General features: G+C 61.1%; 204 protein-coding genes, 1 tRNA gene and 2 pseudogenes (2 of these 207 running past the window's edge). 85 read left to right on the forward strand and 122 right to left on the reverse strand.

Annotated elements, in window-relative coordinates:
• Nucleotides 1–214, reverse strand: partial view of a carbohydrate ABC transporter permease gene (locus tag JQ553_RS08205; RefSeq protein WP_212499382.1) — the 5' end (the start) only. It extends 710 nt beyond the left edge of the window; the window shows 214 of its 924 coding nt (coding positions 1–214); the start codon lies at nt 212–214; its stop codon lies beyond the left edge, outside the window.
• Between the two features lie 75 nt (nt 215–289).
• Complete coding sequence (locus tag JQ553_RS08210; protein WP_212499383.1) at nt 290–1,540, reverse strand: extracellular solute-binding protein; 1,251 nt, start codon at nt 1,538–1,540, stop codon at nt 290–292.
• A 256-nt stretch (nt 1,541–1,796) separates the two neighbouring features.
• On the opposite strand from JQ553_RS08210, the gene JQ553_RS08215 reads away from it, so the two are divergent.
• Together JQ553_RS08215 and JQ553_RS08220 are read left to right on the forward strand one after the other, a co-directional pair.
• On the forward strand, nt 1,797–2,795 hold the full coding sequence (locus JQ553_RS08215; RefSeq protein WP_212499384.1) for a LacI family DNA-binding transcriptional regulator: 999 nt from the start codon (nt 1,797–1,799) through the stop codon (nt 2,793–2,795).
• 12 nt (nt 2,796–2,807) lie between these two features.
• A complete protein-coding gene (locus JQ553_RS08220; RefSeq protein WP_212499385.1) occupies nt 2,808–3,905 on the forward strand; it encodes an ABC transporter ATP-binding protein in 1,098 nt (365 codons plus the stop codon).
• A gap of 48 nt (nt 3,906–3,953) precedes the next feature.
• Here the strand turns inward: JQ553_RS08220 and JQ553_RS08225 are convergent, their stop codons facing one another.
• Together JQ553_RS08225 and JQ553_RS08230 are read right to left on the reverse strand one after the other, a co-directional pair.
• Complete coding sequence (locus JQ553_RS08225) at nt 3,954–4,697, reverse strand: FkbM family methyltransferase (RefSeq protein ID WP_212499386.1); 744 nt, start codon at nt 4,695–4,697, stop codon at nt 3,954–3,956.
• 246 nt (nt 4,698–4,943) lie between these two features.
• On the reverse strand, nt 4,944–5,339 hold the full coding sequence (locus JQ553_RS08230) for a PRC-barrel domain-containing protein (protein ID WP_212499387.1): 396 nt from the start codon (nt 5,337–5,339) through the stop codon (nt 4,944–4,946).
• 854 nt (nt 5,340–6,193) lie between these two features.
• On the opposite strand from JQ553_RS08230, the gene JQ553_RS08235 reads away from it, so the two are divergent.
• The 8 genes from JQ553_RS08235 (at nt 6,194) to JQ553_RS08270 (ending at nt 14,760) form a co-directional block, all read left to right on the forward strand.
• Nucleotides 6,194–7,393: an MHYT domain-containing protein gene (locus JQ553_RS08235; protein ID WP_212499388.1), complete on the forward strand. Its 1,200-nt coding sequence runs from the start codon at nt 6,194–6,196 to the stop codon at nt 7,391–7,393.
• Nucleotides 7,394–7,562: 169 nt separating this feature from the next.
• A complete protein-coding gene (locus JQ553_RS08240; protein ID WP_212499389.1) occupies nt 7,563–8,426 on the forward strand; it encodes a xanthine dehydrogenase family protein subunit M in 864 nt (287 codons plus the stop codon).
• 12 nt (nt 8,427–8,438) lie between these two features.
• On the forward strand, nt 8,439–8,939 hold the full coding sequence (locus tag JQ553_RS08245) for a (2Fe-2S)-binding protein (RefSeq protein ID WP_212499390.1): 501 nt from the start codon (nt 8,439–8,441) through the stop codon (nt 8,937–8,939).
• Entirely contained in the window at nt 8,936–11,356 is a 2,421-nt protein-coding gene (locus JQ553_RS08250) for an aerobic carbon-monoxide dehydrogenase large subunit (RefSeq protein WP_212499391.1), read from the forward strand. The genes JQ553_RS08245 and JQ553_RS08250 overlap by 4 nt, the downstream gene beginning before the upstream one ends.
• Before the next feature lie 2 nt (nt 11,357–11,358).
• A complete protein-coding gene (locus tag JQ553_RS08255; protein WP_212499392.1) occupies nt 11,359–12,225 on the forward strand; it encodes a MoxR family ATPase in 867 nt (288 codons plus the stop codon).
• Entirely contained in the window at nt 12,222–13,430 is a 1,209-nt protein-coding gene (locus tag JQ553_RS08260; protein WP_212499393.1) for a VWA domain-containing protein, read from the forward strand. The genes JQ553_RS08255 and JQ553_RS08260 overlap by 4 nt, the downstream gene beginning before the upstream one ends.
• A gap of 10 nt (nt 13,431–13,440) precedes the next feature.
• Nucleotides 13,441–14,280: an XdhC family protein gene (locus tag JQ553_RS08265; RefSeq protein WP_212499394.1), complete on the forward strand. Its 840-nt coding sequence runs from the start codon at nt 13,441–13,443 to the stop codon at nt 14,278–14,280.
• A 9-nt stretch (nt 14,281–14,289) separates the two neighbouring features.
• Entirely contained in the window at nt 14,290–14,760 is a 471-nt protein-coding gene (locus JQ553_RS08270; RefSeq protein WP_212499395.1) for a carbon monoxide dehydrogenase subunit G, read from the forward strand.
• A gap of 225 nt (nt 14,761–14,985) precedes the next feature.
• Here the strand turns inward: JQ553_RS08270 and JQ553_RS08275 are convergent, their stop codons facing one another.
• The 4 genes from JQ553_RS08275 to JQ553_RS08290 all read right to left on the reverse strand — a co-directional run bounded on the left by JQ553_RS08275 (nt 14,986) and on the right by JQ553_RS08290 (nt 18,680).
• Nucleotides 14,986–15,897 (reverse strand): ketopantoate reductase family protein, encoded by a 912-nt coding sequence (locus JQ553_RS08275; RefSeq protein WP_212499396.1) that lies wholly within the window; start codon nt 15,895–15,897, stop codon nt 14,986–14,988.
• 187 nt (nt 15,898–16,084) lie between these two features.
• Entirely contained in the window at nt 16,085–17,080 is a 996-nt protein-coding gene (locus tag JQ553_RS08280; protein ID WP_212499397.1) for an ABC transporter substrate-binding protein, read from the reverse strand.
• Nucleotides 17,081–17,103: 23 nt separating this feature from the next.
• Nucleotides 17,104–17,913: an ABC transporter ATP-binding protein gene (locus JQ553_RS08285; protein ID WP_212499398.1), complete on the reverse strand. Its 810-nt coding sequence runs from the start codon at nt 17,911–17,913 to the stop codon at nt 17,104–17,106.
• A complete protein-coding gene (locus tag JQ553_RS08290; protein WP_212499399.1) occupies nt 17,910–18,680 on the reverse strand; it encodes an ABC transporter permease in 771 nt (256 codons plus the stop codon). The genes JQ553_RS08285 and JQ553_RS08290 overlap by 4 nt, the downstream gene beginning before the upstream one ends.
• A gap of 106 nt (nt 18,681–18,786) precedes the next feature.
• Between JQ553_RS08290 and JQ553_RS08295 the strand changes: the two genes are divergently transcribed.
• From JQ553_RS08295 to JQ553_RS08305, 3 genes are read left to right on the forward strand one after another with little or no spacing between them, the layout of a single operon-like run.
• On the forward strand, nt 18,787–19,914 hold the full coding sequence (locus JQ553_RS08295; RefSeq protein WP_212499400.1) for a mandelate racemase/muconate lactonizing enzyme family protein: 1,128 nt from the start codon (nt 18,787–18,789) through the stop codon (nt 19,912–19,914).
• Between the two features lie 2 nt (nt 19,915–19,916).
• Nucleotides 19,917–21,512: a GMC family oxidoreductase gene (locus JQ553_RS08300; protein WP_212499401.1), complete on the forward strand. Its 1,596-nt coding sequence runs from the start codon at nt 19,917–19,919 to the stop codon at nt 21,510–21,512.
• Between the two features lie 26 nt (nt 21,513–21,538).
• Entirely contained in the window at nt 21,539–22,261 is a 723-nt protein-coding gene (locus JQ553_RS08305) for a GntR family transcriptional regulator (protein ID WP_212499402.1), read from the forward strand.
• Between the two features lie 2 nt (nt 22,262–22,263).
• Here JQ553_RS08305 and JQ553_RS08310 read toward each other — a convergent pair whose 3' ends face one another.
• From JQ553_RS08310 to JQ553_RS08340, 7 genes are all read right to left on the reverse strand, one after another.
• A complete protein-coding gene (locus JQ553_RS08310; protein WP_312015100.1) occupies nt 22,264–23,937 on the reverse strand; it encodes a chloride channel protein in 1,674 nt (557 codons plus the stop codon).
• A gap of 371 nt (nt 23,938–24,308) precedes the next feature.
• On the reverse strand, nt 24,309–25,952 hold the full coding sequence (locus JQ553_RS08315; protein ID WP_212499404.1) for an arylsulfatase: 1,644 nt from the start codon (nt 25,950–25,952) through the stop codon (nt 24,309–24,311).
• A 30-nt stretch (nt 25,953–25,982) separates the two neighbouring features.
• Complete coding sequence (locus tag JQ553_RS08320; protein ID WP_212499405.1) at nt 25,983–26,738, reverse strand: GntR family transcriptional regulator; 756 nt, start codon at nt 26,736–26,738, stop codon at nt 25,983–25,985.
• Between the two features lie 32 nt (nt 26,739–26,770).
• The gene (locus JQ553_RS08325) at nt 26,771–27,823 is read right to left on the reverse strand and encodes an ABC transporter ATP-binding protein (protein WP_212499406.1); all 1,053 of its coding nucleotides are present in this window, start codon (nt 27,821–27,823) and stop codon (nt 26,771–26,773) included.
• The gene (locus tag JQ553_RS08330) at nt 27,820–28,659 is read right to left on the reverse strand and encodes a carbohydrate ABC transporter permease (RefSeq protein ID WP_212499407.1); all 840 of its coding nucleotides are present in this window, start codon (nt 28,657–28,659) and stop codon (nt 27,820–27,822) included. Before JQ553_RS08330 ends, JQ553_RS08325 begins: the two co-directional genes overlap by 4 nt.
• Nucleotides 28,656–29,591, reverse strand: a complete 936-nt coding sequence (locus JQ553_RS08335; protein ID WP_212499408.1) for a carbohydrate ABC transporter permease — start codon at nt 29,589–29,591, stop codon at nt 28,656–28,658. Before JQ553_RS08335 ends, JQ553_RS08330 begins: the two co-directional genes overlap by 4 nt.
• A 4-nt stretch (nt 29,592–29,595) precedes the next feature.
• Nucleotides 29,596–30,990, reverse strand: coding sequence for a sugar ABC transporter substrate-binding protein (locus tag JQ553_RS08340; RefSeq protein WP_212499700.1), 1,395 nt, complete (start codon nt 30,988–30,990; stop codon nt 29,596–29,598).
• A 269-nt stretch (nt 30,991–31,259) separates the two neighbouring features.
• Between JQ553_RS08340 and JQ553_RS08345 the strand changes: the two genes are divergently transcribed.
• From JQ553_RS08345 to JQ553_RS08375, 7 genes are all read left to right on the forward strand, one after another.
• Nucleotides 31,260–32,282, forward strand: a complete 1,023-nt coding sequence (locus tag JQ553_RS08345; RefSeq protein WP_212499409.1) for a L,D-transpeptidase family protein — start codon at nt 31,260–31,262, stop codon at nt 32,280–32,282.
• Between the two features lie 450 nt (nt 32,283–32,732).
• Entirely contained in the window at nt 32,733–34,016 is a 1,284-nt protein-coding gene (gene ccrA / locus JQ553_RS08350) for a crotonyl-CoA carboxylase/reductase (protein ID WP_212499410.1), read from the forward strand.
• A 231-nt stretch (nt 34,017–34,247) separates the two neighbouring features.
• Nucleotides 34,248–34,553 (forward strand): acyl carrier protein, encoded by a 306-nt coding sequence (locus JQ553_RS08355; protein ID WP_212499411.1) that lies wholly within the window; start codon nt 34,248–34,250, stop codon nt 34,551–34,553.
• Nucleotides 34,554–34,596: 43 nt separating this feature from the next.
• Nucleotides 34,597–38,454 carry a type I polyketide synthase gene (locus JQ553_RS08360; protein ID WP_212499412.1) on the forward strand — a complete coding sequence of 1,286 codons (3,858 nt, stop codon included), beginning with the start codon at nt 34,597–34,599 and terminating at the stop codon, nt 38,452–38,454.
• 98 nt (nt 38,455–38,552) lie between these two features.
• Entirely contained in the window at nt 38,553–39,014 is a 462-nt protein-coding gene (locus tag JQ553_RS08365) for a MaoC family dehydratase (protein ID WP_212499413.1), read from the forward strand.
• Between the two features lie 33 nt (nt 39,015–39,047).
• The gene (locus JQ553_RS08370) at nt 39,048–40,343 is read left to right on the forward strand and encodes an acyl-CoA dehydrogenase family protein (RefSeq protein ID WP_212499414.1); all 1,296 of its coding nucleotides are present in this window, start codon (nt 39,048–39,050) and stop codon (nt 40,341–40,343) included.
• An 8-nt stretch (nt 40,344–40,351) separates the two neighbouring features.
• The gene (locus JQ553_RS08375; protein WP_212499701.1) at nt 40,352–41,323 is read left to right on the forward strand and encodes a beta-ketoacyl-ACP synthase III; all 972 of its coding nucleotides are present in this window, start codon (nt 40,352–40,354) and stop codon (nt 41,321–41,323) included.
• Nucleotides 41,324–41,336: 13 nt separating this feature from the next.
• Here the strand turns inward: JQ553_RS08375 and JQ553_RS08380 are convergent, their stop codons facing one another.
• Nucleotides 41,337–41,720 (reverse strand): SHOCT domain-containing protein, encoded by a 384-nt coding sequence (locus JQ553_RS08380; RefSeq protein ID WP_212499415.1) that lies wholly within the window; start codon nt 41,718–41,720, stop codon nt 41,337–41,339.
• Nucleotides 41,721–42,158: 438 nt separating this feature from the next.
• Here JQ553_RS08380 and JQ553_RS08385 point away from each other — a divergent pair, with 438 nt between their 5' ends.
• Entirely contained in the window at nt 42,159–44,855 is a 2,697-nt protein-coding gene (locus JQ553_RS08385; protein WP_409363047.1) for an HAD-IC family P-type ATPase, read from the forward strand.
• An 8-nt stretch (nt 44,856–44,863) separates the two neighbouring features.
• On the opposite strand, the gene JQ553_RS08390 is transcribed toward JQ553_RS08385, so the two are convergent.
• Complete coding sequence (locus JQ553_RS08390; RefSeq protein ID WP_212499417.1) at nt 44,864–45,769, reverse strand: polyphosphate kinase 2 family protein; 906 nt, start codon at nt 45,767–45,769, stop codon at nt 44,864–44,866.
• Between the two features lie 787 nt (nt 45,770–46,556).
• Between JQ553_RS08390 and JQ553_RS08395 the strand changes: the two genes are divergently transcribed.
• The 3 genes from JQ553_RS08395 to JQ553_RS08405 are packed head-to-tail and all read left to right on the forward strand — an operon-like array spanning nt 46,557 to nt 51,156.
• Entirely contained in the window at nt 46,557–47,576 is a 1,020-nt protein-coding gene (locus JQ553_RS08395) for a TRAP transporter substrate-binding protein (RefSeq protein ID WP_212499418.1), read from the forward strand.
• 21 nt (nt 47,577–47,597) lie between these two features.
• On the forward strand, nt 47,598–49,484 hold the full coding sequence (locus tag JQ553_RS08400) for a TRAP transporter large permease subunit (RefSeq protein WP_212499419.1): 1,887 nt from the start codon (nt 47,598–47,600) through the stop codon (nt 49,482–49,484).
• A 22-nt stretch (nt 49,485–49,506) separates the two neighbouring features.
• Nucleotides 49,507–51,156 carry an acyl-CoA synthetase gene (locus JQ553_RS08405; protein ID WP_212499420.1) on the forward strand — a complete coding sequence of 550 codons (1,650 nt, stop codon included), beginning with the start codon at nt 49,507–49,509 and terminating at the stop codon, nt 51,154–51,156.
• Between the two features lie 15 nt (nt 51,157–51,171).
• Here the strand turns inward: JQ553_RS08405 and JQ553_RS08410 are convergent, their stop codons facing one another.
• Genes JQ553_RS08410 through metG form a run of 3 tightly spaced genes read right to left on the reverse strand, consistent with a single transcriptional unit; the run spans nt 51,172 to nt 54,355 of the window.
• Nucleotides 51,172–51,966 carry an MBL fold metallo-hydrolase gene (locus tag JQ553_RS08410; protein ID WP_212499421.1) on the reverse strand — a complete coding sequence of 265 codons (795 nt, stop codon included), beginning with the start codon at nt 51,964–51,966 and terminating at the stop codon, nt 51,172–51,174.
• Nucleotides 51,963–52,754, reverse strand: a complete 792-nt coding sequence (locus tag JQ553_RS08415) for a TatD family hydrolase (RefSeq protein WP_212499702.1) — start codon at nt 52,752–52,754, stop codon at nt 51,963–51,965. Before JQ553_RS08415 ends, JQ553_RS08410 begins: the two co-directional genes overlap by 4 nt.
• Nucleotides 52,755–52,768: 14 nt before the next feature.
• Nucleotides 52,769–54,355, reverse strand: a complete 1,587-nt coding sequence (gene metG, locus JQ553_RS08420; protein ID WP_312015101.1) for a methionine--tRNA ligase — start codon at nt 54,353–54,355, stop codon at nt 52,769–52,771.
• A 10-nt stretch (nt 54,356–54,365) separates the two neighbouring features.
• Here metG and JQ553_RS35060 point away from each other — a divergent pair, with 10 nt between their 5' ends.
• Nucleotides 54,366–54,824, forward strand: a complete 459-nt coding sequence (locus JQ553_RS35060) for a hypothetical protein (protein ID WP_312015102.1) — start codon at nt 54,366–54,368, stop codon at nt 54,822–54,824.
• Here the strand turns inward: JQ553_RS35060 and JQ553_RS08425 are convergent.
• From JQ553_RS08425 to JQ553_RS08435, 3 genes are read right to left on the reverse strand one after another with little or no spacing between them, the layout of a single operon-like run.
• The gene (locus JQ553_RS08425; protein WP_212499423.1) at nt 54,758–55,798 is read right to left on the reverse strand and encodes a DNA polymerase III subunit delta'; all 1,041 of its coding nucleotides are present in this window, start codon (nt 55,796–55,798) and stop codon (nt 54,758–54,760) included. The genes JQ553_RS35060 and JQ553_RS08425 overlap by 67 nt on opposite strands.
• Nucleotides 55,795–56,481: a dTMP kinase gene (gene tmk / locus JQ553_RS08430; RefSeq protein ID WP_212499424.1), complete on the reverse strand. Its 687-nt coding sequence runs from the start codon at nt 56,479–56,481 to the stop codon at nt 55,795–55,797. The genes JQ553_RS08425 and tmk overlap by 4 nt, the downstream gene beginning before the upstream one ends.
• Before the next feature lies 1 nt (nt 56,482).
• Nucleotides 56,483–57,742, reverse strand: coding sequence for a D-alanyl-D-alanine carboxypeptidase family protein (locus JQ553_RS08435; RefSeq protein ID WP_212499425.1), 1,260 nt, complete (start codon nt 57,740–57,742; stop codon nt 56,483–56,485).
• A 158-nt stretch (nt 57,743–57,900) separates the two neighbouring features.
• Between JQ553_RS08435 and JQ553_RS08440 the strand changes: the two genes are divergently transcribed.
• Nucleotides 57,901–58,836, forward strand: a complete 936-nt coding sequence (locus JQ553_RS08440; RefSeq protein WP_212499426.1) for an alpha/beta fold hydrolase — start codon at nt 57,901–57,903, stop codon at nt 58,834–58,836.
• 18 nt (nt 58,837–58,854) lie between these two features.
• Here the strand turns inward: JQ553_RS08440 and JQ553_RS08445 are convergent, their stop codons facing one another.
• Entirely contained in the window at nt 58,855–59,778 is a 924-nt protein-coding gene (locus tag JQ553_RS08445) for a septal ring lytic transglycosylase RlpA family protein (protein WP_212499427.1), read from the reverse strand.
• A 2,433-nt stretch (nt 59,779–62,211) separates the two neighbouring features.
• Nucleotides 62,212–62,748, reverse strand: coding sequence for a hypothetical protein (locus JQ553_RS08450; RefSeq protein ID WP_212499428.1), 537 nt, complete (start codon nt 62,746–62,748; stop codon nt 62,212–62,214).
• 710 nt (nt 62,749–63,458) lie between these two features.
• Between JQ553_RS08450 and JQ553_RS08455 the strand changes: the two genes are divergently transcribed.
• From JQ553_RS08455 to JQ553_RS08470, 4 genes are all read left to right on the forward strand, one after another.
• Nucleotides 63,459–63,893: a hypothetical protein gene (locus JQ553_RS08455; protein WP_212499429.1), complete on the forward strand. Its 435-nt coding sequence runs from the start codon at nt 63,459–63,461 to the stop codon at nt 63,891–63,893.
• An 82-nt stretch (nt 63,894–63,975) separates the two neighbouring features.
• Nucleotides 63,976–64,719 carry a HipA family kinase gene (locus tag JQ553_RS08460; RefSeq protein ID WP_212499430.1) on the forward strand — a complete coding sequence of 248 codons (744 nt, stop codon included), beginning with the start codon at nt 63,976–63,978 and terminating at the stop codon, nt 64,717–64,719.
• On the forward strand, nt 64,703–65,512 hold the full coding sequence (locus tag JQ553_RS08465) for a DUF3037 domain-containing protein (RefSeq protein WP_212499431.1): 810 nt from the start codon (nt 64,703–64,705) through the stop codon (nt 65,510–65,512). Before JQ553_RS08460 ends, JQ553_RS08465 begins: the two co-directional genes overlap by 17 nt.
• Before the next feature lie 494 nt (nt 65,513–66,006).
• Nucleotides 66,007–66,270 carry a hypothetical protein gene (locus JQ553_RS08470; RefSeq protein WP_212499432.1) on the forward strand — a complete coding sequence of 88 codons (264 nt, stop codon included), beginning with the start codon at nt 66,007–66,009 and terminating at the stop codon, nt 66,268–66,270.
• 109 nt (nt 66,271–66,379) lie between these two features.
• Here the strand turns inward: JQ553_RS08470 and JQ553_RS08475 are convergent, their stop codons facing one another.
• Complete coding sequence (locus tag JQ553_RS08475) at nt 66,380–66,961, reverse strand: hypothetical protein (RefSeq protein ID WP_212499433.1); 582 nt, start codon at nt 66,959–66,961, stop codon at nt 66,380–66,382.
• 550 nt (nt 66,962–67,511) lie between these two features.
• On the opposite strand from JQ553_RS08475, the gene JQ553_RS08480 reads away from it, so the two are divergent.
• Nucleotides 67,512–67,766: a hypothetical protein gene (locus JQ553_RS08480; protein ID WP_249144035.1), complete on the forward strand. Its 255-nt coding sequence runs from the start codon at nt 67,512–67,514 to the stop codon at nt 67,764–67,766.
• Between the two features lie 25 nt (nt 67,767–67,791).
• On the opposite strand, the gene JQ553_RS35220 is transcribed toward JQ553_RS08480, so the two are convergent.
• From JQ553_RS35220 to JQ553_RS08495, 4 genes are all read right to left on the reverse strand, one after another.
• Nucleotides 67,792–67,884 carry a DUF6894 family protein gene (locus JQ553_RS35220; protein ID WP_409363039.1) on the reverse strand — a complete coding sequence of 31 codons (93 nt, stop codon included), beginning with the start codon at nt 67,882–67,884 and terminating at the stop codon, nt 67,792–67,794.
• A gap of 173 nt (nt 67,885–68,057) precedes the next feature.
• Entirely contained in the window at nt 68,058–68,204 is a 147-nt protein-coding gene (locus JQ553_RS08485; RefSeq protein WP_212499434.1) for a hypothetical protein, read from the reverse strand.
• 488 nt (nt 68,205–68,692) lie between these two features.
• Nucleotides 68,693–68,836: a hypothetical protein gene (locus JQ553_RS08490; protein ID WP_212499435.1), complete on the reverse strand. Its 144-nt coding sequence runs from the start codon at nt 68,834–68,836 to the stop codon at nt 68,693–68,695.
• A gap of 533 nt (nt 68,837–69,369) precedes the next feature.
• Nucleotides 69,370–69,786, reverse strand: a complete 417-nt coding sequence (locus tag JQ553_RS08495) for a nuclear transport factor 2 family protein (RefSeq protein ID WP_212499436.1) — start codon at nt 69,784–69,786, stop codon at nt 69,370–69,372.
• 459 nt (nt 69,787–70,245) lie between these two features.
• Here JQ553_RS08495 and JQ553_RS08500 point away from each other — a divergent pair, with 459 nt between their 5' ends.
• Complete coding sequence (locus tag JQ553_RS08500) at nt 70,246–71,814, forward strand: recombinase family protein (protein ID WP_212499437.1); 1,569 nt, start codon at nt 70,246–70,248, stop codon at nt 71,812–71,814.
• A 537-nt stretch (nt 71,815–72,351) separates the two neighbouring features.
• Nucleotides 72,352–73,350 (forward strand): ABC transporter substrate-binding protein, encoded by a 999-nt coding sequence (locus JQ553_RS08505; protein ID WP_212499438.1) that lies wholly within the window; start codon nt 72,352–72,354, stop codon nt 73,348–73,350.
• 215 nt (nt 73,351–73,565) lie between these two features.
• Here JQ553_RS08505 and JQ553_RS08510 read toward each other — a convergent pair whose 3' ends face one another.
• On the reverse strand, nt 73,566–74,396 hold the full coding sequence (locus JQ553_RS08510) for a class I SAM-dependent methyltransferase (protein WP_212499439.1): 831 nt from the start codon (nt 74,394–74,396) through the stop codon (nt 73,566–73,568).
• A 644-nt stretch (nt 74,397–75,040) separates the two neighbouring features.
• Entirely contained in the window at nt 75,041–75,310 is a 270-nt protein-coding gene (locus tag JQ553_RS08520; RefSeq protein ID WP_212499440.1) for a hypothetical protein, read from the reverse strand.
• 614 nt (nt 75,311–75,924) lie between these two features.
• On the opposite strand from JQ553_RS08520, the gene JQ553_RS08525 reads away from it, so the two are divergent.
• Nucleotides 75,925–76,764 carry a glycosyltransferase family 32 protein gene (locus tag JQ553_RS08525; RefSeq protein WP_212499441.1) on the forward strand — a complete coding sequence of 280 codons (840 nt, stop codon included), beginning with the start codon at nt 75,925–75,927 and terminating at the stop codon, nt 76,762–76,764.
• Between the two features lie 180 nt (nt 76,765–76,944).
• On the opposite strand, the gene JQ553_RS08530 is transcribed toward JQ553_RS08525, so the two are convergent.
• The 3 genes from JQ553_RS08530 to JQ553_RS08540 all read right to left on the reverse strand — a co-directional run bounded on the left by JQ553_RS08530 (nt 76,945) and on the right by JQ553_RS08540 (nt 79,595).
• Nucleotides 76,945–77,130, reverse strand: coding sequence for a hypothetical protein (locus tag JQ553_RS08530; RefSeq protein ID WP_212499442.1), 186 nt, complete (start codon nt 77,128–77,130; stop codon nt 76,945–76,947).
• A 498-nt stretch (nt 77,131–77,628) separates the two neighbouring features.
• Nucleotides 77,629–78,216 carry a recombinase family protein gene (locus JQ553_RS08535; RefSeq protein WP_212499443.1) on the reverse strand — a complete coding sequence of 196 codons (588 nt, stop codon included), beginning with the start codon at nt 78,214–78,216 and terminating at the stop codon, nt 77,629–77,631.
• A gap of 1,145 nt (nt 78,217–79,361) precedes the next feature.
• Nucleotides 79,362–79,595: a hypothetical protein gene (locus tag JQ553_RS08540; RefSeq protein ID WP_212499444.1), complete on the reverse strand. Its 234-nt coding sequence runs from the start codon at nt 79,593–79,595 to the stop codon at nt 79,362–79,364.
• On the opposite strand from JQ553_RS08540, the gene JQ553_RS08545 reads away from it, so the two are divergent.
• Nucleotides 79,594–79,743 carry a hypothetical protein gene (locus tag JQ553_RS08545; protein ID WP_212499445.1) on the forward strand — a complete coding sequence of 50 codons (150 nt, stop codon included), beginning with the start codon at nt 79,594–79,596 and terminating at the stop codon, nt 79,741–79,743. The two genes, JQ553_RS08540 and JQ553_RS08545, sit on opposite strands and share 2 nt — an antisense overlap.
• Before the next feature lie 158 nt (nt 79,744–79,901).
• On the opposite strand, the gene JQ553_RS08550 is transcribed toward JQ553_RS08545, so the two are convergent.
• Both JQ553_RS08550 and JQ553_RS08555 read right to left on the reverse strand, forming a co-directional pair.
• Complete coding sequence (locus JQ553_RS08550) at nt 79,902–80,273, reverse strand: hypothetical protein (RefSeq protein ID WP_212499446.1); 372 nt, start codon at nt 80,271–80,273, stop codon at nt 79,902–79,904.
• Between the two features lie 299 nt (nt 80,274–80,572).
• Nucleotides 80,573–81,715, reverse strand: a complete 1,143-nt coding sequence (locus JQ553_RS08555) for an O-antigen ligase (protein WP_212499447.1) — start codon at nt 81,713–81,715, stop codon at nt 80,573–80,575.
• A gap of 1,496 nt (nt 81,716–83,211) precedes the next feature.
• Between JQ553_RS08555 and JQ553_RS08560 the strand changes: the two genes are divergently transcribed.
• Complete coding sequence (locus JQ553_RS08560) at nt 83,212–84,339, forward strand: glycosyltransferase family 4 protein (protein ID WP_212499448.1); 1,128 nt, start codon at nt 83,212–83,214, stop codon at nt 84,337–84,339.
• 315 nt (nt 84,340–84,654) lie between these two features.
• Here JQ553_RS08560 and JQ553_RS08565 read toward each other — a convergent pair whose 3' ends face one another.
• From JQ553_RS08565 to JQ553_RS08590, 6 genes are all read right to left on the reverse strand, one after another.
• Entirely contained in the window at nt 84,655–86,319 is a 1,665-nt protein-coding gene (locus JQ553_RS08565; RefSeq protein ID WP_212499449.1) for a glycosyltransferase, read from the reverse strand.
• Nucleotides 86,316–88,601 carry a glycosyltransferase gene (locus JQ553_RS08570; RefSeq protein ID WP_212499450.1) on the reverse strand — a complete coding sequence of 762 codons (2,286 nt, stop codon included), beginning with the start codon at nt 88,599–88,601 and terminating at the stop codon, nt 86,316–86,318. The genes JQ553_RS08565 and JQ553_RS08570 overlap by 4 nt, the downstream gene beginning before the upstream one ends.
• Nucleotides 88,598–89,353, reverse strand: a complete 756-nt coding sequence (locus tag JQ553_RS08575) for an ABC transporter ATP-binding protein (protein ID WP_212499705.1) — start codon at nt 89,351–89,353, stop codon at nt 88,598–88,600. Before JQ553_RS08575 ends, JQ553_RS08570 begins: the two co-directional genes overlap by 4 nt.
• A complete protein-coding gene (locus tag JQ553_RS08580) occupies nt 89,350–90,132 on the reverse strand; it encodes an ABC transporter permease (RefSeq protein ID WP_212499706.1) in 783 nt (260 codons plus the stop codon). The genes JQ553_RS08575 and JQ553_RS08580 overlap by 4 nt, the downstream gene beginning before the upstream one ends.
• A 383-nt stretch (nt 90,133–90,515) precedes the next feature.
• Nucleotides 90,516–91,619 carry a GDP-mannose 4,6-dehydratase gene (gene gmd, locus JQ553_RS08585; protein ID WP_212499451.1) on the reverse strand — a complete coding sequence of 368 codons (1,104 nt, stop codon included), beginning with the start codon at nt 91,617–91,619 and terminating at the stop codon, nt 90,516–90,518.
• Between the two features lie 127 nt (nt 91,620–91,746).
• Nucleotides 91,747–92,637, reverse strand: a complete 891-nt coding sequence (locus tag JQ553_RS08590) for a helix-turn-helix domain-containing protein (RefSeq protein WP_212499452.1) — start codon at nt 92,635–92,637, stop codon at nt 91,747–91,749.
• 560 nt (nt 92,638–93,197) lie between these two features.
• Between JQ553_RS08590 and JQ553_RS08595 the strand changes: the two genes are divergently transcribed.
• The 3 genes from JQ553_RS08595 to JQ553_RS08605 are packed head-to-tail and all read left to right on the forward strand — an operon-like array spanning nt 93,198 to nt 96,451.
• Nucleotides 93,198–94,334 carry a DegT/DnrJ/EryC1/StrS aminotransferase family protein gene (locus JQ553_RS08595; protein WP_212499453.1) on the forward strand — a complete coding sequence of 379 codons (1,137 nt, stop codon included), beginning with the start codon at nt 93,198–93,200 and terminating at the stop codon, nt 94,332–94,334.
• Between the two features lie 7 nt (nt 94,335–94,341).
• Complete coding sequence (locus JQ553_RS08600) at nt 94,342–95,001, forward strand: NeuD/PglB/VioB family sugar acetyltransferase (protein WP_212499454.1); 660 nt, start codon at nt 94,342–94,344, stop codon at nt 94,999–95,001.
• On the forward strand, nt 94,988–96,451 hold the full coding sequence (locus JQ553_RS08605) for a hypothetical protein (protein WP_212499455.1): 1,464 nt from the start codon (nt 94,988–94,990) through the stop codon (nt 96,449–96,451). The genes JQ553_RS08600 and JQ553_RS08605 overlap by 14 nt, the downstream gene beginning before the upstream one ends.
• 530 nt (nt 96,452–96,981) lie before the next feature.
• Here the strand turns inward: JQ553_RS08605 and JQ553_RS08610 are convergent.
• Nucleotides 96,982–97,158 carry a helix-turn-helix domain-containing protein gene (locus tag JQ553_RS08610; protein ID WP_212499456.1) on the reverse strand — a complete coding sequence of 59 codons (177 nt, stop codon included), beginning with the start codon at nt 97,156–97,158 and terminating at the stop codon, nt 96,982–96,984.
• 123 nt (nt 97,159–97,281) lie between these two features.
• On the opposite strand from JQ553_RS08610, the gene JQ553_RS08615 reads away from it, so the two are divergent.
• Together JQ553_RS08615 and JQ553_RS08620 are read left to right on the forward strand one after the other, a co-directional pair.
• Nucleotides 97,282–97,809 (forward strand): hypothetical protein, encoded by a 528-nt coding sequence (locus JQ553_RS08615; protein ID WP_212499457.1) that lies wholly within the window; start codon nt 97,282–97,284, stop codon nt 97,807–97,809.
• Nucleotides 97,810–98,412: 603 nt separating this feature from the next.
• A complete protein-coding gene (locus JQ553_RS08620) occupies nt 98,413–99,123 on the forward strand; it encodes a hypothetical protein (protein ID WP_212499458.1) in 711 nt (236 codons plus the stop codon).
• Nucleotides 99,124–99,352: 229 nt separating this feature from the next.
• Here JQ553_RS08620 and JQ553_RS08625 read toward each other — a convergent pair whose 3' ends face one another.
• The 5 genes from JQ553_RS08625 to JQ553_RS08645 form a co-directional block, all read right to left on the reverse strand.
• A complete protein-coding gene (locus JQ553_RS08625; protein ID WP_212499459.1) occupies nt 99,353–99,742 on the reverse strand; it encodes a hypothetical protein in 390 nt (129 codons plus the stop codon).
• A gap of 336 nt (nt 99,743–100,078) precedes the next feature.
• Nucleotides 100,079–100,345: a hypothetical protein gene (locus JQ553_RS08630; protein WP_212499460.1), complete on the reverse strand. Its 267-nt coding sequence runs from the start codon at nt 100,343–100,345 to the stop codon at nt 100,079–100,081.
• A complete protein-coding gene (locus tag JQ553_RS08635) occupies nt 100,342–100,722 on the reverse strand; it encodes an HGGxSTG domain-containing protein (protein WP_212499461.1) in 381 nt (126 codons plus the stop codon). Before JQ553_RS08635 ends, JQ553_RS08630 begins: the two co-directional genes overlap by 4 nt.
• Before the next feature lie 91 nt (nt 100,723–100,813).
• Nucleotides 100,814–101,851 (reverse strand): hypothetical protein, encoded by a 1,038-nt coding sequence (locus JQ553_RS08640; protein ID WP_212499462.1) that lies wholly within the window; start codon nt 101,849–101,851, stop codon nt 100,814–100,816.
• A 140-nt stretch (nt 101,852–101,991) separates the two neighbouring features.
• Entirely contained in the window at nt 101,992–102,207 is a 216-nt protein-coding gene (locus JQ553_RS08645; protein WP_212499463.1) for a DNA-binding protein, read from the reverse strand.
• 95 nt (nt 102,208–102,302) lie between these two features.
• Between JQ553_RS08645 and JQ553_RS08650 the strand changes: the two genes are divergently transcribed.
• The 3 genes from JQ553_RS08650 to JQ553_RS08660 all read left to right on the forward strand — a co-directional run bounded on the left by JQ553_RS08650 (nt 102,303) and on the right by JQ553_RS08660 (nt 104,386).
• The gene (locus JQ553_RS08650; RefSeq protein WP_212499464.1) at nt 102,303–103,031 is read left to right on the forward strand and encodes a hypothetical protein; all 729 of its coding nucleotides are present in this window, start codon (nt 102,303–102,305) and stop codon (nt 103,029–103,031) included.
• A 2-nt stretch (nt 103,032–103,033) separates the two neighbouring features.
• On the forward strand, nt 103,034–104,227 hold the full coding sequence (locus JQ553_RS08655; protein WP_212499465.1) for a site-specific integrase: 1,194 nt from the start codon (nt 103,034–103,036) through the stop codon (nt 104,225–104,227).
• 69 nt (nt 104,228–104,296) lie between these two features.
• Nucleotides 104,297–104,386 (forward strand) — tRNA-Ser (locus JQ553_RS08660).
• Nucleotides 104,387–104,623: 237 nt separating this feature from the next.
• On the opposite strand, the gene JQ553_RS08665 is transcribed toward JQ553_RS08660, so the two are convergent.
• The 11 genes from JQ553_RS08665 to JQ553_RS08715 form a co-directional block, all read right to left on the reverse strand.
• The gene (locus tag JQ553_RS08665) at nt 104,624–105,145 is read right to left on the reverse strand and encodes a GNAT family N-acetyltransferase (protein ID WP_212499466.1); all 522 of its coding nucleotides are present in this window, start codon (nt 105,143–105,145) and stop codon (nt 104,624–104,626) included.
• A 171-nt stretch (nt 105,146–105,316) separates the two neighbouring features.
• Nucleotides 105,317–106,945, reverse strand: a complete 1,629-nt coding sequence (locus tag JQ553_RS08670; RefSeq protein WP_212499467.1) for a molecular chaperone GroEL — start codon at nt 106,943–106,945, stop codon at nt 105,317–105,319.
• Nucleotides 106,946–107,002: 57 nt separating this feature from the next.
• Nucleotides 107,003–107,722, reverse strand: coding sequence for a metal-sulfur cluster assembly factor (locus tag JQ553_RS08675; protein ID WP_212499468.1), 720 nt, complete (start codon nt 107,720–107,722; stop codon nt 107,003–107,005).
• Nucleotides 107,723–107,729: 7 nt separating this feature from the next.
• Complete coding sequence (locus tag JQ553_RS08680) at nt 107,730–108,773, reverse strand: amidohydrolase family protein (protein WP_212499469.1); 1,044 nt, start codon at nt 108,771–108,773, stop codon at nt 107,730–107,732.
• An 81-nt stretch (nt 108,774–108,854) separates the two neighbouring features.
• Complete coding sequence (locus JQ553_RS08685; RefSeq protein ID WP_212499470.1) at nt 108,855–109,220, reverse strand: MmoB/DmpM family protein; 366 nt, start codon at nt 109,218–109,220, stop codon at nt 108,855–108,857.
• 41 nt (nt 109,221–109,261) lie between these two features.
• On the reverse strand, nt 109,262–110,329 hold the full coding sequence (locus JQ553_RS08690; protein ID WP_312015103.1) for an aromatic/alkene monooxygenase hydroxylase subunit beta: 1,068 nt from the start codon (nt 110,327–110,329) through the stop codon (nt 109,262–109,264).
• Nucleotides 110,330–110,390: 61 nt separating this feature from the next.
• The gene (locus JQ553_RS08695; RefSeq protein ID WP_212499472.1) at nt 110,391–111,431 is read right to left on the reverse strand and encodes an FAD-binding oxidoreductase; all 1,041 of its coding nucleotides are present in this window, start codon (nt 111,429–111,431) and stop codon (nt 110,391–110,393) included.
• 121 nt (nt 111,432–111,552) lie between these two features.
• Nucleotides 111,553–113,226, reverse strand: coding sequence for an aromatic/alkene/methane monooxygenase hydroxylase/oxygenase subunit alpha (locus JQ553_RS08700; RefSeq protein ID WP_212499473.1), 1,674 nt, complete (start codon nt 113,224–113,226; stop codon nt 111,553–111,555).
• 177 nt (nt 113,227–113,403) lie between these two features.
• Complete coding sequence (locus JQ553_RS08705; protein WP_212499737.1) at nt 113,404–113,601, reverse strand: hypothetical protein; 198 nt, start codon at nt 113,599–113,601, stop codon at nt 113,404–113,406.
• Nucleotides 113,588–113,845, reverse strand: a complete 258-nt coding sequence (locus JQ553_RS08710; RefSeq protein ID WP_212499474.1) for a hypothetical protein — start codon at nt 113,843–113,845, stop codon at nt 113,588–113,590. The genes JQ553_RS08705 and JQ553_RS08710 overlap by 14 nt, the downstream gene beginning before the upstream one ends.
• Nucleotides 113,846–113,946: 101 nt before the next feature.
• Nucleotides 113,947–114,990: an NAD(P)-dependent alcohol dehydrogenase gene (locus tag JQ553_RS08715; protein WP_212499475.1), complete on the reverse strand. Its 1,044-nt coding sequence runs from the start codon at nt 114,988–114,990 to the stop codon at nt 113,947–113,949.
• Between the two features lie 383 nt (nt 114,991–115,373).
• On the opposite strand from JQ553_RS08715, the gene JQ553_RS08720 reads away from it, so the two are divergent.
• Both JQ553_RS08720 and JQ553_RS08725 read left to right on the forward strand, forming a co-directional pair.
• Nucleotides 115,374–117,224, forward strand: coding sequence for a sigma-54-dependent Fis family transcriptional regulator (locus tag JQ553_RS08720; protein ID WP_312015104.1), 1,851 nt, complete (start codon nt 115,374–115,376; stop codon nt 117,222–117,224).
• Nucleotides 117,199–117,627: an SseB family protein gene (locus JQ553_RS08725; protein ID WP_212499477.1), complete on the forward strand. Its 429-nt coding sequence runs from the start codon at nt 117,199–117,201 to the stop codon at nt 117,625–117,627. The genes JQ553_RS08720 and JQ553_RS08725 overlap by 26 nt, the downstream gene beginning before the upstream one ends.
• 469 nt (nt 117,628–118,096) lie before the next feature.
• Here JQ553_RS08725 and JQ553_RS08730 read toward each other — a convergent pair whose 3' ends face one another.
• The 11 genes from JQ553_RS08730 to JQ553_RS08780 all read right to left on the reverse strand — a co-directional run bounded on the left by JQ553_RS08730 (nt 118,097) and on the right by JQ553_RS08780 (nt 129,554).
• On the reverse strand, nt 118,097–119,209 hold the full coding sequence (locus JQ553_RS08730; RefSeq protein ID WP_212499478.1) for a peptidoglycan-binding protein: 1,113 nt from the start codon (nt 119,207–119,209) through the stop codon (nt 118,097–118,099).
• A gap of 463 nt (nt 119,210–119,672) precedes the next feature.
• Nucleotides 119,673–121,076 (reverse strand): amidase, encoded by a 1,404-nt coding sequence (locus JQ553_RS08735; RefSeq protein WP_212499479.1) that lies wholly within the window; start codon nt 121,074–121,076, stop codon nt 119,673–119,675.
• Between the two features lie 29 nt (nt 121,077–121,105).
• Nucleotides 121,106–121,867 carry an SDR family NAD(P)-dependent oxidoreductase gene (locus JQ553_RS08740; protein ID WP_212499480.1) on the reverse strand — a complete coding sequence of 254 codons (762 nt, stop codon included), beginning with the start codon at nt 121,865–121,867 and terminating at the stop codon, nt 121,106–121,108.
• Between the two features lie 77 nt (nt 121,868–121,944).
• A complete protein-coding gene (locus JQ553_RS08745) occupies nt 121,945–122,655 on the reverse strand; it encodes an ABC transporter ATP-binding protein (protein ID WP_212499481.1) in 711 nt (236 codons plus the stop codon).
• Entirely contained in the window at nt 122,645–123,364 is a 720-nt protein-coding gene (locus tag JQ553_RS08750) for an ABC transporter ATP-binding protein (RefSeq protein ID WP_212499482.1), read from the reverse strand. The genes JQ553_RS08745 and JQ553_RS08750 overlap by 11 nt, the downstream gene beginning before the upstream one ends.
• Nucleotides 123,365–123,366: 2 nt before the next feature.
• Nucleotides 123,367–124,440: a branched-chain amino acid ABC transporter permease gene (locus tag JQ553_RS08755; protein WP_212499483.1), complete on the reverse strand. Its 1,074-nt coding sequence runs from the start codon at nt 124,438–124,440 to the stop codon at nt 123,367–123,369.
• A gap of 12 nt (nt 124,441–124,452) precedes the next feature.
• Complete coding sequence (locus JQ553_RS08760; protein ID WP_212499484.1) at nt 124,453–125,319, reverse strand: ABC transporter permease subunit; 867 nt, start codon at nt 125,317–125,319, stop codon at nt 124,453–124,455.
• A gap of 113 nt (nt 125,320–125,432) precedes the next feature.
• Complete coding sequence (locus tag JQ553_RS08765; RefSeq protein WP_409363040.1) at nt 125,433–126,674, reverse strand: urea ABC transporter substrate-binding protein; 1,242 nt, start codon at nt 126,672–126,674, stop codon at nt 125,433–125,435.
• 32 nt (nt 126,675–126,706) lie between these two features.
• On the reverse strand, nt 126,707–127,705 hold the full coding sequence (locus JQ553_RS08770) for an acetamidase/formamidase family protein (protein ID WP_212499485.1): 999 nt from the start codon (nt 127,703–127,705) through the stop codon (nt 126,707–126,709).
• Between the two features lie 17 nt (nt 127,706–127,722).
• The gene (locus JQ553_RS08775; protein WP_212499486.1) at nt 127,723–129,123 is read right to left on the reverse strand and encodes an amidase; all 1,401 of its coding nucleotides are present in this window, start codon (nt 129,121–129,123) and stop codon (nt 127,723–127,725) included.
• A 197-nt stretch (nt 129,124–129,320) separates the two neighbouring features.
• Nucleotides 129,321–129,554, reverse strand: a complete 234-nt coding sequence (locus JQ553_RS08780; protein WP_212499487.1) for a hypothetical protein — start codon at nt 129,552–129,554, stop codon at nt 129,321–129,323.
• Between JQ553_RS08780 and JQ553_RS08785 the strand changes: the two genes are divergently transcribed.
• Together JQ553_RS08785 and JQ553_RS08790 are read left to right on the forward strand one after the other, a co-directional pair.
• A complete protein-coding gene (locus JQ553_RS08785; RefSeq protein WP_212499488.1) occupies nt 129,538–130,701 on the forward strand; it encodes a transporter substrate-binding domain-containing protein in 1,164 nt (387 codons plus the stop codon). The genes JQ553_RS08780 and JQ553_RS08785 overlap by 17 nt on opposite strands.
• A complete protein-coding gene (locus JQ553_RS08790; protein WP_212499489.1) occupies nt 130,698–131,285 on the forward strand; it encodes an ANTAR domain-containing response regulator in 588 nt (195 codons plus the stop codon). Before JQ553_RS08785 ends, JQ553_RS08790 begins: the two co-directional genes overlap by 4 nt.
• 748 nt (nt 131,286–132,033) lie before the next feature.
• Here JQ553_RS08790 and JQ553_RS35065 read toward each other — a convergent pair.
• The 3 genes from JQ553_RS35065 to JQ553_RS08805 form a co-directional block, all read right to left on the reverse strand.
• Entirely contained in the window at nt 132,034–132,573 is a 540-nt protein-coding gene (locus tag JQ553_RS35065; protein ID WP_312015105.1) for a DUF3892 domain-containing protein, read from the reverse strand.
• Between the two features lie 1,498 nt (nt 132,574–134,071).
• A complete protein-coding gene (locus JQ553_RS08800) occupies nt 134,072–134,935 on the reverse strand; it encodes an alpha/beta fold hydrolase (RefSeq protein WP_212499490.1) in 864 nt (287 codons plus the stop codon).
• Between the two features lie 9 nt (nt 134,936–134,944).
• Nucleotides 134,945–137,452, reverse strand: a complete 2,508-nt coding sequence (locus JQ553_RS08805) for an alpha/beta hydrolase (protein ID WP_212499491.1) — start codon at nt 137,450–137,452, stop codon at nt 134,945–134,947.
• 128 nt (nt 137,453–137,580) lie between these two features.
• On the opposite strand from JQ553_RS08805, the gene JQ553_RS08810 reads away from it, so the two are divergent.
• The 5 genes from JQ553_RS08810 (at nt 137,581) to JQ553_RS08830 (ending at nt 140,977) form a co-directional block, all read left to right on the forward strand.
• A complete protein-coding gene (locus tag JQ553_RS08810; RefSeq protein WP_212499492.1) occupies nt 137,581–138,507 on the forward strand; it encodes an alpha/beta fold hydrolase in 927 nt (308 codons plus the stop codon).
• On the forward strand, nt 138,504–139,103 hold the full coding sequence (locus tag JQ553_RS08815) for a hypothetical protein (protein WP_212499493.1): 600 nt from the start codon (nt 138,504–138,506) through the stop codon (nt 139,101–139,103). Before JQ553_RS08810 ends, JQ553_RS08815 begins: the two co-directional genes overlap by 4 nt.
• 100 nt (nt 139,104–139,203) lie before the next feature.
• Nucleotides 139,204–139,851 (forward strand): CoA transferase subunit A, encoded by a 648-nt coding sequence (locus tag JQ553_RS08820; RefSeq protein WP_212499709.1) that lies wholly within the window; start codon nt 139,204–139,206, stop codon nt 139,849–139,851.
• A gap of 4 nt (nt 139,852–139,855) precedes the next feature.
• A complete protein-coding gene (locus JQ553_RS08825; RefSeq protein ID WP_212499494.1) occupies nt 139,856–140,506 on the forward strand; it encodes a 3-oxoacid CoA-transferase subunit B in 651 nt (216 codons plus the stop codon).
• 12 nt (nt 140,507–140,518) lie between these two features.
• Nucleotides 140,519–140,977 (forward strand): MaoC family dehydratase, encoded by a 459-nt coding sequence (locus tag JQ553_RS08830; RefSeq protein ID WP_212499495.1) that lies wholly within the window; start codon nt 140,519–140,521, stop codon nt 140,975–140,977.
• Between the two features lie 49 nt (nt 140,978–141,026).
• Here JQ553_RS08830 and JQ553_RS08835 read toward each other — a convergent pair whose 3' ends face one another.
• The 5 genes from JQ553_RS08835 to JQ553_RS08855 are packed head-to-tail and all read right to left on the reverse strand — an operon-like array spanning nt 141,027 to nt 146,563.
• A complete protein-coding gene (locus JQ553_RS08835) occupies nt 141,027–141,296 on the reverse strand; it encodes a DUF3551 domain-containing protein (protein ID WP_212499496.1) in 270 nt (89 codons plus the stop codon).
• A 56-nt stretch (nt 141,297–141,352) separates the two neighbouring features.
• Nucleotides 141,353–142,141, reverse strand: a complete 789-nt coding sequence (gene fabI / locus JQ553_RS08840) for an enoyl-ACP reductase FabI (protein ID WP_212499497.1) — start codon at nt 142,139–142,141, stop codon at nt 141,353–141,355.
• Complete coding sequence (locus JQ553_RS08845) at nt 142,138–143,352, reverse strand: acetate/propionate family kinase (protein ID WP_212499498.1); 1,215 nt, start codon at nt 143,350–143,352, stop codon at nt 142,138–142,140. The genes fabI and JQ553_RS08845 overlap by 4 nt, the downstream gene beginning before the upstream one ends.
• Nucleotides 143,353–143,357: 5 nt before the next feature.
• Nucleotides 143,358–144,302: a phosphate acetyltransferase gene (locus JQ553_RS08850; RefSeq protein ID WP_249144038.1), complete on the reverse strand. Its 945-nt coding sequence runs from the start codon at nt 144,300–144,302 to the stop codon at nt 143,358–143,360.
• A gap of 29 nt (nt 144,303–144,331) precedes the next feature.
• The gene (locus tag JQ553_RS08855) at nt 144,332–146,563 is read right to left on the reverse strand and encodes a DUF3141 domain-containing protein (protein WP_409363041.1); all 2,232 of its coding nucleotides are present in this window, start codon (nt 146,561–146,563) and stop codon (nt 144,332–144,334) included.
• Between the two features lie 128 nt (nt 146,564–146,691).
• Between JQ553_RS08855 and JQ553_RS08860 the strand changes: the two genes are divergently transcribed.
• Nucleotides 146,692–147,213, forward strand: a complete 522-nt coding sequence (locus JQ553_RS08860) for a GNAT family N-acetyltransferase (RefSeq protein ID WP_212499500.1) — start codon at nt 146,692–146,694, stop codon at nt 147,211–147,213.
• Nucleotides 147,214–147,253: 40 nt separating this feature from the next.
• Here JQ553_RS08860 and JQ553_RS08865 read toward each other — a convergent pair whose 3' ends face one another.
• From JQ553_RS08865 to JQ553_RS08895, 7 genes are all read right to left on the reverse strand, one after another.
• A complete protein-coding gene (locus JQ553_RS08865) occupies nt 147,254–147,688 on the reverse strand; it encodes a hypothetical protein (protein ID WP_212499501.1) in 435 nt (144 codons plus the stop codon).
• A 19-nt stretch (nt 147,689–147,707) separates the two neighbouring features.
• The gene (locus JQ553_RS08870) at nt 147,708–148,628 is read right to left on the reverse strand and encodes a DUF2950 domain-containing protein (protein WP_212499711.1); all 921 of its coding nucleotides are present in this window, start codon (nt 148,626–148,628) and stop codon (nt 147,708–147,710) included.
• Nucleotides 148,629–148,639: 11 nt separating this feature from the next.
• Nucleotides 148,640–150,325: a DUF3300 domain-containing protein gene (locus JQ553_RS08875; RefSeq protein WP_212499712.1), complete on the reverse strand. Its 1,686-nt coding sequence runs from the start codon at nt 150,323–150,325 to the stop codon at nt 148,640–148,642.
• A gap of 85 nt (nt 150,326–150,410) precedes the next feature.
• Nucleotides 150,411–151,736, reverse strand: a complete 1,326-nt coding sequence (locus JQ553_RS08880) for a TAXI family TRAP transporter solute-binding subunit (RefSeq protein WP_212499502.1) — start codon at nt 151,734–151,736, stop codon at nt 150,411–150,413.
• A gap of 87 nt (nt 151,737–151,823) precedes the next feature.
• Complete coding sequence (locus tag JQ553_RS08885; protein WP_249144039.1) at nt 151,824–152,237, reverse strand: hypothetical protein; 414 nt, start codon at nt 152,235–152,237, stop codon at nt 151,824–151,826.
• 30 nt (nt 152,238–152,267) lie between these two features.
• On the reverse strand, nt 152,268–153,500 hold the full coding sequence (locus tag JQ553_RS08890; protein WP_212499503.1) for an HlyD family secretion protein: 1,233 nt from the start codon (nt 153,498–153,500) through the stop codon (nt 152,268–152,270).
• Nucleotides 153,493–153,936 carry a hypothetical protein gene (locus JQ553_RS08895; RefSeq protein ID WP_212499504.1) on the reverse strand — a complete coding sequence of 148 codons (444 nt, stop codon included), beginning with the start codon at nt 153,934–153,936 and terminating at the stop codon, nt 153,493–153,495. The genes JQ553_RS08890 and JQ553_RS08895 overlap by 8 nt, the downstream gene beginning before the upstream one ends.
• 157 nt (nt 153,937–154,093) lie before the next feature.
• Between JQ553_RS08895 and JQ553_RS08900 the strand changes: the two genes are divergently transcribed.
• Together JQ553_RS08900 and ppk2 are read left to right on the forward strand one after the other, a co-directional pair.
• The gene (locus JQ553_RS08900) at nt 154,094–154,549 is read left to right on the forward strand and encodes a hypothetical protein (RefSeq protein ID WP_212499505.1); all 456 of its coding nucleotides are present in this window, start codon (nt 154,094–154,096) and stop codon (nt 154,547–154,549) included.
• A gap of 23 nt (nt 154,550–154,572) precedes the next feature.
• Nucleotides 154,573–155,373, forward strand: a pseudogene (gene ppk2, locus JQ553_RS08905) (polyphosphate kinase 2).
• 46 nt (nt 155,374–155,419) lie between these two features.
• Here the strand turns inward: ppk2 and JQ553_RS08910 are convergent.
• The 5 genes from JQ553_RS08910 to JQ553_RS08930 all read right to left on the reverse strand — a co-directional run bounded on the left by JQ553_RS08910 (nt 155,420) and on the right by JQ553_RS08930 (nt 162,925).
• Nucleotides 155,420–155,851, reverse strand: a complete 432-nt coding sequence (locus JQ553_RS08910) for a hypothetical protein (protein ID WP_212499506.1) — start codon at nt 155,849–155,851, stop codon at nt 155,420–155,422.
• A 36-nt stretch (nt 155,852–155,887) separates the two neighbouring features.
• Nucleotides 155,888–157,588: an aspartate:alanine exchanger family transporter gene (locus JQ553_RS08915; protein WP_212499507.1), complete on the reverse strand. Its 1,701-nt coding sequence runs from the start codon at nt 157,586–157,588 to the stop codon at nt 155,888–155,890.
• An 18-nt stretch (nt 157,589–157,606) separates the two neighbouring features.
• Entirely contained in the window at nt 157,607–160,351 is a 2,745-nt protein-coding gene (locus JQ553_RS08920) for a decarboxylase (RefSeq protein WP_212499508.1), read from the reverse strand.
• Between the two features lie 186 nt (nt 160,352–160,537).
• A complete protein-coding gene (locus JQ553_RS08925; RefSeq protein ID WP_212499509.1) occupies nt 160,538–162,235 on the reverse strand; it encodes a SulP family inorganic anion transporter in 1,698 nt (565 codons plus the stop codon).
• A gap of 63 nt (nt 162,236–162,298) precedes the next feature.
• On the reverse strand, nt 162,299–162,925 hold the full coding sequence (locus JQ553_RS08930) for a YoaK family protein (protein ID WP_212499714.1): 627 nt from the start codon (nt 162,923–162,925) through the stop codon (nt 162,299–162,301).
• A 184-nt stretch (nt 162,926–163,109) separates the two neighbouring features.
• Between JQ553_RS08930 and JQ553_RS08935 the strand changes: the two genes are divergently transcribed.
• The gene (locus JQ553_RS08935; protein WP_212499510.1) at nt 163,110–164,000 is read left to right on the forward strand and encodes a S9 family peptidase; all 891 of its coding nucleotides are present in this window, start codon (nt 163,110–163,112) and stop codon (nt 163,998–164,000) included.
• Nucleotides 164,001–164,028: 28 nt separating this feature from the next.
• On the forward strand, nt 164,029–164,652 hold the full coding sequence (locus JQ553_RS08940; RefSeq protein WP_212499511.1) for an invasion associated locus B family protein: 624 nt from the start codon (nt 164,029–164,031) through the stop codon (nt 164,650–164,652).
• Nucleotides 164,653–164,667: 15 nt separating this feature from the next.
• Here the strand turns inward: JQ553_RS08940 and JQ553_RS08945 are convergent, their stop codons facing one another.
• The 3 genes from JQ553_RS08945 to JQ553_RS08955 form a co-directional block, all read right to left on the reverse strand.
• Complete coding sequence (locus JQ553_RS08945; RefSeq protein WP_212499512.1) at nt 164,668–165,042, reverse strand: response regulator transcription factor; 375 nt, start codon at nt 165,040–165,042, stop codon at nt 164,668–164,670.
• A gap of 185 nt (nt 165,043–165,227) precedes the next feature.
• A complete protein-coding gene (locus tag JQ553_RS08950; protein WP_212499513.1) occupies nt 165,228–165,860 on the reverse strand; it encodes a response regulator transcription factor in 633 nt (210 codons plus the stop codon).
• A gap of 112 nt (nt 165,861–165,972) precedes the next feature.
• Complete coding sequence (locus JQ553_RS08955; protein ID WP_249144041.1) at nt 165,973–167,736, reverse strand: ABC transporter substrate binding protein; 1,764 nt, start codon at nt 167,734–167,736, stop codon at nt 165,973–165,975.
• 291 nt (nt 167,737–168,027) lie between these two features.
• Here JQ553_RS08955 and JQ553_RS08960 point away from each other — a divergent pair, with 291 nt between their 5' ends.
• A complete protein-coding gene (locus JQ553_RS08960; protein WP_212499515.1) occupies nt 168,028–168,696 on the forward strand; it encodes a helix-turn-helix domain-containing protein in 669 nt (222 codons plus the stop codon).
• Nucleotides 168,697–168,710: 14 nt separating this feature from the next.
• On the opposite strand, the gene JQ553_RS08965 is transcribed toward JQ553_RS08960, so the two are convergent.
• From JQ553_RS08965 to JQ553_RS34350, 3 genes are all read right to left on the reverse strand, one after another.
• Nucleotides 168,711–169,148 (reverse strand): potassium channel family protein, encoded by a 438-nt coding sequence (locus tag JQ553_RS08965; RefSeq protein ID WP_212499516.1) that lies wholly within the window; start codon nt 169,146–169,148, stop codon nt 168,711–168,713.
• Nucleotides 169,149–169,151: 3 nt separating this feature from the next.
• On the reverse strand, nt 169,152–170,228 hold the full coding sequence (locus tag JQ553_RS08970) for an AI-2E family transporter (RefSeq protein WP_212499517.1): 1,077 nt from the start codon (nt 170,226–170,228) through the stop codon (nt 169,152–169,154).
• 145 nt (nt 170,229–170,373) lie between these two features.
• On the reverse strand, nt 170,374–170,622 hold the full coding sequence (locus JQ553_RS34350; RefSeq protein WP_249144123.1) for a hypothetical protein: 249 nt from the start codon (nt 170,620–170,622) through the stop codon (nt 170,374–170,376).
• A 1,254-nt stretch (nt 170,623–171,876) separates the two neighbouring features.
• On the opposite strand from JQ553_RS34350, the gene JQ553_RS08975 reads away from it, so the two are divergent.
• Nucleotides 171,877–172,134, forward strand: coding sequence for a hypothetical protein (locus JQ553_RS08975; protein ID WP_212499518.1), 258 nt, complete (start codon nt 171,877–171,879; stop codon nt 172,132–172,134).
• Here the strand turns inward: JQ553_RS08975 and pdxA are convergent.
• The 5 genes from pdxA to JQ553_RS09000 form a co-directional block, all read right to left on the reverse strand.
• Nucleotides 172,131–173,156 carry a 4-hydroxythreonine-4-phosphate dehydrogenase PdxA gene (pdxA, locus tag JQ553_RS08980; RefSeq protein ID WP_249144043.1) on the reverse strand — a complete coding sequence of 342 codons (1,026 nt, stop codon included), beginning with the start codon at nt 173,154–173,156 and terminating at the stop codon, nt 172,131–172,133. The genes JQ553_RS08975 and pdxA overlap by 4 nt on opposite strands.
• A 3-nt stretch (nt 173,157–173,159) precedes the next feature.
• Nucleotides 173,160–174,251 carry a four-carbon acid sugar kinase family protein gene (locus tag JQ553_RS08985; protein ID WP_249144045.1) on the reverse strand — a complete coding sequence of 364 codons (1,092 nt, stop codon included), beginning with the start codon at nt 174,249–174,251 and terminating at the stop codon, nt 173,160–173,162.
• Nucleotides 174,248–175,531, reverse strand: coding sequence for a PQQ-dependent sugar dehydrogenase (locus tag JQ553_RS08990; RefSeq protein ID WP_409363048.1), 1,284 nt, complete (start codon nt 175,529–175,531; stop codon nt 174,248–174,250). Before JQ553_RS08990 ends, JQ553_RS08985 begins: the two co-directional genes overlap by 4 nt.
• Before the next feature lie 307 nt (nt 175,532–175,838).
• Nucleotides 175,839–177,332: a sensor histidine kinase gene (locus tag JQ553_RS08995; protein ID WP_212499520.1), complete on the reverse strand. Its 1,494-nt coding sequence runs from the start codon at nt 177,330–177,332 to the stop codon at nt 175,839–175,841.
• Nucleotides 177,333–177,347: 15 nt separating this feature from the next.
• Nucleotides 177,348–183,638: a HAMP domain-containing protein gene (locus JQ553_RS09000; RefSeq protein WP_409363042.1), complete on the reverse strand. Its 6,291-nt coding sequence runs from the start codon at nt 183,636–183,638 to the stop codon at nt 177,348–177,350.
• A gap of 367 nt (nt 183,639–184,005) precedes the next feature.
• Between JQ553_RS09000 and JQ553_RS35070 the strand changes: the two are divergent.
• Nucleotides 184,006–184,254, forward strand: a pseudogene (locus JQ553_RS35070) (PAS domain S-box protein); the annotation flags it as partial.
• A gap of 39 nt (nt 184,255–184,293) precedes the next feature.
• Complete coding sequence (locus JQ553_RS09005; RefSeq protein ID WP_312015114.1) at nt 184,294–185,799, forward strand: ATP-binding protein; 1,506 nt, start codon at nt 184,294–184,296, stop codon at nt 185,797–185,799.
• An 18-nt stretch (nt 185,800–185,817) separates the two neighbouring features.
• Here JQ553_RS09005 and JQ553_RS09010 read toward each other — a convergent pair whose 3' ends face one another.
• Both JQ553_RS09010 and JQ553_RS09015 read right to left on the reverse strand, forming a co-directional pair.
• On the reverse strand, nt 185,818–186,036 hold the full coding sequence (locus JQ553_RS09010) for a hypothetical protein (protein ID WP_212499522.1): 219 nt from the start codon (nt 186,034–186,036) through the stop codon (nt 185,818–185,820).
• A 137-nt stretch (nt 186,037–186,173) separates the two neighbouring features.
• Nucleotides 186,174–186,425 carry a hypothetical protein gene (locus tag JQ553_RS09015; RefSeq protein WP_212499523.1) on the reverse strand — a complete coding sequence of 84 codons (252 nt, stop codon included), beginning with the start codon at nt 186,423–186,425 and terminating at the stop codon, nt 186,174–186,176.
• Nucleotides 186,426–186,540: 115 nt separating this feature from the next.
• On the opposite strand from JQ553_RS09015, the gene JQ553_RS09020 reads away from it, so the two are divergent.
• Nucleotides 186,541–186,741, forward strand: a complete 201-nt coding sequence (locus JQ553_RS09020; RefSeq protein ID WP_249144047.1) for a DUF3072 domain-containing protein — start codon at nt 186,541–186,543, stop codon at nt 186,739–186,741.
• Between the two features lie 631 nt (nt 186,742–187,372).
• Here JQ553_RS09020 and JQ553_RS09025 read toward each other — a convergent pair.
• Nucleotides 187,373–187,630 (reverse strand): hypothetical protein, encoded by a 258-nt coding sequence (locus tag JQ553_RS09025; protein WP_212499524.1) that lies wholly within the window; start codon nt 187,628–187,630, stop codon nt 187,373–187,375.
• 118 nt (nt 187,631–187,748) lie between these two features.
• Here JQ553_RS09025 and JQ553_RS09030 point away from each other — a divergent pair, with 118 nt between their 5' ends.
• On the forward strand, nt 187,749–189,812 hold the full coding sequence (locus JQ553_RS09030) for an ATP-dependent helicase (RefSeq protein WP_212499525.1): 2,064 nt from the start codon (nt 187,749–187,751) through the stop codon (nt 189,810–189,812).
• A gap of 211 nt (nt 189,813–190,023) precedes the next feature.
• On the opposite strand, the gene JQ553_RS09035 is transcribed toward JQ553_RS09030, so the two are convergent.
• Nucleotides 190,024–190,383 (reverse strand): PilZ domain-containing protein, encoded by a 360-nt coding sequence (locus tag JQ553_RS09035; protein WP_312015106.1) that lies wholly within the window; start codon nt 190,381–190,383, stop codon nt 190,024–190,026.
• 152 nt (nt 190,384–190,535) lie between these two features.
• Here JQ553_RS09035 and JQ553_RS09040 point away from each other — a divergent pair, with 152 nt between their 5' ends.
• Together JQ553_RS09040 and JQ553_RS09045 are read left to right on the forward strand one after the other, a co-directional pair.
• The gene (locus tag JQ553_RS09040; RefSeq protein ID WP_212499526.1) at nt 190,536–191,951 is read left to right on the forward strand and encodes an MFS transporter; all 1,416 of its coding nucleotides are present in this window, start codon (nt 190,536–190,538) and stop codon (nt 191,949–191,951) included.
• A 198-nt stretch (nt 191,952–192,149) separates the two neighbouring features.
• Nucleotides 192,150–192,551, forward strand: coding sequence for a VOC family protein (locus tag JQ553_RS09045; protein ID WP_212499527.1), 402 nt, complete (start codon nt 192,150–192,152; stop codon nt 192,549–192,551).
• Between the two features lie 98 nt (nt 192,552–192,649).
• Here JQ553_RS09045 and JQ553_RS09050 read toward each other — a convergent pair whose 3' ends face one another.
• Entirely contained in the window at nt 192,650–193,408 is a 759-nt protein-coding gene (locus JQ553_RS09050; protein ID WP_212499720.1) for a Spy/CpxP family protein refolding chaperone, read from the reverse strand.
• Nucleotides 193,409–193,883: 475 nt separating this feature from the next.
• Here JQ553_RS09050 and JQ553_RS09055 point away from each other — a divergent pair, with 475 nt between their 5' ends.
• The 7 genes from JQ553_RS09055 (at nt 193,884) to JQ553_RS09085 (ending at nt 201,337) form a co-directional block, all read left to right on the forward strand.
• The gene (locus tag JQ553_RS09055) at nt 193,884–195,224 is read left to right on the forward strand and encodes an ABC transporter substrate-binding protein (RefSeq protein ID WP_212499528.1); all 1,341 of its coding nucleotides are present in this window, start codon (nt 193,884–193,886) and stop codon (nt 195,222–195,224) included.
• Nucleotides 195,225–195,348: 124 nt separating this feature from the next.
• Nucleotides 195,349–196,287 (forward strand): carbohydrate ABC transporter permease, encoded by a 939-nt coding sequence (locus JQ553_RS09060; protein WP_212499529.1) that lies wholly within the window; start codon nt 195,349–195,351, stop codon nt 196,285–196,287.
• A complete protein-coding gene (locus JQ553_RS09065; protein ID WP_212499530.1) occupies nt 196,287–197,198 on the forward strand; it encodes a carbohydrate ABC transporter permease in 912 nt (303 codons plus the stop codon). Before JQ553_RS09060 ends, JQ553_RS09065 begins: the two co-directional genes overlap by 1 nt.
• 4 nt (nt 197,199–197,202) lie before the next feature.
• Nucleotides 197,203–198,303 (forward strand): ABC transporter ATP-binding protein, encoded by a 1,101-nt coding sequence (locus tag JQ553_RS09070; protein WP_212499531.1) that lies wholly within the window; start codon nt 197,203–197,205, stop codon nt 198,301–198,303.
• 28 nt (nt 198,304–198,331) lie between these two features.
• Nucleotides 198,332–199,321, forward strand: coding sequence for a hydroxyacid dehydrogenase (locus JQ553_RS09075; RefSeq protein WP_212499532.1), 990 nt, complete (start codon nt 198,332–198,334; stop codon nt 199,319–199,321).
• A gap of 69 nt (nt 199,322–199,390) precedes the next feature.
• Nucleotides 199,391–200,815, forward strand: coding sequence for an amidase (locus JQ553_RS09080; RefSeq protein ID WP_212499533.1), 1,425 nt, complete (start codon nt 199,391–199,393; stop codon nt 200,813–200,815).
• Nucleotides 200,816–200,887: 72 nt separating this feature from the next.
• The gene (locus JQ553_RS09085; protein WP_212499534.1) at nt 200,888–201,337 is read left to right on the forward strand and encodes a hypothetical protein; all 450 of its coding nucleotides are present in this window, start codon (nt 200,888–200,890) and stop codon (nt 201,335–201,337) included.
• 16 nt (nt 201,338–201,353) lie between these two features.
• On the opposite strand, the gene JQ553_RS09090 is transcribed toward JQ553_RS09085, so the two are convergent.
• Nucleotides 201,354–201,878: a DUF1993 family protein gene (locus JQ553_RS09090; protein ID WP_212499535.1), complete on the reverse strand. Its 525-nt coding sequence runs from the start codon at nt 201,876–201,878 to the stop codon at nt 201,354–201,356.
• 85 nt (nt 201,879–201,963) lie between these two features.
• Here JQ553_RS09090 and JQ553_RS09095 point away from each other — a divergent pair, with 85 nt between their 5' ends.
• Both JQ553_RS09095 and JQ553_RS09100 read left to right on the forward strand, forming a co-directional pair.
• Entirely contained in the window at nt 201,964–202,740 is a 777-nt protein-coding gene (locus JQ553_RS09095) for a transporter substrate-binding domain-containing protein (protein ID WP_212499536.1), read from the forward strand.
• Nucleotides 202,741–202,930: 190 nt separating this feature from the next.
• Complete coding sequence (locus tag JQ553_RS09100) at nt 202,931–203,734, forward strand: DUF2147 domain-containing protein (protein WP_212499537.1); 804 nt, start codon at nt 202,931–202,933, stop codon at nt 203,732–203,734.
• Between the two features lie 84 nt (nt 203,735–203,818).
• On the opposite strand, the gene JQ553_RS09105 is transcribed toward JQ553_RS09100, so the two are convergent.
• On the reverse strand, nt 203,819–204,223 hold the full coding sequence (locus tag JQ553_RS09105; RefSeq protein WP_212499538.1) for a cupin domain-containing protein: 405 nt from the start codon (nt 204,221–204,223) through the stop codon (nt 203,819–203,821).
• A 23-nt stretch (nt 204,224–204,246) separates the two neighbouring features.
• Nucleotides 204,247–204,945, reverse strand: a complete 699-nt coding sequence (locus JQ553_RS09110; RefSeq protein ID WP_212499539.1) for a ribonuclease activity regulator RraA — start codon at nt 204,943–204,945, stop codon at nt 204,247–204,249.
• A gap of 219 nt (nt 204,946–205,164) precedes the next feature.
• Between JQ553_RS09110 and pxpB the strand changes: the two genes are divergently transcribed.
• Genes pxpB through JQ553_RS09125 form a run of 3 tightly spaced genes read left to right on the forward strand, consistent with a single transcriptional unit; the run spans nt 205,165 to nt 207,740 of the window.
• Complete coding sequence (pxpB, locus tag JQ553_RS09115; RefSeq protein WP_212499540.1) at nt 205,165–205,896, forward strand: 5-oxoprolinase subunit PxpB; 732 nt, start codon at nt 205,165–205,167, stop codon at nt 205,894–205,896.
• Nucleotides 205,893–206,936 (forward strand): biotin-dependent carboxyltransferase family protein, encoded by a 1,044-nt coding sequence (locus JQ553_RS09120; RefSeq protein WP_212499541.1) that lies wholly within the window; start codon nt 205,893–205,895, stop codon nt 206,934–206,936. Before pxpB ends, JQ553_RS09120 begins: the two co-directional genes overlap by 4 nt.
• Nucleotides 206,937–206,966: 30 nt before the next feature.
• Complete coding sequence (locus JQ553_RS09125) at nt 206,967–207,740, forward strand: LamB/YcsF family protein (RefSeq protein ID WP_212499542.1); 774 nt, start codon at nt 206,967–206,969, stop codon at nt 207,738–207,740.
• A gap of 70 nt (nt 207,741–207,810) precedes the next feature.
• Here JQ553_RS09125 and JQ553_RS09130 read toward each other — a convergent pair whose 3' ends face one another.
• The 6 genes from JQ553_RS09130 to JQ553_RS09155 form a co-directional block, all read right to left on the reverse strand.
• Nucleotides 207,811–207,963: a hypothetical protein gene (locus JQ553_RS09130; protein WP_212499543.1), complete on the reverse strand. Its 153-nt coding sequence runs from the start codon at nt 207,961–207,963 to the stop codon at nt 207,811–207,813.
• 233 nt (nt 207,964–208,196) lie between these two features.
• Complete coding sequence (locus JQ553_RS09135; RefSeq protein WP_249144051.1) at nt 208,197–208,970, reverse strand: hypothetical protein; 774 nt, start codon at nt 208,968–208,970, stop codon at nt 208,197–208,199.
• 163 nt (nt 208,971–209,133) lie between these two features.
• On the reverse strand, nt 209,134–210,726 hold the full coding sequence (locus JQ553_RS09140) for a sulfite reductase subunit alpha (RefSeq protein WP_212499544.1): 1,593 nt from the start codon (nt 210,724–210,726) through the stop codon (nt 209,134–209,136).
• The gene (locus JQ553_RS09145) at nt 210,723–212,507 is read right to left on the reverse strand and encodes a NirA family protein (RefSeq protein ID WP_212499545.1); all 1,785 of its coding nucleotides are present in this window, start codon (nt 212,505–212,507) and stop codon (nt 210,723–210,725) included. The genes JQ553_RS09140 and JQ553_RS09145 overlap by 4 nt, the downstream gene beginning before the upstream one ends.
• A gap of 344 nt (nt 212,508–212,851) precedes the next feature.
• Nucleotides 212,852–214,009: a CmpA/NrtA family ABC transporter substrate-binding protein gene (locus JQ553_RS09150; protein ID WP_212499546.1), complete on the reverse strand. Its 1,158-nt coding sequence runs from the start codon at nt 214,007–214,009 to the stop codon at nt 212,852–212,854.
• Nucleotides 214,006–214,596 (reverse strand): ANTAR domain-containing response regulator, encoded by a 591-nt coding sequence (locus tag JQ553_RS09155; protein WP_212499547.1) that lies wholly within the window; start codon nt 214,594–214,596, stop codon nt 214,006–214,008. The genes JQ553_RS09150 and JQ553_RS09155 overlap by 4 nt, the downstream gene beginning before the upstream one ends.
• Nucleotides 214,597–214,803: 207 nt before the next feature.
• Between JQ553_RS09155 and rimO the strand changes: the two genes are divergently transcribed.
• Entirely contained in the window at nt 214,804–216,129 is a 1,326-nt protein-coding gene (rimO, locus tag JQ553_RS09160; protein WP_212499548.1) for a 30S ribosomal protein S12 methylthiotransferase RimO, read from the forward strand.
• Nucleotides 216,130–216,367: 238 nt separating this feature from the next.
• Nucleotides 216,368–217,564, forward strand: a complete 1,197-nt coding sequence (locus JQ553_RS09165) for an acetylornithine transaminase (protein WP_212499549.1) — start codon at nt 216,368–216,370, stop codon at nt 217,562–217,564.
• A 138-nt stretch (nt 217,565–217,702) separates the two neighbouring features.
• Here JQ553_RS09165 and JQ553_RS09170 read toward each other — a convergent pair whose 3' ends face one another.
• The 3 genes from JQ553_RS09170 to pcsA all read right to left on the reverse strand — a co-directional run bounded on the left by JQ553_RS09170 (nt 217,703) and on the right by pcsA (nt 220,254).
• Complete coding sequence (locus JQ553_RS09170) at nt 217,703–218,677, reverse strand: quinone oxidoreductase (RefSeq protein ID WP_212499550.1); 975 nt, start codon at nt 218,675–218,677, stop codon at nt 217,703–217,705.
• A gap of 84 nt (nt 218,678–218,761) precedes the next feature.
• The gene (locus JQ553_RS09175) at nt 218,762–219,490 is read right to left on the reverse strand and encodes a TerC family protein (RefSeq protein ID WP_212499551.1); all 729 of its coding nucleotides are present in this window, start codon (nt 219,488–219,490) and stop codon (nt 218,762–218,764) included.
• Nucleotides 219,487–220,254, reverse strand: a complete 768-nt coding sequence (gene pcsA / locus JQ553_RS09180; RefSeq protein WP_409363043.1) for a phosphatidylcholine synthase — start codon at nt 220,252–220,254, stop codon at nt 219,487–219,489. Before pcsA ends, JQ553_RS09175 begins: the two co-directional genes overlap by 4 nt.
• Before the next feature lie 94 nt (nt 220,255–220,348).
• On the opposite strand from pcsA, the gene JQ553_RS09185 reads away from it, so the two are divergent.
• Nucleotides 220,349–221,533, forward strand: a complete 1,185-nt coding sequence (locus JQ553_RS09185) for a UbiH/UbiF family hydroxylase (RefSeq protein WP_212499552.1) — start codon at nt 220,349–220,351, stop codon at nt 221,531–221,533.
• Between the two features lie 35 nt (nt 221,534–221,568).
• Here the strand turns inward: JQ553_RS09185 and JQ553_RS09190 are convergent, their stop codons facing one another.
• On the reverse strand, nt 221,569–222,522 hold the full coding sequence (locus tag JQ553_RS09190) for an AEC family transporter (RefSeq protein ID WP_212499553.1): 954 nt from the start codon (nt 222,520–222,522) through the stop codon (nt 221,569–221,571).
• Nucleotides 222,523–222,642: 120 nt separating this feature from the next.
• Between JQ553_RS09190 and hspQ the strand changes: the two genes are divergently transcribed.
• A complete protein-coding gene (gene hspQ, locus JQ553_RS09195; RefSeq protein WP_212499554.1) occupies nt 222,643–222,975 on the forward strand; it encodes a heat shock protein HspQ in 333 nt (110 codons plus the stop codon).
• A 73-nt stretch (nt 222,976–223,048) separates the two neighbouring features.
• Here hspQ and JQ553_RS09200 read toward each other — a convergent pair whose 3' ends face one another.
• The gene (locus tag JQ553_RS09200; protein WP_212499555.1) at nt 223,049–223,873 is read right to left on the reverse strand and encodes an invasion associated locus B family protein; all 825 of its coding nucleotides are present in this window, start codon (nt 223,871–223,873) and stop codon (nt 223,049–223,051) included.
• Between the two features lie 370 nt (nt 223,874–224,243).
• On the opposite strand from JQ553_RS09200, the gene JQ553_RS09205 reads away from it, so the two are divergent.
• From JQ553_RS09205 to JQ553_RS09215, 3 genes are all read left to right on the forward strand, one after another.
• A complete protein-coding gene (locus JQ553_RS09205) occupies nt 224,244–225,977 on the forward strand; it encodes an extracellular solute-binding protein (protein ID WP_249144125.1) in 1,734 nt (577 codons plus the stop codon).
• A gap of 33 nt (nt 225,978–226,010) precedes the next feature.
• Nucleotides 226,011–227,513 carry a class I adenylate-forming enzyme family protein gene (locus JQ553_RS09210; protein ID WP_212499557.1) on the forward strand — a complete coding sequence of 501 codons (1,503 nt, stop codon included), beginning with the start codon at nt 226,011–226,013 and terminating at the stop codon, nt 227,511–227,513.
• Nucleotides 227,514–227,602: 89 nt separating this feature from the next.
• Complete coding sequence (locus tag JQ553_RS09215) at nt 227,603–228,829, forward strand: GGDEF domain-containing protein (RefSeq protein ID WP_212499558.1); 1,227 nt, start codon at nt 227,603–227,605, stop codon at nt 228,827–228,829.
• A gap of 192 nt (nt 228,830–229,021) precedes the next feature.
• Here the strand turns inward: JQ553_RS09215 and mfd are convergent, their stop codons facing one another.
• Nucleotides 229,022–229,590: the end of a transcription-repair coupling factor gene (gene mfd, locus JQ553_RS09220; RefSeq protein WP_212499559.1), read on the reverse strand. Its footprint extends 2,950 nt past the window's final position; the window shows 569 of its 3,519 coding nt (coding positions 2,951–3,519); the start codon falls outside the window, past its right edge — the gene reads right to left on this strand; the stop codon is at nt 229,022–229,024.

The raw sequence follows: 229,590 nt of genomic DNA on the forward strand, positions 1-229,590 counted from the left end.
CCTGGAACATCTCCCGGTAGTTGTCGAAGCCGATGAAGACAGCGGGCTTCAGTGGCGACCAGGCCTCGAAGGAGAGCAGCACGTTCCAGGCGAGCGGCAGTATGCGATAGAGCAGGAAAATCACGAGAGACGGCGCAAGGAAGCTCCAGATCAGCACGGCCTTGCGCGTCGATCGGCGCTCGGTGAAGCGTGACCGCGCGACTGAGCTGTCCATTGCCGTCACCGACATCGGCTTTCCCTGGTGCACCACGACGCCGCGCCGCGCGGCATCGTGGCGATTGTCTTGATCTTACGACCTGCGCAGAACGCGGGTGACGGCGCGTTCGGCGTCCGCGAGCGCCGTCTTGGCTTCCTTGCGGCCGAGAACGGCGTTCTGGAATTCCGGCCAGAAGGCTTCCTTGATCTGCGCATCGTTTGCAAGCGGCCAGTTACCGGTCATTTTATCGGTATGCTCGAGCTGCGTCTGCAGAACAGCATAAGCGAGCGGATCGTCGGACTTCACCGATTCCAGCCCGGCCTTGTCTGCCTCGGTGTTCGCCGTTAGCACGCGGCGGATCTGGGCAAGCCGGGTGGCCAATTTCACGCTGGTCATGTGCTTAACAAGCGCGAAAGCCAGTTCGGGGTTCTTCGAGCTCTTCGAGATACCAAAGCCATGGTTTGTCGGCGTCGACCAGTCGCCGGGTGCTTGGGTCGCGCCGAGCGTATCCGGATTGATCCAGCGTCCCTGACCCTTGACGAAGAAGTAGGAAGCTGAATGCGCCTGCAGCATGCCGACCGTGCCGGATGCGAACGCGCCGTTGGGCTCGACCCAGCGGCCCGTCCATGCGATCTTGTTGATCGCGCCCGCGGCTGTCGACTTGGCGAGCCGATCGAGCAGTGCGGCGGCAGCCGGAGTGTTGAAGGCAGGCTTCTTGTTGTCGGGCGTCAAGAGCTCGATCCCGTTCATCTTCATGAGCGGCCAATAAAGCCAATCAAAATTCAGCGTCAGGAAGCCGGTCTTCTCTCCGTTGCTCATCGTCTGCGAGAAGGAGAGCAGTTCGTCGAATGTCCTGGGTGGTGCAGCGAGTCCGGCCTCCTTGAACATCGTCTTGTTATAGTAGAGCAGGGTCTTCGCGACGTAGAACGGGACCAGATAGTTCTTCTTCTCGTAGACGAAGGAGGACATGTAGTCCGGGTTGAACAGTTTCACGAATGCGGGATCGTTCTGGAAGTAGGGTGTCAAGTCGAGCAGTGCGCCGTTTGCCGCCCACTCCACCCACAGCGCACCCTGAATGTCGATCACGTCGGGCGCGGTGCCCGCGACCAATTGGGTCTGATAGAAGGCCGGGAGATCCGGCCCCTTCTTGTCGAGCCATTCGATCTCGACGCCGGGATTGGCCTTCTTGAACTCCTCAAACTCCTCTTTGAAGAGGGCTTCCTGGTCTGCGATGTTCCAGGTCAGGATGCTGAGCTTCTTATTCGACTGTGCCCGCAGGTAAGCGGGCATTGCCAGTGTCCCGGCCACGGTCAAGCCCGTTTTGAGAACGGTCCTGCGATCCATCAAGTCCTCCCTGATCCTTTGGCGGGGGCGATCTTGGTGCCGTCCCTTCCGTCGGCGCCTGGGCGCCCTTGGGCGCGAATGTTAGCGCTTGCAGACAGGTGGTCAAGGGGAGACCCGTTGCATTGAAATTACCTGAATTCTGTCTGCACCTTTCGGTTGACAGGTGTGTGAAAGCGCTTTCATTCTGGTGCGGTTTGGTGCTGCTGCTGCATGGACGATGGCGGAAACACAATCTTCGAAGCGAGACCGTGCCCCCGTGCCTCGCTCGCGCATGGCGGATGTCGCGCGTCTGGCCGGTGTATCCACGGCGACCGTGTCCCGCGCGCTTCGTCAGCCCGAGATCGTCTCTCCGGAGATGCGCAGCCGTATCGATGAGGCCATCGAACGGCTGTCCTACCGGCGCAATCTCGTAGCGGGCGCACTTGCCAGCGCGAGCAGCATGACGGTTGGCGTGATCATCCCGTCGATCATCAATTCTTTCTTCGCTGCGACCATCGAAGCGCTCGAGGAGGGAATGGCGGGAAGCGGATATCAATTGATGCTCGGCAATACCGGCTACTCGCCCGAGGTTGAGCGGCAGCTCGTGTCTTCATTCCTGGCGTGGTCTCCCGCGGCGATGGTGCTGACCGGGCGTCGTCATGAAAGCGAGACCGTGCGCGCGCTGCTGATGAGCCGCATCCCGGTGCTCGAGATGTGGGAGCTGTCTGATCATCCCGTCGACATGATCGTCGGCTTCTCGCATCGTTCGGTCGGCCAGATTGTCTTGCGCCATTTTGCCGAGCGGAACGCGTGCAGGCTGGGCTTCATCGGCGCCTATATGGACAAGGACTACCGCACTGCCGATCGGCATGCCGGGTTCGTCGAGACAGCCGTGCAGGCGGGTTACGCGGCACCGGTCGAAATCCGGTTGCCGGAGCGAGCCAGCGCGATGGGCGGAGCACATGGCCTGAGGGAGCTGATGGCACGCGATCCCAAGGTCGATGCCGTGTTTTGCAGCAACGATATGATTGCGCTGGGAGCGCTGTTCGAGGCGAGGCGGCTTGGGCTGAATGTTCCTTCGCAGTTGAAGATCTGCGGCTTCGGCGATCTCGAGTTCGCGGCGGCCTGCGAACCACCGCTCTCGACTGTACGACCGCCCGGCCGCCAGATCGGCTTCCAGATTGCGAAGCTGCTGCGGGCTCGGCTGGAAGGCTCTATTGACGCCGGCGGCTGCTTCGACCTGGGTGTCGAGCTGGTGCCGCGCGCGAGCACCTGAGACGGGGTGGTGATGGCAACCGTGGAATTCCGCAACCTGGTCAAGCGCTATGGGACGATTGAAATCGTGCACGGGATCGATCTTGCGATTGCTGACGGCGAGTTCATCGTATTGGTCGGGCCGTCCGGCTGCGGCAAATCGACCACGCTACGCATGCTCGCCGGCCTGGAGGACATTTCTGCTGGCGAGATCCTGATCGGCGCGCGCAATGTCAACGAAGTCGCACCGCGTGACCGTGACATCGCGATGGTGTTCCAGGACTACGCGCTCTACCCACATCTGTCGGTCTACGACAACATGGCGTTCTCCTTGCTCTATCGGAAAATTCCGCGCAAGCAGATCGATGCGCGCGTGCGCGAGGCCGCCGAGATCCTCGGTCTCACGCCCTATCTCAGCCGCCGCCCCAGGCAGTTGTCCGGCGGCCAGCGTCAGCGGGTCGCCATGGGAAGGGCGATCGTCCGCAAGCCGCAGGTGTTCTTGTTCGACGAGCCGCTGTCGAACCTCGACGCAAAGCTGCGCGGCAGCATGCGGGTCGAGATGAAGAAGCTGCATCAGCGGCTTGGCGTGACAACGGTCTTCGTCACGCACGATCAGATCGAGGCCATGACTCTTGCCGACCGCGTCGTCGTGATGAACGGGGGGCATATCGAGCAGATCGGCTCGCCTGATGAGGTATATCATGCGCCGGCAACCCTGTTCGTCGCTGGTTTCATTGGCGCTCCCACGATGAACTTTCTGCCTGCGCGTCTCGTCGGCTCCGACACGCTGCAATTGGATGGGGGGGAGACGGTCCGGCGTCGAGGAGCGGGCGGCGCCGGCAACAACGTCGTGTTCGGGATCAGACCGGAGGACGTTGACATTGCCTCGGGCGCGCTTTCGGCGGGCTGGGTTGACCTGCCGGCGACCGTTGAAGTCGTCGAGCCGCTCGGGTCGGATACCCTCGTGTTCACCAATGTGTTCGGCACCTCAATGACGGCTCGGCTGCGGCCCGATCATCGACCAGCCCCGGGCTCGCAAGTCAGGTTGAGAGTGAATGCGGACCGCGCGCACATCTTCGACGCCACGACCGGCAAGACCATCCTGAACGCGGTCACGTCCTTCAACAACTGACTCTTCGACCGAGTGATTGCATATCACGCGGTATGAATATCGCTGCTCTCAACTGGAAAACGTTCTGGCCAGGTGATCCGGAACTATCGTTCCGATCGCTTCCTGCGGAAAGAACAGGAAATCGCGGTGCTCGCCGAGGCCGAACTTTGGGTGGGAGATGTCCTTCACATCGGCATACGCTGCGTATCGATTGCTCAGGTACATGAGGCCGCTATACCCCAGACTTTCAAAGAATCGAAACAGTGCCGTGGCTTCCACTGCCGTGCTTTCGAATTGCACCACGGGGCGGAAGGTTTCAATGGTCCGCCGGGCCCCCTCGAAGACACTCAGTTCATGCCCCTCGACATCGCATTTGATGAAGCTGGGACTACCCTTCTCGATGTCATCAAGCGGAGCGGCTTCCACCTGTATGCTCTCCGCACCTTCGCGCCACCTTTCGGTCTGGAGCGAGGCGCTCCCGTCGCCCACCCGCTCGCGGGCCAGGCAGACTGGACCCGACCTATTCGAAAGCGCCAGGTTAACGATAGACACGTTGGCGCAGCCGATGTGTCGCTTGCGCTCCTCGATGTAGGCCACCATTTCCGGCTGCGGTTCAAAGGCGAGCACTCTTCCATTTGGTCCTACGGCACGCGATAGCCAGAAGCAGTAGATGCCCTTGTTTGCCCCGATATCGATTGCGGTAGCACCGGCCAAGTTCAAGCTCATCAACGTCTTGAGCTGAAGTCTCTCGGTGTGAAGGCGATATCGAGCGCATCGAACCAAAAAGTGCGCCGTCTCGTAATAGCTGTTCATCGTCGTCAGCTTCCGAGGTGCAATTTCTCCAATCACAAATACCACCTTAACCTGCCGTGAATCTTCCAATGGTGTCAATTCCGGAGGCAACGAAATGGAAGGCGAGGAAGACGACGCGAGGCGAAGGCACATCCAGGCCGGCGTCGCGCAATTTCGCCGAGGGCCCGGAAAGTCGCAACCCGAAAGCGGCAGATGCAGTCGCGCCGTAGCTTCGGCGCGACTGCATGATGTTCTGGCTTACATTGGCTATTTCTTCTCCGGCACCCAGGTCGTACTTGCCCGATCGTACTTAAACCCTGGGGCTGTCTTCAGATCGTCCTTTGTCTCGTCCAGCGTCAACCACCATTTGTCGTTCTTCTTCGTGGTTTTGACAGCAGCGAATGGCACGATCACGTCCTTCTCGCCCACGCCAAGAAACCCGCCTACGCCGATAACCAGTCCCGTGACCTTTCCCGATTTGTCGACGAGCACATCGTCAACGTCGCCGATCTTGCTCTCCTTGGGATCATACACGGACTGCTTGTAATAGTTTGTCAGAGTCCAGCTTTCGGTGGGCGCCGCTTTGAGAACAGTCGTCGCAGCATGAGCACTCAGAACTGTAACCAGGGCCACCAGACATCCAGCGGCCAATTGCTTCTTCATTTCTCAACTCCTCAGCCAAGGTTTGTCTCGGCTAAACGGAGAAGAGTTGTCAAAGTTCCGAAGAATGATCGCACGGTCTGACATACGCGAGTAATTTCGCGGGCAGTGGTTGGGCTGCGTATGCGGCGAACCGACTGTCGTGATAGGAACGCTTCCGCCTCCTATCCATTGATCCCGAATGGCCGAACGACTCAAACTGTACATGGCATTCGCAGTCGATACATCGGGCGTCGCGCGCGCCACCTACGAGTTGAACTGTCTTACCGATGAGGAGGCGAAGCAGCGAGCTGAAGTGTACCTCGAGGTCCACGAGGTCATCGAACTCTGGACTGACCATAAGAGGATCGTTCGACTAAGCCGACGATAGAAAATCGAGTTTCCAGCCTCGGAGCGAAACCTCGTGGACTTGGAAGCCGTTGGATCTGTGGCGCGCCACTCTCTTGAGAGGGCACACACGAGTCCGTATTGGGGCAACGTCGCTAAGCCGCGGCGAATTGCGGCCGAGGATACCAGGACCGCGCGTTCTGCGGGAGGCATTGTGAAAAGCGACCTTAGATGGGCGATCGTCTGGGTCGTCGCTCTTGCGTTGATGCTTTGGCTGCTTTGGAGTCATCCGGAAGCCCTGGATCAGGCCCGATCGCCGCACGACTTCGGCTTTGCGGGACAACTAGCCCGAGGCGGCCCGGCCTGACTCTCGCGAATGCCTGGCAACGTTACCGCCGCATAACCTTGCCCTTGCTGTGTCCTGCATTGTGATGGTCGTCAACGTGCGGCCGATTGTCATTTATTTGACAGGCCGTATAAGCTGGCGGCGGGAGGAGGCCGTCCGTGGAGACAGACCGGCCGACAAGATCATGTTCGAAAGACACGATCCCTATCTCGTCGCGCTTTCTGTGGCGATCGCGATTCTGGGTGGCTATACCGGCTTTGCGCTTGCCGCCCGTATCCGCAACACACCGGGTGTCAGCAACCGCTTGCTGCTTGCGGGAGCGGCGGCGTTTCTAGCGGTCGGCATCTGGACCATGCATTTCGTTGGCATGCTGGCAGCGCCGCTGCCGTCGGGCACCGTCTATCTCGTCCTGCCCACCATCATTTCGTTTCTGATCTGCGCACTGGTGGTCGGCATCTCGCTCTTTTTCGTGAGCGTTGGCGAGCCTTCGCTGAAGCGTGTGGCTTCATCGGCGGTACTGCTGGGAGCCGGCATCGCCAGCATGCATTATGTCGGGATTCACGGACTTGCCGGACCGTTTACCATCGAGCATGACGGCTTGATGGTGCTGCTCTCGGTTCTGGTGGCGATTGTCACCGCCTATGGCGGCTTGCGCGCTTTCCTGGCGCAGCAGGAAGGTTTCCGCCTGATCGTGAGCGCGATCGCGTTTGGCATCGCGGTGTCCGGGATGCACTACACCGCGATGCTCGGTATGCACCTGGAGCCGCTGACCTCTGGTCGTCATCATCATCTCAACGGTAGCCTTGCCGCGTCGCAGCAAATTCTATCGATCGTCGTGGCGGTGCTCTGCTTCGTTATCGCAGCCGGCTTTCTGCTTTCGCTAGTTCCGGATTCGCGGCGACAGGTGCAGGCTCCTCCGGCAGCTCATCCGGTCGCGCCGCCCCTGGTGCTGGCCGCAGCCGGATCGACCACGGCTATAGCGGCACGGGCGACGTCAGCGCCCCTCGGCGGTCTCGGTCAGCCCCCCCGGGCACCGGCGCCACGGTTGCCGGTGGAAGCAGCCGATGGGACGCACTTCATAGATGCCGCTAACGTGCGAAGCGTGCGCGCAGATGCACACTATACGCGGGTCCACGACGGCACCCGAGAACGGATGTGTCCGTGGTCGATCTCGGAGGCCGAGGCGCAACTCGATCCCTCGCTGTTCCTTCGGGTGCACCGCAGCCACATCGTCGCGATTTCCCACGTCGCCTTCGTGCGCAGGGAAGGTGATGGGGCGGTCATCGAGCTCGACGGCCCGTCGCCGCACCGCGTGCCGGTGAGCCGGGCCAAGATCGCCGAGGTCAAAGCGCGTCTGGGGCTGGCCACGCGTCGCCATGCTTGAGTCTCTCTCGCGAAATAGGTCGTGCGTCCTGACGTAATTCGTGCGGTCCAGACCCCATTTCGTGCGAAAGTCAGGTATTTGTGCCCGAATTATTGCGCCTTGCCGCGCCGAGAGGGAGGTTCCTAACAACGTCCGCGCCGTCGGCGTACGGGACGATTGGGAGGAGATGATGATCCCCGGCTCATTCAGCTATCACCGGCCGGCAAGCGTTGCCGATGCCGTCAAACTACTGTCCGACCTCGGCGAGGACGCGCGGCCATTGGCCGGTGGACACAGCCTGGTGCCGATGATGAAACTCCGGTTGGCGAGCCCCGCCCATCTGATCGACCTGCACGGCATCGCCGGGCTCAAGGGCATACGCCGCGACGGCAACAATCTCCTCATCGGCGCGATGACCACCCAGCATGACCTGCTCGAGTCTCAAGAGGTCGCCGGGTCTGTTCCGATTCTGTGCGAGGCAGCGCTGCTGATCGCCGATCCGCAGGTGCGCTACCGCGGCACGATCGGCGGTAATGTCGCCAATGGTGATCCCGGGAACGACATGCCGGCGCTGATGATGACGCTGGGCGCGACCTATCGCCTCGAAGGGCCTCAGGGCGCACGCGAGGTTGCGGCCGCCGATTTCTACCAGGGCGCCTATTTCACCATACTCGAGCCCGGCGAGATCCTCACCTCCGTCTCGGTCCCGGTACCGGCGGCCGGCCACGGTTACGCGTACGAAAAGCTGAAGCGCAAGGTCGGCGACTATGCGACGGCTGCGGCGGCGGTCGTGCTCACCATGGCGGGAGGCAAGGTCGCGACGTGCACGATTGGGCTCACCAACGTTCACGAAACGCCGCTGCTTGCCGTCGATGCCGCGAAAGCGGTGATCGGCACGAGCCTTGACGCCGCCGCCCTGAAGAAGGCCGCTAGCGCGGCTGAAGCCATCATGTCGCCGGCAGCCGATGCTCGCGGGCCGGTCGAATACCGCAAACATGTCGGCGGCATCATGGTGACGCGCGCGCTGCAGCGCGCGGCCACCAAGGCGACGTGAAGGAAGGGACCGATGGCGAAAACACATCTGACCATGAAGGTGAACGGCGCCGAGGTTGAAGGCCTTGTCGAACCGCGCACGCTGCTGGTGCATTTCATCCGCGAGAATTTGCAGATGACCGGCACTCATATCGGCTGCGAGACCACCCATTGTGGTGCCTGCACCGTCGATATCGACGGCATGTCGGTGAAGTCGTGTACGATGTTCGCGGTCCAGGCCCAGGGAAGCGACATCACTACCATCGAAGGCATGGCAAATGCCGACGGCACGCTGTCGGCATTGCAGGAGGGTTTCCGCATGATGCACGGCCTGCAATGCGGCTTCTGCACCCCCGGCATGATCATGCGCGCCCATCGGCTCCTGAAGGAAAACCCCTCACCGAGCGAGCAGGAGATCCGGATGGGCATCTCCGGCAATATCTGCCGGTGCACCGGATACCAGAACATCGTCAAAGCAATCCAGTACGCCGCCGCCAAAATAAACGGCGTGGAATTCCGGGAGGCCGCAGAATGAACGACATGACTCCCACGCGGGAACAACGCACGGCTGCACTCGAAGGCATGGGCTGCAAGCGCAAGCGCGTCGAAGACGTCCGTTTCACACAGGGCAAGGGCAACTACGTCGACGACGTGAAGCTGCCGGGAATGCTGCATGGCGATTTCGTCCGCTCGCCGCATCCGCATGCCCGCGTCAAGTCGATCAATTCCGAGGAGGCGCTGAAGGTCCCCGGCGTACTCGCGGTGATCACGGCCGAGACCTTGAAAACCGTCAACCTCGCCTGGATGCCGACGCTCGCCGGTGACGTGCAGATGGTGCTCGCCGACGGCAAGGTGCTGTTTCAGAACCAGGAAGTTGCGTTCGTCGTTGCGACTGACCGCTATGCGGCCGACGACGGGGTCAACAAGGTGGTCGTCGAATACGAGCCGCTACCGCCGCTGGTCGATCCCTTCAAGTCCATGGACCCGGATGCGCCGGTTCTGCGCGAGGATTTGGCCGGCAAGACCACCGGCGCGCATGGGCCACGCAAGCATCACAATCATATCTTCGAGTGGAAAGTAGGCGACAAGGAACTGACCGACGCCGCGTTCAGCAAAGCGGAGGTCGCAATCAAGGAGATGATCTCCTATCATCGCACTCATCCGTCGCCACTGGAAACGTGCCAATGCGTCTGCTCCTTCGACAAGGTCAAGGGTGAGCTGACGATCTGGGGCACGTTCCAGGCCCCACATGTAATCCGCACCGTGGTGTCGCTGATTGCGAAGCTGCCCGAGCAGAAAATCCATGTGATCGCGCCGGACATCGGCGGTGGCTTCGGCAACAAGGTCGGCGCCTATCCCGGCTACATCTGTGCTGCTGTGGCCTCCATCGTCACCGGCAAGCCGGTGAAATGGGTCGAGGACCGCATCGAGAACCTGACCGCCACCTCGTTTGCGCGCGACTATCATATGACGACCGAAATCGCCGCGACCAGGGACGGCAAAGTCACGGGTCTGCGCGTCCACGTGCTCGCCGACCACGGCGCGTTCGATGCCTGCGCGGACCCTTCGAAATGGCCTGCCGGCTTCTTCAACATTGTCACCGGCTCCTACGACTTCCCGACCGCGCATCTCGCAGTCGACGGCGTCTATACGAACAAGGCGCCCGGCGGCGTCGCCTACCGTTGCTCGTTCCGCGTCACGGAGGCCGCCTACTGCATCGAGCGCGCCATGGATATTATGGCGCAGAAGCTCAACATGGATCCAGCCGAGTTGCGGCTGAAGAACTTCATCAAGCCGGAGCAGTTTCCATATCATTCGGCGCTAGGGTGGGAGTACGACTCCGGCGACTACCATACCGCGATGCGCAAGATGATGGAGACGACCGGCTACGCCGCGCTCCGCAAGGAGCAGGCGGAGAAGCGGGAAGCCTTCAGGCGCGGCGAGACCCGTGAAATCATGGGGCTCGGCGTCTCGTTTTTTACCGAGATCGTTGGCGCCGGTCCGTCGAAGAATTGCGACATTCTCGGCATCGCCATGTTCGACTCCTGCGAAATCCGCATGCACCCGACGGGAGCAGGTATCGCGCGAATGGGAACGAAGAGCCAGGGCCAGGGTCACGAAACAACCTGGGCCCAGATCATTGCAACCGAGATCGGCATTCCGGCCGACAACATCCAGGTCGAGGAGGGCAACACCGACACCGCGCCCTACGGACTGGGCACGTACGGCTCGCGCTCCACGCCCGTTGCGGGCGCCGCGATCGCGATGGCCGCGCGCAAGATCAAGGCAAAGGCCCAGATGATCGCGGCCTACAAGCTCGAGGTCCATGAGGACGATCTTGAATGGGATATCGATGGCTTCCGCGTGAAGGGCCTGCCGGAGAGGACCATGTCGATGAAGGATATCTGCTGGGCGGCGTACAATTCGGTTCCGCCAGGCATGGAGCCGGGACTGGAGGCAGTGAGCTATTACGATCCGCCCAACATGACCTATCCGTTCGGCGCCTATCTCTGCGTGATGGACATCGACGTAGATACAGGTGTCTACAAGGTCCGGCGCTTCTATGCCCTGGATGACTGCGGCACCCGCATCAATCCGATGATCATCGAGGGTCAGGTGCATGGCGGCCTGACGGAAGCATTCGCGATCGCGATGGGCCAGGAGATCCGCTACGACGACGATGGCAACGTCGTCACCGGCTCATTCATGGACTTCTTCATGCCAACCGCGGTCGAGACACCGCATTGGGAGACCGACTTCACCGTCACCCCGTCGCCGCATCATCCAATCGGCGCCAAGGGCGTGGGCGAAAGCCCGAATGTCGGCGGTGTGCCAGCGTTCTCCAATGCCGTCAACGACGCGTTCTCGTTCCTGGGGGCAACGCACATCCAGATGCCGCATGACTACTGGCGCAACTGGAAGGCGGCCAAGGACCTTGGAGCGGTTGCATAACCATGAAAGGCCGCGAGGAGATCGCGCAAGCTCTTGCCGCCTCCGGCTATATCGCGGATGCCGACCTGGCGACGGCGATCTCGCTGATGCAACTGTTGCGTCGTCCGCTGCTCCTCGAAGGAGAGGCGGGCGTCGGCAAGACGGAGGTGGCGAAGGCGCTCGCGAAGGTGCACGCGACCGAGTTGATCCGCCTGCAATGCTACGAGGGCCTCGACCAGTCCGCCGCCCTGTATGAATGGAATTACCAGCGGCAGTTGCTGGCGATCCAGGCGCATCGCGGCACCGACAGCATCGAGGATCAGCTCTTCTCGGAGAAATATCTGCTGGAGCGTCCCTTGCTCGCGGCAATCCGTCGGCCGCGGGCGCCGGTGCTGCTGATCGACGAGATCGACCGCGCCGACGACGAGTTCGAGGCCTTCCTGCTCGAGCTCTTGTCGGACTTTCAAGTCTCGATCCCCGAGCTAGGCACGATTTCGGCGGTGACGGTCCCGCATGTGGTGCTGACCTCGAACGGAACGCGCGAACTCTCCGATGCGCTGCGCCGCCGCTGCCTCTATCAATATGTCGACTATCCAGATGCCGACCGCGAGGCCCGCATCATCCTGGCGCGGATCGTCGGTGCCGGCCCCTCGTTGTCGGTCCAGATCGCGCGGATGGTGGAAGGAGTCCGCAAGGAGGAGTTACGCAAGGTACCGGGCGTGGCGGAGACGCTGGATTGGGCGGCGGCGCTGGTTGGGCTCGACGTCCGGGATCTCCACAACGTGCCCGAGACCGTGCACGAGACGCTGATCTGTCTGCTCAAGACGCAGGAGGATCGCGCGCGCGTCACGCGCGAGGTGACGTTGCGGCTGCTCGGGAGGGTCGCATGAGCTGCCGCGGCCCCAACCCCGAGTTCGACGACCTCAGCGAGGTTTCCCAACTCGTCTCCTCGAGGCTTGCCGCTTTCCTGCGTACTCTGCGCGATGCGGGTTTCCGCGTAGGGCTCGCGGAGGGGCAGGATGCGGCGACGCTGATGGCGGCCGGCTATGCCGCGCGGCCGAACCTCTTGCGCGCGGCGTTCAGGCATCTGTTCTCTGCGCGCAAATCCGATTGGGACAAGTTCGACGGGCTATTCGATGCATTCTGGCTCGGCAAGCGCGTCCGCTCGCGGTCCCGCACGATCGGCTCGGCCGCGGGCGCCAACAGCCCATCGCTGAAAACCATCCAGGACGCACGGCCGCAGCAGGGGGGCGGCCAATCCGTAACGGATCAGGTTCCCTCGTCTGACGAGGGTCCCGAAAACAGCGCCGGCGAGGGGCGGATGGAAGGCGCCTCGCATGCGGAACATCTCGCCAGTATCGATTTCAGGAAGTTCAGCGACCCCGATCAGCTTGCGCAGGCCCACGATGCGGCGGCGCAGCTTGCTCGAGTGATGCGCACACGGCTGACACGGCGCTATTTGGCCCGCCGGCGCGGTGAGCGGCTCGATCTTCGGCGCACCATTCATCACAACATCAGCCACGGCGGCGTGCCGATCAGCCTGGTGAAAAGGCGGCGCAAGGATAGACCGTTACGGCTGATCGTCCTGCTGGACGCGTCAGGCTCGATGAGCCTCTACACGTCGGTATTCCTGCGTTTCATTCACGGCGTGCTCGATGAATTCCACGAGGCTGAGGCGTTCCTGTTTCATACGCGTCTCGCCTACGTCTCCGACGCGCTGAAGGAAAAGGACGTGAGCCGTGCGCTCGACCGTCTTTCCATCATGGCGCAGGGCGCGGGCGGCGGCACTCGGATCGGCGAGAGTCTGCAAACCTTCAATCGCTGGCACGCCGCGCGCGTGATCCATTCGCGCAGCTGCGTGATGATCGTCTCGGATGGCTATGAGACCGGCGACGCCGTGCTGCTTGGGCGCGAGATGGCAGCGTTGTCGCGGCGTTGCCGGCGCATCGTCTGGCTCAATCCGATGATGGCATGGGCTGGCTACTCTCCGGAGGCCAGGGGCCTTAAGGCCGCGTTGCCGCATGTTGATCTGTACGCGCCCGCCAACACGCTGCAAAGCCTGCGAGCGCTCGAACCTTATCTGGCGAAGCTTTGAGGAGGCGCTGATGACCGCTCGTGTCGAGGTGCTGGATATCATCGCGCAGATGACGGCCTCAGAGCGCGCCTTCGTGCTAGCGACCGTCGTGCGCACGGTGTCAGTGACCGCAGCCAAGGCCGGCGCGAAGGCGATCATCGCGGCCGACGGCTCCATCGTGGCGGGCTGGATCGGCGGTGACTGCGCTCGCGGCGCCGTGCTGAAGGCCGCGCGCGAGGCGCTTGCAGACGGGGTGCCGCGCATGGTGTCGGTGCAACCGGAGAACATGCTTGCCGAGCTCGGCGTCAGGCCCGGCGACAGCCGGGACGGAATTCGCTTTGCCAGCAACATGTGTCCGAGCAAGGGCACCATGGACATCTTCGTCGAGCCGGTGCTGCCGCGTCCCTCGCTGGTCATTTTCGGCGCAAGCCCCGTGGCACTGTCTCTCGCAGCGCAGGCCCGCGTGCTCGGTTATCACGTCACGCTTGCCGCGCCGTCGAGCGACCTGACGGTCGAGCCGGATGCCGACGCCGTCCTCGACGGTTACCAGCTCGGCGAGCTCAACGAGGGGAAGCGCTTCGTCGTCGTCTCGACCCAGGGCAAGGGCGATGAGGCCGCATTACGTGCAGCCATCGCAACGGAGGCGGACTATCACTCTTTCGTCGGTAGCCGCCGCAAGATGGCATCGCTGCGCGCAAAGTTGACCGCGGAAGGTGCCGACGCTGCCGCAATCGATCGCGTAAAGGCGCCAGCCGGGCTCGACCTCGGCGCTATCACGCCGGAGGAGATCGCGATGTCGATTCTCGCCGAGATCACCCGTGAGCGTAGACGCGGCCAACGCGCCGGCAACAATGCTTCCAGCAGGGAGTGAGAATCCGCTATGCAGATGAACGACAGCCAGAGTATTCCCGCCTCTCGTGAGCAGGTCTGGGCGGCACTGAACGACCCGGATGTGTTGATGCAGTGCATTCCCGGCTGTCAGTCGCTCGAAGTGACCGGTCCGAACGAGATGACCGCGACCGTCGTCTTCAGGGTCGGCCCGGTGAAGGCAACGTTTGGCGGCAAAGTGGTGCTGTCAGATCTCGATCCTCCCAACAGCTATCGCATCTCCGGCGAAGGCTCAGGCGGCGTCGCCGGCTTTGCCAAGGGCGGCGCGATGGTGCGGCTAGAACCCCAGGGCGCGGTCGTCACCCTGCTGCACTACGACGTAGACGCGCAGATCGGTGGCAAGCTCGCCCAGCTCGGCGCGCGGCTCATCAACTCGACGGCAAGGAAACTTGCGGGTGAATTCTTCGCGTCATTTGCGGAGATCGTAGGGGGGACATCCTCGGCGGCCAAATCGTCGATCTAAACGTGACCGGCGCCTCACCACGAAGCATCGCGTGCGTTGCCGGCTCGTTGCGATTGGAAAGTGGGCATCAATGCGGCTTCTCAGGTAACTTGCATAACCTGAAAAGATGCGCCGGTAGCCTTCTGGAAACGTTAGGGTTTTGCAGGTTGGCAAGACTTGCGGACTGTGCCATCAAATAAGCACCGCGTGAGCCAGTGAAAACTTCTAGTTCGCCTGCCGGGCCTCCTAGGTTCGCCCTTTGGGCCTCTCACTGTTTCGCTCCGCCAGCTTTACCATGACCTGGAGAGCACGATTGGTGGGGGTCGGAATACCCAGCTCCGCGCCTTTCCGCACGATGTATCCATTGAGAAAGTCGATCTCGCTCGGCTTACCGCGCATGAGATCCTGCGCCGTTGACGATTTCTGGTTCGGCATCGCCGCGGGAATCTTCAGAATCTGTTCAAGCAGATCTTCCCGAAGAGATACACCGCAAGCACGAGCGACCAACATGGCTTCCCGTACCGCGCTGGTTGCCACATCCTTCGTTCCATCGACGGCCAGCATCGGACCGTAGGAGATGCCTGCCACGGCAGACAACGCATTATAGGCGCAGTTCGTAGCCAGCTTGCTCCAAAGGATGCTTTCGATATCGTCAGCGACGGTGGTCGGGATCTCGGCCGAGCACAGGGTTTGCGCCAGGGCTTCGCTTTCGGGAGATGCGCCAATCACGAGGGCTCCGCCCCCATGATGCTTGACGTGGCCCGGGCCGGCCATTTCGCTGCCGACATACACCACGACGGGGACAACCGGGTGGCCAATGACGGCACGAAGGCGCTGCGGATTGTCGACGCCGTTCTGGAGGCTGAGGACGGAAGTCTCGGGACGCAAGCGTCCAGCCAGGGAGCGACCCGCTTCCTCGGTGTCAGCAGACTTCACGCAAAAGAGTACCAGGTCTGCCGGGACAAGGGAGCTTGGATCCGTGACGGCTTTGGCGGGCAAGTATCCCTTGAAAAATTGCGCGTCCAGGACGAGGCCATGCGCGTTGATCGCATCGACGTGCGTTTGTCTCCCGACGAACGTGACGTCATGTCCCGCCTTGGCGAGCAACCCCCCATAATAGCATCCAACGGCTCCTGCACCGATGACAGTGACTTGCATGGACTCTCCAGTACCTTGACCGAGGACGGCTTGAGATACCCAATCCCAGTAATTGGCGCAATTCCTGGACGCGCGACTTCATTCGCGGGCTGGCTTCGCCAGGTTGGATGGACCCGCCGGCGACCGTTGGAGTCTCGTGCCGCTCGGGCCGGATACCTCTCGTGTTCGCCAATGTACCGTTGCCGAGCTAAGCGATGGTCTTCAGATACAGGCTCGGATCGAAATATTTGTTCGCCGGAGTGAAGTCCTTGATGCCCGCATTGGCCATGAAGAAGTCGGTCGATTGCTGCAGCCAGTTCGTCACCGTGCCGTCCGAATAGAAGCGCTTCCATTCGCGCGATGTGAACATCTTCTGCGCCTTGAAGGACTCGTTGATGTCGCTTAGCGGGGTCTGGCTGTAGTGACCCTTCTGCAGTTTCTCCATCGCCTCCAAGCTGTTGGCAACGATGTAGTCGTTGGCGTCGGACCAGCCGCGGATCAGCTTCGCAAGTGTCTCCTTGTTCGGCTCGTAATAGTCATTGGCTGCGGCCCACCCGCCGATGATGGCAGCCTGGGGGTAGTAGGCGGAGGCGTCGGCGAGCTTGACCGCGCCCTGGACCTTGTCACGAACCGTCACATTAAAGGGAACCCATAGCGCGACGGCCGGCACAGCCCCTGAGACGAAGGCGGTTACCGCTGCGGGCATGGTCTGGTTGACGAGCTCGACCTCCTTGGGATCGATCTTGTTGGCGCGAAGCGCCTTGTCCAGGAACACGTGTGCGGTCGTGCCGGTTGCCGTCGCAATGCGCTTACCCTTGAGATCTTCGAACGACTTGATGCCTTGGTCTGGCCGGACCCACAATTGAGCGGTGGCAACTTCGATATCGTTGATCAGGAACACCTTGCCCTGGCCACGAGCCGGGAAGTTGGAGAGCACCGCACCGGTCGCAAGGACGTCCAGGCTGCCGCCGATCAGCGCCTGGAAGATCTCGAGGCCGGTGTTGAATTGACGTAACTCGAGATCGAGACCTTCCTTTTCAAAGCTGCCGCGATCTATTCCGGTCCAGATCTGTCCGTCGACCGCAACGGTGTGCAGGTAGCCGACGCGGACCTTCGTCCTGGCTTGCGCTATCGCGGGCGCAGCTGCCGTAAATGTCCCGAGCGCGAGGCCTGCGGTTGTGGTCAGGAATTGTCGGCGATCCATTACGTTACTCCTCCGCGTTATGTCTATTCCGAGAATGAAACCGGACGCATCTGCGCCTGTTGTGCGCGGTACTCGTCCATCACGAGCTGCCGGATATGGCTGCGTAACTCGTTGAATTCAGGGCGCTCCTGGACGGATTCGTCACGCGGATAGGGGAAGGGGACTTCGATGATCTCCTTGATCCGTGCGGGTCGCGCCGTCACCACCACGATCCGTGACGCAAGGTAGATCGCCTCTTCCACGGAGTGGGTGATCAGCATGACCGTCTTGCCCTCGGTGGCGAGCACCTTGAGCAGCAAGTTCTGCATATTCGAGCGAGTCTGGGCGTCCAGCGCGCCGAACGGCTCGTCCATCAAAAGGAATTGCGGCTTCACGGCGTAGGCGCGTGCGATGGCGAGACGCTGCCGCATGCCACCCGACAGGTGTTTCGGGTACGAATTGGCAAAATCGGCGAGGCCCATCAGCTCCAGATAGTGCTGGCAGATTACGTCACGGTCGGCATCCGGCACGCGATTGGCCTTGAGCTTCAGCCCGAACGCAATGTTCTGCTTCACCGTCAACCAGGGAAATACACCATATTCCTGAAAGATGACACCGCGCTCGGGGCCGGGACCAGTGACCGGCGCACCGTCGAACAGCACCTTGCCGGTGGACGGCAGCTGGAACCCCGCCAGCATACTCATCATCGTGGTCTTGCCGCATCCGGACGGACCGATCACGGCAATGAAGTCTCCGTCGTTGATGTCGTAGGACACGTCCTCGACGACATTGAGCCGGCCCTTTGGCGTCTCGAAGGCAAGCGAGACGCGGTCGAACTGCGCGCGCTTTTTCATGAGACCGCCCGTTCCTGCCAAACCAGCAGGCGAGCACTGATCTTGCGCAGGATGAGGTCCATGATGAGCGCGATGAAGCCAATGCAGATGATGCCGACATAGATCACGTCGAGCAGGAAGTATGTGGACGCGTTCTGGATCATCGCGCCGAGCCCGCGTTGAGCTGCGATCAGCTCCGAGGCGACGAGAGTGGCCCAGGCGACGCCGAGAGCAACCCGCAGCGCGGTCAGGATATGAGGCACCGTCAGCGGAATAATGACTTTGCGGAAGATCTCGAACTCGTTGGCGCCGAGTGTCTTCGCGACACGGATATAGAGCGGTGTGATCTGCGAAACGCCTTCATACATCACGATCACGCCGGAGAAGAAAGCGGCGTAGAACAGGATAACGAGCTTGGCGACTTCGTCGACGCCGAAGTAGACGATGACGAGCGGGATCAACGCGATCGGCGGCAATGCGCGGAAGAAGTTGATCATCGGATCGGCGAAGGTGCGTGCCGGACGATACCAGCCGAGCAGGAAGCCGACCGGAACGGCCACCAGAATGCCAAGGATCACGCCAAGCAGAACACGACGCGAGGACGCGTAGATATCGAGCAACAGGTTTTCGCGGGTCAGGAGTTCGTAGAATTTTGCGGCCACCTGGTGTGGCGCGGGGATCAGTGAGGCCTTGACGAAGCCGGTCCAGCGAACGGCGTACCACAGCAATACGGCGCCGACCCATGGCGTGAGTCCGAGCAGGAATCGTCCCACGACCCGTCCATCCATTCAGTGCGTCCGTCCCTGCATTTCTGGTTGATGCGGCCAAAGTCATATTATAAATAGGATGACCATACAAGAGTGCTTTCGCCGCGGATCGCGCAGGTCTCAGGTCATGTCAATGCAGACTGTTACGGTCAGAAACGTCCAGGCATTTTGCTACCGCTACCCGCTGGCCGCCCCGGTCGTCACGTCGTTCGGCAAGATGCCGAACAGGCCCGCGGTCTTCGTCCGCGTCGAGGATGAAGACGGAAATGTCGGCTGGGGTGAGGCTTGGTGCAATTTTCCCTCGACGGCGGCCGAGCATCGCGCGCGCCTCGTCAACGAGGTTCTGGCGTCGGCAGCTTGCGGCCTGACACTCAATGAGCCTGCGGATCTCTTCGAAGAATTGACGCGCACGACCTCTGTTCTGGCGCTTCAGTCCGGCGAGGTCGGACCATTCGCGCAGTCGATCGCAGGCATCGATCTCGCGATCTGGGATCTCTTCGCGCGGCGCAACAAAATGCCGCTCTGGCAGATGATGGGTGCGGCTCGGAGCACGATCAGGGTTTATGCCAGCGGAATCAATCCGACTGGCTCACGTGAAATGGCGGAGGCCGCACTTGCTGGCGGTCATCGCGGCTTGAAGCTGAAGGTGGGGTTCGCGCCCGAGGCCGATCGGGCCAACCTGTCTGCGTTACGCCAACTCGTTGGCGCCGGAATGCTGGCCGCGGACGCCAATCAGGGATGGTCGATCGAGCAAGCACTCGATATAGCGCCGCGGTTGCGGGAATTCGGACTCACATGGCTTGAGGAGCCGATCCGTGCGGACCGCCCCTGGGAGGAATGGACGACGCTTCACGCCCGGGCCGGCGTGCCGCTTGCGGCGGGAGAGAATATCGCGAGCAGCGCCGGTTTCGCGCAGGCGCTGACCGGCGACGTGCTGTCCGTCGTGCAACCTGACATCGCGAAGTGGGGCGGGCTTTCCGTCTGTACAGGAATCGCGCGCGACATCATCAAGTCCGGAAAGACATTCTGTCCGCATTATCTCGGCGGTGGCATCGGACTTTTGGCGTCGGCGCACCTGCTTGCCGGCGTCGGCGGGGAAGGGCTGCTCGAGGTCGATGCCAACGACAATCCGCTGCGTGATCGCTTCTGCGGTCCCGTTGGTGAGGTCCGCGACGGCATGGTCACCCTCGGCGACGAGCCGGGTCTCGGGATCGAGCCGGACCTGGCCTCCATCGAGCAGTATCGGACTGCCTAGGCATGACCGCGCAAGGTTACGACTACATCATTGTCGGTGCCGGCTCGGCGGGTTGTGTGGTGGCGAACCGGCTGTCGGCCGATCCATCGTGTCGCGTGCTCCTTCTGGAGGCGGGCGGCTCGGATCGGAATTTTTGGCTTAAGCTCCCGGTCGGTTACTACCGGACCATCTACAACGAGCGCTTTTCCCGGTTATTCAAGACCGAGCCGGGTGAAGGGACGGGCGGTCGCCCAATCGTGTGGCCGCGCGGGCGCGTGATTGGCGGCTCGTCCTCGATCAACGGCCTGATCTTCATCCGCGGCCAGCACGAGGATTTTGACGATTGGGAGCAACTCGGCGCGACCGGATGGAGCTACCGCGAGCTGCTGCCGTACTTCCGCCGGTACGAGCGTTATCGCGGCGGCGAGAGCCAATATCATGGCGGCTTCGGCGAGTTCGACGTATCCGATCTGCGCAACGACAATCCGGCGTCAGCAGCCTGGGTGGAGGCCGGCGTCGAATATGGCTTGCCGCGCAACCCTGACTTCAACGGCGAGACGACGTTCGGCGTGGGCAGCTATCAGCTCGGCATTGGTCGGCACTGGCGCAGCAGTTCGGCGACGGCCTTTCTGCGGCCGATCTCGAATCGTGAGAACCTCACGATCGTCACCGAGGCGCAGGTCAGCAAGGTCGTATTCCGCGGTCGCAAGGCGAGCGGGGTCGAGTGGATCAAGGGCAAGCAGGTTTTCTCCGCGGCCGCCGATCGCGAAGTGATCCTGTCAGCCGGAGCGCTGCAGTCGCCACAGCTTCTGCAACTGTCAGGCATCGGTCCGGCGGATCTGCTGCGCCGGCTGAACATCCCTGTCGTGGCCGATCTGGCTGAGGTGGGTGGTAATCTGCAGGACCATTATCAGGCGCGCCTCATCGTCCGCCTGACGGATCCGATCTCGTTGAACGACCAGGTTCGCAATCCGGTTGCGCTCGCCAGAATGGGCCTGCAATGGATATTTGACGGCCGCGGTCCACTCACGGTCGGAGCCGGACAGGTCGGTGGCGCCGCCTGCACCAAATACGCGGTTGCCGGCCGGCCTGACGTGCAATTCAACGTCATGCCGCTCTCGGTCGACAAGCCCGGCGATCCGCTGCATCGCTATTCCGGCTTTACAGCCTCCGCGTGGCAGTGTCACGGCAAGTCGCGGGGACGGTTGGCGATACGCTGCGCCGATCCGTTGGATCAGCCGCGCATCGAGCCCAACTACTTCGCTGAAGGGATCGATCGCAAGACGCTCGTCGCCGGCCTGGAGATCCTTCGTGAGATCTATCGACAGAAAGCCTTCCGTCATTTGTGGGATGTCGAGATGGTGCCTGGCGAAGCCGCCGGCGACGACAAAGGGCTGTGGGAGTTCGCGCGCAACACCGGCGGCACGGTCTTTCATTGTGTCGGTACATGTCGGATGGGCAGTGATGTCCAATCTGTCGTCGATCCGCAATTGCGCGTGAGGGGCACCGAGGGGCTGCGTGTGATCGACGCATCGGTGATGCCGCAAATCACATCTGCCAACACCAACGCGACGAGCCTGATGATCGGTGAACGAGGCGCCGCCCTCGTAATGTCCTGATATCCTGACGACGCCGAGGCCGTGCGATGGATTTGAATTCCGACAGCCACGTTCCGAAATACGCGCAGATTGCCGACATCTTCCGGCAGCGCATCGCGCGCGGAATTTGGGTCAAAGGCCTACGGCTGCCGGCCAATGAGGAATTGGCCGCCGAGTTCGGTGTCTCGCGCGTTACTATTCGACAGGCCGTCGAGCTGCTGTCTCGCGAGGGCGTCATCGAAGCCCAGCAAGGTCGCGGCACGTTCGTGACGGGTACGCTGAAGCAGGATCGCTGGCTGAAAGTCGAGACGACGCTATCGGATCTCGCCGAGGTGTACCGCGATACGTCTCCGGAGATCCTCAATATCTCCGAGAGCCGTACCGACGCGCCGCTGCTGCCCGACGACGGCAAGCCGGCCCCAAGATACGTCTTCATGCGCCGCGTTCATTCGCGCCAGAAGGAACCTTATTGCGTCATCTCGATCTATCTGGACGAAAGGATTTTCCGCCGCTACCCGAAGCGTTTCCGAAATGAAACGGTAATTCCGATCCTCAACGATCTCCGCGATCCGGAAATCGTGCGCGCACGCCAGACCATGACAATCGGAACTGCCGATCTCGAGGTCGCGCGGCTTCTGAAAGTGCCGTTGAATTCGCCGGTCGCTGAGGTCCGTCGCATCTTTACCATCGCGGATGGCACAGTCATCTATCTGGGTGAAGTGACGTACCGTGGCGACTTTGTTCGCATCGACATGGACCTGCGTCCCTGAGATCAGCGGAAAAACAGCTCTTCGTTGCGCCGCTCAAGCTCTTCGCCATAGGTGCGCAGGACGTGTGACTCGCTGACGACGCCGATCGCCGCGCGATGATCGCCGCGATCGACGACGGCGAGCGCATCCGCCTCGCTGCTTTTGAACTTCTTCATGATGTCGCGGATCGACGCATGAGGCAGCAGGAATTCGTCCGTCTGACGTGCCAGCGTCTCCAGCGTCATGTCATCCTTGGCCGCGACGGAGTGGAGATCCGCCGAGGTTACGATCCCCGCATAGAGTCCGGTGGGATCGCGCAGCACGACTTGTCGAACCTGGGCCGGCGAGAAGGTCCTTTGTGCTTCCACGACTGACATGGTGCTCAATGCACTTTCAAATTCCGTTCGCATGAGCGACGTCGCGCTGAGTTGACGGACCCAGCCGACATCCTGCGGGCCGCGGATGACCTCGCCGCGCAGGTGAAAGCGCCAGGTCGCGAAGCTGTAGCCAAACAGTTCGCGCACGATCAGAGCGCATACGGAGGAGGCGACGACTGCGCCGACCGTGACAGAGAAGTCGCCGGTGATCTCAAGTGCGAGACAAACCATGCTGAAGGGGGCGGCGAGGACACCGGTCCCGAACGCCGCGAGAGCGGCAATGGCGGCGGTGCCGGGTTGCAGGGCGATGCCTGCGAGCGGACCGGTCATCACGACGCTGTAGAGCTGACCAACCAAGGCGCCGAGCAGGAGCGATGCGAAGAACAGCCCTCCGCGGAATCCGGACCCGAGGGAGACTGCGGACGCGGCCATCTTGAACAGGATCGTTGTCGTGAGCAGCAGCCAGGTCGGATTGCTCAGGAGAAGAATTTGCATTGCGCCGTGGCCCGCGCCGAGCACAGTGGGTGTGAACAAGGCGAGACCGCCCAGCAACGCGCCGCCAAGAATCGGTCGGAGCGCCCCTCGAAACACCGAGATGCGTTGGAAGCATCGCTCCGAGAAGGCGACGGCCAGCATCATCGCGATACTGGCAAATGCGCACAGGACGCCGATGGCCACGGTTTGCCCGATCATTTCGACGGAAACCGGAGAGGGAAAGCCCGGAACCATCAGGAACGACTGATGGGTCAGATGGCGTGCGACCAGCCAAGCCGTCACCGCGCTGGCGATCACCGGGACGAGGCCGGCGGACGTGTAAGCGCCGAGCACGACTTCAAACGCATAGAATGCGCCGGCCAGGGGCGCGGAAAAAGCGGCGCTGATGGCTCCCGCCGCGCCGCAGGCCACCAGCAGTCGCATGTCGTTGCGCCGGGCTGCCAGCCTCTGGCCGATATGCGAGCCGAACATCGAACAAATCTGCGTATAACCTGCCTCCAGGCCGACCGATCCGCCAAACCCGTTGGAGAGCAAGGTTTGGAGCGAGATCAGGAGGCTGCCCCTAAAGGACAGGCGGCCACCGTAGAGAGCATTGGCTTCGATCGCGTCGGCGAGCTGCTGTCCCTTGACGCGCGTTGCGAAGAACAAGGCGATGCCGGCCAGCACGGCCCCGCCGATGGTTGGAATCAGGAGGGTCCGTTGCCAGGAGATAACGCCGGTGGCGCTGAGATGGGCGTCCAGGGGAATGTCGAACAGCAGGGCGTGCGTGACCTGGCTGAGATAGGAAATCGCGGCAACCAGCAGACCGGACAGCAGCCCGATCACGATTGCGACCGCGACGAGCCCGGTTTCCCGGCTGCGGACGAAATTGCGCAGCGGAGCCGGCAGCAGATGAACCACGGATGCCCTGCCAACATTGACCGGCGACGTGATGGTCATGCTGTGCCTTGGGCAACGTCGAAGCGCACGACGCCATCGGGAAAACGCCGATCATCCGTTCCCATCAGGAAGCCGCCCCCGATCAGCGGACTCCGGCGGCGGAGTACCCGCGCTTCGCTGGGGACGACTTCGCGCGCAGCTGCGTCCGCCGTCGTAGGTATGTCGACGGCGCGGCTCTCGGCGCAGCAACGAGGACGATCATTTATCATTCGGCCTTCCGCGATGGGATGTCTTTCTGTCCAATTCTGGGCGGGTGGTTACTTCTGCTTCTCTTCCTCCCAGAACGCTGTACCACCTTCGGCTCTCATCAGCTCGAGGATCTTTTCACGGGGGATGACGCCGCACCGCCTCGCCCAGGCTTCATATTGTGCGGTCATGTCGCGGACGCGGTCCGGCTGTTGGGCGGCCAGATCGTTCATCTCGGTGCGATCCAACTCCATGTCGTAGAGTTCCCAGGGGCCCGGATACTTTCGCACCAGCTTCCATTTGCCGATGCGAACCGCGGCGTTACCCTCGTGCTCCCAGAACAGGGGCCCGCGCGCTTCGTAGGCAGACGAGAACGACGGCACCAGGCTTTCGCCCTCCAGGGGAAGGATGGTGTTTCCGTTGTATTCCTTCGGGTAGCTCGCACCGGTCACATCGACGATCGTGGCCATGACGTCGGGCAACTGGCTTGGATTGTGCCGTAGCCCTCCCTTTTCCTTGATGCCGCGCGGCCAGTGGACGATGAACGGCGTGGCGATTCCGCCTTCGTGGATCCAGTGTTTGTAGAGGCGGAACGGCGTGTTCGACATGTTCGCCCAGGCGGTGCCGTAACTTTGGTAGGTGTCTTCGCCGCCCGGCATGCGTGTCGGATCGTTGCCGAAATGAACCGGCTTTCCCGCGCGTGTCTTGGCCTTGGCGATCATCAGTTGATCGACCAATTCGTGTGCAGTGACGCCCTCAGGGATATCTTCTGCGCACGCACCATTGTCGGAGAGGAAAATGATCAAGGTATTGTCGAGCTGGTTGGTTTCCTCAAGCGCGGCAATGATCCGGCCGATTCCCTGATCCATCCGGTCGATCTGCGCCGCGTAGACCTCCATGCAGCGCAAGGTCCATTCGCGATGCTGGGCTTCCGTCCACGGCGGCTGGGTCGGATCCCGATCGGTCAGTTTCCAGTTGGGATGGATGATACCGTCCTCGACGAGCCGCTGCAGACGCGTTTCGCGCAGCGCGTCCCAACCGGCATCGAACCTGCCCCTGTATTTCGCGATATCCTCTTCGTGAGCGTGAAGGGGCCAATGCGGCGCGGTGTAGGCGACGTACTGAAAGAAAGGCGCATCCGCATTCTCTTTCGTATGCTGACGAATGTAGGCCACCGCCTGGTCGCTGATCGCGTCCGTATAGAAGAACGAGGGATCCTTCTCGGCTTCGTGCTCGATATTCGCGTTTCCGCGGGTCAAGGTCGTCGGGTGATAGAAGCTTCCAGCGCCGATGATGGTTCCGAAGAAGTGATCGAAGCCGCGCTGCAGAGGCCAGGCGTCGGTTGGCTCGGTTAGATTGCTGGCGATGTGCCACTTGCCGCTGAGATAGGTCTCGTATTTCTTCTGCTTCAGAACCTCGGCAATGGTGACGCAGCTCTTGTTGAGGTTACCGGCATAGCCTTCCGGACCATTGCTGTAGGTCAGGATGCCGATCCCGGTCTGGTGCGGATGCAGACCGGTCAACAGCGATGCGCGCGACGGACTGCAGCGCGCAGTGTTGTAGAATTGCGAGTATCGCAAGCCGTTGGCCGCGAGGCGATCCAGATTGGGTGTCTCGATTTCACCGCCATAGCAGCCAATGTCCGAGAATCCCATGTCGTCGTTGAGAATGAGCAGGATGTTCGGGCTGTCTGGCGATTTGCTGCCATTTGGCATGGTTTTCAGTCCTTCTTGAGCGAAGAGTGGTCAGGAGTGCCGCCGCGTGAGATTGATGCTGAGGCGGAAATATTCGGGCAAATAGATCGCGCGCAGCAGTTCCAGTGCGCGCCCGTCCTTGCCGAGCGTGAGACGTTCGATCGACAGCAGCGCGTTGCCTGATTTGACCCCAAGGAGTTTCGCGCAGTTGGCGTCGGCAAGACAGGCACTGATCGTCTGCTTTGCTTCCTTGATGGGATGGCCGAGTTCTTCCTCGATCACGGCATACATGATGATCGAGATCAGGTCCCGCTTCTCCAGCTCGAGCCCGATATCGGGCGGGTAGAAGGCATGCTCGATCGCAATCGGCGTTTCGTCTGCGAGGCGGACGCGCTTGAGCTGCCAGACGGCGCGCTCCTGCAGCATGTTGCGAACATTCTGGTCGTGCCGATTGGTCATGCCCTGGTCGAGTACTTTGGCTCCGGCCTTGTAGCCAGCGTCGCGAATAGTTTCCGAAAAGCCCATCAGCCGGCCAACCCAGTTCTCCGGCTGGTTTGTGCGCAGGAATGTGCCGCGCCCACGAGAGCGGGCAAACATGCCCTCATCGACCAGCGGAGAAATGGCGTTGCGAATGGTGATACGGCTCACGCCGAAATGGCGGCCAAGTTCGGCTTCGGTCATAAGCCGTCCCGTTTTGTCGATGAGTTCGCCGTCGCGAACCTGCCGGCGAATGGTCTCGCGAATCTGGATGTGCAACGGGACGGCGCCCGCGGCAGCGAGCTGCGGATCACCGGCATCGGCGGACACGTCTGTTGTCTTGCGTGTGCGGGCAGGCATTGTCACAGACGCTTTCGGGTTGTTGGATCGAACAGGTGGATGTCTTGCGGGCGGGCCGCGATCGCGATGGCGTCGCCTTCGCGCGGGACGTTGTCGTGATTGACGCGGGCGCGGATCTGCGTTCCGGAGCAATCGATATCCAGGATGGCGCTATCGCCGAGATCCTCGATCAGGTCGACCTTGCCGTTGATGCCGTCGGCCACTATTCGCAATGCGCTGGGCCGCAATCCGACGATCACGTCGCGCTCGCCCGCGAGCTGCGCGGTTGTCTTCAACCAGCGACCGCCGATCGTGATATCGCCGTTGATGTATCGCGCCGGCAAGAGGTTCATCGGCGGATTCCCGATGAAGCCTGCAATCTCGATCGAATTGGGCTTGGCAAAGACTTCGGCCGGCGTGCCGACCTGCTGGATCTCGCCGGCCATGAAGACCGCCATGCGATCAGCCAGCGTCATTGCCTCTTCCTGATCGTGCGTCACATAGACTGCCGTCACCCCGAGCGAGCGCTGAAGCTTCTTCAGTTCGGCCCGGGTCTCCAGGCGTAGCTTGGCATCGAGATTGGACAGCGGCTCGTCGAGCAGGAAGAGCCGGGCCTTGCGCACAATGGCGCGGGCGAGGGCGCAACGCTGCTGCTGTCCGCCCGAAAGCTGTCCCGGCTTGCGGTCGAGCAGGTGATCGATCTTCACCTTGCGGGCCGCGTCCACCACTGCCGGGCCGATCTTGGCCCTGGGCATATTGGCCATCTCGAGCGGGAAAGCGATGTTGTCGGCCACCGTCATGTGCGGATAGAGCGCATAGCTCTGGAATACCATCGCGATATCGCGATCGCGGGCGTCGACCGACGTGACGTCCTTGCCGTCGATATAGACGTGCCCCGCCGTCGGCGCGTCAAGACCTGCAAGAATCCGTAGCGTGGTGCTTTTGCCCGAACCGGACGGGCCGAGCAGGGCGAAGAATTCGCCAGGCTTGATCTCGAAATTGACACCCTTGAGCGCGGCGAATTCGCCGTGCATTTTGATGATGTCCTCGAAACGCACCTCGCCACGGCCACTCATCGGCGTCCCCCGCCCTTGACGGCACCGACCGTCAGGCCCTTGACGATATGCTTCTGCGCGACGACGCCGAGCGCGACGACAGGGAGCATCGCAAGCACAGACACCGCTGCGAGCTTGGCCCACAATGTCTGCTCGACCGACACGAAGTTGAACATGGCCACCGTCACCGGCCGCACGGTGTTGCCGCTCAGCACGACGGCAAATAGAAATTCGTTCCACGCATTGAGGAATACGAACACGACGGTCACGGCGATGCCGCCGCGAACCTGCGGGATGATGATGCGCCGAAGCGTGCGCAATCGGCTTGCGCCATCGAGATAGGCGGCCTCTTCCATTTCAAACGGGATGTCCTCGAAATAGGAGACCAGAAGCCAGATCGCGAAGGGCAGCGAGAACGACAGATAGATGAGGATGATGCCCTGATACGTGTCGATCCAGCCAATGTTCCGAAGCACCAGGAAGTAGGGGATGATGATGCCGACGGGCGGCAGCATCTGCGTCGCCAGGACATAGAAGCCCGCGAACTTCTTGCCGCGAAACCGCAGGCGCGCCAGCGCGTAAGCTGCTGGTATGGCCATTAGCATGGTGACAATGGTCGTCCCGACCGAGATCACGATGCTGGAGACGAGATTCGGCAGGATCGATCCGGAGCCGAACAGCACGTCGCGATAGGCATCGAGCGTCGGCGAGAAGATCAGCTTCGGTGGATAGGCAAGGACATCCGGATCGGTCTTGAGCGAGTTGAGCACGCTCCAGACGATCGGGAACGCCCACGCCAGCAGGAATACCAGCGAAATCGCAATCAATGCGAACATGCGGACGCGACGCGCGCTCATTTCGCCCTCCGCAGGGCAAACAGAACGCCGGATATGATGACGGTCACGATCAGCAGCGCGACGGCCAGCGCGGACCCGTAGCCGATCGAGAGCTCGGTGAAAGACTTTCTGTAAGCATAGAGATTGAGAATTTCGGTTGCTGTCCCGGGACCGCCCGCAGTCACGGTGAAGATCGCGGCGAAGGCCGTCAACGCCACCATCGTGCGCATGATGATGACCATCACGATGGCCGGACGCAGCAGCGGTAAGGTAATGCGGCGGAAACGTTGCCAGGCAGTCGCGCGATCGAGACGGGCCGCCTCATAGATATCTTCGGGGAGCGCGGCGAGCGAAGCCAGGAGCACCATGAAGGCAAACGGCGTCCACTGCCAGGTATGGATCGCGATGACCGAAACCATCGCCAGAAGGGGATCGCCGAGCCAGTTCTTGCTGCCGATGCCGGCATTGATGGCGAGGAAATCGACGATTCCGAATTCCGGTGCCAGCATGAAGGTCCGCCAGATCATGCCGACGACCGCTGGCGAAAGCACCACGGGCAAGATCGCAATCAAGCGGAACCAGCCTTGGCCACGTTTCATGTCCATCACCAGCAACGCCAGCGCCAGCCCGATGACGACCTGCAGCACGACGGTCGACGCGGTGTAGACCAGGCTGAGCAGCAGTGACGACCAGAACCGCTCGTCGGTCAGCAACGCCTGGTAGTTTTCGAACCCGACAAAGCCGTTCGCGAACGGCATTGCCAGATCCATCCGGAACGCGCTGGTCCACACGAGGAACATCAGCGGGAACGTCGTGGTCGCCAGCAGCGCGAGGAAAGCCGGAGCGAGCAGGGCGGCCGCAAAGCGGCGTTCGCGCTGCGCAAGCACGCGGCTGAAATCGTTCGGAACGATCGCAGCCGCGGCAGCAGCCGCCATGTCCGTCGTCGGCGCCATCGGGTCAGCCGCGCATCATCGGTTCGATGCGGCGCTGGGCGTCGTCGAGCGCCACCTTGATGGTCGCTTGTCCGGACAACGCTGACTGGATGGCGGTGGCCATCGTGTCGCCGATCGCGGGCCATTGTGGAACGCGCGGACGCCAGTCCACGTCAGTGTCGCTCTGCAACGCCTCCATCGTGGCTTCGACGAAATTATCGCCGAACCCGTTCATCAGCTTGACGTATTCGGGGTCGCGCCAGATCGAGCTCCGGTTGACGCCGGATCGTTTCGCGGGGCCGGCAAAGCGATGTGCTGTGCGTGCCTGCGTCTCCGCGCTTGCGGCCCACTGGATGAAGAGCCAGGTGGCCTTTTTCCTCTTCTCTGGGAGTGCCGAGTTGATCGGGAAACCCCAATTCCAGATCGAGGTGACGCGCTTGCCGGAGGGACCCTTGGGCCAGCGTGCATAGGCAACCTTGCCGATGACCTTGGACTTTTCGGGATTGTTGACGACCGATGCGGAGGAGTGGGCATCGATATAGCTGGCGACCGTTCCCTGCGAGAAGGCGTCGGCGATGTCGGGCCAGTTCCAGTTCGCGGCGGCCGTCGGCGCGTATTTGCGCATCAGGTCGATATACCAGGCGAGCGCTGCCTCGGCCTCTGGCCCGTTTACGGTGAGCTTGCCGCCCTTGAGCCACTCGCCGCCGAACTCGCGGAAGATGGACGGATAGATGTACATGTTCTGACCGGCGCCCGCGACGCCTCGAAGAGCTGCGCCCCAAACGCGGTCGTTCGGCGAGTTGAGCGCCGCCGCGTTAGCCATATAGGCCTCGAGCGTGTTGGCAGGCTTCAGGCCTTTCGCGTCGTAGAGGTCCTTGCGATACACCTGAATGGTGACTTCGCCGTCGTAGGGCACGCCATACAGCTTTCCGCCGACGCTGTCGGCGCTCCGCCAGGCGGGAATGATGTCGTCGAAGTTGAACCAGGCCGGATCGGTCAGCTTGGGGTCCTTGAGGTAGGTATCGAGCGGCTCGACCCATTTGTTCGCGGCGTAGAGCGCGTAATACATCGGATCAGCGGCGTGGGTCGCGTAGGTGCCGGTCTTTGACGTGAGATCAATGACGCTTTTTTGCCTGATCTGTGCCGGTGGAATCTTTTCGAAGCGGACGTCGATTCCCGTCAACGTCTTGAACTGCGGCGCAAGCGTGATGAGGTTCTCGAAATAGCTCGCCGGGATCACCGCAACGGTGATGGTCTCTCCCGTGGCTTGCTGCCAGTCGATCTTCGCCGATTTGTACGGAGCAAGGTCTGCTTCCTGCGCTGCGGCTTGCCGCAGCAGCGCCGGACCAAATCCCATCAAAGTCGCGGCCGCCGTACCCGTCTTGAGGAACGTCCGCCTGGTGGGTCTGTGCAATTTCATTTTGTCCTCCCTGACCCGGCTTTGGCCGGTTAAGTTAGGACTTTTGCCCATATGTTATAACATGTCAAACGCGCCTCCCTGGCTGAGCGCCAAAGCGGGGCGCGCGGTAGCGCTCCTGCAAATCTCCAATCGTCCAGGAAAGTAGAAACTTCCGCTAACCAGATGAGTTGGCTTGCGACGATGCGGCGTCTCATCGGAGGTGCAACTTGGCTGCCGCTACAGCCCAGAATTTCAGTGTTCAATCGACAGAAGGGTGAAAGGGATCAGCGATGTCGCTCAAGGAGGCGGGACAGGTCTGGACAGTTCTCGTCATTGCCCTGGTGGCTGGTTCCGCGTTCGGCGCAGAGATTGACGCGGCGGCCATCGAATCCGTGGAGCCGTCGAGGAAGACCTTATCAAACGAGAAGCCGACTCCGGCGGGCGTCCGGCTGCAGGTTCTGTTAGACAGGGCGCATTTCTCGCCGGGCGAGATCGACGGCAAGTTCGGAGAGAATGCGAAGAAGGCGCTGCAGGCCTACTCGGAAGCTCAGCAGTTGCCAAGTTCGGACGCTCTGACAGAGGATGTCTGGAAGGCGCTGCGGGCAGACGACCGGCCCGTGACAACGACCTACACCATCACCGAGCGGGACTTGGCCGGCCCGTTCCTGGCAAAGCTCCCATCGAGAATGGAAGACATGAAGGACATCCCGAAACTCGGATACACCAGCCCGCGCGAAGAATTAGCCGAGAGATTTCACATGAGTGAGCAACTGCTGGCGACCCTCAATCCTGGCCGCCGCATCGACCGTGCCGGCGAGACCATCGTCGTCGTGGATACGGGTGGCGGAGGGACAGTTGCACAGGCCAAGGCGGACAGGATCGAGGTCGATAAGAGCCGGCAGACTGTGAAGTTGTTCGACAAATCGAATTTGCTCATCGGGTTTTATCCCGCCAGCGTCGGGAGCGAGGAGAAGCCGTCGCCATCGGGTACCTTGAAGGTGACGGAAGTCAACCGAAACCCGACGTACCGCTACAATCCTGACTATCACTTCAAGAACGTCCGCTCCCGCAAGCCTTTCACCATCAGGCCAGGCCCCAACAATCCGGTCGGAACGGTTTGGATCAACTTGTCTTCCGAAGGATATGGCATTCACGGGACGCCTTCGCCGGGAAAAGTCTCCAAGGCAGAATCGCACGGCTGCGTACGTCTCACGAACTGGGACGCCGAACGAGTTGCCGGAAGCGTCGCGAAAGGCAATCCGGTTGCCTTCGTGGACCGTAAAGATGCGCCGAGGACTCTGGGGCGGAACTGAGCGCACCGCCGCGAGTCGGCGATGAGGACGTCATCCGAAGGGAATAGCCGGACCAGGTCCGGTGGCTCCTCCACCAAGGTGAACCCTGGGCATGTCACGACTATCACCGCAACGGCCTAGGCTCCCTTAATGTCAGTTGGCAATCCGCGAGGCATTGCGGCGACACGACCGGATATCACACAAATTGCTTGGAAAGTTATTTGAAGATCGCGGCGCGTTGATTTGTGTGTGTGCTCTTTCAAGGAAAGTTGAAGCATCTTACACGCGCACGTCATCCGCAGTGACTATTCGATATGATGTGAACGGTACAGAGTGCAGTCTCTGGTTGAATGATAAGCGAACATCAAAGTCTAGCGTCTGCACCGGGAGAGCTCTGTAGTTGTCCGCGTTTGCTCGATGTCAAATGTGCCGGTTGCAAACAACAGATGTCTTTACAAGCCGCGTGGAAACATGAACGCAAGCGAAGCGATTGAACTCGATATCGATTCTGTCAAACGGCAAGCAGCGCGCACCGCTTTACTAGACATCGGAGAGGATGCTCCACTGGGAGTCCTGCCCAAGAAGATGCACGCATGGACGATCCGGCGCGATCGTCACGGCGATCCCCGATCGGCATTCCAGCTTGAGACCGTTGACGTTCCATCGCTAGGCCCAAACGACGTGCTTGTCCTCGTGATGGCGGCGGGGATTAACTACAACGGGATATGGGCGGCCCTAGGCCATCCAGTATCACCGTTGGATTTCCACGGCGAGCCGTTCCACATCGCCGGCTCCGATGCAGCAGGAATCGTCTGGGCTGTCGGTTCGAACGTTCGATCTTGGCGTCCGGGCGATGAGGTGGTTGCGCATTGTTGTCAGGTCAGTGGGGACGACGAGGAATGCAATGGCGGTGATCCGATGCTGTCGCCGTCACAGCGCATATGGGGATATGAAACCTCGTTCGGCGCCTTCGCCCAATTCACCCGCGTTCAAGCCGCACAGCTTTTGCCTCGCCCCGGTCATCTGACTTGGGAAGCCAGCGCCTGCTATCTGCTGGTGTTGGCCACAGCGTATCGGATGTTGTTCGGCCATGCGCCCCACGTGCTTGGTCCCGGAAAGACAGTTCTGGTCTGGGGCGCCGCAGGCGGGTTGGGATCGATGGCGATGCAGCTTGCCGCCGCCGCAGGTGCCCACCCGATCGCCGTCGTCTCCGACGACGCGAAGGCGAGCTACGTCAGAAAGCTCGGAGCCGTCGAGGTCATCAACCGATCCCAATTCAACTGCTGGGGGCCGCCACCATCCATGGACTCGGCCGACGATTACGCGGCCTATCTCGAGAAGGTCAGGCAATTCGGCCGGGCTGTTCGCAAGGCCGCGGGACGCAGTGGCGAGGTCGACATCGTCTTCGAACATCCCGGCCGCGACACCTTCGCGGTCTCGAGCTTCATCGTCAGGCGTGGCGGCATGGTGGTGTTCTGTGCGGCGACCAGCGGGTTCGAACTGACACTGGACGCTCGCTACGTCTGGATGCGGCAGAAGCGGATTCAGGGCAGCCACTTCGCCAACATGAAGCAAGCCGCAGAGGCCAATCGGCTGGTACTTGAGGGCCGCATCGATCCATGCCTGTCCGAAGTGTTCACGTGGAACGAGTTGCCCGAGGCTCACGCCAAGATGCTGCGTAACCAGCATTTACCGGGAAACATGGCGGTCCTGGTCCACGCAGCGCGCAAAGGAGAGGGGGGCCGTCAGGGATAATCACTCGCAGTCAAGTTTATCTTTCTTCGCAAAGCTTCAATTGGCGGCGGTGACGGGCGGAGGCGAGGTGATCGCCACGATCTCATCGGCGGGGCAATGATACACGCGCGGATCGCCCGCGCACAACCGATCTCGGCAGATCCCATCGCGCAAGGAAATCGCGCGCAAGACGCTCGGCATCGATGCCGGGCGATCCAGTTCGCATGTCTTGTGAAATCAAGGAGACAGACCATGAGCAGTCCCGAAACAGTTCTCGAGCTTATCCGCAAATGGGCGGCGGATCATGAAATCGAAATGCCGTCTGATATCAACCAGACCTTTGACGGTTCCGGTTTCGACTCCATTCACTCGGTCGAGCTGGCCATCTTTCTCGAAGAAAAGTTGGGAATCCCTGTCGATGAGACAGTGATCTGGGAGAAGGCGACTTTTGCAGCGCTCGCGCAACACCTTGCGGATCGTGCCGGCGCTCCAAATCCGAACGACGGCAAAGGACCGGCCGGCAAAGATCAGCTGATCGGCGATGCCGCCGATTGGTGACGTGCTCGAGCACGCGTAACATCTCGGTAGGAAAGTCAATGCAATGAATGGTCGAGCCCAGCAGGAAGGCGTCTGTCCCGTTGATCCGGTTGCCATCATCGGAATGGCGTTTCGACTTCCAGGCGACAACGATGCGTCGTCCACGTTCTGGGAATTCGTCAAGGGCGGGAAGGTGGCAATTCGCGAGACGCCAGCCGACCGCTTCGACATAGACAAGTATTATTCGGTCGATCCCGACCTTGCCGGCACGACCTATTCTCGGCGCGCCGGCTATGTCGACGATCCTTATCTCTTCGATCCAGAATTCTTCCGCATCTCGATGGCAGAGGCGTTGGAGATGGATCCTCAGCAGCGCTGGATGCTGCAGCTGTGTTGGAGCGCGCTGGAGAATGCGGCGATCGTTCCCTCGACGTTGCGCGGCCAGCGCGTCGGTTTGTTCCTCACGGCCGGGGATGTCGATTATGCTCGCCGGACGGTCGGCTCGGGCGATCCGCACCGCATCACCTTCTATGGCAAGTTGGGGGCCAATCGCGCCGTCGGTGTTGGTCGGGTCGCCTACACGCTCGGTCTCCAAGGGCCGGCGATCTATGTGGATTCGGCTTGTTCGGCCTCGCTGGTCGCGGTGCATCTCGCGGCGCAGAGCCTGCGCTGCGGCGATTGCGACCTGGCGATCGCCGGTGGCGTCAATCTCATTCTCGGTCCGGAGGAAACGATAGGGTTCGCCCGCCTCAGGGCGATGTCGACCACCGACAGTTGCCGGACCTTCGACAGTGCCGCCAACGGCTACATCCGTGGCGAAGGCGGCGCGGTTGTCGTTCTCAGGCGGGCGCGTGATGCGGCAGCGAACAACGACCGGGTCGAGGCGCTGCTGGTCGGTTCATCGGTCAACAATGATGGCGCCAGCAACGGCCTGACGGCCCCGAGCGTCGCCGCCCAGGAAGCGGTGATCCGGCAGGCGCTGGCGCATGCCGGCGCCAAGCCGGAGGATGTCGCCTATGTCGAGGCGCACGGCACCGGCACCTCGCTCGGCGACCCCATCGAGCTTACCGCGCTGCGCAACGTTTACGCGACGACAGCAAGGCGCGCGCCGCTGATGCTGGGTGCGTTGAAGGCACAGATCGGTCACCTCGAAGGTGCGGCCGGCATCGCCGGGCTGATCAAGGCGATCCTGGTATTGCGGCATCACCATGCGCCGCGACAGGCTGGCTTCGACACGCCGACGCCGCGGTTTCGCTGGGAAGGATCGCAGATGCGCGTCAGTTCCGGCGAGACGCTGGCGCTCGGCGGACAACTGGTCGGCATCAGTGCCTTCGGGATCAGTGGCACCAACGCTCACGCGCTGCTGGCGCCGCCGCCCGCGAAGCAGGTGACGTTGCAGTCCGATCGGCTGCGGGTGTTGACACTCTCGGCTCGGTCGCCCGCGGCGCTGCGGAATCTCGCCGCCGTCTATCTGAAGGCGCTGGAGCGACCGGAGACTAACCTCAGGGATCTCTGCTACACGGCGAGCGTCCGGCGCGAGCATTGGGGCCATCGCCTTGCGGTTCTGGGCGCAAATCGCGAGCAGATGGCCGAAGCGTTGCGAGAGTTCGGAAAGAGCATCCCGACGGGCCGCTGGCATGCGCGCGGCGCGGCGGCCAAGACCAGGCTCGTCTTCCTTTTTCCCGGACAGGGCGGGTGGCGGCCCGGCGTCGGCGCGCAACTTTATCGCGACAACCCGATGTTCCGTTCAGCCGTCGACGACTGCCTTGCGCACCTTGCGCCCGAAGTGGCGTCGGATGTGAAGCATGCGATGTTAGAGGACGATCCGGCGTATAACCGCCATCACCCCGGACAACTCGCCCATTTCGTGCTGCTGCACTCGGTCGCGCGCACCTGGATGTGGCTGGGGCTCAATCCTGATGCCGTGATCGGTCATTCCCTCGGCGAGCATGCAGCGGCTGTCGTGGCGGGCGTCATGTCGCTCGATGATGGGCTCAAGGCCGTGGAGGCGCGCGGCCGACTGTACGAAGACTTGCGGCCGCAGGGCGCGATGCTTGCGGTGTCTGCCGGCGCCAAATGGGTCGGCGAAAAGCTGGTGCTGGGCAAGGATCTGTTCGTCGCGGCTATCAATGGACCGGAGCAGACGGTCCTTAGTGGCACGCCGGCCGCCGTCGCCGCTGCGGAAGCGCTGCTTGCCGGCCAGGGCCTACGCGTCGCGCGCGTGTTGACCTACGATACGCCGGGCCACTCGCCGTTGCTCGCGCCGATCCTGCCACCCTTCCGCGAGGCGCTGGCGCCGATCAAACTGAACGTACCCGAGATCGAAATGATCTCCACTGTCACGGGGCGCCGGGCCGGAGATGAGATCGCGACCATCGATTACTGGGTGAGTATGGTCGAGCGGCCGGTGCTGTTTCAGGCGGCTTTGGCGACTGTCGCCGGCGATGACGTCAGCTTCCTGGAGGTCGGGCCGGGCGCCGGGCTCGCCAACCTCGCCAAGGCGGCCACCGGTGATTGGACCCGCGCGATCTCTTCCCTCTGCGACGGCCCCGAAGGCGCTGAACATCCCGAGCCGGAAGGCTTTGCATACGCGTGCGCAAGGCTCTATTGCGCCGGCCATGCGCCGAAGTGGGAGCGTCTTTACGGAGCGCCCCCTGTTCCTGTCGAAGCGCCGACCTACGTCTTCGAGACCAAGCACATCGAACTCCCTGCGCTCGAGGAGCAGGTGATGAAAGAGCGCTCCATGCGTGTAGGCGAGCCTGACGTCGAAGCGCACGAGCTTGAAAACTCTAATGGGACGACGATCGATGCCGTGCTGGAGATCGTGGTCGACACGATAACGCCGGTTTCCAGCGTCGCATTGGACAACGATACGGCGCTGATTGCGCTCGGCTTCGATTCGCTTGCCTTGATGGAGCTGCGTGTGTGCCTGCAAAAGCGGTTCGGTCGCGTCTTGCCGGCGGGAATGCTCGCAGCCGGCGCGTCCATCCGCAACATCGCGACGTTTTATGCCGACGATGGTGAGGCGATCGACCGGACCGAGGCCGCGCAGAAGTCTGCGCGTTTGTCTCGGGTGCAAGCACAGCGCTCGGTAGGCCAAACAATGATCCATCACGGTTACAATGATCTGGTGGTGACGCTGCGGGAAGGGCGCGGGTCGGTGATCGCGCTGGTCCATCCCGTCGGCGGTGACGTGCTGTGCTACAGCGAACTGACCGCTGCCTGGCCGGGTGGGGCAAAGATCGTAGGGGTGCGGCATCCGGAAGCGGAGCGAGGAGACACCCGTTACCGGTCGGTACAGGAACTGGCCGAGCTCTATCGTCACGCGCTGATCGAAGCGCTGGGCACTGCGCCCGAGATCGTCGGTGGCTGGTCGTTCGGCGGCGTGGTGGCGCAAGAGATGGCTCGACAAATTGAAGACGAAGGCGACGAACACGCGGGTATTGTCGTCATCGACAGTCCCTTTCCGGGCGGTATCAGCGCCAGCCGCGCGCGAGCGCTCGTCGACAGGCTCGATGAGACCCATGACGATCCGCTCGGTTGGATGCTCGCTCATCCGGATTTCCGGACGATCTTCGACGAGCAGCATGGACTTGATCGTCTGAGGCGCCTTTCGGATATGGAGGCGGCCGACCGGCTGCTGCGGATCCATGCGGCGAACGCAATCGCGTTCGCGCGCCACGTGCCGCGCCCGATCCGCGCGCCGATCCGCTATGCGCTCGCGCTGCGGGCCGGGAACGCCAAAAGCGTCGAGGAGGCGCTCGACCGATTGCACGCCCTCAGCGCCGGTCCCGTCACCGCAGTCGGCTTCGACAGCGATCATTTTTCGATCATGCGGACGCCGGCCGTCCAAGGTGCCGCCGGCTTTCTCGGTACTGCGTCGATGTATCTGGAACGGGCGTTGCCGATGGCGGCCGAATAGCTGGGAGCGCCGACGCGGGTGGGGCGATCGCGCATGCCAAATCTCCAGGAAGCGATCGTCACTCTTCCACTGAAACGTCATGGCGGCGGAGCTTGACGATGAACATTGTGCATGACCTTCGGAGAGCGGCGGAAGGTTACTGCTTTGAGGATCTTGTGGTGGGAATGTCGGCGAGTTTCGCCAAGACGGTGACGGAGGCCGACATCCTGCTGTTCTCCGGTGTGTGCGGCGACACCAACCCGCTCCATCTCAACCAGGTCTATGCCGAGACGACCCGTTTCAAGGGCCGGATTTCGCAAGGGATGCTGAGCGCCGGTTTCATCTCGGCGGTGATCGGCACGCGGCTGCCGGGACCAGGTTCGATCTACGTCTCGCAAAACTTGCAGTTCATCGCGCCTGTTCGTCCTGGAGATACGGTCACGGCGCTGGTCACCGTCGCCGAACTGGTGCCGGAGCGCAACCGCGTGGTGCTGCGGACCCGATGCACCGTCGGCGACCAGATCGTTATCAATGGTGAAGCCGTGGTGCTGGTGCCCTCGAGACATCACCATTCAGTCTAGCGAATATTATTTCGATGCAACGGAGGCCTAGCAATGCTCAGCGTGAATGAAGTCAAGAACCCTTACCTTGGGGTTAGCGGCTTGGACAGTGATCTCTCCGCTGAAGAAAGAGAGTTTCAGGCCAGGGTCAGGCGTTTTGCGCTGGACGTCATGCGTCCCACCTCGGCGCAGTTGGATAAGATGACCGCTCAGGAGCTGATCGATCCAAGCTCCCCTCTGTGGAAATACCTCCAAAGCTTCGAAGAATTGGGCATCGCGCCCTCGGTGCTGATACAGCTTGGGCCGGAACGCCTCAAGCGCATATTGCCGATCGTTTTCGAAGAGCTCGGGTACGGAGACGCGGGCTTGGCGGTTGCCGCGTTCATATCGAAAAGGGCGGAATTCGCAGTAAGAGCAAACGGCGATCCCGAGCTAATCAAAGAGTTTGGCCACCTCCGCGGCTGCTGGATAGCGACATACCCTGATCGCGGCTCGGACGTGATTGACTATTCGGGCTTCGAGTTGGCGGCCGGATCGACGCAATCGGTGGCAACTTTGCAAGCAAAGGTGAGCTCCAGTGAAATCGTTTTGACCGGACGCTCATCCGAATGGATAGCGTGTGCTCCGATTGCGGAATGCGCGCTCATTCACTGTCCTGCTGATTATGGTGACGGTCCGTTGCGGCCAGATGGCGGCGTGTTCGGCGCCGTGCTGGTCGTGCCTCTTGACCTGCCTGGTGTCAGCAGAGGCACCCCCAGTGAAATGATAGGTCAGCGCTGTCTTCCAATAGGCAGCATAAAATTCGATGATGTCCGCTTGCCCACGAAGTACCTTTTGCATGGGAAAGAGGAGTACCACGCCTCGATGTTTGGCGTGCTTACGGCTGCAGTTATGAGCATTGGCGCCATTGCTACGGGCGTCGCGACAGCAGCGTTCGAGCGCGCACTTGAATATTCGCGCGAGCGCCGGCAAGGGGGCGTGCCATTGGTTCGTCATCAACTGGTCAGATGGCGGCTATACGAGATGTGGCGGAAGGTGGAGGTCTCACGTGCGATGCTCCGTCGGGCCGCCGCGTTTAATTTCTCGGCGGAAGGTCCTCATCTCCTCGCCTCGATAACGGCCAAGACGACGGCGATTGAGGCCGCAACGGACGTAGCATTGGAGGCAATTCGGATTTTCGGCGCAAACGGGGTCGGGCGACAATATCCAGTCGAAAAGCTGCTCCGGGACATTCAAGGCTGTACGATTCAAAGCGGCGAGGATCACACACTTGGTCTTCAGGCGGCCAACTGGCTGCTGCGGGGCTACCAGCCATCGGGCCATGGTTCTGGCGATGGAGCCAGAGCTTGAGCACCGCGATGTATCGTGCCCGCGTGGTCGGCTGTGGTGCGGCGCTGCCGGCCCGTCGGGTGACCAACGCGGAACTCGCGGAGACGATCGATACGAGCGAGGAGTGGATCACCCAAAGATCGGGGATCCGGGAGCGGCGTATCGCCGGGGAGGGTGAGAAGACGTCGGATTTGGCGATCGCTGCCGCCCAGGCCGCGTTGTCCCGCGCAGGCATCTCTGGATCGGATCTCGATCTCATTGTGCTCGCAACCACCACGCCCGATCAGACCTTTCCCGCGACCGCCGTGCGGGTGCAGGCTGCACTCGGCATGACGAAGGGAGCGGCCTTCGATGTACAGGCCGTCTGCTCCGGGTTCGTCTATGCTCTCTCCGTCGCAGACAGCATGATCCGGACCGGCCAGATGCAGACGGCGCTGGTGATCGGGGCGGAGACCTTTACGCGCCTTCTCGACTGGACGGATCGGAGCACCTGCGTGCTGTTCGGCGACGGCGCCGGGGCGGTGGTCCTGCAGGCAGTCCAAGTCGAACGTGGTGCCGGTGGACGTGGTATCCTGTCGACCCATCTGCATTCCGATGGCCGCTACCAGGATAAACTCTATACCGATGGCGGCCCGTCATCGACCGGGAGCGTGGGCCAAGTCCGCATGGATGGGCGCGAGGTGTTCAAACACGCCGTTGCCAATCTTGCGGCGGCGGCGGCGGAGGCGCTGGCGGCGAACGGCCTCAGTCCGGCGGAGATCGACTGGGTCGTTCCACACCAGGCAAATAGACGCATCATCGAAGAGGTCGGCCGCCAGCTGGATCTACCGAAAGAAAAGATCGTCCTGACCCTCGACCGCCATGGCAACACCTCGGCCGCTTCGATCCCGCTCGCCTTGGCGGAAGCCGTTAGCGATGGCCGGATCAAGCAGGGCGATCTCGTCCTGCTCGACGCGATGGGAGGGGGATTGACCTGGGGTTCGGCGTTGATCCGCTGGTAGCGCGCTTACCGGTTCACTGCACAAGCCGAGTGCGCAGTCGCGCAAATTCGGCATCGCTAATCGACCCTGCCTGTTTCAGCCGGCCGAGCTTTTCGATTTCATCGGCGACGCTGAAACCAACTACGCTCCTGAGTTCATCGCGCGCCTGGCGAGCTTGTTGCGCGTTACGCTCCGCCATGCCTCTTCCCTGAAAGATCAAGTACGCAAGCACGAAAATGTATGGAAATACGACCCATCCTATAACCCACATTGCCTTGACCCAGCCCGAGATGTCGTGGCGTCGGAATAGATCGGAAGCAACTGTAATAAGCAGCCACAACCATACGATAAAGAAGAATATCGTGAGGACGTCCAGCAGGAAATTTCGATAAGTGAAGCCCTCCTGAAAGAAGAACATTGCGATCCTCCTTACCTGCTATCGAGCGCGAGCGTCCAAACTGGCCTGTTATTGTTCCTTACGCGCGATACGTCCTTTGATTTAGATCAAGGTATGGCGGCTTGCGGTCAAGCCGTTGCTGCGTCTCGCCGGCCCGAGGTCGCCGGCGCGGATCGTGGGGCAATCATGGCTGCGGGCTCCGTTTTCGCGGTTTCAGGCTGGAGACGGGCCGCAAATTCGCTCTCGCGAAAGAACCGAAGCCTGCGATAGCACCAATCGGATAGGGCTTCGATCGGGTCTCGGTTTCTTGATCTAGATCAAAGGCCTTTAAGACACAACGCATGTCATTGAATTTCGAAGGAGATGCCAGATGTCGGCCGGTCGGCATTTCGTAGAGCACAAGCAATGACTGCAGCAGCGAGTGCGAACGCGATCAATGAGATGCGGTCATGGCACGCGATGCCTCGAGATGAGGTCGTAACGCGACTTGCGACCAGTTCTGAAAGAGGCCTTGATCCGGCTGAGGCGACGGTCCGACTTCAAAAATACGGGCCAAACCGTTTGCCGGAGGGCAGGAAACGGGGCCCATTTGCCAGGCTACTCGCGCAGTTTAACAACGTGCTGGTCTATGTTCTGCTCGCCGCAGGATTCACCAAGCTGATGCTGAACCTGTGGGTCGACGCCGCAATCATATTTGGCGTGGTCGTACTCAACGCGCTCCTTGGGTTCATTCAGGAGGGTAGGGCCGAGAAGGCGCTGGATTCCATCCGCAACATGCTGTCCGCCGAGGCTCGGACGGTACGCGGTGGAGAGACACGCATGATTCCCGCAGAGCAGGTCGTTCCGGGAGACGTCGTGCTGCTGGAGTCGGGCGACAAGATTCCTGCGGATCTGCGCCTTTTCGAGACAAAGAACTTGCGGACCGAAGAGGCCGCCCTCACTGGCGAATCGGTACCGGCGGAAAAGCGGGTCGACGCGGTGCCTGCGAACGCGACGGTCGGGGATCGGGAATGCATGGCATTTTCCGGCACCATGGTCGTATCCGGTCGCGCTACCGGATTGGTTGTTGCGACCGGCAATGAGACGGAACTCGGCCGCATCAACCAATTGCTCGCCGACGTCAGCCCGCTCGAGACTCCGCTGCTACGCCAGATCAAGAAATTTGGTTACGCCATCACTGCGGCGATCGGGCTGATCAGCGTCCTGATCTTCGCCTACGGCAAGTGGGTGAGGGGCATGGACTTCGTGGAGCTCTTCCAGGCGGTCGTCGGCATTGCAGTATCGCTCATCCCGGAAGGACTGCCTGCACTTATCACGATCACCCTGGCCATCGGCGTCCAGCGCATGGCCCAGCGCAACGCCATTATCCGGCGGTTGCCCGCAGTCGAGACGCTCGGCTCGGTGTCGCGGATTTGCTCGGATAAGACGGGCACGCTGACGCTCATGGAAATGATGGTGGTGTCGGCCGTCACGGCCGAGGGGGCGTATCAAATTACGGGCAATGGCTATTCTCCCGAGGGGGAAGTCAAAAAAGACGGACAGCCCGCAGGCAAGGACGCAGTACTTGCGCTCATGGGCCGGGTCTCCGTGCTCTGCAACGATGCCGAACTGTTCCAGGAGGAAAGCACCTGGAAGGTGGAGGGCGATCCGACCGAAGGCGCGCTCTATCCGTTCGCTGCCAAGCTCGGCCTGGATCGGCAGACCGAACAAGCTGCATCTCCACGTATCGACGCCATTCCGTTCGAATCCGAGCACAAGTTCATGGCGACGCTCCATCGAACTGTGGGCGGAGAGCAAGTCCTGCTCGTCAAAGGCGCCCCCGAAGTGATCATTGAGCACTGTGATCGCCAGCAGACCAGCGACGGCCAGTCGAGCCCGCTCGACCGCGAGCACTTTCTGAAACAGTCGGACAGGCTCGCGGCCCAAGGCGAACGAGTGCTGGCGCTCGCGTGGCTGCAGGATCCGAATGTAAAGGCTGGCAGCCTCACCGCGGCTGACCTGCCAAGGACCCTCGTCTTGCTCGGCCTAATTGGTCTGCTGGATCCGCCGCGAAAAGAGGCCATCGAAGCCGTGAAGGAGTGCCACGGTGGCGGCATCCGGGTCACCATGATCACGGGCGATCACAAGATCACCGCCGCGGCCATCGCCAAGATGCTCGGGCTTGGCGACGGAAAGACCGCGATCACGGGCGCCGAGATCGAGGACATGGACACCGCGACGTTGCAGGAACGTGTCCGCGGCGTTGACGTCTTCGCGCGCGCAAGCCCCGAACACAAGCTGCGCCTGGTGAAAGCGATCCAGGCCAATGGTCAGATCGTGGCGATGACAGGCGATGGCGTGAACGACGCGCCCTCCCTCAAGAAGGCCGACATCGGGGTTGCGATGGGTATCAAGGGCACCGAGGTGACGAAGGAAGCCGCCGGAATGATCCTGGCCGACGACAATTTCGCCTCGATCTCGGCGGCCGTGAAGGAAGGGCGCACTGTCTACAACAATATCGAGAAGGCCATGCTATTCCTGCTGCCGACCAACGTCGCGCAGGCGCTGGTCATTGCGGTAGCAATCTTTGTCGGGTTCACGATGCCGATCACGGCCCCACAAGTGCTCTGGGTCAACATGGTCACGTCTGTCGCGCTTGGCCTGGTCATTTCCTTCGAGCCGCACGAAATCGATGTGATGCATCGGCCGCCGCGCGTAGTAGACCGCCCGATCGTGACTGGCTTCGGGATTTGGCGGATCATCTTTGTCGGCCTGGCGCTCCTTGCTTACACCCTGCTGGCTTTTTTCTGGATGAAAGCGCACGGCGCGTCGGATGGGCTTGCCCGAACGGTAGCGGTCAATGCCATTACAATCGGCCAAGTCTTCTATTTGCTGAATAGCCGCTACCTGCTCGATTCGTCGCTCTCCCTGAAGGCGCATATGGGCAACGCGTACCTGCCGCTCGGCATCATTGCCGTCGTGATCCTGCAACTATTTTTCACCTATGCACCACCTGTCCAGGCGATGTTTGGCAACGAATCTGTCCCGCTTTGGGTGTGGCCTTGGCTTCTTTCGGGAGGGTTGCTGTTCTTCCTCGTGGTGGAGGCAGAGAAGCTTGTCATTCGCTCATCCGGCTCCTTGCGGAAGGCTGTTGTCGCCGCGGAAGCCGGCGCGTAAGCCTCCAGCTATCGAGCGTCACGCGCAAGCTCCGCACGAGCCGCCGCCAGTTCCTTCTTCTGCTCCGGGGTCACCTCCGGATATGCAAGGTCGAGCTTCTCCACTGCCTCCACGATTGCCGCGGCGACGACAAGCCGGGTGAACCACCTGTTGTCGGCCGGCACCACGTACCACGGCGCTTGCTCCGATGCAGTGGCCGCGATGGCCGCCTCATACGAGCTCATATAGTCGCGCCAGTACTTCCGCTCGTTCACGTCCGATGCAGAGAACTTCCAGTTCTTCTCTGGGTTGTCGAGGCGCTTCATGAAGCGCTTTTTCTGCTCCTCACGCGACACATTCAGGAAGAACTTGAGGATGATGATGCCTTGACGGGTAAGGTAATCCTCGAAGTGCGCGATGTCCGCCAACCGTTCGTCCCAGATCCGCTTGCTCATCAACGATGGCGGCAACCTCTGCCGCTTCAAGATATCTTCGTGAACGCGCACAATGAGGACCTCCTCGTAATAGGAGCGATTGAAGATTCCGATCCGCCCACGCTCCGGCAGACGCGTGACGTAGCGCCACATGAAGTCGTGTGCGAGATCCTCATTTGAGGGCTGTTTGAACGAAAAGACCTGACATCCCTGCGGATTAACTCCCGACATGACGTGTTTAATCGTGCTGTCCTTGCCGGCGGCATCCATGGCCTGGAACACGAGCAGCAGCGACCAACGATCCTGGGCATAAAGAATGTCCTGCTCTTCTGCGAGCCACCGGGTGCCTCGTTGAAGAAGCTCGGCAGCTTCGCCTTTTTCCATGTTCAGACCGCGCGTGTCGCCGGGGTCGAAGTCCCTCAGCAGAAAGCCCTTGCCCTTGGAAATGCGGAACGGGTGGATGTACTTCTGGATCTGGTCGAGAATCTCTTTTCTCGGCATGGAGCGTCCTCCCTTAAGACAGCACAATCTCGCGCTGTCTCTTCAGCGGCCCGATCTCCGACAGCCTTGATGGGCCGCATCTTAATCTATCATGGCGACAGGACTCGGTGCGCCGCGGCTTGATTGCCGCGCAGCTCATTACGACACTGGAGCGCACTTCCTTCCGAAACACGCAGGGCGACCGACTCGGCAGCGCGGGTGAGGGAACTCGCTTGACGCCGCGTTCGAGATGACCGCAGCGGGAAATCGGCCTCGACGTCCCACCGTCGGCTTGATCGGAACGGATCGAGGGGTCGCTGGCTTACCGCAGCGAGACCAACCGCTCAGTGCCAAAAAGAATCCATGTCGAGGAGAAGCGCGGCGAAGCGGAATTGAACTCCGCGAAGACGAGATTCGCATAAGGTATATTATGGAATATAATATCAACAATTGGATCAAACACTTGTCCCGCGTTCCATCAGCTTTTGGGGTCGATCAGAGTCAAACCGTTGCGGGCAGTTGGTGATCGCCGACTTCTACAGTCCTGACCGAGCCGGCCAGCCTCTGCGCCGCTGACTCCGATTAATGAGAATCGACAACATTTGCCGAGAACCCCTTGGAGAAAGCCGGAATTTGGCAATCGGGGTTGTGACCGCGGGCTGCGCCTGTCAGAACGCCTTGGACGCGGAAATGGCTGCCGGGACGGGCAAAGCAGCGCCCTATGCAGAGATCGGTGGTGACCCCGCGGCATCAGGTCCGTATACGAAGGCCTGTCGCAAGAACAACAAATCTCTCGAGGGAGAAACCGATGAGCTTTTCACGACGCACGCTGCTGAAGGCCACCGCTGCTTCCGCCGCTCTCGGCGGGATTGGTGCGCCATTGGTCGCGCGCGCCCAGACCGCCGAGTTCAGCTACAAGTTCGCCAACAATCTGCCGGAGTCGCATCCGTTCGTGGCGCGCGCCCGGGAGATGGCCGCGGCGATCAAGACCGAGACCAACGGCCGGTTTGACCTGCAAGTGTTCCCGAACAGCCAGCTCGGCTCCGATACCGACATGCTGAGCCAGGTGCGCTCCGGCGGCGTCGAGTTTTTCACCCTTTCAGGTTTGATCCTGGCAACGCTGGTTCCGGCGGCCTCGATTAACGGCATCGGCTTCGCGTTCCCTGATTATCCGACGGTCTGGAAGGCCATGGACGGCGAACTCGGCGGCTATGTGCGCGCCGAGATCAACAAGGCCGGTCTCGAGGTCATGGAGAAGATCTGGGACAACGGTTTCCGGCAGACCACGTCGTCGACCAAACCGATTACCGGGCCTGACGATCTCAAGGGGTTCAAGATTCGCGTGCCGGTGTCGCCGCTGTGGACCTCGATGTTCAAGGCTTTCGACGCCGCGCCCGCCTCGATCAACTTCAGCGAGGTCTATTCGGCGCTGCAGACCAAGATCGTTGAGGGTCAGGAAAACCCGCTGGCCCTGATTTCCGCTGCGAAGCTGTATGAGGTCCAGAAATACTGCTCGCTGACCAATCACATGTGGGACGGCTTCTGGTTCCTGATGAACCGCCGCGCCTGGCAGGCGCTGCCGCAAGACATTCGCGCCATCGTCGCCAAGAACGTCAATGCGGCGGCGGTCAAGGAACGCGAGGACACCGAAAAGCTCAACGCATCGGTCAAGCAGGAGCTCGCAAGCAAAGGTCTGGCCTTCAATCAGCCGGATGTTGCGCCGTTCCGCGACAAGCTTCGCGCCGCCGGCTTCTATGCCGAATGGAAGGGCAAATACGGCGAGAAGGCGTGGGAGCTGCTCGAGAAGTCCGTCGGCAAGCTGTCCTAGCCCGTTAGCGGAGCTCTTGCCATGGCTCATGTGGACACGACGTCGGCCGTGGCCGGTGAGGTCGCCTCCCGGTCCCCTCACCGCCGCTCCATTCTTGGTTCCATCGAAGCGGCGCTTGGGGTGTTGGTGGAGATCCCGGCGGCGATCCTGGTGGTGGCCGAGGTCGTGATTCTGTTCGCGGGCGTGGTGGCGCGTTACGCGCTCCACGCGCCGCTGATCTGGTCGGACGAGCTGGCGTCGATCCTGTTCCTGTGGCTCGCGATGCTTGGATCGGCGGTGGCGTTTCGTCGCGGTGAGCATATGCGGATGACCGCGCTGGTCGCGAACGCAGGGCCGGCGCTGCGGGCCTATCTCGACGTCGTCGCGACATGCGCGGCGCTTGCTTTCCTGTTGCTGATCGCGCGGCCGGCATACGAATATGCCTATGAGGAAAGCTTCATCACCACGCCGGCGCTGCAGATCTCCAACACCTGGCGCGCTGCGGCGCTGCCGATCGGCATCTGCCTGATGGCGCTGTTCGCGCTGCTCCGGTTGGCGCGGACCGGCGATGTCAGGACCTTGCTGACCGCCATGATCACGGTAGCATCCGTGATCGGGCTGTTCTGGTTCGCACAGCCCTGGCTGCGGCCGCTCGGCAACCTCAATCTGATCATCTTCTTTGTCGGCGTGGTCGGATTCTGCGTCTTTGCCGGTGTGCCGATCGGCTTTGCCTTCGGCATGGCGATCGTCGGTTATCTCGCGCTGACAACGCGCACGCCGCTGATGGTGCTGGTCGGCCGCATGGACGACGGCATGAGCCATCTGATCCTGCTCTCGGTGCCGCTATTCGTCTTCCTCGGCCTCCTGATCGAGATGACAGGTATGGCACGCGCGATGGTCGCGTTCCTCGCAAGCCTGCTCGGGCATGTCAGGGGTGGGCTGCATTATGTGCTGGTGGGTGCCATGTATCTCGTCTCGGGAATCTCCGGATCGAAGGCTGCCGACATGGCGGCTGTCGCGCCGGTGCTGTTCCCCGAGATGAAGCAGCGTGGCGCCCGGTCTGGCGACCTCGTCGCCCTGCTCGCGGCGACCGGAGCGCAGACCGAAACCATCCCGCCGAGCCTGGTGCTGATCACCATCGGATCAGTGACGGGCGTCTCGATCTCGGCGTTGTTCACCGGAGGGCTGCTGCCGGGTGTCGTGCTCGCGATCACGCTGTCGGCGCTGGTGTGGTGGCGCTATCGCGGCGAGGATCTCAGTCACGTCCAGCGCGCCAAGGCGGGCGAAATCGGGCGGGCATTCGTATTCGCCCTGCCGGCATTGGCCCTGCCCTTCGTGATCCGCTATGCCGTTGTCGAAGGCATCGCTACCGCGACCGAGGTCTCGACCATCGGCATCGTTTACGCGCTGGTGATCGGCTTGCTGATCTACCGTCAATTCGACTGGCGGCGGCTGCTGCCGATGTTGATCGATACGGCATGCCTGTCGGGCGCAATTCTCCTGATCATCGGGACCGCGACCGGCATGGCCTGGGGCCTGACCCAGTCCGGCTTCTCGCGCGCCCTGGCAGCGTCGATGACAGGCCTGCCCGGCGGTTCGGCGACCTTCATCGCCGTCTCGATCCTGGCCTTCGTGATCCTCGGCAGCGTACTCGAGGGAATCCCGGCGATCGTGTTGTTCGGACCGCTTTTGTTTCCGATCGCAAGGGCGGTGGGCGTGCACGAGGTCCATTACGCCATGATCATCATTCTGGCGATGGGCATAGGATTGTTCGCGCCGCCCTTCGGAGTCGGCTATTATGCCGCCTGCGCCATCGGGCGTGTCGATCCGGCCGAGGGCATCCGGCCGATCTGGGGCTACCTGTTGGCGCTGCTGATCGGCCTGATCATCGTCGCGATTTTTCCGTGGATTTCGATCGGGTTCCTATAAATTATTTCGATAGGATGGAGCCATGAGTGCAGCTCAAAATCAGTACTCAATCGGATTGGACAAGACTCCGGCCAACTACGTGCCGCTCACACCGCTGAGCTTCCTCGCGCGGTCGGCTGCGGTCTATCCCGATCACGTCAGCACGGTCTATGAGGGCAAGAGCTTCACCTGGAAGCAGACCTATGAGCGCTGCAAGCGCTTCGCCTCGTATCTCGCCGGCCGCAGCATCGGCCTCGGCGACACTGTGGCTGCGATGCTGCCCAATATCCCGGCGATGAACGAATTGCATTTCGCAGTGCCGATGGCGGGCGCGGTGCTCAACGCCCTCAACATCCGCCTCGATGCGCCGTCGATCGCATTCCAACTCGATCATGGCGGGGCGAAGGTGATCCTGGTCGATCCCGAATTTTCCGCCGTGATCGCGGAAGCGCTCACGCTGATGAAGGGGCCGAAACCGTTCGTCATTGACGTCAACGACACGGCATTCGCCGGAGGCAAGCCAATCGGCGATGTCGAATACGAGACGGCGGTCGCGCAAGGCGATCCCAGTTTCGTCGAACGGCTGCCGGCCGATGAATGGGACGCGATCGCGCTAAGCTACACGTCAGGCACAACGGGCAATCCCAAGGGAGTGGTAACACATCACCGCGGCGCATATCTCAACGCCGTCAGCAACATCCTCGCCGGCAATCTCGGCCAGCATCCGGTGTACCTCTGGACGCTGCCGATGTTCCATTGCAACGGCTGGTGCTTCCCGTGGACTGTCGCGGCGACCGCGGGCGTCAATGTCTGCCTGCGCAAGGTCGATCCGGCAAAGATCTTCGAACTGATCGCGAACCGTGGCGTCACCCATATGTGCGGCGCTCCGATCGTCTACAATACGCTGATCAATGCGCCGAACGCCCCGAAGGGCGGCAAGGCAAAATCCGTGGTCGGACTGATTGCGGGGGCGGCGCCGCCGGTTGCCGTGCTCGAAGGCGCCGAGAGCATCGGAATCAAGCTGACCCATGTCTACGGCCTTACCGAGGTCTACGGCCCCGCCGCCGTCTGCGCGGAGCAGCCGGGCTGGGATGAACTGTCGGCAGATCAGCGCGCGCAAATGAAGCGCAGACAAGGTGTGCCCTATCCGTTGCAGGAAGCGGTCACCGTGCTCGATCCGGAAACGATGCGCGAGGTACCGCGCGATGGCCAGACAATCGGCGAGGTGATGTTCCGCGGCAATATCGTGATGAAGGGTTACCTGAAGAACGCGAAGGCGACGCAGGAAGCCTTTGCCGGGGGCTGGTTTCACACCGGCGACCTCGGCGTCCTCGACGAGCATGGCTACGTCATCATCAAGGACCGTTCCAAGGACATTATCATCTCCGGCGGCGAGAACATCTCCTCAGTCGAGGTCGAAGACATCCTGTACAAGCACCCCGCCGTGCTGTTCGCGGCCGTCGTCGCCAAGCCGGATCCGAAATGGGGCGAGGTGCCCTGCGCCTTTCTCGAGTTGAAGGACGGAGCGACGGCGACTGAAGCCGAGATCATCGCCTATTGCCGCGAGCATATGTCGGGCTTCAAGACGCCCAAATCGGTGGTGTTCGGCGCAATCCCAAAGACATCGACCGGCAAGATCCAGAAATTCCTGCTGCGCAACCAGGTCGAGTCGGCAAAGGCGATCTCTGCGTAGCCTGGAGCAGCACCGCTATAGGTCCAGCCGCAGGCCGTCATAGGCTGGCACGACGTTGGCGGGCAGCGATTGCCGGAGCACCTCGTAGTCGAGGTCGGCATGCATGTTGGTGATGACGGCGCGCTTCGGCTTGAAGCGGTCGATCCAGGTCAGCGCATCGCTCACGCTGAAATGACTCGGATGGCCCGCATAGCGCAAGCCGTCGACGATCCAGAGATCGAGGTCTTGCAACGCCGGCCAACTTTCCGCGGGAATATCGTGCAGGTCGGGCGTGTAGGCGGCGGCGCCGATCCGAAAGCCGAGCGCGGGAATTTTGCCGTGATGAACCAGGAAGGCAGTCAGTTTCAGCGGGCCGCCCTTCCCTTCGGTGGTGTGAGTCTCGCCCGCCTCGATGGAATGCCGCGTCAGGATCGGCGGGTAATCACTGCCCTCAGGCGAGATGAAGCAATAAGAGAACCGCGCCATGATGTCCTTGGCGGTCGACTGGTTGAAATAGACCGGAATGCGCCGCCGCTGGTGCAGCACGACCGAGCGCAGGTCGTCGATCCCGTGGGTCTGGTCGGCGTGCTCATGCGTCAGGAATGCCGCGTCGATATGGTCGACCTCGGCATCGATCAATTGCTCGCGCAGGTCCGGCGAAGTATCGATCAAGACCCGCGTGGTGCCATGCGTCCCCTTGCGTTCGACCAGCAGCGAGCAGCGGCGACGACGGTTCTTGGGATTGGTGGGATCGCACGCACCCCAGCCGAGCGCCGGGCGCGGTACTCCGGCCGAAGAGCCGCAACCGAGGATCATCAACGTCACGGTCATGCGGCCTCATTCGGCGCCGGCACCTTGGAGAACAGGCGAAAGAAATTGTCCGTGGTCTGCCGCGACATCTCCTCCAGCGTGACACCGCGCGCATCCGCCAGCACCTTGGCGACCTCGACCACATAGGATGGCTCATTGCGCTTGCCGCGGAATTTTCCCGGCGCGAGATACGGCGCATCGGTCTCGACCATGATGCGGTCGGCCGGCAATTCCGCTGCGAGCGCGCGCAGCGCGTCCGATTTCTTGAAGGTCAAGATGCCGGTGAACGAAATCGAGAGTCCGAGTGCAATCGCCTTCAACGCAAGTTCACGCCCGCCTGTGTAGCAATGCAGCACCGCCTTGAACGGCCCCTTCGCCACCTCATCTTCGAGGATGCGGCCACAATCCTCGTCGGCTTCGCGGGTGTGGATCACGAGCGGCAGGCCGGTGGCGCGGGCGGCGGCGATGTGGGTGCGGAAGCCGCGCTCCTGCGCTTCGCGCGAACCGTGCTCGTAGAAATAGTCGAGCCCGGCCTCCCCAAGTGCCACGACCTTCGGGTGCCTGGCAAGTTCGATCAACTCGGTTGCGGGAATGCCGTCTTCCTCGTCGGCCTGGTGCGGATGCGTGCCGACGGAGCAGTAGACATTCGGAAAGCGTTCGGCGATCGAGAGCAGCGCGGCGAGCCGTTTCACGCGCGTCGAGATCGTGACGATGCGACCGACGCCGGCCGCCGCGGCGCGGTCGATGATCCCGTCGAGATCGTCGGCAAAGTCGGGAAAATCCAGATGGCAGTGACTGTCGACCAGCATGACTCGCGAACCGCTCACTCGACCTTCGGTTCCACATAGCGCGGAAATACGCCGATGGGCGCCGGCAGAACCGTGCCCGGCTTGATCCGCTCGCCAAGCGCAGCAAAGCTGCGCGCATCCTCGGGAATGCCGAGGCTGTCGAGCATTTTCGCGCAGGACGCCGGCATTACCGCCTGTGCCATGACGGCGATCTGGCGCACCACTTCGGCCGTGACATAGAGCACCGTCTTCTGGCGCGCGGGGTCGGTCTTCGCCAATGCCCATGGCGCCTCCCCCGCAAAGTAGCGGTTGGCTTCGGCGACCACGGCCCAGACCGTGTTGAGCCACTGATGGATCTGCTGCGTCGCCATTGCGCTCCGTGATGTCTCCAGCATGGCGTCGGCCTGGGCCAGGATCGCCCTGTCGTTGTCGGACAACTCGCCGGGCTCCGGCAGAAAGCCGCCAAGCTGCTTTGCGATCATCGACAGCGAGCGTTGGGCCAGATTGCCAAAATCATTGGCGAGATCAGCATTGATGCGCGCGACGATGGCCTCGTGGTTATAGTTTCCATCCTGCCCGAACGGCACTTCTCGTAGAAAGAAATAACGCACCTGGTCGACGCCATATTGCTCGGCGAGATTGAAGGGGTCGACGACATTGCCGACCGACTTCGACATCTTCTCGCCCCTGCTAAATAGGAAGCCATGCGCGTAGACGCGTTTCTGTACCGGAATTCCCGCCGACATCAGGAATGCCGGCCAGTACACCGCGTGGAAGCGGATGATGTCCTTGCCGATGATATGCACATCCGCGGGCCAGTAGCGCCAATTCGAATCATTTTCGTCGGGGTAGCCAACGCCGGTGATGTAATTGGTCAGCGCATCGACCCAGACATACATCACATGTGCCGGGTCGTTGGGGACCTTAACGCCCCAATCAAAGGTGGTACGCGAGATCGAAAGATCCTTGAGCCCGCCCTTCACGAAGCTCATCACTTCATTGCGCCGCGAATCCGGGCCAATGAAGTCAGGCTGGCTCTCGTAGAGATGCAGGAGCTTGTCCTGGTAAGATGAGAGCTTGAAGAAGTAGCTCTTCTCCTCGACCCACTCGACTGGCGTACCCTGCGGTCCGCGCCGGACGTTGTCCTCGCCGACCGTGGTCTCGTCCTCGGCGTAATAGGCCTCGTCGCGCACCGAGTACCAACCGGCATAGGTGTCGATGTAGATGTCGCCGTTCTCCTGCATGCGATTCCAGATCGCCTGCACGGAGCGGTGATGCGCCGGCTCCGAGGTGCGAATGAAGCGGTCGAACGAGACGTTGAGCCGCTGGTCCATTTCCTTGAAGCGCGCGGCGTTGCGGGTTGCGAGATCGGCCGGTGTCAATCCCTCGCTCTGCGCGGTTTGAATCATCTTCTGACCGTGCTCGTCGGTGCCGGTGAGGAAGAACACATCCTTGCCGTCGAGTCGCTGGAAGCGTGCCAGTGCGTCGGTTGCAATCGCCTCGTAGGCGTGGCCGATATGCGGCTGGCCGTTTGGATAGGCGATCGCCGTCGTGATATAGTACAGGTTGCCACGATCCGCTGCCGATGCAGAGATGGGCCGAGGCGCGGAGCCGGCGGCCACAACAACGGGTTTGGATTGGTTCGGTGCGGGGGTCGTCCTCGATGGTCTTTTGGTCGCTTTCGGTGTGGCCGGCTTCGCAGGTGGCGATGCCACGGCCGCGACGGCCTTTCTGGTCGACGTTTTGGCCGACTTATTCGGCGTCGTCCTGACCGCTTTCCTCGAGGTCTTCCGGGCAGCCGACTTCTTCGCGGATTTCTTAACCGTCTTCCTTGCCTTCGTGACGGCGCGCTTGCCCTTCTTGGCCACGCGCTTCGTCCCGGGCGCTTTCTTCGTCGCGCGCGCCGGCGAGCCCTTCTTCGTCTTCTTGGACTTCTTCTTCGACGATTTCTTCCTAGCGGTCGCCACCACGGATTCCTTTGCAAACCAAATCGGGATTGTCGGGATAGTTGTCAGACGAAGCGTCTATCGGGTCGCTTCAGCAAGCAGCGAAAACACCGAGAAAACCAGCGGTTTGCGCTCCAGATTGTAGGCCTCAGTATCGCGCGCGGCGCGCATGATCTTTTCCCATACCTCCGCGAGCCGTGCAAGACGCGGCAGATTGGTGTTGGCGTCGCCCGCACGAAGCCTCTCACTCATCCAGCGATCGATGCTGTCGATGAAGGCGGCGAGTGCGACGCGGTCGCTGGTGCCGAGCGCATCGCCGAGCGCGTGCAGTTCGCGCGGATCAACCCGCGGCAGCGTCGCGAGCAGCGCGGCCGTACGCTGCTGCAGCTTGAGTGCATCGCCACCGAGCAGCGACAGCGCCCTTCCCACACTTCCCTCGGAGGCCGCGGCGGCTTCGATCAACGCGGGTTCGTCAGATGCAATGTCAGCCGCGGCCGCAGCGGCACGGATGACATCGCCCTCGTCGAGCGGGCGCAACAACAGTTTGCGGCAGCGGGAGAGGATCGTCGGCAGCACCCGCGAAGGCGCGTGGCTGACCAGGAGAAACAGGGATTGCTGTGGCGGCTCCTCCAAGATCTTGAGCAGCGCATTCGCGGCATTCGGATTAAGCTCGTCGACGGTGTCGACGATGCAGACCCGCCAGCCATCGACCGCGGCGGTCGAGCCGAAGAACGAAATCGTCTCCCGCGTTTCGTCGACGGTGATTACCGTCCGCAGCACGCCGCGATCGTTGAGGCCGCGCTCCAGCACCAATAGCCCGCCATGCGCGCCGGCCGTGATCTGCCGCGCCACGGGGTCAGCCGGATCGATCCGCAGCGTCGGCGCCTGCTGCACCTCGGAGGCCATCGAGTTGCGAAACGCAAGCACGAACCGCGCCATACGATAGGCCAGCGTCGCCTTGCCGATACCCTGCGCTCCGCCAATCAGCCAGGCATGAGGAATCCGCCCGCTGCGATAGCCGCCGAGCAAGGCCATCTCCGCTTCGCGATGCCCGAACAGGTCGGGCGTCTCACGCGGATGCCGGATTGCGATCTCCTGCTCGGTCTTGCGTGCGCTCATGCCGAACTGGCCGTCTTTGCTGCGGTGACCAGATGCTCGCGCAACGCAGCCCACACCTTGGACGACACCGTCTCGGGATCGGCAGTGGCGTCGATCAGCACGCAGCGCTGCGGATCGTCCTTCGCGATGCGCTTGTAGGCCTCACGCAGATCCTGGTGGAATTTGATGTCCTCCGCCTCGAAGCGATCGGCCGCGCCGCTGCCGCGCCGTACGGCGGCACGCTGCAGGCCGATTTCCACGGGCACATCGAGAATGATGGTCAGATCCGGCTTGAGATCGCCGATCGTGACCCGCTGCATCGCATTGACGAGTTCGGGCAGTACCTGGCCGAGCTGGCCCTGATAGGCGCGCGTGGAATCGAAGAAGCGGTCGCAGAGCACCCAGGTTCCCTGGTTGAGCGCGGGCAGGATGACGGTTCGGACATGATCGTCTCGCGCGGCGGCAAATAGCAGCGTCTCGGCCTCCGGCCCAAGCAGCTTACCCATCCCCGACAGCACCAGATGGCGGATGACCTCGGCGCCCGGTGAGCCGCCGGGCTCGCGGGTCACGATGGTGCGCAGCTTTGCTGCATCAAGCCGTTCGGCGAGTTTGCGAATCTGGGTGGATTTCCCGGAGCCCTCGCCACCCTCAAAGGTAATAAAGCGACCGCGCAAGTTCGGCCGTCTGACTGTTGCTTCAGCCATGTCAGAGCTTCTCGACCCCGGCGCGGAACATGCCGATGACGAGCTCCTGGGCACCGTCGAGCGCGCGACGGATCGTTGATCCGGTACCAATCGCCTCCGCCGCAAACAACGGCGTCTCCATGGCGACATTGCCGCCGCGCCAAACCCTGACGATGCCAACCCTCTGGCCGGCTGCGATCGGCGCGCGCACCGGACCGTTATAGATAATGCGGGCGATCAGCTTGTCGTTGCCGTTCTTCGAAACCATTACCTTGATCGGATCAGGGCTCACAAGTTTCACTGAACTGCTATCGCCGCCAAATACCTTGGCGTAGCCAACCGGCTGATCGGCCGCGATCAACGTCCGCGTTTCGAAGCTGCGGAACCCCCATTCCAGCATCTTCTTGGCCTCAGTGGCGCGATCCTCGGAATCTTCAAGACCATTGACCACGACGATGAGCCTTGTGTCGTTCTGGACAGCCGAGCCGACCATCCCGTAGCCGCCTTCCTTGGTGTAGCCCGTCTTCAGCCCATCGGCGCCGGTCAGCGCGTTAAGCAGGGGATTGCGGTTCTGCTGGCGAATTTTGTTCCAGGTGAACTCCTTCTCGCCGAACAGTTTGTACATGTCGGGATAAGTCCGAATGATGTGGCGCGCGAGCTTCGCAAGTTCCCGTACCGTCATCTTGTTTCCGGGATCAGGTAACCCATTGGAATTGGCGAAGGTCGATTTCGTGAGCCCCAGTTCCCGGGCGCGTTTGGTCATGAACTCCGTGGCAAAGGTATATTCGTTGCCGGCGATGCCTTCGGCGAGCGCAATGCAGGCGTCGTTGCCGCTCTGAATGATCGCGCCGTGGAGGAGGTCGTCGACCGAGACCTTGCTGTGGAGCGCAGCGAACATGGTCGATCCGCCGGCGGGCGCCCCACCTCGCCGCCAGGCGTTTTCGCTGATCCGGTACTCGTCGGTCAGCTTGATGTCGCCCTTCTTGACGGCGTTGAACACTACCTCGGTCGTCATCAACTTCATCATGCTGGAGGGAGCGCGGAGCTCGTCGGCATTCTTTTCGAACAGGACACTGCCGCTCGATGCTTCGATGAGGATCGCTGTCGGAGCGTCGCCATCGAACCCTCCCTCCTCCTTCTTGCCGCCCTGGATGCTGTTGTTGGCGGCGTAGACGAACCCGCCGTAGCCGATGCCAAGCGCGACGATGGCTGCCACCAGCCCACGCCAGCAACGTCCGGCACGGGCGGCGAACGTGTGGAGAATTGCGGTCTCGACTGCCATCGGCGATGTCCTGAAAGGTTGCGTTCTAACAGTTGGAAGTATCGCAAACAACTGAGGTTTTTGCGCCTGTGCACGGCAGGTTGGATTGCCGCTCGCCGCAAATGACCATATCCTCGGAACCGAACACCGACACCGCAGCCGAACAGGGCGGAAACGCGATGCCATCCTCACGCACCATCTCCGCCAACGGGATCGATCTGTTTGTGCGCGAAGCTGGCCAGGGCCCTCTGGTCCTGCTCTGCCATGGCTGGCCGGAACTGTCCTACTCCTGGCGACATCAGATCGCCGCGCTGGCCTCGGGCGGCTTCCACGTTGTCGCGCCCGACATGCGCGGCTTCGGCCGGACCAGCGCGCCGGAGGAGATCGGCGCCTATACGATCTTCGACACGGTCGGCGATATGGTCGCCCTCGTCGCCGCTCTCGGCGAAAGACAGGCCGCCATCGTCGGCCATGACTGGGGCGCCCCGGTCGCCTGGCACGCCGCGATGTTCCGGCCAGATATCTTTACAAAGGTGGCCGGTCTTAGCGTCCCGCCTCCGCTTCGCGGCCGCGGAAGGCCATTAGAGACCCTCCGCGAAAGCGGCGTCACCAACTTCTATTGGCAGTACTTCCAGCAGCCCGGCGTCGCCGAAGCCGAGTTCGAGCGCGACATCGCCCATACGCTGCGGCTTCTGCTTGGGCGCGGTATCTCCGACCCCACCTCAATGTACGTCGATGAAGCCGTGGGCTTTCTCGGCAACCTGCCGAGCGGAAGGCCACTGCTGGCCTGGCTCACCGAGGCTGATATCGCCGAATTTGCCGAGGGCTACCGGCGTTCCGGATTTCGCGGTGGACTGAATTGGTATCGCAACCTCGACCGCAACTGGGAACTGACCGCGCCGTGGCACGGCGCGCAGATCCATCAGCCGTCCCTCTTCATCGCGGGGTCGGGGGATGCGGTCATCACCGGCCTGATCGGCGCCAAGCGGGTTGCGGACATGGAGCGGGTACTGCCCAACCTGACGCAGAAACGGATCATCGAGGGAGCCGGTCACTGGATCCAGCAGGAGCGGCCAGACGAGGTCAACGCGGCGCTGATCGCCTTTCTCAAATAGTCGCGCGAAGCCTTTGATTCAGTAGAGGCCGCGCCCGCTCAGGACTTCCGCGGGGCCACGCGCGTCGATTGGCATGTAGGCCGATGCTGGGCTCGCCGCGTAGCGATCGTCGTTCTCGTAGGACACCGCGCGCAAATTCTCACGGACCCGCCCACGCGATCGGCTTGAGGCGGACATTTCCGAGGTGGCATTGATCGAGGCGTAGTCGGCCGAGGTATTGCCAAGGCTATAGGGACGTCCCTCCGGCACCGGAACATCCCCCCGGATGCGGCCAGATCCCTGCGAGCTGGGAACGAATGGGCGGGCCGAGGCGACCCTGACCGCAGAGGGCGACGGCGCCGGCGTGCCGTTGCGCAGCGTAGCCAGCAACTGGCGGTCGTCGGAACCTTCCAGCGGCGCCCGGCCAACATATTCGACGCGGACGCGGGCGACGCCGTTACCTTTGAATTCAAGGAGTTCGGCGGCTCTGTTGGAGACATCTATGAGGCGATTGCCGTGATACGGCCCGCGATCATTAACGCGGACGATAAGCGATCTACCGTTGCTGAGATTGGTGATCCGCGCATAGCTCGGCATCGGAAGGGTTGGATGGGCGGCCGTCAAAGAGCCCATGTCGAACACCTCGCCATTGGCGGTCAGGCGACCGTGGAAATCATCGCCGTACCACGACGCCAAGCCCTCGGCGCGATAATTGACGTCCTCCTCCGGCACATACATCCGCCCGGCAACGACGTAGGGCTTGCCGACGCGATAGGTCCCGCCGCCCTTCGGTACGGGATCGCCGAACGCCACGACGCGCGGGCTGGACGACACGCCGTATCTGGGATCGACGTTGCTTCCGAATTTGCCCGACGAGGCACAGTTGGCGAGGATGAGACACGTTGCCACTGCTGCGGCGCCCCGCGCCGCCCGGATGATCGAATCAGGCCGTCTCGTCCCCATCGCCCCAAACTACCATTCTGCGGGACGTACGCCCATTGCAGGCATCGACATCCCTTCTGTCGCGAAGCGGCCCACCTCCGCATCGAAGCGTAAAGATATCGCAACCGGAACACGGCGGAAATGCGGAGAGCCGCGCCATGGTGAATCAATGATGTCCCGCTTTCAGACAAACTGTTGCAGCAAATCATCACTCGGGTGGGATGTTCGATCCCGACAATTGAATCTTTTTGACTGTGCAAGGCTGCAATCGTTTCCTCTCGCACGCGGGGCGCAAAGGAAGTCTGCGATGATTGAGATGGTTTCGACGGTCATGGGCCTGGTAAGTGCGGCAATCTTCTTGGCCCATGCTTTGGAGGGCTATCGCTACCGGGCCTGATGCCCGCCAAAGGCGGAAAGATGCGTCACCTCTTTCCAGAAGAGCTGTTCGGAAAGCTTTAATCAATTCGGATCAGAATCTGATAGGCAGGTGCACCATGCGCAGTCACGATTTAGTCTCCGACGGATTCCTGACGCTGACCGCAGCAAGCCTGGTGCTGCTGTGCTCGAGCTTGCTTGCCGTCGCCTTTGGCTAAACTTTCGCGCTGAGCGCGAACGTCTGGGCGCGGTGGGACCACTCACCTGCCCCCTGCACGGTCCGACTGCCTTGCTGTTCGGCAGGTGTCTTGACACCGGGACGGTAGTCTAAGGCACCGGTTTTTGAAAAATAGGCATTGTGGTGCTTTTGCCGCGACTCAACCGAGTCTGTGAGAGGTCATCCGGTCGTGGTATCTCGGAGGGGGCCTTCGCGTATCGCCGCCGTATTTGATAACCTCGGCGCCGGAGCCCTCTACGACCGCGAGCATCCTGCGGTCATAGCTCTGATCTTCCGCTCCGATCGAAGCCTACAGAAAGACCGCCTTCGGTGCGTTCCGCTTTTCAACGGCCGCCGCTGGACTGCTGCCTCATGTCCGCGCCCGGGACAAGCGTCTGCGGAGGTTGACGCCGTGCTGCGCGCCGCCATAAACAAGCGCACCGACCACGTTGGGGAGCAACGCGGTAGCATCGTGCTGGACTGTTCCCTCTGCCGCGAGGAAACGCTAAACAGCTAGGCTTGGAAGGGTGGCCGAGTGGTTTAAGGCACCGGTCTTGAAATTCTACGCGGGGCCTCCTCTTCTGACCCAACTCGTCACGGATCAACTTGATTCATCTCCAGTTTTCCAGTGCCTCAGCGTTCCCTGTTCGTTTCAATACCTATGCGTACCTAGCCGTTCAGTAGCAATCCGAGTAGCAAGAACTACGCATCGCTCAGCGGGTGGCTACGGGCCAGGAAAGCTATTCCGCTGGCCTGGAAACTCTCCCGGCTGCATAAAAACCGCCGCATGAATCGGCGGGCTGTTCCCGGCCCGGCGAAACCATTTTCTTAAGCCCGTGAAGCCGGCCCGAAACAAACCCGGCCTAGCCTACCCTTCACGATTCAAAAGGAGCGACGGCTATGGTGGGCTCGGTTTGGACCCGTAAAGCACGCATGCTCGTGATAGCAAATTTGTTGGCCGGCGCCGCTGTTCTGTTAGCGATGGCTGCTCCCCATCGCGTCTCAAGTGTTGCGCTCGGTAGTGAGTGGCAATGTAGCAAGGCCGCGTTTGTTTTAACGACGTGCCGTCAGGTCCTCTAACGGGTGACACGGAAAACTACGCTTCAGTAGCGGACGGCGAAAACCCGCCGGCGTGAACCGGCGGGCCAAGCGCTTCCGACCCTCTAGGCGGCCGACGCGGGTCTGAACTGTTCGCGCAATACGTCGCCTAGATCGCCGCCAACGAATTCAAATAGAACCTCACCGGCCTTTCGGATCTCCCATCCCGCCTCGTCATCGGCAGCCAGGCATTCGTGCGGCGCTACACAGCTCAAGAGAACTGTCACCTAACGGTTTTGCAGTTCTCTATGGGCCATATCTCCCAGTCCCACCGCGTCCAGCTAAGTGCCGGAAAAAACGTACAAACCGGCGATGAACATGCCGCGTCGTCGCCTCTTGTCCCGCGCAGTTCCGAGCAGTTGGGTAGCAAAAGCGGTAGCAGAGAAAGCCCGCCAGCATTGCTGCTTGGTCCGCTTGCGTTTCAGTACTGCAATCCCCGGCGGCTTGCTGACGCCAACCCCGCCGGCGCTTCTACCGCACAATCCGATCAAGGCGGCAGCCCGTTATACAACCAAATATCTGATCCTTCATTTGGGTGCCTACCCGGCAACCCCTAATGCAAGCGCGCACATCGTCGCCCCATACACGGCCCTTGGTTTGAGAATTCGAGATACACCGATTGTTGCACGCCTTGTCGTTATTGGGGCATTTGGTCAAACACGCTGCAAGGCCAAGTCGCTCGCCTTCTGAAAATGTCGCTTCTTGGGCGGTTGCGAGCGTCGTCGTTGTCGCCGCAATATAAAGAGCGAGCGTGAATGCGCTCTTTAGGATTTTTGTAGTTGGCATTGTTTCCTGCCTTTGTTTGAGACCTCGGAAAACAGCGTTCGCCGGACGCACCACCAAGGCGCAAGGCGGCCAAGAAATATCGGATCGTGAAGTGGCCCGCCGGCGTGAACCGGCGGGCCGATCTTCGAGTGGTTTGAACCATCCCCTGGCGGCGGATTGTCCGGGCTGTAGCCCAGACGCTCCAACACCAGGAAGGAACGTGTGAGAGCAATATCGCAGGCCTCAGCCAGCGCCATGAGGTGGTCTTTGGTGAGGGTTAACCCCTCCAGGATTTGAGGCGCTGCGCCCTGCGCCGCAAGTTTTCCGAACCTCTCTTGGAGCCCATCGCTGTCTTCACGCAGCATCATAGTCACAGCGCGGACAGTCGGTAGATGCGCCAGGGCCCAGTCCTCGTTGGTCCATTTGAACTCGAGGTAGATCGGGGCGAACTTCAACCCGTCGCGCTCGGCCTGTGTTGCCGACGCATGGGAGGCGACAAGCTTCAGCTTGGCGCGCTTCGATCTTCTTGTGCTCATGATCGCCGCACTACATAATATGCGAAAGTCAAGGTATTACCAAAAAAGCGACGGGGGCGCCCCGCTACAGGCCGCGACCCTGTGACCGCAATTCGCCTATCGAGCGATCTTAGATCCGCCGTCGATGATTGGGCCTCGAAACAGGAAGACGAGCCGGGCCGCTCCGAGGCCATCCGCCGACTCGTCGAACTCGGATTGATCGTAAGGCCCAAAGGCACTCGAAAGGCCGAAGACCCAAAACGGCGCCGAGATACGAAACGACGCGCCCACGAATTGGCAGGCGACGCGATCGACGAGATGATCGAGGCCAAGGCTATTCCAGAGGATCAAGGCAGCCGTAAGCGGCGGCTCATTAGAGGGCCGGAAGAATTTCGGTCCGTTCGACGTGATCGGTCAGACCCTGATTGATGCGCGGCACCAACGCTTGGAGCGTATTCTTTGAGCGACGATCTGTTGGTCAAACTCGTGGTCACCGTGGTCGTTTTGACCGGGCTGCTCTTGTGGCAGGTGTCAGAGCGACGTCACCTGCCCGATTGTAAGAACTGCGCGACGGATCTCTCCGCGAGCCGAAAGCCCGCAGTCAAGTAAGGCCGAGGCGATTTGCGCAAAAAAGACGCCCCGTGAGCCTACGGGCTTGCCCTCTACCGCGGGTTGCGCTTGGATGATGCTTTCTGGGTCGGGGGCTACTTTTTATGCGTATACTAGGAATCGTGGCGCTGAGCGCCGCGCTGTGTGGCTGTGCGGGAAGAGCCCCGGCGCCGGTGCAGGTGGTTCAGCCAACGGATAGGTACATGGATTGCACCGCGATACTCGCGGAAGTGCAGACGAACAACGAGAAGGTCAAACAACTCGCCAGCGACAAGGGTCTCAAGACAGCGCAGAACGTCGCGGCTGGCGTCGCTGGGCTTGTCGTTCCCATTCTGTGGTTCGGAATGGATTTCCAAGGCACAGCAGACACCGAGATCACTGCGCTACAGAACCGTCAGCAATATCTCGCCATGATGGCAGACCAGAAACATTGCGGCACCGAACCCGAGCCGCCTTCGGCGCCGGCCGCGCGATCAAAGCCTCGTGCGAAGCCTAGGCCGGTTGCCGCTGCTCCAGCGGAAGCCGCGGAGCCTCAATCAGCAAAGCCGGGTACATGAACGGTCGCACAGCGGGCCGCCCCTTGCGCTCGCCTTCCGGTTGCTGAAAGCTTCCACAAAACCGAATCGGGGGATTTTTTGGGTGCTCGTCCCTCCCAGGATCAAATGGTGTGATCCGGCAGGCCTGGCCTCGGCCGATGCAAGCGGCGTCTGCCGTTGTGATGATGGCTGCGACTACGTAGTCAAGGATGGAAGCGCGAATAACGGGTCAACTCCGCATGACGAATGGTCCTGCACGCGCCTGGCAGAGATCGTCGGCATCCCCTCTCCGCCATGCACAGCAATCGAGCGCCCCGACGGAAGCTTGGTCTTTGGCTCGCGGTGGGAGGGCGGTGTAGCGAAAGAGCCGTGGTGGGAGATGATTAGGCGAGGAGACATTAGCCTAAAGGATATCCCGGCTTCTCTTTCGAGGATCTATGCTTTCGATCATTTTGTTCACAACGAGGACCGGCACCTAAATAACTTCCTGTTCCGTGAGCAGCGTCATGGCTGGGTAGTGCTGGCCTTTGACTATTCTCGCGCTTGGCTGTTTAACGGGATGCCCCTGCCCCAGCTTCCGTTTAGACCGCAAAAGAAGACTATCCTCGCTAGACGTGTTCTCTGCCAGTTGTTCGGTGAGTACATCGACAAGGCAGAGACTGATCAAATCCTCGACCGACTCGGGGGCGTCAAAGAAACGCACATTTTGCAGGCCATTAACGGTCATCCAAAAACGTGGTTGTCGGAAGGGCAAAAAGACGTAATCGTGAATTGGTGGAATTCCAGCGCGCGAACTGACAGAATCGACCAAATTCGCCAAGGCATCCACGATGGATCATACCTATAAGTACTCCGTTCTAACGGCCACTCCGGACCGCCGGCGCGGCGAGCGCGTCAATGTCGGAATCGTCGTGTTTCGTGACGGCAAGACCGATGTGCGCCTCGTCCAGGCGGCATTCAAACTCAAAGCGCTCACCCGCGAAAATTGGGAATCTCGTCTCGAGGCCATCCGTGATCGCATTGTGCGTCTTTGCGACAATGGCGATACGCCTGAGGCCTGTCTTGAACGACTTGCACTGGTGGATCCGCTTATCGCGCCGACCGGAATGGGAATGTTATCGGCCCACGGCGGCTCCGATTACGAGCGGACGGTTGGAGAAATATTGGAATCCCTGGTGTTGCTCCCAAAACCGCGGCCTACCGATGCCGTTTCTCGCATCAACACTGAGATTGCCAAAACCTTCCGAAAAGCGAAGGCGCTCGCAAAACCAGAACAGGGGCTTAAGGACGGTAAAATTGTTCGCTTTTTGCCGATCGCACCGAACGAGGGCCTGTTGGCAGACTTTGCTCTTCGCAACGGTCGAATGCATATTGCCAGCACACTTGACCTCAGGAAGCAGTCGGTCCGGCTGGATGAGGCTGCGTTAAAATCAATCGTTCTCGACAAGTCGCGCGAGGTCTATGGAAAGTCGGTGCGCCGAATCGGTGTGTATGCGGTCGAGCCTGATCTTAAGAAGCACTTCAGCCATCACATCGAACTGCTATCCGACTATGCTGATGAGACCTACAATTGGCTAGATCAGACGAAGAGAAACCGCTTCCTAAGGACGATGTACGACGCATTGCACTCTCACAGCTGACGGTCTCACGCCCGCAGCGGCACCAGATTGCCCCTCGCCGCCGCCGGCGGGCTGGCCCAGTAGGCCGCACAGTCGGCCATCAGCTGCGGGCGAGCGCTTTTTCCACACCCACGACGCGCAGTAGCTCCCCGCCGCTCCGAGCCCCGAGGGATTGATAATTTGCAGCCGCGTGCGCGCGGCGCTGTGATGGCGCCATGCGCGCGCGTCGTCGATACACGAAATGGTCAGGCCGCTACTTCCCGCCCGGCAGCCCAGCAGACTGGATTGCCGGCGGTCACGTTACTTGCAACATCCAGTGCAATGGCGGCTGTGATCGCAGGGTCGATTTCCGCCTAGACGCCTTGCCCCAAGACCGGCCCTGGTCGCGTGTTGGCTGGTGTCTCGTCTGCACAGTTTGCGGGACGGCAGGCGCTGTGAACATCGTGCCGAATTGGCATGACCGGATCGGCCACGCTGTGCCATTCAGCAGAGACTGGAAATCGTGATTCTTATTGATGAAGTACGCCGAAACCCGCCCCTACGCCGACCCGGAAAAAGCCGCCCGCAGACTGATGGAGCACGCTAACGCGTTTGTGGCGGTCCAGGACGGCCGGATCTACATTGAGAAAATCAATGAGCCGTTCCTGTTCGGGGACAGGGGCAGCCCGGCCGAATACGGCGCGGGGTTGAACCTTGCGATCGAGCGCGGCTGGCTTTGGCTGCATGAAAGCGGCACGTTCGTGAAGATGACGCAGGCCGGCAAGGACCTGTTCGCCTAATGAAAGTGCTTCCCCGCGCCAGAATCGAAAGGGACTGCTCACGCTACGGCCCCCATCTGCCGGGTTTAAAAAACACCGGGCGATAGCAGCCGCCCCGTGATAATCGGCCCTACGTCTCCGGCCATGCCTTCTTAATCTTTTCGATCGTGTGCGCGCCGAACTTCGGTGGCTGGACGGAGCCGCTCCCATCCAGCGGAAGTACCTTTCCTCCCTGGGACGCGCCGACCGAAATCACCGGCTTGGCAATGAAGACGTCATCTTTGCTGTGTGCGCAATTCGAGAGTCCGATGCAGTGGACAAGCTCATGCACCAGGATGTGCAGGCGCACGGGCTTGCCGACATCAACCTGGCCGATTTTCGGAGTTGCGGGCACCCGCAGCTTCACCGAACTCATCGAAGTGCCGCCGCGCGAATCTACGACTGACAGCGCGGCGCTACCGTGGAGGCCGGAACCTGGATAGGTCTCGGCAACGATCGGGCTGCCAGCCTCCTTGTCTGCCTTTTTAAAGGCGAGATGGATCCCGCTCTGCTTGAGAAGCTGATTGATTGTCGTGATCGCCGGATCAAGATCATTCACCCAGACGCTCGCGGTGAAGCTCGGCCCGGGGAATACCTTCAGCTCACCCGTACGCCGGATCCGGTCAGGCCAGGGAGTGATCTCCGGTTCTGTATTACACTTCGGATCAGCCATAACGCCCTGCGAAAAGGGTGCAGGGCAACTTTACAACGGGGCCAAGTCCTATGTCCATCCACACCGAATCCGCGAAGTCGCTGATCGCCGCCTTGCACCTAAAGTAAAAGGCCGCTGAGATGATCAGCGGCCCCCAGGCTAACAATCAAACCGAGATTGAAATGCTCCTCGCCCGGGCTTGGCAACTCTATGCAATCGCGTCGCCGAGCGTCTAAGCTATGATTAGTTACGAGGTGTACCCATTTGGTGGTAGGCGCGGCCCGGAGAGAGGCGTCGCGGGCTGGCGGTGGCGGTCTTCTCCGAGCCCGCAGGCATCTGTGCTGTGGCGCGGGAGATCATGTCCGCCAATCTCGGGCGAAAGAAAACCGCGAAGCAATCATCTCCTGCTTGGAAATGAGTAGCGGAATCGTGCGACCTCATCGCACGGAAGCAATCGCGACCCGGAGCTAGCCGCTTGCGCGCTGACGGTTCCTCAGCTTCGATATGGCTGTGGCTCAAGATGGCAAAGCGCGCGACTGGCTGGCATCGCGAATTTGAGGATCCGATTGAGTTGACGGACGGCCGCAAGCTTGTCTCGCTGCACGACGCCGCCACCTACATCACGAAGCTGCCGAAGGAGGAAGCCGCGGCGACCGAGTGGCAGAGCGCAATCTCAGAGCTTATGCTAGCCGTCGAGCGCAACAGGCCAACGATGCTGGCGCGGATCGGGTTCATGCAGGCGCTGAATCGGCACAGGGTTCGTGAGTTCAATCCCGACCGGAAAGACCACCACTGGGGCAAGCGCAAGCTGAAGAGAGACCAATGACCGTGGGGCTGGTTTATTCCAGCCGCTAATGTGCAGCTTTGAGGCTCGGAAGCTCAATCCCCTCTTCATCGAGAATCAGGGCGTCGTCCTCCCGCAAGTCGAAATAGTAGCGCTTCATGCAGGGCCAATCCCGTGCGGTCTGGACTGTCCCTAAAGTTTGCCGCAGTCGCGATGGTCGGTAGCCACGCCTGATAGGTCGCGCCTCCGGGGCTAGCGCTACCTGTTCACGGCTTGGTTTCCCTCGGGAATACGACCGACCGGTCATCGAAGTCCTGAACCGGGAGATCGGCTCTACGGAAGGCTTGAGGCTGCTGCGGGCTGGATGTAGCCACCGGTGATCTGCCCATTGACGGTGGGCGAGTGTGATACCAACCGGCCCGATGCTATCCCGAGCACAGCGGCGAGCATGAGTGCAGCAATCGTCAGACTCTTCTTCATGTCAAACCCCTGTCTGGTTTGAGAAGCTTGAGGTTGCCTGACTACCGCTGAATGCAACCCGTGCGTGTGATCTGCGTCACACCTCTCCAAGACGTGATCCCGCTCGCTGCACCATTAGCCGCATGACATTTGTCCGAATGAAGAAGCGCGCGCATTGCCGCTGGCAATGGTCAATCTCTTGGGGATAGGATCGGCGCCGGGACGCGCGGAGTTGCCTCCGCGCCGTCGCGCAGCGCGCCCCGCTGATGCGTTAAATTCGCGTGGCGGCTGCTGACACCGGTTCCGCCAGTGGATTGAGTAGATTACGGGGATTAACTTAAGGTTGGTGCCGACGCCACCGCGCGTGTCTGGCAGGCCTGTAGTTTCCAGCCCCTAGAGAGGAGATCAGTCCGGCGGCGGGCGAGCCCATTTTCTGCCGCAGCTCGTCCGTCGCGTCCATTGCGAACCGTCAATGACGGCGCGCTAAATCGGCTTCGTTGCGTTAGCCTTTATCGCCCGTAGGCGGCTGTCCTCTCCAGCGTATAGACGCCGTCGCCATAGTTCTTCACGACCATGGTCGTGGTCAGCATCACGGCAATCATGACGCTTGCGAAGATGAGACCCACCAGTTTCAAGCCGCTGCTGTCCGCCATTTGTCGTCGCCCTCTATGCAGCCCTTGCCCCGTGCGTCCTCCTAATAGCCATCGGTTTCACCATGCCTTCGTGAAAGCCGGAAAATGGTTTCATCCCTGTTTCGTCGCATTGCTGCGCACCAGGATGATCCAGCGCGTTGGCCGCCTCCTCGCGTTAGCGGCTCGTTTAGCGCGCGGGCCGGCAGCTTTTGCAGCCCGGCGACGATATCATGGCTTGCGATCCGATCCATCAGCCAAAGAATTACCGGTTCCGGCTCAGGCGCGTGCGCCTCGATCATATCGAGGAGGAGTCGCTCGACGTCTCGATCCGTGAGACGCGGGGATGCGGCGCCGTGGATGCGTCGGTTGTCGAGTCATAGCAGCACCTCGCGTCCATCGCGCTCGTCCTGATCGAGCTCGGCAGCGTCCAGGAAGGCGATCGGCCGATTGATCTCGGCGCGCACACCTCTTTGCTGAATATACGGGAGGCGCCAGGGTGTGGTTTCACGCTCCCGCCTTGGATAGCTGGGCCGCGCGCGCTGTTGGTGGCGGCCTTAGTCAGTTGCTGGTACGGAATGATGCTCATGCGCAACGCGCCAGTGGCCGTCTACCTTGCGCAGGCCCACGGTCAGCCGGAACAGGAAACCGTCTTTGTCCGCCGGATTGCTTGACGAGTCGGGACCGCAGCGCATGATTGCCGCTCCGAAGGCAACGTCCTGGCCCGCGGTTATGGTAAGCTCTTGTATGTCGAAGGCCGTCCCAGGCTGGTGATAGCGGAAGAGCAGGTCCCAGGTCTTTTCGTATGCCTCGATTCCCTTGCATTGCAGAGGCGGCGGCAAGTCGAACATCAATATGTCCGGCTCATGATGAGCAATGATGGCAGGAACGTCGTGCCGACGGACGGCGTCGGTCCAGGCTTCTAAAAGGGCCTTAATCCGGATTTCTTCGGCGTTGTTGGTGTGTTCAGACATGGCTTGCCTCCTTTTTGCGTCCAGAGGACGAGCGAAGGGGCACGAGCCCGACACGGATGCGCGAATAACTATTGTTATACCCAAGCGCAACGTAACGGGCACAGTCATCGGTAGCCGCAGCGTTTCGCCAACGCTACCGGGCGACGCCTTCGGATATCACGGTTCGACGAGCTACAGCACTCAGCGATCCGTTGTCCGTCAAAACAGCACGGTGTCTGCTCCGAATTCCAGCGTTTGGCCCGTTTGAGACATGCCGGCTGCATCGAGCAATGTCCGAGTTCGAGGGCAGCGCGGAAAATATATACTCGCACTGAGCGCGCCGCCGTAAACGGTGACAGCGCAGTGAAACGACGGACCTCTAGTGGCATGACGATAGGTGAACAACGGTCTACACACCGCTGTTCGCAGCGGCACCGCTAGGATAGGCTAGAGACCGCCAGACTGTGCGGGGTGTCGGTCATGGGAACTGCACTCACCGTCCGAAACTCGCGATTGCCACGACGCCAAGAGGAGGACCAGCGAGCGGCGCAGTACATTCGCATGTCGACGGATCGACAGCAGTATTCTATCCCTAATCAATTGGCTGCTATCGCGCTATACGCTGCCGAGCACAGGCTGACTATCGTGCGCACATACGTTGATGAGGCGACGAGTGGACTAAGGCTGAACAACCGACCAGGGCTCGTCCGCCTCCTTAACGACGTCCAATCAGGAACGAGCGGTTTTGCAAATGTCTTAGTGTTTGATGTGAGCCGTTGGGGCAGATTTCAAGACACCGACGAAAGCGCGCATTATGAATTTATTTGCAAAAAAGCAGGCATGAAAGTCATCTACTGTGCCGAGGTCTTTGAGAATGACGGAAGTCCATTGTCCGGCATTTTTAAAAATCTTAAGCGGCTTATGGCTGCGGAGTATAGCCGCGAACTCTCAGAGAAAGTGTTCGCAGGGCAGAGCCGAATTGCGAGGCTCGGTTTTTGGGTGGGCGGTCAGCCAGGTTTTGGGTTACGCAGAGAGCTGGTCGATGCGAAAGGAAACCGCAAGAGCTTACTGGAGCACGGTCAGCAGAAAGCCCTCCAAACGGACAGAGTGGTCTTGCGAGCTGGACCAGCCAACGAAATCGAGATTGTCAGATGGATATTTGAGAGTTTCGTCATTGGACGAAAAAATGAGACGCACATCGCGCGAGAGCTGAATGCCAGGGGCGTTCCCAACCATCGCGGAATGTCATGGGATCTTCAGATGATTGGGCGCATGCTTCGGAATGAAGCCTATGTAGGAAATACGGTCTACAATCGAACGTCGAACCGCCTGAGACAGCGTCGTATCGTCAACGGCAAAGGTAAATGGGTTCGAGGGGAGAATGCGCTCGAACAGATCGTTACTCGGGATATCTTCGACAGGGCCCAGCGCATCCTAGAGGAGCGCTTGCAAAAGCTGACATCGGAGGAGTTGCTCAAGAGGCTCAGGATACTTCAACTGAGGCACGGAAATCTGTCTCGCTCCATTATAGATCGGGAAAGGAGCACGCCGAAGGCGCACGTCTATGATCGCCGATTTGGCAGCCTCCGCAATGCGTATGCCTTGATCGGATATGTTCCAGAGACTAACTACGACTATCTCGAGACCCGTATCGAACGCGCTCACTTGATCAAACAACTTGCCAACGAAATTGGCCTTAGCTTGGCGCTGACTAATCCGAGCTTGATCGTTGAGCGGGCGGGCGGGTGCGTGATGGTGAAGGAAGGGTTCTTCATATCAGTTCGGGTGGCACGATGCTGGCAGCATTCTCAAAGGAATTGTCCGGCATGGACATTGCGGCGTGGGGCAAAGCCCCGTCCCGGACTTGTTGTCATTGTCAGAATGGATGAGAAAAACGCGTATCCATTGGATTACCTTTTGTCCCCTATGAGCAGCCTTCCTGCGCGCCCGCTTGTGGTCTCCGACACGACGTTGTCCAAACTTTATAGGTGCAGGTTCCGAAGCGTGGCGACCCTAATTCGCTCCTTGAAGCGAAGGTTGGCTTGCTAAAGGTGCGTCTGCTGCGGGTTCGTGCCCGGTTGACCTACCGGCAAGTCTGGCCAAAGTCCGCTATGCCGCCAAAAGCGGAAGTGCGTTATCCTATGGCAACGCGGCAGATGCTCCGTCATGCAAATAGGGGCGCTAATTGATTTTGTTCGAGTTGGCTTGGTCAATCGGCCCTTCTCGGACTTCGTGCAATGTCTGCTTCTACGCTGCTGTTGGGGGATAAGCGGACATCGCAGATCAAGGGGAAGAACCGCGACCACCCAGCGTACAGCCGCGGATGAATTCTAGGGCGCGGACGTCGGCTTTTGGGTTGTAAGCAGAACATTTCTGCTCAGTCAGAGCATTGCCGTTTTGGCCCTGACCGGAAATGGACGCAGCGCTGGTGCTCATGTTCGCCTAACTCGAAAGGTGATGTCCCTCCGAGCCTGCATCTGGGGTCCGGCAGGCACAGCCCGTCCTGTATGCGACCAATTGCATCACACTCAACCAATTGGGAAGCTGGTAGCCTAACTCCCGTTCTTGGCGTTGAGGGAGGGACGCATGCGACGTCGGGAGTTCATTGCGTTCATTGGCGCAGGAGTCATACTGCCGTTTGGCGCACGGGCGCAGCAATCGAAAAAGGTGTACCGGATCGCGATATTGCATCCATTGTGGCCGGTTACTGAGCTGACCGAAAGTAGCAGCAATCGGTTCTGGCGCGAGCTTTTCCTGGAAATCCGCCGGCTCGGCTACGTAGAGGAAAAGAACCTCGTAATCGAGCGTTATTCCGGCGAGGGGCGTGCCGAGATCTACCCTAAGCTCGCGCGCGATGTCGCAGCAAGCAATCCCGATCTTATCTTGGCGTTTACTAACTGGATGGTGGTCCCTCTCAAAGAAGCAACGTCCACCATACCGATCGTTGCGATGACCAGCGATCCGGTCAAGCTTGGCCTTGTGCCGAGCCTGTCACGACCGGGCGGGAACATCACGGGCGTTAGCGTCGATGCCGGATTGGAGATTTGGGGCAAACGGCTTGAGCTTTTCCGGGAAATCGTTCCAACATTATCGAAGCTCGCAATTCTGGGGCTGCGACAAAACCCGGAAGGAGCCTCGATGCAGGCGGCGGCTGAGAAGGCAGGCATCGCAGTCGTGGGCCCCTTCTTTCTCGAGGATGCGAGCGAGGCAGAGTATCGCCGTGTGTTCGCCCTCATGTCGCAGGAAGGTGCCGACGCGCTCTTCGTCGACGGGAGTCCAGAACTCATTACGAAGGCACAACTGATCGGCGATCTGGCTAAGAAATACCAGTTGCCGGCCATTTACCCATTTCGTTCGTATGTAGAGGACGGCGACGGGCTAATGGCCTATGGCGTCGATTTTGTTGAGCTGTTTCACCAAGTCGCTCGTGCCACGGACCAAATCCTCAAGGGTGCGAAGCCCGGTGACGTTCCTTATTATCGGCCGACGAAATTCGAACTCGTCATCAATCACAAGGCGGCGCGGGACATCGGCCTCCTGATCCGCGAGCCGTTGCTCGCCCGCGCCGACGAGGTCATCGAGTAACAGCCCTTCCGCTCTCATGCGTAGTTGCAGAAGCGCGGGACCGGTTTTGGCCCCAAGCAGTTCTGTGGGAGGTCTGCTATTCCGCAGCTGTCAGAGGATAGGCAGACATCCGGCGAACGGGCCAAAACTGACGCGATTGACCCTATTAAGGACGCCCGTCCAGGCCGCCACGGCGGGTCCTCTCTCCATCCATGCGAACCAGCGAGCAGGACTAATCACTTCCTTCCTGAGCCCACCAAGGCCGGCATGGGGACTCGATAGACACCATCGGAAGAGCGATACTGCCGCATCCCCTCGACCACCGCCGCGGAGATCGAGTTGCGCACGTCCTCGGTCTGGGCGCACAGCAAAGCGCGTGCTCGCACACCACCTTCGAGGATCGCCGTTATCACGCCTAGCGGGTCGGCTAACTCCCAGGTCTGTTCAACGGTCTCGACAGCTGCGTCACGGAATTCGATCTCTTGAATTGCTGCTTTCAATTTGTCGGGTTCGCTGAATTGAAAGAAATCGGGACCGTGAGGCAGAGGCACGTTGAGGTCACCGTGTTTCCTGATGGCGCCGAAGAGAAGGCCGAAACCGTTGCCTGGCTTCGCTGCTTCCCAAACGCTCGCGGCGAGAAAACCCTCGGGCTTCAGCACGCGGCGTATCTCCGAAAGGGCTTTCTGCGGCTCCGGAACGTGGATGATACCGTAACCGCAGACAACACTATCGAAGCTGTCGGCCTCGAAAGGCAGGGCTTGGGCATCACCCTGCCGAAATTCGGCGCCAGGCACGTTGCGCCTGGCAATCTCAATGACCTTGCCGGAGAAGTCGAGGGCGACGACCTGCGCTCCTCGCTTCACCGCCGCTCCAGCAAGCATTCCCGGCCCGGTGCAGACGTCGAGGACGCGCATCCCCTCGGCGACATGGGCAGCATCCAGAATGGCCGGTACGGTTTGAGTGGTAAGTCGCGCAAAGTGCCGCTCATACCCAACACTGACGGTCTCCCAACCATCATGTTCGAAGTCACGAAAGGCGCCAGGATTACGGGAACTCTCGATGGCCATCGCTTCCTCCCGAGGGAAAAGGCCCCATAGCTGCAGCTATATACACGAGTGCAATGCAGGAAATGACGAATTCGAGTGTGCGGATCGTCAACGACGGCCGAATTTTCGGGGGTTGCACGACCGACCTCAAACTGACCCGCGCAACGGTTCGCTTCTGCTCCGAAGATTTAAGAATTTTCTCCAGGGGGTGGGCGCGCTCGGTGTAGGCTGACCGCCGAGGCTGACATCGGCCGTTTCGCAATTCGGCGCTACCGTTGCCGATTATGAGCAAGGGGAGGACCATCATGCGGACGAAACCGGTAGCCCGTCTGCTTGCTTGCCTTGTATTGGTTGCGACCCCTGTAGTCCCTTCTCAAGCGCAGCGACGCACTCCGACCGTTGGCGTTCTCAACTATGCCGCAGCGCATGACGTCCGCGTCGTTCAATCACCGCGCTGCGCGATCTGGGATATGTCGAGGGACGAAATCTCGCGCTTGTCCAACGACACGCAGATGGCGTGCTCGACCGGCTCCCGGGGCTGGCCACCGAACTGGCCGCGGCCCAGGTCGATCTGATCATCGCCTTGGGGCCCGCGGTATGGGCGGCAAGACAAGCGACTACGACGATTCCAATTGTCACCGCATTCAGTGGCAACCCTGAAAGGATTATCGCCCCATGACAGCGCTGACGAATGGCTGACGGAAGGCGCTCTCGTTGCCGTTGGACTCCAAGATGCAGCGGGCGGCGAGAACGATCCTCCCGCGGCCGTCGGTGTTGAACTGGCGGCCGCGGTATAGAGTTCGCTGCAATTTGAGCATCACCTCTGCGTCGACCGGCGGCGCTTCGACAGCTTCAAGGATATCGCGGACCTCGGTTTCGAGTTCAGGGGTATCCCAACGGTGGAGTACCGGCAATTCCAGTATCGCCTCGTCCATCGAACCTCCGGAAATGGTGCAGCCCGACCGTGCTTACATCCGGCATCGGTCGGGCTGCGGAGCGAAACGCCTAAGCGTGGCGCTCAATCTTGACGGCCTTCTACAGCGTCTCGGCCGCGTTTCGCAATGCGGCCACGCGCTCAGCTCGCGTCCTGCCGTCCTTGGACTGACCGAGCTCGTAAGCGAGACGCATGCCCTTCTCGGGAGTGATTGCCGCTCGCCAAATGCAGCCGATAGGCTTCTCGTCGATTTACGAACCTGTTCGTTGATGTGACGAATCCTTGGTTCTGCCCGTCTGGCTGTTCGAACTCATATCCGTGCATAGCCTGAAGCTCACGGATAGCGTCGTTGTGTCGGTAGCCGCTCACGACCTTTCCGTTGGAGGCGCGAACAGCGGCGCAAATGATCACATCCGGCGGATTGGCCCTCTTCATGGATACCTCTTCAGGCACACTCTACGGGTCGCCCGACAGTTTCAAGCGGCGTGACGACGATCGCTGGTCATCGTTCGGTGACTGCATGGCTAGATAAAGCGAACGTGAACTGAAGTGTGTTTGCTCGGCCAGGTTGCAGTGTATTAGAGCCGCAAGAAGTGGCTGGGGAAAGTGCCTTAAATGAAGTCGCTGGGGCGGCGAGCAAGCACACGATGTGTGCAGTTGCTCGGCAACATCCTTAAGATTGCCTTCTATTTGGATATTTGGCTGAGACCGGGGAAGCGATACACCATTCCTGCCAACGCGGCCCCGCTGGCGCGCTCAACGTCTCCAAAAAGAATACCGCGCATTGTCTGGCAGACCAACTACACCAACAAAGTCACCCTCTCGGTCTATGTGAACTATCGGTTCAACCGATGGATGGCACCAACCTATGAGTTTCGGTTTTGCGGTGATGAGGACTGCGACCGATTCATCAGAGAGAATTTTTCGGCTGAAATCTATGATTGCTATTCGCGCCTCCAGATCGGAGCGGCGAAGGCCGATCTTTGGCGCGTGCTCGTCCTGCTCGTTTACGGCGGTGTCTACATGGATATTGATGCCGCTTTGTCGTGGTCGCCGGAAGCATTCTTGAACCCCGATCAAACCGAGCTATTCGTCCGGCCGCCCGAGGGCATGTTGACGAATTACTTTCTCGCCAGCGTTCCGGGCAACGCGGTCTTTAAGGCGATTGCGGACAAGATCGTTGCCAACATAGGCGCCGATTCTCTTGCCAGCGTCTACGATATGACAGGGCCAACAGTCGTTGACGCCATCGCGGGCGCTGTGCCGGTTTATGTAGAGCGCTACAACCTTGTCTGCAGGCAGGGTCAGTTCACGAAAAAATCCTTCCAGTATCCCAACAACAGGAAGGACCATTGGTCGATAGCGCAGCAACACACCCGCATCGTGAGAAAGCATGTCGTGGTTAGCTCTAGCGACGCCGTTGCCGAACCCGCCGTTACAGCAATATCTTCCTGAGCATCATGTCGATTTGCTCGACGGTCTCCCGAACGAGATATTTCGATCCGCCTTGAAGGAAGAGCATGGTACGCGCTTCGCCTTCGATGTGAGGCGACTTACCCGCTATGGAGCGCGGCTCGATCTCGACAAGGTGGCCGTCATCGGCAGCCGTTTAGCCGAAGCCAGGGGCAGCTCATTTCAATGCTGGCCCTGCATCGTGCTCAGTATGCGATCGATGCGGCTTGTAAGATCGCCGACAGCGGCGCGGTCATCTAACCTCATGCCCTCGACCGCCGCCGCCAAACGCGCCTCGGAGGCCGCCAATGCCTGCACAGAGGCATATTTCTCGGCAACGATCGCCTTGAACTCGGCAACCGACGCCACCAGCGCAAGCGGACATCGCAGATCAAGGTGAAGAACCGGCGCACCCCGCGTACAGCCGCGTGGCGGATCAACTCTGGGGCACTGATGTCTGCTTTTGGGGTGATTCTGTTGAAAAGTCCTTTGCTGCGAGCAGGCCATTTTTTAAGGGCGACTGATGTGCCTTAACGCCGCTGAACGTGGGGGACCACGTCGATCTAGTCAGGACCGCCTCCTAGCTTTATTACGAAGGCTTTTCTTGTTGGAGCTCGCTCCGAGCTGATTTCAGTGCGGTTTTTGCCGTGGCGTTATTTCCGACTTCTTCAACAGTATCGGCCCGTTTGAAACATGACGGCTGACACTAGGAATGTCTGTTCCTCAGGGGAAACCGAAAGCCGTATTTCTACTCACCGCACCTTAAAATCCGCCACCGCTGCGCACGGCTCGCCCCGTAGCCGCATCATGCCTGCGGCTGAGCCCCGATGCGTCCGGCTGAAGCTCAGGACGAGCCCCGTAGACGCGCTAACCTGACTGGCCAAGCACCCGCTGCACCACGCTCGTGCCGACACCGACCGTGCGGCCGATCTTGAGAATGCCCATCCCCTCAGCCTTCAGCTCCCGAATGCGCGCCTCGATAGCTGGTTTCACCGGCCGGCGACCTAGCTTCGTTCCCCTCGCTCTGGCCCTGGCGAGCCCGGCGTTCACCCGCTCACGGATTATCCCGCGCTCGAACTCGGCAAAGACGCCGAGCATCTGAAACATCGCCCTACCCGCTGGTGTGCTCGTATCGAGCGCTTGTTGATGAAGGTAAAGGTCGCATTCGAGCGCGCGCAACTCCGTCAAAAACCCGACAAGATCCTGAAGGCTCCGGCCCAGCCGATCGACCGACCAAGCAGCCACCATATTGAGCTTGCGCGCGGTCGCGTCTTTCAGCAACCGGTCAAAGCCCGGACGCTTATCACGGCCCTTCGCGCCGCTGATGCCGGCGTCCTCGTAAATGCTAACGACGTCCCATCCGGATCGTGCGGCGACTGCTTCCAGCTCACGCCGTTGGTTTTCCGTCGTCTGTCCGCCAGTTGAAACCCTGAGATAAATGCCGACACGCTTCATGATCGCCACCAACGACGAAGACGATCATACACCATGATATACGGCAATCAAGTGTTTTTCGTATAGCTCCAGTCATTAGAGATCTCATCTGAAAACACTAGAGGAATGTTCGTGTTCGAGGCTGAGGTTTTCGGTATGACGCCGCTGTCGACAAAGTCTCGGGCGCACACGCCTGATTGTCGCAAAATCTTTTTCGTATTTCGTCGGGATCCCGCATGGGAAATTGCAAACGGCATCCCACCTGTATATTCAGGTGACTAACGGAGGGCTTAGATGTCTGGAGTCGAACGAACGTCGGCCGGGCTACAGATGGTCATCCCTGGATGCGAACGGCGCACACTCCCAAAATCTACGACAAGGGTAGACGAAGTCGGTCAGGGCTTACTTCAGTTCTATAGGCAGCCGAGTTTGCGCGAAAAGCTTGAGAGCCGAGCGAATGCACCTTTGCGGCCAAGCAAAGGACAAAAGGCATTGCCGAAAAGCGGCTTGTTCAGTTCCTAAATGCTCCTGGGCAACGAAAGCTGGCGAGCAGGGATGGTACGGTGATCAACAAGCCAATATCGTGGACGGGATGTATCCGCGAGGACTTCTGGCCGGGACCATTCGACCCAATCGAAACCTGGGAGCAGTGGTTAGCCGAAGTGCAAGCTATGCCGAATTTTCCCACGAAGGATTACTGCCTTGAGAGCGCCAGGCGCGCGATCGAACACAAAAGGCAGTATCTTCGCGCGAAGCGCCACCGCGTCGATTGGGTGCACTAGCGCGTATCGGGCAATGATACTCCAGCGCCCGGATAAAACGCGAGCCTGCGTGACGCTGTCGCGCGGCGTGTTTCAGTTTCGCCCTTCAGAGCTCTGCAACAGGTTCGCGGCATGCCCCGAACCTCCGTCAAAAAGTCGTCGGATCATCGGTTAAGCGACTGCTGCGCTGTGCGTTGCCTAGGCCAGCGACGATTGTGTGCCACCAGTCGGCGCGCTCAACAGAATTCTAGAAGCGAAGGCCAGCATGTGAGAATGTCTATCGGCCATGAGACGCTGAATGTTCAGCTTGCCGATCGATCTCAACCAGGGCGTGGTCGATCCGCATAAGTTCAATCCAACAGATCGCAATGAAGAGGACTGCGATAGTCCACAGTGCGGCGCGCTTCATGGTGATTCACTATCATCACAATCTTTAATAGAAGCAACCCAACGGTGCGTTAAGTCGCCCTTGCCCTCGTGCACCACGATGTGATCCTGGGCCTTTTTCAATCGAGTCGAGCCACGGATCCCAGCGCTGCCTGCAACGATCTTCAAAATGGCTGTGCGCGTCCAGCAGGACGACGGGTGTTTATTCATCGGGTGCTGGATGGTCCAGAACTGCGTCTGGAGACTGGCCATGCGTGACGCGCTGCATACCCAGATGCTAAACCGGATCCAGATTCTAGAAAGACAGGTCACGGCAATGTCGACGCGCATTGCCGTGCTTGACCAACGCGGCGAGCGAAAGATGAGAACGATTGAGCCGCCGAGACGCAACCAACAATAACACACGACCGATCGCCGAGGTTATACGCTTCGTCACGTGAACAGGCGGCGGATCAGTCGCCACAGTCGCCGCCACCAGACTGCCACTCGCCGTCGCTCCAGTTCGCGGGCGATCTGCCAGGGCCGCTCGTCGTTGAAGGGCATTGCGAGAGTCCTTGCTCAGAAACAAGTTGTGCTCGTGCCCATGCCTGTGGGCACCGTGTTGCAGTGGATCATCGGCTGGGTTGGCGAAGAGATGCTTTGCAGCGCTGCGCCTGCCCGCTGTAGCCCCTCCGCTGCCGCTTGGGCTTGCGCCCGCCGGTTGGCCTCCTCTATCGCCCGTGTCTGCTGGTCCTGCACATACGCGCGTTCAAGGCACTTGCTGTAGTCCGGTGTACCGCGCTGGTAACCAAACGAAGCACAGCGCTTCGCACGATCAGCTTGAGCTACTCGCTCGGCTGCGGCCTTCTTGAGCGCGATTTCCTCACGCGACGCGCACGCACTCAGCAGCACGCAGGAGAGGATAAGGAACGGCATTGATTTGGTCTTCATAGCTGCTTCATTTTTTTCTTTTCTCTTCCCATTGAGTGAGGATGATACCGATTGCGCAACCGAGAAGTGCCCCCACGACAACAAGAACACCGGCACACCACATGGCCTTACTCCCCTCGCCCGTCGCGCGTTTGGTAATCGCGCGCGAAATCCTCAATGGCTCGCTCTTTGCCGTCCTGAACTCCCATCCTGTAGGCAATGCCCGCGAGAACCCCGAGCAAGAAGACGATCGGCATTAGAGTGATGATGCTGCTGAACGGGACGCTAATATCTTTGGGCATGTGACGAGAAGCACGCTCCTACGAGCGCGCGGGGTTAGGGATTCCGCAGCGAGGAACGCCCGCTGCAAGGCCAAGAAAAAGGAAGAGCGCGATATCGCGGCTCAAGCGGCCGTACACCACCGACGTGAGCACCGCGAAGAGCAGACCAAGGCCGGCAAACCGCAGTTCAGGTGACGTCAGCGAAACACGTCCGGGACCGAATGCGAAAACGGTTAGCAGCAGAAAGGCGATGCCTCCGGGCCAGCCGATTTCGATGATGGTTTGGAGATAGGAGTTGTGGGCAGGATGGCCGGTCACGCAGGTTACCGCCGCAAACCCGTCCAGGCCGAGGCCAGCGAATCCGGCCCAGCCCAGCAGCCTCGTTGCGTCCTTGTAAAGTTGGATTCGGATAGCAAGCGAGTTGTCGATGTCGATCGGCTCGCAGCTTAGCACGGGCACCGTCGGGGTACGGAGTTTACCGTGGTCGAACGGAATAGAAGACGGCGATCGCAGGTCTTCGGCGGAGACGCTTTCGAGCCCGGCCGATGTCAGGAAGCGATCGAGAAACACCAATGTCGTTCTCGATCGGGCCGCCATGCCGGCAACGACCGCGGCTAGCAGAACGCAGACGATGATCAGGACCGGCTTGCGTTGCTCACGTTTTCCGACTATCGCGCCGACGGCGAGCGTCAACAGCATCGCGTAGAGACTGAAGCGGACCACTGAAGCCGCGAATACGATCGTCGGGAGGGCAGCAGCGCCCGAGATGAAGAGCCCTCGGCGCACGGTCAGCGGTTGGCTGGCCGCGGCCAGAACCCCAAAGGACATTGCGGTCGCGAACTGTGTCGGCGCCGCATCGAACAAGCCAAAGACGAATGGCTTGCCGTGAGAGTCGTCCCACTGAGCAATCAGGTCGCGGATGGTGGCAGCAGTTGCGACTGCGACAACGAAACAGATCACGAGGATGAGTCCGTCGAGCTTGAAGAGCTTGCCGCTGAGCCGCGCCGCTGGATAGGCAGCGAGTGTGATGAGGAGCAGAACAGGCTCCTTTGCGTTCGGCCCAAAGCCATTGACCGCAAGGGAGGCCACGACGCAGCAGATCAGGACAGTAAACAGCACATCGCAAATGTTTGAAGAGAAGCCTCGCCAGTCACCGGTAATGATCAGCGCCGCGATCGGCAACCCCAGCAGAAATGCGGTGGTAACCGATCCAGCCCCGAGGACTCCGTGCCCAAGGACGGCAAGTGGTCCGGCGCAGAGAACAAGGCCTAGCAGCACGTATCGATCGGTAAGCATTCCAAGCAAGCTTGTTTGGTGTCCAACCAAAGATAGATAGCGCGCGCTAGCGGCTCGTTAAACTAGAATTTGCAAACGCGCAAATCACAGTCGAAATCGTACCGATCACGCACGCTTCACTTATCCTTTCGCTTCAGTGGTTGCAGTTTGAGTGCGTCGCCCGAACCAAGCGATGGCAATTCGCGATCGCGCGCCGACGGCCTGTCCTAAATCCAATCCGGTAAGCTGCCCGAGCAGAAATCGGGGCCAGCAAAATGCCTGCGGTGACGACGAGCCACATGGGCGGGTCCTATACGACTATGAGAGCCCCTATAGCCATGCTCTCAATGTAAATCCCCTGAGCCAAGATAATGATCAAATCCGCAAAACGTCTTCCATGGGGCTGACAGTTACCACACCTGACATCGTTCGTGATTGCGACGTCCGTTCCTGACTTGCTCGCCAACTATTGTTTCTTGGAGCGCTCATTCTGTCGGGCTGCGCCGCTAACACCATCAGCAATCCCCTCACCGTGGAAAAGCCCGCCGCCTTTTATTTACACATCGAAAGCGCATTCGAAATATCTCAAATTGCTAAAGTTATCCGAAGCTGCGGTTACCCTCACGCTGCCTTTAGTCGATCCATCGAGAGATATGATTCCGTTCGGCGCGCCGGCTACCTCTTGTCTCGAACAACGCGGCTACAGCGTCCCCATCGCATAGGCTGAAGGATTGCGGCACACTTCATGGCGCCGTGCCCCAAGCTCTCACCACGCGGCACACCCAGAAGCAGTAAATGCCTTTGGTGGCAATGGTCGCGGCATTTGGATCGAGGCGCATCATCGTCTTGTTCTGAAGCGTTTCAGTTCGGTGAGGATAATGAGGCACGTGATCATGTTCGAGCCACGACCCGAAATAAAAGCCGCGATCGATCGCTCACGACAAATGCCTGGCCAATTATGAGGCCGTCCGGCACCTTCGTCGCCTCCTCACATATCCAGGCAGCACGTGATGTCTGACAGACGGGATTCGGAGTCAGGGTACGATCCCCCACTTTCAGAGTGATTGCCCACAAACCGAAGTTGGAGGATGAGGCGCCCATGGCCGGAGAAGTGCGGCGCCCCTCCTCGCAATTATTCGAGTAAACCGCAACATTAGCATGCTGACATCACGGCTTTCCAGACCGATGATCACATTCGGCGAAGCTGGCCAACGTCGTACATCGCGATCAGCCATGGAAGCGACGGAGACAAAGACACGGAAGAAGAAAAAAGCCTCCTCCTCTTCGTTGGGCAGTCTCAGGCCCGGTTGACTTTCTTATGCGTTTTGAAACTCTAAGCAACTAGAGCGAACCAAAAACGTGAGAGATCGCGCCTCCGTTTTAGTGTTAGTCCGAGGTCGATCTTGAAAGTTCTGCACTTCTACAAAACGTATCACCCGGACTCCCACGGAGGCGTTGAACAGTTCATTTTCCAGCTGGCACATGGCAGCAGCCAGCGAGGCATAGCGGTTGAAGTGCTGTCCCTGACCACAAACGCTGACGACGAGACGGCTCGGTTTGACAATCATATCACGCACCGCGTCCGGCAGACTTTTGAGATCAGCTCCACGGGCGTCTCCCTTAGAGCGTTCTCAAAATTCTCCGCGCTTGCACAACGCGCGGATATTATTCATCTCCACTTCCCGTGGCCATTTGCAGACGTGGTCCATTTTGCGACGAAGGCATCGAGACCCGTCGTGCTGACGTATCACTCAGACATTATCCGCCAGCGCTTGCTGCTAAAGTTCTATGGGCCGTTGATGCGCCGATTTCTGAAGAGCGTCGATAGAATAGTCGCGACCTCACCGAACTATCTAAGAACCAGTGAAACCCTCACAGGTTTACGAGGGAAAACAGAAGTAATTCCAATAGGTCTGGATCGTTCGACCTATCCCGATCACGACGCGTCGCATTGCACAAAATGGCCCGACTTGATCGGCAAGCGCTTCTTCTTGTTCGTGGGAGTCCTCCGATATTACAAGGGGCTTCATATTCTGCTCGACGCACTCCGTGGCACGGACTATTCCGTCGTTGTCGCTGGAGCAGGACCAATTGAAGCGGAACTTCGTCAACATGCCATTGACTTGAAATTGACGGACATACACTTTGTCGGAGCTCTAACCGACGGCGAAAAAGTCGCACTCTTCAATCTGTGCTATGCCGCGGTGTTTCCCTCGCATCTTCGCTCAGAAGCGTTTGGCATCACACTTCTAGAAGCCGCCATGTATGGAAGGCCTCTCATCTCAAGTGAAGTTGGAACCGGTACGAGTTACGTCAATATCCACGGCGAAACAGGGCTCATCATTCCGCCGAGCGATCCGGGCGCTTTGAGAGAAGCAATGCGGTTTCTGCTCGAAAACCCTGAGTTGGCGGCACAAATGGGCGACCGGGCCAAGCAACGGTATGAGAAATACTTCAGAGCCAGCCAAATGGTTGATCGCTATCTCGAGCTGTACGATCAGCTCCTATACGAACGCTCGGCGCCCACTTGAAAGCAACGTTCTGCGTTTTGAGATGCCCGCGCCCGCGATGGTTGCCGTGCTTGCGCTTGTGGCTGATGGTGTAGTGGTGATCCCGAAGAGCCATTCGCGGGGAACGCGCGAGCGGGATAGTCATCGTTTTGGTGTACTAACCTTTATAGGTCACGTGTGCGTCGTACCTGCTCCTTCCAATCAGTTAGAAGCCGAGAAATCGGTCCGCGCAGCTACGTGGAACATTTCAATTCCTACCTGATAGGTGTTACCAGGGTTGGATCTACAACTACTTCTGCAAGGTGATACAGGGCACCGGCTTAAGAACGTTAGGTATCAGCCCGGTCTAGCATCAGTCATCTCACTGTGTTCGTTCGAACTGGTCGAGCTTGAGAGACGATCCAATATCGCAATGTACTCGTTGACGACCGTGCTCCACGAACGTTTAGCAAGCTGCTCGTAGAGTGCCCGTTGTCGTTCTAGAAGTTCCTCCTTATTCTGAAGAGCCCATTCGATCCGTGCGGCCATGTCCTCCCAATCATAGGGATTGAACAGCATGATGTCTTGCAATTCGGGATCTGTTACCACTTCTTCAGTAACGGCGATCCGCGCCATGACGACCGGTGTGCCGACGGAAAGAGCTTCGGTCAATGTAAATGGACATCCGCCTTCACTGAGGCTCGGATTTACCGCAAGATCCGCAAGCCGATAGCAGGCGGCCAGTTCCTGGGCCGATAGGTCATGAAGACACAGCACGTCATTCTGAAGATTGCGATCGCGAATGAATCGGGCGATGTCGGGAAGAGAGTTAGGATCGCCCGTCAAAACAAGCTTGTGAGCGATATAGCGCCGCTTGAGTAGATGGTCATAGGCCCGCAGCAGTGTCATGACATTCTTGTTTGGCCGAAACTGGCTCGCATAGAAAATGAACTCAACGTCGCCACTATCGAAATTTGACGCCTGCTGCGTTCCGATCGCCTTGTACAAGGCACCCTGAAAACGATTGACGCAAAATGCCTCTGTTGACGCTTCGTTGTCAGGGAATCCCGAGACCGCAATCAAGTTATCGAGCCGGTTGGCCCCGTGCGGCACCACGTCGATCGCGCTAGGACTTACCTGATAGCGTTCAACAAGTGTCCGATACTTGATGTGCTCGCTATAGGTGACAAAATGATCGCCTCCCTCGATTGTCGCTTCCACCAATCCAAAGGTTTGCAGGACTCGGTCGCCGCCAACAGCTGAAAAACCAATGGGAGATTCCGACAGGACCACATCGGGCACGCAGGTCAGCCGGGGCGCGTTGATCCGGTTAAAGTGCGGCCAGAACGCTGTCGGCGAATACCAGGCGGAGACGTCCTTTCGGCTGTTGATATCCTCGAGGAGAAGGCTTGCCTCTGCTTCCTCCATGAGACGGTAGAGTCGGACGGTCGTCGAGCTGGCTTGCGGCTTCGTGGCAACCCTCGTAACGAGTGTTGAATATTGCCGGAACAGGCGACTCCGAATTAATCGGACGCGAAGCTTCGGCCACGCCGCGACAAACAAGGCACTGAACCAGCTTACGGCCATCGCCGCTACGGCTATCACGACAAACGGAAGCGCAAGCAGTGCGAGAAACGCTAGTAGTAGGCTACTACGGGTCGTCACAAGGAGGCCTTCCGCACGGGTGAGATCTCGCGCGCACCGTCGCTTGAGGACCCTGAAGAGTCGAAGAAATCGGCTCTGGTCTCGCGTGCGCCGCTTGTAGTCCTGATAAAGCTGATACAGTTTCAAAAACATTGGCTGGTCTTTCGGGCCAATTATTTCGAACGCATCCGGAGAAACTCCGACGCCTTCAAGAAGGTCGCCGAGGGATTTCCTCGTCCAGCTCGGGCACGCAATCACAAATTTAGCGGTAGGGCAGTTCTTTGCTTCCTTCAGAAATTCAGCAAGGTGTCGCCCGAGACCCTCGGCGCGCAGATCGAGCGTCGGCGGATAGGCCAGGTAGATGCCGAATTTTTTCATAGGTAGTCCTTGATCACGCTCCAGTACGCACCGGCGAGTCTATCGACGGATTGGCCGGCAAGCTCTTCCGCTGAAGGCAAACGGCGCCGCGCCCGCTCGAAATTTGTTTCCATGCGCTTGAGCTGATGGGCCATGTCGTCTGGATCATCCGGGTCCATCCAGGTCAGGTTCAAGGCAAACTGCTGGTCGATTTCGCGCATGGCTGGGTAATCGCTGGAAAGAGCGGGAACGCCGAGGTGGGCAGCCTCGACTACGGAAAACGTCCCGTTGTCGATCCGCCCGGGATGCCAAAGGAAAGCGGCACGGCCCAGTTGGGCCTGATAGCGTTCTTCAGGCAACTCTCCCTCGATTTTCAGATGCTGCTTCATCGCCGCGCTTGAACTGCAGATGTCTCTCAAGCCTCTCAGGCGTCGAGCATCTCGTTTTAATAACTCCCCGGTATCCACCCCCGTCACGTGACAGTTCAGCGTCCCTTCGTACTTCTCGTAGTAGAGCCGAAGCGCCTTGAAGGCATTCTCGTGATTCTTGTGAGGATTAAGATTGGTCGTCCAAAGAAAAGACGCGTCAGTATCGCCTTCGAGACGAGCGGGATTCGCGAAGAATTCCGGCGCCAGCATGGGCACTTTCTTGATCTTCTTCGCAGGAATACCCGCAAACTGGCGGGCATCGCTGGCGGTGAACGCTGTCGTGACCATCACGGCTTCCGCGGCGTGAGCGCGGGCGACAAATTTTTGATTGGTATCGTCATCGAACGTGGTTTGATAGCGTTGCAGATAGTCATAGATCATCAGCAGATACGGTCGAATGGGCAGCGGTGGCGAAAGAAGCCGATCCGAGATGACGATCCAGAGGTCACAATCCGTAAACTGGCTGATACCATCGTCGGGAGCTTGATAGGTCTGGTACTGCAACGAGCCGCCCAGCCCGGCATAGGCACATGCACGCACAGCCTCGTCGTGAGACACGGTTCGCCAACGATAAGGCCTGCGCTTAATGGAAGCCGGGAGATCCTCGAACGCTTCCTTGGGATAGCAGGCGGGATCATCAAGATGTCCAAACACGACCTCGATGTCCTCGCCACCCATTCGGCTTCCTGTTGCGATCGCGCGAGCTAACAGCTTCGCCCCTCGCAGGCTGCCGCCGCGATAAGCGGCGGGCAGAAGGACGGCTATTCGCTTTTTAGGTTTGTTGGCCGAGGAGATGTTCGGCGAACTCTCTCTTAGCTTACCGAGTACCCGCCCGAGCCCCGCGCGCCAGTCCGCTTCACAGGCGTCCGCCTTCATCGGTTCAAGCAATCGCTGCTGCGATTGACGGATACTGTCGATCAACCGGCGATCGCCGGAAAGAATGCGTTCGACTTTCTGTCGTGCCTCTTTCGGTGTTTTGCTGCGTCCCGGCAAATCGATGCCGCCGAGCCTGTCAAGGAGGCCGCCCGCCATGAACACAAGAGGCATTCCCGAGCGTACAGCTTCAAAAGGGTGATAATGGATGTGATTAGGTTCGGTGCCATGGTAGTACATCACACGCAGTTGTCGCATGTTCTGCCTGTGCTGCTCGCTCGGCAGATACCCCAGGACGTGACTATCGCTCACGGAAATCGGCTGCGCTCCACCTACGACATACGGTAAGCCGCCAAACGTCTTCCTAAAGCGTCGATAGACGTTTTCATAGTAGCTATTGAATGCCAGATCTGGGCAAATGAAGAAGATCCTCTTGTCATCGCCATTCCATTCATCGCGAACGGATGCGTCAGCAAGCCCAACGGGAAAAAGGACGGCCTTCTTCGCGATAAAATGCGGCTCCTCAGCAGCCAGATGTGCGTAAGCTTGGCCGAACCAAAGGTTCTTGCTCGCAACCGATGACCACACAGGCGCCTCGCGATGAGCAAGCAAATCTAATATTGCATGATAGGAATTATTTGGAAGGCCGTAAGTCCGCCAGATCTTGGCTCCCTTAAAATGCCTTGACATCGATTTCAAGAAATCAGTCTTGAGAAGAATAAAAAATGCGACGTCAAAATGCCTGCTAGCAATCTGCCACGCTTCGATTCCCGGATTGTGATACCAGTCGGCATCATTCAGGATCGCAAGGTCATCTTTCGGGATCGTGAGGTGCTCATCCTCCGACCAGTCCACCGAAGCCGAGCGTAACGCCGGGTCTGCAGGGTACTTCTTAGGCAGGAAAATCTCTTGGACTCCGATGCGCTTCAGCATTGGGATTTCAAATTTCCGCGCTGTGGTATGGTTCAATAACCACATCACACGCAAAGGGCGATCGGTCACGCGTTCACTCCAGTCAACCGTCCATACTCCTTGATTGCGGCACCCGCCGCGCCATCGAATTTTACTTCGCCATGATGCAGAACGATCACCCGGTCGCAAATGTCGCGCAATGAGTCAAAATCATGTGTGGCGAGGATTAGGATCTCGGACGCCTCGATCAATTTGGTTATGCGCGCCTTTGCCCGCCGCATGAAGGTCACATCGCCCGCGCCGATCACCTCGTCGAGCAGCAGGATGTCGCCGCCGACCATGGTCGAGATCGCGAAGGCCAACCGCACCTGCATGCCCGCCGAATAAGTTTTGATCGGGTAGTCGATGAATTCCCCGATATCGGCGAAGGCGACGATCTGCTCCTCTACCGAGCGCATGAATTTCGGCGTTTGGCCGAGCAGCAGGCCGCGATAGAGAATGTTTTCACGCCCCGTCGCGTCGGGCTCGAAGCCGAGGCTTAGATCGAACAACGAACGCACCGTGCCTTCGACCTGGCGCGATCCGGAGGAAATCGGATAGAGCCCAGCGACCATCTTCAAAAACGTCGACTTGCCCGCGCCATTGTGGCCCAGCAGCCCGACACGTTCGCCCGGCGCTATCTCGACGCTAATATTCTTGAGCGCGTGGATATCATGCACGACCGGTTTCGCATTCGGTGCAGCGAAGGCACCCGCGAGCATCGCCTTCAACGACCGTTCCTTGAAGGCGACCGCGGAATAGTGAAGGTTCACGTTGTCGAGTCGGATCCAGTTTCTTGTCATAGGTAGAAAATGACTTTTCGTTCCGTACGTCGCCCGATAAGAACGGCTAGCGCAGAAAAGACAACAATCGTAATGCCGCACATCGCAACATTTGCTGCGGTCGGCCATTGCCCGCGCAGCAGTGGCGCGCGTAGTAGTTCCAGCAAGTGGTAGATTGGGTTGTAGTCTACCAAAGCGCCGATGCCGCCGTCGCGGAATAACTTCGCGTCAAAGTAAATCGGCGAGACGAACCACATCGCCTGCATAATGAGCCCCAGCGCATGGGGCAGATCGCGGAAGCGCGCCCCGACATAGGCGAGGCAAGTTGCGAGTGGCCATACGATAAGCGCTGCGAATGGAAATACCAGTATGGCGGCAAGCCAACTCCAGCCGAAGGACTGCGGCCTTACAACCAGCACCCATCCTATGAGACTCAGACTTGCCATCATCCAGACCATTAAGTTCGTCAGCGTGGTCCGCAGCGTGTAGATCGCAAGTGGGTGGCGGTACTGTTTGATGTAGGCATCGGCCTGCACGAACGACAGGGATCCGCCCGTGAGCGTGGTGGTAAAGAAGTCCCAGGTGATCATACCCGAAAGAATGTACGGGGCGTATGCGACAATATCCTGGTGGAAGATCCTGCCGAACACCAGGGCCAATAGCATTGTCATTCCAAGTGGCTGCACGATCGACCATGCTACGCCGAGGAAGGAACGGCGCCACTTGCTGCGAAGGTCCGCGAATGCAAGGTGCGTCCAAAAGTATCGAGATTCATAGATACCCAGGAAGTATGCGGTCATTTCCGAGGTCTGGCTTCCATTCGTACGCATATCTATTCCGATACACTCTATTGCCGGCGTCCCATACGGCAGTTTAGCTTGAGGGGCGCATACTCGAAGAACGTAGCGATCGAAAATGGATCGATTGTGTTGCGGGAGACAGAACAACGTGTAGAGCATCGTGACTGTTTCGCAATCATGCGTTCCGGCGGGCAGCCGCGCAGCACCGTCACCGGATCGCCGGTAACGTCCGATCAGCTTCTCTGCTTTCTAAGATGATTGAATGTTGCTCGCGTTGGCCAGCGAACGCCAAAGGCCAGAGACTGTGTCTTACTTCAGCTCGCTGCTTTGCAGATGATGCTTTTGGCGGCGGTGCATACCTTGAGCCATTGCTCGAGCTCCAATCATCGAGGAATTTCAGCCCGGACGGCGTTCCTGTCATTGCCAACCTCCAGTTTGGCTATCGCCAGATCGCTCGCGACCATTTCCTTGACCAATTGGGCGAACGGTGTCTTCGGCTTCCAACCGAGTTTCTCATGGGCCTTGCTGGCATCGCCAATCAAAAGATCGACCTCGGTCGGGCGGAAATAAGTCGGATCGATGCGCACCACAGTCTTGCCGGATTTCCTGTCGATGCCTGTCTCCTCGGCGCCCTTGCCACACCATTCTATTCCGCGGCCGATCTCAGCAAAGGCCATCTCCACGAATTCACGCACCGATCGGGTCTCGCCGGTCGCCAGCACGAAATCATCAGGCGCGTCGGCCTGCAATATCCGGTGCATGCCCTCGACATAGTCCCGCGCATGGCCCCAGTCTCGCTTGGCCTCGAGATTGCCGAGATAGACGGTGTCCTCGAGACCGACCTCGATGCGGGCAACGCCGCGACTGATCTTCCGCGTGACAAACGTCTCGCCGCGGATCGGGCTCTCGTGGTTGAACAGAATGCCGTTGGAGGCATACATGTCGTAGGCCTCACGATAGTTCACCGTGATCCAGTAGCCGTACAGCTTTGCCACGCCATAGGGCGAGCGCGGATAAAACGGCGTGGTCTCCTTCTGCGGAACCTCCTGCACCAGCCCGTAGAGTTCCGAGGTGGAGGCCTGGTAAAATCGCGTCTCCTTTTCCATGCCGAGGATTCGAATGGCCTCTAACATCCGCAGCACGCCGATCGCGTCGGCATTGGCGGTATACTCTGGGCTCTCGAAGCTAACCGCGACATGGCTCTGGGCGGCGAGATTGTAGATCTCAGTCGGTCTGATTTGCTGCATCAGCCGGATTAGGTTGGTCGAGTCCGTCATGTCGCCATAATGCATCAGAAACGACAGATTGCCGGTATGGCGGTCTTCGTAGAGGTGGTCGACGCGCGCGGTGTTGAAGGAGGACGAGCGGCGCTTGATGCCGTGCACGGTGTAGCCCAGCCGCAGCAGATATTCGGCGAGGTAAGCACCATCCTGTCCGGTGACGCCAGTGATCAGCGCAACGCGCCGTTTCGAGCCTGCCACTGTCATACTGTCTCATGTCTCATGGTTGATCGGTTAAAAGGTGCCTCACGACTTGTCCAAATTGGGAGCCGATGGCACGCGGGGGACCCTACTGTCTTTCTTAGCATTCGGTGATTGGGAAGGTTGTGCCACTTTATGAAGAATGCGGGCCAATCTCGCGCCGAAATGCGGCTGGAGTAATTCCAACCACTTTTTGAAACGCTCGGCTCAGCTGGCTTACATCACTGAATCCCACCGTGAGCGCCACGTCAGAAAGCGAGAGATTGCGTTCGGATAACAGTTCTTTCGCTCGTCGAATCCGTTCTGACAGCACATGCTGGTACGGTGACAGGCCAACTGATTCTTTGAAGGCCCGAATAAAATGAAACTGGCTCAGGCCAACCAACGCTGCCAACTCCGATATCGTTATGTCATTCGAGATTTGAGAATCGACAAATTCTGTAACGCGTCGTAGCTGACGTGCAGTTAACCCTCCTCGAACCCCTTCCTGTCGGGACTCTGGTGGGTACGCGGCACGCTGCAGTTCCCACAAAAGCAAGAGCCCGAGTGTTTCGGCATAGGCAGCGTCGTTTATGGCAGATTCATCCAACACACTTCGGAGCTTTAGAAGCGTCGTCTTGAGACTCTCGTTCTCAAAATACAAAGAGGGAGGAACACTTGAGATATCCGTTGCCTTCAGATCCGGCGCCAGAGGCGCGAAATGAACCGCAAAGACGGACGACGCCCGGCTTTTGAAGCGATTCCATCCCTCGACGGAACACCCGGCCGGCGCGAATGTTAGCTTATTCTGAAGGTCCATCATGGTCGAACGCATTGCCCCGCCAATGGTCGTCTCTCCGTCGGAGCGAAGGAAATCATGCAGCGCCAGATAAGCAGCATCGCCCCTAACTCTGTATTCCAGCTCGGTTGGTCGGATCCGAACAAGCTCGACGGTTAGCCAAGACCAAGTCCGCCGTCTAACAAAGTATGGATCGCGCGCATCGGGATGCCGCTTATGCCATTCAATTTTGCCGAACGGTTTCAAACCGCTTCCTTGTATTCAAAGCCGACTTGTCTGATCGCACTTGAATTTAGGTGGGAGCCTGCTGTCTTGCCGCTCTTGGTCCGCGCGGTCACGTTGTCTTGTGCAGCCTTCATCAACTTCGATGGTCACGTCTTCTCAAGCGATGTAGCCCAGAAGATCACAAGCACACGTTGGTTCGTGATGTATCCACGCGAAGATGCATCCCTTGTCCCCGTCACAATTTCGCTGCCCGCTCGCCTTATTGAAGAGCTGCGCGTCGATCCAGTGCTCAAGCGCGGCGCCGTTTTTTACATATCGAAAGCGCGTTCGAAATATCTCAAATTGCTAAATGTATCGGAAGTTGCTGGTTCCTCTCGCGCTACATGTAGGCCAGCCCTCCTACAACTTGCTACTCCTGACATTTCCTGCGCCAAAAGTAAGCGCAACGCTTGCTTCGCATTGCCAGATGCGATGCGTCTCACGCACATCAAAGGATGTGAGCGGAGTCGACCCTGCGAGCGGTTCTGGGAATCCGTCCCAAGGGTCTAAAGAGCTAATCGTTGAGCCAGGGCGAGCGGAATATGGAGCGCACAGTTGCGGATGGACGGCTATCGCCTGGTGCAACCGTCGCTGAACTTCTCCCGGTGTATCGGCCGTTTCTCGGAGGGAGAGAAAAGGAATACGTTATCGAATGCATGGATACATCCTGGATATCCTCTCGAGGCGCCTTCGTTGAGCGATTCGAAACTGCATTCAGCGAATTCATTCAAGCGCCGTACGTTACGAGCGTTTGTAATGGGACTGTTGCCCTTCATTTGGCACTTCAGACTCTTGGGGTTGCCCCGCACGATGAAGTCATTGTGCCTACGCTGACCTACATAGCTTCCGTAAACACTATTCTTCAGGCCGGTGCGACTCCAGTCTTTGCCGACTCGCTGGAGGATACATGGCAGATTGACCCTAATGACGTGCGCCGCAAGATTACCCCGCGCACGAAGGCGTTGATGGCCGTTCATCTATACGGCCACGCATGTCAGATGGATGAGCTCGTTAGCATCTGTAAAGAGTTCGGGCTCTTCTTGATCGAGGACTGCGCCGAAGCCTTCGGCACTCACTTCAAGGGCCGACACGTCGGGACATTTGGAGATTTCGCGACTTTTAGCTTCTTTGGGAACAAGACGATCACGACCGGCGAAGGCGGTATGGTCGTTGCCAAGAACAAGGATCTGTTAGATCGAGCGTATCACCTTAAGACCCAAGCTGTTTCGCCGGACCGCGAGTACTGGCATGACGCAGTTGGATACAATTATCGAATGACTAATATCTGCGCAGCGATTGGTTTGGCGCAGATGGAAAATGCGGCGAGGGTCCTGGAAAAGAAGCGTCAAATTGCGGGGTGGTACCAGCAAGGCCTCGAAGGGCTCCCTTTGAGGTTACTGGGCGAGGCTCCTGATACAAAGAACTCATACTGGATGTGTTCGATTGTTGTCTACGATCCGGGTATTCGGCAGCCTCTCAGGGATTGGTTGAGAGCGGCGAACGTCGAAACTCGTCCCCTATTCCACCCTTGTCACGCTCTTCCGCATTGCAAGACCGACGAGACGCTCGCCATTGCTGAATCCTTGAGTGCAAGGGGTATAAACCTTCCGAGCTTCCCTGAACTCTCACTAGAGAACGTGACTACAGTTTGCGCGGTGATTCGCTCGTTTTTCGGTTAAGCGGCCAATGAAGCGGGATAGCGGACTGGTGATACTGGGTTTCGGAGGGCACGCCCGGAGTGTCGCCGCGGTAGCCATTGCGAATGGTGTCCAATCGCTGCTCTTCGTGGACGAGAATGCAAGGGATGACGATTCGTTCCTGGGCTTCGCGGCAAGACGTGAGCTCTCAGCGGGGATTCCGGCGGGATGGTCGTGCGTTCCGGGGGTGGGCGACAATACCAAGCGAAAGGAGCAAGTGGAGTGCCTGCAGTCAGCGGGCTGGGAGTTGGCGAAAGTCATTTCCAGCACTGCAACGATAGACGCCAACGCTACTGTATCGCCCGGATCCTTCGTGGGACATCACGCACACCTTGGTCCGCTGGCGCGAATAGGATTGGGTTGCATTATTAACACCGGCGCAATCGTCGAGCACGAGTCTCAGGTCGGCGATTTTTCGCATGTCTCTGTAAATTCGGTGGTGGCAGGGCGAAGCCAATTGGGTCGCTTTGTTTTTCTTGGGGCAGGTGCAACCGTTATTGATGGCGTTTCGGTAGGTGACAACATAACGATTGGTGCTGGTGCTGCCGTTGTTGAATCATTGAGTGCGCCAGGCACCTACATTGGCTGTCCAGCGAGACGTCTTCCGGCAGGTGCACACCCATCGTCGATTTCGAATGCAGTATCCTGACTGGCGCCTCGGCCGCCGATCCCGATTTGAGCTAGCTGGCTTTCCTGAATTGATTTCGCAGAGTCTGTTAGCATTTTACTTAGTGCTGGTGATAATATCATTGTATGCGGTGGAGATAGTTGCAGGAGCAACAGTCACCCCCACGTGGGCAGCCTCTCTGGGTACGGCATCGTTACTCTGCCTTTTGCCCATATTCTCCATTGCTAACTTCAGTTTCGGATACCTGTTGAGCGTAGCGTTCTTCGGGACGGTTGCTGGCTTTGTTTGGCTTAGCTACTTCAGCTCGTCACAGTATGATCACGCTGCTGGTCGCTGGTCGGCAATTGCATCCCTGTTCGCATTTTTGGTGCCAATTGTTTTTCAGGTCCAACCTGCAAAACGCAAGTTCGTAATGGTCACTGAGACCATGGATGCATGTATCAGGGCTTTACTCATCCTAGCGGTCGCTATTCTGCTACTAAATTTCAACTATGGCTTCGCCTTTGTAGGGCTACATGAAGCGGGAGAGTTGCGTGGCGGTTTCGCGCGACCAGCTCTTCTAAACTACGCAACGAACAACGTCGTTTACGCTGTATTGCCGTTTGCATTTGCATTTTACGCGCAGCGCGGATCGAAAGTGATGGCTGCAACAAGTCTACTTCTACTACCATGCTTCTATCCTGTCCTTCTGAACAAGACTGTCCTATTCGCTGGAGCCTGGCTTCCATTCATCTTCCTGGTCTTTCGATATTTCGACCCGAAGCAGGCATCTGTCATTTCCTTGGCCGCTCCGCTCTTGCTGGGATTGCTCCTCCATTTCATCGGGCCCAGTGAGAGTTCAATCAATCAGTTTGTATTCGGTTATGTGAATGAACGAATGTTCGCGGTCCCCTCGATAGCAATGGACTACTACGCCGATTTTTTTTCCAGCAATCCGAAGACCTATTTCTGTCAGATCAATATCATTCGATTGATCGCGGGTTGTCACTATTCCAATCAACTTGGCGTCGTTTTTGCGGCTCGCTACGGTGTGGGCAATCTGAATGCTTCACTATTTGCGACCGAGGGCATCGCTTCCGTCGGATTACTCTGGATGCCCGTGGTCATGTTTCTTTGTGGAATGGTGCTCTCTATCGGCAATAGTTGCTCGCGACATCTCCCGGCGCCGATGATGGCAACTTCCGGAGCGCTTGCGCTCCAAGCTCTCCAAAACGTTGCACTTAGTACAGCACTGCTTACAAACGGCGTCATGTTGCTGTTTCTGATCTGGTACGTGTGCCCAGAGGATCGAGCTGGCCGCGGCCGTCAGTCGACCACACTGAGCGATGCACCAGCTGACGTCTGTACTGACTGTATCTTCGACGGTACGCCTCTCCGCTTCCGCTCCAATGGCATGATAGATGCGATCGTTGACGATCGAGTTGTCGTATTCGACGACTGGGAAGAGTTGATGAAGTTCCTTCGACGATAATCAAGGCCTCAAAATGCGCAGCAGCCCCAACCGGCAATCGATCGCCGACTTCACCTACCTCTGAACCGCGGAGGGGTGAATGACTCATATCCCAAGGAGCCACTCATTGCCGGTCCAGACTGCTGCAGACACTTGCGCAAAAAGGGGGCTGTCGTTACTTCTGGCATCGGCATCGTCGGCCTGAGCGTCGCAAAATCGATCGCCTTCATCGTGAGAATTTGGGGACACGATACGAATGTCATTTGCTTAAATCCTAAGCCGACTTTCTTCGAGTGCGCCGACGGTGCGCGCGGCGCTTTATTCCGGCTTTTTCCAGTAGTGTGCACGCGCCAAGGGCCGAAACGCACGCAGAGGCCGCCTCGGGACCTATGGATGCCGTCCATACCGCGAGCGGTTTAGTTCTGTGGTCCTTAATCGAAGATGGCATTGACCATTGGGGCGGTGGCTCATCGGGGTAAACCGGACCGCCGTCATCGCCAGTGTTTGGCCCGTAGCCTTCGCACCCGCGCCGCTCGAAACTGTCCCGCGGACTACTCCTCCAAAAGCTTGGAAGCCGAGACGCGCAGTCCCTTAGCGATCCGAGCGATATTGTCTATGGAAACGTTGCGCTCGGATCGTTCCACGCCGCTTAGGTAGGTTCGGTTGATCCCACATTCATAGGCCAAGGCCTCTTGGCTGAGGCCCCGCGCAGCCCGAAGGCGGCGCATATTTCGCGCTAAGACATCCCGCAGCGGCCCCTTGTGAGTCCTTTTCACAAAGCCTATTTCGGCGTATTGTCGCTTTTAAGGCGACCGCTTTTAAGTTACAATCGTACATCGATCGAGCTGGGAATGACCATGAAAAGCAAGGAAGCGATGACGGCTATCGTTATGGCTTTGGTATCTCTGACTCCAGCGGCCGCAGCAGAGGACCTATCGTCATTCGGAGATCGGGTTGAGGAGCCCGGCCCGGCCCATCCGGCCACGCGGTCCACCGAGCCCGCCAATAAGCTTTGGCCGGCTGATGTCTGCGCTGAAATTCAGCAAATGGAGAAGGTCGTGATTTCGGGAGCTCGCCCGCCTGACCGGGGAATGTTTCGCATTGGGCTATTGATGCTCGAACAGCTTCATTGTGGCATAGACGCGAGCAAGAAGATCGCGGCCGATCAAGCCGTCCTCGAGGAAGAGCAACGAAAATCTCAACGAGACTTTGAGGAGAACAAGGCTGCGGCACAGCGCGCTGCATCTCGTCCTCGGGAGCCAATCGTCGTGCGGGCCCCAAAGGCCACCCCGGAATCTTCAGCTCCTGACCCTTCTCCAACACTGAGCTGCTTTACCACTCGACTGGGAGGCGGCATGTCGACCACTACTTGCCGGTGACGATAACTGGCGACTCCATCGCCATCGCGCCAGACTATGTCGGGCATTGGGACGTACTCCCAGGCGGTTAGCCCATAGCTACCTAATTGGTGGAGAACGAAGCTCCGCATCACAAGGGCTGTCCCAACTGTTTCATCCTGATTCGGAACGGTTGGCTCTGGATGAAACAACAGAGCTCGTGAGCCGGGCTGCCGACCGCTGCAGGGGTGAATCATCTGCCATTGCTGACGCAGCTCGACGACACGCCGAGCCGGTGCGGCAAGCTTGAGCATTGAGAACAATATTTGAACGTCCGCGCTCTTTCTCAGATTCATTGGTGCTGCGACTAGATCTCTCGCTCGCGGAACGAATAGTGGCGAGCAACAGGCAATCGGGAGAATCTACGATGAAGTTCACGCCCCAGGCTCATATGAAGATGGCGAGAATAGTTCTCCGGGCTGCGAAGCAGCCACAGGGACGAAGAACCTGCGCCTGGAAAGCCTCGCGCACGCTCACAAGGTCAGGGCGAAGCAACTAGAGGCGGAGGTCGATAAAGAGATCTACCGGCAAGCCCGTCCCTGGTTCAGGGCCGGCGTGGCAGGTTTGAGCATAGTTAACTCCGACATGGCAATCATCGTGCGTGCCCTGATCAGCTATCTGGCGGGCGCGGGCTTGGATGCCGATAAGATCAGGGCCACGAAACCCTACATTCGCCGCTTCATCGATGATGTGACCGCAGGCCGGGGGCGATCCATGCACCACGTCTCTGCGACGTATTGGAACAGGATTGCAGAGAGCCAACCGCTAGCAACGACGTGGGCGAGGCGAATGTTTTCTCTACCGCCGAACGAATTGGATAAGGCGCTGGATAGAGAGGAGACGCGGCTAACGCGAAAGACGAACGATCCAGTACTGGCAGCGGCATATCTCAAGGTCATGCCCCTGCTGTGGGAGCGGAGCGCAATCTCAAATTACCTCGACGAGAATCCATCATTGAGAGGGGCAATATTACCGATGGAGAGCCTCACCGAGGTCCTCCGGACAGCGAGGACAGATTTCCAGCTGAGCGCATCCCAAACGGAAAAATTGGCGGGAATGTTGAAAAATGAACCCAAGTGCGAGGTCGATCCCAAACAAAGTTGCTCGGTCATTAGGCTAAAGGATCTTCCGATCCTAGGATTTGTCGACGGTCCTGGTCCTTTCGACCCCATCGAAGCGTGGGAGCGCTTCGTGACCGAGCTGCGGTCTGCGCCGGCGATGCGGGGTAAGTACGACGAGATTCGGAGAGCTGAGGAAACGATCGATCGGATGCGCCGTGACCATGAAGGGAATTGAATAAAGCTCACGTGTTCGTTCGCTACGGCATGCGGTGGTATTCGATTGGTACGCGATTGAATTCGCTGCTGCCAACCATCGGGAGCGCAAATCTGGCTGTTCTGGTTAGGTACCGTATGGCGAGGAGTTCGGTACTAGTGGAGGACAAGTTCAGCACCACTTCCGAACTAGGCATGCCGTCGAGTGGATTGGCTTGGACCACGTAAGCTGACCTCGCGCTCCCTCTGCCTCAGCTCCCCTTCTGATTCAGATTGATATTGCCAATAATCGCTTGTGCAGTATCCGAAACCTCGATCCGTTCGACGCGAATAACTTGTGCACCACCGTTGCGGAGGCGGCGCATAGCCTCGATCTGGGTAGCGAACGCCCTCAGTAGCCGAGCGCCGGCTGCTGCCATCACAGCTACGTGACGGTCGCCGCCGTGGCCACCCCCAACCCTGCTCAAGACCGCCATGGCGACTGCATGCGTGCAGGCCATCTGAATCGCCAACGCACCTTCTATCTCATTCTTTGGCTCTGCGGCCTCAATGAAGGCCAGCACCGCGTTGACGCTGGTTTCGGAAACACCGCCTGACGGCATACGCGAGGCGTTCTGTATCTGGACCAGCGTCGCGTTCACGAAATCGCTCGAGGTTGTGCCCAAGGCCGCCTTTAGCCGCTCCCACCACCCCTTCTGGTCTCCATCCGGTGGGTGTGGCTCCGAATACTCGCTATTAATGCGCTTCAACTGGACGCGGGTGCGTGAACGGTGCGCTTTTGCGACAGGTGAGTCCCGAACGGTTAACGCACGGGTCATTCGCCGATCCGGGTTCCGTAAAGCTGACGTATCCTCGTCACCCATCTGCAGTCCTCTGTAGCTGCGGCGTCCGGTAGCCGCTCTTGAAGTTGCCGTTCTTTTTGGCCGCGCGATGCCCGAGGAGTTGACCATGGCACCCGAATTGGCGCGAGCGCGATCTTAGGTTCCGAAATTGTGGTTGTACGACAGCGGGACGTCCACATCGTTTTCTGGGAAAAGGCGGTGCTTACGTTCGATGGAGCGCGCAATCTCCGGGCGTTCGTTGTAAAGCCACTCGATCAACGTGTCGCCACCCGGCCAATATCCCCTCCACTTGGGACAAACGCGGATGGCTGCATCCCACATATCGAGCTGGAAACTCTCAATTTTTGAGAGACTCCTCTCGGTCAGCAGTGCATCAAAATCATGCTTCTCGGAGTTGCTCATTGTTCTTCCGCTTCTGTGATCCAATTTTCGACCTCTTGCTTTGACGCATCTTTGCGCGAATTCGGGGCGTCAACGGCTTGGGGACGAAGATCACCGGTGTCATTACCGGGTGATGATTCGACGATCCCCTTCGTATAAACCTCGACGATCTGTTTCACCCATCGACGGTCCTGCAACGCTTTGTGGGTCCAGAACCCGTCCTTGAAATTGCCGTTTCCCTTGCCGCGCGGCGCGCCGGGGCTCAGCCCGCCGTGGATCCGGCATCGCGTCCGGCCGCGGATAGCAGGACATTGACACGGCCGCCCTGCGCGCGTCTTTGCGCCGCAGCGAAGTGCTCCGCGCAAGTTGTTCATTCGATCGGTTAGCTCCTGGTTCATGGGGTTGATTCCAAAATTTTCACGAGTCCCCCTGAGAGATATTTTTCGCAGCGCTGCGGCATTCAGCGTACTTCGTCAGCATGCCAGCCATTCAGTGCGCCAATCGCCTGATCTGGTCGGCGACCTCCATGTGAAATGCCGGTCCCGATCGGTTTTCCGCACCTTGCAGGATGTTCACTAGCACGGCGCAGTCTCCGACCTGCCCTGACCAGTTCGACAGGCGAGTCATGGCTCGTTCGCGAGGTTCGGCCATCCGATCCATGATCAGCTGCAAGCCGTCCTGCTTAAGCCAGGTAGCAGGATCCGGTCCCGATACCGCTGCGATTTCTACTGCTTCCCTTGCTAAGCCAATTGGCCCGACAGCGACGGCAGTGGGCGTTGACGGAATCGGTGTCTCCTTAAAGACTCTGTTCTGATCTACCGTGACCGTCACGGAGGCACGCGTGACATCCTCGGTGGGCTTTGAGACGGTGGGTGCTACCTCGATGGGATTCGCTGATGGGGTCACGCTGTCACGCTGTGACAAGCGTAGGTCACGCGTGACAGCGATTCCAACAGACTTCGCTTCAAGTTCCACTTGCAGCTGTACAAGTTGCTGCTGGTCGAAGCTCATGAGATTGTTCTCGATGTCGGTGCGCTCGCCGCTTGAGATTTTTCCAAATTTGGCAAGATCTCGGAGCTTGCTGAGAATCTTGGCCCGGGACCGCTCACGACGTTTGCGCTCTCCAGAGGTTGGATCCTCGATATCAGGATTACGATCGATAAAGTCTGCGATTATGCCGTCCGCTATCCAACCGATGTCGGGGTGCTCAAGAGCGGCAAACAACCTATTTACATCCTCAGCCGTGATATCCAATGCCGCTGCGAAATCCTCGGCCTTGAAGCCGGCAACGCTCCCGCGAATGTCGCCTCGATTGGCGGCGTCGTTACCGAGCTCCTCCAAGCGATTGACAAAGGCCAGCACGATGCAGAGATCGATGCCCGAGCGCGCCTTTACCGCCCGCCATTTTGGATTATCTGAGAAACCGTTCGGCCGGCGACACCACGGGAACGACCTATTCCGCGGGCGCTGTCCGCCCGACGCACGAAGATTTAACGTCGACTTGATGGGGTTGGGCCAGCTGGACATGCTATTTGGCTCCCGCAGTGATGAGCGCCTGGACATTCATGACTAACCTCGGTGATCGGTTTGTCGGTCGCCACGGCCAATATCTTGGTGGGCTCCGAAAGTTGATTATCGCTTGTCACTGGCGAACATCGTCTGTCAGCTCACTTCCCGTCATGGGAGTCGAGCCCCTCGGCGAGCATCCGCCGCCACTTGGCGCCCGGCACGCGATACTTGCCCCCGAGCTTGATGGTTGGAATCTCGCCGCGCTTTGCCGCGGCGTAACTCGCATTCTTACCAATTCCGGCGAGGGAGCCAGCAAATGGAATGGAATACGTAATCGCGTCCGCGCTTTCATCAGGTTCAATGTTTGATTTCATCGGGGCACCAATTGTTGCGTCGGAGGCCCTTCTAGCACTTGTTGTCTCGAGTTGTATTGGATAAAGGATAACATCCGTTACATACCCGGCACACAATGACCGCGCTCAGTCTCAACCTAAGTTGGTTCAAAGATTCAAAAGGCTACCGCATTGCCGACTACGGCAAACGCGGAGCGAGAGTTGTCGGAAACGGGGGAAAACTCATCCCGTTTCGACCTCTAGACGGAAACGACATGGTGTACGCGGCTTTCGCGAGCGTGAAATCGCGGTCATCATTGCTGTGTTTTGTTGAGCATTACGGATTGCTGGTGAAGCCTGCCTACGGCGTGAACGTCCCTACCTCGCGCGGCTATAGCAATTCCCTGGGCTCCGTCGCTTACACTATGAGTGCCGACGGAAATCTCACTGAGATCGATTCGGCTCCCACCATGTTTGGTGAGGACGTAGATTCCCACATTGAAACCGCCGGACTTTTTAAAAAAATCCTGCAGCAAAGTGAACGGGGTTGGGCACGAATACCTGCCTCTCTGGCAGATTCCATTGCCGACGCATTGGGAGAAACAGCGCTTGGCGAGATCACACTGGCGGCCAATCGCGAGCGCGGCTTCCGCATGGTTTTCACGGCTACTTCCCTGATCAGCGGGCTTTGGTTGCAACTGGGACAGAAGGTTTCCGGTCAAGCCAAATTTCAGACCTGCGAGCTTCCGAGCTGCGGCCAAGTTTTCGAAGTTGGGTCGAGTTCGGGTCGCCGGGCGGACGCCCGATTTTGTTCAGATTCCCACCGGATTGAATTCAACAGCCGCAAGCGAGCTAAAGGAGCCTAACGATGCGTCCGACCGGCCATATCAGGCAACGCTCGCCCAAATCTTTCGAAATCCGCTACAGCCTGGGGACTGATGAAGCGACCGGCAAGGGCCGTTACGCCACAGCGACCGTGGTCGGCACCCGCAAAGACGCCGAACGCGAACTGCGGCGCCGCCTCCGCACGCTTGATACCGGCGAGCATGTCGATCCCAACCGCATCACCGTTGGCAGATGGCTGGCGGATTGGCTCGCCACCGTGCGTGGCGAAGTGTCTCCTAAGTCCTATGAACGATACGCTGAGGTGGTCGATGGCTACCTGACGCCCGCCCTAGGCAACCTGCCGCTGATCAAGCTGACGCCGTCCCATATCCAGAAAGCCTATAACGGCTGGGCCAATGGCGGCCGGCGCGATGGCAAAAAGGGACCTCTGGCGCCCCGCACCCGCCGGCATATCCACCGCATTCTGAACTCGGCGCTGGCGCGCGCGGTCGAACAGCAGGTGCTGGCCCGCAACCCAGCGGACGCCTTCAAGAAGCGCCTGCCCAAGGTCGAACGCAAGCCGATGGCGGTGTTCACCGCCGAGCAGTCGGCAGAGTTCCTGAGCGCCATCAAACATACACATACTTACTGGCCGGTGCTGATGGCGCTCGCCACCGGGATGCGCCGCGGCGAGGTGCTGGGCCTACGCTGGAAGAATGTCGACCTGGATCGGGCATCGCTGCGGGTGGTGGAAAGTGTCGAGCAGACCAAGGCCGGGCTGCGCTTCAAGGCCCCCAAGACCGAACAGGCCCGCGCCGTCACCCTGCCCGCCTTCGCCATCGATGAGTTGCGGAGGCTGAAGCGCCGGCAGGCTGAGACCCTGCTGCAGCTGGGCGTCAGGCAGACCGGTGAGACCCTGGTGTGCTGCCGCGAGGATGGCGAGGTGCTGCAGCCGACCAGCCTCACCCATCAGTTCACCTACCTGATGGGACGGTCCCCGGATCTGCCGCGGCTGCGGTTTCATGATCTGCGCCATAGCCACGCGACCCAGCTGCTGGTGGAAGGTATCCATCCCAAAGTGGTCCAGGAGCGCCTCGGACACTCTTCGATCGCGATCACCCTCGACCTGTACTCGCACGTCATCGGCACGCTCCAGGAGGACGCTGCGACCCGGCTCGACTTGGCGTTCGGCCCTGCTATAAGGCGCCTGTCGCTGGCGTCTAAAAAAACTCAGTAGCAATTTCAGTAGCAACGGGCCTTTGGCTCATTCTTCGGAAGTTGTTTTCGCTAGTGATAACAATGGCTTGGAAGGGTGGCCGAGTGGTTTAAGGCACCGGTCTTGAAAACCGGCGTGCCTGCAAGGGTACCGTGGGTTCGAATCCCACCCCTTCCGCCAGTATAGTGTTCTCCGTTGTTCTCCACCGTTCGGAATCCCCAGTAAAATCAGCGCTTTCGTTGGCCGACTGTCTTCCTTAGTTCGCCGTCGTTCCTCACAATCAGAGCGCAAACCGTAGCTTGTTGATTTCGTTGCGCTCTGTGGCGAGCATCCGAAAGCTACGGTTGGAGTCCACGGTACGCTAGCAATTCACCACTGCGCGCTTGCTCATCTATCCGCTCCATTGCCCGATGAAATCTACAACCTCATTGGACGGTCGATGCGTCCCATGAGAACGACGTCGACGAAGCGCCCGTCGATCAGCGCCCCGTCGCGCTGAACGCCCTCGCGGACGAAGCCGAATTTCTCATAGAGCGCGATGGCGGCGGCGTTGTCGGCATGGACGTCGAGTTCGATGCGGATGAAGTCGCTGCAGCTCGCCAGGCCGAGAGCCGCGGTCAGGAGCGCCTCGCCGACCCCCCGCCTTCGCCAGTCGGCGATCACCCCCATTCCCAGGAGGCCGCGATGCTTGCGCGACGGGGCGCAATTGCGGCCGATGTCGCACCAGCCGACGAGCGCGTCTGCGCCGATCGCGACGACCATCGGATCGCCGCACGCCATCCGTTCTTCGACGTAACGCCGCGTCTCGTCTAGCGACGGCGCTTCAAAAGCGGCAAGAAACTGGCGTTCGCGCGCTACGGCGTCAAACACGCGGCGAAAGGCGGCGACGTGACTGAGTCGGATCGGTGTAATTTCAAAGCCGACGCGATGGGCATTCATGCTGCGAGGCTCGCGGAATCCAGGCGCAGCGAACCGTTCGGCTGCACCGCCAGGACAGGCTGGGGTCAAACCTGAATTAGTTCCATGATACAGCAGCGCGATGAGGCGGACGAGAAAGTCGTATGCGATTTATTCGTAATGGGTGGCGATTGCCGCCGTCCCGCGCGCCGACTAGAGCCTTTCGGCTCCGCCTCCGCGCGCAGGTCCGGCCGTGACGTCGTAGTCGTCGGGCTTCTTGGCGATCAGCGTCTGCGTCGTGAGGATGAGCGCGGCGACTGACCCGGCGTTGCAAACCGCATTGTAACAGACCTTGACCGGATCGACGATCCCCGCCTTGAACATGTTGACATGGCGCCCGCTGCGCGCGTCGAAGCCGTGCCCATTTCCGGTCGCTGCGAGTTCCGCTAATTCTTTCGCTGAGTCGCGACCGGAATTTGTGATGATCAACGCCAGCGGTGTTGACAGAGCCTGTCGTACAAGCTGCGCGCCCTTCTTGCGGTCTCCCTCAAGTTTGTCGATCAAGGGGTCGAGCATTGGCGCGGTCTGCATGAGTGAAATCCCGCCGCCTGCGACGATACCTTCCTCCATCGCCGCGCGCGTCGCGTTGATCGCGTCTTCAATGAGCTGCGCGATACGCTTTTGGGCGACCGGCGTCGCGCCGCCGGCCAGGATCATCGCGGTGCCCCCGGAAAGCTTGGCAAGACGCTCCTTGAACTTGTCGCGCTCGACGTTTTCGGGCGCGGCGTCATACTGGCGCCTCACTTGTTCGCGTCGGGCGGCCACCGTCTCCGGTCGGCCTTCGCCGCCAATGATCAAAGTGCGATTGGCGGAAATGCGCACCTGCCGCGCTCCTCCGAGATCTTCGGCCGAGGCTTCCATGACCTTGCCGCCCAAATCGCGCGCAATCACGCGGCCGTCGGTCGCAACCGCGATGTCCTCCAGCATCGCCTTGCGCCAATGACCGAATTCAGGCGGATGGATGGCGGCGATCTTTACCTTTGAGTCGCCGCGCTGCGAAAGCAGGCCCATCACCGCAGGCGGCGCTAATTCCTCGGCAATGATCAAGAGTGGTCGCTGATGCTGCTCGGTGAGCGCCAACACCCCCGACAATTCATCGGCCGATTGGATCTTGTTGTCGGTCATGAGAATGATCGGGCTGTCGAGCACGACTTCCATCCGCTCGACGTCAGTGACCATATGATGGGAGATATAGCCTCGGTCGAAGGCCATGCCCTCGACGACATCGAGCACGGTGTCCACGGTCGCGCCGAATTCGACGGCGACGATGCCGGTCGGGCCGGTGCGCTCGAAGGCCTCGGCGACAAGCGCGCCGAGCTTGTCGTCATTGGCGGCGATGCAGGCGACCGCCCGCACGCCCTTGAAGCCCTCGATCGGTCGCGCCGCTTTTTTCAAGTGCGCAACCGTCTCTTCGACCGCCAGCTGCAGTCCTTCGACAACATCGACGGGGTTGGCCCCGGCCTCGACCAGCTTCAGTCCGTCCTGAACCATGGCGTCGGCGAGAACGGTCGCCGTCGTCGTGCCATCGCCCGCGACGTCGTTGGTTTGCTTCGAGACCTCGCGCACGATCTGCGCGCCCATGTTCTCGAACGGATCGTCGAGTTCGATTTCGGCGGCGATCGAGACGCCGTCGCGCGAAACGATTGGTGTCCCGAGCGGGCGATCCATGACCGCATTCATGCCCTTGGGGCCCAAGGTGCCCCTCACCGCGCGGGTCAATTTGGCTACGCCGCGCGCAAGCGCCGCGCGCGCCTCGGCGTCGTGCAACATCATCTTCGGCATCCGCATCCCCTCACGAATTGTCGTCACGCGCCCGCCGAGAGCGGGCCATCGGTCGAATCAGGCCTCTGGAGCGTCGAGACCGAAGCGTTCACGCAGCAAGCCGCGACAGAGGGCGCCGTTGAACTCAGCGTTCACGCCGACCCGTCGCATCGCGCGCATATAGACTCCCAACGTCTCGGCCTGTAACCGGTCGCCCTCCGTGTCGACGAAGGCGCGCCCGGCGTCAGCCTCGCCCACAACGCCCCGCCGCTCGAAATATCGTCGCCGCAGGGCCGAACCCGTGTCGTCGAGATCGGCCGCCGACAGCTCCTTGAGGCTCAGCTCTACGAGCTGCGCCGCGGAAAACCCGGCGGCGACAAGATGATCGAGCAGCGCGGATTGTCGCCGCTGGAACGCCTTGACGAGAAACGTCCGCCGAAGCGCGCCGAGATCGTCATCCGCCTCATCGCCAAATGCTTCGGCAAACGAAAGCCCGCGCTTGAGGCCTTCGTTGATCTTCTCGGCGTACATGTGCTCGCCGATTGTGACTTCGACCTCGCCGACCCAGGGCAGCGCTCCAATCGCGTGCCGCATGTCGTCGGCCATCAGATACGAGAAGTTCGCCGCGCACCAATAGGTCGGCAGACGAAACCCGACCCGAACCTTCTCGCCCGCCTCCACGTCGACTTGGGTGACGAAGCCCAGATCGACCACCGATTCGTCGAGTTCGGGATCGATCACGCCGCGCAGCCGGTCCCAAACCTCGGCGCGGCGTTCCTCTATGGACACAACCGCCATGGTAGGCCTACTGCGGGCTGTGCGCGGCCGCGGACAGATGAGCGTATCCGCCGGCCGCCTGAATTTTTTTCTTCTGATCCGCGACGTCGATCCCGTAGAGGCGCGCTGCATTGAGGCCGAGGATCTTCGTCTTGTTTTCAAGCGTCAGGGACGAGCCGGTCTCCTTTGCGAGGTCGTCGGGAATCTCGAACGCCATGAACTTGTCGATCAGCCATTTGGGCGTCCAGATGCCGTAGTCGCTGCCGTAGACCAGCTTGTCGGGCCCAAGCCAGAAGAGCAGCTCCGCCATCACATGACCGAAATAGCGCGGGCGCGTGTGGATGAAGGGCAGCGCCACCGCCAGACCGCCGTAGACGTTGGTCTCCTGCGTCGCGATCCAACAGAAGTCGTCGAGGCGCGGCAGGCCGCAGTGCTCGACGATGAAGTTGAGGTCCTGGAACGATGTCGCGACGTCGTCAATGTCGGCAACGTCGAATGCATCACGGTTGAGCGGAATGATGGTCGGGCCCTTATGAACGTGCAGGTTCTTGATCCCGTATTTCTGCGCCGCCTCGATGAACTTGTAGGAGTCCCTGTCGGTCAGCTTGTAGCCTTTGGACTCGCCGCGCCATTCGGCCGTGTAGAGCTTGACGCCCTTGAGATGATACCTTTCGCATTTGGCGTGCAGCTCCTCGATGCCCTTGTTGCCGTCGCGCGGGTCGAAGGCGCCATTGAGGATGAAGCGCTCGGGGTGGCTCTTCTTCAGCGCCGAATTTTGCTCGGTGGTGTTGAAGCCGTTCTTGTAGAAGTCGGTGAGATAGGTCGGCTGCAAAATCGCCATGTCGTCGTAACCATGGATGAACAAGTCGTCATACATGGTCTTGGCGTCATACTTCTCGAATTTCTCTTTCGGCCATTTCTCGGACGGAGGGCTCAAGTTGGAATGATACGCGTAGAAGCATTCGATAAATTGCTTGCCATGAATGTTCTTTTGATTCGCCGGGCTGCCGTCCCACAAGTGCGTGTGCCCGTCGATGACGAAAATCTCTTCGCCGGATTTCGTCCGATACATCTCATCCTCCCTCTGCCGTCGTTGAAGCCGTTTGTGGAGATCGACGCCGAGAAACGGGTGCCTCGGCGTCAACCCCGCCGTTTAGTGCTCTATGTACGCGAGCGCTTCCTGCATGTCGCCGAACACCACGACGGTGTTGTCGTCGACCATCACCATGCGGCCATAGTGAGTGGAAGTCGAGATTTCGAACAGGTGCGGCGTCATCGACCGCCCCAGCGCCTCGCTGATCTCTTCCATGTTGAAGATCAGCTTGGGGTCGCCGTCGATCCGGATCAACGACGGTTGATAGGTCACCGTGACCCCTTTCTTACTCTCCATCACATCCGCGATGGCCCTCGCCTCGACGCTGTCGTTCATGGTGATCCCGCACTGATGCGAGATGGTGTCCTCGAACCGAATATCCTTCATCGACTTGAATATATTGCTGTGCTGCACCGCTTCAGTCATCGAGTCCTCCTAAAAGACGAGTTGTTTTTTGGAACTGGCCATCAAGGAACCGCGAGGCCGACTTCGCTGCAGATCGACTCCAGCCGGTTCTTCGCCTGCGCTTGCGCGTCGGCGAAAGAGAAGACCTTGACGCGAGGTTGCGACCACAGCGGCTGCAGGCCGTTGGCGGCTGCGGCTGCTAGTTCCGCATGTTTCTTCATCCAGCCGTTAAACAGCGCCGTGTTATGCGCGGCATGCTGCTTGTCGGTCGTTAGAATGTGGAACAATTCGACGCTATTGGCGAGGTTGCGCTCGTAGTCGGCCTCCGCGGCGGCGACCACCGCCGGCGTGGCGAAGTCGTTCTGTCCCGCGGCCATCTGCATGATGAAACCGCTGCGGAACAACTCGCCGACTAACGGCTCGAACACGAAATTGGTCGCGAGATATTGTTCGAGATAGTCTGTCGCGCCCATGATCGATTCGGTCGACTTGCGCACGCCTTGCCAGATCGGGTCCTCGAGCCAGTGCTTCTTGCCCGCGCCAGTGTCGAACCCTTCGACGTCGAGACCGATCTCGGCGAGGTAGATCGTCAGATCCTGCGCGAAGCGCATCTTGTACGACGAGTTGGTCAAGATCGCAGTGTTGATCATCTGGGTATAACCGTAGCGTTGCGCTTGCATCATCGAGGTACCCAGGCCGAACTCGGCGTGCTTATAGGCGCCCAGATGATCCTGCAAAACCTTGACCCAGGCCTTATCGAAACGCTTCGGCGCGCCGGACTTCCGCGCGTTCTCGATTACGCCCTGAACCATGCCGCAAATTGTCGACTGGCGCTGATAGTGCGTGCGCTCCCATTCCTGGTCGACCGCCCGGAACTTATGCCAATCGGAGCTGAGCGCTTTGGTCCAGGTCTTGGAATAGGTCGGCGTCCCGTCGGGAAACGAGATGATCCAATCTTGCAGCAAGTACCGCTCCGGATCCGGCTGCACGTCGACGGTCACGTCCTCGTAATGCGTCGCCTTCCGGCCCTTTGGCTCGAAATAGTTGAATTTCCGGCTGTCTGATCCCGGAAATATCGCCGCACCGGCAGCGCCGGACTTCACGGGTTGCGTAGCTTGTGCTGTGCTCACTGTTTCCTCCATTTAGCGTCAGCTCTTTGCCTGATTGCCTCGGCGGTGTTGCGGCGGCCCATTACCGGGTCGCCGGGGTGAACTTGTCGAAATAGATGTGCTCAGGCTCGATCGGGCTCATCCGCAGCACAGGTAGAACCGCGTCGATCATCGGCGGCGGCCCGCACGTATAGGCGTCTTCGGCGTCGGCAAGCCGCCCCGCGCGAAGGTGACCTTGAACGACCTCGTGGATGAGCCCCGTCTCACCCTCCCATCCGTCATCCGGAGCGCCGTGCGAAAGCGCCGGAATGAACTGGAAATCGGAGATTCGTTCGCCGATCGCAGCGATTTCGTCGAGCATGAAGAGGTCGGCCTTTGTCCGCGCCCCGTAATAAAACCGGACCGGTCTCGTCTCACCGCTGCGGGCCTGGTCAGTCAGGATCGACCACAAGGGCGACATGCCCGAACCGCCGCCGACAAGAACCATCGCGCCGGAACGACCTGCGCGCCGGCTGCAGGTGCCATAGGGCCCCTTGACCGCGACCGCCTCGCCTGGCGCCAATGCTCCGTCAAGCAGCGACGAAAAGGCACCGTCCGGATATTTCTTGATGATGAACGACAGTCGCCGATCGTCACCCGGCGCGTTCGACATCGAGAACGATCGCGTCACGCCGGTGGCGGGCAAGGCCAAATCGACATATTGGCCCGCCCAAAATTTCAACGGTTTATCCAACTCGATGTCGAGTTGGCGGATATCATGCGTCAGCGCCTTCGTCTCAATGACGGTCGCAGAATAGGTCTTGACCGGAATCGCGCGCGACAGCAACTCCTCGTCGAAGTTGAGCAGCTCGATCTCGAGGTCGCTGTAGGCGTGGGTTCGACAGAGCAGCACGTGCTCAGTCTCCCTCTCATAATCCGGTAGAGCAAACGTCGAGTACTTGAGCAATTCGATGTCGCCGCCGATAAGGCGCGACTTACAGGAGCCGCATTGGCCCTCCTTGCAGCCGTGCATGAGGGCGATGCCTTGACGGAACGCCGCTTCCAAAACGGTCTCGCCCTCCTCGACGTCCATTTCGACGCCGACCGGTTCGAGACGCACTTTGTAAACCTGCGCGTCGCCCATCCTCTTGGCCTCCTCCGCACGCTTTTAGAGCGTGCGCCGCGGCGATCTCCGCCGCGACGCATTCTCAGATCCTTATGCAACGGGGTCGCCGCGGGGCGACCTTCGCGTCTTCAGCTCACGATCAATGGACGGGATTGATCGTGAAGCCTTTGCGATATTCGGCGACCGCCGCGTCCCGCTCCGCGCCCGCCTTCAGCGCGCGGAAGCCACGCAACGGACTGCCGAGCGTATGGCCGCGAACATGATCGAGGGTCCACATGTCCTTGGTATCGAACCGCAGATGCGGTTGCGGGACGAGAGTCTTGCCATCGGAGCGGACGAAACCGAGATCCTTGATCGCGTCGGCGAGATCCCACCCGTGATAGCAGTCTTCCCATTCGCGGCGACCGCTGAAACGGCCCATGGCAGGAGTCGGGCGGCCCTTGTATTCGCCACCGAAAGCCACCTTATGCGTCCAGCGGCATCCCTCAGAGCAATAGGTGTACATCTTGCCGTCCACTTCGTCGCAGACAAAGTCCTCGCGGATCAGGCACGGAACCATGCAGCTCCAGCAGCGATGCGGATAGACGTAGCCGACATCGCCATTGAACAGGATGTTGGTCTCGCCGGGCTTCGAGAGCTTCGCATACCACTTCCAGAACTCGCCGAACTTGGCGTACCAGCCGGGGTATTTGTGCTCAAACCATTCGAAGTCCTTCTCGGTCTGGGCTTCGATGCGCCAGAAGTTCACTGGCCAACCGACTGCGAAGAATTGCGCAGTCAAATGAACATAGTCCTTCTTAACGATGCGATCCCAGGCCGCCGCCACGTCGTCGTGGTGGATCTTGACGCCGTATTTCTCGAGCGGCAGCATGTAGGTGCGATAGTAATCTTCGTAGATCCAGCGGTGCCATAGCTCCGCATAGGATTCCTTAGTCTTGTCGCGATTAGTGGTGCCGTATTCGACGAACGTGCCGATGGCCGCGTCGACGATGGCGTGGTTCTGCCAGAACGCGTATTTGAGATCGCGCTCCAGAAGATCATGGTTCGATGGATCGTGGATCATTGCCATCAACAACGAGTGGCCGTTGCCGATGTGACGCGATTCGTCGGACTGCACCGACAAGAACACTGTCGGCAGGGCGTAGTCGCCGTTGCGCGCCGCTTCCGACGGCATCGCGACGAACAGCGTGTTCGTGAATGCCGTCTCGGCCACGACCGTCAAGTAGATATTCGCCGCGGTGATGGCGTCGCCGGTCAGGAAGCCCTCGGCGAACTGACGCCCGATGGTCGATGCGTAGCACTTGCCAAACGCAGCCTCCGTGATGTCGAAGCCGGCCGGGTCGATGTAGTTCTCCATGTACCACTTTTTCAGATTCATCTGAATCGTCGAGTGACGGAGCTCGTCGACCATTTGCATTGTGAATCCGGTGCGTAGCTCTTCGCCGGGCGCCAGGCGGCCGACCATGGCCATCGACCGAGCGGCCGAGATTTCCGGGAATGGGATGATCGCCAGGAAGAGCTTCATCCACTCGATCCACCGGGGCTCCACGTTACGGAACATGTCGCCGCGCAACGCCGCATCGAGCGCGCCGTAAACACGGTTGTCCTTTTCCTCCTGCATCGGGAAATACGAGCGCAGCACCTGCTTCATCGGATCGCGCGGCACCCGCGAGATCTTGTAGTCGGTCGGGAAGGTCATCGCTTCCTGAACGTAGCTCGGTGTCCAGCCCAGATCGGCGACGCGATTGGCCGCCTCGCCGATGCTGATGCCTTTCTGCGAGGTAATCTTATTCAAAGTTAGACTTGCTGCCATGGCATCGTTCTCCTGTTTGCTCCTTCCAGGCGCCACGGATCGCTTCCGACCGTCGCGTCCTCACCAAACGCGTCCCAAGACCGCCCTCCGTGTCGGACTTCGTGTGCGCGTTCGCGCACCCGAAACTGAGTCTTCAGCGCTCAGTTTCGCGGCCTTCATTCAATCGCTCATCGAACCTTACGGCTTTGTGAGCGGTCTTCCTTCCGCAATGAAGCGAGCGGCTAAAATCAACCCGCCCATCGCGAAGTCCTTCCCGTGCCTCGCGATCATGTCCTCTGCAACATGGGCGAGCCGCACCATCAACTCGTCCTTTGAGCGATCCTCGTCGTTCAAATTGGCGACCGCCGAATCCTCCGGCCTCTCAGTCGCGTTCATGACAAGGCCCCTCCGCCTCCTCAGTAAATTCCATCAGCGATCTGTTGAGCCACTCCCGCTCCGAGACGAGACGACCATGCTCCTCCTCGAGGATCGCGATCCGCCTCTTGACCTCTTCGAGCCGCACGGCCGCGTCACGATCGTTTGGGTCGCGCGCCAGATCGCGCAACGCTCCAGCCTGCTCGATGTCGGCCCCCGCCCGCGCGCTATCGAACCGCAATTGGCGCGCGTTGTTGTCGATCATCGCAAGGATCAAACGTTGGCGAGCCTCGGCGCTCGCCTGCGACCGTCTGGACGCCCCTGCGTCGCGCGGCGACTGATCGTTGCGACCATGCTCAGAATCAATCATGGGATGAGCACCGCGCGCCCGTTGATCTGGCCATGATGTAGATCGTGCAGCGCATCATTGGCTTGGCTGAGCTTGTATTCGCGCGTGTGCAGCGTCACCCGACCTCGGTCAGCGAGCGCCATCAGTTCGACGAGTTCGGCGTAGGTGCCGACCAGATTCCCCACGATCGTCTTCTCGCTGGTGATCATGTCGATGGTCGGAATGTCGATTTTTCCGCCGTAGCCGACCACATAGTAGAAGCCCTGATTCCGCGTCATCGCGAGCCCTTTCGCGACCGCGTCGCCTTCGCCGACAAAGTCGATGACGGCCTCCGCGCCTTTGCCATGCGTGAGATGCAGTACTTTCTCGACCTCGTCGCCGTCAGCTTTCACAGCGTGATGCGCGCCGCACGCCTTCGCCAACTCCAGCGACTTGACGGAGCGATCGACCACCACGATCTCCGCCGCGCACAGCGCGGCCAGAACTTGAATGCCAATGTGCCCGAGCCCGCCGGCGCCGATGACGACCGCATATTCTCCGGGGAGCAGATGGCGCGACGCCTTCTTGGCCGCGCGGTAGGCCGTGAGGCCGGCGTCCGTGTACGGTGCCACTTCCTTCGGCGCGAGCGACTTCGGCAACTTGATCAGCGAGCGCTCGCCGGTAAGGAGATATTCCGCATAGCCACCATTGGCGTTGATGCCGGGGAAACTGCTCTCCTCCGCATGCATATCGTTGCCACGCCTGCACGCTATGCAGTGGCCGCTTGTCACGAGGGGATGACAGATGACTGCATCCCCAACCTTGACTCCCTGTACGTTCTTGCCGACCGCTTCGACCCAACCAGCATTCTCGTGCCCCATGATGTAGGGCAGATTGATGTCGACCTTGCTGCGCCAGATGCCCTCGACGATATGCAGATCCGTGCGGCAGACGCCTGCGCCGCCGATGCGAACGATCACATCCGAGGGGCGGCTAATCGTCGGTTCCGCGACATCCTCGTATTTGACAAACTCCTTCGCCGTCAGCTTTTCGTCGAACGCGTGCAAAACAGCCGCTTTCATTTCCTCCCCCTAGACTAGTTTCCGTTGCGAAAGGTGTTGGTGCTGTTGAGCAACAACCGTGCCACGTCGTTATCTATTTGAGACGACGTTGGTTTCGACGCAGCGTGGGTTCGCCGTTTCGCTCTGAATCGGATCGGTCACAGAGCAACATTGCTCCGTTTCGGAGCAATCGGATGCGAGCCGAAGAACATTGATTTCGGCTTTGCTTCGGGTAGTCTCACCGCCATTGCGGCGCTTCAGGTAGTCACCGCAATCGCGGCGCGCGGGAACGATGAGCGCATGGAGTTCCCTGACGAGCCGCTCGGCCACGTGGAGGCCCTATGGTCGGCGCACCTGCGGGGGGGAGCTCGTTAGCGCGCGCTGCTTTGCGACGCGACGGTGTTGTGCCGACTGGCTTATTGCCGGTCGACATCTACGACAGCTGGTTGCGATGCGTGGCGCTCGGCCTCGATTGCGACCGGCCGCCGAACATGGAATACGTCAGCGGCGGAGAATTGCGGGCCGAGCAGGAGCGCCGGAGCTTTGTGCGCGGCCTGGCGCTCGCCGAGATGCAGGTGCTGCATCAGCAGATCGCCGGCACGAATTTTCTCATCGCCTTTGCGACGCCTGAGGGCCTGTTGCTTGACATTGTCGCCGACGAGAGCTTCAAGGACGGTCCCGATGGCAAAGCGATCCGACCCGGCGTTTGGTGGGACGAACGACGCTGCGGTACGAACGGCATCGGCATTACTGCGTTCCTCAAGCGGCCCGCGGTTGTGCACGGCGACGACCACTTTTACTCGCGTTTTCGATCATTGACATGTTGTGCCGCGCCGGTGTTCGATCCGGACGGCTCCTTGGCGGGCGTGCTCGACGCCTCCTGTGACTGCGTATCTCGGCAGAGTCATACGCGAGTGTTGGTTGAAATGTCGGCCACCCAGATCGAGAACGGCCTCTTTCGCGAGCGGCACTGGAGAGACATTGTAGTCGCCTTCCACAATCGCAGCGAGTTCTTGCATACACTTAGCGTTGGACTGTTGGCTCTCGACGAGAGCGGTTGCATTTTGGCCGCCAACCAGGCGGCGCGCGCGAGCTTGCACGGTTTGCCCTTGTCGCCGGGGCAACCGTTCGGCGAGATCTTCCGAACGCGCATTTCGGACTTCATCGGCGAGAGCCGGCGCTCAGAGCGCCAGCGCCTTCAGGATGTCGTCGGCAGCAACTATGTCGCGCGCGTCGAGTCGCCGCAGGTTTCGCCGATGCTGCGCGCCGTGTCGACGCCGAGGCCACTCGCCGAGCGCGCGCACCCGACCGACTTCGTCGCCATTGATCCGACAGTTGCGGCCATCGTTCGCCAGACGGAGGCAGCCGCGCGCCGCAAAATGCCGATTTTGATCCGGGGCGAGACCGGAACCGGAAAGGAGCAATTGGCGCGCCACGCCCATCGTGCGAGCGGCCGGAAGGGCGCTTTCGTCGCGATCAACTGCGCCGCGCTGCCCGAAAGCCTGGTCGAGTCCGAACTGTTCGGCTACAGCGAGGGCGCTTTCACCGGCGCGCGCAAGGGCGGCGCGGTCGGGCTCTTCCGGCAGGCGGACGGCGGCACATTGTTCCTCGACGAGATCGGGGAAATGCCGACGGCTCTGCAAGCCGTGTTGCTACGTTTTCTCGACGATTGGACCGTCCGCCCTGTCGGCGGCGCTGAGAAGAAAGTCGACGTGTTCCTCGTCTCGGCGACCAATGCCGGCCTCGAAAAGGCCGTCGCCAGCGGCTCCTTCCGCGCCGACCTGATGTTCCGCCTCAATGCGCTCGAAGTGAATCTTCCGCCGCTCGGTCAACGAACGGACTTCGCTGCGATTGTCCGCAAGGTGCTGGCGGACGTCGACCAAGAGCGCAGAATTGACGATTCGGCGATTCAGCGACTTGCGGAATGCGCCTGGCCGGGCAACATTCGCCAGCTCCGGAACGTTCTCTTGCGTCTGACGCTTGAGGATTCGGAACCGACGATCGGCGTCGACGCTGCGGCCGGCGTCCTCGGGAAGGCGCAAAGCGCGCCGAGCCAGTGTTCGACGCTGCACGAACATCATCGCGCGCGAGTGTACGCGACCTACATCGAATGCCACCGCAATGTCAGCGAAACTGCGCGCCAACTCGGCGTGTCGCGTAACACCATTTATCGCGCGCTCGAGGAACAGGCGCGTGGGGCGCAAGGCGGTCGAAGAGTGGAGGTCCACGATGTTCGAGCCGATAAATCGCGTTGAGCGGCTTATGCAGGCGGCCGCCGCCGACCCGAAGCAGATCCGGGGGTTCTATGCCGCCCTTCTCGAGGCAGAGATCTTCGTGCTGACGCCGGAGACCGAGGTCGGGCCGGAGGGTCGTCGATCTCTCAAGGCCAGTGAACCGTTCAACATCGCGACCGTCGATTTCAATGGGCTCCGTTGGCATCCGGCTTTCACCGCCAAGGAGCGCATTTCGACCTACTTGACCGAGCCGGAGTCATGTCTCGGAGCGAAAGCGCGCGATCTCTTCGCTTTGCTGCCAAAATCGAATTTCTGGCTTAACCCGCGCTCAGAATGTCAGAAGCCGCTGCCCGCCGAGGAAATCGCCCTCATCATGAACCGAAAGATCTTCGACATCGATTTTCGCCGACCCCGCCAAGCCTAGCAATTGAAGCCATACCTGTTGGAGCGGAAGCCGAAACCGCGCAGTATCGGTGGTGATCTGTTCATCGCGCCAACGAAGCGCATGGTCGGCGTGGCCACCGCCTCGCAGATCGCCTCCGCATCTGCCACCACGTTGTTGCCGCGCTTGCCAGGCGGCTGCGAGGGTGAAACGACGAGGGCGCGGCATGCTCAAGGGAGTCGTGGAGCGTGGCCCCTCGACTACAGGGCGGCCGCTTTTCCGATAGAACGGCAATGCCCTGCCCCCGTAGTCAAGACCGTAGCTTTTCAAAAAACGGCGGCGGAAGAGCCTTGCAATTTCAGGGAGGCTGACAGGACACCCCTTCCGCCAAAATCATCATTTTTCGGGTATTTTCGTGAATGTCGCGCTTTGTACCCACCCGCCCGGCAGCCCTGCGGAGTGGCTCGCCGACGGCCATGTCACCTGCAACATTGAAGGCCGCGACTGTCGTTCACGTCAGTGTCAAAGCTTCGTTGGGCGTCGATCGCTCACTCTTGAAGGACGCCAGAAACGCGTACCACTCGTAACAGAAGGCATTGCGGACTGCTTTCGCATGTGTGTCATTGAAGGCGCCGTTGTACTGGCTTGGTTTAGGATGCGCTGACACGATGTAGGTCGAAGGATGAGAAACGAAGTGACTCATCTCGTGGATCAGCGAAGTGATCAGATCGCTGCTATCGACGTGATCAGATCCTACCCGGATGTGAGCAAGGTTTGCGTTCTTCTTCCACCATCCCTGCAGCTCCGCATCGGCGATGGTCGGGAGACCATGATGTTCCCTGTCCAAGGTGCGCTGCCTGATGACCCTGACGAAACGTCTCGTCCCGGTCCTCTCGGCCTTCGGGGTCGTAAGCATGGTGGCCGCGATGACGTCCCCCATGCTTGTGTAGATCCTGCGAAGTCTGTGCAGAACATCGCTGACATTGGGATACTTCATTTTTTCATCAGCGATCTTGAAGCACCGGTGCACGGTTGGTAACTCCAGCAGCGCGGTCTCGCTCTCTTTGTAAGTTTGGTAAAGCGCTTCCTTGGGATCGGGCCTGAGGTACGATTTCAGATTGATCCCGTCCAGTTCGGCCGTTGCGACGTCCAAAGCCCTTATCGCCGCGGAAATCCGGAATCGCGCCAGGGCCATGCAGATGAGCGGCATCGTCGGATCTAAAGGGGGCGTGGGAGCGTGATGGTGGTGGGGCGCGGCGATTTCCCTCGCATCAGGCCTATCCGCCTTGGTGCCGCCGCTCGCCATCTCGATTTCGCCAGAAAGCGCCAGCAGGCTTTTCCAGGTGTTCTTGCCGGGATCGATGCGTCCGTCGTGGAGTAGTCCCGGGTGGTGCTGCTGGAAACGCAGGATCGCTCCTCGCGTGAGAGGACCGCAAAGACCGTCCGCATCGAGCATAGAGCCGGGCCCGCCACCCTGCGCTGTCACCCGATTGAGGCGCGATTGTACATTGCGTACGTCGCTTGTGCGATTGACACCTCCCTGTCCCACAGAACCGGAGAGGATCGTCGACTCCTCGGAGCCGGGGTCTCGGGTCCAGACCTCAACGCATTCCTTGTTCTGCATTCTCGCAAAATGCAATGCTCTCATGGAATACCCCCGCACTCTCTCTGTGTCGCGCGCGACGGGCCGATACACCGAGTACAGCATATCTTTAGGGACAGCGATTCTAGTTCTACCGTATGGTCAGTTGTGTGTCCGGCTGAGCAAAGGTTCAAGATTTAGCCTGCATGCGCAGCCAAAACGTCGTGCAAATTTGCAAAAAAAGGTCGGGTCGTCGCTTCAAAGACCGACCGACCTAAAGTCTCAATTGGAAGGCGGTCCGCGCGCTCCCGCAGCATTCGAGTTGTCGCACACCTTGCCCGCCCTGGAGCTCTCAATTCCTTCACAGCCGCACGACAAGCCTGGATGCGCAGGAGCATTGGTTCGGGGCTTGAATCGCGGTTTGGCAAGCCGGCAGCCCGCAGTGCCGCGCCGACATCAATCGATTCGGGATTTCTGAGAGATGCTGATGCTCTAGCCGCAATCCTCATTCGATCGGGGGCCGCCGCGTATGCCAGTCGGTGGTCGACTGAAACGCATGCGCGACGCGCGCCAGCACGCCTTCGGACAAATGAGGCCCGACCAGTTGCATGCTCAGTGGCATATTATCCAAGGCAATTCCCATCGGCAGCGTGATTGTCGGGCTGCCGCTGAAGTCGAAGACGGCGGTGAAACGCAAAATGCTCAGCAGTATGTTTGGATCTGCCCCATACTCGCCCATCTTCGTGAGCGTCGGGACCGGAACAGGCATCGTCGGAATCAGCAGAAGATCGATGTCCTCGAACATCGCCGCAAGACTGCCGCAGAATTTCAACCGCTCGTGGTGAGTGGCTGCGATCTCGACGCCGGTCACGGACCTCCCTTGCTCGATCAACTGCGCAAGTTCTGGCCCATATTCCTGTTTACGCGACGGATACGTCTCCAGGTGCGCTTCGGCGGTCTCCACCGAGCACATCGGGATCCACTGGCTGACAAGCTTCTCATAGGCGGGAAAACGTACCTCGCGGATTTCGGCGCCGAGATCGGCCAGCGTGCGCTCAGCTTCAAGCAACGCCTTGACGATCTGCGGGTCGATTCCTTCCTGAGTGTATTTGCGATCCACCCCAATTCGTAGTCCCCGAGCACCATCGCCGATGCCAGTCAGGTAGTTCGGGACAGGGGCCCGCAAAGTCGTTGGGTCGTTCGGGTCGCCGCCCGCGATGACGTTGAGCATCACTGCGGCGTCCGCAGCTGTCCGGCACATCGGTCCGATGTGATCGAGGGAGTCCGCCAGCGGAAAGACCCCGTGCCTGCTGACCCGGCCCCAGGTCGGCTTAATGCCGGTCAGGCCGCACGTCGCCGAGGGAAACCTGATCGAACCGCCCGTGTCGCTCCCGATCGAGCCATAGCAAAGGCCTGCCGACGTTGCGACACCGGATCCGCTCGAGGACGACCCAACCCAATAATTCGCATTCCAGGGATTGAGCGGCGCCTGATCGTCGGGGTGATGGCTGGTGTACGCGCCATCCGTCATCTTGAGCTTCCCAAGCGTCACAACACCGGCTCGTTCCAGCCGATCCACGATTGTCGCATTGAAGGACGGAACGAACCTTGCGTGAATCCTCGTGCCGCCGGCGGTCGGCGCGAACGTTGTGTAACACAGATCCTTTAATCCGATCGGAACACCATGGAGCGCGCCGCGCCAGAGGCCCTTTTCGATCTCGTTATCATACGCCCTCGCCTGCTCCATCGCGCGCTCCGCCAGAACGACGGCATACGCGTGAAAGATGGGATCGAGCTTTTCAACGCGGTTCAACGCTGCCTTGGCAACCTCCGAAGGCAACATCTCACGGCGGCGAATGAGTTCCGAAATTTCGGTGATGGATTTGTAGTGAAGCAGCTCGGCGGCCATGGTGGTGCTCTGTCATTGTCGGGGTGCGGCTAGAATTGGACGCCGCGCGTCAGCGCTCCGTCCACGACGAGATTGGTTCCTGTAATGAAGCTCGCGGCGCGGCTGGCCAGAAACACCACCGCGTTCGCCATTTCTTGCGGCGTACCCATGCGACCGGTCGGGTTGAGGGCTAGCGCAGTCTTGTACAATTCGGGATTGTTGTCCTTGATCATGTTCCAGACCCCACCTTCAAAATAGGTGTTGCCTGGTGACACCGAATTGGCGCGGATGCCCTTGCCAGCCAATTGGTAGGCCAGGCCCTGGGTATAGTGAATGATAGCAGCCTTGAAGGTACCGTACGGGCCACTTGCGAAATCGACCTCCCGGCCGGAGACGCTCGAGATAGTCACGATCGCAGCCGCCTTGCTCTTTTCGAGAAAGGGCATCGCCGCGTCCACGAGACGCACCGTTCCCATCATGTCGGTCGAGAACTCCTTCTGCCAGCTCTCCTCATCCTGTCCTATCGCGAGCGCGCTGACATTGGCGACCACGGCATCAATCCCGCCGAGCTTCGCGGCCATGTCTGTAACCCACGCCTTGAGGACGGCGCCGTCGGCCACGTCGACCGCGGCCCCGAACGCCGCAACGCCCTTGCCCTTGAGAGCCGCGACCGTGCTGTCCACGTCGGCCTGATTGCGCGCGCAGATCCCAACATCGGCGCCTTCGGCCGCGAAAGTCTCCGCAATCGCCCTGCCAATCCCCTTGGTGCTGCCCGTTACGAGAACCTTGGCTCCCTTAAGTCCTAGATCCATGTTGTCTCCTCCCTGATTATTCCTCGTCAGACATCCGTCCTGCTTGCGAGACTTTATTCGCGAGGACCCTGTCGGTGTCACAACAGAAGCTGCGCGCCCACATTGTCGGCATTGATCTCCTCGCCCGTCAACGATCGAGTGATCTTGCCTTTTTCCATGATGTAGCATCGCTCAGCGATCGCCAAGATCGTGTCGAGATTTTGCTCCACGAAGACGATTGTGGTTCCGAGTTCACGCCGAAACGATTTCAGCGATTCACAGATGTGCTGAACGATCGAAGGCTGAATGCCTTCGGAGGGTTCGTCGAGGATCATCAGCGTCGGATTTCCTATCAACGCACGTCCGATTGCAAGTTGCTGTTGCTCGCCTCCCGACATAGTCCCGGCTATCTGCCGCCGACGTTCCTTCAGTCGAGGGAAGTACTCGTAAACAAGCTCCGGCAACTTCTTGCCTTTCGGTCCGCCAATGAGCTCGCCGACCTGTAGGTTCTCCTCGACGCTCATCTGCGGAAAGACATCCCGTCCCTGCGGGATGTAACCGAAACCGGCTCGCGCCCGGGCGTCAGCCTCCAGCTTCGTCACATCGCGATCCATGAATGTGATCGAGCCCCGCCACGTATCGAGAAGGCCAATCAGGCACCGCATAAGCGTCGATTTGCCCACGCCATTACGACCGATCACGCCTACGATCTCGCCCCGCAAAACCGACAGGCTTACGCCCTGCAGTATGGGCGTGGCGCCGTAGCCCGCCCAAAGCTCCGATACGTCAAGGAAGTGATCAGTGGGCATGTGTCTTACCGAGGTAGATTTCTGCAACCTTTTCATCCGCAAGGATGGTCTCGAGATTGCCGCGAGCAAAGATCTTACCAAGGTGCATAACGGTGACGCGCTGCGCGACCTGCCGCACAAACGCCATGTCGTGCTCGACGACAAGTATCGTCATGCCCTCGGCATTGAAGGACTTGATGAACTCCCCCGTCTTGAAAGTCTCCTCCGGAGACATGCCGGCCGTCGGCTCGTCCAGCAGCAGGAGCTGCGGCTGCAGCGCCAGCGCCATCCCGATCTCGAGCCATTGCTGCTGACCATGCGAAAGCGCCCCGGCTGGCTTTCCGCTCTCCGACGCGAGGTTCAGATGATCCAGCAGGCGCTCCCTCTCCGCGTCTCGCTGGGCTCCCGAGAGCCGTCCTTGCAGCGCAATCTCGATATTCTGCCGAACAGGTAACTCCCTGAACACGCTTGGCGCCTGCATCTTGATGCTCATGCCCCGCTGCACGCGCGCGAAAGGACGCTCATCGGTGATGTCGACGGAATCGAAGGAGATCGTGCCCTTGGTAGGCGGATAAAGGCCTACGATCAGCTTGAAGAGCGTGCTCTTGCCGGCTCCGTTGGGACCGATCAGGCAGTGCACCTCGCCGGCGCTCACCGTGAGATCCACGTCTGAAACAGCCGTCAATCCGCCGAAACGCTTCGTTACGCCTTTCACATCGACGAGCGCCATAATCAGGTCCCGTCCGATTGCAGACGGCCCGCGTCGGGCAGGGCCGCGGTCGCATCACGACGCCGACCGGCCGTCCAACGGTCGGCAACAAGCTTGCCTACACCGAGAACGAAGCCTTGCGGGGCGAGCATGACCGTGACGAGCAGCAGTGTGCCCATCAACACAAGCGCCACCTGTTGGCTGTAGACCGTAATGGTCTGAAATCCGAACAGCAGCAGAAATGCGCCAACCAGCGTCGCAGTCAGATCGCTCCGTCCCGAGAATGCTACCCACACGATCGGCATGGCGGCCGCCGGCAAGCCGATGCTCGACGGAGTTATGAACTGGCCCCATGACGTATAGAGAGCACCGCTCAGGCCGGCGAGCCCGCTGCCGATGACAAATGTCAGCAGCTGGTATTTGCGGACATCATAACCGAGCATCTCAGCTCGCTGCGGATTCTCGCGCGTGGCCACAATCACGTTGCCGATGCGGGAGTTCACCAGCACGCGCAGCGCGATGTAGACGATCACGATAAGGGCGACCATGACGTAGTAGAGCGCCGATCCCTCAATGTAGAAATCGCCGATCGCGAGCGGATCCATTCCCTTCATGCCGTTGAAGCCATTGAGCCGCGCAGGCCCGATGTGCCATTCCGGGCCGGCCGTCTGGCCGAGAAAGAATGCCAGCACCAGCGTCGCCGACAGCGTCACGATACCGAAGAAGATACCGTTGATGCCACCCCAGATCATGAAATAGCCAAGGATACCCGCCGCGACCATCGCGATAATGATCGACAGGACAAGGGCCGCGATCGTAGTCGACCCGCCGCCCATGTTGATAGCGAGGACGCCATAGGCATAGCCCGCGATGCCAAAGAAAAATGTCTGGCCAAACGATAGCATGCCGCCATAACCCCACATCAGGCAGAGGCCGAGAGCCATGAAGATCCAGATCAGGAAATAGGAGAAATTGCCGACATCATAGGAATCCGCAAAGATCGGATAAACTAGCGCGGCCGCCAGCACGATCAGGAAACAGGACCAGAAGGTCCGCCCGCGTCCCAAGGTCTGCGGTCCATCAAGCAGCTTGAACATCAGGTCTCCCGCTCAGCGCCCACGACGGACCAGCACACTGGAAAGGCCCTCGGGCAGGACACGAATGATGAGGATGACGGCGAACAGCATGCCGATCTGGCCGATGATCTGCCCGTAGCTGGCGTTCAGGGCCATGCGGATCATCGCCAGGAACACCGCGGCCGGCGCAGTCCCAAGCAGTACATTTGCTCCGCCGACTACCACGGTGACAAAGCTTTCCACCACAAACGTCGCCCCCATCGTCGGGATCAGCGTCATTGTCGGTGCGTAGAGCGCACCGCAAAGCCCCGCAAGACCAGCGCCGATGCCGAAACTGATCGCATAGATCCGTCCCGTGCGCGCCCCCAATGCTTTGGCCATCGCGGCATTCTGCATCGTCGCGCGAGCCATCACGCCGAAGCGCGTCTTCATGAACGTTACGTAGAGGCCGATAAGGACCGCGACCGCGCAGGCGAACAGTACAAGGCGATACGTCGAAAATGTATAGTCGCCGATCGCAAAGCTGCCCTCTGGCGTTCCGATACCCGTGATTGACGATCCCACGATCAGCAACATGGATTGCGTAACGATCAGGCTGAGACCCCAGGTCGCCAGCAGAGAATCGAGCGGCCTTTTGTAGAAACGGCGGACGATGAGAAATTCGACCACCACGCCCGCGAGCGCGGCAGTGAGCGCAGCAAGCCCCTGGGCAATGGCAAGAGGTACGCCGAGTTTTACCAGTCCAACAGTGACATAGGCACCGCACATGATGAACTCGCCATGCGCCATATTGATGACGCCCATCATACCGAACACGATGGCGAGCCCGGCAGCGGAGAGGATCAGGAATGCGAATACGTCGGCGAACTGATAGAACACCGAAAACAGTTCAGCCGACATTCTTGCTCTCCTGGCGTTCTCCAGGGCGCCGCAACGTTGCGGCGCCCGCGCGCTGCAAAGTCATGACGCGATGAGACACGATCGGAAAAGCAAGACTCGTGCCCGCAGGCGCCTCATGACTTGTTGGGAAGGTGACTGGGCGTGTACTGATCCTTGTCATTCTTCTTGGTGAGGTCACAGCCGATCTCGCCAAGCCAGTATGGGGGGATCGTTCCATAGTCCTTCACGACCGTTACCTCATGCTGGGGGCCGACCGAGATCAGGCGCATGCGGTGAGACGTGTGCTGGCTCTTCGGATCGACGCAGACCTTACCCTCTGGTGCATCGATGCAAGCGTCGCCCGTTGCGATCACCTTGCGCATGTCCTCGAGCTTGATCGATTTGGCTTTCTCGACCAGCGTCTTGTACATGTAGAGCGCGTTATAGGCGTTGTAGCCCATGTCGTTGATATAGAGCTCGTCGGGAAACTTCGCATGCCAGCGCTTCTTGAAGTCATTGGCTTCAGGCGTATCGATCTCCTCGAACCAGTTCGCGGTCGCGTGCATGTTGTTGAGCGCCGGCGGCTTGAAGCGCTTGTGCTCGAAGCCGAGCATAACCTTGATCGACGACCCCATCGGCAGGTTGAGTTTTGCCGCGGCCGCCTGCTCGAAGAACGAGTCCTGAGCGGCGCCGACATTGATTGTGAGGAGCCAGTCCGGCTTTGCCTTCTGGATGTTCTGGATAGTCTGTGCGAACTGAGAGACGCCGAGGGGAATGAATTCCTCGCCGACCACTTCGCCGCCGAGGTCCTTCATGAGCTTCCGGTTCCACTCCGCCGATATCTGACCGAAATTGTAGTCGGCGGCGATGACGTAGACCTTCTTGCCAAACTTCTCGACCATCCAGGGGATCAGCGTCGAGAATTGCTGCTCGGGAACCGCTCCCATGCTGATCATGCTGGCGTCGCAGACGCCACCTTCATACTGGTTGGTGTAGAAATACGGTGTGGTCGTCCGGTCGATGATCGGCCGAATGGCCTCGCGGGAGGCAGAGGTGATACCTCCGATCAGCACGTCGACTTTGTCGCGGCTGAGCAGACGCCGCGCGAACTCCTGGTAGCGCGCGTTGTCGCCTTGCGGATCGAGATGGATGAGTTCGACCTGTCGTCCGAGAATGCCGCCGTTCTTGTTGATTTCTTCGACCGCCAATTGCGAGCCGTGGAGTTTTGGCATGCCCATGAAAGCAAGATCGCCCGAGACGTCCTCGAGCAGACCGATCTTCAGCGGAGGCTCGGCCGCCTTCGCGGCGCAGATCGCCGAGACCGTCCCCAGCATCACACCAAGAAATGCAGTTCTGATCAGATGTCCCGATGCCATTGAAATGACCCCTTGTTGAATGTCGCTGGTAATCATGCCTTGAGGTAAGATTTGAGAATCGACGCGCCCATCGTGTATTTCGGGTCGACCATATTGCCGAGCCGCATTCGCCCGGCCTGGCTGAGCAGCATGTACGCGTCGATCTCGTCGAAGCCGTAATCGGCAGCCATCCATCGCGTTAGCTCGCGATAGGCGATGCGGGCCGCGTCCTCGAGCGGGCGCGCGCTGCCGATCGTCATGATGAAGTCCTTTGTCTCGAGCCGCGGCCAGGCGAAGCTCCAGTTCTTGATCAGATCGACCTGCAGCGTCACCGTTGCGCGTTGCTCGAGCGCGACGCCTGAGAGTTCGCCGTCACCCTGCGTGGCATGGCAGTCGCCGACGTAGAGCATTCCACCCTCGGTGTGCACGGGCAGGTAAAGGACGGCACCGGGCGCCACGTCGGGCAAGTCCATGTTGCCACCGTGATAGTCCGGTTGGAGCGAGGAGATCGCTTCGATCTCGGGAGAGACGCCGATCGTGCCGATGAAGGGTTCGTAAGGCAGTGTGATCTTGTCGTTCCAGCGGACGCCGTTCCTGTCGACATGCAGCTTTTTCACCCGCTCGGGGAGCGGCGGATTGAGCATGGCTGTGGAGCCGGTGCCGACCAGCCCGCCAAACTCGGGAATAATGCAGGTAGTGCCCGCCGGCTGTGCGCCGCGCGTCTCGACATCGCGGATATAGACGGCAAGGCAATCGCCTTTCTTGGCGCCCTTGACCGCTATGGGCCCGCATTGCGGGTTGAGATACGGAAAGGTCAGCTTCGCCGTCGGACTGTCGCTCTCGCTCGTGAGCACCCCGCCGAAGGCGTCTTCGGTCTCGACGACGACGACCCCTCCGGGATCGATCGACAAAGTGGGCTTCGCGTAGGGCCCGTAAACGTAATGGAAGCCGCCCTGCTGCTCGATCGTCAGACTGTACGTTACGCTGGCCACCCCCTTGGCTACGCCGCGCTTCGACATAATGGAACTTTGCAACCAGTCTTCCGCTTTCATGCGAACGGCTCCTCGGGTCAGATGACAGGATGACGTTTGTGCCAATCGGTCACGCGCTGAAACGCGTCGCCCGCTCGAACCAGACTGGCCTCATCGAAGTGCCGGCCAGCGAACTGGAAGGCGACGGGACCGCCGTTGGATGCAAAGCCGCCGGGAAGCGTGATTGTCGGGCTTCCGGTCATGTCGAAAGGACATGTGAAGCGCAGCAGTGCGGCGATCAGGGAAGCGTCTTCGCCGAGCGCCGCCATCTTGGCGAGCGTGGGCGCCGCGAAGGGCTGGGCCGGGATTGCGATGAGATCGACAGCTTCGAACAGAAGCCGCACCGCACCGCGAAAAGCCTCCCGCCGCAGCACAATCTTCTGGTAGTTCGTGCCGGACTGCTGCAAGCCAAGATCGAGCAGTCCGGCGAGCGTTGGACCGTATTCGCCCTTGCGCGAGGGATAGGTCTCTTCGTGCGCAACCGCCGCCTCGATGCCGCAAAGCGGGAACCAGTCATCGACAACGGCCTTGGTATCCGGAAACGTGATCTCGCGGATCGTCGCGCCAAGATCCGCCGCGGCGCGCAACCCCTCACCCAGCACCTTGGCCGCGGCCTCATCTGTGCCCTCGCCGGTCCAGCGCCGATCGATGCCGATCGTCACGCCGCGCAGATCGCCGGACAACCCTGCCAGATAGGCAGGCACGGCCAACGGCACGGAGGTCGTGTCCTTTGCGTCCTGCCCGGCGATCACGCCGAGTATTGCACCGCAATCGACCGCGCTGCGCGCCATCGGACCTATGTGATCGAGCGTAGCCGCCAGCTCGAACGCCCCGTAACGGCTAACGCGCCCCCAAGTTGGTTTCAGCCCGGTGATGCCGTTGGCAGCGGACGGAAATCGGATCGATCCGCCTGTATCCGTTCCAAGCGACCCGAAACAGAGCCCCGCGGCGGTTGCCGAACCGGAACCGCTCGACGACGCTCCCGGCCACAACTCGGGGTTCCAGGGATTTTTCGGCGGCTCGATCTTGGGATGATGATCGGCGTAGGCGCCTTCGGTCTGCTGCAGCTTGCCGAGAATGATCGCGCCAGCGCCCTTCAACCGGGTCACTACCGTGGCATCCTCGTTCGGGTGGAAGTCGCGGTGGATGGTCATGCCGTGCGCAGCCGGCGCACCCTTGACCCAACAGAGGTCCTTGATCGCAACGGGCACGCCGTGCAGCGGCCCTTTCACATTGCCGGACCCTATCTCTTTTTCCGCTACGGCCGCCTCGGCCAACGCAGAGTCTGCCATGACATGGGCGTAGCTCTTAAGCTTGCCATCGAGCCGCTCGATCCGGTCGAGCATCGCCTTGGTCACTTCGACCGGTGATAGCTTCCTTGCATGAAGCTGCTGCCCGACCTCGACCAGCCCTTGATAGTGAAGATCAGTCGTCGCCATTGCCGTTCGTCCCCACACTTGTTTCGCGACGCAATTGCGGCTCATCACCGCGCAAGCGCCCACATTCTGTCGACACGGACGCATCGCCACTTTGGGCGACAAAAGAAAAAAGCCATCCGTCCCTCCCGCTTGAGGCGACGAATGGCTTCAATGCCGCGGCTATGACCCATAGATAGGGCTGAAGTCGAACAGAGCACTCAAAGCCAAGATCTGGACGTCATCGGCCAGATCAAGGCAAGCAAGGTTCGAGGCAAGCCCTTAACCCCGAAATTGTAAGTTCGTGTCCGCCGCGCTGTCAACGAGGGGAGGTGCACAAATTTGGCGAGTTCGCTGCTCAGCAGATCAGCAAGACCTCTTGCGTCGATATCGGTCATGATGATCTGCTCAAGATGTCGCGCTTCCCGAAAGAGAGAGATGACAAAGCCGTCCATTCCAGTTGGCATCCTATGCTCGCAGTCCGGTCCCTATCAGGCCATGGGCCGCGAGATCCTCAAGAGCGCCTTGATGGCGGTCGACGAGATCAACGCTAGTCCAGATTTCGATTTCGCGCTTACCGCTCATGTCCGCGACCCCCGCGGCATCATCGCGGAGTACCACACGGCTTGTGACGACCTTATCCGCAACACGGAGGTCAACCACCTTATCGGCTGCTACACATCCGCATCACGGAAGCAGGTGTTGCCGATCGTCGAGCGCACCGATCGACTGCTATGGTATCCGGCGCGTTACGAAGGATTCGAATGCTCCGACAACGTTATCTATGTCGGCGCTTCCCCCAATCACAACGTCCTGCCACTCGTGCGGTTTGTGCTCGATAACATCTCGCGCCACATCTTTTGCGTCGGGAGCAACTATGTCTGGACCTGGGAAACCAATCGCGTCACGCGCGAACTGGTAACAGCGGCACAGGGAAGTATCCTGGCCGAACGCTTGCTGGAGCTCGGCGAAAGCGCGGTCGAACACATCGTCAGCGAAATCGTGCGGCGCAAGCCGCCGGTGGTGTTCAACACGCTCGTTGGCAGCTCGAGCTACGACTTCATTCGCGCCTTCCATTCCGCTACCACGGCTGCCGGCCTCGACATTCCGATGTTGAGCTGCAGTCTCTGCGAACCTGAGCTCAAGATCGTCGGACCGGCATCGGCCGGCTGCATCACGTCGTCAGCCTGGTTTGAGAGCATTCGACTGCCGGAAAATCGTGCGTTCGTCGCTCGCTGGAAGGCACGTCACGGCGAAGGCAGCAGTCCCTCCGTTGATGGCCAATCGGCCTATGTTGCGGTCTATCTGCTCGCGCGCGCGATCCAACGGGCCGGCACGGCCGATATAGATGAAGTACGTCGGGCCGCTGTCGGTTATCGCTACAATTCGCCGCAGGGGCCCGTCTGGATCGATGGCGAGACCAATCATTGCGTTCTTACACCACGTCTGGCGGTCTCGAACGCACAGGAACAATTCGACATCTTCTGGGAAGCCGCCGCCCCCGTAAAGCCCGACCCCTACCTGTCGCAACTCGACGTCGCTGTCTTGCCTTCACGGAATGAAGCGTTGCCAAATGCGCCCCATCTGCGGATCGTTAAATGAGCAAGCCTTCATCATTCTCTCTCCGCGGCCGCAAGGCCCTCGTCGCCATCAAGGACGAACGTGATTTATCGATCGTCAGACGTCAGCTCGAGCGCCTTGGAATTGACGTCCGCAGTTGGGAACCTGGTCATGGTATTGAGCCTCACGCTGACATTGTCCTGATCGACGACGAGTTTCTGCCCCTGAACTCGACGATAGAGCACATTTTTCACGGAGGCGTTCCCGTGGTCGCACTGCTCGGCACGGAAACGCCAAGCCGACTTAAGCTCCTGCTTGAACTTGACCCAGCATCGTTTCTCGTCAAACCGCTGCGTTCAGCGGGCATCTACGCAGCCCTCGTCATGGCGTTCGAGCGAAACGGGCGCACCAACGAACTGAAGGAGCAGATCTCCAAACTCGAGCAACGTCTGCGGTCACGTCGCATCGTACTTGCTGCTGTTCTTCAAGTGATGCACTTGCATTCCGTCGCCGAACCCGAAGCCTTTGCACTGATCCGGCGGGCCGCAATGGAGCGGCGCAAAACAATCGAGGAAATCTCGGCAGAGATCACAGCAAGGGGAAGCTCGCCGCGGGCAGCTGGATAGCTCGCTCCTCGCCCACGCGCTCGGAGAGATCGCCAAACGTGGCCGCTTCATTCGCTCGAGAATTCTGATGGCGCTTTGCCGAAAGCCACCGCGTTCAGCCGGCCCGCCTCCGTATCAGAGCGACACCGATCCAGGTGGAAAAAGCCGCCTGATCTGACAAAGTTGTTCATGTGATCCAGTTCCCGCATGCAAACACGCTGCCATGGAGCGATATCTCCCGCATTGAACTAAGTGAATCTCGATTCCCAAGCCCCCTGCTTCATCGATGGTCATCAGGATCGCAAAGCGTCGATGGCATGGGCAATGAGAATGCCGACACTTAATACAATCAAAAATGAAATTGCAGCATCAAACATGCCCCTACCGAACCGTCTGGCGCCTGATCAGTCAAAACGATTTTCGCTCACGGGGATCGTTTCCTTCATCGCCGATGCGGTAAGGCCACAGTTGAATTAGCGCGCGGCGTAAAGCATCGCACGACGATCGGTCTCGCGGGCGAAACGCGGGATTCGAGGGGCGAGATCGATAGACGACATGATCGCTTGGCCAGCCACTGCCGCGTTTGGTGGATTGCTTTGGAAGTCGAAAATGCGCTCGGCATAATTCACATGAGGTCCTTCGACCGCGACTGGAGCGACCCTGACGTCGGCATCGGCAAGTGCGACCCGCCTGGGGCGGCACCGTGGGGGCGGGTTTGAGTACGTTTTCGCGCCGAACTGGTCGTTCGGTACTGAGTGCGACCATTTCTTCATGGGCGCGGCGCTCGCCTCGTGTGTACTGCCGGAGGTGCCGCAGGATCTGTGAACTCAGGAAGATTTAGGAGATTATTCGGAGCGAATCCGTCCGCAGTAGTCTTGAGATATTTGCGCCCGTTGTCGGTCGCCACCACTACGTTAAGGCTCCTTCCATTCACGCTGATGAAGAACCTGTAAGTCCCGCTTTCGATGGCTGCGATTGCAGCATCCTCTTCTAGCCACCAGCGTGCGCCGTTATGAACGCCGCCAACGCCTTGGATGCGCTCATGGGGATCGTAGTGGCCAGCACGTTCGGCAATGCACTTTATCTCTACGCGAGTGGCCATCCTGGCGCTCGTCATCTTCGGACCACCGCTTGGCACTGTTGACCGGGAAACCTGTAATCCTCTGGACTGCATCAATGATTGCAGATTCTGTGATTGCCGTTTGTTCCAATTTGTTTCTGAGAGTGTCCCTTCGCCAGCGACAGCACCTGTGCTTGGCGCTAAAAATTGATCCCGTGTGATCACGGTCGCCATCATTTGGGCACCCATGTGGAGGAGGCTAAGGTCGGTAAGGATGCCGAGGCGGCCACTGCAGGGGGGCCTGCAATTGACGGATCAACCCTACGATACCTTGCAAGATGCAGATTTACGCAACCTCGCGCGGGTGATTTCCGCGTGCACGTTGGGGCTCTGGGCGTTTGCGGCGGGCCTGCTGTTGGGAACCTTTTTGTTTTCCTGAAATAACACGCCAGCGGTCGCTACATTAACTTGAGGGCGGAACCCGACAGAAGAATAAGCGAATTCCGTCGATTGGCCCCGCTAACCTGTCGCGACTTCGGTCAAACCCGCCTGTTTGGTAAACATGGCTGACGTTTTGAGCGGTTGGGCGACAGATGGCATCCGCGAAAGTAAGTGGCAGCTAATTCGAACGTTCCCGATGAGCGCGCTGTATGCGGCGATTAACTGCAGCGACTAGGCCTGGTTGTTCGAGTACTTCGACCAGTCGATCGAGGATCAGCCGTTCATTGGAGCGCGGCCGAGGTTCAAGGTACTCTTCCAGTATTTCTTGGGCAGCACTGACTGCCCGGAGAGCGATTTCCTCATCCGACATATTTCGAACTCCAAGGAATCACTTCGCCTAATCGTTCTACGGTCGGATGGTTCCCATTCAGTTAAAATTGGGATGGTCGTCATGGACTTCGCCACAATCCCGCGAACTTGCTGCGCCGCGGATTATCAGGAACCTTGAGTGTCATTAACCAGCGTCCGCAACTTCCAATGAGACTATTCGCGCCTTTGCCCGGCCGAATAGAGGGCCAGGAACGTCACAACGCCTAACAGTGCAGCCCAGACCAGAAAGTGTTCAGCGATCATGCCAGCCCTCCGTTGGCAGCTTGGGAAAGCATGAAACGGGCCAGGCATCAGACCCGAGGCATTAGCGGTGCGAAGGAAGCCCGCCATTCGCGACGGGCTTGGAGTCTCAGGGAGAAGCGTCGTGAAGACGCTCGTACAGCCTATGATGAGTCGCGTCCCGATGGTGTTGCGTGACTAGCACTGTGGACAACAAAGCCAACGAATACGACACCAGGGCTTTGGTCGGTGAGATCCTTCGCTTGTAGAATCGTAGCGGATTCGCAGGAGTTAATTTCATGACGTTCCCGATTTGTCGTGCTGGCGATGTCGCCAGATTACGGGCGTGCAAACTCGAAGCGACGCAGGCCGACTGTCCCACCGGCGCTGTACATGAACGGTAGCCGTGATGTCGTTCGGCTTTTGGGAATACCGAACGAGCCACGGAACGTTTCGGATCATGCCACGGGCGGGAAGAACGTATCATCCGTTCTATGAGGACGAAGACCTTGGGTCGTACCATACCGTGACCGCGGCGCTGGACGACCTTGTTGGCGGCTACACTTTCTTTCCCTCGAACGGCCTCGATCCATCAACGTGCGGCTTGCCCGATGAGCTTTCCTTGTGGACTTTCGTGAGAACGCGTTGAGCGGGCGCCGATGTCAGATCGAGCGGGCGCCGATGTCAGATCGACCAGCTATTGTGCGAGCCCTCCGAACCAGGCTCCGAAATAGCCAGCATAGAGCAGCGGCAATTCGAGATTCATCGAATGCCCGACACCTGGCACAACCACGAGCCGGCAGTCGGGCATCACGGCCGCCATCGTCCTGAGATCGTCCGGCGGAATCCAACCATCGTATTCGCCCCACAGCACCAGGTGTTGATGGCGAAGCTCCGGCATACGCCTCTGAAGCTCCCCAGTTTCGCGCTCGCGGGTGAGATTGACCGGCGTCCCGATCCAGATGCCTTCGGAAACGCCAAACGTCTGCTCCAGTATCCGCTCGAACAGCCTCTGAATTTCACCGATCCCTTCGCGGAAGCGCGGGATCGTGTTGGGTGCGAGACTATCGGGCGTGAACAGTGAGGACGCCGCGGTCGCCATCACGCCCCTCGTCACCTCCCTGCTCGCCATCATGGCGCGGAACAACCCGATCTGATCGGCATTGAACGCCATGCCGAGCGGGGTGACGGGATCGAGTGCGAACACCCTCCCAAACCGTTCCGGCTGCATCAGGAGCATCCGCGCGGCGATGATCCCTCCGGTCGAGTGCGTCGCCAGGTGGCAGAACTTGATGTCGAGAGCATCGAGCGCCGCCAGCATATCCTGTGCATGCTGCTGCATCGAGTAGTTGGAATAATCGGGCGCAGGGATCGGCCGGTCGCTGTCGCCGCAGCCCCGCCAATCGATCCCGATCACCCGCAAGCCGCGAGGGAAATGCGGAGCTGCCAGCTCGATCCAGTCCTTGCTGGCGAGATTGCCGTGGATGAAAACGACCGTGACGCCGCCTCCTCCCCATTCCCGCCAGCCGAGCTGGACCTCACCCGCCTGCACCCAGGGCATGACAGCGACCTATTTGTTCAGACCGGCCGTGGGCGCGGCACCCGGGGGTGTCGGAGCCACCGGCAGGGCCGACACGACCGAGCCCTTGATCATGCGATCGGTGCCCTGCGGCGATGATGTGTCGACCACGCCCTTGGTGACGAAGTCCACCACATCAGCGGAATATTCCACCGGGTTGTCCGTATGGATGAAATGTCCGGTCTCCGGATAGATCTTCAGCATCGGCCGGTTGCCGGCATTGGTCATGCGCGTCATGAACGGTGTGATTACGTCGCGCCCAAGATCGGTCAGCCCGTTGAACGCGGGCGTCGGAATGAACGGCTCCTTGTCGCCGAACGCCAGGAAGATCGGCGCCTTGATCCCTGTGACCCGCTCGTAAAGGTTCTTCGGATCATCCTGCTGGAGCTCCGCTCCGATCGTGTAGATGTCGAAGATGAAGATGTTGCACCACTGTTCGAGCTCCTTGGGGTTGCCCCTGGTGAGCCCCACGCGCTGCTCGGTGTGGAAGCGGGCATATTCGCTGTCATTGTAGAAATAGCCGCTCTTCGCTGCCGACACAGTGCCGGTGTCGGGGTCACGCTTCTTGAAGTAGAAGAAGTCGCGGATGCCCTGCTCATCGCGGGCCTTCTCCGCCGCCAGGATGCCTGTCTGGTCCCAGATCTGCCTCCATTTGTCGAAGTCCCGACCGAGTCCCGGTTGGAACAGAGGTGCCTTCTTGTCCTTCGCGATCGTGATGTCGCGCGGATATTCTTCCAGACCGGACGGCGCCTCCAGGGCAAGCCCCTGCACCGCCTCCGGCCAGGTCAGGGCGTAGCCCACGACAAACTGGCCGCCGAGGGAGTGGCCGAGATAGTAGGCCTTCTTGACGCCGAGCTGGTTGACGACGACGTCGTAGATGACCTCGCGCATGTCCTGCATGGTGCGCGCCGGGCTCTTGTCGAGATTGCCGGGCCCGGACATGCCGTAATTCGGCAGGTCGGGCACGATCACGCGCAACCCGCTCCGCAGCGCATACTGCATGATGTTGCCGTAGTGGCCGCCGAACGCGCCCTTGCCATGGATGATGACGAGGACCTTGGGATCCTTTTCGGTGCCGGCATACTCGTCCATGTAGCCGATCTGCCAGGTGTTTCCGATCTTGTCCTTGGCGTTGGCGTATTTGACCGGATAAGGATAGGTCACGAAGTCCTTCCAGAAGGACTTGCTCGGATCGATCTTGTCGGCCACGCCCGGCACACGGTAGTTCTTGTCGACGAATTTCTGCGCGCGGTCGAGGGCCGCGACGTCGTCCATGAAGGCGACGAATTTCGGATCGTTCTTGCGCTGGTTGATGATCGGGAACACGCCGTAATGCGCGACCGGGCTCTCCTGCGCGATCAGGTCTGCGCCCGGCACGCGATCGACGGCCTTCTGCGCCAGCTTGAAGTTCAGCCAGAGGTCGTTGGTGATGTGCATCACCAGCGTGCGCGCCTGGATTCGGCCGAGATAGGGATTAATGTTGTGGGTCTCGCCGACCCGGTTGCGCCAGACAAGATCGACGGCGTCATAGAGCTTGGCGCGGTTGATGACGTTCAAGCCGGCCTTCTCGTTCGGCGGGTCCCAGTAGAAGATTTCGGGCTGCACCGCGACCCAGTTCTGGGTCGTGCGATAGCCGAAATCGTAGCCGGTCATTCCCAGGATCGACCATCCGAACGCCACGCCCGGCATCGGATGTTTTTCCTTGGGCAGCTTGTAATAGTCCCCCTTGGTCGCCTGCCAGACCGGATCGCCCTCGATCGCGGCCGTCATCATCTGGAAGGTCCAGTTGCCGACCGGGTCCTCGCCGTCCGACTGCGTGGTGCCGCCGATGGGCATGATTGCCCCGATATATTCCGGATGCATCACGCCCCAGACATAGGTCTGCGTGCCGCCCATTGAGACGCCGGTGACCAGCGCGACGCGCGCGACCTTCAGCTCGTCGCGCAGCAGGCGGTAGTTGGCCTGTACCATGTCGTAGTAGCTGTACTGCGGAAACTTGATTCCGAGTCCGTCGGACGGCTTGCTGGCACCCCAGGTGCCGAGCGGATCCACCATGATGACGTAGTAGCGGTCGGTGTCGATCGGCCGGCCCGATCCAATGATCGGGACGCCGCCCGACAGGGCTGCCCCCTTGACCCATTGTTCGTACATGTCCGTCGAATCGCCAGAGTAGTAGGAGTTGATCACCACGGCATTGGTGATCTCACCTGCGGAATTGCGTCGCGGATTGCCGATCGCAATGTATCCCGTGCGCAATTTGCCGGCGCCGAGCGATTCCAGCGTGATGCCGCCCTCGCCGCCGTTCTCCCACTTGGCGGGATCGGAGAGATCGTATTTGCCGCCGATGCGGAAGTTCGCGACCTCATAGGTCTTCTTCAACCCGTCATGCTGCATCTGCGAAGAGCGGCGCGTGAACGGCTGCGCGACGGCGAGGCTGGCACCAACCAGCAGGACGATCAGGCTCAGGACGCATTGCTTGACGGCGCTCTTGCCAGTCATGGCGGATTCCTCCCGGTGACGTTTTGGAAAGGGTAGTCGGCTCCGAGGCAGGGCCTTTGATCTAGCTCAAGGGATTTCGCTCGCAGAAGTCGACCATTGTGTCAGCCGAACCACGCCGGATTGCCGCAATGCCCTTTCTCGCCCACGGCTCATATCGGATACGCTATGAGCTGGACGGGCCGGCGAATGCACCGGCCTACGTGCTCGTCAACGGCCTGACGCAATACGCCGAATTATGGGGCGCCTACCGGGATGCGTTGCTTGCAAGGCACTTTCGCGTTGCCACGTTCGACTTGCTGGGCCAAGGGGCGTCGGACAAGCCCGGGCTTTTCATCAGTCAGGAAGACCAGGTCGCAGCACTGCATTTGCTGATTGGTGAATTGGACGATGGCCCGGTCTTTCTCAGCGGCATCAGCTTCGGCGGCCTGATCGCGTTACGCTATGCGATCGCGCACAGCCAAAGGCTGTCCGGACTGGTGCCGATGAGCTGCTTCGCTGAGCTCACGCCGCAACTGCTGTTGCTTGGCAATGCCTTGCGTACCGGTTTGATCCTTGGCGGGACGGGATATTTGCAGGACCTGTTGCTGCCGATGAACCTGTCCGATGCCTGGCTGAAGCCGCTGCTGAATAACCTCGACGCCGTGAAGCGGCAGGGCTGGCTGGTCAACGATGTTTATGCGCTGCAAAACCTTATGGAGTCCTTCCTCGACTTCGAACCCATCACGCCGCGGCTACCGTCGATCAGCGTCCCGACGATGATCCTCAACGGCGAATTCGACTTCCTGACGCCACGCTCATTGCATGAAACGCTCCGAACTCACATTCCGAACAGCTCGCTCGTGATCATCCCGGAGGCTTACCACGCCTTTACGCTGGAAAAGCCAGCTCTGACCGCCGATCTTCTGGCTCGCTTTGCCGAAGATGTCATGGCGGGCCGTTGGCATGGCGATGGGGGCGTCTGGATCGCCCCGCAGGAAGCCGGTGGCCCACTCACGCCGTTCCCAGCCGGCTATGATCATTTGCGCGCGATACCAACGCCCGGAAAAACCTCATGAGCGAATTCCTAGGTCCGCTCGGAGCCGGCGGAAATGTACCATCCCGACAGCAGACCCGCGTCGCGGCCTTTCTGGTTTCGGCCCACGGTGCCCTCGCCCGGCAACTTGCATTCGCCCAGCCCGGCTACCTCAAGGCTGGCTGGCAAGCCGAACTCAATGCGCAGCTGTATCGTGAGTCCGAGATAGTCTCGCTGCTGCTCCGAGCAACGTCGTGGGTGCCGGACCCCGCGTTGGCCTATCTTTTTGCCCGTTGGGAGATGACCTGGCTGCCACAATCGATTGACGGGATTCCCGAGCGGACCTTGTCGCGAATTGTCGATCTTTCAACGCTTGCTCATGCGCTCCACGCCGCTATCCGCCCGGCCGCCCTGCTTCCGGTCGAGGCCAACGCCGAAGATCCTTTCGTGTCGGCCCTGCGACGGATCGAATTCGAAAGCGGACGGATGCTGCAGGCGCAGATCCTTTTCCTGAAGGGCCAGGATCTCAAGCCGTTCCGCCGGTCCGTCAGTGCAGCGCTGGAAGAGCGTCACGCCCAGGTCCGCAGGCTCTGGAGTGAAATGCTCGAAGAAATCGGGGTCAGCGTCCGCGAAGGATGAGCCTTTCCTTGATGCAGATCAAAGGGAGCGGCCGCGTCAACCGGCAGGATTTGGTGTGCCGCTGCCCGGACTGCGAACGCCGCTGAGTGGAGCTCCGACCATGAAAGCCGTTTCTCTCGAAGAAGCTGTGGCAATGATTCCGGCCGGCGCCAGCGTCATGGTCGGCGGCTTCATGGGGGTTGGCACACCCGAACGTCTGCTCGACGAGGTCGTCCGCCAGCAAAAGAGCGGCCTGACATTGATCTGCAACGATGCGGCAGTTCCCGGCAAAGGCGTCGGCAAACTGTTCGACGCAGCATTGGTTTCACGCCTGACGGCGACGCATATCGGCCTCAATCCGAAGGCGCAGCAACAGATGCTGACGAACCAGATCAACGTCGATCTCGTTCCTCAGGGAACCTTCGTCGAGCGCATTCGCGCAGGCGGGTGCGGCTTGGGCGGCATTCTGACGCCGACGGGCGTCGGCACGTTGGTCGCGGAGGGAAAGCGCGAGATTGAGGTCAATGGACAACCATTTTTGCTTGAGACGGCACTGCGTGCACAGTTCGCGTTGGTCCACGCGTTTCTGGCCGACTACATCGGCAACCTCGCTTACGCCCTGACTTCCCGCAACTTCAACCCTGTCATGGCGATGGCCGCCGATACCGTCATCGTCACGGCGGAGCATATCGTGCCCGTCGGCGTCATCGCGCCCGACCATGTCGTGACGCCAGCCCCCCTCGTCGACTATCTCATTACCAACGGGTGATATCATGGATCCGCAGACCATCATCGCCCGACGTGTCGCCAGGGAGCTCAAGAGTGGTGATCTCGTGAATCTCGGCATCGGCATTCCGACGCTGGTCGCAAACTACGTTCCGCCCGATCTGAAGGTGTTCTTTCAATCGGAGAACGGATTGATCGGCACCGGGCCGATCCCGGAGCAAGGCATGGCGCATCCCACGCTAACGGACGCCGGCGGCCGTCCGATCAGCGCGCTGCCAGGAGCATGCACTTTCGACAGCGCAATGTCGTTCGGTTTGATCCGGGGCGGCCACGTCGATGTTACTGTGCTCGGCGGTCTCCAGGTCGATGCGCATGGTCATCTCGCCAACTGGATGATCCCTGGCAAGATGGTGCCGGGTATGGGAGGCGCGATGGATCTTGTCACCGGCGCCAAGCGGGTGATCGTCGCCATGCAGCACGCGGCAAAGGGAAAATCAAAGATCGTCGCGAAATGCACGCTGCCCCTCACCTCGGCGCGGCCGGTAAGTCTGGTCGTGACCGACATGGCGGTGATCGGCTTCCCCGACGGCAAGGCGACCCTCCTTGAGACCGCGCCCGGGATCAGCGTCGGAGAGGTCATGGCGGTCACGGACGCCGAGCTCGCTGTGCCCGACACCGTGCCGGAAATGAAGCTCTGACGAGGTCGCGCTATGCGGATGTTCAGTGATTTCAGCGAGATCAAATCCGCCATCGGCACCGAGATCGGCGCAAGCGAGTGGATCGAGATAACGCAGGAGCGCATCAACCAGTTCGCCGAAGCGACCTGCGACGAGCAGTGGATCCATGTCGACCAGGAGCGCGCCAGCAAGGAGCTGCCCGGCGGCACCACCATCGCTCACGGACTGTTATCGCTCGCGCTCGCCCCGCTCTTCATTCGCTCGGTGATAGGGCTGAAGGGCGTGCGCAACACCCTGAATTACGGCGCCGACCGGATACGGTATCTGGCGCCGGTCCCGGCCGGTTCGAAGCTGCGCGGCCGCGTCACTGTCGCCGAAGCCGAGGACGTTCCGCCGGATGGCCTGCGCGTGAACTACCATCTCGTAATCGAGATTGAAGGCGGCAAGAAGCCTGCGTGCGTCGCAGAGCTGATCGCCCTGCACTACCATTGAGTACGGCGCACGACATGCGCCTCGCCGCGATCCAACAGACCGGCGTGCATCAATAGATTTGCTGATGTCGCCGGTAGGTCCCATCACGGCGCGCTTGAGCTCGAGCGAAATACGGATTTAGCTCGCACATTGCCGGCCTGCCCGATGCTGTCGCCCGACATTGCGGCAGCGACGTAAAACTACAATCGTATCGCTCGCCGCCGCCGAATGCAGCGTCATACACTTTCATGCAAACGGGATAGCGAGGGTCGTAGGTCTGAGCCTGCATCGGAACTGTCATGATTGCGAGCAGCAGCACGCTCGATGTCAGAACGCGCATCTGTCTCCTCCGTGCACGTGGCGACCTCGCTACGCAACAGAGCCACGCAGTCGCACTCAGTCGACGATATTGTAGCCGCCGTCGATATAGAGAACGCTGCCTGTGATGAGCTTGGCGCCGTCGAGCGCCAGGAACGCGGTGGCGTTGCCGACATCATCGATGCTGACGAGGCTGCGAGCGGGAGCCGTCGACTGCGCCTTGTCCATCAACTCGTCGAATTCCGGGATGCCTGATGCGGCGCGCGTGGCGAGCGGTCCCGGTGAGATCGCATGGACGCGAATGCCCTTCGGGCCAAGCTCCGCAGCGATGTAGCGGACGGCGGCTTCGAGCGCTGCCTTCGCAACGCCCATCACGTTGTAATTCTCCACCACTCTTTGGCTGCCGTAATAGGTCATCGTGAACATCGTGCCGCCATTCTTCATTAGCGGCTCAGCAAGATGCGCCATCCGCATGAACGACCAGCACGAGACGTCCATGGTCTTCAGGAAGCCGTCGCGGCCGACATCCACCACCCGCCCGTGCAGCGCCTCCTTTGGCGAGAAGGCGATCGAATGGAGCAGAAAATCGAGCTGCCCCCATTCCCTTGCGATCCGCTCGAACACCTGTTCGGTCTGTCCGTCGACCATGACATCCAGCGGCATGAAGATCGGCGCTTCCAGCGCCTGCGCAAGCGGTTCGACGTGCTTCTTGGCGCGGTCGTTCAGGTAAGTCACAGCGAGGTCAGCCCCGAGCGCGCGAAACGCCCTCGCGCAGCCCCAGGCGATCGACTGGTCATTGGCGATGCCAACGATGAGGCCCTTCTTGCCCTTCAGGGCAACTTTGGAATCCGGGAAGACGGGGATCATGATACCCTCTCACGCTTGGGGCCGGACAGTTCGGAATTCATGAGCAGCGACAAGGTATGCTGTGCAATCATCAATTCCTCGTCGGTCGGCACGACATAGACGGGAATGCGGCTGTCGGGACGCGAGATCAGCCGCGCATGGCGGGCATTCTCGGCCGCATCGAGCTCTACTCCGAGCCACGAGAGCTTCTCTCCGATCCGCCCACGGATATTCGCTGAATTCTCGCCAATGCCGGCGGTGAAGACAAACGCATCGATGCCCTGAAGCGCGGCGGCGAGCATGCCGGCGTTAAGGCCGATCCGATGAACGAAATATTCGATCGCCAGGATCGCGTGCGGGTCATCACTTGCTTCCAGCTCCCGCATGTCATTGCTGACGCCTGATAGGCCCTTCAGCCCGCAGTCACGGTAAAGAAAGTTCTGAACGTCGGACGCAGACATCCCCTTTTCGGAAATGAGGTACAACACAACACCTGGATCGATCTGCCCGGGTCGAGTGCCCATGGGAAGCCCGTCGAGCGCCGTAAATCCCATCGTGCTTTCGACGCTGCATCCCTCTTTCAATGCGCACATCGACGCGCCGCTGCCGAGATGCGCGACGATGACCCGGCCTTCGGCAATCTCTGGAGCCACCTGCCGCAGGGTCTTCGCAACGTACTCATACGAGAGCCCATGGAAGCCGTAGCGTCGTACACCCTCGGCATATAGGTGGAAGGGAACCGCGTAGTGATCCGCCAGCGCGCCGTGGGTACGATGGAACGCGGTATCGAAGCAGGCGACTTGCGGCAGATCGGGGCGGTTTGCAAGCAGCGTCCGGATCGGAGCCAGATTGTGAGGTTGATGAAGAGGTGCCAGTTGCACGAATTTTTCGAGGCGCGCCACCACGCCGTGGTCGATCCTTACCGGACGCTCGTACTCGGGACCGCCATGAACCACGCGATGTCCAACCGCGATCGGACTGATGCGAAGCTCGTCGCGAAGCCAGCCGCCCGCAACCTCAAGCGCGGCCGGCACGTCCGCAACGCGCTCGATTGGATAGGCCCGATCCGCCAGTGGCTCGCCATCCGCCCCGCTGGCTCGTAGCCGCGGGCGACTGCCAATCCCGTCCATCTGACCCTTGATCTGCCGCGTGAGCCTGCCGTCGCCATCGACCGCAAAGATCTGGAACTTCACGCTGGAGGACCCGGCATTGACGACAAGGATAGTATCCATGGCGATCACGCGGCTGTTGGGGCCCGCCGGCGGCGGGCGTCGGCATAGAGCGCGGCGACCGCGCACGAGGCCATCCTCGCCCTTGGCGAATCGGCCCGGGACGTCAGCACGATCGGAACCCTGGCCCCGAGCACGAGTCCGGCGCTATCCGCCTTGGCGAAATAGGCCAGGTTCTTGGCCAGCATGTTGCCCGACTCGAGATTGGGCACCACCAGAATCTGTGCCCTACCGGCGACCTCGGACTTTATGCCCTTGATCCGCGCCGCTTCGACGTCGACGGCGTTATCGAACGCGAGTGGTCCATCGAGCACGCCGCCTGCGATCTGGCCGCGGTCGGCCATCTTGCAGAGTGCGGCCGCCTCGATGGTGGATGGAATCTTGGACGTCACCGTCTCGACCGCCGAGAGGATGGCGACCCGCGGCAGCTTGCCGAAGCCGGCTTGCGTGAACAGGTCGATGGCATTCTGAATAATGTCGCGCTTGTCATCCAGATCGGGGAAAATGTTGATCGCAGCGTCGGTGATGAGAAGCGTATCGGCGTAGGTGGGCACATCCATCACAAAGACGTGGCTGATGCGCCGATCGGTTCGCAACCCCGTCGTCTTCGCTGTGACGCTTCGCATCAGTTCGTCGGTGTGCAAGCTGCCCTTCATCAACATCTCGCCTCGGGCAGCATGGATCAATTCAACGCCCTTGGCAGCAGCGGCGTCGCTGTGCGGCGCATCGACGATCTCGAGACCCGCGATGTCGAGACCGTGCTTTGTGGCCGTCGCCTTGATCTTCGCTTCGGGGCCGACCAACAACGGCTTGATGATGCCAGCCGCGGCACTGTCGATCGCACCGCGCAGCGACGTCTCGTCACAGGGATGAACCACGACAGTCGGGACTGCCGAGACAGCCTTGGCGGCGGCGATCAGTCGATCGTACTTGGTATGAGCGGTTTCATTCATGGTGCGACTCCGGGTCCCCTCAGATCGTATCAGGATGCTCTTGCTTTGGGATCGAAAGGGGCCACGTTCGACACCTTCTCCGAAATCTCTCCTGGCTCGAGGCCGAACAGTTCCGCAACGCGATTCAGCCGGCTCGCCACCTCGCCTGAAATCCCTGCGCTCGCCGACAGCACATCACGAATCGCGCCGAACGCCGCGCGCCGTTCATTCATATTGTCCGGCAGCAGGGCCGGGATCGCCCCTAGTGCAGCGTCGCGATCGAGAAGAAGCATGAAGAATTGCTCACGAACCAGAGACTTGAATTCGGAGAGCGTCACGGGCTTGCCCGCAACATCGCGGCGCACCCGACGCAAAGCCTCAAGGCTGCGCTCGTCCACCATGCCGCGGGCCGACCCAACATAGAGGAGAGCGCGGATCGCGGCCTCGCGAAGGCCACCCTCGCTGATTTGCGACTTCAGTTCGGCGACCCGTTTCTCCATTTGCTGCCGATACTGTGTCGGCATTTCCTGTCTTCGCGACGGCGGCGCCGATCGGGGATCAACGCCGACCGCTGCTTGCAGCGCAGGTGAGCCATATACGGCGAGGAATACCGCTTCGCTGAGCGCTTCCTGAGAGTCGCGCCAGGTGTCGAGAGCGTGAACGATCTGCTTGGAGATGGTCTCCTGGAACGCAAGGAAGGGATTATCCGAACTTGCCGGCTTGCGCCGTTCCTCGACCTGTTGCGCGGTCGCCTTGACCGCAGCCATGAACGGATTCTGGCTGCTGAAAGCCTCGTACTGCAGGCGCAGCGGATGGAGGTGGCTCGTCCACTCTGCCAGTTCAGGCGTCACCATGCGCCTGATCAGAGGTTGGACGAACTTGCGGTAAGCGGCGAGATTGAACTCCGAAACTCGCTTCGCGGTTTCGAACCGCCGTTCATCCTCCGTTGAATTGCCTCCCATAGCCCGGATGTCGTCGAGGGTCCGCGCTTCACAACGCATCACCCACTGCCCGACGGCAAGCTCGGCGTTGGCCGTCTCGGCGCCCTTGGCCTCGAAGCTCGCCTCGTAGAGGCCCGACGGAAGCACGTCGATCAGGTCGATGTTACTGGAAAATTCCGCATGTTCCTTCTTGGCTACGCCTCCTGATACGAAGATGCCGAGATGACCGATGGTTTCGTGAACCGTGTAAACGATCGTCTGTCCGTAAGCCCGGATCTCGTCAACGTCGGCGTAGAGATCGAGGATCCAGTCCAGCGCCTGCTGCGGCGGGGTGACATTGTCACCTTTGGAACAGAAAACGACGATCGGCGATCTGATGTTGCGCAGGTCAACGGTTTCACCGTCCGACATCTTGATGCGGCCGGCAGCAAGATTGTTGCCGATGAAGAGCTCGTCGACAATGAACTGGATCTCCTCGGCGTTCAGGTTCACATGGCCGCCCCACCAACGCTCGAATTCAAGGTAGCGGCTAGCCTCGGTGTCCACCTTGGAGAAGACGTTGTACTGTTTCGTCCACAGCGTGTTGGACGGATTCTGGTTCTCGAAGTTCTGGACAAGCCAGGCGCCATCGAACTTGCCACCGCCGAGGTCGCTCGTCAGCGCCGTCAGCCAGCTCCCGCCAAGCAGACCGCCCGAGTAGCGCATCGGATATTTGCCGTGCACGCCGGCCCAATACGCGAGCGGCGCCCCCGCGACGATCACCGGGCCAAACAACTCTGGACGCAACGAGGCGAGGATCATCACGGCCCAGCCGGCCTGACAGTTTCCGACCACACAAGGCTTGCCGTCCGCATCCGGGTGAAGGCTGATGACTTTTTCAAGGAACAATGCTTCCGCGCGCGCGATGCGCTCGATGGTCTGCTCCGGCATCGGTTCCGGCAGAAAGCCGATAAAATAGCAGGGATGCCCGGCCTTCATGGCAACCCCGATCTCGCTGTCCGCCTTGAAACCACCAATGCCGGGGCCGTGACCGGCGCGCGGGTCGACGACGACGAACGGCCGTCGTTTCAGATCGATCTCGATGCCTTTGGGGGGAATAATCCGTACCAGCGCGTAATTGACCGGATCGTCCAGCTTGCGGCCATCCATGATCAATTCGGCCGCATAATTCAGGACGTGCGGCGCGGTCTTGGCGACATGCTCACGATATTGATCGCCGCGCTGGCGCAGAATGTCGAGAAACAGCACGCTACGCTGGCCGGCATCGGTCATGTACTCGACGGCGGACGCCACCAATCGCGAGATCGGATCGTTCGACAGCATTGTGTTCTCCATCACCATGCTCCGACTTACATGTGTGCTCCATTCAAGGTGCATTGCGGAAAGACGCTTTGATCTAGGTCAAGCGCCACCGAACAACAGTGACGCCAGATAGCGCCCGCTCGACCCAGTACCGCGAGAAAGCCCCAATGCTGGATGCCGCTCACTACGCAGTGTCGGAACCTCTGCGCGATGGCGGCAGCGTAGAGATTCGAGCACTTCGGCCAGAGGATGAGGCCGGCATGCTCGCAGCGGTCGAGCGAACCAGCGCAGAGTCACTGCACCGGCGCTTCTTCGTGGCGAAACGTCACTTTTCGGAAGCGGAACATGCGTTCTTCATGAACCCGGACTTCAAGGAACATGTGGCGCTCGTCGCGATTGCGACTGAACATGACCGCCCGATCATCATCGGCGGCGGCCGTTACGTCGTCTTCGAACCTGGACGCGCCGAGCTCGCGTTCGCGGTCGTCGACGAGTGGCAGGGGCACGGCGTTGGCACTCTTTTGATGCGTCATCTGGCCAAGATCGCGCGTGATGCTGGTCTTGAGGAACTCGTCGCGGAAGTCCTGCCGGAAAATGCTGCGATGCTGAGGGTTTTCGGCAAGTTCGGCTTCAAGCCTGCCTCCCGGCGCGATCCGCAAACTGTTCATCTCGTTCTGCAACTCACCTGATCAAAAGCCTGACGTCTTTGGCTTTCCGGAAGAGAAGGCCTCATCGCAACGAAATCCTGATGCTGCTGAGATTGGCCGCGACCTCCATACCGGCCTTGGGTCCCTGGAGCTCGAGCACAACGCCCTTCTCGTTTCGCAGGTGCGCGGCTCCGACACCGCCGACGAAAGCGCCGCCGCCGCCCACTGACTCGTATGTGCCGGCGAAATCGCTGATTGCGCGCAAGCCGGTCACCCGTCCCTCCAATCGGCTGATAGAGGCACCGGCGGTGACGCCCAGACTGAGGCCTGAGACACTGAACGGGTAGGTGTGGCCACGATAGGTCAGGATACCACTCCCGCCACCCGCTCCCACCATCAATCCGGCCTTGACGAACTTGACGCGAACATGCCCTGAGGCCTGCGCGAATAGCGGCGCGGACAGCAGAGTTAGCGCGACCAAGGCAAGGCCAATAGCCCGGATCGGACGTCTCATCATCGCAGGGACTCCACGGTTCTCAGGGATTCTTCACGTCCACCTTCTTCCAGGTCTGGTCGGGGTCGAACGTGATGAGGCGCCTTGCGATGATCTCGGTGCGTGGACCGAGGTCCTTCTGGTAGACGGTTCCGGCGTGATTGACCATGAAGGTCATCACGCCCGAATTGCCGTATTCGGCGGGATAGGCGATGAGTGCAAAGCCGCCGATCATCTTCCCCTTCACGACGTAGTTCAAAGCGCCGCCGGGTGCGTCGGATCCCTGCGCCTTCAGGATCCGGTAGTAGTAGCCATGGTAAGGTGCGCCATCCCCTCCAACCTTGTAGCCTTCCGCTGCTGCCTGGGCCGCCAGTTCGCCGAGTGGGCTTGGGTCGCGGTCGTCGCGCCAGAACAGGCCGTCCTTCTTGCCAGGACTGCTGACGATGCGCTGCGCGTAGGTCCCCGCTCCCTCGCCGGTTCGATCCTTGTCGGCATATTCGTTCTGCGCATCGACGTAGGCGAGAGAGGTCTGGATGGCATCGAGCTCGTTGCGGCCGATGCGGCGATAGAGGATCTCGCGGCGACCTGCGGAAGCATCGAATTCCCAGCCGTCCCTGTTGTTGACGAGAGGAATCGGGAACGGAAAGTCATCGGCGCCAAGTACCAGCGTGGCCTTCTTGTTGCCTTCGGCCTTGATGGAATGCTTCGCGTCATAGGCCGTAAGGAAGGTCTGGCGAGTCTCGGCATCGGCGACCTCATCGCCGGACTCGATGATATCATCAGCGTCACGGCCCAACACTTTCAGGATGGCCCGCTTCGCGCCGCTCCGCACAGCGGTGGCCAGTGCTGCCGCTGCGTCTTCGGGATTTGGATAGGCCTGCTGCGCTTGAGCCGAAGGGATCAGTAGCGCCAGAACTGTCGCCGAGACCACGCTGACGAAAGCTGCATGGCTCAAGCGGAACATCGGGAAGCCTCTCATCGCGATGCCTCCGATCGGGCGGGGATTTGCGCGCCGTTGGCGAGCCATTCGCTGTAGGCGCGCAGCTTGAGACCGAGCTTGTCGTAATAGACCCTGAGATAACCGTCGCTGCCTCGCGTAACGGCTTGCGGCATCACCTGCGCAACCTCTTGCGCCAGCACGCCGACATAGGCCTTGCTGCTGCCGAGATAGCTGAAACGGTAGTAGCCGAGGCCGTTGGCCAGATGGCCGAGCAGGACGATGTCATGCTTCAGGGCAATATCCGATCGCCTGCCGCCTCCACCGCCGCGGAAGCCGCCACCGCCGCCCCCGTGGAATCCTCCGCCGCCACGGCCGGCAAAGCCGCCGCCAGCCGCGACGCGACCGCCGCCGCCGCCGCGTCCGCCCAGGCTCATTTGCCCGCGAGCCGATTGCAGGTTGGCGGCACGGCCGGATGACACGTTTCTGAAAGCGTTGTCGCGACCGCCGCCACCGCGCGCCGCGTTGCGGCCACGGTCGCTGGTCCTGGCCCGATCGCCTCCCTTGGCCCGATCGCCCCCTTTGGCGCGATCGCCAGCCTTGGCGCGATCACCGCCTCCCTGTGCACGATCGGCCGTGCCTGGACGGTTCGCACGGTCGCCGCCGGGCCGGTCGCGCGAAGCGGCACGATCTCCCGCGCGGTCGCCCGCGCCAGCGCGGTCACCACCTCCGGGTCGGTCCTGTCCGGGGCGAAGCACCTGCTGACCGTCGCGACCTCGAAAATCCATCCGATTTCCGGCGCCAGCTTTCAGATTGTTGTTGCCGAAGCGCTGCTGGACGTTGGTGTTGCTGTAGCGGACGCCCTGCCGATGCGCCGGGTTGTGCTGCCAGTTGTTTCCGATGTTGTTCACCCGGTTGTAACGGTTGACGTAGACGTTTCGGTTGGCCCAGTTGAAGCCGCCGCCCCAATAATTGCCCCATCGCCCGATCGCCCAGGCCGTCCCGAAGGCAAGGCCCGCCGCGATCACGCCGGCGCCGATATAGGATGGATAGCCGAAATAATACGGAGGATAGGCTGCATAGGGCCAAGCGCCGTAGACCGTCGCGGGATCGTAATAGGGTACATAGATCGTGTCCGGATCGGCCTGCTCGATGACGATGACCTGCTTGTTCTCCTGCGTCTGGACGCTGACCTTTTGTTGCTTCGTCGTCACCAGCTTGTTGTTGGCCTGGGCCTTTGCGCGCAATCGCTGGATCGCGTCCATCACATCCGCCTGCTGCGCGAGCACCGCGTCGCCGAGACTCTTGGTCCAATCGATCTTGTCGCTCATCATCGACAGGACCGCGGCCGTGCTGGCCAGGGCCTTCACGCTGTCGTCCCAGGATTGCTTGGCCACCTCCGCCTTGAGTGCGTCTCCCTTCAGGTTCTTGTGCGCGCTCAGCCAGCGGTCTGCCTGCACTATCTCGAGCGGATAGGTTGACGCTGCCAGCACGTTCGCGAGCAGTGCGTCTGGATAGAGCGCAATCGGCGCAACCAGCGCTTCGAGCTGCTCCGGTTTCAATAGCTGGTCAGCCGGCTGCGTCTGATTTGCCGGCTGCGCCTGATCGGCGGGCTGCGCCTGATCGGTCTGCGCCGCCGGCTTGTCGGCGGTTTGCGCAACCGCAACGACTGGAATTGCCGAGAACAGCGCAAGCGCGAGCAGGATCTTGCCCGAACGGAACATCGCAACCTCCATCCACACCGGATAGCGAACATCGGAGACGAGCATCGAGGTTCCTTTGATCGAGATCAAGGAAAGCGTTGCCGCTTCAGCTCCCGGGGACGCCGGGTTGCTGCGATGCGAGATGGGCGCGGCGATCGTGAATCAAGTTCTCCAGACGGTGGGCCGCGACGTTGACCGCCGTGACGTCGCGTTCGGCACTGTCATCCGCGGTCGGACGGCTTCGTTGGGTCCGAAGCACCCGATCGATTTCGTGCTCGATCTCGTCCAGCTCCGATGCCTGCCTGGTTTCCCGGATGCGCGGTCCCAGCGCGTAGAGCGCATCGAGTGCCTCCTGCCTGGTCTTGGTCTCGACGGGACGAACGAACTTCCACGTCGCCGCCAGCACCGAAGCCAGCCCGCCCACGATCATCGGCACAAGAAAGATCACGTTGCCCCACGAATCGAGAAAACTTTCACGTGTGCCGTCGTAGAACGCAGCTGCCCCCGGATGCACCGGCAGGTAAGCATCCGCCGCAGTGTCCGGCGCCGTGATCTGCGCCAGCACCGGCAATTCCGCAAGCAGGTCCCTGCGCGCATTCATGACGGACTGCGTCAAATCGCCGATCAGATCGGCGCCGAGCTTCTTCTGCGCCACCAGGTAGAACGACGTCCTGAGCGTTGTCAGGTCCTCGGCAGGAATTGGCGGCGAGCCGCGCAAGGTCCCCTTCGGCACATCAAAACTTTCATATGCTCGCTCCTTCTCCGCAATAGCGCCTGCCGATTCGATCGCGATCATCACGGGACCGGCTCGCGCATTGTGTGGGAACACGCCGCGCAACTGCGCCAGATATTTTTCCGTCAGCGGGATCACGAGCAGGATCGCCCGCACCTCCTTTGCATCGAGAGCGCGCTTTGCATCGCCCAAAGTTAGTGCCTTGAAGGAAACGCCGGCCCGCGCCAGGTCGTATTCGTCGGTCAGAACCTTGATGAGCTTCTGGTTGGCCTCGTACCCGACCACGCCGATCGTGGCGCGCTTCAATTCCGTTACGTCCGCTACCGCGGGTCCCGGTGGGGCCACGAGCAAAACGACGGCGTGTGCGAGCACCATGACAGCCTGAGCCTGCGACAGATCGCCGACATCGCCGCGCACCACCGCAAGATCGACCTTGCCGGACGCAAAGGTATTGGCCGCCTCTAGCGGACCGGATGTTTGAACGAGATGAAGCCGCACCGGTGCGGCGGCCTCGGTGAGCCTGCCGGCGATCGCGGAAACCAGCTTGACTGCCTCTCCGTCGAGTGAACCCACCGCAACGGTCAGCGTGGTCGGTCGCGTGTACCAGCGGTAACCGACGAAGCCGGCGCCTCCGATCAGGAGAACGACCCCGCCGACCAGGGCCATCCGCAGCCAAGTCGGCATCTTGATCGTGTCCATGGCAGCTCACCGATCAGCTATGGTTCGGCCAGCAAGCGCACTGTGGAAGGACCGGCGCAAGCGTTTGCAAACGCGTATCGCGTCTGTCTAGATCTTGCAACGGTGATACGTGACCTCCATCCCCTCGATGCCTGGGAATTGCCGCGTGATCGTGTTGTCGTCGACCGTCTTTATGAAGAACTGGACGTTTGACAGCATGATCCCGGAGGCGCATGCGACGACGATGTTGATGGTCTGACCGTCATCCTTCCGCGACTTGATCGCACAATTCTCGAACTTGCCTCGCAGACGATTGGCCTCGGCGATAAAGCCGCCGCCGTAAACCCCGGAGAAGTTTCTGAACGTGACCTGATTTGCCCTGCCCTTGTGCGCGAACACCTTGCCGCATTGATCCGCACTCGTCGCCCATGCGCCGGTAAGATCGAACGCCTGCGCGCAATCGGGGAATGCGAAAATCACGCTCGCCACGACGATTGCGCGAAGCCTGCAGTCCGATCTCATCCGACATCTCCTTGTGGTAATTCGCGGCAGTCAGTGACCGCTCAAGACCAGCGTCTTGATCGGCAGCAGCAGCGCCTGGATCCGAAGCAGGAGTGCATGCACGAGCCCGGTCGCGTCGACGGCATGCAGGGCAAAACCCATCAACGCGCCGGTTTTCGGATCGGCAATCACATCATGGTTGCTGGTGTAGGCATTGACGATGCAGGTGCTGCCCGGCGTAACACCCTCGAGGCCATCCTTGTAGAGCGGCTCCAGAAAGGCAAGAATCGAACCTGGCTTTTGCAGATTCTGCGGATCGATCAACACTTCGCTAGCCCGGAACTGGCCGGCGGCGATGAAATCCTGCACGCTGGTGACGACCAGCGGAATGATCACCCAGGGTTTCGACATGCACGTGGCTTCTGCGACCATGCCGGGCTTCATCACCTGGGCCTCGATCTGCCCGAATCCGGCCTGCAACCTATTCCGACCCGCTTCGTCGGGTATCAGGACTCCGGCCGGCCGCATGATCTGGGCAACGAGGTCGCCGGGGCGAACGAGGAATTGCTCGACGCGGCCATCGACCCCGGCACGGACGAAAGTCTTGTCGAGATCCACTTGCGCCTGCGCCTGCGCGGCCACGGCGCTCGCCTTCTCCGCTGGCAAGAGCGTGGAGACGCGCAACGTCGCCGATTCCTTGACGGCGGTTGCGGCATCGACGCCCGACTGCCGCTGATCGACCAGCACCTGCAGCTTCTCGATGTCGCGTTGCGGCACGATGCCGGGATTACGGCGCTGCAATTCGCTTTTCACATCCAGTTCGTCTTTAGCCTGCTGCAAGGAGGCTTTCGCCTCCCCGACCTGAGCCTCCGCCTTGACCACATCGGCCTGTGCCGAGATCAGCGACGCGTCCACCTCGGCGATCTTTCGCTTGGCGGTCTCCAGTGCTGCCTCTTGTTTCGAACTGTCGAGCCGGAACAGAACGTCACCTTTCTTCACCGGCGCGGTGAAACCGACATTGACCTCGACGACGCGGCCGGAGCCTTCGGGCAGGATCGGCACGGTCCTGAAGTAGAGCGCCGCGGAGGTAGTCGAGGGATGGAAGTAGAAGATCATCGTGATCAGTGAGATCGTGAGCATCAGGCAGCCGGTGATACCCCATCTCAGTTCGTACCAGACGGAGAAGAACGTGATCTCCTTGCCGAACCGCTTGCCTTGCCAATAGCGGCGGTAGAGGTAATCCGGCAGGATCGTCACCAGCGAGCAGATCATGAGCTCAAGCATGGTTGTGCACCCCTTCCTTCGCGGGCGCCCGGACGTCGGAATCGCGGCGAGGTACGGATTCGGCTTCGGGTTCGGCGGCAGGCGTTCCCGGCGTGGCGTCGGCAATGCGCTCGACGGAATCAGCAATGCTGCGCATCGGCGTGCTGAAATCCGGCAGGTCGATAAGTGCCAGCAGCAGGCCGGCAACCCAGAAGATGTGCATGTGGGTGAAAAGCGATATCAGGCCGAGCACGGCGACGATCTCAAACTGCAGCTTCTGAGACTTGTGCGCCATGCGCTCCGGCAGGCTGTGCAGCTTCCAGTAAAGGGTGCCCACCCATAGAACTGTAGCTACAAGGAAAATGCCCATCGCCACCATCAGCGGGTCCGAGCCGCCAGGGCCCGGAATGAAAAACGGCAGATGATGGGGAGCTGCCGGATGCATCTGTTCGGTCAAATTTCATCTCCCTTCCGGGCGCCTGAGCGTCCCGCAGCCGTGTCCCGCACCGTGCCCGCCTGCGGCGCGGTTTGCTTGATCTGGATCAAGCGAGCCACGCGGCCGGGCCGTAGCGTTCATTTGCAGGACAAACGATCGGTCCCAGGAGGCCCAAGCAATGCCAGACAAGATCGACGATCTGATCCCGAATGCAAGCGTAATCCAGAAGGAGGCGGCTCTGAAGGAAGCGGAAAAGGCCGACGAGTACGCCCGTCGCGCGGCCGCCGCCGAAGCCGAAAAAAGAGCCCTGATCGAGCGGTTGAGCAAGCCGTCGGGGCTTACCGAAGAGGAAAAGGTCAAGCTGGCATCGACGGTGATCCAGCGTGCGGTACGAAACGGACTAACCGAGGTGCAGGTCTACCGCTTCCCGAACACGCTCTGTACCGACAAGGGGCGCGCCATCAACCAGATGGAACCGGGCTGGGAAAAGACGCTCACCGGAATCCCAAAAGAGATCTACCAGCTCTGGGCCGATTATCTGAAGTCGCGCGGCTATCGCATCCGCTACCAGATCATCGATTTCCCGGGCGGCGTGCCAGGCGACATCGGCGTTGTAATCGCCTGGGGGGATTAGAGCTTGCAACGACGGATGCCCGTATGGCGAAGGGCGGCCCCGTGGAGAAGATGAAGCGCAAGATCTACGAGAAGGAGTTGGAAAAGCTGCAAGTCCAGCTCTGCTATCTCCAGGACTGGGTGAAGGCAAACAAGCTGCGCGTCATCATCCTGTTTGAGGGCCGCGATGCCGCCGGCAAGGGCGGCACGATCAAGGCCCTCACCGAGAAGGTCAGCCCCCGCGTGTTCCGCGTCGTGGCCCTTCCCGCTCCCTCCGACCGCGAGAAGTCGCAGCTCTTTATCCAGCGTTACATGCAACATTTTCCCGGCGCCGGCGAAATCGTCATCTTCGATCGCAGCTGGTACAATCGCGCCGGGGTGGAATACGTGATGGGGTTCTGCACACCCGCTGACCACAAGCGTTTTCTTTCGCTCTGTCCGCAAATGGAGCAGTACACCATTGAGGGCGGCATCATCCTGATCAAGCTCTGGCTCGAGGTCGGGATGGAGGAGCAGGAGCGCCGTTTCAGGGCGCGCATCGACGATCCGTTGCGACAGTAGAAACTAAGCCCGATGGACACTGAATCCTACCGGCTTTGGTACGATTATTCCCGCGCGCGTGACCTCATGTTCAAGGCGACCAACTCGAAACATGCGCCCTGGTATGTCATACGGTCCGATGACAAGCGGCGGGCCCGGCTCAACTGCATTGCACACATCCTGAACAGCATTCCGTACGGGCGCGTGAAGCATGACAAGGTCAAGCTCCCGAAGCGATCAAACAAGGGACGCTACAACGATCAGGCAGGTCTGCGCGGGATGAAGCTGGTTGCCGAACGGTACTGAGCCTGCCAGGCCGCGCCTTCTTCGCACAGCCTGGTCGGGCTTTCCCTTATTTCAGACGTATCGTGACCCCACCCACCGCGGCCGATACTTCGGCGCCAACCCTCGGGCCGCTGAGCTGCAGGATTACGCCATTGGCGTTCTGCAACTGCACCCCTCCTGCGCCGGCCGCGACCGCACCGCCCGCACCGGCCACGCTATAGGAGCCCTCGATCGAGGCCGGTCCCCTGAGATTGTAGGCACGACCGACAAACTTGCCAGTCGAAGCGCCGACCGTGAAGCCAACGCTCATCCCCGACACGGTGAACGGATAGTGCTTGCCGCGGAGGGTCAGCACGCCCTCACCACCTCCGACGCCAATGACGAGACCGCCCTTTGTGAAGACGACGGAGACCGAGCCGGTTTCGGCTCGCGACGGCGCGGCCAATCCGATTGACCCCACCAGCAAAGCAACAACAGCAACAAGTAGACGACCCTTCATTATGTTTCCTCCAAGAGACCAGGACGGGACAGCAGCCTATTGTGCAAGCAGCATAGCGAAATAACCGAAGATGGTAAGCAGGATACCTGATACGGCGTAGGCGACGGGGAAGCCGATCCAGGGCACGGAGCTTTGGATCTCCACCGCAGCCTCGCGGCATGGGCCGGAATGCGACCGCGCGCCGGCCACGCCCCCCATCAGCACCGCGGGATTGATCTTGAAGCCATGGAATCCGATCGCCCAGACGATGAACGGAGGGATCGTGCAGGCAATGAAGCCGACGATGAATATCTTGAGCGCGAGCGCTCCCGTCAGCTGCGCCAGCAGGCCGGCACCAGCGTTGACGCCGACGATTGCAACGAAAACTACCAAACCCAGGTCCTCCAGCACGTTGCGCGCCGCGTTCGGCGTGTTGCCGAAGAAGCGCAGACGGGAGACGATCGAGGAGATAATCACGCCCGACAGCAGCAAGCCACCGGCGTTGCCGAGGCCAACCTTGGCGCCGAACGCCGGGAATTCGATCATCCCGATCAAGAAGCCGAGAATCATGCCCACCGCGAGCGTCAAAAGGTCCGTCGAGGTGTTGGTGCGCGCGATACGCCCCCACATCTCGCCAAGCTCGTTGACGGCGGACTTTAACCCGACCACCGAGACGATATCCATTCGTTGCAGCTCGGTCTTGAGGCCGGCCGGAATCTGCACGCCGCCGCGCTCGACCTTGGTGACCTGCAACTGGCCGGCAATCGCCGTGTCGCGGAAGGACTCGAAGGTACGTCCGACGACGTCCTTGTTGAAGACCACGATCTCGGCCTGATCCATCGGGATGCCAAGCGTCTTGGCATCCGCGACCTCCGGGCCGATCAGCCCCATCTTCCCGGTCAGATGTTCGGTCGCGCCACCGAGTGCGATGATGTCACCCTTTTGCAGCACGAGATCGGGATCGGCGCCCAACGGCTCGCCGCCGCGCCCCACATTGACGATGCGATATTCGGGATTGCCCTTGCGGAAGCCCGCAATGGTCATGCCCACTTGCGCCGGATTTTCCAGCCGGTAGGCGCGCAGGCCGAACTGGCGAAAGCCGGTCAGGCCGCCGCCCTCGAGATCCTTCACGCCAAATTCCTGCTCATACCTCTTCGCTGCCGCCTTGGCATCGATGCCCCACCAGCGCGGCAGATACTTGCAGATCAGGATGATGCCGACGGTGCCCCAGATGTAGGTGATCCCGTAGGACAGTGCGATCATGCCCGACGCATCTTCGGGCTTCATGCCCGCAGGCAGCTTGACGACACCTGATGTGACTGCCTGCTCAGCTGAGCCGATCGCAGCCGACATGGTCTGCGACCCCGCAAGCATCCCGCCGGCGGCGCCGACCGGCAATTGGAACATCTTTGCGCCGATCACCACGAGTGCAAGTCCCAGCACGCTCGACACCAGCGCCAGAATGCAGAATTTCAGACCGTCGCCCCTGAGACTGTTGACGAAGGATGGTCCGACCCGGAGGCCGACGCCATACATGAAGAGATAGTAGAAAAGGCTTTTGACGAAGTTGTTCAGCTCGAGCTTCACGCCATAGGTCGAGGCCCAAACCGACAGGCCGGCGCCGACCACGATGGCGCCGGCAACCATGCCAAGCCCATAGCCCTTGATGCTGGCGCGCCCGATCCAGACAGCGAGACCGACGACGAAGAACAGCAGCAGATAAGGATTCTGCTGAAGGAATGTGAAAAAGCTCTGCATGACCGTCCCCCTTTTAACTTAAGAAGCAGCCTTGAGCTTCGGTGCAGCTCTTGGCTTGCCCATCTGCGCCAGGGCCTCGGTCTTCACGAGCTTCAACCCCTCGACCGCGTCATAGCCATGGATCTCCTTCACATCGAGCTTGCGCATGAAGTCGATGGTTTCCTGGGTGATGACCTGCCCCGGCACCATGATCGGGAAGCCCGGCGGGTACGGGATCACGAAGTTCGCGGAGACGAGATCGGGACCACTCTTCAGGCGGCGGTCGATCTCCGGATCGTTGAGGCGGATGTATTCGCAGCCGGCGGCATCGTAAGCGGAATAGAAGCCGCTGCGAATGTCGCCTTCATTGGTCTTGGCACCTGCATCGCCGCGATAGCTCTGGTGAAAATGCGAGAAGTTCGGCAGGTCCGGCACGTCCTTCATCAGGCTCCGGACCCGCGCCTCGAAGGCCGCCCGAGCATTGGCACCGCCCTGGGTGAGCCCGCGCTCGACCTCACCGGCGATCTCAGCCAATACTCGGACGAGATGCGCGACGTCGCTCCGCGTATTGTTGATGTTGGACTGGATCAGGACCGAGTTGCGCGAGGTCTTGTTGACCTGGATGTTGTATCGGCTGGCCAGCAGGCCCTTGAACTGCGTGCCGTCGAAGCCGGCTGTGCCGCTGACCAACGTCATTCGCGTTGGATCGAGGCAGAACTCGTCGTCGTTCAGGCTCTTCAGGACGCTCGCCCAATTCGTGTTAGGCGCCAGATAGTCGGTAAACCCGCTTTGACGATACTCCGCGGGTACCATGGCATCCGCGCCGAGAACGCGGAAATATCTGGAGATCAGGGGATTGTTGTTGACCGCTTGGCGGATGGCGACCGCAATCTCCATCGCGTTGGCCACAAGACCGTAACCTTCCAGCTCCATCTGGCGTCGTGAGACATCGAGGCTTGCGATGAGCTGCTGGTTCGGACTGGTCGAAGCATGCGTAAACACGGCCTCCTTGAATTGCGCTTCGACCGTGTGGAATTCGACGTCCTTGACTGCCAGCATCGAGCCCTGTCGGATTGCCGACATGGATTTGTGCGTCGAATTGGTCTGGTAGACGCGCAGCCGGATCTGGCGCGGATCGGGGATGAGCCGGGTCTTGAGCAGCACCTCATCAGAGGGATTCTTGCCGAGCTCGGCCTGCTGTTTCTCGTAGGCCGCAACCGATTTCGGGTCATGCATCCACGCCTCGATCTCGTTGGCGGCCCCCATCGCGGTACGCCGCCTCAGAAATGGCGAGAACCGCGCGAAGCCGAACCACGCCTCGTCCCAGAGGAAGATCAGGTCGGGCTTGATCGCGAGGCATTCCTCCATGACCCGGCGCGTGTTGTAGATGTGGCCGTCGAAGGTGCAGTTGGTCAGGTCGATCAACTTGACCCGGTCGAGCCGGCCATCGGCCTTCGCATTCAGGAGCGCCTGCTTGATCGTCTTCAGCGGCACAGCGCCATACATCGAATACTCGGTCATCGGAAACGCTTCGACATAGAGCGGCTGCGCGCCGGCGAGCACCATCCCGTAATGGTGCGACTTGTGGCAGTTGCGATCGACGATGGCGATATCGCCGGGGGCCAGCAGCGCCTGCACGGCCATCTTGTTGGATGTCGAGGTGCCGTTGGTCACGAAGAAGACGCGGTCAGCGCCAAGTGCGCGGGCCGCCTTGTCCTGCGCCTTTTTGATATTGCCAGTCGGTTCGAGCAGGCTGTCAAGCCCGCCGGTGGTGGCGCTGCTCTCGGCCAGGAACAGGTTCAGGCCATAGAATTCACCCATGTCGCGAATCCAGTCCGACTTGAAGACCGATTTCCCGCGGGCGATCGGCAGCGCATGAAAGGTTCCGATCGGCCGCTGCGCGTATTTCTTCAGATTGTCGAAGAACGGTGTCTCGAAGCGATCCTGCACGCCTTCCAGGATCGAAAGGTGCAGCTCGAGGATGTCCTCGACGGAGTAGAAGACCCGCCGAACCACATCGGCCTCGGGATTGCCGGCCATTTCCTCGACGTCGCGATTGGACATGAGGTAGAGATCCAGCTCGGGGCGGACCCGCTTCAGGATATGCGCCAGCCGGAGCGCAGAGGCATCGGATTCTTCATTGAGCCCCATCGCTCCCGTCATGGCGCGAAGCACGGGTGCAGTGTGGCGCGAGCGTAAGCCAAAGCCCTCGTTGATGACGACCGCCGCTATGTTGGGGTTGAGCATGGCGGCGCAGAAGGCGTCCTCAAGGCTGCCAACGATGACGGGCTCATAGATGAACGCGTCGACTGGACGCCGCAGCTTGCGCCATTCGGTAGCAAGACCCGGCCAGTTGTTTGCCGACACCCCGGTGACGATCAGGGTTTCGAAATAGGGCCGGCGCGCCGTGGGCTCACCGAAGGTCGGCGGGAGCAGATCGGGGACACCGCCATCTCCCTCATCCTGTGCATTCCAGTCACCGGCGTGCTGTCGGAAGGATTTGGTCTGCAGCGCCTGCACGATCCGCGTTGCGAGCCTGAGCGAGGTGGCGGCGTCGCCGGCCTCCGCGGCTTCCTTCAGGGCCGCCATCAAATGGAGACCGGGATAGCCGTGAAACTCTTCCGTGGCCGCAAGAACCGACAGTGCCTCATCGTATCTCGCACGATCCCCGCCCTTGCTCCATGCCTTCGCAGCGTCAACCAGATCGCGCCAATTGTCCGCCCGTCCACCGGGTCCAGAGAGGAACTGATCGATGCGCTGTTGTGCCGGCTTGGCGTTGGACATGGAATATCTCCGATCCTGGCGGTGATTGCGCCGATAATGAAGCCGCTACGCGTTGCCCCTCTTGATCCAGGTCAAGCCGCCGCAAGCTCGATGCGCGATCTCGGCAAATCCCAATCCGGCAGTTCATCGCAGCGCAACACGACCTGAAACTGCTCTTGACCGCTGACGGACGGACCGAGCGTGCCGTCAGCCCTGTAGCGGCGGCTTCCTGTCGGTCAGCACGCTATCGAGCGTTCGCATCCACTCGTTGCTATCAGTCTTCTCTGCCAGGCCATCCGCTCTCAGGAGCTCACGCAACTGCGCATGGGCCCCGACAATGGAGAAGGCGATCGAGCGAGACGCCAGTTCGTCATGAAGATCGCGCAACATTTGCGATCCCGCCAAGTCGATGAAGGGCGACGCCGAGAGATCGCAGGCCACCAGCCGGACGTCGGGTGACGTCCGCAACGCGTCCAGCACGGTTTCGAGAACCGTCTCGGCGTTGATATAGAGCAAAGAGGTTTCGGGGCGGAAAGCGATGATGCCAGCCAGAGGCTCCACCTCTTCATGCCGGGCACGATCGGAAAACCGGCCGCTCCCGGGAAGGCGGCCCAGGAAGGCAACGTTGGGCTGGGAGGCACGGAGCAGGAGCAGGAAGATCGAGGCAAGCGCCGCTAACAGGACGCCTTGGAGGATGCCAAGGAACAACACCGAGACAAGGGCGATGATGGCCGCATAGAAATCGATCCGGCTGATCCGCCACATGCGGATCAAAGCCCCGACATCGACCAGCTTGTACACCGCGGCAAACACGACAGCCGCCAGGACGGCCTTCGGCAGGTTCGTCAGAAGGCCCGTGAAGAACAACAGGCACAGCGAAAGGGTGATGGAGCAGAAGAGGAGTGCCAACGGCGTGCGCGCTCCGGCCGAGTCGTTGACCGCAGACTGTGACAGTCCGCCAGCCACCGGATAGCCGTGACCAAATGCGGTGGCCAGGTTGGCGGCGCCCAACCCAAGAAACTCCTGCCGGACGTCCAGCGTGTAGCCGTGCTTCGCCGCAAAGCTCCGGGCGGCCGAGACGCCTTCGACATAGGCGAGCACGAGGCATCCGGCCGCGATTGGAAACAACTCGTCGAACTCAAGCAACCCAAATGTCGGCAACGCGAGCGCCGGCAGTCCCGTTGGTATCTCGCCGGTCACGGGCACGCCAAGCGCAGGCAGACCGAAGATCGATACGACAAGGATCGACAGTGCCACCACCGCAAGGCCGATGGGCTTTCCCGGCAGCCGCCGCTCACCGAGAAGCAGGAGCAGCATTGCAGCAAGGCCTATAATGAACACAAGAGGCCTGGTGTCGCCGAGTTGGCGGGCGAGCCGCAAGGCACGGTCGAAAAAATTGTGTCCTCCGCCCGCAACCCCGAACAATCCGGGCAACTGGCTCATGATGATGGTGAGTCCCGCCCCGGCCTTGAAGCCGACGAGAATGCTGTCGCTGATCAGCCGCACCAGCAGGCTTAGCCTGAATAGCCACGCGACCAAACATAGTACAGCGACAGAAAAAGCGACGAGGCTCGCGATCTGCCCGTAACGCACCGGATCGCCTCCGGCCAACCCTCCGACCGCGCCTGCGATCATCAGGGAGATTGCCGACGTCGGCCCCACCGCGAGTTGGCGGGACGAGCCGAGCAAGGCATAGCCGATACCGCCAAGCAGGTAACCGTAGACGCCAACCTGCGGCGGCAGCCCGGCGAGACCCGCATAGGCCAGCGACACCGGAATCGCGTAGGCGGCAAGCGTGATTCCGGCAATCGCGTCGGAACTGAGCGAGGACGCACGAAATTCGGCAAGCCAGGTCGCCGGCGGAAACAGCCGAAGCCAGTTCGCTTGGCGCGGGGATACACTCATGTCTGCTATTTCTTGTCCATTGACCGAGCGTCCCCTTTGCCTGCCAGTGCGGATTGATTCAGGTCAAACCTCACCTCTCACCTCGCAGCGCAACAGGACGATCAACAGTGCGACCACCGGAAGGCCAAGAGCCACATCGGGTATGCCCTTAGTGGCAAACGCACCGATCGCTGCTCCCGCTCCGAACGCGACACACACGCCGGCAAAGATACCCGAGCGGCGAACCATCCCCGGCTGACCGCCCCCGGAGGCCGCGGCGAACAGGCCTTCGACTGCCTGACGCAGATTGCCGGTGATCATCACCGAACTGTAGGTGGCGCCCTCCACCTTGGTAAAAACCACAGTCTGCATGGCAGCAACAAATGAAATGCCAAGGGTTCCTGCCAGGTCAGGCAGCCGATTGTGCAGAATGCCGACTGTCACGAGCAGTGCGATCTCGACCAGTATGCTGATCGCGCTTGCCCGCTTTACGGCGGCGCGCCGCAACCACGATGCGACTATGATGCCAACTATGAATGCGATGATCGGCGGAAGGAAGTGAAGCGCCTCCTCCCAATTGCCCACGGTGCAATACACCCAGAGCAGAACGAGGTTCGCCGTCTGCGCATTCGCCATCACCCCGTGAATGATCCAGGTGTAGGCGTCGAGATAGCCACCGGTTGAGGCTAGCAATAGCGCCACCTGTGCCATTTCCTCCGGGCGAATTGGTTCGCTGGCGACAATGCCCAAGGAAATTGCCCCCTATTCCTGAAGGATTCGCCATCTGCACACCCAACAGACAACCGTTTGGCGGGGATCGAGATTGATCTGGATCAATCCATGCCAGGTCCCTCGGCGCATCCTCGCCATGGCAGAGGAATGGAGGCGTCGCTCTATGCATCAGACGTACCTGCGATCCCTTACGCTCGCCATTGTGCTTCTGCTGACAAGCGTGCCGGCGTCGGCGGGCACGGACAATCAGGCTCCTGTGCAGCGCATTCAGGAAGAAATCTGGGCGCTGCCGCTACCGCTTCCGATGTTCGCCTATCTGGTCCGCCCGGTCGGCGACGGCCCCTTCCCCCTTGTGATCATGAATCACGGCGTGTCGCTCAATCCGAGAGACCGCAGCTTCTTCCCACTGGTTGAATTCCGTGACGCCGCAATGTGGTTTGCAAAGCGCGGCTATCTTGTGGTCGCGCCGGTCGGCACCGGCTACGGCGCGGCGGCCATCGACATTCCCGAGCGCGGTCTCTACGGCCCGTTCTTCTCCAAGGTCGGCAAGTGCACGAACCCAAACTTCCTCGATCCCGGCCTTGCGGTCGCGCAGGCCGACCTCTGGATCATCGATTACATGGCGGCCGAAAAGCGCATCGTGCCGAAAGACGTCATCGTCGTTGGCCAATCGGCCGGCGGCTGGGCCTCGATCGCGCTGTCCAGCCTCAATCCGCCGCAGATCAAAGCCATCATCACCTTCGCGGCCGGTCGTGGCGGCCGCGTCGACGGCAAGCCCAACAATAATTGCGCGCCCGACAAGCTCGTGGAAGCGACCGCCCTGTTTGGACGCACGTCGCGCGTTCCCATGCTGTGGATCTACATCGAAAACGACACCTTCTTCGGACCCGCGCTGTCCAAACGCATGTACGAGGCCTTCACGGCCGCGGGCGGCCGGGCCGAATATCATCTGCTGCCGCCATTTGGCAATGACGGACACTTCCTGATCGGTTCCGCCGACGCGATCCCGATCTGGTCGCCGCTGGTCGAACGATTCCTGGACAGACTCCAGTAGACGTGGAGCCAAGCTTGGAGGAGCCATCATGAGCACGCCCTATCGCTCTCGACGTTCGCGCCTCTTGCAAGCTGGAGGAGCCGCATTCGCCGGTCTCCTGCTCTCGACGGCCGGCAGCTATCCAGCGCGCAGCCAGCAGGTCTCCCCTCCAGGCGATGCCGCGAAGCTAGACCCGGCCGAAGTCCCAACGCGCGGGCAACGTCCGCCGCGTGAGATCAAATACGGCGACTGGCGCAAGGTCTGCTTCAAGGCCGCCGGCGCCAAGGCGCTCTGCCGGACTACGATCACCGGTACCTTCGAAACCGGCCAGACCGCGGTCCGCATCGATCTCATCGAGCGCGAGGAAGGTGGCGGCACCCGGCTGCAACTATTCGTACCGGTCGGGATGTATCTGCAGGCCGGCGTCAAGCTCTCGGTCGACCGGAAGGAGCCCTATCGCCTCCCCTACACATGGTGCCTGAGCAACGCCTGTATTGCGGCAAGCCCTGCCGATCCCAAGCTCGTCGCGGAGATGGAGTCTGGACAAGCGCTCGCGTTGGAAGTGGTCGATTCCAACATCCTGTCGGTGGCGACGTCGGTCCCGCTCGAGCGATTCGCGTCCGTCCGCCAGGGCGCTCCCGCGCAGACACTCGAGCAGGCCATCGACGAATAGCGCACAAGGCGCCGGCTACGATGCTGCCGCCAGCACCTTCTCGATCGGCTCGATCAGCGACCGCGCCGTGAATGGCTTGGTCAGATACGCGACGCATCCCGACTCCACTGCTGCTATGCGTGTTGCGGGGTTGTCGTTGCCAGTGATGTAGATGACGGGCAGATCGATGCCGAGGCCCGCGATACGATGTCGCAGATCAATACCGGAGCCGTCGCTCAGATTGATATCGAGGATGAGACAGACGGCGCTGCTGAAGTCGCCATGATTCAGCAACGCCCCGCCGGTTTCGAACAGCTCGGACGCGAAGCCGTACTCCCTCAGCAATCGCTTGATGCCCCTGAGCATCGAGAGATTATCATCCACAACGAAAACAAGATTCGGCGTCGGCAAGGAGGTCGGCCTCGGTTATTTTCAGGTTCGCTTGCTAGTCTGCTGCCGCAAGCTCAATCTTACGGATCGATTGCTTGCAGCAAATTCCCGTCAGACGACGCTCCCGATCGCCCACTGCGTTTGCTGAGATACGCCCTGTCATACAGCTTTCATATTGTCCCTTCGGACAGGGCGTCGACGTCCTTTCAATTTTGCTGACTGGCGACCGGACCCAGCATGCCAAGTCGCTCGGCGATCGAGACCAGCTCAGCAAGGGATTGAACCCGCATCTTTTCCATGACCTGGTGGCGATGCGCCTTCACGGTGCGCTCGGTCGTTCCGAGTTCGTACGCAATCTGCTTGTTGATCCTGCCGCGCACGATCAGCTCAAACACCTGACGCTCACGAGGCGTCAGCATCGAACAAAGGTCGCGAAGGGATTCGAGGCGACTCCGTTGCAAGCGAGCCTGCTCGTGGCGCGAGATGGCGCGGTTGATGGCATCAATCAACTGATCCGAAGAGACAGGCTTGGTCAGGAAATCCTCCGCACCCGCCTTGATCGCACGTACGGTGGTCGCCGTATCAGCGTGACCGGTGAGGAACACGATAGGAAGTATCGAGCCGAGCTCGTTAAGGCGAGTCTGCAATTCAGGACCGCTTACTCCTGGGATACGCACGTCGAGCAGAATGCAGCTCGCCTGATCGCCCTGAGGAAGGTGATCAAGCAGTTGTTGAGCCGATGGATAGGTCGCAACCTGAAAGCCTGCCAGCTTGAGCCGACGCTCCACGGCCTTTCGAAACGATGCGTCATCGTCAACGACGTGAACGAGAGCTGGCAAGTCTTGCTCCTATAGCGCTTCCGAGCGAAGCGGGCACCGGTTCGGAGGAAGAAAACGCGTCAATCCATGAACCCAGAGCTTCGGTTCTATTTCAATCAGAATCGATAACGCTCTAGGCGGCCAACGGCAAGGAAAGATGGAATACTGCTCCGCCTCCGGACTGGTTCTCCGCCCAGATCTGTCCGTTGTGGGCGAGCACGATGGTCCGCGCGATGGACAATCCGATTCCCATCCCCTGCTCCTTGGTAGTGAAAAACGGGTCAAAAACATCGATCAACCTATCGGGCGGTATTCCCGGACCGGAATCCGAGATCGAGACCACGGCCGACGCGCCCCCATTGACCTCAGTGCGGCCAATGATCGTGCGGCCGTAGGGCATCTTGGCCATCGCATCCATGCTGTTCACGACGAGATTGAGGATGACCTGCTGCAACTGCACTGGATCGCCCTTTACCCGAAGTGCCTCTGGAGAGGTCTGCAGGTAGAAGGCGACATTGCGCGCGGAGGCCTGCAGCGAGAGGAAGTCGAACGCCTCGCGCATGGTCTGATTGAGATCAATTTCCTTTGTCTCAAAGGGCACGCGTTTGAGAAGACTCCGCATCCGGCGGATCACTTCGCTCGCACGCAGATCGTCCCGCTTGATGTCGGAGATAATTTCCTTCACTTCGTCGAGGTCCGGCGCGGTCGAGCGGAGAATCATCTCCGCCGATTCCGCGTTCGTCAGAATCGAGCCAAGCGGCTGATTGAGCTCGTGCGCGATGGATGAGGACAACTCCCCTGCCGTCGCCTGGCGGTTGACGTGGGCCAGCTCGGACAAGCGTTTCCGCGATTCGACCTCCGCAGTGCGGCGCATGTGGCGTTCTCGCAGCAGAAACGCGATCAGCAGGGCCTGGATCAGGATCGCCGCGACAAGGGCGACTGCCCGCCACCGATATTTTTCGAAGAATGACGGTTCGCGGAAGCGGATTTCGCTGCCCGCGGGCAAGCTCGATTCACTGACGTTCCAGCGCTGCATTTGTTGCCAGTTGAAGATCGGCTTCACGGCATCCACGATCGATGACGCAATGTTTTCAGGCTTCTCGCCATCGAGGATCCGAAGGACCCTTTTGGCCGCCTCATATCCGATCACGGTCGGGACAAGGACGAAGCCGCCGATGCCGCCAGCGTCGAGGAATGTCTCAGCCGGGACGACGATCGGCCGGTTCGCCTTCTCGCTGATAAAGGCGAGCGCGTCGGAGGGCGGATAATAGTTGCCGTTGCCGTCGGCATACACACCCGTGTAGATGATCGCGCTATCGCGGGGCAGCGCGGCCACCCGCGCGAGGACCTCTGGCATCGGCCGTCCGACTATCTCGACGATGTTGAGCCCCTCGATCCCGGCAGCAACCTGGTCTTTCCAGCCGCGGAAGACGACCTGACGTTCCCACTCGGCACCCACGATGGCCACCGTTGCGAGGTCGGGCACCACGGCGCGTGCCGCCTTGACGGCATCGCTGAATTTCACCGACACCTTGCCGCCGGTGACGTAGGATGGCGGGTTCAGGCGCGCAAAATCGCTTTCTTCGACCAGAGCGAACACGACAGGCGTGTCTGGCCACAATTGTGGGCGCCAGCGGAGCACAAGCTCGAGCGAGGCGGCTCCAACAGCCACCACGGCGCCGATCGGCCGGTCGCGGTACTTCGCCTCGAGAAACCGGCGAAGATCGTCCTCATACTGTTTGCCGCCAAAGCGGTTGAGGTCCAGGCTCTCGGTATAGACCGTGGTTGGCGCGTGGGCATGGGCGCTCACCGCCGCCCGCAATCCTGAAAATACCTGGTAGTAGAACGGACCGCGGCGATCGGACTGGTCCAGCACCAGCACGGATCGCGGCCGCATTTCTTGCGCCTGGAGACTTATCGGCGAAAGCAGCGCGACCAGCAAAATGATCAGTCCGAGGAGCCGGATTGCCTTGTCCATTGCGTTCGGGACCGGAGACCAAGCATCAGGAACCTAGCATCCGATCGCAAGGATTGAAAAGCAATCTCGGCGTCCGCACCTGTCCTTTGGGACAATGACCTCAAGGCCAATAGCGACAGGAGGCGCGCGCATCGTAGATCACGGACGCGGACACCTGCATTTCGAGCCGCCACCGACGTACTCAGTTCAGTACAAGCAGGGAGTTGGTCCATGTTTGCTCGCGTCAACGCCAGCCCGGCCTATCCCTCCTACATCCCTGGCGGCTTGACCGCCAGCCACGCAGGCTTCCTCAGCAGCGAGTTCAACTACAGGAAGGGCACCGAGATCTACGGCGAGAAAGAGCCGGCGGAGTATGTCTATCAGGTCATTTCCGGCGCGGTCCGCAGCTACAAGCTGCTGTCCGACGGACGCCGCCAGATCGGCGCCTTCCACCTTGTTGGGGACATTTTCGGGCTGGAAAACGACGATATTCACCGCTTTACCGCGGAGGCCATTGTGGACACTACGGTGCGGCTGTTCAGGCGGTTGAGCCTCGAGCGGGTCGCGCACTCGGATCCGGCCCTTGCCCGTCACTTGCTGACTATGACGACCAACAATCTGCAGCACGCCGAAGATCACATGCTGCTGCTGGGACGCAAAACCGCTTTGGAGCGGGTCGCGGCCTTCCTTCTCGAGATGGATCGTCGGCTCACCGGGGTCGGCCTCGTCGCGTTGCCGATGTGCCGACGTGACATCGCCGATTATCTAGGGCTGACGCTGGAAACCGTTTCGCGCGCATTGTCCAAGCTGCACGCATATGGCGCGCTCGACTTCCTCGGCTCCAACCAGCGCGAGATCATGCTGGTTGATCGAGACCAGCTGGCCAGGCTCGACACCTGACGCGAGCCGTCGATCTAGGACGACTTCACTAGCGACGCCTGCCGCTCGAGCGTCTTTTGCAGCACTTCGAACAGGACCGCGGTCGACCAGCCGAACATTAGAATGCCGTTCATTGCGGCCATCGGCCCGATCAAGAGCCAGTCCTTGACCGGCGTGACATCTCCGTAGCCAAGTGTCGTGTAGTTGACGAATGCGAAGTAGAGCAGATTGCTGCCGGGCGGCGCCGCGCGAAGCACCCAATAGGCCAGCGCCCACACCGTAATCTCCAAGGTATGCGCCAGCATCAGCACCAACGCTGCCACGATCATTACGCCGGCGAGTTGCAGCCCGGGTCGCGCTGCGGCATTTGGTATGGCGGTCCGCAAGAGTCCGATCACGACGACGGTCAGCAGCGAATGGATCGCGATGTTGACAGCGCTTACCGCAGATCCCGTGAGCAACTGAAACAACATCGCTCATTCCCCCGCCAGACGGGCGCGGTCTTCCCGGATCCACGCCGTCATCAGTTCCCAGGCCACCGCCAGGATGATCGGGCCGATGAAAAGACCGACAATGCCGTGAGCCAACGTTCCCCCGATCACACCGACGAAGATGACGAGCGTCGGTGTGGTGAGCCCCCGTCCCATGACAAGCGGCTTGAGCACGTTGTCGAGCGCACCGACCACCAGGAAAAAAAGCGTCAGAGCCAGCGCCGTCGCAAAATCCTTGGCTGACCAAACCCAGATGATGACGGGAAGCAGCACGATGGCGGGCCCGATCTGGATGATGGCGAGCAGCATCACGACAAAGGCCAGCAGGCCTGCGCTCGGTATGCCTGCCAGCTTGAAACCAATGCCCGCGAGAAGCGACTGCAGGACCGAGACGCCGATGACGCCCCGGGAGACCGCGCGTATGGTTGCTCCGGCCAGATCCAGGAAGTGTTCGCTCTGCTCGGGCACGACGCGGGAGAGGAAGTTCCGGCAGGCCGCGGCAAGTTGTGAGGCATACGGAAACAGGTAGCCCGCCAGCGCGACGGCAATGAGGAACTTCAGTGTTCCGACGCCGGCATTGCCAGCAAAGGCAAATAATGTCCCGGCAAGCGGCTTCAAATATGGCACGACCTCACGCAGCACCGCCCGGAGATTGCTCGAGGCCTGATCCCACAATTCGTACAAGGGCTGACCGACCAGCGGCCAATTTCTGACCTCGGCCGGTGGCGATGGGACCACGATGGTGCCGTCGCTCAATTGTGCGGCGATGTCTTTCATGCCATCCATAGCCTCTACCCCAAGCCAGGCCGCCGGCCCGATGACGATGCTGAGACTGACGATGGTCAGCAGCACCGCGGCGGCCTTGGGACGGCCGCCGAGCGCTTGCGAAAGCCAGGTGAAAACGGGATAGAGCGCGACGGCAAGAACCACGCTCCAGGCGAGGATCGCCACAAAGGGTTCGATGATAACGAATGTCCAGTAGATCAGAAGCGCGAGCAGCCCAAGCCGAATTGCGAGCTGGATGAACTCGTCCCCGGCCACAAGCTGGCGAAGTGTCCTCAAGTGCGCGCTTCCGGTTGAGGTTCGGCAAACACAGTGGCAGCGTAGCCTCCGCTACTCCACGCCCGGCTTGATTCAGATCAAGCCAAAGAGGCTCCTTGAGGCCTGTCTTGTTCCGGTCGCGTGGACGGCCGCACTTTTTGTGGCATCAGCGGAGGCCAAGCAGCGAGCGCCGGTAGCCACTGTCGCGCGCCTCTCCCCTGCATACGAAATTGCCACTGAAACCCTTCGCATAACGTTTCTGTCCCTTGAGATAATAACGTTCCTTCCGAAAATCGAGCCACACCACGGTATCGCCTGGACAGTGGCGTTGGGCCTGGACCTCTGAACGAAACGGCGTGAGCGGCAACGCGCCCGCCTGCTGTGCGAGGCATGGCAGCGCCAACAACGCAAGCAAAGTGACCCCGAGCCTGAACAACCATCACCCCCGAGACCGGCGGTACGCGCAGGTCGACGCCAGAATTTGACATAGGCTCGGGCGCCTCGTGCAGTTCAGCGTGTTGATCCGCCGGCGGGTCTCTCGCGGCGAACGCAGCGTCCGGTGGTGAGCTACCTTTGGTTCTGTCATGGCCCAATCAGGCAGACGGTCCATGCCAGCGCGGAGAACAAGCCAGCGCTTACTACACCCGCAGTATACGCGAGATCGCTACCTGAACCCTCCAAGACGCGGCGTACCCTCGCGCGCAGCAGGCGACGTCCTCGCTCAGACCTCTTTATTAAATTCGTCACCGGCACCCCCGATAGACCCTCATTATTGGCCGGGGCGGCCGGGTTTCGCCAGTGCAGTTTGTGCCAAGCACGACCTACCGATTGGAAGTTGCAAACCAGACTGTGTGTAGCAGCGCCTCGGTCAATCCCCGACGCTTCATTTTGAAGCACCACATCAAGCCACAGCGCCAAGCGTTGGACGATTGAGATCGCCGGCAAGAGAAAAAGAGGCGCCATCAGCGCCTTGAACAATTCGCCGATCGACGGACCCGGATGCCAATTGATCGAGAAATCAATGAATGCGCAGCCCGTAGCTTGCGAGCTGTTCGAAACCCGCTTGCCGCACGTCTATTGGATTTGGGCAAGCTCGAGTAAGCGATGCTCACTTCACGAGGTGGAATTAGTAGGGTCGGCCCGGAGATTGCGGCGCGGCTGGCGGTACAACCGACTCTCTCCGGGCCTGCAGGCATCTGCGCTGTGCCCATCTTGCGCGGAAGTCTGTCCGCGAATTTGAACGCAAAGAAATCTGCTGAGCAACTTAACGTTTTGAACGTGGCTCGAAATGACTAGCGAAATCTTGCGCCGCGTCGCAGCGATAGCCGCAACACAAGTTCCGGCAGGCGGCAGTTGCGTCCAAGTCAGAAGACTCGTCCATGCGCTCGTTCGCCGATCCAATATCGAAAATCGACGGAACGGTTTCTCGAAACAAGCCGGTCGCGGGCGCGGAGATCGCGCCAACGCCTCCATTCCGGACCGCGAGCGACTGAGGCCACCGGATCCGACTCGGCAATTCGGTGCAGCTTCCCCCTTGAGGCCCGGTTCCGGAACCGGCAACAGCCCCGCGGGACCAATTGTGTCCCCTTCCGCGGACCATGTTCGCTGATGACAGCCCCCACCCGCTGTGCGCTAGAATGTCGCGCGCGGTGGTGCGGGAGGTGTGTCGATGGCGAGGAAGGGAATCACCGGCCACGATGAATGGGTGATCACCGAGGCCTTGGCCACGGCTCTGGTTGCGCTCGAGCAACTTCCACCCAAGCACCAGCCGCGCGCGCACATGGACGATATCCGCAAGATTCTCACCGCTGGCTGCGATCCTGGCGCGGTAACGCTTCACCTCGCACAGGCCAAGTGCCGGCTGTTTCCCGACACGGATCCGCTGACCATCTACGAGGAATACGGTCTTGGGGACGGACAGGGCTAGCCCGCGAGTCGCTCGGCGTATTCGATCGCCTCGATCATGCTGCGCTCGTTGGCAATGCCCTTGCCGGCGATGTCGAAGGCGGTGCCATGGTCGACTGACGTGCGCACAATCGGCAGTCCGAGGGTGATGTTCACGCCCGACAGTTCTTGCCATGTGCCCGTAGCGGGATCGACCTCGAAGCCGAGCAGCTTGACCGGGATATGCCCCTGGTCGTGATACATCGCGACCACCGCGTCATACTGGCTGGCACGCAGCTTCACGAACACGGTATCGCCGGGGACCGGTCCGACGATATCAAGACCGTCGGCGACCGCCGCTGCGATCGTGGGCGCCGACACTTCGATATCCTGGCGGCCGAAGAGTCCGCCTTCACCCGCATGCGGATTGAGCGCGGCAACCGCGATCTTCGGGCGAGCGATCCCGATGCCCTTCAGCGCCTTGTGGGTCAGGTCGATCACGTGCCGCAGCCGCTCCGGCGTCAGGCGGGACGGCACATCCTGTAGGGCGACATGGGTCGAGACGTGGCTCACCCGCATGTTGCCGTGTGCGAGGAGCATCACGGATCCGCGCACGCCGGTAAGTTCGGCGAGCATCTCGGTGTGGCCGGGATAGTGGTAGCCGGCCTTGTTCAGCGCTTCCTTGTTCAAGGGCGCGGTCACGATGCCGCCGACGCGTCCGGAGAGCGCAAGACGAACGCCCCGTTCGACCGCCTTGAACGAAAACCGGCCGCCATCGGCGGACAGCACGCCGGGCTCGATCGCCGTGGCTTCCGCATCGGCCTGCAGGAAGCCGAGGTTCGGCCAATCGGCGTCCTCAGCGTTGACCCTTGCGACGTCAAGCTTGGCGCCAAGTCGGCCATTGGCCTGGTCCAGCGCACGGCCGCTGCCGATGATCAGGAGCTTAAGGTCGGATGCCTCCAGGCGGTCGCGCAGCCGCGCACAGGCCTTCACGATGATCTCTGGGCCGATCCCGGCCGGATCGCCCATGGTGATTGCGAGATGTCGTTTCGGCTTGGTGCTCATGTCCTAGATCAATCCGTTGTCGTTCAACAGTTTCCACCAGAGATCGGGCGGTCCGAAGGCGCCCGATTTGGAGATCACGTCGACGCCCGCCCAGCGTCCGCCGTGTATCACAGATCGGGGCACGCCGGGCTCCAATCGTCCGGTGACCATGAGCGCATGGGCATTCACGGCCACGCATTGCGCGCGGAGCGTCTCGCCACCAGCGACGATCAGTGTCCCTGGCGGATCGATGGATTCGCTCAACCGGGCAATCTCGTCGGAGAAGCGGCGCGCGGCTTCCGCCCGAGCACTTCCTTCAGGGGCACGCAGCAGGACGAATGCCGCACCCTCCGCCATCCGGCGCTTGAGGCCGTCGAGCCCGTCGGACGCCAGGACGTCCCGGCAGAGCGCGAGTTGCGCGCGCGTGGCGGGATGGTCCGACCCGAACACGCCCAATACGGGGCGCCTGAGTCTTCGTGACGCGACGGCGTCCGTGCCGCGCGCCAATGCACTCGCCAGCCCTCCGCTTCCGCACCACAATAGTCGTCCCTGATACCGCCGACCGGTCTCCACGACGCGATCCAGATCGGATTCAGATTCGGCATCGAAGACGGTCACTCCTCCTCGGATGTCGTCGGCACTGTCTGCCACATGCGCATCAAGACCTCCGCGCCGAAGCTGGTCCTGGATCGTCTCGCCGACCCTGCTCCAGCTTCGGTCCGGCATCAGCGCATATTGCTGGCCGCCTCGCGTCTGCCGTCCCTGATGGATGAACGCCGGCGCAACAATGCAGGCGTCCCAGAAGCCTGTCCGCAGGCAGGCGGCGAGTTCGGTAACCCAGGGCCCTCGCAACAAGCTGTCGATCTTCTTGTAGGCGACTGTGGCGTCTCGAAGCGTCGGTGCCAGGGCCTGCACGATGGTTGCGGCGTTCTCCGGCACCAGTTCACGCGTGCCGCTGTCGATCGCGAGACTTGCCTGTATGCGGCGCGCCGGATCCACATCCCAGACCACATCCAACGCGCCGAACCGCCCGGCGAGTTCGGCGGCGGTATCGAGCGCGCCGGTAAGATCATCGGCAAGAAGCCTGACTGTCTGCATGATGACGCGAGTTGTCATTCGTGACTGATGCGCCAGATCGTACCGTTGGCGTCTTCCGAGACAAGCAGCGCACCGTCGCGCGTCACCGTCACGCCGACCGGGCGACCCCAGACCTCATTGTCGCTGACTACGAAGCCCGTGACGAAATCCTGATATTCGCCCGTCGGGACGCCATCCTTCAACCTGATGCGAATGACCTTGTAGCCAGTCCGCTTGGCGCGATTCCAGGAGCCGTGCTCGGCGGCGAAAGCATCGCCACGGTATTCGGGCGGAAAGCTGCTGCCGGTATAGAAGGTCAGCCCGAGCGAGGCCGAGTGCGCCTGGATCAGAACATCGGGGACCGTTACCTTGTCTTTCAGATCGGGACGCTCGCCGCGATGCCTGGGGTCCTCGTTGGCGCCGATATAGAACCAGGGCCAACCGTAGAACGCTCCCTCGCGGACGCGGGTCACATAGTCGGGCACGAGATTGTCGCCGTGCCCGTCGCGCTCGTTGGTCGAGCACCACGGCGTCCCGCTTCCAGGCTGGATCGCCAGTCCTACGCAGTTGCGGAGGCCGGTGGCAAAGGTCTTCTGGTTCTTGCCGTTGGGATCGAAAGCTAGCACGGCGCCGCGATCCTTCTCGAGGCCCCAGGCCGCGCCAAGCGCCTGATCGCGGCTCCAGGCCTCGATGCCACCGGGTGGCCGGCCCAACCCCTCGCCGACATTTGCGGCGGAGCCGACCGACACCAGCATCCGCTTGTCGTCGGGCGTGAAGACGATGTCGCGCGTCGCGTGGCTATAGCCACTTGGAAGTTTGGCAACGATCGTCTCCGGCTCGCCTGCGGCCTTGACGTCGCCGTTGTGGTAGCTGAACCGCACGACGCCGTCGGTATTGGCCACGTACAGCCATTGCGGATTGTCGCCGTTCGGGAAGAACGCGATGCCGAACGGCCGGTTCAATCCGCTCGCATAGACCTCATTGATTGCCGGTTTCGTCGCGTCGCCGGCACTGCGCAAAACGCGTATGCGGCCAGGCCCGGTCTCGGTGACGAAGACGTCGCCGTTGGGCGCGGTGCGCAAGTTCCTCGGGCCGCTGAGGCCGTCGACGAAGAGCTCGATCTTGAATCCCGGTGGCACCTGCGGATTCACGGATGCGGGTCTCGACACGACCCGGGAGGCGTTGCTGGTGGACGAGGTCGCGCCCGGCTTGGGCAGATCCTGCGGCGTGATCAGCCTGACCGTACCAGGCTTGTCGCGCCGCCAATCGCCGAAGGCGTCAACGCCCTTCAACACTGGCTCGGCGGCGGCTCGTTCCATTGTCAATGCCGCAAGAGCGATAGCGAGGACGCCGGCAGCGGAAACGCTCAATTTGGGCATGCTCTCCTCGTTTCAGCAATAAGTAGCGCAGTTTTGTCGTCGGCCCCGTTCACAATGTCGTCTGGCGCCTCGATACCCTTTGCAGGTGCTGTCGGATCGATCGGCTTGATGATACCGGCGCGAGCGGGATCATCACCAGCCCCAAATGGGCTCGATCAGCCTGATGGAATTGCTGGTCTTGCGCGACGACGCACATGCCCGAGCCTGCTCGAGCGCTGCCGCCTGGTCTTATGCTGGGCTTGAAGCGCTACACTGCCCTGAAGCTCAGCGCCGGCTGGCGCTCATGCTCGGGCACGTCCCGGTATGGTGTGGTCTCGGCGATGCCCGTCTTGAGAGGAACGGTCAGCCGGCACACGAGACCTTCTGGCCGCCAATCGAAATCGGCGCGTCCGCCGAGCTGGGTCTCGATGCTGGCAATGACGCTGCGCGTGCCGAACCCCTTCTGCGTCGGCGTGGTCACGGCCGGTCCGCCGGTTTCCACCCAGGCGAGGATCAGGGTTTCGTCCTGAATTTCCCAGGTGATCGCGAGCCGGCCCGACAACGCCGACAGGCTGCCGTATTTGGCAGAGTTGGTAACGAGCTCATGCAGCGCAAGCGCCAGCGTCTGCGCTGTCGCGGGCAGCAGTTGTGCCTCTGCGCCTTTGATCTGAATCTGGCCGGCTTCCGAATAGGGCGCGATCTCCTCACTGACCAGCCGCCGCATCTCGGCGCCTTGCCAGCTCGACAGCGACAGCACGGTGTGGACCCGCGCCAGCGCGGTGATGCGCCCCTCCACAGCCCGTACATAGGCGTTCATGTTCTGCGCACGCGTCAGCCGCACGATCGACTGGGCCAACGCCAGCGCATTCTTGGCGCGGTGATCGACCTCCCGGGTTAGCAGGTTCTGGCGCTCCTCGGCACGCTTGCGGTCTGTGATGTCGACGGTCACGCCGCTCACTCGTACCACCTTGCCGTTGCGGTCGCGCGTTGCCGCCGCCGTTCCGACGCACCAGCGCACCTCGCCGTCCGGTCGCATGATCCGGAATTCGACTTCATACGATTTCACGCCCTTGGCGAAATCAACCCACGCCTGCCGGAGCTCGCAGACGTCATCGGGATGGAACAGCGCCTGGATATTGCCCGATGACAGCTCGAAGGACTTAGGGTCAACGCCGAAGATCTTGTATTGGCCCTCGTCCCACATCCAGTCGCCGTTCGCCCAGTCCCAATCCCATGACCCCATCTTGCCGGCGGCGATCGCCATGCTCCGCCGCTGTTCGCTTTCGACAAGACGCGTGGTCGACTGCTCAAGCTCGGCGGTACGCGCCCGTACACGATCCTCGAGTTCGGCATTGAGGCGTTCGAGTTGTCTGGTCTTGCGGTACAACTCGGCGAATACGCGGATCTTGGCGCGCAGCACTTCCGGCACGACGGGTACCGGCACGTAATCGACCGCGCCCATCTCATAACCGCGAAGCCGGTCGAAATCGCTGACCTGGATCGCCGATATAAAGATCATCGCGGTCTTCTGGAAGCGCGGATGTTCACGGATCATCGCCGCGAGTTCGAAGCCATCAAGTTCGGGCATGCAGACATCGACGAGGATGACCGCTACTTCGTTCTTGAGCAGGAACTCCAGCGCTTCCCGTCCCGACGACGCGACGACGAGGTTTTCGCCGAGCTCCTTCAGGATAACCTCATAAGCCAGCAGTTTCGCCGGCTGATCATCGACCAGAAGAATGTTTACCTTTTCGTGGTCCATGACGTTGATCGCGGATCAGCGGTGCAGCCACATGCGAATGGCAAGCAACAGTTGCTCGGTATTGACGGGTTTGGCCAGATAATCGGACGCGCCCGCCTCCAGGCATTTCTCGCGGTCGCCCTTCATCGCCTTTGCCGTTAGCGCGATGATCGGCAGCCGCGCAAATGCCGCGCTCCGCCTGATCGCGCCAATAGTCTGGTAGCCGTCCATCTGCGGCATCATGATGTCCATCAGCACGATCGCGATCCGCGGGTTGGAGTCGACAAGCGAGATCGCCTCATGGCCGGTGGTCGCGGTCAGCACCTTCATACCACGCCGCTCCAGCACACTGGAGAGGGCAAAGATGTTGCGCGCATCGTCGTCGACCAGGAGCACGGTCTTGCCTATGAGGTCCTCATCGGAACTGTTGAGTTTCTCCAGCATCCTCTGCTTTTCGGCTGGCAATTCCGTGATCACACGGTGCAGGAAGAGCGACGTCTCATCGAGCAACCGTTCCGGGGATTCCACGCCTTTGACAACGATGCTTCGCGCCATGGTGTGAAGTTCCGCATCCTCCTCCGCCGATAGTTCCCGCCCCGTGAAGACGACGACGGGAACATTCGACAGCGTGTCATCCTTGCGGATTTCGTCGAGAACATCGAAGCCGCTCATGTCGGGCAAACGCAGGTCGAGTACGACACAGTCGAAAGAGCTTTCCCGCAACGTGGATAACGCTCCCGCGCCCGTATCGCTAGTTACCATTTCGATATCCCTGTGACCGAGGAGTTCCCTGATGCTGAGTTGCTCGGCGGCGTTGTCTTCGACGATCAGCAGCCGCCTGCGCCGCGGCTTCGCGTATTCCTTGATCTGCGACAGCGCCGCGCTCACGCCTTCGGTCGTGGTCGGCTTGTTGACAAAGGAGAAAGCGCCGCGAGCCAGCGCGTGCTGCCGGTCTTCGTCGAGCGTGACGATCTGGACCGGGATGTGCCGGGTCAGCGGGTTGTGCTTGAGCTGGCTCAGCACCGTCCAGCCCAGCATGTCCGGAAGGAACACGTCCAATGACACAGCGCTCGGCTGGAACTGCTTGGCGAGATCCAGCGCCTCCGCGCCACGGCTGGCGATCAGGACCTTGAAGCCCATGTCGCGGGCAAGGTCGATCAGCACCCGTGCGTAGTGCGGGTCGTCCTCGACGATCAGCAGGATAGTGTCGCCGGGCTGCAGGTTGAGGCGATCGTCCGGAAGCTGTTCGACAACGCGTTCCTGCACGGCGTTTGCCTGCAATGACGGCGCCACCGCATGCGGCATGGATGCACTCGCCGCCTGCGGACGAGCCGCGACGGTTGGTCCGGAATATTTCAGCGGCAGGTACAGCGTGAACGTGCTGCCTTTGCCGGGCGCGCTGCGCAGGTGAATCTCCCCACCGAGCAGGTTCGCGAGCTCGCGGCTGATCGCAAGGCCAAGGCCGGTGCCGCCATATTTGCGGCTGGTGCCGGCATCGGCTTGCTGGAACGCCTCGAAGATGAGCTTCTGCTTCTCGAGCGGAATACCGATGCCGGAGTCGGAGACCTCGAATGCGACCACGGCCGGAGCAGTGTTAAGGATTGGATGGTCGGCGCTCCAACCGCCGACGACGGCCGAAACCGTCAGCTTCACGCCGCCTTCGGCCGTGAACTTGAACGCATTCGACAAGAGATTCTTGAGCACCTGCTGCAGTCGCTTGGAGTCCGTGACCATGCTGCGGGCAAGGTTGGAATCGACCTCGACGCTGAAGGCGAGATGGCGGTTCTCCGCCTCGTGCCGGAACGGCCGACCAACGGTCTCGAGCAGGCTCGAGGTCAGGATCTCCTCGGCGTCTACGGTCACGGTGCCGGATTCGATCTTGGAGAGATCGAGGATGTCGCTGATCAGGTTGAGCAGATCGGTGCCGGCGCCGTGAATGGTGCGGGCGAATTCGACCTGCTTCGCCGTCAGGTTGCCGTCGGGGTTTTCCGTGAGCTGCTGGCCGAGGATCAGGATGCTGTTGAGCGGAGTGCGCAGCTCGTGCGACATGTTGGCGAGGAATTCCGACTTGTACTTCGAGGTCAGCGACAGCTCGGTCGCCTTCTCCTCCACCGCGCGGCGCGCCTGCTCGATTTCCTGGTTCTTTCGTTCGACCTCGACGTTGCGTTCGGCAAGCTGCTGAGCCTTGAGCTCGAGCTGCTCATTGGTCTGCTGCAGCTCCTTCTGTTGGGTCTGAAGTTCACCGGCGAGCTGCTGCGACTGTTTGAGGAGGCCCTCCGTCTGCATCGTCGCCTCGATGCTATTCAAGACGATGCCGATGCTGTCGGTGAGCTGTTCGAGAAAGGTGACCTGCGATGTCGTGAACGACGCGATCGAAGCCAGCTCGATCACCGCCTTGACCTGGTTCTCGAACAGCACCGGCAACACGACCAGATTCTTGGGCATGATCCGCATCAGCGCCGACTTGATCGGCATGGCGTCGCCCGGGATGTCGGACACGAGACGCCGACGCTTGTCGAGCGCGCATTGACCGATCAGCCCCTCGCCGAGCTGCACGATTTGCGGATGCGGATTGGCGCTGTCATTGGCATAGGCAGACAGCAAGTGCAGTTGCGGGCTGTCCAGGTTCTCGACCTGGTAGATCACGCCCATATGGGCGTTGATCAGCGGCGCAAGCTCGGTCAGCAGCAGGCGGCCGACGGTCGCAAGGTCGCGCTGGCCCTGCAGCATGTTGGTGAAGCGCGCGAGGTTGGTTTTCAGCCAGTCCTGTTCGGTGTTTCGCTCCGTGGTGAGACGGAGGTTTCCGATCATCGTGTTGATGTTGTCCTTGAGCTCGGCGACCTCGCCGCGCACGTCGACCTGGATCGATCGCGTCAGGTCGCCCTTGGTCACGGCGGTTGCGACCTCGGCGATCGCGCGGACCTGCGACGTCAGGTTGGCGGCGAGCAGGTTGACGTTGCCGGTGAGATCCTTCCAGGTGCCGGCGGCGCCGGGCACGTTAGCCTGACCGCCCAGTCGTCCCTCGACGCCGACTTCGCGCGCCACGCTGGTGACCTGGTCGGCGAACGTCGCAAGCGTCTCCGTCATGTTGTTGATGGTGTCAGCCAGCGCCGCCACTTCGCCCTTCGATTTCACCGTCAGGTTCTGCTTCAGGTCGCCGTCGGCGACCGCGGTCACGACCTTGACGATGCCGCGAACCTGTTCGGTGAGGTTGGCCGCCATCACGTTCACCGTGTCGGTCAAGTCCTTCCAGGTGCCGGCAACGCCGGGCACTTCGGCCTGACCGCCGAGCTTGCCCTCGGTGCCGACCTCGCGGGCCACGCGCGTCACCTCGCCCGCGAAGGCGTTGAGCTGGTCCACCATGGTGTTGATGGTGTTCTTGAGCTCGAGGATCTCGCCCTTCACGTCCACCGTGATCTTGCGCGACAGGTCACCACGCGCCACGGCGGTGGTGACCTCGGCAATGTTGCGGACCTGCGTGGTGAGGTTCGCGGCCAACAGGTTGACGTTGTCGGTGAGGTCCTTCCAGGTGCCGGCGACGCCGGGCACCACGGCCTGTCCGCCAAGCCGGCCCTCGGTGCCGACCTCGCGCGCCACGCGTGTGACTTCCGCCGCGAAGGAGCGGAGCTGCTCGACCATCGTGTTCAGGGTGTCCTTGAGCAGCAGGATTTCGCCGCGCACGTCCACCGTGATCTTCTTCGACAGGTCGCCGCCGGCGATCGCGGTCGCAACCTCGGCGATGTTGCGGACCTGCGCCGTCAGGTTCGACGCCATGAAGTTCACGTTGTCGGTGAGGTCCTTCCAGGTGCCGGCGACGCCGGGCACTTCGGCCTGGCCGCCGAGCTTGCCTTCGGTGCCGACCTCGCGGGCCACGCGCGTCACCTCGCCCGCGAAGGCGTTGAGCTGGTCCACCATGGTGTTGATGGTGTTCTTGAGCTCGAGGATTTCGCCCTTCACGTCGACCGTGATCTTGCGCGACAGGTCACCCCGCGCCACGGCGGTCGTCACTTCGGCGATGTTGCGGACCTGGGCCGTCAGGTTGCCCGCCATCGAATTCACCGAGTCCGTCAGGTCCTTCCACGTCCCGGCGACGCCGGGCACGTTGGCCTGACCGCCCAGACGTCCCTCGGTGCCGACCTCGCGCGCCACGCGCGTCACTTCGCCCGCAAAGCGGTTGAGCTGGTCGACCATCGTGTTCAGGGTTTCCTTCAACTGAAGGATCTCCCCGCGGACGTCCACGGTGATCTTGCGCGACAGGTCGCCACCAGCGATCGCGGTCGCCACCTCCGCAATGTTGCGGACCTGGGCGGTCAGGTTGCCCGCCATCGAGTTGACGCTGTCGGTCAGGTCCTTCCAGGTCCCGGCGACGCCAGTCACCTGGGCCTGACCGCCGAGCTTGCCGTCAGTGCCGACCTCGCGCGCCACCCGCGTCACTTCGCCGGCGAACGCGTTGAGCTGATCGACCATCGTGTTGAGCGTTTCCTTCAACTGAAGGATTTCTCCCGACACGTTCACCGTGATCTTCTTCGACAGGTCACCCTTGGCGACCGCGGTCGCAACGTCGGCGATGTTGCGAACCTGGCCGGTCAGGTTGGATGCCATCGAGTTGACACTGTCGGTCAGGTCCTTCCAGGTGCCGGCGACGCCGCGCACCAGCGCCTGGCCGCCAAGTTTGCCCTCGGTGCCGACCTCTCGCGCAACGCGCGTCACTTCGCCGGCGAAGGCGTTCAGCTGGTCCACCATCGTGTTGATGGTGTCCTTCAGCTCGAGGATTTCGCCGCGGACGTCGACAGTGATCTTCTTGGACAGGTCGCCGTTTGCGACCGCGGTCGTCACCTCGGCGATGTTGCGGACCTGCGCGGTCAGGTTCGACGCCATCGAGTTGACGCTTTCGGTCAAATCCTTCCAGGTGCCGGCGATGCCGAGCACATTGGCCTGGCCGCCGAGCTTGCCTTCGGTGCCGACCTCGCGCGCAACGCGCGTCACTTCCGAGGCGAAGGCATTGAGCTGGTCCACCATGGTGTTGAGCGTTTCCTTCAACTGAAGAATTTCGCCCGACACGTTGACCGTGATCTTCTTCGACAGGTCGCCGCCGGCGATCGCGGTCGCGACGTCGGCGATGTTGCGGACCTGCGCCGTCAGGTTCGAAGCCATGAAGTTGACGCTGTCGGTCAGGTCCTTCCAGGTACCGGCGACGCCCGGCACCTGGGCTTGGCCGCCGAGCTTGCCTTCGGTACCGACCTCCCGCGCCACGCGCGTCACTTCGGAAGCGAAGGCGTTGAGCTGGTCCACCATCGTGTTGATGGTGTCCTTCAGCTCGAGGATTTCCCCGCGCACGTCCACTGTGATCTTGCGCGACAGGTCGCCGCGCGCCACGGCGGTGGTGACGTGGGCGATGTTTCGCACCTGGGCGGTCAGGTTACCGCACATCGCATTCACGGAGTCGGTCAGGTCCTTCCAGGTGCCGGCGACGCCGGGCACAATGGCCTGGCCGCCGAGCTTGCCGTCGGTACCGACTTCGCGCGCAACGCGCGTCACCTCGGAAGCGAAGGAGCGAAGCTGGTCCACCATCGTGTTGATGGCTTCCTTGAGCTGCAAGATCTCGCCGCGGACGTCGACCGTGATCTTCTTGGACAGATCGCCGTTGGCGACCGCGATCGTCACCTCGGCGATGTTGCGGACCTGGCCGGTCAGGTTGTTGGCCATTGAGTTGACGCTTTCGGTCAGGTCCTTCCAAACGCCGGTCACCTCCGGCACCTGGGCCTGGCCGCCGAGTTTACCTTCGGTACCGACCTCACGCGCCACGCGCGTCACCTCCGAGGTGAACACCGAGAGCTGCTTGATCATCGTGTTGACGATGTTCGCCGACTGCAGGAATTCGCCGCGCAGCGGCCGTCCCTCGACGTCGAGCTGCACGGTCTGCAGCAAGTCGCCCTGCGCGACTGCGGCGACCGCGCGCGTGACCTCGCGGGTCGGCCACAGCAGGTCGTCGATCAGGGTGTTGATCGAGCTTTCCATATCGGACCAGGCGCCGCTGGCGAGCCCGAAATTGACGCGCTGGCGAGTCTGTCCCTCGCGGCCGACCACCTGGCCGACGCGCGCGAGCTGCTGGGCCATGCGTTCATTGGCGGCAGCGATCTCGTTGAAGGCGTCGGCGATCTTGCCTTCGATGCCGAGGTAGTCGCCTCGCATACGGACGGAGAAATCACCGGCGCGCATAGCTTGCAGAGATTGCAGCAGATCCTGTGATGGATCGACGCTTCCGTTGGGTGATTTGACGTGACGCGATTCAGTACGGGGACGAGGTGTAGAACCGAGATCGGTCATGGAATTCCCCCTGCACGCCGGCCACGAATCCTAGACTCGCGCCAGCCAGCAAGACCATAAGAGTGACTGCCCGTGATCTAATCAAGCCACAAATCACAAATCGCAAATTGTCCGGAAGAACAAGCACGTTAATCGCAATTGGAACCAAAGGTTCCCAATAGTAGGAAACTTTCTGGTACACCGGCCCGGTCCGATTATTCCTGCGGAAATTTTGCAGGGCAAAGGAACAATACGCCCCCCACGGCGTTTGGGGGCGTCAGCAGGATTCAAGATGGCCAAGAAGTCAGAGCAGCTCGAACGGGACATTCTCGAGAGCGAACGAAATTTCCGCCTGCTGGTTGGCGGGGTCATTGACTACGCGATCTGTATGCTCGATCCGCAAGGCCGGGTCATCAACTGGAACAGGGGCGCCCAGCGCATCACCGGCCATACGGCAAAGGCGATCCTCGGCGAGCATTTCTCGATATTTTATCTTCCCGAGGATCGCGCATCCGGCCTTCCCGAGAAAGCGCTGCAAATCGCCCGAAGGGAAAAGCACTTCCTGACCGAGGGTTGGCGCGTCCGCAAGGACGGCTCGAAATTCTATGCCTCCGTTGCCATCGATCCCATTTATGAGAAACGCAGGCTGATCGGCTATGCCAAGATCACCCGTGACATCACCGAGCGCCGGCAGGCACTCGCCGACCTGGACGCCAGCGAGAACCAATTCCGCCTGCTGGTCAGCGGCGTCACGGATTATGCACTCTATATGCTGACGCCGACCGGCATCGTCGCCAACTGGAACGCCGGCGGCCAGCGCATCAAGGGCTATACCCCCCAGGAAATAATCGGGCAGAACTTCTCGCGCTTCTACACGCCGGCCGACCAGGCTTCCGGCAAGCCCGCGCGCGCGCTCAAGATCGCCGAAGACACCGGACACTACGAGGAGGAAGGCTGGCGGGTGCGCAAGGATGGCTCGTTCTTCTGGGCGAGCGTGGTGATCGATCCGATCCGTGATAACGACGACACTTTGATCGGCTTCGCCAAGATCACCCGAGACATTTCCGAGCGGCGGGAGGCGCAACAAAGGCTCGAACAGGTACAGCGGCAGCTTGCGGAATCGCAGAAGATGGATGCGCTCGGCCAACTGACCGGCGGCGTTGCGCACGACTTCAACAACCTGCTGATGATCATCGCCGGCAATCTGCACAGGATCAAACAGGAAGTGAGGAGCGAACGCGGCATGCTGGCGCTCGGCGCGATCGAGACCGCCGCGCAGCGTGCCGCATCGCTAACCGGTCAGCTCCTCACGTTTGCGCGCCGGCAGAGCGTCAATCCGCAGTCCATCGATATCGCTGACCGCATCGTCTCGGTGCGGGAAGTCCTGACCAGCGCACTCGGCAGCATGATCAAGCTGAACGTCGACATCGAGCCCGACATCTGGCCGATCTTTGTCGACCCGACCGAGTTCGAGACGGCACTGATCAACCTCGTCATCAATGCGCGCGATGCGATGCCCGACGGCGGCACCCTCACCGTCTCGGCACGCAACAAGCCGGGCATGGCGCAGGTGGTCGTCAGCGTCACCGATACCGGTTCGGGGATACCGGAGGACGTCCTGAACAGGGTCTTCGATCCCTTCTTCACCACAAAGCCCGTCGGCAAAGGTACCGGCCTTGGCCTTTCGCAGGTCCATGGCTTTGCCCACCAGGCCGGCGGCAAGGTCGAAATCGCCAGTGAGCTCGGCAAGGGAACCACCGTCGGGATCTATTTGCCGCGAGGGATCGTCGAGGCGAAGCGCGAAGCCGAGAGCCAGACGGCGCATGCGCCCGCGACCGTCCTTCTGGTCGAGGACAATCCCGCGGTGGCGGACGCGAGCACCGGCCTGCTCGAACAACTCGGTTACACCGTGCGGTGGGTGTCCAATGCAGAGACCGCGCTCCAGGAGCTCGAGGCCAACGGCGTTGACCTGGTATTCAGCGACGTCATCATGCCCGGCAAGATGGATGGATTGAAGCTGGCGCGTGCGATCAGGGAAAGGAACCCGGACCTGCCGATCCTGCTGACAACTGGCTACAGCGAAAGCGTTCAGGACGCGCGATTCGACTTCCCCGTCCTCCGCAAGCCCTATCAGCTTCACGACCTCAGCCGCGAACTGTCAAAGCTTACCGGACAGGATTGAGGGGCGGTTGCCGTCGCTCTAACGATCCATCGGCCAGGTTCGGCGCACCAGCTGCACTCGCTCGATGCGCGCGCACTGTTCGCAGCGATACTGAAGGATGTCCTTGCCCTCGCTGCCGGGATAGCTGGTCTCAAGCCGCATCGTCCTGTTGCAACTGATGCAGGACATCAGCGTCAGGAGGGGACTGCGGTCGTCATTCACCGAGGCTCGTGGTTGAGCGATCATTTCGGCGATCATGGACGTCTGGCGATGGGACAGCGGTAGCCTCACCATCTGAAAATCCCGACCCGAGCCGATGGTTCCCGGCGTGAAACCCGATGCGGCCAGTTTACGGCAAAGAGCCGCAGCCTGTCGACACGCGATTGCCGGCCGGATCAGGCGTGCGCGTTGGTCCCGCCCGATTTCGCCTTTGGCTTGTCCGGCTTCATTTTCGCGGCCGGACGGTCAACATGGTTTCGGCTCAGCCGTTCGCGGACCGTCGGCAGGCGATCACCCCCACCGGACGCCCTCCACTCGCGAACCAGTTCGGCGACCTCCGCCCGCATCGCCATCAGGCGGCCGGCCGCCTCGCTGCAGTCGAGGTCACGATTGACTTGATCGCGGATAGTCGCCTCGACCAATGTCATCTCTGACCTCAAGGCACTGATTTTGCGGCGAATATCATTAACTCTGTTGTCCATGCCCTGTTAGAACGAATATAGAACATATTGTCAAGACAACGTTCGTATAGGGAGACCAAAAATGGCCATGTCTGCTGCGAAATTTGGCGCGGTTCGACGGCGTATCGGCCGTCGAATGACCCGGTCCCAGGCCGCCCGGTTGAGGAGCCTTGCCACCGAAGCCTATCAGCCCAAGCAGTACGCGCCCGATCTGACCTTCGAGGAAGCCCAGCGACGCATCAATGTCCTGAAGGTCGAGATCGCGCTTGCCGACTCGTTCTAGAGAGCATTGTCGGTTCTGATTGAATCAGAGCCGAAGCTCTAGATTCTTCTTTGATGCGTTCTCTTCACGCGGACCGGCACCACTTCGCTCGAAAACGCCATAGCCACCTCGGGACATGTCTCAAAGCGTCCGTGACCTTGCATTAACAAATGCTATAGGCGACGCAGCCAAGCCTGCCTCATCGCCGCCTGCGGAGTGCTCACGTGCCGGAATTGGAGAAGCGATCACCGCTCGCGTTCTCGATCGTACTGAAGGACGGACGCGTCCTTGAAACTGTGGGCGATGCCGCGGGGTTCATGGCGGCGCTCAGTTCAGATCGGCGCGAACGCCCGCACTGGAGGACGACGATCATGATGTTCAACAATGCGATGCGAGAAGCGCGCTATCTCAAGGCCGCGACCGTGAATCTACGATCCGCGCTATTGTACGACCGACTGATCGATGACTCAGATCTTTGACTGTGGTGCCGCCGCTACAGCCGAATCGCCGGCGCTTTCGTAAGCGCATAGCCGTTATGGCCGCGAACAAGGTAACGGCGGTACACACCTTGGCTCGAAGCTGCATGCTTGGGCCGCAATCTGGGGCCGCCCGCGAGGGACGGGCGGCCCATTCTTTTTGGGTGGCGACGTTCTCACAGCAGCTTGGCGCGGACGAACAGCAGGCGCAGCGCGTTCGTCGCCTGGACGGTGAGCATCGCGTTGCCGGCCGCGTTTTCCAGCGCGTCGACCGCGTCGTCATGCAGCGAGCGGAATTCCAGCCATTCGACGGCGCTAAGGTTGGTGATGAAGCGATAGGCCTGCCCAACGGTCGCGAGCGTCACCGTCTCGCCGTTCAGCCTCAGCTTGAATGTCGCCTTGAGCGGCGTGTCGGAACCGGATACGTCAGCCATGAAGCGGTTGTGCAACGCGCGGCGTCAATGTCAATCTAAATTCTTCCCGCCTGCGCCGAACCGTGCGTCCCAATCATCCTGATGTCTGTTAGCGTTTGGCAGGGGGTGATTCGTGCCGATGCTTGCCAGCACAGCCTATCTGGATGGGCTTAATCCCGAGCAGCGCCGTGCGGTCGAGCACGGCATCGGCCCGGACGGAACCATTGGCGTGCCACTCCTGGTGATCGCCGGTGCCGGCTCGGGCAAAACCAATACCCTTGCCCATCGCGTGGCGCATCTGATCGTCGCCGGCGCCGATCCACGCCGCATCCTGTTGATGACGTTTTCGAGGCGCGCTGCCGCCGAGATGGCCGATCGCGTCGAGCGGATCGCGCGTCGCGTGCTCGGTGACACCGCATCCGTGATGACAGACGCATTGAGCTGGGCCGGCACGTTTCACGGCATCGGCGCGCGGTTGTTGCGCGAATATGCCGAGCGCATCGGGCTCGATCCTGCCTTCACCATCCACGACCGCGAGGATTCCGCCGATCTGATCAACCTGGTTCGTCACGATCTCGGGCTCTCCCGGACCGAGAGCCGGTTTCCGACCAAAGGAACCTGCCTCGCGATCTATTCCCGCTGCGTGAACGCCGAGATGGAGATCGAGGCGACGCTCGGCCAGTTCTTCCCCTGGTGCGCGGGCTGGGTCGGCGAATTGAAGCGGTTGTTCGCCGCGTATGTCGAAGCCAAGCAGCAGCAAAACGTACTCGATTACGACGATCTCCTGCTCTACTGGGCACAGATGGTCAAACATGCCGCACTGGCCGAGGAGATCGGCGGCCGCTTCGATCATGTGATGGTCGACGAATATCAGGACACCAATCGCCTGCAGTCGTCGGTTCTGCTGGCGCTCAAACCCGCAGGACATGGCCTCACCGTGGTCGGCGACGACGCGCAGTCGATCTATTCCTTCCGGGCCGCAACAGTGCGCAACATCCTGGACTTCCCGGAACAGTTCAGCCCGGCCGCCGAGATCGTCACGCTCGACCGCAACTACCGTTCGACCCAGCCGATCCTCTCGGCCGCCAACGGCGTGATCTCGCTCGCAAAGGAGCGCTTCACGAAGAATCTCTGGACCGACCGGATGTCGGCGCACAAGCCGCAGCTCGTCGCCATCCGCGACGAGGCCGATCAGGCCCGCTACATCGTCGGGCAGGTGCTGGCCAATCGGGAGCAGGGCACGCTGCTGAAACATCAGGCGGTGCTATTTCGTACCTCCTCGCACAGCGGGCCGCTAGAGGTCGAACTCACTCGCCGCAACATCCCGTTTGTGAAGTTCGGCGGCCTCAAGTTCCTTGAGGCCGCGCATGTCAAGGATATGCTGGCGCTGCTGCGCTTCACTGAAAACCCGCGCGACCGCGTTGCCGGCTTCCGGGTCCTGCATCTGTTGCCCGGCGTCGGGCCGGCATCAGCGCAACGCGTGCTCGACAGCATGGCGGAAGCTGCCGATCCGATCGCCGCCCTGGCAGCCCTGCCCTCACCGCCCAGGGCTGGTGAGGACTGGCGGCTGTTCGTCGAGACGGTCGAAAACCTTCGCAGCTCCGAGTGGCCGGTCGATCTCGAGCGCGCTCGGTTGTGGTACGAGCCGCACCTCGATCGCATCCACGAGGACAGCGAGGTGCGCCGCGCCGACCTGTTCCAGCTCGAGCAGATCGCCGGTGGTTATCCGTCGCGCCAGCGCTTCCTCACCGAGCTCACGCTCGATCCGCCGGACGCGACCAGCGACCAGGCCGGCGCGCCGCTGCTGGATGAGGATTATCTGATCCTGTCGACGATCCACTCCGCGAAGGGCCAGGAATGGAAGTCCGTCTTCGTGCTCAACGTCGTCGACGGCTGCATGCCGTCTGACCTCGGGGCCGGCAGGTCAGCGGAACTCGAGGAGGAACGCCGCCTGCTCTATGTCGCCATGACGCGCGCCAGGGACGATTTACACCTACTGGTGCCGCAGCGCTTCTTCGTCCACGGTCAGGCCGCGAAGGGCGATCGTCACATGTACGCCTCCCGGACCCGCTTTATACCCGAGAAGCTGCTGCCGATGTTCGAGCGGACGACGTGGCCCCGCGCCGCCCCAGCCGAGCCGTCGACGGCGAGCCGGGCAGCGCCGATCGACATCCGCGCCGGGATGCGCGGCATGTGGCGCTGAAACGGAACCCAAAAAATTCTTTCAGGGCCTGGAACGATTCCGCCATCGGCACGTTGAGCGGATGTTCGTAATCGGCAAACGACCATCCCCGACGGCCTCGGCGCGCAATTGAAGGCGCACCGAGGCCGTCTTCTTTGCGCTGTGCCAATTTGTGTGGCGCGGTAGCGTTTTCGAGGATCAGCGGCGCACCGTTAGCGATCAAGCGCCGCACTCAGGCCGTGACCACGAAGCTGACGCCGATCCTGTTCTTCTTGGTCCAGATCACGCGGCATTCGTGGACCACCGAGGAGTCGTTCGCCAACACCAGACGAAACCGATGGGGGACAAAGGCAGGGTTTTCCACGTCGATCGCAGCCCCTTCGGGCGAGATATTGATAATCACGCAATGCATGACCGAACCGCCTGACGACACGTAGCCGGGCTGATTGACCTCGGTTCGTGGGTGTTTTCGCTTCTCATCCATCCGGTGTGCCTTGAGATGTGTCGGGGCAGGCTTGGCGTTTGCCGACAAATTAGTCAACGCCCCGAGCCCACCGTCTCGGGCTTTCACACCGCCATTTGAGCGCAGCACTGAGCATCAGGCCCATCGCTTACGCGCAGATGAGCCCCGCGCCGGTCCGGGCTTGTCGCTGGCGACGCTGGCAAGATAGCGTTGCCCTATCGGCGGTGTGACGGCGCGACGCCCGCTCTCAAAAGAATGAACAAGCGCCAAAGGGAAACGCCATGTTCGAGATACTCGATCGCCGAACGACTCTGACCGGCAATCAGATCAAAATCCTCGCCGCGGCCATCATTGGCGACGCACTCGAATTCTTCGATTACTTCCTGATCGGCTTCGTGCTTGCTTTCCTGATTGGTCCCTGGAAGCTCACGTTCGGCCAGTCAGCCACTGTTCTGATGAGTTCCGGCATCGGCGCCATCCTCGGCGCCTATGTCTGGGGCTGGCTCGCCGACAGGGTCGGCCGACGCTTCGTCTTCGTCGGCACTGTGCTGAACTTCTCGATCGCGACCGGCCTGCTCTATTTCACGCCTGACAACGGCTGGGTCTATCTGGCGATCCTGCGCTTCTTCGTCGGCACCGGCGTCGGCGGGCTCTATTGCGTGGACCTGCCGCTGGTGCAGGAGTTCATGCCCTCGCACAAGCGCGGCTGGATCGGCGGGCTCGTCACCTGCGTGATCCCGCTCGGCGTCGGCCTTGGGGCCGTGCTGGGCGCGCTGATGGGAGCCGACCAATGGCGGCTGTTGTTCGCCATCGGCGTGCTGCCGTCGCTGCTGGTGCTGCTGGTCCGCCTGTGGGTTCCGGAGTCGCCCCGTTGGCTGTGCCGCCAGGGACGCTACGAGGAGGCCCGCAAGTCGCTCGCATGGGCGCTGCAGGTGAAGCCGTCAGACCTGCCGCTGCCGACCGCTGCCGATGCCGGCCCGATCGTCAAGACAAGCTGGCTCGACCTGTTCAAATATCCTCGCAGCCTGATTGTCTCCTGGCTCGGCAACGCCGGTGCGCAGACAGGCGTCTACGGCATCACGCTGTGGGCACCCGCGCTGTTCGTATTGCTGCTGAAAGTCACGCCCCAGGAAGCCGCCAAAATGATGATCCTGCTCAGCATCACCGGCTTCATCGGCCGTGTTTCCTTCTCCTATTTCTCGGAACTGCTGGGACGGCGAACGGCGGGCGGCCTGCTCGGCTTCGGCGCGGGCGCACTGACCATCATCGCCGGCTATCATTACGACGCGACGCTGTTCGGATTGTCTGCATTCTGGCTGCTGCTCGCGGTGACGTTCTTCTTCGCCGATGGCGGCTTTGCGATCGTCGGCCCGTACGCGGCGGAGGTCTGGCCCTCGCATCTGCGCACCACCGGCATGGGGTCGGCCTATGGGTTCGGCGGCATCGGCAAGATCATCGGGCCGGTCGGCCTCGCGCTGATCGTCGGCTCTAACAACTACCTCAAGCCCGACGTACCGCTAACCCAAATCCCGACCGCCTTCGTCTATCTCGGCTGCTGGTTCCTGATGGCGGGCTTCGTCTATTATTTCCTGGGTATCGAAACCAGGGGCAAGTCGATCGAGCAAATCGACAAGGAATTGACGGCTTCGGCCGACATTGCGGCTTCCGCCACTTCGCCCGACGCGCCTAGAGCATAATCCGGAGAGGAGCGTTTCCCTTCGTTACAAGTGCAGCGTTTGCGCGGAGATCATGCTCAAACAAAGATGGATCATGATGCGGTTTCGACGTTTTCGCATCGTGATCCGGGCGGCGGTGCTGGAAACGCCCGGCGGTCGGTACCGGACGCCGGCGCCAACCGCACCTTCATCTAACCCGATCTGTCAAGGAGAAGAGCAATGCCATTGGGTGGACTGCAACATTTCACGATCGAACCGCAGGATCTCGAGAAAACGAAGGAGTTCTATTGCGACGTGCTCGGGCTCGAGAATGGCGATCGTCCGCCGCTCGATTTCCCCGGCTACTGGCTCTATTCGGGTGGTCAGGCCACCGTACATCTGATGGGCACCCGCAAACCGCGCGACGGCATCGTGGTCCGCGGCACCGAGAAGAAATATGAGGACACTGGTCGCCTCGACCATATCGCTTTCGCCGCCACCGACGTCGAAGGGGTTCGCAAGCGGCTGCAGGCCAGGAATGTCAAATTCCGCGAGCAGATCGTGCCGCGCACAGGCGACACCCAGATATTCCTCTATGATCCCGATGGCATCGGCGTCGAGTTGAATTTCCCGAAAGTCTGAGCGGCGGTCCGATCACGCCGTTCGTTCGATCGGAGCGGCCGGTTCGAGCGCCGGCCGCCGTTGTTTTCCCCTTTATTCACGAATCAGCGCCGAAACCGCTAATCGAGCCCGCGCTCGTGGCTGAGGCGAACCATTTCATTGATGAAGACCTGCTTCTGCTTGTCGTCCAGACTCGCAAACAGCGGCTCCGCGGCGTCGGCGACGTTGCGCTGATCCACTGCACGGTCGTTCAGGAACTGGGCTTCGTTCCGCATCTGCTCGATGATGTCGTCGGGCGGATCGCGTTGCGCGCGCGCAATTCGGAGATTGAGCCGGTCGGCACCGTTGTGGCCAAGATAGTGCATCGCGCTGTTAAACCCGGCCCAGTGCTTTTCCTGCTCCGGAGTCAGGTTCAGTTCCTTCTTGATCCGTTCGATATTGGCATCGCTGTTGGTGACGATCTGCTCCGCCGTGAGCTGCGGCGCGCCATCCTGAGTGAGAACCGTCGCCTGCTTGACGGCCTTGGCCTTGCCGGCCTTCGCCGACTTGGTGGACTTGGCGCCCTGCTTGTCACCGGGTGCCGCCGGCTGGGACTGCGCGTTCTTGCCGTTGGCGGCATTGCTGCTCGGGGCATTTGAGTTGTTACCGGTCAGGACTCCGGTCACCCCAGTCACCACGCCAACCACGCCCCCGATGGCGCCGCCCAGGACGCCACCGACCGGCCCGGCCGCCCTGCTTCCCTCACGGGCGCCCTTCTGGACGCCCTCAACGATCTGTGCATGACCGATATGGGGCGCGGCAAGAAGCGTGATGGCGGCCACGCCAAGCGCAGCGCACAGCGTCCACCATGCACGCACCTTCGCTACCGGGCTGGGCATTATTTGGTCTCCATGATCGATCGTGGGTTTCAGGGAATGACGTTCTTTGCGCAGGGAGGCCTCGCCGAATCCGCATTTTATCGGCTTTGCTCTGATTTGGTCTATTTGTTGGGCAGGCATGAAGATGACTGAAGTACGCGTTCGTGCCAAGCGCCGGGGCGACCGGCAGACAAACCTGCGGCTCAACCGCGCACCGTGTGAATCATTCGCCGCGCGGCGTTGCGTGCGGCGCAGCATGAAATCGTGATAGCGCTGCCAAATTGGAGGAGCGGCGATCACCGGCCGAACTGCCTTCGATTTGCACACACAACGTTAGTTCTAGAGAAGGGCTGTATCTGATTTCTCGACAGGCGCCGGCAATTCTGTTCTGATCAGGCTGACGAAATCTCATGGCCTCGCCTCGCGACGGCTCAAAAAAATAACAACGAGGTTTCCAGAAGTCTTTTGTCCGTCGGCTCACCAGGGAGGGAATGCCATGACGCGGAAGAAGCTTTCACGACGACAATTCGTTGCTGCGACAGCGCTGTCATCGGCGGCGCTGATTACAGCGCCTTACGTGCGTGGCGCATACGCTGCCGGAAAGCTCTCGATGGGCTTTTGGGATCACTGGGTGCCCGGTGCGAACAAGGCGTCGACCGACCTCGTCAACGAGTGGGCCGCCAAGGAGAAGGTCGAGGTACAGATCGATTACATCACGAGCCAGGGCAACAAGAACCTGCTGACGATCGCTGCCGAAGCGCAGGCCAAATCCGGCCACGACATCTTCTCCATGCCGACCTGGTGGGCGCATGCGAATTCAGAGCAACTCGAGTCCGTAAACGACATCATGGGCCCGATCGTCGCCGAGAACGGCGAGGTCAACGGCACGGTCAAATATCTCGGCCAGTCGGAAGGCAAGTGGCTCGGCGTTCCCGCCTGCGTCGGCAGCCAGATCAAGGGTCCCTGCTCACGCATCGACCTGATGAAGAAGCATGCCGGGATCGACGTGCAGGAAATGTACCCCGCCGGCTCGCCCCCCAAGGCTGACAATTGGACGCTCGATACCTTCCTGAAGGCGGCGGAAGCCTGCCACAAGGCCGGCGTGCCGTTCGGAATCGGCCTTGGCGAAACCACCGACAGCGTCGACACGTGCGGCGCGATCTTCCAATCGTTCGGCGCCCAGCTTGTCGACGCCAAGGGTAACCTCACCGTCAAGACCGACGCGGTGCGCCAGGCGCTCGAATATTACAAGAAGCTGATCGGCTTTCTGCCGCCTGACGTGGCGGCCTGGGATGACGCGTCAAACAACAAATGGCTGGTGTCCGGCAAGGGCGCGATGATCATGAATCCGCCGAGCGCCTGGGCGGTGGCCAAGCGCGATGCGCCGCAGGTCGCCGAGCAGTGCTGGACCCACGGCTTCCCGGCCGGGCCCAAGGGGCGTTTCGCGCCGTTCCTGCCCTACTTCTGGAGTATCTGGAGTTTCTCCAAGAACAAGGAAGCTGCCAAGAGCCTGCTCGTCCATCTCTCGAAGCCGGCCTCGATCGAAAAGATGGTCGTCGCGAGCGGTGGCTACGACTTGCCGGCGTTTGAGAAGCTGACGACGCTGAAGGTCTGGCAGGAGGAAAGCCCGCCCAAGGGCACCCTGTACCACTACCCGAACCCCTACAATCATCAGACCCTGTCGATTGCGACCTCGCCGGCGCCGCCCAAGATAGCTCAGCAGATCTATGCACAGGCGACCCTGACCAAGATGTGCCTGCGCTTCCATCAGGGCGAGTCGATGGAAAAGACCCTCGCCTGGGCCGAAGGCGAGTGCGAGGGCTTCATGCGGACCTGAGGTCCTGAGGATGCGCCGCGTGCCGGCTTGATGGCTGGCTGCGCGGCGCATCTGCCTCCGCACGTACCCGTTTGGAAACCGGCAAGTGCCGGTTTCACGGCGAACCATTCAGGGAACACGCATCATGGCTGATGTCGCATTTCAGCAAGGCGCCGTCTCCGGCGCGGCAAGGACAGCCAAGCGTTCCAGCCTGCGCCGGGCGCTGAAACGAAAATCCAGCGCAGCGTTCCTGATGACGTTGCCGCTGATCCTGCTGATCGGCGTCCTGGTCATCTATCCGGCTCTCTATTCCCTGCATCTGGCAACGCTGAACAAGTCGATGGCGAAGTTCGTCGGCTTCGGCAATTTCGAGTTCCTGTTCAAGCGCGAAACGTTCTGGCTGGTCGTCAAGCAGTCCTGCATCTTCGCCATCTCAGCCGTGATCTTCAAAGCGCTGATCGGCTTCATCGTGGCGCACTTCGTGCACAACGTACCGGCCAACAAGCAGCGCAAGTGGCGCGGCATGCTGCTGGTGCCATGGGTGATCCCTCCGGCGATGAGCACCCTCGCCTGGCTGTGGCTGTTCGATCCCTCCTACAGCGCCTTCAACTACACGCTGTCCTTCTTCGGCATTGGGCCGATCCCCTGGACCGGCGACGCGATGTGGGCGCGCTTCTCCGTGATCCTGGTCAATGTCTGGTACGGCGCGCCGTTCTTCATGATCATGTATCTGGCGGCGCTGAAATCGGTGCCCGAGCAGCTTTACGAGGCGGCGGCGATCGACGGCGCCAATTGGTGGCAGCGCATCTGGTACGTCACCCTTCCGATGATGCGCAACATCATCGCGATCACGACGCTGTTCTCGCTGATCGTGACCTTCGCCAATTTCGACATCGTGCGCATCTTGACCGCCGGCGGGCCGCTCGACCATACGCACATCTTCGCAACCTGGGCATTCCGCGTCGGCATCGAGGGCAGCGACATTCCGCTCGGCGCCAGTGTGTCACTATTCATGGTGCCGATTTTGGCGGTCGCGGCGATCTTCATCCTGCGCGACGTCTCCAAACGCGGGAATGAAGCCTGATGAGCACGGTCACAATCGACAAAGCCGGCCCGACCCGCCAGGTCAAGTACGGCAGCATGAGCCGCGACCGCGCCTGGGCGCTGCGCTGGTCGTATTTCTTTCTGACGCTGTTTGCGATCTTCTCGCTGGTGCCGCCGATCTACATGCTGATCACCTCGCTCAAAAGCAGCGCGGAAATATCGGCGGCGACCAATCCATGGTGGGTGTTCCATCCCACGCTGGAAAACTATACCGGCCTGCTGACGTCGAACCAGTTCCTGCGCTTCTTCTGGAATTCGGCATGGGTTTCGATCATCGTGGTGACCATCACCATGCTGATCAGCGTGCCGGCGGCATTTGCGCTGTCGCGGATGAAATTCTGGGGCTCGGCCACGCTCGCGACCGGCGTGTTTCTGACCTACCTCATCCCGGACAGCTTGTTGTTCATCCCGCTGTTCAAGATGTTCGCCGTGATCGGCGACTGGACAGGGATCCAGCTGGTCAACAGATGGTATGTCCTGCTGTTCATCTATCCGACACTCACGGTGCCGTTCTGCACCTGGATCATGATCGGCTACTTCGCCTCGATCCCGAAGGAGCTTGATGAAGCCGCGATCATCGACGGCGCGTCCTGGTTCCAGACGCTGACGCGGATATTCATTCCGGTCGCGCTCCCCGGGCTCATCGCCGCGACGATCTTCGCCTTCACCGTGTCCTGGGCGCAGTTCCTCTATCCCCTGGTCTTCACGACCTCGACCGACCAGCTCGTGCTGCCGGTTGGCATCATCACCACCCTGATCAAGGGCGACGTGTTCAACTGGGGGCAGATCATGACCGGCGCCCTGCTCGGCGCTGCGCCGCCCCTGATCATCTACGCCTTCCTGATGGACTACTACATCGCCGGCCTGACCGCCGGTGCGACAAAGGGTTGAACTCATGGCTGACGTGACGTTGCGTAAGGTGGTGAAGCGCTACGACGACGTCGAGGCGGTGCGCGGCATCGACCTCGACATCGCCGACCATGAGTTCGTGGTGCTGGTTGGACCATCCGGTTGCGGCAAGTCGACGACGCTGCGGATGATCGCGGGGCTTGAGGATATTTCGGACGGCGACATCATGATCGGGGGCGACGTCGTCAACGACGTGCCGCCCAAGGATCGCGACATCGCGATGGTGTTCCAGAACTATGCGCTCTACCCGCACATGACGGTCGCCGAGAACATGTCGTTCGGGCTGCGCCTGAAGCATTATCCCAAGGCCGAGATCAAGGCGCGGGTAACGGAAGCCGCCCGCATGCTCGACATCACCGACCTCATCGATCGCAAGCCGAAGCAGCTTTCGGGCGGCCAGCGCCAGCGCGTCGCGATGGGACGGGCGATCGTGCGCAACCCCAAGGTGTTCCTGTTCGACGAGCCGCTCTCGAACCTCGACGCCAAGCTGCGCGTGCAGATGCGGATCGAGATCAAGAAGGTGCATCAGAAAGTCCGCACCACCACGGTCTATGTCACCCACGACCAGGTCGAGGCAATGACGCTCGCCGACCGCGTGGTGGTAATGAACCACGGCCGCATTGAACAGATCGGCACGCCGCACGAACTCTACCACAACCCGGCCACGCGCTTCGTCGCAAGCTTCATCGGCTCGCCGGCGATGAACTTCGTGCCATGCCGCATCGAGGATGTCGGCGGCAAGCTGCATGCGAGACTGACCGACCGTCTCGCATTCCCGCTGCCGCCCAGCCGCGCCACGCGGTATCAGGCGGTCCCGCGCACCGACAAGCTTTTGCTTGGCATCAGGCCGGAGCACGTCGCCGAGGCCAGTCCGCATGCGGAGCCTGGCATTGAGCCGTTCGACGCGATGCTCGACGTCACCGAGCCGATGGGCATGGAGACGCTGGTCTATTTCACGCTCGAAGGCACCCAGATCTGCGGCCGCGTCAATCCCAATGCCGGCGCGCAGGATGGCGGCCCGCTCCGAATGGCTGTGGACCTCAACAACATGCATTTGCTAAACGAGGTGACCGGCGCCGTCCTTTGACGGCGAACAAGAACCGCAAGAGCAGGAAATGGGCACCAACAAGAAGAAGATTTTCATCACCCAGACATTGTCGCCGGGAGCACGGGCTCTCCTCACCGAACGGGACGACATCGAACTCGTCGAATTTCCGAATCTGATCTCCGCCAAGGACTTCGAGGCCATGTTGAAGGAACATGCGCCGGTCCACGGCGTCGCGCTCGGCGCCACCCGCTTCGGTGAGCCGGAGCTTGAAGCCTCCAGGGACATGAAGGTGGTGACGCGGATCGGCGTCGGCTATGACGCCGTCGACGTCGCCGCGCTCTCCCGCCGCAAGGTGCCGCTCATGGTGGCGGGCACCGCGAACTCGCCCTCGGTGGCCGAGCACGCGCTGTTCATGATGCTGACGCTCGCGAAGCGAGCGCAGGAGATGCACGCCATGGTCAAGGACGGCACCTGGGCGAGCCGGCTCGGCGTGCTGCCGTTCGACCTCTACGGCAAGACCGTGCTGGTCGTCGGATTCGGCCGCATCGGCTCGCGCACCGCCAAGCGCTGCCTCGTGATGGAGATGCAGGTGCTGGTGTACGATCCCTACAAGCCGGCCGGCGAGATCATGGCCGCCGGCTGCGAAGCGGTGCCGGATCTCGACGCCGCCCTGCGACGCGCCGATTTCGTCACCATCCATTGCCCGAAGACACCGGAAACGCTCGGCATGTTCAACGCGGCGCGTTTCCGCCTGATGAAGCCGACCGCCTACCTCATCAACACCGCTCGCGGGGGCATCGTCGATGAGAAGGCGCTGCACGATGCGCTGGCGTCGGGCAAGCTTGCCGGCGCGGGCCTCGACGTGTTCGAGCAGGAGCCGCCGCCGGTCGGTCAGGCCCTGCACAGCCTGCCGAACGTGATCATGGCCCCGCACGTCGCCGGCGTCACCGTCGAGGCGGTCGATCGCATGAGCGAGCAGACGGCACGCAATATCCTGAGCGTGCTTGACGGAGCGCCGCTGCGCCAGAACGTCATCAACCCGGACGTTCTCGGCTGAGCTTGCAGCCGTTCCCTTTCGCGCCGCGGCCGATCCCTGGAGCTCGGTGCGGTGACGTGGAGTATGCACATGGCATTCAAGGAATTCGCCAATTATGACGCGGTCGGCCTCGCCGAGCTCGTCCGCAAGAAGGACGTATCGCCGAAGGAGTTGCTCGACGAGGCAATCGACCGCACGACGAAGACCGATCCACAGATCAACGCGGTCGTCGTCAAGCACTACGACTACGCCGAGCGCCAGATCGCCAAGGGATTGCCCGACGGTCCCTTCGCCGGCGTGCCGTTTCTCCTGAAGGACCTTGATCCGCTCGAAGGTACGCGCACAACGTCGGGTGCAACCGTGCTCAGCGAATTCGTGGCCGATCACAGCGGCACCCTGGTCCAGCGCTTCCTCGATACCGGCGTCACGATCTTCGGCAAGAGCGCAAGCCCGGAATTTGGCCTGATGCCGACGACGGAGTCGCGGCTGTTCGGACCGACGCGCAATCCGTGGAATCTCGACCATTCCTCGGGCGGCTCGTCCGGAGGCGCCGGTGCCGCGGTTGCCGCGCGCATCCTGCCTATGGCGCATGCCAGCGATGGCGGCGGCTCGATCCGCATCCCCGCCTCCGCCTCCGGTGTGTTCGGCATGAAGCCGACGCGGGCGCGCAATCCGCTCGGCCCGGACCGCGGCGAAGGCTGGGGCGGATTTTCGGTCGGCCATGTGCTCAGCATCAGCGTGCGCGACAGCGCCGTGATGATGGACGCGATCCACGGGCCCGAACCGTCGAGCCCGTATGTCGCGCCGCCGCCATTGCGCCCGTTTTCGCAGGAGGTCGGCCGCGATCCCGGGTATTTGCGCATCAGCTTCACCGACAGGTCGCCGTTTGGCGAAGCCATCGACCCCGAAATTGCCGCCGCGGTCCGCGCCATCGCCCAGGTCCTGGCCGGTCTTGGCCACCGCGTCGAAGAGCGGGCACCGACCCTGCCCGCCGATCCGGCTGCGGTCATGACGACGATTGTCGGTGGCAACACGGCACTGACGGTGCGGCTGCTCGAGCAGCGCTTCGGCCGCGCCATGACGGCTGATGATCTGGAGCACTTGACGCTGGTCAGCGCGCGGAACTCGCAGAAGCTTGCACCGGTGGACTACGTCGCCGCTCAACTCGCGGCGTTCCAGATTTCGCATACGCTTGCGACCTTCTTCGCAGGCTGCGACGTCTTCCTCAGCCCCACATTGTGCACGCCACCGGTCCGCATCGGCGAGTTCAACACGATGTCCGACGATCTGACCCACATCGCGCCGCTCCTGCGCCGCTACATGCCGGGCACCTCGATGTTCAATATGTCCGGCCAGCCTGCGATGTCCGTGCCGTTGGCATGGAACAAGGCCGGTCTGCCGCTCGGCATGATGTTTGCGGCAAAGTTCGGCGAGGAAGGGCTGCTATTCCGGCTCGCGGGCCAGCTCGAACAGGTTCGCTCGTGGCGGGACAAACGCCCACCGGTATGTGCGTAGACTAACAAAATTCAGCCAAATCAGTTAGATACGAGACCATGCTGGCATCAATTCTCGCACGGAGGCTGAACCGTGAATCAAAGCGACCCGACCGACAATGCGCTCGCCGCGATCGCGAGCATTCTCGACCAGGCCACTGCGCCCCCCGAACCGGCCAAGGCGCAGGAAGGCGCGGCAGACAGCGCGCCGGAACAGATTGAAGAGACAGCCATGGTGTTGCCACCGCCCGGGCCGCAGCCGATCGAGGCCAGCGGCTATTCCAAAGTCGGGCCGGGCCCAATAGCCGCATTGCGCTTCCGGTGGACGGTCCGAGAGGACAATGGCCGTTATTACGTCGACGAGGCTGTCGGCGAGACGTCGACCCCGGTCGTCAACGGCCCGATGGACCGAAACGCCGCGATCAACTTCGTCGACGATTGCGAGGCGAAGGCGCGGCAGCGCTTCGAGCACTTCAGGCAGCAGATGACCGGACGCACTGCCGCCCCCGACGGCATGCGCGGCGACGACGACTACGAAGGTTGAAGCACGATCCGGATCGTTAAGCCTGCGCTGCCCTTGGTGGTCCGAGGAAATCCTTCTTCGCGAGATCGACGCCGGCATGGCGCAAGATGTCGTAGGCAGTCGCAACGTGGAAGAAGAACTGCGGCACGCTGAAGGTCAGCAGCAGCGATTTTCCCGTGAAACGCCGCGTCGCTCCGCTGCGGAACGTGAATACCACATCCTTGTCCGCCGCGGCGTCGATCACGGCAGGAGGCAGGCCTTGGGCAAAACAAACCGTCGACGATATCCGCGATTTCAGTTCGGTGATGTCGGGCTCCGCTTTCGCAAACGTCAGCGGCTCGCAGCCGGCCAGCAACGCGCAGCTCAGGATCACGTGGCGGTTGGCTTCCTCGACCTGCTGCCGAAGGCTGTACATGGTCGGCGCGAGCCTGAGGCCAAGCAGCACGGCCGGATCGACTTTCCGTGCGGTCGCGTAAGCTGCCGCATGATCGAGCAAGGCTGAGAGATTGCGCAGATACGGCACATAGACGCCGATGGATGCTTCATGGAGTGAGATGGTCACTTCGCCTCCCGGTATGCTGGCCCAACCGTGCCGTCTGGTCTAAAGGCTCTGCAATGACGTGTCATCGCAATCGACGGAGACGTGGATGTTTCGTGCATTGGCCGGCCTCGCATTGGCCCTCCTGGTGTCGTCGGCACAAGCCCAACAGCAGGTCGCTTCCCGTCTCGATGACATCGTCAAGCGCGGCACGCTGCGTGTCGGCATGACAGGCGACTATCTGCCCTTCACCTATCTTGAGCAGGACACCAAAGCCTTCCGTGGCTTCGATGTCGACATGGCCGAATCGCTCGGCAAGGCGCTTGGCGTTAAAGTCGAATTCGTGCAGACGGCATGGCCGCAACTGGCGAAGGATTTCGAGGCTGACCGTTTCGACGTCGCAATGGGCGGCGTCTCCATCACTTTCGATCGACAGAAGAAGGGCCTGTTCTCGACGCCCATCATGCGCGAAGGCAAGACGCCGATCGCGCGCTGCGCCGACAAGGACAAGTACGAGACCATCGCCGACATCGACAGGGCCGGCATCCGCGTCACCGTCAATCCCGGCGGCACCAATGAGCGCTTCGCGCGGGCCAATGTGAAGACAGCCGAGATCCGCGTCTTCAACGACAACACCAAGATCTTCGACGAGATCGCCAAGGGCGATGCAGATCTGATGATGACGGACGCATCCGAGACGCGCTACCAGCAGAAGCTTCATCCCGGCGTGCTCTGTGCGGTACATCCGGACAAGCCGTTCGACTTCTCCGAGAAGGCCTATTGGCTGCAGCGCGATGTGGCGTTGAAAGCCTTCGTCGACCAATGGCTGCATGTCGCGATGGAGGACGGCACCTTTCGCAGGATCTACGCCGCATGGTTTGAATGACCATGTGGCAATGAGCGCCTCTGACGTGCCGAAATTTGACCACCTCTCGGGCCGACACTGGACCGAGTTCCAGTCATTTGAACCCAAGGCCGCGGCTGCACGACTCAGGTTTTTAAAGTGACCTAGGTCACTTTGAATGAGATTGCCGCCACGTAGCCTTAGCGACGGAATTCCCTCAGTGGAGGTCGAGATGACAAAGCTCCTGGCAATCGCCACGCTTTTGTTTGCGAGCACGGCTGTCGCGCAGGCCCAATACACTTTCGAGTACGGCGGCCGCACCATCCGGATCGATCCCGATCGCGGCACGGTCTCGATCCCCGGCGTCTATGACAACACCGGCCGCAAACCCAAGCGCGCCAAGGGCGATGCCGCCGAGCCGAAGCGCAAGCCAACTCCACAACAGGTCAAGACAGATCCACAAGCCGCGCCGGCGAGCACAGCACCCTCAGCGCCTGCTCCTGCCGAACAGGCCGCGGTCCCTGCCGCGCCGGTGCCTGAGCCGGCACCTTCAGTCGCGCCAGCCGCACCGGCGCCTGAGCCGGCCACCGCGACCGCTGCGGTAGCGCCCTCAGACACCGCGGCGATCGCTCCACCTCCGGCGGCGCCACTTGCGCCGGCACCCACTGTCGCCGCTGCGCCTTCGTCACCGCCACCGGCGTCCTCTCCACGTGCGGCTCCGAACCCGGTGCAGGCCGCGAATTCACCGCTCGGCGTCTGGCTGACCGAAGAGAGGGAAGGCAAGGTCCGCATCGAGCAATGCGGCGCCAATCTGTGCGGCTACGCCGTCGACAAGAAGTCGAACCAGAACGGCGAGCAGGTCCTGATCAACATGAAGCCCGCCAAGGACAAATGGAGCGGCCGGATCCTCGATCCCGGCACGGGTAGCACCTACGACTCTACGATCGCGCTGAAGGGTGCGGACACACTGCGCGTCCAGGGCTGCGCCTTCGGCGGCATGTTCTGCGGCGGCCAGACCTGGACGCGGGTCAACTGAGCGGCCGCACGAAATGAAAAAAGCTCCGCAGCCCGCGGAGCTTTTTGTTTGGCGCGCGCGGCCGCGGACAGGCTACCCAATCAGCTAACCGACCTTGCCGTTATATTCCTCGTCGGTGACATGCTCCATCCAGGTCGAGTAGACGCCGTCGAGCGCCTCCTGCATGGCGATGTGGGTCATAGCGTTATTCGGCGAGGCGCCATGCCAGTGCTTCTCATTCGGCGGAATCCAGACGACATCACCCGGCCGGATCTCCCTGATCGGGCCGTCTTTCGCCTGCACCCGTCCGATCCCGGAAATCACGTAGAGCGTTTGGCCGAGCGGATGCGTGTGCCAGGCGGTTCGCGCCCCCGGCTCGAAGGCGACGCGGGAAGCGTTCAGGCGGGCCGGTGCAGGCGCCATGTTGATGGGGTCCTGCAGCACGGTTCCGGTAAAGTTCTCCTTTGGCGCGCGGCGGGTCGGCCGCGAGCCGGCAACGTGGACATCCATAGGCTTACCTCGCTCTCTTCACGTTATTTCTTGCTTGCGGCGTAGCGTGCCTTGGTTTCGGCGTTCATCGGATAGAGGCCCGGCAGCGACGCCCCGTTGTTCACTTCATTGACGATCCACGCCTCCATCCGTTCCTGCTCGGGCCCTTCGGCCAGTACGTGATCCAGGAATACCTGCGGAATCAGCACCGCGCCGTCCTGATCGGCGACCACCACGTCATTCGGGAACACCGCTACACCGCCGCACCCGATCGGCTCGCCCCAGCCGACGAAGGTCAGGCCTGCGACCGACGGCGGTGCCGCATAGCCGTCGCACCAGACCGGAAGTCCGGTGCCGAGCACGCCCTCCACGTCGCGCACGACGCCATCGGTGATCAGTGCCGCCACGCCGCGCTTGACCATGCGCGCACAGAGGATGTCGCCGAAAATACCGGCATCGGTGACGCCCATCGCGTCGACGACTGCGAGGCAGCCCTCCGGCATGGCCTCAATCGCGGTGCGGGTCGAAATCGGCGACGACCAGGATTCCGGCGTCGCCAGATCCTCGCGCGCCGGCACGAAACGCAGCGTGAAGGCCGGTCCAACCAGCCGCTTCTGCCCAGGCCTCAGCGGTTTGGTGCCGCGCATCCAGACGTTACGTAGCCCCTTCTTGAGCAGGACGGTGGTGATGGTGGCGGTGGACACGTGCGACAGTGTCGCAATCGCTTCGGCGGACAGGGACATCTCGAAAGGTAGCTCCGGTGGGAGGAAGAGGAAAAGACGAGCCGCATCTTGCGGGGCAAAACCTTCGCGTCAAGGGCCGTGACGCCGGTTCTGCGATCACCATATCCTATCGCCGGCATGCGAATTAATTTATTGAAGTTGCAGCGTCATTTTGCACGAAGCGAATTCCGCTGCGGCCCGAAACACGCTAGCTTGATGCGCGACGAGTCCGCATACATCATGGCCGAAACTCTCAGTCCTCCCCGCCTCCTGCCGAGTGGCGACAGTGCCATCACGGTTGAATTCAGCCGCACCATCGACGATGCCGCCAACCGGCGGGTGCTGGCGCTCGACCGCGTCATATCGGCCGAGCCGATAGAGGGAATCACCGAGACGGTGCCGACCTATCGCTCGCTGCTGGTGCATTACGATCCCGTCCGGATCGGTTTCGATGCGCTCGGCGAACAATTGCTTGCGCGGGCAGCCAAGGCTTTGCCGACCGCGGTTCGAACGCGCCGTTGGCGAATTCCCGTCGCCTATGGCGGCGAGCATGGGATCGATCTCGAGGACGTGGCGAAGGCGCTCAACACCACGCCCGACGATATCGTCGGGCGTCATGTCGCCGGCGACTACCGGGTGGCCATGATCGGGTTTACGCCCGGCTGGTCCTACCTCAGCGGGCTCGAAGAATTTCTGCACATGCCGCGTCGCCAGGATCCGCGTCTGCTGACGCCCGCCGGTACCATCTCGATCGGCGGCATCCAGACCGGCGTGCAATGCCTTGCCGGCCCGAGCGGCTGGCATCTGCTTGGCCGCACAGCCGTGCGAACCTATCAGTTGCATCGCGATCCGACCTTCCTGCTCGAGCCGGGCGACGCCATCACCTTCACGGCGGTCGATGCAAAGACCTTTGCGGAACAGGACCGCGCCGCCGAAGCTGGCGAATTCATTGCCGAACTGGTGTCGTCATGAGCAAGCTCGTCGTTACCTCGATCGGTCCGGCGAGTTCGGTCCAGGACGGCGGCCGCCCGGGCTCGCAGCGATACGGCCTGACACCAAGCGGTGCGATGGACCGGCTGGCGCTCGCGGCCGCCAACACGCTGGTCGGCAACGAGCTGTTAGCGGCGGCCGTCGAGATCGGCCCGTTCAGTGCCGCCTTCACGGCACGCGGCAGCGCTGTACGAGTCGCGCTCGCGGGCGCGCCGCGCAACGCCGACATTGGAGGGCGCGCGGTCGCCTTCGACACTTCGGCGACGCTGGCCGAAGGCGAAACTCTCAATCTCGGCTTCGCCCGCGGCGGCTCGTTCAGCTATCTCGCGATCGAGGGCGGCATCGCGGGCGAGCCGATGTTCGGCAGCCTCGCGGTGAACGCCCGCGCGGGGCTCGGCAGCCCCTATCCTCGGCCGCTGCAAAGTGGCGACGAATTGAAGACACAGCCCGCGAGCGGAGCCGCCGAGCGGCGGATCGATCTGCCGGCGCCAGCCGACGCGCCGATCCGCATCGTGCTCGGCCCACAGGACGACGAATTCGCCGAGGAAGGCAAGAAGCTGTTCCTCGAGAGCGAGTGGAAGATTTCCGCCACCAGCGACCGCATGGGCTACCGGCTCGAGGGCCCTGTCATCAAGCATCTCGATGGCCACAACATCGTCTCCGACGGCACGGTCAATGGCAGCATCCAGGTGCCCGGCAACGGTCAGCCGATCGTGCTGATGCCGGATCGCGGCACCAGCGGCGGGTATCCGAAGATCGCGACCGTGATCACGGCCGATTTCGGCCGCTTTGCGCAGATTTCCGCCGGCCGCCCGTTCCGTTTCAGGGCCGTGACCGTGACGGAGGCACAGGCGGAGGCGAGGAAATTCTGGGAGCTCTTGCGTTCCCTGCCCGACCGTCTCCGCGGCATCGAGGATTTCGGCCTCAACATCGAGGCACTCAGGGATGCTAACGTCGCAGGCCAGGCGGTCAGCGCCGTCGACGCCGCGACGTGGCAGGTCGCCGTGCCGGCACCCGGCTAGATCAACATCAACAACGACGGACCGATCGTCATGACCCCAACCATCGACCTCAATTGCGATCTCGGCGAGAGTTTCGGCCCGTGGGAAATGGGCAATGACGCTGCGATGATCGAGCTTGCGACATCGGTCAACGTCGCCTGCGGCTTCCATGCCGGCGATGCCGACATCATGCGGCACACGGTCGAATTGGCGAAGGCTCGTGGCGTCAGCGTGGGCGCGCATCCCGGATATCGCGACCTGCATGGCTTTGGCCGCCGCGCGGTGCCCGGATTGAAATCGTCCGAGATCGAGAACCTCGTCGCCTACCAGATCGGCGCCTTGCAGGCGATCGCGACCGCGGCCGGCCACAAGGTCACCCATGTGAAGGCACACGGCGCGCTCTCCAACGTCGCGTGCGAGGACGACATGACGGCGAAGGCAATCGCCGACGCGATCAAGGCGGTCGACCCGAGCCTGATCTTCGTCGTGCTCGCCAACTCAAAGCTGGTGCGCGCCGGCGAAGCCGCCAATCTGCGCATGGCGCACGAGGTGTTCGCCGATCGCGCCTATGAGGACGACGGCAATCTGGTCTCGCGCAAGAAGCCCGGCGCGGTGCTGCACGATCCCAAGGAGATTGCCGATCGCGTGGTGCGCATGGTGCAGGACGGCGCGGTGGTATCCGTGACCGGCAAGATCATCAAGATGCAGACTGACACGGTCTGCATTCACGGCGACACGCGCGGCGCGGTGGAGATTGCGCGCGGCGTGCGCCGGGCGCTCAAGGAAGCGGGGATCGCGGTCGCGCCGTTCAGGACGGCGCGTTGATTTCGACGAAGTCCTGCTTCTCGCAAAAAAGCCGCCGCCTGGGGCATCAGGCGGCGTTTTCTTGAAGATGTCAGAACGGATGAACCGAGAAGGTACCGAACACGATGGCTGCAATCATCGCGAATGCGCAGTAGAGCGCTGCGGTATGAAATCCCGCGCCCGCCTTCCGGGAGACGGATCGCGCGTAAAGGTGCAGCCGGGCTTCCGCCGATAGTTCGCGCATTCTCGATCTCCAACGCTTCATCGCCCGCAAATGAAATATCGTTCGCGCCTGGATTCAAGCGGGCCGCAAAAATAGTGATATGGCCCCCTCCGCGGAGTCAATTTTGAGTGAGAAATTCTTGATCACGGGGGAGATCGGGAATTTTATTCGTTCGAATTCGAAACATCCGGAACCTCGATCAGGCCCGGTTCTGACTGATCACGGCGCACGCCCATTACCTCAGACGTAGCAGATCACGCGCGTTTGATGCTTGCTGTGTCCTCAACGAGCGCGTCCACGCTTCGCAGGAAGCATTCCACCGGCCGCAAGCCGTCAATTGTTGGCATTCCCTCGCGGGCCCGGACGTGTGAGCACCAGGGATATGGCAGCTCGTCAAGCCACTGCATGATCGGCCCCGCGGTCTCGACTGGCAGGACACACATTATCTCGATGTCGATCACGAGCTTCTTCACGCGACCATCGTCGGCGTGATCGAATTGCCAACCATAATGCCCGCAGCCAACGCGAACTGCTCCGCCCTGTCTGGACGACATCCCAACCAGCCAGTCGCAATGGAAATGGGGAAGATGATCCGAGCTGGGCCGCGACAGGCCGAACGTGCGAATGTCGCTGAACTGCTCTCCGAAATCAGTGACCAGCACCCGAGTGATCTGCTCCAATCCCCTTGCAGAACGTGGAAAGGAAATAGCGTCAGTCTTCGCCACTATTTCAAGTTCGCAGTCCTCAGCGAAGGCGTGCTTCATCAGTTGCGGGCGGTTGCCGTCCTTTGCCAGGATATAGGTGCTGATCGCAGCGGCAGCATTGATGACAGTGAACCGGCTCATTCGATCGCAGTCGTGCCCGATCTCCAGGCCGTACCTGCGTCCTTCTGCAATGCCCTCGGCGATGGCTCTTGCGACAATCTCGGCGTCGGCGGGCGAGAGGTGGCCGAGCGGCTTCCACGAGCGCGCGATTTGGCGCGCGCGTGCGATATCCCTTTCGAGAATCGGAGGCGGCTTGATCGGCATGCCCAACTCCACAACCGAAATGCGAGCAGGCTACAGCAGGACACGATGTTCAGCTATGCGTTCTGACGACGAAATTCTTCGTTGTGCATCGCGCAAACCGCATGCTTCGGACAATTTGCCGAGATCGGCCCGACGTCTGGTTAGGCTGCAGATCGAGCACGACCTAGTACACGTCCTGCTGGAACCGGCCTTTCTTCTTCAGGTCGGCAACGAAGCTGATCGCCTCGTCCGTGGTGCGCGCCCCGAACTGGGCAACGATATCCACAAGCGCCCGCTCGACATCCTTCGCCATCCGCTTGGCGTCACCGCAGATGTAAACATTCGCGCCTTCGGCGAGCCAGGTCCACAGTTCGCGGCCGACCTCCCGCATGCGGTCCTGCACATAGAATTTCTTGTCGCCGTCGCGTGACCAAGCGAGCGACAGGCGCGTCAGCAGGCCGGCGGTCTTCATGGCGTTAAGCTCGCCCGCATAGAAGAAATCGCAATCGCTGCGCTGATGGCCGAAGAACAGCCAGTTCTTGCCGGGCGCGCCGGTCGCCCGGCGATCGAGCAGGAAGGCGCGGAACGGCGCAATGCCGGTGCCCGGCCCGATCATGATGATCGGCGTCTTCGGATCCTGCGGCAACCCAAAGCCGTGGGCCTTCTGCACGTAGACCCTGACCTCATCGCCAGGATTGATGCGCTCGGCGAGGAATGTCGAGGCAAGCCCCAGCCGCTTGCGCTTGTTGATGACATAGCGGACGCAATCGACCGTCAGTGACAATTTCCCGGGCGTCGCGTTGTGCGAGGATGAGATCGAGTAGAGCCGCGGCTGCAGCGGCTCCAGCGCTTCGACGAAGGCTTCCGGGTGGGGCCGCACGGTGGGGAATTTCTGCAACGCGGCCATCACATCGAGCGTCGCGGCGTCGCCGTCGGGGTCTTCGCCCTGCGCCAGCGCGCGCGCCCTCTCGCGCTGGGCACCGCCGGTCAGATAGGACACCAGCTCGAACAGCGAATCCGGCGCCGGCGACAGCGAGACGTCATCCCGCAGCACCTCGCGCAAGCTCTTGCCGCGCACTTCGGTGGTGTGCGAGGCGCCGAGCATGGCGATGATCTGATCCACCAGACCAAGGTCGTTGCGCGCGAAGATGCCGAAGGAATCGCCGACCACATAGTCGAGCCCACTGACGGCCAGGTCGAACTCGATGTGCCAGGTCTCCTTCTCGGAGCCGGCCTTGTTGAGCAGCTGTCGCGACAGGAATTTTGCCGCAACGGGATTGTCGCGCGAACGTCCGGCCTCACCGAGCGGCACCGCGGCGGCGGGTTCAGCGGCTGCGGGCGCCGAACCCTGTACCTTGTCGAGTTCCTCGTAGAGCGACTTCAGCATCCGCGCGGTTTCCTTGCCGCCGGGAACGCAGAGATTGAGCCGCGCCTCGCTCTTGCTGACGATCGCCTCCGAATAGTCGTGACAATTGTAGCCGCACTGGCCGCAGTCTTGCTGGGCCATCGCCGCCATCATGCGCCGGCGCAGCGGCCGCCCTTCCGCGAGCTTCATGCGCTCGGCGATCGGCATGGTCTGGTCGTGCCATGGCGCCTCGCCATCATCGCCGTCTCCGGCGCCCTGCATGATCCCGGCGCCCTGCTCGGCTGACAACGGTGTCGAACCATCCGACAGCAGGCCGGCGAAGAAGCCGTTGAGCCAGGACCGCTGCGCTTCCGAGAACGGCGCGCTGGCGGGAATGATATCGATTTTCGGCGGTGGCGTGATCTGGTTCATGCGGAGACCTCGGCGTCGGCGAGCTTGCGCAGCGTCTGGCCATCGTGGCGGCGCGCAAAGCTCAGGAAGGTTTCGTCTGACGATGCGCGATGGGCGAGATAGGCTTTCAGCAGGCGCTCGACCGCCCGCGGCGTGTCCTCGGCCTTGAGGTCGCGGAACACCTCCTGCCCGATCACGGCATCGGGGCCGAAGCCGCCGCCGGCGAACAAGTGGTAGCCCTCGGCGGTATCGCCCTCTTCGTTGATGGGCACGCGCGCGCCGATCAGTCCGATGTCGCTGATGTAATGCTGCGCACAGGAGTGGTGGCAGCCGGTCAGATGAATATTGACCGGGCCGTCCATCGCAACGCGCGGCTCGCACCAGTCGCCGATCTCGGCGGCATGGCGCTTGGTGTTCGAAGCAGCGAAGCGACAGCCGGCGTTGCCGGTGCACGCGATCAGGCCGGCGCGGATCTGCGAGACGGCGACCGCAAGGTCGATCTGCCTGATCGCGGCGACCGCAAGCTCGACATTCGCGTCCGGCACGCCCGATATCAGCAAGTTCTGCCAGACTGTCAGGCGGAGTTCGCCATCGCCGAGATCGCGCGCGATCTTGGCGAGCCCTCGCATTTGCTCGCAGGTCATCTTGCCGAGCGGCAGCGCGACTCCGATCCAGTTCAGCCCCGCCTGCTTCTGCGGGTGGACGCCGACATGCGCCATCCGGTCGAATTGAGGCCGCGGCGCAAGCGCCTCTGGCGGCACGCGGGTGAAGGGCTGGCCGAAGCGTTGCTCGACGAGTGCGAGGAATTTCTCGTCACCCATGCCGTCGAGCACATATTTCAGCCGCGCCTTGTTGCGGTTGGTGCGGTCGCCGAGCTCGATGAAGACGCGCACGATGGCGTCGGCGACCCCGGTTGCATCGGACGGCTTGACGACGATGTCGGAATATCTCGCGAAATCCCTATGCCCGGTGATGCCGCCGATGCCTAGGCGGAACCAGACGCCGGGATCGACGCCATAGCCCGCCTTCACCTCCACCGCGGTGAAGGCGATGTCGTTGGTCTCCTCGAGCACGGCGATCGAGCCTGCGCCGTCGAAGGCAACGTTGAACTTGCGCGGCAAGCCATAGAGCGAGCGATCGTTCAGGATGTGGTAGTGCCACTCCCGCGCATAGGGCCTCGTGTCGAGCAGCTCCCGCGGATCGATGCCCGCGGTCGGCGTGCCCGTGACGTTGCGAATGTTGTCGGCTCCCGACCCGCGCGAGCACAGGCCGAGGTCCTGGATGCCCTCGAGCATCGCCACGGTGTTCTTCGGCGGGATCTCGCGGAGCTGGAGGTTGGCGCGCGTGGTGACGTGGCAGAACGGCCCGCAGAGTTGTTCGGCGAGATCGGCAAGTCCTGCGAACTGCCAATGCTTCAGGATCCCGTTCGGGATGCGCAGCCGGCACATGTAGGAGTCCTGTGCGGGCGCGACATGGAACAGGCCGAAATAGCGCCAGCGGAAATTGTCCGCGGGGGACGGCGGCGTGTTGTCGAGCGCCTGCTGCTTCAGCCGCGGATAGGCGTCGAAGGGATGCTCGTCGCGCTTGAACCTTTCCTGGTCGGCGAGTTTCCTGCCCGACGCGGTGACCTTGTCCTGCGCCTTGATATGCGCGGCATCCGGCCCCATCGGTTCGACGCTGGTCTTGCTCGCGGCGCCGCCAAGGCCGCGGCCGACACGGCTGATTTGCAGTCCGGTGGTGAAGCCTTCGAGGTAACGCTTCTGCTCGTCGGTAAAGTCGAGTGAGAGCGGTTCGATTTTCATGGTCGCGACGAAGCTCCTGCGGCCACCCTTGGGTGGATTCAACGAAACGGGGGATGGCCATTAGGACCGGCGCGGCGTCAGCGCCCACGCGATCACACACGGCTCGGACAGCCTCGTTGCTGCGGAAATCCATCTTGGACATGAGCCGGCCGCCAACGCCGACGGCCGACTGCACCGCAACATTCAAGTCGCGTGCCATTTCGAGCCGCTGAGAATATCTTTTTGTTTCAGTTAGTTGGGAGGCTACGGAGGAACCGGTTGCCCTACGATCGCTGCTGATTCCTATGCATCCTGCCCAGACAATGGGCGGATGAACCAATTGCCCAAGAGAAGGTCACCGGCCCTCAGGGCTTCCAGCGTCCGATCTCGAATGCCGCCAGATGGGCCGAAACGTCTTCGGGATCGAACGGCGGGCCGGCGAAGGCGCCGATGGCGTTCGGAGCGCTCGCCGGGCGTCCCGATGCGGCGTCAAAGAGTTCGGGCCTGAACACGGCCATCGCCGCCCGTAGCGCCTCCGGCTTGAACGGCGTCTGGCCCCAGCGGACCATCTGCGCATAGAGCCAGGCGGCCTGCGCCGGGTCGGGACGGCCTGCGGCCTCGCGCCCGAGCAGGAGGTAGCGATTGCTCTCGCGCATGGTACCGTCGGGAGAGACTTTCAGCCGGCCGTCGAGCGTGCGCTGGATGACGCTGGCGTCGACGCCGATCCGCGCCGGCTGGGCAAGGATCTGCGCCACCTCCGTCCTGTTCTCCGGCTGCTCGATGAACTCCGAGGCGCGCAAATGCGCACGCACCAGTGCAGTCACCAAATCCGGATGCTTCTCCGACCAGTCCTGGCGAAGCGCCAGCACCTTCTCGACGGCGTTGTGCAGGATGTCGGCTACGAAATGCAGGATGTGGCCGATGCCGAGATCGACCGCGATCGAATTCCAGGGCGCGCCGACGCAGAACGCGTCGACATGACCGTTGGCAAGGCTGTCCACCATGTAGGGCGGCGGCAGCACCACGAGTTGCACATCCTCGTCGGGATCGACGCCGCCGGCCGCCATCCAGAACCGCAACTGGTAATTGTGGGTCGAGAACGGGAAGGTCATGCCGAAGGTCAGCGGCTGCGCCCCGCTCTTCCGTCGCTTCGCGACGACCCGGGCGAGCGCGCGTGCGGTCGCCATCGGGTCGAGGCGGTCGCCGTCGATCGCCTCCATCAGCGCCGCATGGAGCGACGGCGACACCGTGATGGCGTTGCCGTTGAGTCCGAGATTGAAGGGAGCCGCGATCGGCACCTTGACATGGCCAAGCCCCAGGCTGGAGGCGATCGCGACCGGCGCAAGCAGGTGGGCGGCGTCGAACAGCCCGATATTGAGCTTGTCGCGCACGTTCGACCACGATACCTCGCGCACCAGCGTGACGTCGAGCCCTTCGGCGCCGGCAAAGCCCTTGTCGACCGCGACGATCAGCGCCGCGGCGTCGACGAGCGGAATGAAACCGATGCACAATGGTGCGGTCATTTGAGCAGCTCCGACGCCGTCAGGATCGATTGCGCTATCTCGCCGATCTTCTTTTTCTCGCGCATCGCGGTCGAGCGCATCAGCACGTAGGCTTCTTCCTCGGTCAGCCCCTTTACTTTCATCAAAATGCCCTTGGCGCGGTCGATCACCTTGCGCTCCTCCAACGCATGCTTGGTGCGATCGAGTTCATCCTGCAGCTTTGCAAAGGCGTTGAAGCGGGAGACGCAGAGGTCGAGGATCGGCTTGATCCGCTCCTTCTTCAGCCCGTCCACGATGTAGGCCGACACGCCAGCCTCGACCGAGGCCTGGATCGATGCGGCGTCGCTCTGATCGACGAACATCGCGATCGGTCGGCGCACGGCACGGCTGACCTGGAACATTTGTTCCAGCACGTCGCGGCTCGGGTTCTCAAGGTCGATGACGATGATATCGGGGTCGAGCGCGTAGATCCGCGCGAGCAGGCTCTGCATCTCGCTGATATGGACGACGCCCGTGTAGCCGGCCTCCCGCAAGCCCTCCTCGAGGATGGCCGCGCGGATTGGGCTCTCGTCGACAATGACGATCTTGGGAGACGACTCAGCGCTCATCGACCTCTGAGCATGATGCGACGCATTATGCTCTCTCATCCTGTTGTTTGGGCGTTTTCCTCACGCGAACCGGTACCCACTTCGCTCAAAAACGCTCTCGCAAAACCCGGCAGGGCGAATCCATAACACGCAAAGTGCCCCGGCAAAGGGTTGTAATTCTCGGCAATTGGGACTAGCTCCTGCCCATTCATCAGGCAGATCAGAGATATGCAACAGGCCGCCGCGCCGAAAGTGAGCTTTGTGTCCTTGGGTTGCCCCAAGGCGCTGGTCGATTCCGAACGCATCATCACAAAGCTGCGCGCGGAAGGCTATGAGCTCGCGCGCAAACATGATGGCGCCGACCTCGTCATCGTCAACACCTGCGGCTTCCTCGACAGCGCCAAGAAGGAATCACTGTCGGCGATCGGCGAGGCCATGGCCGAGAACGGCAAGGTCATCGTCACCGGCTGCATGGGCGCCGAGCCCGAGCAGATCGAGAGCGCGTATCCCGGCGTGCTGTCGATCACGGGTCCGCAGCAATATGAAAGCGTGCTGGAGGCGGTGCATCGCGCGCTCCCGCCGGCGCACAACCCGCATCTCGACCTGGTGCCGCCGCAGGGCGTGAGGCTGACGCCGCGCCACTACGCTTACCTGAAGATTTCCGAGGGCTGCAACAACCGCTGCAGCTTCTGCATCATCCCGAAGCTGCGCGGCGATCTGGTCTCGCGTCCGGCCAATGACGTGCTGCGCGAGGCCGAGCGGCTGGTGAAGGCTGGCGTCAAGGAATTGCTCGTCATCTCGCAGGACACCTCCGCCTATGGCGTCGATCTGAAATATGCCGAGAGCCCGTGGCAGGACCGTAGCGTCCGCGCCAAATTCTTTGATCTTGCAAAGGAGCTAGGCGAGCTCGGCGTCTGGGTGCGGTTGCAATATGTCTATCCCTACCCGCATGTCGACGAGGTCATCGGCCTGATGACAGAGGGTAAGGTGCTGCCCTATCTCGACATCCCCTTCCAGCACGCGAGCCCTGACGTGCTGCGCGCGATGAAGCGCCCGGCCGCGCAGGAAAAGACGCTGGCGCGGATCCAGGCATGGCGCGCGCAATGCCCGGAGCTCACTCTGCGCTCGACCTTCATCGTCGGCTTCCCCGGCGAGACCGATTCCGATTTCGCCTATCTGCTCGACTGGCTCGAGGATGCCCAGATCGACCGTCTCGGCTGCTTCAAATACGAGCCGGTTGCCGGCGCCGCATCGAATGCTATCGGCAATGCCGTGCCCGACGAGGTCAAGCAGGAGCGCTGGAATGCGCTGATGGCGCGGCAGCAGAAGATCTCTGCCAGGCGCCTGAAGCGCAAAGTCGGTACCCGCCAGCAGATCATCATCGACGAGGTCGGTCCAACCGTCGCAAAAGGCCGGTCAAAGGCCGATGCGCCGGAGATCGACGGCGCGGTCTATCTGTCCAGCCGCCGCCCGCTGAAGGTTGGCGAGGTCGTCACCGCAAAGATCGAGCGCTCCGACCAATACGACCTGCACGGCAACGTCGCGGGATACTGATCCGCTTGACACGGCCGCCCCTCCCGCTGTATGGGCACGCGCCATGAAGCTGAACCGGACCAACCGCCGCGCCATCTGCCGTCGTCGTGCCAACGACGATGATGGGTCGCGCCGTGTCCGACGCCAGCGCTGATTAGATAAAATCAGCCCAGGTTTTCGAGAAGGCCGCGCCCCAAAGCGCGGCCTTCTCGCTTTTCGGCCCGCCTTTTTCACCCCAGAACCGCCAGAGGAGATCGACATGACTGACGCCGCCCATCCGTTCGACGCGCTGATGGACATCACCGCGCGCCCGAAAGCCGTGTTCGTGCGCGGCGCGGGCTCCTACCTCTGGGACCACTCCCGCAAGCGATATCTCGATTTCGTGCAGGGCTGGGCCGTCAATTCGCTCGGCCATTCGCCGCCCGCGATTGCCGATGCACTCGCCGCACAGGCCAAGCGGCTCTTGACGCCGAGCCCGGCGTTCTACAACGGCCCGAGCCTCAAGCTGGCAAAGGCGCTGGTCGAGCAGAGTTGTTTCGACCAGGTGTTCTTCGCCAATTCCGGCGCGGAGGCCAATGAGGGCGCGATCAAGCTCGCGCGCAAATACGGCGCGAAATACAAGAAAGATGCGCACGAGATCATCACCCTCGAGGGCGGCTTTCACGGCCGGACGCTCGCGACCATGTCGGCCTCGGGGAAGAAGGCGTTCGAGCCGCTGTTCGAGCCGAAGGTCCCGGGCTTCCGGAAAGCGCGGCTGAACGACATCGAGTCGGTGCGGCAGCTGATCTCGCCAGCGACGGTCGCCGTCATGCTGGAGCCGATCCAGGGCGAAGCCGGCGTATGGCCTGCGACCGACGAATTCCTGCAGGAGTTGCGCGCGCTGACCCAACAGCGCGGCCTGCTGTTGATCGTCGACGAGATCCAGACCGGCATGGGCCGGACCGGCAAGCTGTTCGCCTATGAGCACGCTGGCATCGCTCCCGACATCATGACGCTCGGCAAGGGCATCGGCGGCGGCGTGCCGCTCGCGGCACTGCTCGCCACTGAACACGCCTCATGCTTCGATCACGGCGATCAGGGCGGTACCTTCAACGGCAATCCGTTGATGTGCGCCGCCGGTCTTGCCGTGCTCGACCATGTCGGCCAGCCCGACTTCCTGAAATCGGTGATCGACGCCGGGCAGTTCCTCGAGAGCGAATTGCAGCGGCTGTCGGCGCGGCACGGGCTCGGCGCGATCAGAGGCCGCGGCCTCCTGCTCGCGCTCGATCTCAAAATGCCGATCGGTGCCGCCCTCGTGGCGCAAGCGTTTGCGGAGGGCGTATTGATCAACTCGCCACAGCCGGACGCGCTGCGTTTCATGCCGGCGCTCAACGTCACGCGCGAAGAGATTTCTGCGCTGACCGATTGCCTTGATACGGTGTTGACCAAGGTGGGAGCCGCGCGGCGGGTGGCGTAGTGGCCACCACGCCGGTCACTGCGAGCGAAGCGAAGCAATCCATCCCTCCGCGCACGCGGAAACCGTGGATTGCTTCGTCGCTTCAGCGCAAAATTGCATTGCAATTTTGTCGCGAGCTCCTCGCGATGACTCCGAGAACTACGGACGCAGGATCGCCGCGCCCGTGGTCGCCCGGCTTTCCAGGTCGGCATGCGCCTTCGCGGCGTCCTTCAGGGCGTAGGCGTGGTTGATCGGCACGTGCAGCTTGCCGTTGATGACAGCCGCGAACAGCGTGTCGGCGCCTTCGAGCAGTTCCCTGCGAGTGCCGACATAGTCGTTGAGCTTTGGCCGCGTCGCAAACAACGAGCCGTGGTTATTGAGCTCGGCGAGCGCGAACGGCGGCACGGGACCGGAGGCATTGCCGAAGCTGACGAACAGGCCGCGCGGCCTCAGGCAGGACAGCGACCCCGGGAACGTGGTCTTGCCGACGCCGTCGTAGACCACGTCACATAGTTCGCCGCGGCTGATCTGCTTGACGCGCTCGACGAAATTCTCCTCGTTGTAGAGGATGACGTGGTCGCAGCCATTGGCGAGCGCGAGATCGGCCTTTGCCTTCGAGCCGACGGTGCCGATGACATGCGCGCCGAGCGCCCGCGCCCACTGGCAGGCAAGCAGGCCGATGCCCCCGGCCGCCGCATGGATCAGCACGCGGTGGCCTTGCTCGACCTTGAAGGTCTTGTGCAGAAGGTACCAGACTGTCAGTCCCTTGAGCATCAGCACGGCGCCCTGCTCGTAGGTGATGTGGTCGGGCAGCTTGACCAGCTTGTCGGCCGGGATGACGCGCTCGGAGGCATAGCCGCCGAGGTTGAAATAGTAGGCGACGCGATCGCCAGGATGGAAGTTCGTCACTCCGGAGCCGACGGCGACAACCTCGCCGGAAGCCTCGTTGCCGGCGATGAACGGCAGCCCGGGCGCCTTGTAGAGGCCGGTGCGGAAATAAACGTCTATGAAGTTCAATCCGACTGCGTGCTGGCGGATGCGCACCTCGCCGGGTCCGGGGGCCGCGACCTCGACGTCCTCATAGGTCAGGACTTCCGGGCCCCCCACCTTGTGCACACGCACAGCCTTGCTCATGTCATCCGCTCCCCTTCAAGACGTTGAATGGGGGCGAGCGAATGCCATCGGAGCCGCGTTGTCAACTGAGGCAACCGGAACCGGCTATTTTGTCGCCTTCCTGCGGTTTCGCTTGGCCAGCACGTTGAACATTTCGACCGCGGCCGAGAACGCAATTGCGAAATAGATGTAGCCGCGCGGGATATGAAACTTGAAGCCATCCGCGACCAGCGCCACGCCGATCAGCACCAGGAAGGCCAGCGCCAGCATTTTGGTGGTCGGATGCTCGGCGACAAACCGCGCCACCGGGCCTGACGACACGTACATGATGATGCAGGCGATCACGACCGCCGCGATCATGATCTCGAGGTCCTGCACCATGCCGATCGCGGTGATGATCGAGTCCAGCGAGAACACGAGGTCGATGATGATGATCTGCACGATCACCAGGAAGAACGCGCTGGCGCTCGGCCTGGCCTCGCCATCACCGTCGCGCGCCTCGACCTCGCCGTGAATTTCGTGGGTCGCCTTGGCGATCAGGAACAGGCCGCCGCCGACCAGGATGATGTCGCGCCAGGACAGCGCCAGGTCGTCTCTGACAATGATCACGGGCTGCGTCAGCCCGATCAGCCACACCAGGAGGCTAAGCAACAGGATGCGGAACAGCAGCGCGAGCAGGAGGCCGATTTGCCGCGCCCGCTTGGCCTGCGCTGGCGGAATCCGCGACACGATCACCGAGAGAAAAATGACGTTGTCGATGCCGAGCACGATCTCCAGCGCGGTCAACGTCAACAGTGCCGCCCAGGCCTCTGGGCTGGTGATCAATTCCATCATGCCTTGAACGCTCTTATCCAGCGAATCACGGCGTCACTGCCGACGATATAGGCGGCGATGGCGCAAAGTCCGAAAATGATGGGCGGGCCGACGACAAAGTCGAACGCGACGGTGTAAAGGGCGAGCGCGGTCCAGGCGGCCAGCAGCCAAAGCGTCAGCCAGCGCAGCCGCACCACGCGCAACGGATGCAGCACGTGGAACGGCGCAAAGGTCAGCGCGATCAGGATCGCGACCACGAGCGTCGAGAGCACGGGCGACAGATGCAGCAGGAACAGATAGAACGCCGCGGCATTCCACAACGCCGGAAACCCTCGGAAATGGTTGTCGGCGGCCTTCATGCGGCGGTCCGCGAAATACAGCGCGCCTGAGACCACGATGCCGACCCCGAGGATCGGCGCCGCGAGTGGCAGCAGCATCCCACTCGCCGTGATTGCATAGGCCGGCACGAACACGTAGGTAACGAAATCGACCACGAGGTCGAGCACCTCGCCGGACCAGTTCGGCTGCAGCCTCTCCACGTCGAGCTTCCGCGCCAACGGGCCGTCGATCCCGTCGATGATCAGCGCGACACCGAGCCAGCCGAACATATTCGCCCAGTGCTCGCGCACGGCCTCCAGCATGGCGAGCAGCGCAATCCCGGCGCCCAGCGCCGTGAAAAGATGAACGGAAAATGCGGCGGCGCGTTTCCGTTGCAACGACGAGTCCGGCTGGCTGGTCTGGTCCATACGGCTCGCAGTGCTATCAGGAATCGTGCTGGTTTGCATATCCGCTCTTGCGGCGTTCCGCCGCGCAATCTGCCGGAAATGTTTGAGGCATGGGTGGCTTGCAAATGCCGCCGACAACGCCAATTGTCCCGGCATGAACGAGGCTTTGCAAGCTTATGACGTTATCGTAATCGGCGGCGGTCCGGCCGGACTGACTGCCGCGATCGCCCTGGCGGATGCGGGTGCCAAAATCGCGCTGCTGGCCCGCCGCGCGCCCTATGCCGACAACCGCACCACGGCGCTGCTCGGCGCCTCAATCGACCTGCTGGAGCGGCTGGACGTCTGGCGGCGCTGTGCGGACAAGGCCGCGGCTTTGCGGGTCATGCGTCTGGTTGACGACACCGACCGGCTGATCCGCGCCCCCGAGGTGCGGTTCTCCGCTGACGAGATCGGGCTCGAGCAATTCGGCTTCAACATCGACAACCGTTCGCTTGTCGCGGCGCTCGAGCAGCGCGCCGGCGAGATGCCCACGCTGACACGGTATGACGACGAAGCCATATCCGTCGACCCGGACGGTTCTGCGGTTGCCGCGCGGACCGGACAGGGCCAGCGCTTGTCGGCCCGGCTCGTGATCGGCGCGGACGGCCGCAATTCGCTGGCGCGCGAGGCGGCGCATATCGAGATCACGAGTCGCAACCTCAGGCAATCCGCCCTCACCTTCAACATCACGCATGCAAGGCCGCACAAGAACATCTCGACCGAGTTTCACACGGCTCACGGCCCCTGCGTGTTTGTACCGCTCAGCGGCAACCGCTGCAGTGTGGTCTGGGTCTGTGCCCCGAAGGAAGCCGAGCGGCTGATGGCGCTTGGCGATGCCGAGTTGTCGGAGGCCGCCGAGAGGCAATCGCATTCGATCCTCGGCCGCGTGCAGGTCGAGGCCGGACGTCACGTGTTTCCGCTCGCCATCGAATGGCCCCGGCAGTTTGCGAAGGATCGTGTCGCGCTGGTCGGAGAATCCGCCCATGTTCTGCCGCCGATTGGCGCTCAAGGTCTCAATATGGGACTGCGCGACGCCGCAGACATTGCCGAGGTCGTGGGCGAGTCAATTTCGCGCGGTGAAGACCCGGGCGCAACGCAGGTGCTGTCGCGGTACCAGTCGGCGCGGCGTCCCGACGTGACCAGCCGGATGTGGGCGATCGACATCGCCAACCGCTCGCTGCTCAGCGATTTCCTGCCGATGCAATCGCTGCGCGCGGCCGGCCTGCATTTGATCGGGTCGATCGGACCGCTGCGGCGGCTCGCGATGCGCGAGGGCCTTGCGCCCTCGTGGCGACGCTAAAGCGCGATGATGATTCATCCTGATCTCGTCTCGCTCTACGGAAACACGAGCCGTCCGGTTTGGATCAACCACATCACGCTGGTCAGTGTCACCACTGAGGCAAAGGTCCCGATCAACACGGCGACCGAGGCCGGCTCGATCCAAGTGTCGTTCTGACGTGCGATCACGAAAACGTTCAGTGCCGGCGGGAGCGAGGCCATCAGCACCGCCGTTGCCGCCCAAGGCTGCGCAAACGGACCGAACAGCAGCATCAGGCCCAGCGCCACCAGCGGATGGATCAGGAGCTTGATAGCGATCACGCCGGGGACCTCCCATGGCACCCGGTCGAACGGCTTGAGCGCGACTGTGACACCCAGCACGAACAGCGCCATGGGAGCCGCCGCGTTCTCCAGAAACTGGATCATCCGATCGAGTGCGACTGGCAGCGGAATGTGGAATGCCGCGACCAGTGCGCCGAACACCGCCGACATGATCAGGGGATTCTGCACGATCTGTCTTAGCACTACGCCGAGCGCATGCAGCAGCGAGGGATGGTCACGGTCGGTGAGTTCGATCAGCAGCGGCACGATCGAGAACAGGAAGATGCTGTCACAGCAGAAGATCAGCGCGGTCGGCGCGGCCGCCTTGCCGCCGAGCACAGCCAGCGCAAGGCCCGGCCCCATGTAGCCGATATTGCCGTAGGCGCCCGAGAGGCCCGCCAGCGTCGCCTCGCGCAATGTCAGGCCGCCGAGTGCCCGACCGACGACCATCGAAAGGAAGAAGGCCGTGACGGTGCCGAGCGTCGTGGCGATCAGGAACGGCGGATTATTGAGTTCCGAGAACGGCGTCTTGGACATGATGCCAAACAAGAGCGCGGGTAACGATACGTAAAGCAGGAAGAAATTCATCCAGGTGAGCCCGCTTTCGGGCAGGCCCTTGGCCTTGCCGCAGGCAAAGCCGATGAAGATCAGACCGAAATACGGCAGCGCCAGATTGAGGATATCGACCATTCTAAAAGTATTTTCTCTGCCGCTTTTGCGCCGGTTGCAGCCGGCTAGAATCGGTAAACCATGAGTTAATTCGCCTCCATGCCCCTAGCATCGGCCCCAATGTTGGTCTATCGACGGGACATGATCAAAGCACGCACCGCCAAGTTCCAGATCGGGCAGATCGTGCGCCACCGGGTTTTCTCATTCCGGGGCGTGATCTTCGATATCGATCCGGAGTTCAACAACACCGAGGAATGGTGGCTGTCGATCCCTGAAGAAGTCCGGCCCCACAAGGATCAGCCGTTCTATCACCTGCTCGCGGAAAACTCGGAAACCGAGTACGTCGCCTATGTCTCCGAACAAAATCTGCTGCCGGATGATTCCGGTGAGCCGATCCGTCATTCGCAGGTCGCGGAGATCTTCGTGAAGGACAAGTCGGGAGGCTACCGCCCGCGCAATCCGTCGCTGAACTGAGGACATGCAGCTTCAAACGAAAAGGCGCCCTTCCGGGCGCCTTTTGTTTTTGCGAAGGCGCGCGCCCGCTCTGCTACTTGGAAGCGGGATTGCCGGGTGCAGCCGCAGCGCCACCCTGAGCGCCTTCGAGCTTCTTGCGCTGCTCTTCGGCGCGCTTCTGCAGCTCTTCCTGCAGCTTCTTCTGGTTTTCCTCGAACTGCTTCGGATCGGTCGGCGGGCCGTCATAGGCCTTGGCGAATTCGCCGGCGAGCGGCAGCGGCAGCGTCAGCGCCGCGCCGTTGGAGTTGATCGCCTGGACGATGAGGTTGCTGCCCTTCTTCAGGTTGGCAATCATTTCCGGCGTCGCTTCGTAGTCCGACATGCAGCCGTTCTGGAAGCAGATCACGTAAGGCGCCTGCTGCGGCTGGTTGTTGTCGACCAGGATGCGGGTGCCATGAACGAGCTGCATGCCGAGCGGTAGTGTCACGCGCAGGATCTTCTTGGGCTCGCCTTCCGGCTCGATGATCACGGCGGCGATGACCGGCTGACCCGACTCGATGCGGCCGTCCTTGCCGGTGAAGCAAACCTGCTTGGCGTTGGCTTCCTGGCCCTTGAGACAGAACTTGGTCCAGGGGGCGTAGATGAGCTGAACCTGCTGATCCTGCGGCGGCTGCTGGGCTGCCGCCGCAGGCGGCTGGCCCCCGCCAGCAGCGGGGGGAGCCGCCTGGGCCGCCGGCGCGGGCGCCTTGGGCGCGGCTTTCGGCGCCGCCTTGGGCGCTGCCTTCGGTGCCGCTGGCGCCGCGGGCTGCTGGGCCTGAGCGGCAGGAACCAGCAGCGCTGCGGACAATGCCGTCGCCGCCATCAGGGCGACAATGCGCCCACGCGGCCGGACCGATGCGGCCAGGATACGGAAATTCATTGCGGAGAACCCTTTCTGAACGGCAGCGCCGAAGCCGCTGCAGGCGCCGACACATAGCCGTTTGCGCGGCTGTCTTCTAGTCAATTGAGGCGGATACGTGACAGATGTACCGCCAGATCAATTGCACGCCTTCAATACAGCGGCAGACGAAAAGATCAATGGTGACAAGTGCATTACGAGGATGTCACGGCGACTTGGGGCAGCCTGTGGTAAGATTCCTTGCGTGACGCTTCGCGAATCAAACTCGGCGCCTCGCGCGCGCGTTCCCGGGCGCGCTGGGCGTTGCGCATTGATCTGGCTGCCCCTCGCAGCGGCTCTTGCGGCAACGGGACCGTTCCCCGCCGCGGCAACCGAGAGCTATGCGATCGCAATGCACGGCGCCCCGGCGCTGCCTCGTGGCTTTTCTCACCTGCCCTATGCCAATCCCGATGCGCCCAAGGGCGGCCGATTGGTGCAGGGCCTGATCGGCACATTCGACAGTCTCAACCCTCTGACCGTGAGGGGTGTCGCGGTTCAACAGATCAGAGGCTACGCCTACGAACGTGGCTACGTTTATGAAAGCCTGATGGTGCGGGGCAATGACGAGCCCTTCACCCTGTACGGGCTGCTTGCCGACAGCATCGAGACTGACGACAACAGAAGCTACGTCACCTTTCACATCAATCCTCGCGCACGTTTCTCCGACGGACAGCCGGTCCTGGCCGATGACGTGTTGTTTTCTCTGGACCTGCTGCGCGACCATGGCCGCCCCCTGCATCACCAGTATTATTCGAAAGTCGCAAAGGCCGAGGCGCTCGACACCCACACGGTGCGGTTCGATTTCGGCGGCGTCGCGGATCGCGAACTGCCGCTGATCCTCGGGCTGATGCCGATACTGCCGCGTCACGCGACCGATGCCTCGAGCTTTGAGGAAACGAGCCTGACCGCACCGATCGGTTCAGGTCCCTATCGCGTGGCGGCGGTCAAGCCCGGCGCCAGCGTGACCTTCACCCGCAATCCCGACTACTGGGGCCGCGACTTGCCGGTTAACCGCGGCCTCTGGAACTTCGACGAGATCCGGCTCGATTTCTATCGCGAGGCAAACGGACTTTTCGAAGCCTTCAAGCGCGGCCTCTATGATTTCCGCGCCGAGACCGAGCCGCTGCGCTGGCACGACGGCTACAATTTTCCGGCGGCGCGCAACGGCGAGGTGATCCGCGACACCATCAAGATCGGCGTTCCCCGGCCTTCCGAATTCCTGGTGTTCAACACAAGGAGGCCGGTGTTTTCCGACGTCAGGGTGCGCCAGGCGCTTACGCTGCTGTTCGACTTCGAATGGATCAATCGCAACTATTATTTCGGGCTCTACGCGCGCGCCGGCGGCTATTTCGCGGGATCGGAATTATCGGCCTATGGCCGCCCGGCGGACGAGCGCGAGCGCAACCTCCTCAAACCCTACCTGTCGCACGTCCAACCCGATGTCCTGGAGGGGCGCTACCGGCTTCCCGTCACCGATGGGTCGGGCCGCGACCGCACCATGCTGCGTGACGCGCTCGCGCTGCTGGCGGAGGCCGGCTACGAACTCGATGGCACGGTGTTGAAGCAGCGTTCGACCCGGACACCGCTCGGCTTCGAGATCCTGGTGACCTCGCGCGAGCATGAACGCATTGCCCTCGCCTATCAGCGCGACCTGAAGCGCGCGGGCATCGAAGCCACGGTGCGGGTGGTCGACGCCGTGCAATTCGAGCAGCGCAGGCTCGGCTATGATTTCGACATGATTCCGAATCGCTGGGACCAATCGCTCTCACCCGGCAATGAGCAGTCGTTCTACTGGGGCAGCCGCGCAGCCGACGTGCCGGGAACCAGGAATTACATGGGCGCCAGGGATCCGGCCATCGACGCCCTGATCGCGGCGCTGCTGGCGGCGCGTGAGCGGCCGGCCTTCGTTTCGGCGGTGCGGGCGCTCGATCGGACGCTGATGTCCGGCTTTTACGCAATTCCGCTCTTTAACGCCGGTGAGCAATGGATCGCGCGATGGAATCGGATAGAACGGCCTTCGACCACGGCATTGTCGGGCTACCTGCCGGAGACCTGGTGGCAAAAGGTCGACCTGCAACTCAAGTGACGCGGCGCAACTGAAACCAACGAAGTTGAACCTGTGACCCAGCCGACCACCTCGCCCACGCTCGATACCTTGTTCAAGCGGATCCTGGCGCGGCAGCCTGATGCGCTCGCGCTGGTCGACCCTCTCAACAAGCAGCGCATCACCGGACAGCCCCGCAAGCGGCTGACCTACGCCCAGGCCGACCGGGCGATTGCGGCGATTGCGGCACATTTCATCGAAAGCGGTTTGCCGGCCAATTCCGTGATCGCCGTGCAACTGCCCGGCACGGTCGAATTCGCGCTGACGGTTCTTGCGGCGCACCGCGTCGGACTGGTGGTCGCGCCCCTGCCGCTGTTGTGGCGTCAGGCCGAGCTGACCGCCGCGCTCAACCGCACCGCGGCGCGAGCGATCGTCAGCAGCAGCAGGGTCGACGGCGTCTCGTATGCCGACTTCGCCATGAACGCAGCCGCGGAAGCTTTCTCGATCCGTCACGTCTGCGGTTTCGGCAACGATCTGCCAGAGGGCATGGCCTCGCTCGACCAGGCGATCCTGCAGGATTCCCGGACCTCACGTTCCGTGATCCAGGACGGCCGCAAGGCGGCGCTGATCTCCTTCGACGTCACGAGCGGAGGTCTTCGTCCGGTGCCGCGCGCGCATTTCAGCCTGATCGCGGGCGGCCTCGCGATGTCGCTGGAGAGCGATCTGGCGCAGGGCGCAACCATCATGTCGGCTTTTGCGCCGATGTCGTTCGCCGGCCTCTGCGCCTCGCTGGTGGCTTGGCTCCTGTCGGGCGGAACGCTGGTGCTGCATCATCCCTTCGATGACGAGGTGCTGGAGACCCAGATCAACGACCACTCCTGCGACACGCTGATCGCTCCGGCGCCGCTTGCTCTGCGGCTCGACGAGCTGGATCTGTCGGAGCGAATGCCGAGCCTGCACAACGTCATCGGCCTCTGGCGCGCGCCGGAGCAGGTTGCCTCGAGTCCATCATGGACGGCCAAGCGCGCAAGCCTGACCGACGTCTATTTGTTCGGTGAGGCCGGGCTGTTCGGCGCCCGCCGCATCGACATGGATGGTTCGCCGGCGCTGATCAAACCTGGCCCGCACGGCGCGCCGCGCGACGTGCCGAGCGCGACCATCGCCGGCGACATCCTGCTGACTTCGAAGGGTACCCTCGGCCTGCGCGGACCGATGGTTCCGGTCGCCGCCTACGCGCCGCCGCCTTCGCATAGCGACGCCTCGCCGCCGCACGATTACGTCGACACCGAATATGCCGCGCGGATCGATCGTGCGACCGGCGGCATCAGCATCACCGCGCCACCCTCCGGCATGATGGCGGTCGGCGGCTATCGTTTCCTCGCCCACGATCTGCAGGAATGGTCACGCCGCCTTGGCCAGGGCGCGCTGCTCACGGCGTTGCCGGACCGACTGAGCGGCTACCGCCTCGCCGGGCGCGCGCAGGACAACGCGCGGGCCCGCGACGCGCTGGCGGAACTCGGGCTTAACCCATTGATGGCCGAAGCATTCCGGGATCGTACGAACGCCTCCCTGACCTAAATCCGCGCATCGTGTTGACACTGCATTAAGCGGCGCGAACTAGCATCGCAGGCCATTGCGCATCAGTGGTATTGGCTTCGAGCTTTCCGATGTCCCAACAAGGTCCGGTCCTCATCGTGTCGGCGACGGCCAAGCCGTCAATCGCCGCCGTTCTCGATGAGATCAAGCTGTTTCCGGTGGTCGCGGTCAACTGGACCGACGCCGTGCGCGCCATCGAACAGGTGCGGCCGGCGGCCGTGATCGCGGCGACCCATGGCGTGGATGCGGCGGCCTTTGCAGCACTGGCCAAACGGACCGCGGCGCACGCGCCCTATCTGCCGCTGATTGCTGTCGATCCCGCCATCACCCTACCCGACACCGCGATCCCGTTGTTCCAGGACCAACGCCATCCCGATCGCCTGATCGCCCGACTCAATGCGTGCCTGCGCGTACGCAGCCTGCATGCAACCGTGATGCGGCGCCTAGTGCCGCCCCGATCGAGTGCGCTGTCGGAGCTCGATCCCGCCCGCGAAGCGACCGCACTCCTGATCGGCCGCGGTGGCGCCTATCCGGCGCTGTCGGTCGCGCTCGGCGAACGCAGCGGCTTGGTCGGCGCGCTCAGCATCGAGGCAGCGGCCAAGCACCTCAGCAGCCGTGACATCGACGGCATCGTGCTGTCGGAGGGATTCACGCTGCGCGTGATGGATGCCTTCCTCACGGTGCTGACCGAAGACGTCCGCTTCCGCAGTTTACCCGTCGTGGTGACGTCGAATGAGCTTACGCCACGCTACGATCTGCCCAATTTCGAGATCGTCGCGGCCGAGCCCGCGCACGTCGCGGCCATCGCGCTGCCGCTGGTCCGCCAGCACGCCTTCGAGGCGCGGCTCAGCCGCACGCTGCGCGCGATTGACGCCGACGGCCTGATCGACGCGCGCACGGGCCTGCTCACCAAGGCCGCCTTCGATCGCGATTTCGCGACCACCGCCTACCAGACCCTGGAGCGCGGCGGCGCTCTCTCGGTCGCGCGCTTTGCCTTCGACAGCACCCATCCCCGCGCCCAGTTCGACGGCGCACGAATCATCAGCCGCTTGATGCGCCGAACCGACTTCGGCGCGGTGCAGGATGACGGTTCGATCCTGGTCGTGTTCGCCGGAACCGAACTGCGCAACGCGCATGCGGTCACGCGGCGGCTGTCGAGCGTGATGCGCCACACCGCCCATGGCCGGCGCGACATCGGCGCCGAACCGTCGGTCAGCGTGGCGGCGCTGCTGCCGAATGACACGGCAAAGTCTCTGCTGGCACGACTATACGCAAGCTCGCAGCGCGCGGCGTCATAACGCAACGCGCACGTGATCGCTCTCCATCGTTATTGCCATTCGCGACGACCTCGATAGAGCACCTTACCCAGAGCATGATCCGGCAAAGTGTGAAGCGGTCTTTCGTCGCGACCAACGCGGAGCGTTTGTGCGGAGATCATGCTCAAACAAGCACCTGAGGCGCGATGACGATTCAGCGCAATCTCATCGCGCTTAGGCCGCCTTCTTGCTCTCGGCAAGATTGGCGAGCTGGCGCAATATCTCGGTAGCGCCGGCCAGCCGCTCTTCCGGCGTCTCCCAATCCTGCAAGAACACGACCTTCATGTCCGGGCGCACCTTCGCGGCCTGACCATGCTGGCGGATGAAGCCGACGAGGCGCTCAGGCTGCGCAAAGCTGTTGTCGCGGAAGCTGATGACCGCGCCCTTCGGCCCGGCGTCGACCTTCTCGACATTGGCCCTGCGGCAATAGGCCTTGATCGCGGCGACCTTGAACAGATAGCGCACCTCGTCCGGCAGCACGCCGAAGCGGTCGCGCATCTCGGCGGCGAAATTGTCGATCTCCTCGTCCGTGTCGAGATCGGCAAGGCGCCGATACAGCGACAGCCGCACGCTGAGGTCGTTGACGTAATCTTCGGGTATCAGCACCGGCATGCCGATAGTGATCTGCGGCGACCAGCGGTCGGCCGCGGGCTCGGCGACGCCAGCCTTGAGGTTGACGATCGCCTCCTCCAGCATCGACTGATACAGCTCGAAGCCGACCTCCTTGATGTGGCCGGACTGCT

Source organism: Bradyrhizobium lablabi (assembly GCF_018131005.1).
Taxonomy (GTDB): Bacteria; Pseudomonadota; Alphaproteobacteria; order Rhizobiales; family Xanthobacteraceae; genus Bradyrhizobium; species Bradyrhizobium lablabi_D.

Bases quoted from the DNA above. Each gene is read 5' to 3' on its own strand.
- JQ553_RS08210 (WP_212499383.1), bottom strand. From the start codon at position 1,540: ATGGATCGCAGGACCGTTCTCAAAACGGGCTTGACCGTGGCCGGGACA.
- JQ553_RS08220 (WP_212499385.1), top strand. From the start codon at position 2,808: ATGGCAACCGTGGAATTCCGCAACCTGGTCAAGCGCTATGGGACGATT.
- JQ553_RS08225 (WP_212499386.1), bottom strand. From the start codon at position 4,697: ATGAACAGCTATTACGAGACGGCGCACTTTTTGGTTCGATGCGCTCGA.
- JQ553_RS08230 (WP_212499387.1), bottom strand. From the start codon at position 5,339: ATGAAGAAGCAATTGGCCGCTGGATGTCTGGTGGCCCTGGTTACAGTT.
- JQ553_RS08235 (WP_212499388.1), top strand. From the start codon at position 6,194: ATGTTCGAAAGACACGATCCCTATCTCGTCGCGCTTTCTGTGGCGATC.
- JQ553_RS08240 (WP_212499389.1), top strand. From the start codon at position 7,563: ATGATCCCCGGCTCATTCAGCTATCACCGGCCGGCAAGCGTTGCCGAT.
- JQ553_RS08245 (WP_212499390.1), top strand. From the start codon at position 8,439: ATGGCGAAAACACATCTGACCATGAAGGTGAACGGCGCCGAGGTTGAA.
- JQ553_RS08250 (WP_212499391.1), top strand. From the start codon at position 8,936: ATGAACGACATGACTCCCACGCGGGAACAACGCACGGCTGCACTCGAA.
- JQ553_RS08255 (WP_212499392.1), top strand. From the start codon at position 11,359: ATGAAAGGCCGCGAGGAGATCGCGCAAGCTCTTGCCGCCTCCGGCTAT.
- JQ553_RS08260 (WP_212499393.1), top strand. From the start codon at position 12,222: ATGAGCTGCCGCGGCCCCAACCCCGAGTTCGACGACCTCAGCGAGGTT.
- JQ553_RS08265 (WP_212499394.1), top strand. From the start codon at position 13,441: ATGACCGCTCGTGTCGAGGTGCTGGATATCATCGCGCAGATGACGGCC.
- JQ553_RS08270 (WP_212499395.1), top strand. From the start codon at position 14,290: ATGCAGATGAACGACAGCCAGAGTATTCCCGCCTCTCGTGAGCAGGTC.
- JQ553_RS08275 (WP_212499396.1), bottom strand. From the start codon at position 15,897: ATGCAAGTCACTGTCATCGGTGCAGGAGCCGTTGGATGCTATTATGGG.
- JQ553_RS08280 (WP_212499397.1), bottom strand. From the start codon at position 17,080: ATGGATCGCCGACAATTCCTGACCACAACCGCAGGCCTCGCGCTCGGG.
- JQ553_RS08285 (WP_212499398.1), bottom strand. From the start codon at position 17,913: ATGAAAAAGCGCGCGCAGTTCGACCGCGTCTCGCTTGCCTTCGAGACG.
- JQ553_RS08290 (WP_212499399.1), bottom strand. From the start codon at position 18,680: ATGGATGGACGGGTCGTGGGACGATTCCTGCTCGGACTCACGCCATGG.
- JQ553_RS08295 (WP_212499400.1), top strand. From the start codon at position 18,787: ATGTCAATGCAGACTGTTACGGTCAGAAACGTCCAGGCATTTTGCTAC.
- JQ553_RS08300 (WP_212499401.1), top strand. From the start codon at position 19,917: ATGACCGCGCAAGGTTACGACTACATCATTGTCGGTGCCGGCTCGGCG.
- JQ553_RS08305 (WP_212499402.1), top strand. From the start codon at position 21,539: ATGGATTTGAATTCCGACAGCCACGTTCCGAAATACGCGCAGATTGCC.
- JQ553_RS08315 (WP_212499404.1), bottom strand. From the start codon at position 25,952: ATGCCAAATGGCAGCAAATCGCCAGACAGCCCGAACATCCTGCTCATT.
- JQ553_RS08325 (WP_212499406.1), bottom strand. From the start codon at position 27,823: ATGAGTGGCCGTGGCGAGGTGCGTTTCGAGGACATCATCAAAATGCAC.
- JQ553_RS08330 (WP_212499407.1), bottom strand. From the start codon at position 28,659: ATGAGCGCGCGTCGCGTCCGCATGTTCGCATTGATTGCGATTTCGCTG.
- JQ553_RS08335 (WP_212499408.1), bottom strand. From the start codon at position 29,591: ATGGCGCCGACGACGGACATGGCGGCTGCTGCCGCGGCTGCGATCGTT.
- JQ553_RS08340 (WP_212499700.1), bottom strand. From the start codon at position 30,990: ATGAAATTGCACAGACCCACCAGGCGGACGTTCCTCAAGACGGGTACG.
- JQ553_RS08345 (WP_212499409.1), top strand. From the start codon at position 31,260: ATGTCGCTCAAGGAGGCGGGACAGGTCTGGACAGTTCTCGTCATTGCC.
- ccrA (WP_212499410.1), top strand. From the start codon at position 32,733: ATGAACGCAAGCGAAGCGATTGAACTCGATATCGATTCTGTCAAACGG.
- JQ553_RS08355 (WP_212499411.1), top strand. From the start codon at position 34,248: ATGAGCAGTCCCGAAACAGTTCTCGAGCTTATCCGCAAATGGGCGGCG.
- JQ553_RS08360 (WP_212499412.1), top strand. From the start codon at position 34,597: ATGAATGGTCGAGCCCAGCAGGAAGGCGTCTGTCCCGTTGATCCGGTT.
- JQ553_RS08365 (WP_212499413.1), top strand. From the start codon at position 38,553: ATGAACATTGTGCATGACCTTCGGAGAGCGGCGGAAGGTTACTGCTTT.
- JQ553_RS08370 (WP_212499414.1), top strand. From the start codon at position 39,048: ATGCTCAGCGTGAATGAAGTCAAGAACCCTTACCTTGGGGTTAGCGGC.
- JQ553_RS08375 (WP_212499701.1), top strand. From the start codon at position 40,352: ATGTATCGTGCCCGCGTGGTCGGCTGTGGTGCGGCGCTGCCGGCCCGT.
- JQ553_RS08380 (WP_212499415.1), bottom strand. From the start codon at position 41,720: ATGTTCTTCTTTCAGGAGGGCTTCACTTATCGAAATTTCCTGCTGGAC.
- JQ553_RS08385 (WP_409363047.1), top strand. From the start codon at position 42,159: ATGCCTCGAGATGAGGTCGTAACGCGACTTGCGACCAGTTCTGAAAGA.
- JQ553_RS08390 (WP_212499417.1), bottom strand. From the start codon at position 45,769: ATGCCGAGAAAAGAGATTCTCGACCAGATCCAGAAGTACATCCACCCG.
- JQ553_RS08395 (WP_212499418.1), top strand. From the start codon at position 46,557: ATGAGCTTTTCACGACGCACGCTGCTGAAGGCCACCGCTGCTTCCGCC.
- JQ553_RS08400 (WP_212499419.1), top strand. From the start codon at position 47,598: ATGGCTCATGTGGACACGACGTCGGCCGTGGCCGGTGAGGTCGCCTCC.
- JQ553_RS08405 (WP_212499420.1), top strand. From the start codon at position 49,507: ATGAGTGCAGCTCAAAATCAGTACTCAATCGGATTGGACAAGACTCCG.
- JQ553_RS08410 (WP_212499421.1), bottom strand. From the start codon at position 51,966: ATGACCGTGACGTTGATGATCCTCGGTTGCGGCTCTTCGGCCGGAGTA.
- JQ553_RS08415 (WP_212499702.1), bottom strand. From the start codon at position 52,754: ATGCTGGTCGACAGTCACTGCCATCTGGATTTTCCCGACTTTGCCGAC.
- JQ553_RS08425 (WP_212499423.1), bottom strand. From the start codon at position 55,798: ATGAGCGCACGCAAGACCGAGCAGGAGATCGCAATCCGGCATCCGCGT.
- tmk (WP_212499424.1), bottom strand. From the start codon at position 56,481: ATGGCTGAAGCAACAGTCAGACGGCCGAACTTGCGCGGTCGCTTTATT.
- JQ553_RS08435 (WP_212499425.1), bottom strand. From the start codon at position 57,742: ATGGCAGTCGAGACCGCAATTCTCCACACGTTCGCCGCCCGTGCCGGA.
- JQ553_RS08440 (WP_212499426.1), top strand. From the start codon at position 57,901: ATGCCATCCTCACGCACCATCTCCGCCAACGGGATCGATCTGTTTGTG.
- JQ553_RS08445 (WP_212499427.1), bottom strand. From the start codon at position 59,778: ATGGGGACGAGACGGCCTGATTCGATCATCCGGGCGGCGCGGGGCGCC.
- JQ553_RS08450 (WP_212499428.1), bottom strand. From the start codon at position 62,748: ATGAGCACAAGAAGATCGAAGCGCGCCAAGCTGAAGCTTGTCGCCTCC.
- JQ553_RS08465 (WP_212499431.1), top strand. From the start codon at position 64,703: ATGGATCATACCTATAAGTACTCCGTTCTAACGGCCACTCCGGACCGC.
- JQ553_RS08470 (WP_212499432.1), top strand. From the start codon at position 66,007: ATGAAGTACGCCGAAACCCGCCCCTACGCCGACCCGGAAAAAGCCGCC.
- JQ553_RS08475 (WP_212499433.1), bottom strand. From the start codon at position 66,961: ATGGCTGATCCGAAGTGTAATACAGAACCGGAGATCACTCCCTGGCCT.
- JQ553_RS35220 (WP_409363039.1), bottom strand. From the start codon at position 67,884: ATGAAGCGCTACTATTTCGACTTGCGGGAGGACGACGCCCTGATTCTC.
- JQ553_RS08485 (WP_212499434.1), bottom strand. From the start codon at position 68,204: ATGAAGAAGAGTCTGACGATTGCTGCACTCATGCTCGCCGCTGTGCTC.
- JQ553_RS08490 (WP_212499435.1), bottom strand. From the start codon at position 68,836: ATGGCGGACAGCAGCGGCTTGAAACTGGTGGGTCTCATCTTCGCAAGC.
- JQ553_RS08495 (WP_212499436.1), bottom strand. From the start codon at position 69,786: ATGTCTGAACACACCAACAACGCCGAAGAAATCCGGATTAAGGCCCTT.
- JQ553_RS08500 (WP_212499437.1), top strand. From the start codon at position 70,246: ATGGGAACTGCACTCACCGTCCGAAACTCGCGATTGCCACGACGCCAA.
- JQ553_RS08505 (WP_212499438.1), top strand. From the start codon at position 72,352: ATGCGACGTCGGGAGTTCATTGCGTTCATTGGCGCAGGAGTCATACTG.
- JQ553_RS08510 (WP_212499439.1), bottom strand. From the start codon at position 74,396: ATGGCCATCGAGAGTTCCCGTAATCCTGGCGCCTTTCGTGACTTCGAA.
- JQ553_RS08520 (WP_212499440.1), bottom strand. From the start codon at position 75,310: ATGGACGAGGCGATACTGGAATTGCCGGTACTCCACCGTTGGGATACC.
- JQ553_RS08525 (WP_212499441.1), top strand. From the start codon at position 75,925: ATGAAGTCGCTGGGGCGGCGAGCAAGCACACGATGTGTGCAGTTGCTC.
- JQ553_RS08535 (WP_212499443.1), bottom strand. From the start codon at position 78,216: ATGAAGCGTGTCGGCATTTATCTCAGGGTTTCAACTGGCGGACAGACG.
- JQ553_RS08545 (WP_212499445.1), top strand. From the start codon at position 79,594: ATGCGTGACGCGCTGCATACCCAGATGCTAAACCGGATCCAGATTCTA.
- JQ553_RS08540 (WP_212499444.1), bottom strand. From the start codon at position 79,595: ATGGCCAGTCTCCAGACGCAGTTCTGGACCATCCAGCACCCGATGAAT.
- JQ553_RS08550 (WP_212499446.1), bottom strand. From the start codon at position 80,273: ATGAAGACCAAATCAATGCCGTTCCTTATCCTCTCCTGCGTGCTGCTG.
- JQ553_RS08565 (WP_212499449.1), bottom strand. From the start codon at position 86,319: ATGAAAAAATTCGGCATCTACCTGGCCTATCCGCCGACGCTCGATCTG.
- JQ553_RS08575 (WP_212499705.1), bottom strand. From the start codon at position 89,353: ATGACAAGAAACTGGATCCGACTCGACAACGTGAACCTTCACTATTCC.
- JQ553_RS08580 (WP_212499706.1), bottom strand. From the start codon at position 90,132: ATGACCGCATACTTCCTGGGTATCTATGAATCTCGATACTTTTGGACG.
- gmd (WP_212499451.1), bottom strand. From the start codon at position 91,619: ATGACAGTGGCAGGCTCGAAACGGCGCGTTGCGCTGATCACTGGCGTC.
- JQ553_RS08595 (WP_212499453.1), top strand. From the start codon at position 93,198: ATGGAGCGCACAGTTGCGGATGGACGGCTATCGCCTGGTGCAACCGTC.
- JQ553_RS08600 (WP_212499454.1), top strand. From the start codon at position 94,342: ATGAAGCGGGATAGCGGACTGGTGATACTGGGTTTCGGAGGGCACGCC.
- JQ553_RS08605 (WP_212499455.1), top strand. From the start codon at position 94,988: ATGCAGTATCCTGACTGGCGCCTCGGCCGCCGATCCCGATTTGAGCTA.
- JQ553_RS08610 (WP_212499456.1), bottom strand. From the start codon at position 97,158: ATGCGCCGCCTTCGGGCTGCGCGGGGCCTCAGCCAAGAGGCCTTGGCC.
- JQ553_RS08615 (WP_212499457.1), top strand. From the start codon at position 97,282: ATGACCATGAAAAGCAAGGAAGCGATGACGGCTATCGTTATGGCTTTG.
- JQ553_RS08620 (WP_212499458.1), top strand. From the start codon at position 98,413: ATGGCAATCATCGTGCGTGCCCTGATCAGCTATCTGGCGGGCGCGGGC.
- JQ553_RS08630 (WP_212499460.1), bottom strand. From the start codon at position 100,345: ATGAGCAACTCCGAGAAGCATGATTTTGATGCACTGCTGACCGAGAGG.
- JQ553_RS08635 (WP_212499461.1), bottom strand. From the start codon at position 100,722: ATGAACCAGGAGCTAACCGATCGAATGAACAACTTGCGCGGAGCACTT.
- JQ553_RS08640 (WP_212499462.1), bottom strand. From the start codon at position 101,851: ATGTCCAGCTGGCCCAACCCCATCAAGTCGACGTTAAATCTTCGTGCG.
- JQ553_RS08645 (WP_212499463.1), bottom strand. From the start codon at position 102,207: ATGAAATCAAACATTGAACCTGATGAAAGCGCGGACGCGATTACGTAT.
- JQ553_RS08650 (WP_212499464.1), top strand. From the start codon at position 102,303: ATGACCGCGCTCAGTCTCAACCTAAGTTGGTTCAAAGATTCAAAAGGC.
- JQ553_RS08655 (WP_212499465.1), top strand. From the start codon at position 103,034: ATGCGTCCGACCGGCCATATCAGGCAACGCTCGCCCAAATCTTTCGAA.
- JQ553_RS08665 (WP_212499466.1), bottom strand. From the start codon at position 105,145: ATGAATGCCCATCGCGTCGGCTTTGAAATTACACCGATCCGACTCAGT.
- JQ553_RS08670 (WP_212499467.1), bottom strand. From the start codon at position 106,945: ATGCCGAAGATGATGTTGCACGACGCCGAGGCGCGCGCGGCGCTTGCG.
- JQ553_RS08675 (WP_212499468.1), bottom strand. From the start codon at position 107,722: ATGGCGGTTGTGTCCATAGAGGAACGCCGCGCCGAGGTTTGGGACCGG.
- JQ553_RS08680 (WP_212499469.1), bottom strand. From the start codon at position 108,773: ATGTATCGGACGAAATCCGGCGAAGAGATTTTCGTCATCGACGGGCAC.
- JQ553_RS08685 (WP_212499470.1), bottom strand. From the start codon at position 109,220: ATGACTGAAGCGGTGCAGCACAGCAATATATTCAAGTCGATGAAGGAT.
- JQ553_RS08695 (WP_212499472.1), bottom strand. From the start codon at position 111,431: ATGGGCGACGCGCAGGTTTACAAAGTGCGTCTCGAACCGGTCGGCGTC.
- JQ553_RS08700 (WP_212499473.1), bottom strand. From the start codon at position 113,226: ATGGCAGCAAGTCTAACTTTGAATAAGATTACCTCGCAGAAAGGCATC.
- JQ553_RS08705 (WP_212499737.1), bottom strand. From the start codon at position 113,601: ATGAACGCGACTGAGAGGCCGGAGGATTCGGCGGTCGCCAATTTGAAC.
- JQ553_RS08710 (WP_212499474.1), bottom strand. From the start codon at position 113,845: ATGATCGACAACAACGCGCGCCAATTGCGGTTCGATAGCGCGCGGGCG.
- JQ553_RS08715 (WP_212499475.1), bottom strand. From the start codon at position 114,990: ATGAAAGCGGCTGTTTTGCACGCGTTCGACGAAAAGCTGACGGCGAAG.
- JQ553_RS08725 (WP_212499477.1), top strand. From the start codon at position 117,199: ATGTTCGAGCCGATAAATCGCGTTGAGCGGCTTATGCAGGCGGCCGCC.
- JQ553_RS08730 (WP_212499478.1), bottom strand. From the start codon at position 119,209: ATGCAGAACAAGGAATGCGTTGAGGTCTGGACCCGAGACCCCGGCTCC.
- JQ553_RS08735 (WP_212499479.1), bottom strand. From the start codon at position 121,076: ATGGCCGCCGAGCTGCTTCACTACAAATCCATCACCGAAATTTCGGAA.
- JQ553_RS08740 (WP_212499480.1), bottom strand. From the start codon at position 121,867: ATGGATCTAGGACTTAAGGGAGCCAAGGTTCTCGTAACGGGCAGCACC.
- JQ553_RS08745 (WP_212499481.1), bottom strand. From the start codon at position 122,655: ATGCCCACTGATCACTTCCTTGACGTATCGGAGCTTTGGGCGGGCTAC.
- JQ553_RS08750 (WP_212499482.1), bottom strand. From the start codon at position 123,364: ATGGCGCTCGTCGATGTGAAAGGCGTAACGAAGCGTTTCGGCGGATTG.
- JQ553_RS08755 (WP_212499483.1), bottom strand. From the start codon at position 124,440: ATGTTCAAGCTGCTTGATGGACCGCAGACCTTGGGACGCGGGCGGACC.
- JQ553_RS08760 (WP_212499484.1), bottom strand. From the start codon at position 125,319: ATGTCGGCTGAACTGTTTTCGGTGTTCTATCAGTTCGCCGACGTATTC.
- JQ553_RS08765 (WP_409363040.1), bottom strand. From the start codon at position 126,674: ATGGCATCGGGACATCTGATCAGAACTGCATTTCTTGGTGTGATGCTG.
- JQ553_RS08770 (WP_212499485.1), bottom strand. From the start codon at position 127,705: ATGAAAGCGGAAGACTGGTTGCAAAGTTCCATTATGTCGAAGCGCGGC.
- JQ553_RS08775 (WP_212499486.1), bottom strand. From the start codon at position 129,123: ATGGCGACGACTGATCTTCACTATCAAGGGCTGGTCGAGGTCGGGCAG.
- JQ553_RS08785 (WP_212499488.1), top strand. From the start codon at position 129,538: ATGACAAAGCCGTCCATTCCAGTTGGCATCCTATGCTCGCAGTCCGGT.
- JQ553_RS08780 (WP_212499487.1), bottom strand. From the start codon at position 129,554: ATGGACGGCTTTGTCATCTCTCTCTTTCGGGAAGCGCGACATCTTGAG.
- JQ553_RS08790 (WP_212499489.1), top strand. From the start codon at position 130,698: ATGAGCAAGCCTTCATCATTCTCTCTCCGCGGCCGCAAGGCCCTCGTC.
- JQ553_RS35065 (WP_312015105.1), bottom strand. From the start codon at position 132,573: ATGGGTGCCCAAATGATGGCGACCGTGATCACACGGGATCAATTTTTA.
- JQ553_RS08800 (WP_212499490.1), bottom strand. From the start codon at position 134,935: ATGCCCTGGGTGCAGGCGGGTGAGGTCCAGCTCGGCTGGCGGGAATGG.
- JQ553_RS08805 (WP_212499491.1), bottom strand. From the start codon at position 137,452: ATGACTGGCAAGAGCGCCGTCAAGCAATGCGTCCTGAGCCTGATCGTC.
- JQ553_RS08810 (WP_212499492.1), top strand. From the start codon at position 137,581: ATGCCCTTTCTCGCCCACGGCTCATATCGGATACGCTATGAGCTGGAC.
- JQ553_RS08815 (WP_212499493.1), top strand. From the start codon at position 138,504: ATGAGCGAATTCCTAGGTCCGCTCGGAGCCGGCGGAAATGTACCATCC.
- JQ553_RS08820 (WP_212499709.1), top strand. From the start codon at position 139,204: ATGAAAGCCGTTTCTCTCGAAGAAGCTGTGGCAATGATTCCGGCCGGC.
- JQ553_RS08825 (WP_212499494.1), top strand. From the start codon at position 139,856: ATGGATCCGCAGACCATCATCGCCCGACGTGTCGCCAGGGAGCTCAAG.
- JQ553_RS08830 (WP_212499495.1), top strand. From the start codon at position 140,519: ATGCGGATGTTCAGTGATTTCAGCGAGATCAAATCCGCCATCGGCACC.
- JQ553_RS08835 (WP_212499496.1), bottom strand. From the start codon at position 141,296: ATGCGCGTTCTGACATCGAGCGTGCTGCTGCTCGCAATCATGACAGTT.
- fabI (WP_212499497.1), bottom strand. From the start codon at position 142,141: ATGATCCCCGTCTTCCCGGATTCCAAAGTTGCCCTGAAGGGCAAGAAG.
- JQ553_RS08845 (WP_212499498.1), bottom strand. From the start codon at position 143,352: ATGGATACTATCCTTGTCGTCAATGCCGGGTCCTCCAGCGTGAAGTTC.
- JQ553_RS08850 (WP_249144038.1), bottom strand. From the start codon at position 144,302: ATGAATGAAACCGCTCATACCAAGTACGATCGACTGATCGCCGCCGCC.
- JQ553_RS08855 (WP_409363041.1), bottom strand. From the start codon at position 146,563: ATGGTGATGGAGAACACAATGCTGTCGAACGATCCGATCTCGCGATTG.
- JQ553_RS08860 (WP_212499500.1), top strand. From the start codon at position 146,692: ATGCTGGATGCCGCTCACTACGCAGTGTCGGAACCTCTGCGCGATGGC.
- JQ553_RS08865 (WP_212499501.1), bottom strand. From the start codon at position 147,688: ATGATGAGACGTCCGATCCGGGCTATTGGCCTTGCCTTGGTCGCGCTA.
- JQ553_RS08870 (WP_212499711.1), bottom strand. From the start codon at position 148,628: ATGTTCCGCTTGAGCCATGCAGCTTTCGTCAGCGTGGTCTCGGCGACA.
- JQ553_RS08875 (WP_212499712.1), bottom strand. From the start codon at position 150,325: ATGTTCCGTTCGGGCAAGATCCTGCTCGCGCTTGCGCTGTTCTCGGCA.
- JQ553_RS08880 (WP_212499502.1), bottom strand. From the start codon at position 151,736: ATGGACACGATCAAGATGCCGACTTGGCTGCGGATGGCCCTGGTCGGC.
- JQ553_RS08885 (WP_249144039.1), bottom strand. From the start codon at position 152,237: ATGAGATCGGACTGCAGGCTTCGCGCAATCGTCGTGGCGAGCGTGATT.
- JQ553_RS08890 (WP_212499503.1), bottom strand. From the start codon at position 153,500: ATGCTTGAGCTCATGATCTGCTCGCTGGTGACGATCCTGCCGGATTAC.
- JQ553_RS08900 (WP_212499505.1), top strand. From the start codon at position 154,094: ATGCCAGACAAGATCGACGATCTGATCCCGAATGCAAGCGTAATCCAG.
- JQ553_RS08910 (WP_212499506.1), bottom strand. From the start codon at position 155,851: ATGAAGGGTCGTCTACTTGTTGCTGTTGTTGCTTTGCTGGTGGGGTCA.
- JQ553_RS08915 (WP_212499507.1), bottom strand. From the start codon at position 157,588: ATGCAGAGCTTTTTCACATTCCTTCAGCAGAATCCTTATCTGCTGCTG.
- JQ553_RS08920 (WP_212499508.1), bottom strand. From the start codon at position 160,351: ATGTCCAACGCCAAGCCGGCACAACAGCGCATCGATCAGTTCCTCTCT.
- JQ553_RS08925 (WP_212499509.1), bottom strand. From the start codon at position 162,235: ATGAGTGTATCCCCGCGCCAAGCGAACTGGCTTCGGCTGTTTCCGCCG.
- JQ553_RS08930 (WP_212499714.1), bottom strand. From the start codon at position 162,925: ATGGCACAGGTGGCGCTATTGCTAGCCTCAACCGGTGGCTATCTCGAC.
- JQ553_RS08935 (WP_212499510.1), top strand. From the start codon at position 163,110: ATGCATCAGACGTACCTGCGATCCCTTACGCTCGCCATTGTGCTTCTG.
- JQ553_RS08940 (WP_212499511.1), top strand. From the start codon at position 164,029: ATGAGCACGCCCTATCGCTCTCGACGTTCGCGCCTCTTGCAAGCTGGA.
- JQ553_RS08955 (WP_249144041.1), bottom strand. From the start codon at position 167,736: ATGCGGCCGCGATCCGTGCTGGTGCTGGACCAGTCCGATCGCCGCGGT.
- JQ553_RS08960 (WP_212499515.1), top strand. From the start codon at position 168,028: ATGTTTGCTCGCGTCAACGCCAGCCCGGCCTATCCCTCCTACATCCCT.
- JQ553_RS08965 (WP_212499516.1), bottom strand. From the start codon at position 169,148: ATGTTGTTTCAGTTGCTCACGGGATCTGCGGTAAGCGCTGTCAACATC.
- JQ553_RS08975 (WP_212499518.1), top strand. From the start codon at position 171,877: ATGGCGAGGAAGGGAATCACCGGCCACGATGAATGGGTGATCACCGAG.
- pdxA (WP_249144043.1), bottom strand. From the start codon at position 173,156: ATGAGCACCAAGCCGAAACGACATCTCGCAATCACCATGGGCGATCCG.
- JQ553_RS08985 (WP_249144045.1), bottom strand. From the start codon at position 174,251: ATGACAACTCGCGTCATCATGCAGACAGTCAGGCTTCTTGCCGATGAT.
- JQ553_RS08990 (WP_409363048.1), bottom strand. From the start codon at position 175,531: ATGGAACGAGCCGCCGCCGAGCCAGTGTTGAAGGGCGTTGACGCCTTC.
- JQ553_RS08995 (WP_212499520.1), bottom strand. From the start codon at position 177,332: ATGGACCACGAAAAGGTAAACATTCTTCTGGTCGATGATCAGCCGGCG.
- JQ553_RS09000 (WP_409363042.1), bottom strand. From the start codon at position 183,638: ATGACCGATCTCGGTTCTACACCTCGTCCCCGTACTGAATCGCGTCAC.
- JQ553_RS09010 (WP_212499522.1), bottom strand. From the start codon at position 186,036: ATGATCGCCGAAATGATCGCTCAACCACGAGCCTCGGTGAATGACGAC.
- JQ553_RS09015 (WP_212499523.1), bottom strand. From the start codon at position 186,425: ATGACATTGGTCGAGGCGACTATCCGCGATCAAGTCAATCGTGACCTC.
- JQ553_RS09020 (WP_249144047.1), top strand. From the start codon at position 186,541: ATGGCCATGTCTGCTGCGAAATTTGGCGCGGTTCGACGGCGTATCGGC.
- JQ553_RS09025 (WP_212499524.1), bottom strand. From the start codon at position 187,630: ATGGCTGACGTATCCGGTTCCGACACGCCGCTCAAGGCGACATTCAAG.
- JQ553_RS09030 (WP_212499525.1), top strand. From the start codon at position 187,749: ATGCTTGCCAGCACAGCCTATCTGGATGGGCTTAATCCCGAGCAGCGC.
- JQ553_RS09040 (WP_212499526.1), top strand. From the start codon at position 190,536: ATGTTCGAGATACTCGATCGCCGAACGACTCTGACCGGCAATCAGATC.
- JQ553_RS09045 (WP_212499527.1), top strand. From the start codon at position 192,150: ATGCCATTGGGTGGACTGCAACATTTCACGATCGAACCGCAGGATCTC.
- JQ553_RS09050 (WP_212499720.1), bottom strand. From the start codon at position 193,408: ATGCCCAGCCCGGTAGCGAAGGTGCGTGCATGGTGGACGCTGTGCGCT.
- JQ553_RS09055 (WP_212499528.1), top strand. From the start codon at position 193,884: ATGACGCGGAAGAAGCTTTCACGACGACAATTCGTTGCTGCGACAGCG.
- JQ553_RS09060 (WP_212499529.1), top strand. From the start codon at position 195,349: ATGGCTGATGTCGCATTTCAGCAAGGCGCCGTCTCCGGCGCGGCAAGG.
- JQ553_RS09065 (WP_212499530.1), top strand. From the start codon at position 196,287: ATGAGCACGGTCACAATCGACAAAGCCGGCCCGACCCGCCAGGTCAAG.
- JQ553_RS09070 (WP_212499531.1), top strand. From the start codon at position 197,203: ATGGCTGACGTGACGTTGCGTAAGGTGGTGAAGCGCTACGACGACGTC.
- JQ553_RS09075 (WP_212499532.1), top strand. From the start codon at position 198,332: ATGGGCACCAACAAGAAGAAGATTTTCATCACCCAGACATTGTCGCCG.
- JQ553_RS09080 (WP_212499533.1), top strand. From the start codon at position 199,391: ATGGCATTCAAGGAATTCGCCAATTATGACGCGGTCGGCCTCGCCGAG.
- JQ553_RS09095 (WP_212499536.1), top strand. From the start codon at position 201,964: ATGTTTCGTGCATTGGCCGGCCTCGCATTGGCCCTCCTGGTGTCGTCG.
- JQ553_RS09100 (WP_212499537.1), top strand. From the start codon at position 202,931: ATGACAAAGCTCCTGGCAATCGCCACGCTTTTGTTTGCGAGCACGGCT.
- JQ553_RS09105 (WP_212499538.1), bottom strand. From the start codon at position 204,223: ATGGATGTCCACGTTGCCGGCTCGCGGCCGACCCGCCGCGCGCCAAAG.
- JQ553_RS09110 (WP_212499539.1), bottom strand. From the start codon at position 204,945: ATGTCCCTGTCCGCCGAAGCGATTGCGACACTGTCGCACGTGTCCACC.
- pxpB (WP_212499540.1), top strand. From the start codon at position 205,165: ATGGCCGAAACTCTCAGTCCTCCCCGCCTCCTGCCGAGTGGCGACAGT.
- JQ553_RS09120 (WP_212499541.1), top strand. From the start codon at position 205,893: ATGAGCAAGCTCGTCGTTACCTCGATCGGTCCGGCGAGTTCGGTCCAG.
- JQ553_RS09125 (WP_212499542.1), top strand. From the start codon at position 206,967: ATGACCCCAACCATCGACCTCAATTGCGATCTCGGCGAGAGTTTCGGC.
- JQ553_RS09130 (WP_212499543.1), bottom strand. From the start codon at position 207,963: ATGCGCGAACTATCGGCGGAAGCCCGGCTGCACCTTTACGCGCGATCC.
- JQ553_RS09135 (WP_249144051.1), bottom strand. From the start codon at position 208,970: ATGCCGATCAAGCCGCCTCCGATTCTCGAAAGGGATATCGCACGCGCG.
- JQ553_RS09140 (WP_212499544.1), bottom strand. From the start codon at position 210,726: ATGAACCAGATCACGCCACCGCCGAAAATCGATATCATTCCCGCCAGC.
- JQ553_RS09145 (WP_212499545.1), bottom strand. From the start codon at position 212,507: ATGAAAATCGAACCGCTCTCACTCGACTTTACCGACGAGCAGAAGCGT.
- JQ553_RS09150 (WP_212499546.1), bottom strand. From the start codon at position 214,009: ATGACCGCACCATTGTGCATCGGTTTCATTCCGCTCGTCGACGCCGCG.
- JQ553_RS09155 (WP_212499547.1), bottom strand. From the start codon at position 214,596: ATGAGCGCTGAGTCGTCTCCCAAGATCGTCATTGTCGACGAGAGCCCA.
- rimO (WP_212499548.1), top strand. From the start codon at position 214,804: ATGCAACAGGCCGCCGCGCCGAAAGTGAGCTTTGTGTCCTTGGGTTGC.
- JQ553_RS09165 (WP_212499549.1), top strand. From the start codon at position 216,368: ATGACTGACGCCGCCCATCCGTTCGACGCGCTGATGGACATCACCGCG.
- JQ553_RS09170 (WP_212499550.1), bottom strand. From the start codon at position 218,677: ATGAGCAAGGCTGTGCGTGTGCACAAGGTGGGGGGCCCGGAAGTCCTG.
- JQ553_RS09175 (WP_212499551.1), bottom strand. From the start codon at position 219,490: ATGATGGAATTGATCACCAGCCCAGAGGCCTGGGCGGCACTGTTGACG.
- pcsA (WP_409363043.1), bottom strand. From the start codon at position 220,254: ATGCAAACCAGCACGATTCCTGATAGCACTGCGAGCCGTATGGACCAG.
- JQ553_RS09185 (WP_212499552.1), top strand. From the start codon at position 220,349: ATGAACGAGGCTTTGCAAGCTTATGACGTTATCGTAATCGGCGGCGGT.
- JQ553_RS09190 (WP_212499553.1), bottom strand. From the start codon at position 222,522: ATGGTCGATATCCTCAATCTGGCGCTGCCGTATTTCGGTCTGATCTTC.
- hspQ (WP_212499554.1), top strand. From the start codon at position 222,643: ATGATCAAAGCACGCACCGCCAAGTTCCAGATCGGGCAGATCGTGCGC.
- JQ553_RS09200 (WP_212499555.1), bottom strand. From the start codon at position 223,873: ATGAATTTCCGTATCCTGGCCGCATCGGTCCGGCCGCGTGGGCGCATT.
- JQ553_RS09205 (WP_249144125.1), top strand. From the start codon at position 224,244: ATGCACGGCGCCCCGGCGCTGCCTCGTGGCTTTTCTCACCTGCCCTAT.
- JQ553_RS09215 (WP_212499558.1), top strand. From the start codon at position 227,603: ATGTCCCAACAAGGTCCGGTCCTCATCGTGTCGGCGACGGCCAAGCCG.